This window comes from Streptomyces sp. NPDC042346 (assembly GCF_055581845.1).
Genome location: NZ_JBVJEH010000004.1, coordinates 219523 through 440938, shown reverse-complemented (window position 1 = coordinate 440938; position 221416 = coordinate 219523). Strand labels below are relative to the sequence as shown.

226 protein-coding genes, 2 tRNA genes, 1 pseudogene and 1 riboswitch (1 of these 230 cut by a window edge) are annotated in these 221416 nt (G+C 71.7%); of the genes and pseudogenes, 125 read left to right on the top strand and 104 right to left on the bottom strand.

Going from position 1 to position 221416, the window contains the following annotated elements:
• Positions 1-348: 348 nt before the first annotated feature.
• The 5 genes from ACZ6K0_RS19995 to ACZ6K0_RS19975 all read right to left on the bottom strand — a co-directional run bounded on the left by ACZ6K0_RS19995 (position 349) and on the right by ACZ6K0_RS19975 (position 7310).
• Complete coding sequence (locus ACZ6K0_RS19995) at positions 349-720, bottom strand: DUF6086 family protein (protein ID WP_469576553.1); 372 nt, start codon at positions 718-720, stop codon at positions 349-351.
• Positions 708-5360 (bottom strand): putative T7SS-secreted protein, encoded by a 4653-nt coding sequence (locus ACZ6K0_RS19990; protein WP_469231165.1) that lies wholly within the window; start codon positions 5358-5360, stop codon positions 708-710. Before ACZ6K0_RS19990 ends, ACZ6K0_RS19995 begins: the two co-directional genes overlap by 13 nt.
• Positions 5360-6007 carry a hypothetical protein gene (locus ACZ6K0_RS19985; RefSeq protein WP_469231163.1) on the bottom strand — a complete coding sequence of 216 codons (648 nt, stop codon included), beginning with the start codon at positions 6005-6007 and terminating at the stop codon, positions 5360-5362. Before ACZ6K0_RS19985 ends, ACZ6K0_RS19990 begins: the two co-directional genes overlap by 1 nt.
• Positions 5994-6563, bottom strand: coding sequence for an SseB family protein (locus ACZ6K0_RS19980; RefSeq protein ID WP_469231161.1), 570 nt, complete (start codon positions 6561-6563; stop codon positions 5994-5996). Before ACZ6K0_RS19980 ends, ACZ6K0_RS19985 begins: the two co-directional genes overlap by 14 nt.
• A 150-nt stretch (positions 6564-6713) precedes the next feature.
• A complete protein-coding gene (locus ACZ6K0_RS19975) occupies positions 6714-7310 on the bottom strand; it encodes a TetR/AcrR family transcriptional regulator (RefSeq protein WP_469231159.1) in 597 nt (198 codons plus the stop codon).
• Positions 7311-7386: 76 nt separating this feature from the next.
• Here ACZ6K0_RS19975 and ACZ6K0_RS19970 point away from each other — a divergent pair, with 76 nt between their 5' ends.
• The 3 genes from ACZ6K0_RS19970 to ACZ6K0_RS19960 all read left to right on the top strand — a co-directional run bounded on the left by ACZ6K0_RS19970 (position 7387) and on the right by ACZ6K0_RS19960 (position 9526).
• Entirely contained in the window at positions 7387-8079 is a 693-nt protein-coding gene (locus ACZ6K0_RS19970; protein ID WP_469231157.1) for an NAD(P)-dependent oxidoreductase, read from the top strand.
• Positions 8080-8111: 32 nt separating this feature from the next.
• Positions 8112-8483, top strand: a complete 372-nt coding sequence (locus tag ACZ6K0_RS19965) for a pyridoxamine 5'-phosphate oxidase family protein (RefSeq protein ID WP_376398430.1) — start codon at positions 8112-8114, stop codon at positions 8481-8483.
• 131 nt (positions 8484-8614) lie between these two features.
• Positions 8615-9526, top strand: coding sequence for a haloalkane dehalogenase (locus ACZ6K0_RS19960; protein WP_376397569.1), 912 nt, complete (start codon positions 8615-8617; stop codon positions 9524-9526).
• Positions 9527-9642: 116 nt separating this feature from the next.
• On the opposite strand, the gene ACZ6K0_RS19955 is transcribed toward ACZ6K0_RS19960, so the two are convergent.
• Both ACZ6K0_RS19955 and ACZ6K0_RS19950 read right to left on the bottom strand, forming a co-directional pair.
• Positions 9643-10515 (bottom strand): helix-turn-helix domain-containing protein, encoded by an 873-nt coding sequence (locus tag ACZ6K0_RS19955; protein WP_469231155.1) that lies wholly within the window; start codon positions 10513-10515, stop codon positions 9643-9645.
• Positions 10516-10842: 327 nt separating this feature from the next.
• Positions 10843-11274 (bottom strand): ATP-binding protein, encoded by a 432-nt coding sequence (locus ACZ6K0_RS19950; RefSeq protein WP_376397563.1) that lies wholly within the window; start codon positions 11272-11274, stop codon positions 10843-10845.
• 154 nt (positions 11275-11428) lie between these two features.
• Between ACZ6K0_RS19950 and ACZ6K0_RS19945 the strand changes: the two genes are divergently transcribed.
• The 3 genes from ACZ6K0_RS19945 (at position 11429) to ACZ6K0_RS19935 (ending at position 13190) form a co-directional block, all read left to right on the top strand.
• Positions 11429-12304, top strand: a complete 876-nt coding sequence (locus ACZ6K0_RS19945) for a helix-turn-helix domain-containing protein (protein ID WP_469231152.1) — start codon at positions 11429-11431, stop codon at positions 12302-12304.
• Entirely contained in the window at positions 12301-12564 is a 264-nt protein-coding gene (locus ACZ6K0_RS19940) for a DUF397 domain-containing protein (protein WP_469231151.1), read from the top strand. The genes ACZ6K0_RS19945 and ACZ6K0_RS19940 overlap by 4 nt, the downstream gene beginning before the upstream one ends.
• 155 nt (positions 12565-12719) lie before the next feature.
• Positions 12720-13190 carry an RICIN domain-containing protein gene (locus tag ACZ6K0_RS19935; protein ID WP_469231149.1) on the top strand — a complete coding sequence of 157 codons (471 nt, stop codon included), beginning with the start codon at positions 12720-12722 and terminating at the stop codon, positions 13188-13190.
• 144 nt (positions 13191-13334) lie between these two features.
• Here the strand turns inward: ACZ6K0_RS19935 and ACZ6K0_RS19930 are convergent, their stop codons facing one another.
• Positions 13335-13493, bottom strand: a complete 159-nt coding sequence (locus tag ACZ6K0_RS19930; protein WP_469231147.1) for a hypothetical protein — start codon at positions 13491-13493, stop codon at positions 13335-13337.
• A 202-nt stretch (positions 13494-13695) separates the two neighbouring features.
• Here ACZ6K0_RS19930 and ACZ6K0_RS19925 point away from each other — a divergent pair, with 202 nt between their 5' ends.
• Positions 13696-14340 carry a TetR/AcrR family transcriptional regulator gene (locus ACZ6K0_RS19925; protein WP_469231145.1) on the top strand — a complete coding sequence of 215 codons (645 nt, stop codon included), beginning with the start codon at positions 13696-13698 and terminating at the stop codon, positions 14338-14340.
• 109 nt (positions 14341-14449) lie between these two features.
• A complete protein-coding gene (locus ACZ6K0_RS19920; RefSeq protein WP_469231143.1) occupies positions 14450-15445 on the top strand; it encodes an intradiol ring-cleavage dioxygenase in 996 nt (331 codons plus the stop codon).
• Here the strand turns inward: ACZ6K0_RS19920 and ACZ6K0_RS19915 are convergent.
• Both ACZ6K0_RS19915 and ACZ6K0_RS19910 read right to left on the bottom strand, forming a co-directional pair.
• Entirely contained in the window at positions 15442-16029 is a 588-nt protein-coding gene (locus ACZ6K0_RS19915; protein WP_469231141.1) for a DinB family protein, read from the bottom strand. The two genes, ACZ6K0_RS19920 and ACZ6K0_RS19915, sit on opposite strands and share 4 nt — an antisense overlap.
• A 75-nt stretch (positions 16030-16104) precedes the next feature.
• Positions 16105-16470, bottom strand: a complete 366-nt coding sequence (locus ACZ6K0_RS19910) for a hypothetical protein (protein ID WP_469231139.1) — start codon at positions 16468-16470, stop codon at positions 16105-16107.
• An 85-nt stretch (positions 16471-16555) separates the two neighbouring features.
• Between ACZ6K0_RS19910 and ACZ6K0_RS19905 the strand changes: the two genes are divergently transcribed.
• Complete coding sequence (locus tag ACZ6K0_RS19905; RefSeq protein ID WP_469231137.1) at positions 16556-17068, top strand: hypothetical protein; 513 nt, start codon at positions 16556-16558, stop codon at positions 17066-17068.
• A gap of 85 nt (positions 17069-17153) precedes the next feature.
• On the opposite strand, the gene ACZ6K0_RS19900 is transcribed toward ACZ6K0_RS19905, so the two are convergent.
• On the bottom strand, positions 17154-17585 hold the full coding sequence (locus tag ACZ6K0_RS19900) for a VOC family protein (RefSeq protein WP_469231135.1): 432 nt from the start codon (positions 17583-17585) through the stop codon (positions 17154-17156).
• A 227-nt stretch (positions 17586-17812) separates the two neighbouring features.
• On the opposite strand from ACZ6K0_RS19900, the gene ACZ6K0_RS19895 reads away from it, so the two are divergent.
• Positions 17813-18166 carry a DoxX family protein gene (locus tag ACZ6K0_RS19895; protein ID WP_469231133.1) on the top strand — a complete coding sequence of 118 codons (354 nt, stop codon included), beginning with the start codon at positions 17813-17815 and terminating at the stop codon, positions 18164-18166.
• A gap of 67 nt (positions 18167-18233) precedes the next feature.
• On the opposite strand, the gene metG is transcribed toward ACZ6K0_RS19895, so the two are convergent.
• Complete coding sequence (gene metG / locus ACZ6K0_RS19890) at positions 18234-19841, bottom strand: methionine--tRNA ligase (RefSeq protein WP_469231131.1); 1608 nt, start codon at positions 19839-19841, stop codon at positions 18234-18236.
• 112 nt (positions 19842-19953) lie between these two features.
• Between metG and ACZ6K0_RS19885 the strand changes: the two genes are divergently transcribed.
• Positions 19954-20739: a response regulator transcription factor gene (locus ACZ6K0_RS19885; protein WP_469231129.1), complete on the top strand. Its 786-nt coding sequence runs from the start codon at positions 19954-19956 to the stop codon at positions 20737-20739.
• On the top strand, positions 20736-21842 hold the full coding sequence (locus ACZ6K0_RS19880; protein WP_469231127.1) for a sensor histidine kinase: 1107 nt from the start codon (positions 20736-20738) through the stop codon (positions 21840-21842). The genes ACZ6K0_RS19885 and ACZ6K0_RS19880 overlap by 4 nt, the downstream gene beginning before the upstream one ends.
• Here ACZ6K0_RS19880 and ACZ6K0_RS19875 read toward each other — a convergent pair.
• A complete protein-coding gene (locus tag ACZ6K0_RS19875; protein WP_469231125.1) occupies positions 21839-23470 on the bottom strand; it encodes a VWA domain-containing protein in 1632 nt (543 codons plus the stop codon). The genes ACZ6K0_RS19880 and ACZ6K0_RS19875 overlap by 4 nt on opposite strands.
• 272 nt (positions 23471-23742) lie before the next feature.
• On the opposite strand from ACZ6K0_RS19875, the gene ACZ6K0_RS19870 reads away from it, so the two are divergent.
• The gene (locus tag ACZ6K0_RS19870) at positions 23743-25797 is read left to right on the top strand and encodes a PhoX family protein (protein ID WP_469231491.1); all 2055 of its coding nucleotides are present in this window, start codon (positions 23743-23745) and stop codon (positions 25795-25797) included.
• 31 nt (positions 25798-25828) lie between these two features.
• Here the strand turns inward: ACZ6K0_RS19870 and ACZ6K0_RS19865 are convergent, their stop codons facing one another.
• The 9 genes from ACZ6K0_RS19865 to ACZ6K0_RS19825 form a co-directional block, all read right to left on the bottom strand.
• A complete protein-coding gene (locus tag ACZ6K0_RS19865) occupies positions 25829-26818 on the bottom strand; it encodes a hypothetical protein (protein WP_376397513.1) in 990 nt (329 codons plus the stop codon).
• Positions 26819-26871: 53 nt separating this feature from the next.
• Complete coding sequence (locus tag ACZ6K0_RS19860) at positions 26872-28350, bottom strand: APC family permease (protein WP_376397510.1); 1479 nt, start codon at positions 28348-28350, stop codon at positions 26872-26874.
• 270 nt (positions 28351-28620) lie between these two features.
• A complete protein-coding gene (locus ACZ6K0_RS19855; RefSeq protein ID WP_469231123.1) occupies positions 28621-30576 on the bottom strand; it encodes an FUSC family protein in 1956 nt (651 codons plus the stop codon).
• 163 nt (positions 30577-30739) lie between these two features.
• Positions 30740-31258, bottom strand: coding sequence for a GtrA domain-containing protein (locus ACZ6K0_RS19850; RefSeq protein WP_469231121.1), 519 nt, complete (start codon positions 31256-31258; stop codon positions 30740-30742).
• 329 nt (positions 31259-31587) lie between these two features.
• Positions 31588-31830 carry a DUF2630 family protein gene (locus ACZ6K0_RS19845; protein WP_376397499.1) on the bottom strand — a complete coding sequence of 81 codons (243 nt, stop codon included), beginning with the start codon at positions 31828-31830 and terminating at the stop codon, positions 31588-31590.
• Positions 31831-31848: 18 nt separating this feature from the next.
• Positions 31849-32880, bottom strand: a complete 1032-nt coding sequence (locus tag ACZ6K0_RS19840) for an endonuclease/exonuclease/phosphatase family protein (RefSeq protein ID WP_469231119.1) — start codon at positions 32878-32880, stop codon at positions 31849-31851.
• Positions 32881-32885: 5 nt separating this feature from the next.
• Positions 32886-33317 carry a hypothetical protein gene (locus tag ACZ6K0_RS19835; protein ID WP_469231118.1) on the bottom strand — a complete coding sequence of 144 codons (432 nt, stop codon included), beginning with the start codon at positions 33315-33317 and terminating at the stop codon, positions 32886-32888.
• Between the two features lie 11 nt (positions 33318-33328).
• Positions 33329-33754: a DUF7144 family membrane protein gene (locus ACZ6K0_RS19830; RefSeq protein WP_376397491.1), complete on the bottom strand. Its 426-nt coding sequence runs from the start codon at positions 33752-33754 to the stop codon at positions 33329-33331.
• Positions 33755-33791: 37 nt separating this feature from the next.
• A complete protein-coding gene (locus ACZ6K0_RS19825; protein ID WP_469231117.1) occupies positions 33792-34601 on the bottom strand; it encodes an alpha/beta fold hydrolase in 810 nt (269 codons plus the stop codon).
• Positions 34602-34678: 77 nt separating this feature from the next.
• Here ACZ6K0_RS19825 and ACZ6K0_RS19820 point away from each other — a divergent pair, with 77 nt between their 5' ends.
• The 5 genes from ACZ6K0_RS19820 (at position 34679) to ACZ6K0_RS19800 (ending at position 38884) form a co-directional block, all read left to right on the top strand.
• Positions 34679-36139, top strand: a complete 1461-nt coding sequence (locus ACZ6K0_RS19820; RefSeq protein ID WP_469231115.1) for an aminotransferase-like domain-containing protein — start codon at positions 34679-34681, stop codon at positions 36137-36139.
• Positions 36140-36207: 68 nt separating this feature from the next.
• Positions 36208-36681, top strand: a complete 474-nt coding sequence (locus tag ACZ6K0_RS19815; protein WP_376398424.1) for an RrF2 family transcriptional regulator — start codon at positions 36208-36210, stop codon at positions 36679-36681.
• Between the two features lie 48 nt (positions 36682-36729).
• On the top strand, positions 36730-37935 hold the full coding sequence (locus ACZ6K0_RS19810; RefSeq protein WP_469231113.1) for an MFS transporter: 1206 nt from the start codon (positions 36730-36732) through the stop codon (positions 37933-37935).
• Positions 37932-38369 carry a RidA family protein gene (locus ACZ6K0_RS19805; protein WP_469231111.1) on the top strand — a complete coding sequence of 146 codons (438 nt, stop codon included), beginning with the start codon at positions 37932-37934 and terminating at the stop codon, positions 38367-38369. The genes ACZ6K0_RS19810 and ACZ6K0_RS19805 overlap by 4 nt, the downstream gene beginning before the upstream one ends.
• Positions 38370-38461: 92 nt before the next feature.
• Positions 38462-38884, top strand: coding sequence for a hypothetical protein (locus ACZ6K0_RS19800; RefSeq protein ID WP_376397476.1), 423 nt, complete (start codon positions 38462-38464; stop codon positions 38882-38884).
• Here the strand turns inward: ACZ6K0_RS19800 and ACZ6K0_RS19795 are convergent.
• Positions 38842-39402, bottom strand: a complete 561-nt coding sequence (locus ACZ6K0_RS19795; protein ID WP_376397473.1) for a hypothetical protein — start codon at positions 39400-39402, stop codon at positions 38842-38844. The genes ACZ6K0_RS19800 and ACZ6K0_RS19795 overlap by 43 nt on opposite strands.
• Positions 39403-39575: 173 nt before the next feature.
• On the opposite strand from ACZ6K0_RS19795, the gene ACZ6K0_RS19790 reads away from it, so the two are divergent.
• Both ACZ6K0_RS19790 and ACZ6K0_RS19785 read left to right on the top strand, forming a co-directional pair.
• Entirely contained in the window at positions 39576-40547 is a 972-nt protein-coding gene (locus ACZ6K0_RS19790; protein WP_469231109.1) for an ATP-binding cassette domain-containing protein, read from the top strand.
• Positions 40544-41419, top strand: a complete 876-nt coding sequence (locus ACZ6K0_RS19785) for an ABC transporter permease (protein WP_469231107.1) — start codon at positions 40544-40546, stop codon at positions 41417-41419. Before ACZ6K0_RS19790 ends, ACZ6K0_RS19785 begins: the two co-directional genes overlap by 4 nt.
• Positions 41420-41504: 85 nt before the next feature.
• Here the strand turns inward: ACZ6K0_RS19785 and ACZ6K0_RS19780 are convergent, their stop codons facing one another.
• The 4 genes from ACZ6K0_RS19780 to ACZ6K0_RS19765 all read right to left on the bottom strand — a co-directional run bounded on the left by ACZ6K0_RS19780 (position 41505) and on the right by ACZ6K0_RS19765 (position 44094).
• A complete protein-coding gene (locus ACZ6K0_RS19780; RefSeq protein WP_376397464.1) occupies positions 41505-41876 on the bottom strand; it encodes a VOC family protein in 372 nt (123 codons plus the stop codon).
• A 5-nt stretch (positions 41877-41881) separates the two neighbouring features.
• Positions 41882-42310, bottom strand: a complete 429-nt coding sequence (locus ACZ6K0_RS19775; protein ID WP_376397461.1) for a universal stress protein — start codon at positions 42308-42310, stop codon at positions 41882-41884.
• Between the two features lie 70 nt (positions 42311-42380).
• Positions 42381-43004 carry an FMN reductase gene (locus ACZ6K0_RS19770; protein WP_469231104.1) on the bottom strand — a complete coding sequence of 208 codons (624 nt, stop codon included), beginning with the start codon at positions 43002-43004 and terminating at the stop codon, positions 42381-42383.
• A gap of 4 nt (positions 43005-43008) precedes the next feature.
• Positions 43009-44094, bottom strand: a complete 1086-nt coding sequence (locus ACZ6K0_RS19765; protein ID WP_469231489.1) for an LLM class flavin-dependent oxidoreductase — start codon at positions 44092-44094, stop codon at positions 43009-43011.
• A gap of 192 nt (positions 44095-44286) precedes the next feature.
• Between ACZ6K0_RS19765 and ACZ6K0_RS19760 the strand changes: the two genes are divergently transcribed.
• Genes ACZ6K0_RS19760 through cobM form a run of 3 tightly spaced genes read left to right on the top strand, consistent with a single transcriptional unit; the run spans position 44287 to position 46452 of the window.
• Positions 44287-44427: a DUF6126 family protein gene (locus tag ACZ6K0_RS19760; protein WP_376397455.1), complete on the top strand. Its 141-nt coding sequence runs from the start codon at positions 44287-44289 to the stop codon at positions 44425-44427.
• A 43-nt stretch (positions 44428-44470) separates the two neighbouring features.
• Positions 44471-45706: a precorrin-6y C5,15-methyltransferase (decarboxylating) subunit CbiE gene (gene cbiE / locus ACZ6K0_RS19755; RefSeq protein ID WP_469231102.1), complete on the top strand. Its 1236-nt coding sequence runs from the start codon at positions 44471-44473 to the stop codon at positions 45704-45706.
• Complete coding sequence (cobM, locus tag ACZ6K0_RS19750) at positions 45703-46452, top strand: precorrin-4 C(11)-methyltransferase (protein ID WP_376397450.1); 750 nt, start codon at positions 45703-45705, stop codon at positions 46450-46452. The genes cbiE and cobM overlap by 4 nt, the downstream gene beginning before the upstream one ends.
• A 90-nt stretch (positions 46453-46542) precedes the next feature.
• Here cobM and ACZ6K0_RS19745 read toward each other — a convergent pair whose 3' ends face one another.
• On the bottom strand, positions 46543-46617 hold the full coding sequence (locus ACZ6K0_RS19745; RefSeq protein ID WP_015034725.1) for a 50S ribosomal protein bL37: 75 nt from the start codon (positions 46615-46617) through the stop codon (positions 46543-46545).
• A 100-nt stretch (positions 46618-46717) separates the two neighbouring features.
• Between ACZ6K0_RS19745 and ACZ6K0_RS19740 the strand changes: the two genes are divergently transcribed.
• A complete protein-coding gene (locus ACZ6K0_RS19740) occupies positions 46718-47392 on the top strand; it encodes a hypothetical protein (protein ID WP_469231100.1) in 675 nt (224 codons plus the stop codon).
• A 10-nt stretch (positions 47393-47402) separates the two neighbouring features.
• On the opposite strand, the gene ACZ6K0_RS19735 is transcribed toward ACZ6K0_RS19740, so the two are convergent.
• A complete protein-coding gene (locus ACZ6K0_RS19735; protein WP_376397447.1) occupies positions 47403-47975 on the bottom strand; it encodes a GNAT family N-acetyltransferase in 573 nt (190 codons plus the stop codon).
• A 42-nt stretch (positions 47976-48017) separates the two neighbouring features.
• Positions 48018-49184 carry a cobalt-precorrin-5B (C(1))-methyltransferase gene (locus tag ACZ6K0_RS19730; protein WP_469231487.1) on the bottom strand — a complete coding sequence of 389 codons (1167 nt, stop codon included), beginning with the start codon at positions 49182-49184 and terminating at the stop codon, positions 48018-48020.
• Between the two features lie 48 nt (positions 49185-49232).
• Here ACZ6K0_RS19730 and ACZ6K0_RS19725 point away from each other — a divergent pair, with 48 nt between their 5' ends.
• Complete coding sequence (locus ACZ6K0_RS19725; protein ID WP_469231485.1) at positions 49233-49982, top strand: cobalt-precorrin-6A reductase; 750 nt, start codon at positions 49233-49235, stop codon at positions 49980-49982.
• Between the two features lie 2 nt (positions 49983-49984).
• Here the strand turns inward: ACZ6K0_RS19725 and ACZ6K0_RS19720 are convergent, their stop codons facing one another.
• The 4 genes from ACZ6K0_RS19720 to ACZ6K0_RS19705 form a co-directional block, all read right to left on the bottom strand.
• On the bottom strand, positions 49985-51394 hold the full coding sequence (locus ACZ6K0_RS19720) for a fibronectin type III domain-containing protein (protein WP_469231098.1): 1410 nt from the start codon (positions 51392-51394) through the stop codon (positions 49985-49987).
• A gap of 314 nt (positions 51395-51708) precedes the next feature.
• Positions 51709-53211, bottom strand: a complete 1503-nt coding sequence (gene cobJ / locus ACZ6K0_RS19715) for a precorrin-3B C(17)-methyltransferase (RefSeq protein ID WP_376397441.1) — start codon at positions 53209-53211, stop codon at positions 51709-51711.
• Positions 53208-53861 carry a precorrin-8X methylmutase gene (locus ACZ6K0_RS19710; RefSeq protein WP_376397438.1) on the bottom strand — a complete coding sequence of 218 codons (654 nt, stop codon included), beginning with the start codon at positions 53859-53861 and terminating at the stop codon, positions 53208-53210. The genes cobJ and ACZ6K0_RS19710 overlap by 4 nt, the downstream gene beginning before the upstream one ends.
• A complete protein-coding gene (locus ACZ6K0_RS19705) occupies positions 53858-55225 on the bottom strand; it encodes a cobalamin biosynthesis protein CobG (protein ID WP_469231483.1) in 1368 nt (455 codons plus the stop codon). The genes ACZ6K0_RS19710 and ACZ6K0_RS19705 overlap by 4 nt, the downstream gene beginning before the upstream one ends.
• A gap of 115 nt (positions 55226-55340) precedes the next feature.
• Positions 55341-55419, top strand: a riboswitch (cobalamin riboswitch).
• A 59-nt stretch (positions 55420-55478) separates the two neighbouring features.
• Between ACZ6K0_RS19705 and cobN the strand changes: the two genes are divergently transcribed.
• Entirely contained in the window at positions 55479-59153 is a 3675-nt protein-coding gene (gene cobN / locus ACZ6K0_RS19700; protein ID WP_469231096.1) for a cobaltochelatase subunit CobN, read from the top strand.
• 95 nt (positions 59154-59248) lie between these two features.
• Here cobN and ACZ6K0_RS19695 read toward each other — a convergent pair whose 3' ends face one another.
• On the bottom strand, positions 59249-59596 hold the full coding sequence (locus ACZ6K0_RS19695; protein ID WP_469231094.1) for a DoxX family protein: 348 nt from the start codon (positions 59594-59596) through the stop codon (positions 59249-59251).
• Between the two features lie 92 nt (positions 59597-59688).
• On the opposite strand from ACZ6K0_RS19695, the gene ACZ6K0_RS19690 reads away from it, so the two are divergent.
• The gene (locus ACZ6K0_RS19690; protein WP_376397429.1) at positions 59689-60126 is read left to right on the top strand and encodes a MarR family winged helix-turn-helix transcriptional regulator; all 438 of its coding nucleotides are present in this window, start codon (positions 59689-59691) and stop codon (positions 60124-60126) included.
• An 82-nt stretch (positions 60127-60208) separates the two neighbouring features.
• Here ACZ6K0_RS19690 and ACZ6K0_RS19685 read toward each other — a convergent pair whose 3' ends face one another.
• Both ACZ6K0_RS19685 and ACZ6K0_RS19680 read right to left on the bottom strand, forming a co-directional pair.
• The gene (locus tag ACZ6K0_RS19685; RefSeq protein ID WP_469231092.1) at positions 60209-61189 is read right to left on the bottom strand and encodes a nucleoside hydrolase; all 981 of its coding nucleotides are present in this window, start codon (positions 61187-61189) and stop codon (positions 60209-60211) included.
• A 48-nt stretch (positions 61190-61237) separates the two neighbouring features.
• On the bottom strand, positions 61238-62245 hold the full coding sequence (locus tag ACZ6K0_RS19680) for a S8 family peptidase (protein WP_469231091.1): 1008 nt from the start codon (positions 62243-62245) through the stop codon (positions 61238-61240).
• Positions 62246-62366: 121 nt separating this feature from the next.
• Between ACZ6K0_RS19680 and ACZ6K0_RS19675 the strand changes: the two genes are divergently transcribed.
• Both ACZ6K0_RS19675 and ACZ6K0_RS19670 read left to right on the top strand, forming a co-directional pair.
• Positions 62367-63332: a DUF1648 domain-containing protein gene (locus tag ACZ6K0_RS19675; RefSeq protein WP_469231089.1), complete on the top strand. Its 966-nt coding sequence runs from the start codon at positions 62367-62369 to the stop codon at positions 63330-63332.
• 2 nt (positions 63333-63334) lie between these two features.
• Positions 63335-63691 (top strand): GntR family transcriptional regulator, encoded by a 357-nt coding sequence (locus ACZ6K0_RS19670; protein WP_056653345.1) that lies wholly within the window; start codon positions 63335-63337, stop codon positions 63689-63691.
• Between the two features lie 103 nt (positions 63692-63794).
• Here ACZ6K0_RS19670 and ACZ6K0_RS19665 read toward each other — a convergent pair whose 3' ends face one another.
• Positions 63795-64409, bottom strand: coding sequence for a histidine phosphatase family protein (locus ACZ6K0_RS19665; RefSeq protein WP_376397416.1), 615 nt, complete (start codon positions 64407-64409; stop codon positions 63795-63797).
• Between the two features lie 332 nt (positions 64410-64741).
• Between ACZ6K0_RS19665 and ACZ6K0_RS19660 the strand changes: the two genes are divergently transcribed.
• On the top strand, positions 64742-64969 hold the full coding sequence (locus tag ACZ6K0_RS19660; RefSeq protein WP_376397413.1) for a CbtB domain-containing protein: 228 nt from the start codon (positions 64742-64744) through the stop codon (positions 64967-64969).
• Positions 64970-64992: 23 nt separating this feature from the next.
• On the top strand, positions 64993-65790 hold the full coding sequence (locus tag ACZ6K0_RS19655; RefSeq protein WP_469231087.1) for a CbtA family protein: 798 nt from the start codon (positions 64993-64995) through the stop codon (positions 65788-65790).
• A gap of 50 nt (positions 65791-65840) precedes the next feature.
• On the opposite strand, the gene ACZ6K0_RS19650 is transcribed toward ACZ6K0_RS19655, so the two are convergent.
• Positions 65841-66803, bottom strand: coding sequence for a D-2-hydroxyacid dehydrogenase family protein (locus ACZ6K0_RS19650; RefSeq protein ID WP_469231085.1), 963 nt, complete (start codon positions 66801-66803; stop codon positions 65841-65843).
• 74 nt (positions 66804-66877) lie between these two features.
• Between ACZ6K0_RS19650 and ACZ6K0_RS19645 the strand changes: the two genes are divergently transcribed.
• Entirely contained in the window at positions 66878-68269 is a 1392-nt protein-coding gene (locus ACZ6K0_RS19645) for a hypothetical protein (RefSeq protein WP_469231083.1), read from the top strand.
• Between the two features lie 47 nt (positions 68270-68316).
• Here the strand turns inward: ACZ6K0_RS19645 and ACZ6K0_RS19640 are convergent, their stop codons facing one another.
• From ACZ6K0_RS19640 to ACZ6K0_RS19630, 3 genes are all read right to left on the bottom strand, one after another.
• Entirely contained in the window at positions 68317-68757 is a 441-nt protein-coding gene (locus tag ACZ6K0_RS19640; RefSeq protein ID WP_376397402.1) for a hypothetical protein, read from the bottom strand.
• Positions 68754-70244: a glutamate/gamma-aminobutyrate antiporter GadC gene (locus ACZ6K0_RS19635; protein WP_376397399.1), complete on the bottom strand. Its 1491-nt coding sequence runs from the start codon at positions 70242-70244 to the stop codon at positions 68754-68756. Before ACZ6K0_RS19635 ends, ACZ6K0_RS19640 begins: the two co-directional genes overlap by 4 nt.
• A gap of 237 nt (positions 70245-70481) precedes the next feature.
• Complete coding sequence (locus ACZ6K0_RS19630) at positions 70482-71396, bottom strand: helix-turn-helix domain-containing protein (RefSeq protein WP_376398408.1); 915 nt, start codon at positions 71394-71396, stop codon at positions 70482-70484.
• Between the two features lie 164 nt (positions 71397-71560).
• On the opposite strand from ACZ6K0_RS19630, the gene ACZ6K0_RS19625 reads away from it, so the two are divergent.
• Positions 71561-72163: an MBL fold metallo-hydrolase gene (locus ACZ6K0_RS19625; RefSeq protein WP_150160163.1), complete on the top strand. Its 603-nt coding sequence runs from the start codon at positions 71561-71563 to the stop codon at positions 72161-72163.
• 151 nt (positions 72164-72314) lie between these two features.
• Here ACZ6K0_RS19625 and ACZ6K0_RS19620 read toward each other — a convergent pair whose 3' ends face one another.
• From ACZ6K0_RS19620 to ACZ6K0_RS19610, 3 genes are all read right to left on the bottom strand, one after another.
• A complete protein-coding gene (locus ACZ6K0_RS19620) occupies positions 72315-72503 on the bottom strand; it encodes an antitoxin (protein ID WP_469231081.1) in 189 nt (62 codons plus the stop codon).
• Between the two features lie 12 nt (positions 72504-72515).
• A complete protein-coding gene (locus ACZ6K0_RS19615; protein WP_469231079.1) occupies positions 72516-73196 on the bottom strand; it encodes a DUF1214 domain-containing protein in 681 nt (226 codons plus the stop codon).
• A 71-nt stretch (positions 73197-73267) separates the two neighbouring features.
• Positions 73268-73939 (bottom strand): DNA-binding response regulator, encoded by a 672-nt coding sequence (locus ACZ6K0_RS19610; RefSeq protein ID WP_469231077.1) that lies wholly within the window; start codon positions 73937-73939, stop codon positions 73268-73270.
• Positions 73940-73996: 57 nt separating this feature from the next.
• Between ACZ6K0_RS19610 and ACZ6K0_RS19605 the strand changes: the two genes are divergently transcribed.
• Positions 73997-74890 carry an aldo/keto reductase gene (locus ACZ6K0_RS19605; RefSeq protein ID WP_469231075.1) on the top strand — a complete coding sequence of 298 codons (894 nt, stop codon included), beginning with the start codon at positions 73997-73999 and terminating at the stop codon, positions 74888-74890.
• Between the two features lie 155 nt (positions 74891-75045).
• Positions 75046-75381, top strand: a complete 336-nt coding sequence (locus tag ACZ6K0_RS19600) for a YnfA family protein (protein WP_469231073.1) — start codon at positions 75046-75048, stop codon at positions 75379-75381.
• Between the two features lie 18 nt (positions 75382-75399).
• Here the strand turns inward: ACZ6K0_RS19600 and ACZ6K0_RS19595 are convergent, their stop codons facing one another.
• Entirely contained in the window at positions 75400-76563 is a 1164-nt protein-coding gene (locus ACZ6K0_RS19595; protein WP_469231072.1) for a hypothetical protein, read from the bottom strand.
• A 216-nt stretch (positions 76564-76779) separates the two neighbouring features.
• Here ACZ6K0_RS19595 and ACZ6K0_RS19590 point away from each other — a divergent pair, with 216 nt between their 5' ends.
• Positions 76780-77616 (top strand): hypothetical protein, encoded by an 837-nt coding sequence (locus ACZ6K0_RS19590; RefSeq protein ID WP_469231070.1) that lies wholly within the window; start codon positions 76780-76782, stop codon positions 77614-77616.
• A 24-nt stretch (positions 77617-77640) separates the two neighbouring features.
• Here ACZ6K0_RS19590 and ACZ6K0_RS19585 read toward each other — a convergent pair whose 3' ends face one another.
• Positions 77641-78042 carry a DUF5994 family protein gene (locus ACZ6K0_RS19585; RefSeq protein ID WP_469231068.1) on the bottom strand — a complete coding sequence of 134 codons (402 nt, stop codon included), beginning with the start codon at positions 78040-78042 and terminating at the stop codon, positions 77641-77643.
• 358 nt (positions 78043-78400) lie between these two features.
• Positions 78401-79600 (bottom strand): PP2C family protein-serine/threonine phosphatase, encoded by a 1200-nt coding sequence (locus ACZ6K0_RS19580; RefSeq protein ID WP_376397374.1) that lies wholly within the window; start codon positions 79598-79600, stop codon positions 78401-78403.
• Between the two features lie 277 nt (positions 79601-79877).
• On the opposite strand from ACZ6K0_RS19580, the gene ACZ6K0_RS19575 reads away from it, so the two are divergent.
• Positions 79878-81296 (top strand): DUF1254 domain-containing protein, encoded by a 1419-nt coding sequence (locus tag ACZ6K0_RS19575; protein WP_469231066.1) that lies wholly within the window; start codon positions 79878-79880, stop codon positions 81294-81296.
• A 372-nt stretch (positions 81297-81668) separates the two neighbouring features.
• On the opposite strand, the gene ACZ6K0_RS19570 is transcribed toward ACZ6K0_RS19575, so the two are convergent.
• Together ACZ6K0_RS19570 and ACZ6K0_RS19565 are read right to left on the bottom strand one after the other, a co-directional pair.
• Positions 81669-81950: a hypothetical protein gene (locus tag ACZ6K0_RS19570; protein WP_469231064.1), complete on the bottom strand. Its 282-nt coding sequence runs from the start codon at positions 81948-81950 to the stop codon at positions 81669-81671.
• 4 nt (positions 81951-81954) lie between these two features.
• The gene (locus tag ACZ6K0_RS19565) at positions 81955-82506 is read right to left on the bottom strand and encodes a DUF5994 family protein (RefSeq protein ID WP_376397366.1); all 552 of its coding nucleotides are present in this window, start codon (positions 82504-82506) and stop codon (positions 81955-81957) included.
• Positions 82507-82855: 349 nt separating this feature from the next.
• Between ACZ6K0_RS19565 and ACZ6K0_RS19560 the strand changes: the two genes are divergently transcribed.
• Genes ACZ6K0_RS19560 through ACZ6K0_RS19550 form a run of 3 tightly spaced genes read left to right on the top strand, consistent with a single transcriptional unit; the run spans position 82856 to position 83904 of the window.
• On the top strand, positions 82856-83350 hold the full coding sequence (locus ACZ6K0_RS19560) for a DUF5994 family protein (protein ID WP_376397364.1): 495 nt from the start codon (positions 82856-82858) through the stop codon (positions 83348-83350).
• Positions 83347-83703: a PRC-barrel domain-containing protein gene (locus ACZ6K0_RS19555; protein ID WP_376397361.1), complete on the top strand. Its 357-nt coding sequence runs from the start codon at positions 83347-83349 to the stop codon at positions 83701-83703. Before ACZ6K0_RS19560 ends, ACZ6K0_RS19555 begins: the two co-directional genes overlap by 4 nt.
• Positions 83704-83733: 30 nt before the next feature.
• Positions 83734-83904 carry a hypothetical protein gene (locus ACZ6K0_RS19550; protein WP_376397358.1) on the top strand — a complete coding sequence of 57 codons (171 nt, stop codon included), beginning with the start codon at positions 83734-83736 and terminating at the stop codon, positions 83902-83904.
• Between the two features lie 43 nt (positions 83905-83947).
• On the opposite strand, the gene ACZ6K0_RS19545 is transcribed toward ACZ6K0_RS19550, so the two are convergent.
• From ACZ6K0_RS19545 to ACZ6K0_RS19520, 6 genes are all read right to left on the bottom strand, one after another.
• Entirely contained in the window at positions 83948-84286 is a 339-nt protein-coding gene (locus tag ACZ6K0_RS19545) for a MerR family transcriptional regulator (RefSeq protein WP_469231061.1), read from the bottom strand.
• Positions 84287-85023: 737 nt separating this feature from the next.
• Positions 85024-85335, bottom strand: coding sequence for an SCO5918 family protein (locus ACZ6K0_RS19540; RefSeq protein WP_469231059.1), 312 nt, complete (start codon positions 85333-85335; stop codon positions 85024-85026).
• Positions 85336-85540: 205 nt separating this feature from the next.
• Positions 85541-87043: a DEAD/DEAH box helicase gene (locus ACZ6K0_RS19535; protein ID WP_469231057.1), complete on the bottom strand. Its 1503-nt coding sequence runs from the start codon at positions 87041-87043 to the stop codon at positions 85541-85543.
• A 225-nt stretch (positions 87044-87268) separates the two neighbouring features.
• Complete coding sequence (locus tag ACZ6K0_RS19530; protein ID WP_020133169.1) at positions 87269-87472, bottom strand: cold-shock protein; 204 nt, start codon at positions 87470-87472, stop codon at positions 87269-87271.
• A 787-nt stretch (positions 87473-88259) separates the two neighbouring features.
• Positions 88260-88649: a VOC family protein gene (locus ACZ6K0_RS19525; protein ID WP_376397346.1), complete on the bottom strand. Its 390-nt coding sequence runs from the start codon at positions 88647-88649 to the stop codon at positions 88260-88262.
• Between the two features lie 100 nt (positions 88650-88749).
• Complete coding sequence (locus ACZ6K0_RS19520; RefSeq protein WP_469231055.1) at positions 88750-89121, bottom strand: DUF1206 domain-containing protein; 372 nt, start codon at positions 89119-89121, stop codon at positions 88750-88752.
• 430 nt (positions 89122-89551) lie between these two features.
• Here ACZ6K0_RS19520 and trhA point away from each other — a divergent pair, with 430 nt between their 5' ends.
• A complete protein-coding gene (gene trhA, locus ACZ6K0_RS19515; protein ID WP_469231053.1) occupies positions 89552-90337 on the top strand; it encodes a PAQR family membrane homeostasis protein TrhA in 786 nt (261 codons plus the stop codon).
• A gap of 68 nt (positions 90338-90405) precedes the next feature.
• On the opposite strand, the gene ACZ6K0_RS19510 is transcribed toward trhA, so the two are convergent.
• A complete protein-coding gene (locus ACZ6K0_RS19510; RefSeq protein ID WP_469231052.1) occupies positions 90406-90750 on the bottom strand; it encodes a PRC-barrel domain containing protein in 345 nt (114 codons plus the stop codon).
• A gap of 253 nt (positions 90751-91003) precedes the next feature.
• Positions 91004-91342, bottom strand: a complete 339-nt coding sequence (locus ACZ6K0_RS19505; protein WP_190133573.1) for a MerR family transcriptional regulator — start codon at positions 91340-91342, stop codon at positions 91004-91006.
• A gap of 724 nt (positions 91343-92066) precedes the next feature.
• Here ACZ6K0_RS19505 and ACZ6K0_RS19500 point away from each other — a divergent pair.
• Both ACZ6K0_RS19500 and ACZ6K0_RS19495 read left to right on the top strand, forming a co-directional pair.
• Positions 92067-92258: pseudogene (locus tag ACZ6K0_RS19500) on the top strand (ATP-binding protein); the annotation flags it as partial.
• A 48-nt stretch (positions 92259-92306) separates the two neighbouring features.
• A complete protein-coding gene (locus ACZ6K0_RS19495; protein ID WP_141303456.1) occupies positions 92307-92666 on the top strand; it encodes a hypothetical protein in 360 nt (119 codons plus the stop codon).
• A gap of 102 nt (positions 92667-92768) precedes the next feature.
• On the opposite strand, the gene ACZ6K0_RS19490 is transcribed toward ACZ6K0_RS19495, so the two are convergent.
• The 5 genes from ACZ6K0_RS19490 to ACZ6K0_RS19470 all read right to left on the bottom strand — a co-directional run bounded on the left by ACZ6K0_RS19490 (position 92769) and on the right by ACZ6K0_RS19470 (position 96464).
• Positions 92769-93080, bottom strand: a complete 312-nt coding sequence (locus ACZ6K0_RS19490; RefSeq protein ID WP_376397331.1) for an SCO5918 family protein — start codon at positions 93078-93080, stop codon at positions 92769-92771.
• 52 nt (positions 93081-93132) lie between these two features.
• Entirely contained in the window at positions 93133-93537 is a 405-nt protein-coding gene (locus ACZ6K0_RS19485; RefSeq protein ID WP_376397326.1) for a CBS domain-containing protein, read from the bottom strand.
• Positions 93538-93583: 46 nt separating this feature from the next.
• Positions 93584-95098: a DEAD/DEAH box helicase gene (locus ACZ6K0_RS19480; RefSeq protein WP_376397323.1), complete on the bottom strand. Its 1515-nt coding sequence runs from the start codon at positions 95096-95098 to the stop codon at positions 93584-93586.
• A gap of 309 nt (positions 95099-95407) precedes the next feature.
• A complete protein-coding gene (locus ACZ6K0_RS19475) occupies positions 95408-95611 on the bottom strand; it encodes a cold-shock protein (RefSeq protein ID WP_030647895.1) in 204 nt (67 codons plus the stop codon).
• Between the two features lie 782 nt (positions 95612-96393).
• A tRNA-Gly gene (locus ACZ6K0_RS19470) sits at positions 96394-96464 on the bottom strand.
• A gap of 439 nt (positions 96465-96903) precedes the next feature.
• Here ACZ6K0_RS19470 and dcd point away from each other — a divergent pair.
• Positions 96904-97479, top strand: coding sequence for a dCTP deaminase (gene dcd / locus ACZ6K0_RS19465; protein ID WP_376413310.1), 576 nt, complete (start codon positions 96904-96906; stop codon positions 97477-97479).
• A gap of 13 nt (positions 97480-97492) precedes the next feature.
• A complete protein-coding gene (locus tag ACZ6K0_RS19460) occupies positions 97493-97990 on the top strand; it encodes a phosphoribosyltransferase (protein WP_024755952.1) in 498 nt (165 codons plus the stop codon).
• Between the two features lie 50 nt (positions 97991-98040).
• Here ACZ6K0_RS19460 and ACZ6K0_RS19455 read toward each other — a convergent pair whose 3' ends face one another.
• Together ACZ6K0_RS19455 and ACZ6K0_RS19450 are read right to left on the bottom strand one after the other, a co-directional pair.
• Positions 98041-100650, bottom strand: coding sequence for a GH25 family lysozyme (locus ACZ6K0_RS19455; RefSeq protein WP_469231049.1), 2610 nt, complete (start codon positions 100648-100650; stop codon positions 98041-98043).
• Complete coding sequence (locus ACZ6K0_RS19450; RefSeq protein ID WP_469231048.1) at positions 100647-101255, bottom strand: hypothetical protein; 609 nt, start codon at positions 101253-101255, stop codon at positions 100647-100649. The genes ACZ6K0_RS19455 and ACZ6K0_RS19450 overlap by 4 nt, the downstream gene beginning before the upstream one ends.
• A gap of 201 nt (positions 101256-101456) precedes the next feature.
• Here ACZ6K0_RS19450 and ACZ6K0_RS19445 point away from each other — a divergent pair, with 201 nt between their 5' ends.
• The 3 genes from ACZ6K0_RS19445 to ACZ6K0_RS19435 all read left to right on the top strand — a co-directional run bounded on the left by ACZ6K0_RS19445 (position 101457) and on the right by ACZ6K0_RS19435 (position 104769).
• Positions 101457-102572 carry a peptidoglycan DD-metalloendopeptidase family protein gene (locus ACZ6K0_RS19445; protein ID WP_376413304.1) on the top strand — a complete coding sequence of 372 codons (1116 nt, stop codon included), beginning with the start codon at positions 101457-101459 and terminating at the stop codon, positions 102570-102572.
• A gap of 194 nt (positions 102573-102766) precedes the next feature.
• Entirely contained in the window at positions 102767-104071 is a 1305-nt protein-coding gene (locus ACZ6K0_RS19440; protein ID WP_469231046.1) for an ATP-binding protein, read from the top strand.
• Complete coding sequence (locus tag ACZ6K0_RS19435; RefSeq protein ID WP_376413301.1) at positions 104068-104769, top strand: response regulator; 702 nt, start codon at positions 104068-104070, stop codon at positions 104767-104769. The genes ACZ6K0_RS19440 and ACZ6K0_RS19435 overlap by 4 nt, the downstream gene beginning before the upstream one ends.
• A gap of 102 nt (positions 104770-104871) precedes the next feature.
• On the opposite strand, the gene ACZ6K0_RS19430 is transcribed toward ACZ6K0_RS19435, so the two are convergent.
• Entirely contained in the window at positions 104872-105813 is a 942-nt protein-coding gene (locus tag ACZ6K0_RS19430; protein ID WP_469231044.1) for a Yip1 family protein, read from the bottom strand.
• Positions 105814-106073: 260 nt separating this feature from the next.
• Here ACZ6K0_RS19430 and ACZ6K0_RS19425 point away from each other — a divergent pair, with 260 nt between their 5' ends.
• Complete coding sequence (locus ACZ6K0_RS19425) at positions 106074-106229, top strand: hypothetical protein (RefSeq protein ID WP_469231042.1); 156 nt, start codon at positions 106074-106076, stop codon at positions 106227-106229.
• Between the two features lie 90 nt (positions 106230-106319).
• Here ACZ6K0_RS19425 and ACZ6K0_RS19420 read toward each other — a convergent pair whose 3' ends face one another.
• Together ACZ6K0_RS19420 and ACZ6K0_RS19415 are read right to left on the bottom strand one after the other, a co-directional pair.
• Complete coding sequence (locus ACZ6K0_RS19420) at positions 106320-108581, bottom strand: (Fe-S)-binding protein (protein WP_469231040.1); 2262 nt, start codon at positions 108579-108581, stop codon at positions 106320-106322.
• A gap of 132 nt (positions 108582-108713) precedes the next feature.
• Positions 108714-109202, bottom strand: a complete 489-nt coding sequence (locus ACZ6K0_RS19415) for a sugar transferase (RefSeq protein WP_469231039.1) — start codon at positions 109200-109202, stop codon at positions 108714-108716.
• Between the two features lie 277 nt (positions 109203-109479).
• Between ACZ6K0_RS19415 and dnaK the strand changes: the two genes are divergently transcribed.
• The 4 genes from dnaK to ACZ6K0_RS19395 are packed head-to-tail and all read left to right on the top strand — an operon-like array spanning position 109480 to position 113637.
• Entirely contained in the window at positions 109480-111321 is a 1842-nt protein-coding gene (dnaK, locus tag ACZ6K0_RS19410) for a molecular chaperone DnaK (RefSeq protein WP_376407204.1), read from the top strand.
• Complete coding sequence (gene grpE, locus ACZ6K0_RS19405; protein ID WP_376407202.1) at positions 111318-111974, top strand: nucleotide exchange factor GrpE; 657 nt, start codon at positions 111318-111320, stop codon at positions 111972-111974. The genes dnaK and grpE overlap by 4 nt, the downstream gene beginning before the upstream one ends.
• A gap of 30 nt (positions 111975-112004) precedes the next feature.
• Complete coding sequence (gene dnaJ, locus ACZ6K0_RS19400; RefSeq protein WP_376407200.1) at positions 112005-113189, top strand: molecular chaperone DnaJ; 1185 nt, start codon at positions 112005-112007, stop codon at positions 113187-113189.
• Positions 113190-113193: 4 nt separating this feature from the next.
• Complete coding sequence (locus ACZ6K0_RS19395; RefSeq protein WP_015034631.1) at positions 113194-113637, top strand: heat shock protein transcriptional repressor HspR; 444 nt, start codon at positions 113194-113196, stop codon at positions 113635-113637.
• 67 nt (positions 113638-113704) lie between these two features.
• On the opposite strand, the gene ACZ6K0_RS19390 is transcribed toward ACZ6K0_RS19395, so the two are convergent.
• Complete coding sequence (locus ACZ6K0_RS19390; RefSeq protein ID WP_376407197.1) at positions 113705-114172, bottom strand: hypothetical protein; 468 nt, start codon at positions 114170-114172, stop codon at positions 113705-113707.
• Between the two features lie 5 nt (positions 114173-114177).
• Positions 114178-115158: a helix-turn-helix transcriptional regulator gene (locus ACZ6K0_RS19385; RefSeq protein WP_376407195.1), complete on the bottom strand. Its 981-nt coding sequence runs from the start codon at positions 115156-115158 to the stop codon at positions 114178-114180.
• 136 nt (positions 115159-115294) lie between these two features.
• Here ACZ6K0_RS19385 and ACZ6K0_RS19380 point away from each other — a divergent pair, with 136 nt between their 5' ends.
• On the top strand, positions 115295-115492 hold the full coding sequence (locus tag ACZ6K0_RS19380; protein WP_376407193.1) for a hypothetical protein: 198 nt from the start codon (positions 115295-115297) through the stop codon (positions 115490-115492).
• A gap of 8 nt (positions 115493-115500) precedes the next feature.
• On the top strand, positions 115501-115818 hold the full coding sequence (locus tag ACZ6K0_RS19375) for a Rieske (2Fe-2S) protein (RefSeq protein WP_056653193.1): 318 nt from the start codon (positions 115501-115503) through the stop codon (positions 115816-115818).
• Between the two features lie 169 nt (positions 115819-115987).
• Here the strand turns inward: ACZ6K0_RS19375 and ACZ6K0_RS19370 are convergent, their stop codons facing one another.
• Positions 115988-116392: a pyridoxamine 5'-phosphate oxidase family protein gene (locus ACZ6K0_RS19370; RefSeq protein WP_469231035.1), complete on the bottom strand. Its 405-nt coding sequence runs from the start codon at positions 116390-116392 to the stop codon at positions 115988-115990.
• A 125-nt stretch (positions 116393-116517) separates the two neighbouring features.
• Here ACZ6K0_RS19370 and clpB point away from each other — a divergent pair, with 125 nt between their 5' ends.
• The 4 genes from clpB to ACZ6K0_RS19350 all read left to right on the top strand — a co-directional run bounded on the left by clpB (position 116518) and on the right by ACZ6K0_RS19350 (position 121062).
• Entirely contained in the window at positions 116518-119109 is a 2592-nt protein-coding gene (clpB, locus tag ACZ6K0_RS19365; protein WP_469231034.1) for an ATP-dependent chaperone ClpB, read from the top strand.
• 118 nt (positions 119110-119227) lie between these two features.
• Entirely contained in the window at positions 119228-119761 is a 534-nt protein-coding gene (locus tag ACZ6K0_RS19360; protein WP_376407187.1) for a type III secretion system chaperone family protein, read from the top strand.
• A gap of 276 nt (positions 119762-120037) precedes the next feature.
• The gene (locus ACZ6K0_RS19355; protein ID WP_376407185.1) at positions 120038-120394 is read left to right on the top strand and encodes a hypothetical protein; all 357 of its coding nucleotides are present in this window, start codon (positions 120038-120040) and stop codon (positions 120392-120394) included.
• Positions 120391-121062, top strand: coding sequence for a nucleotidyl transferase AbiEii/AbiGii toxin family protein (locus tag ACZ6K0_RS19350; RefSeq protein ID WP_469231032.1), 672 nt, complete (start codon positions 120391-120393; stop codon positions 121060-121062). Before ACZ6K0_RS19355 ends, ACZ6K0_RS19350 begins: the two co-directional genes overlap by 4 nt.
• A 106-nt stretch (positions 121063-121168) precedes the next feature.
• Here the strand turns inward: ACZ6K0_RS19350 and ACZ6K0_RS19345 are convergent, their stop codons facing one another.
• The gene (locus ACZ6K0_RS19345) at positions 121169-122338 is read right to left on the bottom strand and encodes a pyridoxal phosphate-dependent aminotransferase (protein WP_376407181.1); all 1170 of its coding nucleotides are present in this window, start codon (positions 122336-122338) and stop codon (positions 121169-121171) included.
• Positions 122339-122549: 211 nt separating this feature from the next.
• Between ACZ6K0_RS19345 and ACZ6K0_RS19340 the strand changes: the two genes are divergently transcribed.
• The 19 genes from ACZ6K0_RS19340 to ACZ6K0_RS19250 all read left to right on the top strand — a co-directional run bounded on the left by ACZ6K0_RS19340 (position 122550) and on the right by ACZ6K0_RS19250 (position 141810).
• Entirely contained in the window at positions 122550-122729 is a 180-nt protein-coding gene (locus ACZ6K0_RS19340; protein WP_376407179.1) for a hypothetical protein, read from the top strand.
• Positions 122730-122781: 52 nt separating this feature from the next.
• Complete coding sequence (locus ACZ6K0_RS19335; protein WP_376407177.1) at positions 122782-122997, top strand: hypothetical protein; 216 nt, start codon at positions 122782-122784, stop codon at positions 122995-122997.
• A gap of 279 nt (positions 122998-123276) precedes the next feature.
• Positions 123277-123795, top strand: a complete 519-nt coding sequence (locus tag ACZ6K0_RS19330) for a DUF2617 family protein (RefSeq protein ID WP_376407175.1) — start codon at positions 123277-123279, stop codon at positions 123793-123795.
• Positions 123796-123870: 75 nt separating this feature from the next.
• Positions 123871-125751, top strand: a complete 1881-nt coding sequence (locus tag ACZ6K0_RS19325) for a spermidine synthase (RefSeq protein WP_469231030.1) — start codon at positions 123871-123873, stop codon at positions 125749-125751.
• Positions 125752-125838: 87 nt separating this feature from the next.
• On the top strand, positions 125839-126759 hold the full coding sequence (locus ACZ6K0_RS19320; protein ID WP_469231028.1) for an SRPBCC family protein: 921 nt from the start codon (positions 125839-125841) through the stop codon (positions 126757-126759).
• Between the two features lie 34 nt (positions 126760-126793).
• Positions 126794-127579, top strand: coding sequence for an aldose epimerase family protein (locus ACZ6K0_RS19315; protein WP_469231026.1), 786 nt, complete (start codon positions 126794-126796; stop codon positions 127577-127579).
• Between the two features lie 24 nt (positions 127580-127603).
• On the top strand, positions 127604-128143 hold the full coding sequence (gene pyrE / locus ACZ6K0_RS19310) for an orotate phosphoribosyltransferase (RefSeq protein WP_469231024.1): 540 nt from the start codon (positions 127604-127606) through the stop codon (positions 128141-128143).
• 221 nt (positions 128144-128364) lie between these two features.
• Positions 128365-129387, top strand: a complete 1023-nt coding sequence (fbaA, locus tag ACZ6K0_RS19305; RefSeq protein ID WP_056653162.1) for a class II fructose-bisphosphate aldolase — start codon at positions 128365-128367, stop codon at positions 129385-129387.
• Between the two features lie 99 nt (positions 129388-129486).
• Positions 129487-130647: a MalY/PatB family protein gene (locus tag ACZ6K0_RS19300; RefSeq protein ID WP_469231022.1), complete on the top strand. Its 1161-nt coding sequence runs from the start codon at positions 129487-129489 to the stop codon at positions 130645-130647.
• Between the two features lie 159 nt (positions 130648-130806).
• Positions 130807-132291 (top strand): MFS transporter, encoded by a 1485-nt coding sequence (locus ACZ6K0_RS19295; protein ID WP_469231021.1) that lies wholly within the window; start codon positions 130807-130809, stop codon positions 132289-132291.
• 94 nt (positions 132292-132385) lie between these two features.
• On the top strand, positions 132386-132799 hold the full coding sequence (locus ACZ6K0_RS19290) for a DUF3151 domain-containing protein (RefSeq protein ID WP_376407161.1): 414 nt from the start codon (positions 132386-132388) through the stop codon (positions 132797-132799).
• 278 nt (positions 132800-133077) lie between these two features.
• Positions 133078-133980: a DUF3152 domain-containing protein gene (locus ACZ6K0_RS19285; protein ID WP_469231012.1), complete on the top strand. Its 903-nt coding sequence runs from the start codon at positions 133078-133080 to the stop codon at positions 133978-133980.
• Between the two features lie 124 nt (positions 133981-134104).
• A complete protein-coding gene (locus ACZ6K0_RS19280) occupies positions 134105-134962 on the top strand; it encodes a tryptophan 2,3-dioxygenase family protein (protein WP_376407157.1) in 858 nt (285 codons plus the stop codon).
• Positions 134955-136157: a kynureninase gene (kynU, locus tag ACZ6K0_RS19275; RefSeq protein ID WP_376407155.1), complete on the top strand. Its 1203-nt coding sequence runs from the start codon at positions 134955-134957 to the stop codon at positions 136155-136157. Before ACZ6K0_RS19280 ends, kynU begins: the two co-directional genes overlap by 8 nt.
• Positions 136158-136260: 103 nt before the next feature.
• A complete protein-coding gene (locus ACZ6K0_RS19270; RefSeq protein ID WP_376407153.1) occupies positions 136261-137130 on the top strand; it encodes an alpha/beta hydrolase in 870 nt (289 codons plus the stop codon).
• A 108-nt stretch (positions 137131-137238) separates the two neighbouring features.
• The gene (locus tag ACZ6K0_RS19265; protein WP_469231005.1) at positions 137239-138504 is read left to right on the top strand and encodes an FG-GAP repeat domain-containing protein; all 1266 of its coding nucleotides are present in this window, start codon (positions 137239-137241) and stop codon (positions 138502-138504) included.
• 88 nt (positions 138505-138592) lie between these two features.
• On the top strand, positions 138593-139915 hold the full coding sequence (locus ACZ6K0_RS19260) for a sensor histidine kinase (RefSeq protein ID WP_469231003.1): 1323 nt from the start codon (positions 138593-138595) through the stop codon (positions 139913-139915).
• Positions 139912-140577, top strand: a complete 666-nt coding sequence (locus ACZ6K0_RS19255; RefSeq protein ID WP_376407149.1) for a response regulator — start codon at positions 139912-139914, stop codon at positions 140575-140577. Before ACZ6K0_RS19260 ends, ACZ6K0_RS19255 begins: the two co-directional genes overlap by 4 nt.
• Positions 140578-140604: 27 nt before the next feature.
• On the top strand, positions 140605-141810 hold the full coding sequence (locus ACZ6K0_RS19250; protein WP_469231000.1) for a cytochrome P450: 1206 nt from the start codon (positions 140605-140607) through the stop codon (positions 141808-141810).
• A gap of 68 nt (positions 141811-141878) precedes the next feature.
• On the opposite strand, the gene ACZ6K0_RS19245 is transcribed toward ACZ6K0_RS19250, so the two are convergent.
• Both ACZ6K0_RS19245 and ACZ6K0_RS19240 read right to left on the bottom strand, forming a co-directional pair.
• Positions 141879-143459 carry an ABC transporter permease gene (locus tag ACZ6K0_RS19245; RefSeq protein WP_469230998.1) on the bottom strand — a complete coding sequence of 527 codons (1581 nt, stop codon included), beginning with the start codon at positions 143457-143459 and terminating at the stop codon, positions 141879-141881.
• Positions 143456-144382 (bottom strand): ABC transporter ATP-binding protein, encoded by a 927-nt coding sequence (locus tag ACZ6K0_RS19240; protein ID WP_469230996.1) that lies wholly within the window; start codon positions 144380-144382, stop codon positions 143456-143458. The genes ACZ6K0_RS19245 and ACZ6K0_RS19240 overlap by 4 nt, the downstream gene beginning before the upstream one ends.
• A gap of 84 nt (positions 144383-144466) precedes the next feature.
• Here ACZ6K0_RS19240 and ACZ6K0_RS19235 point away from each other — a divergent pair, with 84 nt between their 5' ends.
• Positions 144467-144982, top strand: coding sequence for a GbsR/MarR family transcriptional regulator (locus ACZ6K0_RS19235; RefSeq protein ID WP_469230994.1), 516 nt, complete (start codon positions 144467-144469; stop codon positions 144980-144982).
• Here ACZ6K0_RS19235 and ACZ6K0_RS19230 read toward each other — a convergent pair.
• Together ACZ6K0_RS19230 and ACZ6K0_RS19225 are read right to left on the bottom strand one after the other, a co-directional pair.
• Positions 144955-146730 carry a hypothetical protein gene (locus ACZ6K0_RS19230; protein ID WP_469230992.1) on the bottom strand — a complete coding sequence of 592 codons (1776 nt, stop codon included), beginning with the start codon at positions 146728-146730 and terminating at the stop codon, positions 144955-144957. The two genes, ACZ6K0_RS19235 and ACZ6K0_RS19230, sit on opposite strands and share 28 nt — an antisense overlap.
• A gap of 46 nt (positions 146731-146776) precedes the next feature.
• Complete coding sequence (locus ACZ6K0_RS19225; RefSeq protein WP_376407137.1) at positions 146777-147589, bottom strand: diacylglycerol kinase family protein; 813 nt, start codon at positions 147587-147589, stop codon at positions 146777-146779.
• Positions 147590-147731: 142 nt separating this feature from the next.
• Between ACZ6K0_RS19225 and ACZ6K0_RS19220 the strand changes: the two genes are divergently transcribed.
• Positions 147732-149015 (top strand): adenylosuccinate synthase, encoded by a 1284-nt coding sequence (locus tag ACZ6K0_RS19220; protein ID WP_384137611.1) that lies wholly within the window; start codon positions 147732-147734, stop codon positions 149013-149015.
• A 102-nt stretch (positions 149016-149117) separates the two neighbouring features.
• Here the strand turns inward: ACZ6K0_RS19220 and ACZ6K0_RS19215 are convergent, their stop codons facing one another.
• Positions 149118-149948, bottom strand: coding sequence for an oxidoreductase (locus ACZ6K0_RS19215; protein ID WP_469230990.1), 831 nt, complete (start codon positions 149946-149948; stop codon positions 149118-149120).
• An 89-nt stretch (positions 149949-150037) separates the two neighbouring features.
• Between ACZ6K0_RS19215 and ACZ6K0_RS19210 the strand changes: the two genes are divergently transcribed.
• The 4 genes from ACZ6K0_RS19210 to ACZ6K0_RS19195 all read left to right on the top strand — a co-directional run bounded on the left by ACZ6K0_RS19210 (position 150038) and on the right by ACZ6K0_RS19195 (position 153448).
• Entirely contained in the window at positions 150038-150952 is a 915-nt protein-coding gene (locus ACZ6K0_RS19210) for a LysR family transcriptional regulator (RefSeq protein ID WP_376407131.1), read from the top strand.
• Positions 150953-151027: 75 nt separating this feature from the next.
• Entirely contained in the window at positions 151028-151672 is a 645-nt protein-coding gene (locus ACZ6K0_RS19205) for a DUF6232 family protein (RefSeq protein ID WP_469230988.1), read from the top strand.
• On the top strand, positions 151669-152025 hold the full coding sequence (locus tag ACZ6K0_RS19200; protein WP_469230986.1) for a hypothetical protein: 357 nt from the start codon (positions 151669-151671) through the stop codon (positions 152023-152025). The genes ACZ6K0_RS19205 and ACZ6K0_RS19200 overlap by 4 nt, the downstream gene beginning before the upstream one ends.
• A gap of 193 nt (positions 152026-152218) precedes the next feature.
• The gene (locus tag ACZ6K0_RS19195) at positions 152219-153448 is read left to right on the top strand and encodes a hypothetical protein (RefSeq protein WP_376407125.1); all 1230 of its coding nucleotides are present in this window, start codon (positions 152219-152221) and stop codon (positions 153446-153448) included.
• A 14-nt stretch (positions 153449-153462) separates the two neighbouring features.
• Here the strand turns inward: ACZ6K0_RS19195 and ACZ6K0_RS19190 are convergent, their stop codons facing one another.
• Together ACZ6K0_RS19190 and ACZ6K0_RS19185 are read right to left on the bottom strand one after the other, a co-directional pair.
• Positions 153463-155355: a serine/threonine-protein kinase gene (locus ACZ6K0_RS19190; protein WP_469230984.1), complete on the bottom strand. Its 1893-nt coding sequence runs from the start codon at positions 155353-155355 to the stop codon at positions 153463-153465.
• A gap of 25 nt (positions 155356-155380) precedes the next feature.
• The gene (locus ACZ6K0_RS19185; RefSeq protein ID WP_376407121.1) at positions 155381-156922 is read right to left on the bottom strand and encodes a PstS family phosphate ABC transporter substrate-binding protein; all 1542 of its coding nucleotides are present in this window, start codon (positions 156920-156922) and stop codon (positions 155381-155383) included.
• Positions 156923-157094: 172 nt separating this feature from the next.
• Between ACZ6K0_RS19185 and ACZ6K0_RS19180 the strand changes: the two genes are divergently transcribed.
• From ACZ6K0_RS19180 to ACZ6K0_RS19165, 4 genes are all read left to right on the top strand, one after another.
• A complete protein-coding gene (locus tag ACZ6K0_RS19180; protein WP_376407119.1) occupies positions 157095-158039 on the top strand; it encodes an NADP-dependent oxidoreductase in 945 nt (314 codons plus the stop codon).
• 110 nt (positions 158040-158149) lie between these two features.
• Positions 158150-158368, top strand: coding sequence for a hypothetical protein (locus tag ACZ6K0_RS19175; protein ID WP_376407117.1), 219 nt, complete (start codon positions 158150-158152; stop codon positions 158366-158368).
• A 399-nt stretch (positions 158369-158767) separates the two neighbouring features.
• Positions 158768-159172: an FG-GAP repeat domain-containing protein gene (locus ACZ6K0_RS19170; protein WP_376407115.1), complete on the top strand. Its 405-nt coding sequence runs from the start codon at positions 158768-158770 to the stop codon at positions 159170-159172.
• A gap of 178 nt (positions 159173-159350) precedes the next feature.
• Positions 159351-160241: a glycoside hydrolase family 19 protein gene (locus tag ACZ6K0_RS19165; protein WP_469230981.1), complete on the top strand. Its 891-nt coding sequence runs from the start codon at positions 159351-159353 to the stop codon at positions 160239-160241.
• Here ACZ6K0_RS19165 and ACZ6K0_RS19160 read toward each other — a convergent pair whose 3' ends face one another.
• Together ACZ6K0_RS19160 and ACZ6K0_RS19155 are read right to left on the bottom strand one after the other, a co-directional pair.
• Positions 160242-160478, bottom strand: coding sequence for a DUF397 domain-containing protein (locus tag ACZ6K0_RS19160; RefSeq protein WP_469230979.1), 237 nt, complete (start codon positions 160476-160478; stop codon positions 160242-160244). It lies immediately after the preceding gene.
• Positions 160475-161311, bottom strand: a complete 837-nt coding sequence (locus ACZ6K0_RS19155; protein WP_469230977.1) for a helix-turn-helix domain-containing protein — start codon at positions 161309-161311, stop codon at positions 160475-160477. Before ACZ6K0_RS19155 ends, ACZ6K0_RS19160 begins: the two co-directional genes overlap by 4 nt.
• Positions 161312-161467: 156 nt before the next feature.
• On the opposite strand from ACZ6K0_RS19155, the gene ACZ6K0_RS19150 reads away from it, so the two are divergent.
• Genes ACZ6K0_RS19150 through ACZ6K0_RS19135 form a run of 4 tightly spaced genes read left to right on the top strand, consistent with a single transcriptional unit; the run spans position 161468 to position 163482 of the window.
• On the top strand, positions 161468-161923 hold the full coding sequence (locus tag ACZ6K0_RS19150) for a hypothetical protein (RefSeq protein ID WP_376407107.1): 456 nt from the start codon (positions 161468-161470) through the stop codon (positions 161921-161923).
• A gap of 47 nt (positions 161924-161970) precedes the next feature.
• Positions 161971-162762 (top strand): DUF2785 domain-containing protein, encoded by a 792-nt coding sequence (locus ACZ6K0_RS19145; RefSeq protein ID WP_469230974.1) that lies wholly within the window; start codon positions 161971-161973, stop codon positions 162760-162762.
• 58 nt (positions 162763-162820) lie between these two features.
• Complete coding sequence (locus ACZ6K0_RS19140) at positions 162821-163087, top strand: hypothetical protein (protein WP_376407103.1); 267 nt, start codon at positions 162821-162823, stop codon at positions 163085-163087.
• On the top strand, positions 163084-163482 hold the full coding sequence (locus ACZ6K0_RS19135; protein WP_376407101.1) for a type II toxin-antitoxin system VapC family toxin: 399 nt from the start codon (positions 163084-163086) through the stop codon (positions 163480-163482). The genes ACZ6K0_RS19140 and ACZ6K0_RS19135 overlap by 4 nt, the downstream gene beginning before the upstream one ends.
• Before the next feature lie 10 nt (positions 163483-163492).
• Here ACZ6K0_RS19135 and ACZ6K0_RS19130 read toward each other — a convergent pair whose 3' ends face one another.
• A complete protein-coding gene (locus tag ACZ6K0_RS19130) occupies positions 163493-163966 on the bottom strand; it encodes a MarR family winged helix-turn-helix transcriptional regulator (protein WP_469230972.1) in 474 nt (157 codons plus the stop codon).
• Positions 163963-164568: a DJ-1/PfpI family protein gene (locus tag ACZ6K0_RS19125; RefSeq protein ID WP_376407097.1), complete on the bottom strand. Its 606-nt coding sequence runs from the start codon at positions 164566-164568 to the stop codon at positions 163963-163965. Before ACZ6K0_RS19125 ends, ACZ6K0_RS19130 begins: the two co-directional genes overlap by 4 nt.
• A 143-nt stretch (positions 164569-164711) precedes the next feature.
• On the opposite strand from ACZ6K0_RS19125, the gene ACZ6K0_RS19120 reads away from it, so the two are divergent.
• From ACZ6K0_RS19120 to ACZ6K0_RS19110, 3 genes are all read left to right on the top strand, one after another.
• The gene (locus ACZ6K0_RS19120) at positions 164712-166076 is read left to right on the top strand and encodes an aminotransferase class III-fold pyridoxal phosphate-dependent enzyme (RefSeq protein WP_469230970.1); all 1365 of its coding nucleotides are present in this window, start codon (positions 164712-164714) and stop codon (positions 166074-166076) included.
• Positions 166077-166168: 92 nt separating this feature from the next.
• Positions 166169-166879: a GntR family transcriptional regulator gene (locus tag ACZ6K0_RS19115; protein ID WP_469230968.1), complete on the top strand. Its 711-nt coding sequence runs from the start codon at positions 166169-166171 to the stop codon at positions 166877-166879.
• Between the two features lie 149 nt (positions 166880-167028).
• Entirely contained in the window at positions 167029-167679 is a 651-nt protein-coding gene (locus ACZ6K0_RS19110) for a hypothetical protein (RefSeq protein ID WP_376407091.1), read from the top strand.
• 30 nt (positions 167680-167709) lie between these two features.
• On the opposite strand, the gene ACZ6K0_RS19105 is transcribed toward ACZ6K0_RS19110, so the two are convergent.
• Positions 167710-168450 (bottom strand): SLATT domain-containing protein, encoded by a 741-nt coding sequence (locus ACZ6K0_RS19105; protein ID WP_469231482.1) that lies wholly within the window; start codon positions 168448-168450, stop codon positions 167710-167712.
• Between the two features lie 270 nt (positions 168451-168720).
• Between ACZ6K0_RS19105 and ACZ6K0_RS19100 the strand changes: the two genes are divergently transcribed.
• From ACZ6K0_RS19100 to ACZ6K0_RS19055, 10 genes are all read left to right on the top strand, one after another.
• Entirely contained in the window at positions 168721-169056 is a 336-nt protein-coding gene (locus tag ACZ6K0_RS19100) for a YbaB/EbfC family nucleoid-associated protein (protein WP_376407089.1), read from the top strand.
• 71 nt (positions 169057-169127) lie between these two features.
• Entirely contained in the window at positions 169128-169727 is a 600-nt protein-coding gene (recR, locus tag ACZ6K0_RS19095) for a recombination mediator RecR (protein WP_376407087.1), read from the top strand.
• Between the two features lie 35 nt (positions 169728-169762).
• Positions 169763-170425, top strand: a complete 663-nt coding sequence (locus ACZ6K0_RS19090; protein WP_469230966.1) for a DUF5063 domain-containing protein — start codon at positions 169763-169765, stop codon at positions 170423-170425.
• A gap of 66 nt (positions 170426-170491) precedes the next feature.
• A complete protein-coding gene (locus ACZ6K0_RS19085; RefSeq protein ID WP_469230964.1) occupies positions 170492-172486 on the top strand; it encodes a tetratricopeptide repeat protein in 1995 nt (664 codons plus the stop codon).
• 18 nt (positions 172487-172504) lie between these two features.
• Entirely contained in the window at positions 172505-172921 is a 417-nt protein-coding gene (locus tag ACZ6K0_RS19080) for a hypothetical protein (protein ID WP_469230962.1), read from the top strand.
• Positions 172918-174804, top strand: coding sequence for a tetratricopeptide repeat protein (locus ACZ6K0_RS19075; RefSeq protein ID WP_469230960.1), 1887 nt, complete (start codon positions 172918-172920; stop codon positions 174802-174804). Before ACZ6K0_RS19080 ends, ACZ6K0_RS19075 begins: the two co-directional genes overlap by 4 nt.
• Before the next feature lie 115 nt (positions 174805-174919).
• Positions 174920-176191, top strand: a complete 1272-nt coding sequence (locus ACZ6K0_RS19070; protein ID WP_376407077.1) for an aspartate kinase — start codon at positions 174920-174922, stop codon at positions 176189-176191.
• Positions 176188-177255, top strand: coding sequence for an aspartate-semialdehyde dehydrogenase (locus ACZ6K0_RS19065; RefSeq protein ID WP_376407075.1), 1068 nt, complete (start codon positions 176188-176190; stop codon positions 177253-177255). The genes ACZ6K0_RS19070 and ACZ6K0_RS19065 overlap by 4 nt, the downstream gene beginning before the upstream one ends.
• Before the next feature lie 264 nt (positions 177256-177519).
• Positions 177520-178257 carry a SigE family RNA polymerase sigma factor gene (locus tag ACZ6K0_RS19060; RefSeq protein WP_376407073.1) on the top strand — a complete coding sequence of 246 codons (738 nt, stop codon included), beginning with the start codon at positions 177520-177522 and terminating at the stop codon, positions 178255-178257.
• Positions 178254-179651, top strand: a complete 1398-nt coding sequence (locus tag ACZ6K0_RS19055; protein WP_469230958.1) for a hypothetical protein — start codon at positions 178254-178256, stop codon at positions 179649-179651. The genes ACZ6K0_RS19060 and ACZ6K0_RS19055 overlap by 4 nt, the downstream gene beginning before the upstream one ends.
• 63 nt (positions 179652-179714) lie before the next feature.
• Here the strand turns inward: ACZ6K0_RS19055 and ACZ6K0_RS19050 are convergent, their stop codons facing one another.
• Both ACZ6K0_RS19050 and ACZ6K0_RS19045 read right to left on the bottom strand, forming a co-directional pair.
• Positions 179715-180455, bottom strand: coding sequence for an SURF1 family protein (locus ACZ6K0_RS19050; protein WP_376407069.1), 741 nt, complete (start codon positions 180453-180455; stop codon positions 179715-179717).
• Between the two features lie 77 nt (positions 180456-180532).
• A complete protein-coding gene (locus ACZ6K0_RS19045; RefSeq protein ID WP_469230956.1) occupies positions 180533-182374 on the bottom strand; it encodes a S9 family peptidase in 1842 nt (613 codons plus the stop codon).
• Between the two features lie 71 nt (positions 182375-182445).
• Here ACZ6K0_RS19045 and ACZ6K0_RS19040 point away from each other — a divergent pair, with 71 nt between their 5' ends.
• A complete protein-coding gene (locus ACZ6K0_RS19040) occupies positions 182446-183276 on the top strand; it encodes a class I SAM-dependent methyltransferase (protein WP_469230954.1) in 831 nt (276 codons plus the stop codon).
• Positions 183277-183298: 22 nt separating this feature from the next.
• Here the strand turns inward: ACZ6K0_RS19040 and ACZ6K0_RS19035 are convergent, their stop codons facing one another.
• The gene (locus ACZ6K0_RS19035; protein ID WP_469230952.1) at positions 183299-183592 is read right to left on the bottom strand and encodes a DUF6191 domain-containing protein; all 294 of its coding nucleotides are present in this window, start codon (positions 183590-183592) and stop codon (positions 183299-183301) included.
• 56 nt (positions 183593-183648) lie between these two features.
• The gene (locus tag ACZ6K0_RS19030) at positions 183649-184650 is read right to left on the bottom strand and encodes an AsnC family transcriptional regulator (protein WP_469230950.1); all 1002 of its coding nucleotides are present in this window, start codon (positions 184648-184650) and stop codon (positions 183649-183651) included.
• A gap of 237 nt (positions 184651-184887) precedes the next feature.
• Between ACZ6K0_RS19030 and ACZ6K0_RS19025 the strand changes: the two genes are divergently transcribed.
• Entirely contained in the window at positions 184888-186384 is a 1497-nt protein-coding gene (locus ACZ6K0_RS19025; protein WP_469230948.1) for a tetratricopeptide repeat protein, read from the top strand.
• A 63-nt stretch (positions 186385-186447) separates the two neighbouring features.
• Positions 186448-187455 (top strand): YdcF family protein, encoded by a 1008-nt coding sequence (locus ACZ6K0_RS19020; protein WP_469230946.1) that lies wholly within the window; start codon positions 186448-186450, stop codon positions 187453-187455.
• Between the two features lie 37 nt (positions 187456-187492).
• Here the strand turns inward: ACZ6K0_RS19020 and ACZ6K0_RS19015 are convergent, their stop codons facing one another.
• Complete coding sequence (locus ACZ6K0_RS19015; protein ID WP_376407055.1) at positions 187493-189331, bottom strand: alkyl/aryl-sulfatase; 1839 nt, start codon at positions 189329-189331, stop codon at positions 187493-187495.
• Between the two features lie 163 nt (positions 189332-189494).
• Here ACZ6K0_RS19015 and ACZ6K0_RS19010 point away from each other — a divergent pair, with 163 nt between their 5' ends.
• Positions 189495-189776 (top strand): hypothetical protein, encoded by a 282-nt coding sequence (locus ACZ6K0_RS19010; RefSeq protein ID WP_376407053.1) that lies wholly within the window; start codon positions 189495-189497, stop codon positions 189774-189776.
• Between the two features lie 27 nt (positions 189777-189803).
• Here the strand turns inward: ACZ6K0_RS19010 and ACZ6K0_RS19005 are convergent, their stop codons facing one another.
• A complete protein-coding gene (locus tag ACZ6K0_RS19005; RefSeq protein WP_469230944.1) occupies positions 189804-190964 on the bottom strand; it encodes a serine/threonine-protein kinase in 1161 nt (386 codons plus the stop codon).
• Positions 190965-191152: 188 nt separating this feature from the next.
• On the opposite strand from ACZ6K0_RS19005, the gene ACZ6K0_RS19000 reads away from it, so the two are divergent.
• The 5 genes from ACZ6K0_RS19000 to ACZ6K0_RS18980 all read left to right on the top strand — a co-directional run bounded on the left by ACZ6K0_RS19000 (position 191153) and on the right by ACZ6K0_RS18980 (position 195414).
• Positions 191153-191755, top strand: a complete 603-nt coding sequence (locus ACZ6K0_RS19000; protein ID WP_376407049.1) for a gamma carbonic anhydrase family protein — start codon at positions 191153-191155, stop codon at positions 191753-191755.
• Positions 191756-191896: 141 nt separating this feature from the next.
• Positions 191897-192775, top strand: a complete 879-nt coding sequence (locus tag ACZ6K0_RS18995; protein WP_376407047.1) for a glycosyltransferase family 2 protein — start codon at positions 191897-191899, stop codon at positions 192773-192775.
• 143 nt (positions 192776-192918) lie between these two features.
• Positions 192919-193380, top strand: a complete 462-nt coding sequence (locus tag ACZ6K0_RS18990) for a DUF6325 family protein (RefSeq protein ID WP_376407045.1) — start codon at positions 192919-192921, stop codon at positions 193378-193380.
• Positions 193381-193412: 32 nt separating this feature from the next.
• Positions 193413-193700 (top strand): SHOCT domain-containing protein, encoded by a 288-nt coding sequence (locus tag ACZ6K0_RS18985; RefSeq protein WP_376407043.1) that lies wholly within the window; start codon positions 193413-193415, stop codon positions 193698-193700.
• Between the two features lie 97 nt (positions 193701-193797).
• A complete protein-coding gene (locus tag ACZ6K0_RS18980; protein WP_469230941.1) occupies positions 193798-195414 on the top strand; it encodes an MFS transporter in 1617 nt (538 codons plus the stop codon).
• A gap of 173 nt (positions 195415-195587) precedes the next feature.
• Here ACZ6K0_RS18980 and ACZ6K0_RS18975 read toward each other — a convergent pair.
• The 3 genes from ACZ6K0_RS18975 to ACZ6K0_RS18965 form a co-directional block, all read right to left on the bottom strand.
• Positions 195588-195661, bottom strand: a tRNA-Pro gene (locus ACZ6K0_RS18975).
• Positions 195662-195699: 38 nt separating this feature from the next.
• Positions 195700-196446, bottom strand: a complete 747-nt coding sequence (locus ACZ6K0_RS18970; protein ID WP_376407039.1) for a Pr6Pr family membrane protein — start codon at positions 196444-196446, stop codon at positions 195700-195702.
• A 17-nt stretch (positions 196447-196463) separates the two neighbouring features.
• Positions 196464-197402: a metallophosphoesterase gene (locus ACZ6K0_RS18965; RefSeq protein ID WP_376407037.1), complete on the bottom strand. Its 939-nt coding sequence runs from the start codon at positions 197400-197402 to the stop codon at positions 196464-196466.
• Between the two features lie 74 nt (positions 197403-197476).
• Between ACZ6K0_RS18965 and ACZ6K0_RS18960 the strand changes: the two genes are divergently transcribed.
• On the top strand, positions 197477-197941 hold the full coding sequence (locus ACZ6K0_RS18960) for a GatB/YqeY domain-containing protein (RefSeq protein WP_376407035.1): 465 nt from the start codon (positions 197477-197479) through the stop codon (positions 197939-197941).
• A gap of 123 nt (positions 197942-198064) precedes the next feature.
• Here the strand turns inward: ACZ6K0_RS18960 and ACZ6K0_RS18955 are convergent, their stop codons facing one another.
• A complete protein-coding gene (locus ACZ6K0_RS18955) occupies positions 198065-200305 on the bottom strand; it encodes a transglycosylase domain-containing protein (protein ID WP_376407033.1) in 2241 nt (746 codons plus the stop codon).
• Positions 200306-200721: 416 nt separating this feature from the next.
• Between ACZ6K0_RS18955 and ACZ6K0_RS18950 the strand changes: the two genes are divergently transcribed.
• Positions 200722-201066, top strand: coding sequence for a WhiB family transcriptional regulator (locus ACZ6K0_RS18950; RefSeq protein WP_015034550.1), 345 nt, complete (start codon positions 200722-200724; stop codon positions 201064-201066).
• 42 nt (positions 201067-201108) lie between these two features.
• Here ACZ6K0_RS18950 and bagB read toward each other — a convergent pair whose 3' ends face one another.
• The gene (bagB, locus tag ACZ6K0_RS18945; protein WP_469231480.1) at positions 201109-202470 is read right to left on the bottom strand and encodes an ATPase BagB; all 1362 of its coding nucleotides are present in this window, start codon (positions 202468-202470) and stop codon (positions 201109-201111) included.
• 101 nt (positions 202471-202571) lie between these two features.
• The gene (gene bagA / locus ACZ6K0_RS18940; RefSeq protein ID WP_376407031.1) at positions 202572-203534 is read right to left on the bottom strand and encodes an ATPase BagA; all 963 of its coding nucleotides are present in this window, start codon (positions 203532-203534) and stop codon (positions 202572-202574) included.
• A 73-nt stretch (positions 203535-203607) separates the two neighbouring features.
• On the opposite strand from bagA, the gene ACZ6K0_RS18935 reads away from it, so the two are divergent.
• From ACZ6K0_RS18935 to ACZ6K0_RS18915, 5 genes are all read left to right on the top strand, one after another.
• Positions 203608-203766 carry a DUF4177 domain-containing protein gene (locus ACZ6K0_RS18935; RefSeq protein WP_015034547.1) on the top strand — a complete coding sequence of 53 codons (159 nt, stop codon included), beginning with the start codon at positions 203608-203610 and terminating at the stop codon, positions 203764-203766.
• Positions 203763-204230 carry a RidA family protein gene (locus ACZ6K0_RS18930; RefSeq protein WP_024760179.1) on the top strand — a complete coding sequence of 156 codons (468 nt, stop codon included), beginning with the start codon at positions 203763-203765 and terminating at the stop codon, positions 204228-204230. Before ACZ6K0_RS18935 ends, ACZ6K0_RS18930 begins: the two co-directional genes overlap by 4 nt.
• Before the next feature lie 205 nt (positions 204231-204435).
• Positions 204436-205317, top strand: a complete 882-nt coding sequence (locus ACZ6K0_RS18925; protein WP_376407028.1) for an NUDIX hydrolase — start codon at positions 204436-204438, stop codon at positions 205315-205317.
• Positions 205317-206147, top strand: a complete 831-nt coding sequence (locus ACZ6K0_RS18920) for an MBL fold metallo-hydrolase (protein WP_376407026.1) — start codon at positions 205317-205319, stop codon at positions 206145-206147. The genes ACZ6K0_RS18925 and ACZ6K0_RS18920 overlap by 1 nt, the downstream gene beginning before the upstream one ends.
• Before the next feature lie 115 nt (positions 206148-206262).
• Complete coding sequence (locus tag ACZ6K0_RS18915) at positions 206263-207147, top strand: prohibitin family protein (protein WP_376407024.1); 885 nt, start codon at positions 206263-206265, stop codon at positions 207145-207147.
• Positions 207148-207221: 74 nt separating this feature from the next.
• On the opposite strand, the gene ACZ6K0_RS18910 is transcribed toward ACZ6K0_RS18915, so the two are convergent.
• On the bottom strand, positions 207222-207896 hold the full coding sequence (locus ACZ6K0_RS18910; RefSeq protein WP_015034542.1) for a Crp/Fnr family transcriptional regulator: 675 nt from the start codon (positions 207894-207896) through the stop codon (positions 207222-207224).
• A gap of 306 nt (positions 207897-208202) precedes the next feature.
• Between ACZ6K0_RS18910 and nth the strand changes: the two genes are divergently transcribed.
• The 3 genes from nth (at position 208203) to ACZ6K0_RS18895 (ending at position 211199) form a co-directional block, all read left to right on the top strand.
• The gene (nth, locus tag ACZ6K0_RS18905) at positions 208203-209147 is read left to right on the top strand and encodes an endonuclease III (RefSeq protein ID WP_376407023.1); all 945 of its coding nucleotides are present in this window, start codon (positions 208203-208205) and stop codon (positions 209145-209147) included.
• Positions 209148-209218: 71 nt separating this feature from the next.
• Positions 209219-209953 (top strand): NUDIX hydrolase, encoded by a 735-nt coding sequence (locus ACZ6K0_RS18900; RefSeq protein WP_376407021.1) that lies wholly within the window; start codon positions 209219-209221, stop codon positions 209951-209953.
• Between the two features lie 46 nt (positions 209954-209999).
• Positions 210000-211199, top strand: coding sequence for a MarP family serine protease (locus ACZ6K0_RS18895; RefSeq protein WP_376407019.1), 1200 nt, complete (start codon positions 210000-210002; stop codon positions 211197-211199).
• A gap of 91 nt (positions 211200-211290) precedes the next feature.
• Here the strand turns inward: ACZ6K0_RS18895 and ACZ6K0_RS18890 are convergent, their stop codons facing one another.
• The 6 genes from ACZ6K0_RS18890 to ACZ6K0_RS18865 form a co-directional block, all read right to left on the bottom strand.
• Positions 211291-211485, bottom strand: coding sequence for a hypothetical protein (locus ACZ6K0_RS18890; RefSeq protein WP_376407017.1), 195 nt, complete (start codon positions 211483-211485; stop codon positions 211291-211293).
• Between the two features lie 135 nt (positions 211486-211620).
• Complete coding sequence (locus ACZ6K0_RS18885) at positions 211621-212556, bottom strand: alpha/beta fold hydrolase (RefSeq protein WP_469230935.1); 936 nt, start codon at positions 212554-212556, stop codon at positions 211621-211623.
• Positions 212553-213038, bottom strand: coding sequence for a phage holin family protein (locus tag ACZ6K0_RS18880; protein WP_376407013.1), 486 nt, complete (start codon positions 213036-213038; stop codon positions 212553-212555). The genes ACZ6K0_RS18885 and ACZ6K0_RS18880 overlap by 4 nt, the downstream gene beginning before the upstream one ends.
• Positions 213039-213114: 76 nt before the next feature.
• Complete coding sequence (nhaA, locus tag ACZ6K0_RS18875) at positions 213115-214506, bottom strand: Na+/H+ antiporter NhaA (RefSeq protein WP_469230933.1); 1392 nt, start codon at positions 214504-214506, stop codon at positions 213115-213117.
• Between the two features lie 259 nt (positions 214507-214765).
• Positions 214766-216745, bottom strand: a complete 1980-nt coding sequence (acs, locus tag ACZ6K0_RS18870; RefSeq protein WP_469230931.1) for an acetate--CoA ligase — start codon at positions 216743-216745, stop codon at positions 214766-214768.
• A gap of 194 nt (positions 216746-216939) precedes the next feature.
• On the bottom strand, positions 216940-219447 hold the full coding sequence (locus ACZ6K0_RS18865; protein ID WP_469230929.1) for a SulP family inorganic anion transporter: 2508 nt from the start codon (positions 219445-219447) through the stop codon (positions 216940-216942).
• A gap of 308 nt (positions 219448-219755) precedes the next feature.
• On the opposite strand from ACZ6K0_RS18865, the gene ACZ6K0_RS18860 reads away from it, so the two are divergent.
• Entirely contained in the window at positions 219756-221096 is a 1341-nt protein-coding gene (locus ACZ6K0_RS18860) for a polysaccharide deacetylase family protein (protein WP_469230927.1), read from the top strand.
• 159 nt (positions 221097-221255) lie between these two features.
• Here ACZ6K0_RS18860 and ACZ6K0_RS18855 read toward each other — a convergent pair whose 3' ends face one another.
• Positions 221256-221416 carry the 3' portion of an ATP-binding protein gene (locus tag ACZ6K0_RS18855; RefSeq protein ID WP_469230925.1) on the bottom strand. 826 nt of this gene lie beyond the right edge of the window, so 161 of the gene's 987 nt are visible here — the last part of the coding sequence; the start codon falls outside the window, past its right edge; its stop codon occupies positions 221256-221258.

Sequence of the window (221416 nt, the reverse complement as noted above, 5' to 3'; positions counted from 1 at the left end):
GTGCCGGCGATCAGTGTGTATCCCGGCTCGGGGAACAGCACGGCTCCTTGCAGGTCTGGGGTGTACAGAATCGCAGGAGGCGCAAGGCCGGCGAGGCCGGTCTCGGTGGGCCGGCGCTGTACCACCGCCGACGTGCCGGGGGCGACGGACGCAGGCGGGGCGTCGAAGATGTGCTCCGTGCCCACGGCCCGGCACCCTGCTTCGATGCGGCGAATTGTCGCGGCGTCCAGGTGAATGCTGCCCCGGCCGACGGCTCGACGCGCTCAAGGTTGGACCACCACCCAACCCTGTCCGCGCCTTGGGCACCAGACCGCCAGAACCTCCTGTACGGCTGCGGGAAAGCGGCAATCACCCGCGCGGCATCGATTGCGCGAAGTTTTCACGTCTTAGTAGCCACGTATCGTCGAGTTCTACGGTCGTGTCGATTCGGTAACCCGCACGATCCAGCATGACGAGGCCGATGGCGATGACGCCTTCGAGCAGCGCCTTGAGTGGCTGATTGTTGGACCTTTCGTATCGGGCGAGCAGCTCTGTTGTGAACACGGAGAACTCGTTCGCGTCCACTTCGCATTCGTCGTCGATGATCCTTCCCAGTCCGGGGTTCCGGGAGAATTCCTCACCGATTCCGTTCGCTGTGGACAGGAAAAGCCTGGCGACGCTGTTCGACGGATTCCATACGTCCTGCTCGTTCAGTCGAAAGAAGCAACTCACTCGGTCCACCTCACCACTGCTTCTACCTCGGGGTTCCTTTGGCGCCACGCCTCGACGGCAGATTCCACGGCAGCCTTGAACGTGGGCGTAGCACCTGGTTCGGTGAAGTGTAGGCCAATCGGAGAGTCCTCCCATCCTTCCAGGTGTGACCGGGCCCGGATGTACGAGTCCAGCTTTTTGTTGACGTGTTTATCGATCCAGGGTTCGATTCTCATGTGAGGATTTTGCCCCGTTGCTGTTTTCTCCTCCCAGAGCGTCCCGTTTTCTATCCTGTCGATGTCGGTGATAGTGTCCGACCAATTCGATGGATTGTCGACAATATAGTTCGTGTCCCCGTTCACCGGTGGACGCTGGCGATTGGAAGCTCCGTCCTCCGGGCACGGCGCCAGCCCCAGAGGGTCTCTCCACGTGTGCGGGTTGTGAACGTACGTAGCCGGGTTCGGAGACGGCGCCAGCCCCAGTGGATCCTGGCTCAGGTACCGCGCTGACTCCGGGTCGTAGTACCGGAAGTAGTTGTAGTGGAGGCCCGATTCCGGGTCGAAATACTGGCCAGGGAAGCGGAGTGGGGTGTACGCCGTGGCGTTCCGGTTCCACGTCGTCGTTCCCCAGAGCGATGGACGGGTGCGCCAGGCCAAGTCGCCTGATTCGTCGATGAGTTCCGTCGGCGTGCCGATGAGGTCGGTGACGATGGCGAAGAAGCGTTCGTCGGTGGAGTCCGGGCCCGTGCGGCGTTCCGTCTGGGTCAGGGGGCGTAGGCCCGTGTGGTCCCAGGTGAGGGTGATGTCGGCCGTCGTCTGTTCGCAGAGGGTCGTGCCGTCCCAGGTGAAGTGGACTGTCTCCAGCGGGGATTGCTTGGATATGCGGCGGCCCAGGGGGTCGTACGCGTACCGCCAGACCGTGCCGTCCGGTGTTGTTACCGCCGTGAGGCGGTCTTCCGCGTCCCACTCGTAGCGCCACGTGTCCGGTTTGCGGGAGAGGCGGGTCTTCTGGCGCAGGACGGTCCGGCCCTGGGCGTCGTGTTCGTAGCGGACGGATCCCGCGCTGGTGATGCGAGTGCCCTGGTAGGCGCGTGCGCCCGCCGCGGAGTGGGACGGGTGGGTGGTCGGCCAGGACGCTTGGGTTTGGTTGCCGGCCTCGTCGTAGGCGTACTGCTCCGTCCAGTCGCGGGCGTGGACCGCCGTGACGCGGCCCGTCGCGTCCAGGTCGAAGCTGCGGGCGCCGGAGAGTTCGTCGGTGATGCCGACCAGGCCGCCGTCGGCGCGGTACGTGTACGCGCGGTGCTGGAGCCTGTGACCCGAGCCGCCCGTGACCTGCTGCGCCGCGAGGCGGCCCATCGGGTCGAACGACGAGGTCACGGCCGCGAAGTCGCCTATATGGCAGGTCGTTTCGCGGCCTAGGGCGTCGTGGGTGAAGGCCAGAGTCCGGCCCGAGCTCGTCAGTTCCGTTCGACGGCCCGCCGCGTCGTACGACCACGAGCTCGTCGAACCGCCCGGCGTCGTCCGGCCCGTTCGCCGCCCCACCGTGTCGTGGGTGAAGGAGAGCGTGCGGCCGTTGACCGTCTCGGAGACGAGACGGCCGTAGCGGTCCCGGAGGCGTTCCAGCGTCGCGTCCGGGCTCGTCGCCGTCGCCAGTTGGTCGAAGACGTCGTACTCGTAGGCGGTGAGTGCCCCTTCGGCGTCCTTGCGGACGATACGGCCCAGGCTGTCGCGGTCGAAGCGGATCGTCTGGCCGAGCCCGTTCGCGCGGGACGTCAGACCGCCCGCCGCGTCGTACTCGTAGCTCAGCGGCCGGTCGTCGAAGTCCGTCTCCGTGGCCAGTCGGCCCGCCGGATCGTAGGCGTAGTCCCAGGTCAGACCGTGCGGGTTCGTCACCCGCGTCAGTCGCAGGTTCGTGTCGTGGGCGAAGGCGTACCGGACTCCGTCCGGGCCCGTGCGGGATGTCAGGAGGTCGAAGTCGGTGTACGTGAAGCGGGTCGTGCCGCCCAGGCCGTCCGTGTGGCTGAGGCAGTTGCCCTCGCCGTCGTGCGTCCAGGACTCCACCGTGCCGTCAGGCGCGGTGCGCCGGGACGGGCGGCCCTCGACCGTCCACTCCAGACGGGTCGTCGCGCCCAGAGGGTCGGTGATCCGGACCGTACGGCCGAACGCGTCGTGTTCGTAGCGGGTCGTGGATCCCAGTGGGTCGGTGATCTCGGTGGGCAGGCCGCGATCGTCCAGGACCAGTCGCGTCGTGGCGCCGAGTGCGTCCGTCATCGACGTGAGTCGGCCCCACTCGTCGTACGTGAACTCCGTCCGGGCTCCCGACGGGGCCGTCACCGACGTGCGGTTGCCGCGTTCGTCGAAGGTCTGGTGGGTGGTGTTGCCGTCGGTGCCGGTGATGCGTGTGGGGAAGCCGTTGGCGTCGTATTCGGCTCGCGTCTGCCGGCCGTCCGGGCGTTCCAGGACCGTCATGCGGCCCTGCTCGTCGTAGGTGGAGCGGCTGACGTGGCCCAGGGGGTCCGTCCGTGACAGCAGGCGGTTGTGGCGGTCGTACGCGAAGCGGGTGACCGCGCCCAGTGCGTCGATCTCGGCGACCACCTGGGAAAGGTCATTGATCAGGTACCGCTGGGTGTGCCCCAGGCCGTCGGTGAGGGTCGTGACGCGGAGTCCGGCCGCCGGGTCGACGTCGTCCCAGGTGAAGGTGGTTTCCAGGTGGCCGTTCGTGCCTGACTGGTACGTGCAGCGGTCCTGGTCGTCGTAGACGTAGTCGAAGCGGCTTCCGTTGGTGTCGGTCCACGAGGTGATGCGGCCGTGTTCGTCGCAGTCGAAGCGGACGGGGCGGCCCGAGGAACCGGTGACCTCCGTCAGGTGGCCGTCCGTGTAGCCGTAGCGCAGGATCTCCTGGTCGGAGCCGTCCGCCGCCCCACCCGCGAGGTGGAGGCCGGTGACGCGGCCCCCGTCCGTGGTGAGCTTCAGGTGGTAGCCGCCGTGGTGGACGATCGACGTCGGGGCGCCCGACTCGTCGTACTCGAAGGTGATCCAGCGGCCGTTGCGGTCGTCGATCTGGGCCAGGAGCGCGAGCCCGTCGCCGTGGTCGGTGAAGTGCCAGACCTTGCGGGTGTCGGGGTCGGTGATCGTGTAGCCGTCCTCGACCCGGTCCAGTGGCCACCGCCGGCCGTGGGTGGGCATGACCGGCACCCCGGGGGCGGGATGGGGATAGGCGAGGAGGCTGCCCTCGTCGCAGCTGAAGACGATGCCTTCCGAGTCGATCTCCAGCCGCTGGTCCACCGTCGACGACCACGCCCGGCCGAACCAGCCGCCCGAGCGGCGCGAGGAGTCGAAGCCGCGGCGGAAGACGAGAGGCAGCGAGCCGGGCAGGGCGATGTCGGTCTGTGGCAGCAGCATCCGACCCGTGGCGATGTCGATGGGATCCCGCTCGCACCGCGTCTCCTTGCCCGTCTTGCAGGTGCTGGGCGGGTTCTTCTCCTGGTCCGCGCGGCTGCCGTCCGGCTTCGTCCCGTCCGGCTTCTTCCCCTCGGGCAGGTGCTTGGTGCCGTTCCTCAGGCCGGCGCGCAGGCCTCCCCGCACCACCCCCGCGCCCTTCGTGCCGATCAGCTCGGGGAGCAGCCGGCCGAGGAACTCCGACGGGTCGCCCTTCACCGCGTCCCAGGCGTTCTTCAGCGCCCTGTCCGGGTTCGCCAGCGTGGACGTCAGGCCGGCGAGCGTCATGTTGACGCCCTTGTAGTACTCGGCCGGGTGGGTCAGGTTGTACGGGTCCACCGGGTTCACCGCGCGCACGAAGTTGAGCAGCCCCGCCGTGCCCTTGACGACACCACCGCCGAAGTGGGCCAGCTCGATGCTCTGGCCCATGTTGTAGTCCGCCAGCTCGAGCGCCGCCCTGTCGCGGCCCGTCGGCACCTTCGGCGCGTGTGCCAGCGCCGCACTGACGGCCGCCTTCGCGGTCTCCGCGGCCTCGTTGCGTGCCTTCCGCGCGTCGTTCAGGACCTCCCGGGCACGCTGCCGCTTGGCCTGGCCGGGGTCGGTGAAGGTCCCGGGGTCGGGCAGCGGACTGTCCCCGGTGCGGGCCGCGTTGTAGGCGTCGACCTTCTTGTTGTACGCGTCGACGGCCGACGTGGAGTCCTGGTCGCCCTCCTTGTACAGCGCGATCGCCTCACGCGCCTTGCCCTGCGCGCTCACGATCGCCGTGGAGTACGTCTCCAGCGCCTTGGCCGCGTTCTCCATCGCGTCCGCCGCGTGCAGCCAGTCCGTCGGCAGGGTGTGGAACTCCTCCCGGAACGCGTCGGCGGCCTCGCCCTTCCAGTGACCGGCGTCCAGTTTCCTCATCCCGCCGCCGACCAGGTCGAACGCCCGCTGGAAGTCCCGCAGGTTCTTCACCGCCGCGGCGATCTTCTCCGGCTTGCCGTGGACGAGTTCGTCGGCGTCCTCGGTCTGCCCGAGCTGCTGCTCCCCGACCTCCGCGCCGAGCGAGGACGCGGTCCGGTCGCCCCAGTCCTCGACGGCGTCCGCCCAGTCCCGCGCGCCCAGGCTCTCCAGGCCCTGACCGGCCTTGTCGGTCACATAGTCGACGCCCTCGCCCAGGCCCTCCTTGGCCTTGTCGATGCCGTCACCGACCTTGTCGATCCCCTTGTCGACCAGCCCGCCCCAGTCCACCATCAGCGGTTCTCCCCCCAACGCGGCTGTTCGGCCTGGTCGATGGTCGCCTGGTCGGGATCGAGCAGGTCCCTGAGCCTCCGGTCCGCCTCGTCCCGCCGCTCCGGGCCCATCGCACCGGAGCGTTCCAGCCCGTCGAGCATGGAGTCCTCGACGTCGTACGCGGTGTTCTTCCAGTTCTGCTTGACCTCGTCGTGGGCGTCGCTGAACGACTCCGGGCTCCAGTCCGCGCCGTCCCACATGTGCTGGTCACGGACCGTGTCCCAGCGCATCTCCTTGACCTCGTCCTCGGACAGGTGCGGGTTCCCGTTGAGGGAGTTCACGCCGATCTTGATCGAGTCCTTGATGTACTGCTCCTGCTCCGCGAACGACCCCGCGGACAGGCCCACCGCCTGCGCGAACCCGTTCCCCTGCCGGGTCAGCGCGCGGACGCCCCACTCCCACCGTTCACAGAACGTCTCGAACTCCGCCGTCAGGCCGCCATGCCCCAGCTCAAGCCCGGACAGGGCCAGATCGGAGAACCCGCGGCCCGTCGACGCCTGACCGACGAAGCCGAGCTCCTTCAGCTCGGCATGGGCCAGGTCGATGCCCTTCGCTATCGCCGCCAGCGCCGCCGCCGGCGCCGCGAGATCCGGCTCATTCCCGCTCATCGTGCCCCCGCTCCCCTATCCCCTGTCCCCTATCCCCTGTCCCTCCGAGATCCACCGCCACCTCGTCCGGGACGATCCCCGCCACCGGCGGGAACAGCGCCCCGTCCGCACTGCCCGCGTCGAGGGCGACCCCGCCCGGCCCGGGCAGCATCGGCACCATCACGTCCAGCAGCCGCGCACCCAGAACCGTCCGGTACGTCCACTCCCGCGCCGCTTCTCCCCGCGCGACCGCGAACCGCGCCAGCGCCTCCTCGTCCGAGAACGCGCAGATCCACCGGACTCCGTTGAAGTCCGCGCTCCACAGGCTCCCGGAGTCGTCGAACGGCACGAGCACGGCCGTACGCCGGAATTCGCCGAGCAAACGCGCGAATTCTCGCCGCGCCACCGTTTCCTCTTGGCCGGCCGCCTTGGGCCGGGGCTCCGGCTCCGGCACGGCCCGCGCGCCCGGGCCTCCCGCGAGAGCCGCCCCCTCCGGTGCCTCCGCCGATCCGTCCGCCAAATCCGCCAGCCTCGAAACCTGTCGAGGCTCCGGTATGCCGTCTCCGTTCTCCGTCACTCACGCAGCGTGCCACGCGCCCATTCACACGAGCAACGAACAAAGACCCGAGCCCGTCAGGTCGGGCCGTCGGCGTCGAGCCTCGGGACGGCGGCCGGATCGCAGACGGGTTGCCCAGGCCGAGCCAGCTCCACGACGTTCGAGCAGCCGTCACACGGTGCGCGGCGGTGGGGTCAGGGCCGCGCGGAGTGCCGGGGTCAGTACGCGGCGCGTCTCGGACGGGGTGAGGGCGGCGGGGGTGGGGAGCGGGTTGAGGTAGCGGGTGTAGATGAGGCCGCCGAGGATGGTCACCACGGCCGTGGCGCGGGCGGTCGCGTGCCGACCGCCGAGAAATTCAACAAGCCGGGCCAGCAACTCGTGTTCCAGGTATTCGCGGATCACCTCGGCGGCCTCGTCGCCCTGCGCGGTGAGCCGGCGGAAGTCGGCGTCCTCCCACAGTTCCGTCACCGCGTCGATCAGGCGGCCGGGGAGAGTGGCCGGGTCGCCGCCCAGGACGTCGTCCACCGCGAGCGCGTTGGCGCACTGGAACTGCATCACGTCCGCGAACAGGCCCTTCTTCGAGCCGAAGTGATAGGCGATCAGCGCGGGGTCGACCCCCGCGAGCCCGGCCACCGCCCGCAGGGTGGTGCGCCGGTAGCCGCGCTCCAGGAACAGCGCACGGGCCGCCGAGACGATCGACTCGCGGGTCGGCGGTTTGCCTCGGGGGCGGCCTCGGGTGCGGGCGGGGGCAGAGGCGGCGTTATTCATCAGCGTTGAGCCTTCGTTTCGTGATCGGCACAGTCAATGGCGTTCCGACAATCACACGAAGGGATGGCTCGCCATCATGCGTATCGCAATATTCGGCGCCAACGGACCGACCGGCCGCCACCTCACCGACCAGGCCCTCGCCGCCGGCCACGAGGTCGTGGCCGTGACCCGCCGGCCCGGCTCCCTCCCCGAACGGCCCGGTCTCACCGTGGCCGTCGCCGACGCCACCGACCCGGCTGCTGTCGACGCCGCGCTCGGCGGGACCGATGCCGTCCTGTCCGCGCTGGGTGCCCGCTTCAGCAAGGAGACCATCACCACGTACTCGGCGAGCGCCCGGGCCATCACCGAGGGCATGGCCCGCCACGGCATCAAGCGGCTGCTCGTCGTCAGTTCCAGCATCGCCGACCCGAACTGGCGCCCCACCGGCGCGCACTTCTTCAACCACGTGCTCGACCCGCTGGTGAACCGGCGTCTCGGCCGCACCCTCCACGAGGACATGCGTCGTATGGAGGCCGAGATCCGCGCCACGGACCTCGACTGGACCTTCGTACGGCCCTCGGGCCTCTTCGAGCACCCCGCCGTCACGGACTACCGCACTGCCGAGACCAGCGCCGACGGTGTCTTCACCGCCCGCTCCGACCTCGCCGCGAGCATGCTGCGCGAGCTGGAGGAGCGGCAGTACGTCCGAACGGCCATGGGCGTCATCACCACGGCAGTGAAGCCGAACATCGCCAAGCTGATCTGGAACGAGGGCGTGAAGAAGAAGTGAGCCGGACGTCGACCATCGAACTCACGGGCGGCATGCAGGGGTTCCTCACCCGCCCCCACACGGCCACCCTGACCACCCTCCGCCCCGACGGCACCCCGCACGTCGCCCCCGTCCGCTTCACCTTCGACGCGGCCACCGGCCTGGCCCGGGTGACCACCCGGGCGGGGGCCCGCAAGGCCCAGAACGTGGCAGCAGCCGGCCCGGTGGCCCGTGTCGCGCTCTGCCAGGTGGACGGCTTCCGCTGGGCCACCCTCGAAGGCCGGGCCACCGTCACCGACGACCCCCTGCGCCTGGCTGAGGCGGTCCGCCGTTACACCGCCCGCTACCGAGCGGCCCCGCCCACCCCACCTGACCTGGCCGTGATGGAGATCGCCGTCGACCGCGTCCTGAGCCTCAACCTCTGACTCCCGGTACGAGTCCCCGGTACGAGTCCCCGGTACGAGTCCCCGGTACGAGTCCCCGGTACGAGTCCCCGGTACGAGCCCCCGGTACGAGTCCCCGGTACGAGTCTCCGACACGAATTCCCCCGCCTCCGTTGAATTTCCCGCATCCCCGAAAGCGAAGTGACACCGCCATGCCCACCATCCCCGTCCTCGACTCCACCCTCCACTACCGCGAGTCCGGCGACCCTGACGGACTGCCGTTCGTCTTCCTCCACGGCAATCCCACCTCCTCCCACCTCTGGCGCAACGTCCTGCCGGGTGTGGCCGCGCCCGGTCGCCGCCTTCTCGCCCCCGACCTCATCGGCATGGGCGACTCCGGGAAGCCCGACCTCGCCTACTCCTTCGACGACCACGCCCGCTACCTCGACGCCTGGTTCGACGCCCTCGGGCTCGACGAGGCCGTCCTCGTCGGCCACGACTGGGGCGGCGCCCTCGCGTTCGACCGTGCCGCCCGCCTCCCGGGCCGCGTCCGTGGCCTCGCCTTCACCGAGACGATCATCAAGCCGCTCGTCGGCGACGAATTCCCGGCAGCCGGGCGGGAGCTGTTCACCCTCCTGCGCACCCCCGGGGTCGGCGAGGAGATGATCCTGGAGAAGTCGCTGTTCATCGAGGGGCTCCCGGGCACGCTCGCCACCCCGCTCGACCCCGCCGACCTGGACGTCTACCGCCGCCCGTTCCCGACCCCACAGAGCCGCCGTCCGGTACTGGCGTGGACGCGCATGATGCCGCTGGACGACGAGCCGGCCGACGTCGTGGCACGCGTCGAGCGCTACGACGCCTGGCTGGCCGCCAGCCCCGAAACCCCCAAGCTGCTCGCCGCGTTCGAGCCGGGACCGGGTGCGATGACCGACGAGGGCACGGTGGCCTGGTGCGAGGAGAACATCGCCGGCCTGGAGATCTCCCGCCACGGGGTCGCCGGCCACCACTCCCCGGAGGACCGCCCCGAGGAACTGGCCGCGGCGATCAACGACTGGGCCGACCGCCACGGGCTGACGCGCCGGTAGGTGTCCTCGCCGAGTGCCGAGTGCCGAGCGCCGAGCGCCGAGCGCCGAGCGTCAGCCGCGAGGCCGACGAGGCGGCCGAGGCCCGTGTAACGAAAGGCGGTTGGTCCGTGAGGCGTTCAGCCGGACGCGCAGACGCGGCAGCTCCCCGGTTCGGGGGCTCGGTAGGCGCGGTCGCAGGTGTCGCAGTTCTGGAGGGGGTGCCGGGCGGACGGGTTCTCGGGGGCGGATCGGAAGGGTGGCAGGGGTGGGAGCTGGGCGGTGAGGCGGTGGGCCAGGAGCGCGGCCGGGCGGTGCAGGGGTTCCTGCGGGAGGCCCGTGGTCAGGGCTCGGTGGACGGCTTCGGGGGTGAGGTCGCGCTCCAGCCAGGCGGCGACACCCGGGACGAGGTGTTCGGCGTCCGTGGCGGAGATCAGGAGCCGCGGGTCGGTGCGGCGGAGGCCGGAGAGGACTCCGAGGGCGGTCTGGAGGAGGTCCGGGGCGGGGTACGCGGGCTGCGGTACGGACGGCAGGGCGCGGCGGCGCTGCGGTTTCTCGGCGGCCCGCCGGGGCCGGGGCGGGGGATTCGGCTCGGTGGGCTCGTCCCCGGCGCCCGTCCGGCCGGGCTGGTTGCAGGAGACCGTACGCGTGACGATGTGGCCCTCGTCGGTCCGTACACGGGTGCGCCGCAGGTAGCCGTGGGCCTCCAGTTCGCGCAGGGCTGCGGCGATCCGCGTCTTTCCCTCGGGGAAGCGTGCGGCGAGGCTGCCGATGTCCACCTGGGCGCCGTTCGGGAGCGACTGGATGTGAAGGGCCAGGCCGATGGCCGTCAGCGACAGGGCGTCGTGCTGGGCGAGGTGGTTGCCGACCACCGTGAAGCGGGTGGTGTGGCGGGTGTTGTCGTGGATGACGCCGCCGTAGCGAGTGCCCCCACGGGCGCCCCGGGAAGGGTGGTTTTTCCCGTCGTTACGGGACTTGGCGCGCAGGTGCACGCTAGTGTTCTGGCTATCCATTCGGGAAGGGCCTAACTTCCTTGATGGTCAGGCCCTCGCATTGGGATTCGCAGTCCCGGCGGGGGCCGACGCATGTCAGCGGTGATGTGGCGATGCGGTGACGTGTGATGCGGTGACGTGGTGTGTCGCGCTGAGCGTAGATCAAGCAACCCGGCTCAAAGCCAGTCGACTTGGTGTTTTTCACCCGAGCGAGTGAGTCCGGCCTGCGCGGGGCGGAGGGGTGGGGCTTGGCTCGGTTCCTTTCTCTCTCTTGTCGTGTTTGAGGAGACCGTCCGCCGCACCGAACCCCGCATTCCTGGAGTTCGGTGACCCTTCCTTCTTCGCAGGTCAGGGGCGTGGCAGGTCGAGTTCGGCCCATACGGTCTTCCGGGGTACGGGACCGAGCCCGACGCCCCACCGGTCGGCGAGCGCCTCGACGAGAACCAGCCCGCGTCCGGAGTCGCCCTCGGGGCAGGGTGGTTGGAGGCGGGGGAGGTCCTCGGCCCGGGTGTCCGTCACCTCGATGCGCAGGACGCCTTCGTGGCCGAGGAGCGCGAGCCGGAAGCTTCGGCCGGCCACCCGGCCGTGCGTGGCGGCGTTCGTGGCGAGCTCGGCGACGACCTGCGTGGCGGTCTCCGTCACGCCGTACGGCACCTCGTGATCCCGCATCCACTCGACGGCGAGCAGGCGTGCGAGCCGGGCCCCGCGCGGCGTGGGTGACAGGAGCACGCTGAAGTGGCGTGTGGGTGAAGGGACTTGGGTGGTGTTCTGCTGATTCACGTCACCGAGCGTGGCCGCCCCCGGCTACCGTGAACAGTGACGGCGCCGATGCGTAGAGTCACTGTCCGGAGCTTGTCCACTGCTGTCCAGGCTGTCCGGACCTTCCTCAGGGGTAGGGGCATCGCGCCATGAAGGGGCGAGGGAAGGGTGCGGTATGTCGGTGGACGGTGGGGCGCAGCGGCTCAAGACCGAAGCGGACGAACCAGGGTGGGAGGTCGACCCGGACGACGACTGGGGCGTGGCCGTAGTCGCCACCGTGGGACGGCAGTTGAGGCTGCGGCGGGAGGCCGTGGGGATGCGGGCCGCCGAGCTCGGGGCGGCCACCGGCTACGGCGAGGACCTCATCTACAAGATCGAGAGCGGGAAGCGGATCCCGCGACCCGAGTTCCTGGACAAGGCGGACGAGGTGTTGGGGGCGGGTGGGCTGATCTCGGCGATGAAGGAGGACGTCGCGAAGGTCCGGTACCCGAAGAAGGTGCGGGCCCTGGCGAAGATGGAGGAGCGGGCGGTTGAGATCCAGCTCTACGACCCGCTCAACATCCACGGCCTCTTGCAGACGCCGGAGTACGCGCGCGGGCTGCTGTTGATGCGACGCCCGGCGTACACGCAGGACGACGTGGAGCGGATGGTGGCCGGTCGTGTGGCCCGGCAGAGCATCTTCCAGCGGGATCCCGCCCCTGAGCTCAGCTTCGTCCTGGAGGAGTGGACGCTTCGTCGCCCGCTGGGCGGGCGGAGTCTGCGACGCCCCCAACTGGAGCGTCTGCTGGAGGTAGGACGGTTGCGGAACGTCGAACTTCAGGTGATGCCGATGGACCGCGAGGAGCATGCCGGTGTGGACGGTGGCATCGAGGTGCTGAAGTTCGATGACGGATCGGTGGTGGGGCGCTCTCCGGTTGTGGCCAACGGGCGACCCGTGACCGAGCGGAAACAGCTCCATATCCTGGAGTTGCGGTATGGCATCATCCGGGCTCAGGCCCTCGCTCCGCATGAGTCGACCGCCCTCATTGAGCAACTGCTGGGAGAGACATGATCAGCAACACCTCGGCCGGGGACGCCTCCGAACTGGCGTGGTTCAAGAGCAGTTACAGCAGCGGCAGCGAGGGCGACTCCTGCATCGAGGTCGCCTGGCGCAAGAGCAGCTACAGCGGTGGCACCGACGGTGAGTCCTGCGTCGAAGTCGCCGCCACCCCCGCCACCGTCCACGTCCGCGACTCCAAGAACCTCGGTGGTCCCCAGCTCGCGCTGACGCCCACCGCCTGGGCGGGGTTCGTCACGTACGCGTCCAACTGAGCCGCCACGCCCAGATATTGAAATGGTGCATGGCGAGTTGATCACCTTCAGTAGCCTGCCGCCGGCGGTCTGAGTCATCCCGTCATCTCGACCGGATACCGCATTGCAGGAAGGCAGTCATGCGCATAGCCCGAAGGTCCCTCTACCGACCCCTCATGGCACTGCTCGCCGCCGTGGGGATCACCGTTCTGACCCCGCTCACCCCGGCGTCGGCGTATGAGACCGCCCCCTTCGAGATGAGGAACCAGGGCAGCGGCATGTGCCTGGACGTGCCTGGCGGCACGGGTGTGTGGGGTACTCAGCTCGTCCAGTGGCCCTGCAACGGCGGGGACAACCAGAAGTTCACCTTCTACTACATCAACAACATCCCCGTGCTGCGCAACAAGGCCACCGGGCTGTGTGTCGACGTTCCGGGTGGGTCCGGTGCCAACGGCGCCGCCGTCGTCCAGTGGGATTGCAACGCCGGCAACAACCAGCGCTGGTTCCTGTCCGGCCCGCAGAATTCCGTCTACCACAACACGGCCAGCGGGAAGTGCCTGGAGGTGGCGGACTGGCGCACTGACGCGGGCGCCCCGGTCCGTCAGTGGGACTGCCACAGCGGCGCCAGCCAGCAGTGGGTGAGCTGACCGAAGAGGCCAAAGGGGCGGTGGGGAAAGGCGGATGCCTCTCCCCACCGCCCCGTCCGTCTTCCCGTCTGCCCGTCCGTCCGTACGATCGTCGACTCCGATGGTGTCGCAGCGGTCAGGACCGCATGAGGAGGTGTCATCAGCTCAGTCGAGACCCTCCTTTGCGCGCCCGGCCCTCCGCCAGAGCACCGTCATCCCGAGCGTCAGGATGCCCAGGGCCGCGACCACGACGGCGACCTTGATCGCGCGGTCCAGCAGCAGGTGGTGCAGGAGGTCGGGCGACTGTGCCGCGAGGCCGGTCATCGCCGGCCACCCTGTCGCCGCGATCGGGACGTACCGCTCTGCCTGTCCTCGAACCGTCGGGCGGCGGCACGCAGTCCGACCCTCACCACGGGGTCCGCGTAGCGGCGCACTTCGTCGAGCCTGCCCTTGCGCTTGAGGGTCAGGGCGATGGCGAAGACCACTAGTGCCAGCACCACGAGGCCGCCCGCGATCAGGCGGAGCCATGCCCAAGTACGTAGACCCGGACGCTCGCCGCCGCCTCGTCGTCGACGCGTTGTTCCGAGTCGTCGTCCGAGACGGCCTGCAGCGCACCTCACTGCGAGCCGTCGCCGACGAGGCCGAGCTCAACATCGGCTCCCTGCGCCACTACTTCGCCAGTCAGCAGGACCCGATGCGGTTCGCGATGCAGTCGATGCTCGACCGGGTCGGCGGTCGGCTGCTCGAACACGTCGAGCGGATCGGAGACCTGGGCAGCCGCCCCCGCGCCGAACAGATCGAGCTCGCAGCCGGGCTTCTGGCCGAGCTTCTGCCGCTCGACGAGCACCGCCGTGCCGAAGTCGCCGTCTTCCTGGACTTCAACGCCGCCGCCCGCACCAACCCGGCCTTCGGCGACCTGTCCCGCCAGGCCGCCGAAGGCACGAGAACGCTGATGCGCCGCGTGCTCGCCCGGCTCGACACGTCAGGAACCCTGCGCCCCGGCCTCGACCTCGACATTGAGACCGAGCGGCTGACGGCGCTCCTGGACGGACTCGGCCTCAACGCCGTCCTGCACCCCGAGATCCTGTCCGCACAGGCATGTGTCGACGTGCTGCTCACGCATCTGGGCGATCTGTCACTGCCCATGGGGACTCCGGACACGGAGCACTGACCGCAGCGCCCTGGTGAACGAAGGCCTGACGTGCAAAGGCCTGACGTGCACAGGAACCCACAGCCCGCTCCCACGTTCCTGACAGGCGTGGTTCCTAGGGTCCTCGCCCATGAGCGAAAACCAGAAGCACAGGCGGGACATGACCCGGCGGCGGGTACTCGTCGCGGGTGGTGGGGCCGTGGTCGCGGCGGGGATCGGTGCCGGGATCGTCTCCACCGCTTCGGCGGACGGAGCTGCCGGGAAGAAGCCGGCCGCCAAGCCGACGGCCACGAAGCCGACGGCCGGCGAGGCCTGTTACCGGCTGACGTCGGAGACGACCGAAGGGCCGTACTACATCGACGCGGACAAGATCCGGAAGGACATCACGGAGGACCGGGAGGGCATCCCGATGACCGTCCGCCTCAAGGTGATCGACTCCGACACCTGCAAGCCGCTGCGGGGCGCCGCCGTCGACATCTGGCACTGCGACGCGCTCGGCATCTACTCCGGGTACGAGAGCCTGAGCACGGGTGGTGGGGGTGGGGCTCCTGGAGGCGGTACGCCCCCGACGGGTGCTCCTCCCACCGGGACCCCTCCCACCGGGACCCCTCCCACCGGGACCCCTCCCACGGACGCTCCCACCGGTACGCCCCCGACCGGTGGCCCGGGCGATGGCGGTGGCGGCGGCGGACACGAGGAACCGACCGACGACAAGCGGTACCTGCGCGGCACCCAGCTCACCGACAAGCACGGGTACGTGGAGTTCCGGACGGTCTTCCCCGGCTGGTACCGGGGGCGTTGCGTGCACGTCCACACCAAGGTGCACGTCGGCGGGAAGATGACGGCGACCGGGTACGAGGGCGGGCACACCTGCCACACGGGCCAGCTCTTCTTCGCGGAGGCCGCCGTTCTGGACTCCGCCGAGGTCGCCCCGTACTCCACGAGCACCACCGAGCGGACGACCCTCGACTCCGACACCATCTACCCCGGCAACGGCGCCGAGGGAGGCCTGCTCACCCTCAAGTACCCCAAGGGGAAGATCGCGAAGGGCGTCGTCGCCACGCTGACGATGGGCGTCGACCCGGACGAGACCCACACGGGGGCCGATGCGGAGACGGAGGACTAAGAGGCCTTGATCGGTGCGGCGGACCTGGCGGCCTGCTCGATCTTCGCGCAGTGGGCCGCACGGGCTTCCTCGTCGATCTGCTGCTCGTGTTCGGGGCGCAACCCGGTCCGGCCGTCGAGGCCCTCGCGCAGGATGTCAGCGTGCCCTGCATGCCGGACGGACTCGCCGAGGACATGGACCAGGATGGCGAACAGGTTCGTGTCCGCATGAGGCTCCGGCCACCACGGCACGTGGCCGGGGGCGTCGAGGGGAAGCGCGCTGATCGTCGCGTCCGAGTGTTCCCACGTGCGCCGGTAGAACCCGAAGATCTGGTCGCGGGTCTCGTCCTCGGTGGCCCACAGGTCGCTGCCGTCGGAGTCCTGCCACCGGGGCAGCGGTTCCGGGGAGGGGCGGTGGAAGACCTCGCCGAAGTACCTGGCCTCGACGTTGGCCACGTGCTTGACCAGGCCGAGGAGGTTGGTCCCGGTCGCCGTCAGAGGTCGACGGGCGTCGTATTCGGACAAGCCGTCGAGTTTCCAGAGCAGCGCCGTGCGGTCGCGCCGCAGTCTCCCGTGCAGGTTGTCCTTCGCGAATTCATCGATCATGCGGCATGAGCCTGCCACGGGCTGCTCGTGACCTCAAGATCGCGTACGTGGTCCACGTTCCACGTGAGACGACCTCTAAGCGCAGATGCGCTTGAACTCACTCGCACCCGGCCGGGCGCGGAACTTCACCTCATGGCCGGAATCGTCGGTGAAGACGGCCTCCGTCTCGGACTTCAAGGTCATGGTGCCGCGCTGGGTGGGGTTGTCCCACCCGTCGGGCGGGTTTCCCGAGCCGTCGGAGAGGGGGGTCTCCGCTTCGAAGTAGGTCGAGTCGATGCGGGCCTCGTCGATTCCGCAATGCGTATAGAGCTCGAAGGGAATCGTCCGGCCGGACGGTGTCGCCCGGACGACCTCTGCGTCCTCGTCGGCCATGGCGCAGCCCGTGAGCACCCCGGCGACAAGCGCGAGGGTGGAGATGGCCCGTCCTGCTCTCTTCGTCATGGCCTTTCGACGTCGAGGCCGATTCGGCGGTTCCACAGGAACGGCATACTGGGCGCCACCCAGAATGCGGCCGGAAGCAGATAGCGTGAAATCCGACATACTTCGCATCGGTACAAGCCTTGCGGCTGTCACCGTGACGGCGCTCGGCCCGTCCTCGTGCGGGGCGGGCGACCCCGTCGTCACCCCCAAGGCCGTCACTCATTCCCAATTGGTCGGCCGATGGGACGGAGAGCAGCAATGCGGATCGCCGATGCTGCGGCTCCGTGACGATTACACCTTCGTCAGCAAGGACTTTCCCGTCCAATGGGACGGGCCCGTGCCGGACTCGCAGGTGACACGCCGTTCGTCCGACGGGAAATGGCACGGGGTCAACAAAGACCCCGGCCTGTCGCCCTATCTGGTACTGCGGTTCAACCATCACCACGACGTCCAGTTTCTGCACTTCTATCTGGAGCATGGAGAGCTGCGGGTAGACGGAACCGTCTACGCGGACGGCGGAGACCCCTATCCCTACGAGTGTCACTACCGGCGCACTTCAGCCGACCCTGAGGCCAAGAGCGGTTCTTTCGGATCCGACCCGCCGAAGGAAAAGGCCTAGCGGAGCCCGTCCCCACCGCAACGGTCGCACACGAGACCTGAGAGGTCCCCGGGAGACGGCTCCCCCTCGCAGTCTCGGAGGAGAATCAGGCGAGGCAGAACTCGTTGCCCTCGATGTCCTGCATCGTGATGCACGACTCGTTGTCGTCATCGGCGCGCTGCGTCAGCACGTGGTTCGCGCCGAGCGCCATCAGCCGTGCGCATTCGGCCTCAAGTGTGGCCAGGCGCTCGTCACCCACGAGCCCCGTGCCGACCCGCACATCGAGATGCACCCGGTTCTTGACGACCTTGCCTTCGGGAACCCGCTGGAAGAGCACGCGCGGGCCCACACCCGAGGGATCGGCGCACGCGAAGTAGACCTCGTCCTCAGGCGGCAGCGAGCCGTGGTACTCCTCCCACGTGGCAAAGCCCTCCGGGACTGCCGGTACGACGTACCCCAGCACCTCGCACCAGAAGGCGGCGAGGCGCGCAGGTTCCGCGCAGTCGAAGGTCACTTGGAACTGCTTGATCGTTGACATCGGCGCACGATAACAGGGGCCCTGCTCATCTCCCCGGGCGGGTGGAACCACACGTTGCCGGGAGGACGGCCCCTGCCATCCGCCCCGCGAGCCCGGTGATCTCCTCCACGGTCCCACCCGGCGCGAGCGTTTTTCGCGCGGGCCGTCACACTTCCCGGCGCCGCTCCGTCAGTGCAGTGTCCGGCTCGGTCGAGGCGGATACGGGAGAGGCTGAAGGAGCCGTCGCGATGTTCACCGAGATGTCCACCACCGCAGTCGTCGTCACCGCCGTCGCCGCGTTCATGGCCGGGTTCTCCGCCGCAGCGATCTTCTTCAGGGCCGCGTTCGTCGTCGAGCCCCTCGCCCAGTACGGCGTTCCGCAGTCGTGGTGGAACTGGCTGGGGGCCGCCAAGGCCGCCGGGGCCGCCGGGCTCGTCGTCGGGTTCTACGTGCCCGTGATCGGGACCCTCGCCGCGATCGGGCTGATCCTGTACTTCGCCGGCGCCGTCATCACCATCGTCCGGGCCCGCTCGTACGGCCACGTGCCCTTCCCGCTGGTCTACATGGCCCCCGCCGTCGCCGCCCTCGCTCTGACCTGGTGACCCACGCGGAAAAGGCCGCCAGCCCTGTGAGACAGGGGTGGCGGCCTTCGCCGTACGACAGGGGACGTCAGTCCTTCTTCGGCTCCTCCAGGCGCGGGAAGAGCACCGCGCCCTTCGTCACCGTCGCGCCCGCCGGGAGCTGCCCCCACGTGGCCGCGTCCTGGACCGGCTGCGCGGCCAGGGCGCCCAGGGACGCCTCGGCGCCCAGCGAGTCCCACAGCGCCTGCGAGGTCTCCGGCATGATCGAGTTGAGCAGGACCGCGACCGCGCGGAGCGACTCGGCGGCCGTGTAGAGGATGGTCGCGAGGCGGGCCTGGCCCTCCTCGGACTCGTCCTTGGCCACCTTCCACGGCTCCTGCTCCGTGATGTAGCCGTTGACCTGCTTCACGAAGTCGAAGATCGCCAGGATGCCGCCCTGGAAGTCCAGCTCCTCGCCGATCTTGGCGTCGGCCGTCGCGACGGCCTTGGCGAGACCCTCGTGGATCGCCTTCTCCGCGTCACCGTCGGCCGTCGAGGCCGGCAGCGCGCCGCCGAAGTACTTGCCGACCATCGCCGCCACGCGCGAGGCGAGGTTGCCGTAGTCGTTCGCCAGCTCGGACGTGTAGCGGGCGGAGAAGTCCTCCCACGAGAACGAGCCGTCGCTGCCGAAGGCGATGGCGCGCAGGAAGTACCAGCGGTACGCGTCCACGCCGAAGTGCGAGGTCAGGTCCTGCGGCTTGATGCCCGTCAGGTTCGACTTCGACATCTTCTCGCCGCCGACCATCAGCCAGCCGTTGGCCGCGACCCGGCCGGGGACCGGCAGGCCCTGCGCCATCAGCATCGCCGGCCAGATCACCGCGTGGAACCGCAGGATGTCCTTGCCGACGAGGTGCACGTTCGCCGGGAAGGTCTCCTCGAACTTCGCCGGGTTCTCGTTGTAGCCGACGGCCGTGGCGTAGTTCAGGAGCGCGTCGACCCACACGTAGATGACGTGCTTGTCGTCCCACGGGATCGGGATGCCCCAGTCGAACGTCGAACGCGAGATGGAGAGGTCCTGCAGGCCCTGCTTGACGAAGTTCACGACCTCGTTGCGGGCCGACTCCGGCTGGATGAAGCCCGGGTTCGCCTCGTAGAACTCCAGCAGCTTCGGGCCGTACTCGCTCAGCTTGAAGAAGTAGTTCTCCTCCTTGAGGATCTCCACCGGCTTCTTGTGGATCGGGCACAGCTTGGTGCCGTCCTCGGCCTCGATGAGGTCGCCGGGGAGCTTGTACTCCTCACACCCCACGCAGTACGGGCCTTCGTACCCGCCCTTGTAGATCTCGTCCTTGTCGTACAGGTCCTGCACGAACTCCTGGACGCGATCGGTGTGACGCTTCTGCGTGGTGCGGATGAAGTCGTCGTTCGCGATGTTCAGGTGCTCCCAGAGGGGCTTCCAGGCCTCCTCGACGAGCTTGTCGCACCAGGCCTGGGGCGTGACGTTGTTCGCCTCGGCCGTGCGCATGATCTTCTGACCGTGCTCGTCCGTGCCGGTGAGGTACCACACCTTCTCGCCGCGCTGACGGTGCCAGCGCGTGAGCACGTCGCCTGCGACGGTCGTATAGGCGTGGCCCAGGTGAGGAGCGTCGTTGACGTAGTAAATGGGGGTCGTGACGTAGAACGCCTTCGCCCCCTGCTTCTCGGATCCAGTGGCCGCCATGGTCGAAATCCTAACGGTCGCACGAAGATCCACTCACATCGATAAGCCCGGGGTGGAGGGACGGGACCAGGGGGAGAGGTCCGCGAAACATTCGGGCGGGGAGGATGGGCCCATGCGTGTACTGGTGGCCGAGGACGAGCGCGTCCTCGCGGAGCTCGTCGCCGTCGGCCTGCGGCGGGCCGGCTTCGCCGTCGACACCGTCCACGGCGGGGACGACGCCCTGGAGCGGCTGGGCCTGGCCGCGTCCGCGTCCGTGTCCGCGTACGAGGCCGCCGGCGGTCGGCTCGCGCCGGGGCCGCTCGCATCCGGCCCGCTTGGGCCGGGCCGGTTCGCGCCGGGCCCGTTCGCGTACGGCCCGTTCGCGCCGAGTCCGTACGACGTCCTCGTCCTCGACCGCGACCTGCCCCGCGTCCACGGCGACGACGTCGCCCGGCGGCTCGTCGCCGCCGGCTCCCCCACCCGGATCCTCATGCTGACCGCCGCCACCGCCGTCGAGGACCGCGTCGAAGGCCTCGACCTCGGCGCCGACGACTACCTCGGCAAGCCCTTCGAGTTCCCCGAGCTCGTCTCCCGCGTCCGCGCCCTGCGCCGCCGCTCCGCCCGCCCCCCGCTCCCGCCCCTCCTGGAACGGGACGGGCTGTGCGTCGACACCGTCCGGCGGACCGCCACCCGCGACGGACGGGACCTCGACCTCTCCCCGAAGGAGTTCTCCGTCCTCCAGGTCCTCCTGGAGGCGGACGGCGCCGCCGTCTCCGCCGAGGAGCTCCTCGAACGCGCCTGGGACGCCCACACCGACCCCTTCACCGGAGCCGTACGCGTCTGCATGAGCAAGCTGCGCGCCAAGCTCGGGGAGCCCGGACTCATCCGGACCGTGCAGGGCGTGGGGTACCTGCTGTGAGCTCTGCGAGCGAGTCCCTGCTGGGGTCCGGCTCCACCATCCGGACCCGGATCGCGCTCGTGTACGGGGGCGTCTTCCTCGTCCTCGGCGCGGTGCTGCTCCTCGTGGTGAACCTGCTGGTCCGGGCCGGGACGGACGGGGAAGCGGACGCGATCGTCGCGCGGGCCGACGACGCCGCCGTCGTGGAGGCGTACCGGCTCGGCGACGACATCAGAGACGCCGCCGGCCAGCAGATGCTCATGTGGTCCTGCATGGCCCTGCTCGTCATGGCCTGCGGCGCCGTCGTCGTCGGCTGGTGGACCGCCGGGCGGGTCCTGCGGCCCGTGCACGAGATGACCGCCCGCGCGCGGCGGCTCTCCGAGCGGAACCTGCACGAGCGGATCGCGGCGAGCGGCCCCGACGACGAGCTGAAGGAACTCGGCGACACGATCGACGCCCTCCTCGGACGCCTGGAGACCGCCTTCGACAGCCAGCGCCGGTTCATCGCCAACGCCTCCCACGAACTGCGGACCCCGCTCGCCACCCAGCGCGCCGCGATCCAGGTCGGGCTCGACGACGACTGCGAGGTACGGCAGGTCCTGCTCGACACCAACCGCCGCAGCGAACGCCTCATCGACGGGCTGCTCCTCCTCGCGCGGAGCGAGCGGGGGCTCGCGGAACGGGAGGACGTGCCGCTCGGGGAGGTCGTCGCGGAGGAGTACGAAGACGCGTACGTGGCGGGCGGCGGTGGCGTCGTCCGGGGAAGCCGGGTGCTGCTCGGGCAGCTCGTCCGGAACCTCGTCGCGAACGCGGTCGCGTACAACGTGCCGGGGCCGGGTCGGGGTGTGGTCGACGTGCGCGTCGAGGGCGGGGTGCTGACCGTGGTCAACACCGGGCCCGTCGTCCCCCCGGACCAGGTCGCCGGGCTCTTCGAACCCTTCCGGCGCGGCGAGGGCCGCGACCGCATGGGGCCCGGCGCCGGGCTCGGCCTCTCCATCGTGCGGTCGATCGCCGCGGCGCACGGCGGCACGGTGACGGCCGTGGCGCGGCGCGCGGAGGGCGGCGGCGGTCTTGTGGTGACGGTGACCCTGCCGGTCACCGCCACCCCTGCTTCCTCTTCCTAGAACTCCAGGCCGTCGAGCAGCCCGCGGTAGAACGCCGGGTGCGCCGTCTCGACCGGGGTCGCGCCGGGGAAGTACGCGGCGGTACGAGGCGTGCCGTCGAGCTTCCGGAGGAAGTCGAAGGCCTTGTTGTCCGCCTCGCCCCAGGCCACGAACCGCCAGTGCAGCGGACGGCCCGCCGCCTCGGCCAGCGCCTGCGTGGCGGCCGTCTTCGACTCGGGCGCGCCGTCGGTCTGGAACACGACCAGGGCGGGCCGCGTCGGGTCGGCCTTTTCGTGGTGGGCGAGGACCTCCTCCACCGCGCGGTGGTAGTTGGTGCGGCCCAGGCGGCCGAGCGTGCCGTTGATCTCCTCGACGCGGGTGGGCGTGAGGTCGGCGGGCGCGAGGTCGACGGTGCCGTCGATGTCCGTGGAGAAGAACACGGTCGTGACGGTGGCGTCCTCGTCCAGGTGCGCGGCGAGCGCGACGGTCTGCTCGGCGAGGCGCTGCACGGAGCCGTCCTTGAAGTACCCGCGCATCGAACCGGACCGGTCCACCACGAGGTACACGGCGGCCCGCGCCCCGGTCAGCCCCTGCTTCTTGAGCACGGCACCGGCGGCCTTGTAGGCGTCGGCGAGGTGCGGGGCGGCGGCCTTCACCTTGGCGAGGGGGAAGGCGGACACGGCGGCGGAATCGGTGTCCGAGTCGGTGTCCGGGTCGGTGGCGGACACGGTGTCCGAGTCGTCGTCGGCGACGGTGACGACCTCGGCTTCGGCTTCGGCTTCGACCTCGACCGGGCTCGCGTCGTCGTCGGCGGCGACCGCCTCCGGCTCCGCCGGGGTCTCGGTCGCGGGCTCCGCCGCGCTCTCCTGCTCCTCCGGAGCGTCGGTGGCGACGACCGCCTCGGCTTCGGCTTCGACCTCGACCTCGGCCTCGACCTCGACCGGGCTCGCGTCGTCGGCCGCGACGACCGCCTCCGGCTCGCCCTGGGCCTCCGGCTGCTCCTCCGGAGCGTCGTCGGTGGCGACCGCCTCGGGCTCCACCTCGCGCTCCTGCGGGGCGGTTTCGGACACGGCAGCGTCCTCCGTGACCGGCGCCGCCTCCGCCTCGACCGCTTCCGCCTCGGCGGCGGGCTCCTCGGCGGTCGCCGCCTCCGGCTCCGCCGGGTCGGCCTCGACGTCGGCCGTGACCTCTGCCTCGACCGCGACCGCGACCTCGGCCTCGACGACCTCGGCCTCGGCCTCGACGGCCTCGACCTCAGCGGCGGCCGGTTCGGCAGCCTCGACCGTGGCGGCCGGGGCCTCCGCCTCCGGCGCCTCGACGACCGGCGTCTCGGTCACCTCGACCGCCTCGACGACCGCCGGCTCCGTCGCCTCGACGACCGGCGTCTCCGTCTCCGTCGCCTCGACGACCGGCGTCTCCGTCTCCGACGTCTCCGTCGCCTCCGTCGCCTCCCCGCTCCGTGCCTTCGGCACCTGCGGGTTGTCGAACGACGCCGCCACCAGGTCGTCCGCCGCGCGCTGGGCCGCGGCTTCCTTGGTGTCCGTGGACGTGGAAGCGGACGTGTCCGTGGACGAGCCCTCACGCGTCTGGGGCGGGACGGAGGTCGCCGGGGAGTCCTCGCGGTCCCGGCCGAATACCTTGCGCAGCATGCTCCGAATACCCATGGGCGAACCCTTTCGCATGAGTGGGTGCAGTGTGAATGTCCGTACTGGGCGTTTCGGGACGTTCATCCCTGGCCAGGGCGGACACGTAAGGTTAGCGGCCACCCCCTCCCTCCTTCGTGACCCGGTCGCCCCCGGTTGCCGTGCATTCATTCGGCGTTCATTCCGGCGCCGCCCCTGTGCAGATGTGCGCACATAGCGTCGCGGCCGAAGGATGACCCGACACCATGTCGGCGCAGTGTGCGCCGGAGGAGGACGAAGTGCGCAAACTGCTGCCGCTCCTGAGCACGAACCCCCACGGAGGCGGCCGTTCCGCTCTCACCTGCCGCTTCCGGTGTGGTGATGCCTGCTTCCACGAGGTGCCCAACACCAGCGACAACGCGTACGTCGGCGACGTCATAGCCGGTGTGCTGTCCCGCCGTTCGGCCCTCCGCGCCGCGGCCGTCGTGACCGTCGCCTCCGCCGTCGGCGGCGCCGTCGTCCTCGGCGGTGCGCCCGAGGCCGTCGCCCACTCGCAGAAGCCGGGCCACGGCGACGGCAAGGCCGACGGGGCCCGCGGCCTCCGCTTCACCGCCGTCGCGCCGAACACCGCCGACCAGGTCACCGTCCCCGCCGGCTACGCACAGAACGTGGTCATCCGCTGGGGCGAGCCGATCCTCCGCGGCACGCCCGCCTTCGACTCCGAGAAGCAGACCGCGAAGGCCCAGGCCGGCCAGTTCGGCTACAACAACGACTTCCTCTCCCTGCTGCCGCTGCGCGGGGAGCACCACCGGCAGGTCCTCGTCGCCAACCACGAGTACACCGACGAAGTCCTCATGTTCCGTGGGTACGACGCCGAGAACCCGACCCGCGAGCAGGTCGAGATCGCCTGGGCCGCGCACGGCCTGTCGGTCGTCGTCGTCCAAGAGGAGCACCGCTCCGGCAAGCTGACGCCCGTGACCCGCCACCACCTCAACCGGCGGCTGCACACCACCAGCGAGTTCGAGCTGACCGGCCCCGCCGCCGGCAGCGCCTTCGTGAGGACGAGCGCCGACCCCGAGGGCCGTACCGTCCTCGGCACGCTCAACAACTGCGCCGGCGGCACCACCCCGTGGGGCACCACCCTCCACGGCGAGGAGAACTTCAACCAGTACTTCGCGTACGGATCGACGCCGACCGACAAGCGGTACGGGGTCGGGACCGGCGCCTCCGAGCGCAAGTGGGAGCGGTTCGACAAGCGCTTCGACCTCCGCCAGGAGCCCAACGAGGTGCACCGCCAGGGCTGGGTCGTCGAGCTCGACCCGTACGACCCGGACTCCACGCCCCGCAAGCGCACCGCGCTCGGCCGCTTCAAGCACGAGGCCGCGCAGCCCCGTCTCACCGAGGACGGCCGCCCGGTCGTCTACATGGGCGACGACGAGCGCTTCGACTACTTCTACAAGTTCGTGTCGAGCAAGCGGATGAAGAAGGGGAACTCGCGCAGCGCCCGCGAGCACAACCTCACGCTCCTCGACGAGGGCACGCTGTACGTCGCCAAGCTGACCGGCGACTCCCCGGCCGCCGAGATCGACGGCACGGGCAAGCTGCCCAACGACGGCGAGTTCGACGGCTCCGGCCAGTGGATCCCGCTCGCCACCGGCGACGTCTCGCACGTCCCCGGCATGACCGCCGAAGAGGTGTACGTCTTCACCCGTCTCGCCGGTGACAAGGTCGGGGCGACGAAGATGGACCGCCCCGAGGACGTCGAGCCGTCCCCGCGCAGCGGCCGCGTCTACATCGCGCTCACCAACAACTCCAACCGCGGCAAGACGGGTTACGCCCCCGCCGACGAGGCCAACCCGCGCAACCTCAACAAGCACGGGCAGATCCTGGAGCTCGCCGAGCACTGGGACGACCCGGCCGCCGACGGCTTCGCCTGGCGTCTCTTCCTCGTCGCCGGCGACCCGAACGACCCGGCCACCTACTTCGCCGGCTTCCCCAAGGAGAAGGTCTCCCCGATCTCCTGCCCGGACAACGTCGCCTTCGACCCGCACGGCAACCTGTGGATCTCCACCGACGGCAACCAGCTCGGCTCGCACGACGGCCTGTTCGGCGTCGCCACGCAGGGCGAGCGGCGCGGTGAGCTGAAGCAGTTCCTGACCGTCCCGAAGGGCGCCGAGACCTGCGGCCCGCTCATCCAGGACCGCCGCGTCCTGGTCTCGGTGCAGCACCCGGGCGAGATCGACGGCGCCTCGGTCGAGAACCCGAAGTCGGAGTGGCCCGACGGACCCGGCAAGATCGTCCGCCCGTCGGTCGTCTCCGTCTGGCGCACGGACGGCCGCGACATCGGCGTCTGATCCGCGGCGGGCCGGGGGCGGAGTGGGCGTCTCACTCCACCCCCAGGCCCTCCCTGAACCGTACGAACTGCTCCTCCGGGTCCCCCGTGTACGCCCACGGCACCCACGCCGCCCGCGCGCCGAGCATCCCGAGCAGCTCCCGGGCGATCTCCACCTGGCCCGCGTAACAGGCCGCGTGCGCCAGGAAGTTGAGGTCGCCGACCTCCTCCGGCGCCACCGGGCGCTCCGGGTCCCTGCCCCCGATCCAGCGCGCGTGCGTGCGGCGCAGCTCCGTCACCGCCAGCTCGTGCTTCCAGTGCTGGTCGAAGCCCCGGACCGGACCCCGGCCGAGCGCCCCGTCCGCGATGTACCGGTACTCCTCGACCCGGGCGACCTGCACCAGGACCGGCAGCGGGGAGCCGGGCGGCGCCACGCCCGCCGCGTCGCGCGCGAAGTCGTACATGCTGCCGTGCGTGCCGTGCCACCGCGCCGACCAGTAGCGCAGCACCTGGATGTGCCCCTCGGTGTTGTACGGGTCGCGGCGCCGCAACTCGTCGAACCAGTGACGCAGTTCGCGGCGGGCGACCCCGCCCTCGTACAGCCTGGCCACCGACAGCAGCGACACCCACGGCATGGGGTCGGCGGGGGCCGCCTCGGCCGCGCCCCGGCAGGCGTCGACGGCGGCGTCGATCCGGCCCCGTTCGACGGTGGCGCCCCGGCCGGCCGCGATGGCCGCGTCGAAGACCCGGACGACCTCGGTCGCGGCCCGCAGCACGGCGGCGTCGGGGTTGCCGGGCTCGGCCGCCCGCCAGGTCTCGACGGTGGAGCTGCCGGCGGCGGCGTGCGAGAGGAGCCGCAGCCGGTGGGTGCGGCGCGCCCAGTCGTCGCCGGTGGCGGCGAGCAGGTCGCGGACCCCCTGCCAGCGGCCGATGACGATGTCGTGGCGTGCCTCGGTGAGCGCGCGGTCGCCGAAGTCCGGGTCGAAGTCGGGCGCGAAGCGCTCCGCTCGCGCCGTGCGCGCGGAGCGGCGGCGTACGGCCATGGGGCCTCCTTCGGTTCGGCTGCCGGCGGGTCGTGGCGACAACTCGTACGGGCTCAGAAGTCGGTGGCGTAGCTCTTGTCGTGGGCGCCGGTGCGGGCGTGCGGTGTGGCCGGGCCGGAGTCCTCGGTGGCGGCGAGCGCGCGGACGGCGTCCAGGCGGGCCGGACGGTAGTAGTCGCTGCCCTTGCGCCAGTACACGAGCAGCGGGACGACGCCGAGGAGGAGTCCGCCGAGGCCGATGGTGAGGGCGGTCGTGGAGAGTTCGCCGAGGGACTCGACGAAGCACCAGAGCATGAAGCCGGAGCCGAGCAGCGGCCACAGCCCGCCGAGGACGAAGTTCCGTACGGAGCGCAGCAGGAGCGACTTGTACGCGACGACGGCGGCGATGCCCGCGAGGCCGTAGTAGAACGCGATCTGGAGTCCGATCGCGGCGACGGCGTCGCTGAGGATCCGCTGGACGGAGTCGGCGGTCGCGGCGGCGACGAACATGAGGAGCGCGGCGCCGCCGACGGTGGCGATCGCGACCCACGGGGTGTTCCAGCGGCGGTGCACGCTGCCGAGCGCGGCGGGCAGGGTCCGGTCGCGGCCCATCGCGAAGAGCGAGCGGGTGACCTGGAGGAGGGTGGTCTCCAGGGTGGCGACGGTCGACAGGACGACGGCCACGACGAGGAGTTTCCCGCCGACGCCGGGCCAGATCTCCTGCCCGAGGACGGCGAGGACGTTGGGTCCCGCGGTGCGGATCTCGTCGGCGGTCAGCAGGACGTTCACGGCGACGGTGAACGCCTCGAAGAGGACGAAGACGAAGCCGACGCCGACCAGCGCGGCCAGTCCCGCCGTACGGCGGCTGTTCCGGGTCTCCTCGCTGAGGTTGCTGGTGACGTCCCAGCCCCAGTAGTAGAACGCGGCGATGAGGGCGCCGGCGGCGAAGCCCTGGGTGCCGTGGAACTGGTCGAGGCCGAACCAGGACCAGTCGAAGGCGGTGGCCCGTCCCCGGTGCAGGACGGCGGCGAGGACGAAGCCGATGAGGATGATCATTTCGACGCCGGACATCACGAGCTGGGCCCGCACGGTGAGGCGGGCGCCGCCGAGGACGACGAGCAGCATCATCAGGAACCAGCCGGCGCCGACGGCCGCCGCGAGCGGGGTGTCGTCCGCGAGGTCCGGGTCGATCAGGGAGAGCGTGAGGGAGCCGGCGGGGAGCGAGCCCGCCACCATGAAGACGGTGGCGGCGAAGACGAGCGCCCAGCCGGAGAGGAAGCCGAGGAAGGGGTGGAGGGTGCGGCCCACCCAGGAGTAGCCGGCGCCGGCGTTGACGTCGATCCGGCCGAGGCGGGCGTAGGCGAGGACGATGCCGAGCATCGGTATCGCGCAGTAGAGCAGGGCGGCGGGTCCGGCGTAGCCGACCGCGCCGAAGAGGACGGCGGTGGTCGCGGCCAGCGAGTAGGCGGGCGCGCTGCCGGCCACGGCCATCACGATCGTGTCGAACGTGCCGAGGACATTGGGCTGGAGCCCTCTGCTGTGGGTGGTGCGCATGGCGGAGTCCTCGGGGCGCGGGGGGTGAGGTGGTGCGGTGGTGGAGCGGGTGGTGCGGGGGTGGTGCGGTGGCAGGTCGAAGTGGCCCGTCCGCCGGGTCGGTTGTGCGACGGCGGCGGGCGCGGAACACGGTGGATCGCTGTGATTCCCGGCGAAAATCGGCGAGATCGAGCGCATCGTAGTCGCCCGGATGGCGTTCGGTAACGGCGGTGGGGAGGGTTCCGTTCCGTGACCGCCGGTAAGTCCTCCCGTACGCCCCTCGGGAGAGGTTTACCGCAGGTCGGGACCGGCGATGGCGCGGGCCGCGCGGACCTCCTGGCGGAGGGGTGCGAGGACTCCGTTCTCGTCGCCGGGGAGCTCTGCGCGGACCTCCACGAGCGTGTCGGTGGAGCGCAGTCCTTCGGAGAGCTCGCGCAACTCCCGCTCGACTTCGGCGACCTCGGCCGCGTCGGGGGCCGGGGCGCCGTGGGCGACGCGGATCCGGGCCGCGGTCGTCGCGTCGACGATCCGCTCGACGGCGACGACGAGCGGCCACCAGGCGGCGGCGCGCGGGCCGGTGGGCGGCGGTTCGGTCAGGGCGCGCTGGAACTCGGAGCGGACGGTCGACAGGTCCCGGTAGAGCTTCCGCCGGGCCCGGTGCCGGGCGGTCCGGTCGTCCGCCGAGAAGGCGCCGTGCACGTACGCGGCGGTGTCGGCGACGGCGTCCGCGAGCCGGTCCCCGATGCGGGTGTGCCAGGACTCGGGCCAGAGGAGGTAGCCGGCGACCAGGGTGATCGCGCAGCCGATGAGCGAGTCGTAGAGGCGGGGCAGGACGAGGTCGAAGCCCTGCTGGTTGAGCATGTCGGAGAGCAGCAGGATGACGGGGGTGATGGCCGCGGTCTGGAAGGCGTACCCCTTCGCCGAGAACGCCGGGATCAGGGCCGCGAGCACCATCATCACCGGCACGTCCCACCAGCCGCGCGGGACTTCGGCGAGGACGAGCGCGGCGAGGACGAGGCCGGCGGCGGTGCCGAGGGCGCGGAGCACGGCCCGGGAGAAGACCGAGCCGAAGTCGGGCTTCATGACGAAGGTGACGGTGAGCGCGACCCAGTACGAGCGGGGGACGGCGATCAGCGAGACGAGGGCCTGGGCGAGGCCGATGCAGAGCGCGAGCCGCAGCCCGTACCGCCAGGACGCCTCGGAGAACAGGACGGCGCGGGCGGCCCGGCGGGCCCGGACGCGGAGGGCGGCGGGGCGGCCGAGCCGGTCGTCGACGTTGTACGGGTCGGGTTCCGCCTGGTGGACGACGGTCGCCGCGTAGCGCAGGGCGTGGTCGACGGCCTTCTCCGCGGGCCGTTCGGGCTCCGGCAGGTCGAGGACGGGGGTGCCGGTGCGGCCCTCCTCGACGGCGTCGGCGAGCTCCCGTACGGCCGCGGGGATCGCGGCGGGCAGCGGGCCGAGGAGCCGGACGCGGAGGTGGGCGGCGGGGGCGGCTTCGAGGAGCGGCACGAGGGCGTTGAGCTGGGAGAGGAGCCGGACCAGGTGGGGCGCGCGGCCGTGCTGGCGGGCGCGGCGGGCGAGGACCAGGTCGTAGGACTGGTTCAGGGAGGCGGTGACGGCGTGCCGCTGTTCGTCGTACGCGGCGGTGGTGGCTCCGGTGGCCTCGTACAGCTCGGCGACGGCCCGGTAGGTGGCGGCGACGGCGGCGCGTTCGGGGGCGGTGCGGCGCAGGGGCCAGCCGAGGAGGGCGAGGAAGAGGACGAAGAGCCCGCCGAGGGAGAGGAGCAGGGGCGCCGTCCACCACGGTTCCGGCATGGGGAGGCCCGCGCCGACCACGCAGTTGAGGAGGAGGAGCAGTCCCGACACGGAGGCGACCGCGCCGATCGACGAGATCATCCCGGAGACGAGCGCGACGAGGGTGACGGCGCCGACGGCGAGCCAGCCCTGGCCGTAGACGAGGGTGCCGAGGGTGACGCCGAGGGCGCCGAAGAGCTTCGGCACGGCGATGTTGAAGATCCGCATCCGGTACGCGTCGGCGGTGTCGCCGATGACGCCGGAGAGGGCGCCCATGGAGACGAGGGCGCCGTAGACGGGCTGTCCGACGGCGAGTCCGACGGCGATCGGCGCGGAGAGCGCGACGGACGCGCGGAGGACGGCGGCCCAGGGGATGGGGGTGGGGGCGGGCTTGAGCCCGGACGTGAGCCAGGTGGGCGGGGAGAGCCGTACGGGCCGAGCGGGGCGTGCCATGCCTCTTAACCTACGTCTCTGGCGCGTGGTCAGGAGGCGAGCCCGGGCGGTGAGCTCGGGCGATGCGGTCGGGCGGAGAGGTCGGGCGCGGCGAGGTCGGGCGATGCGGTCGGGCGGAGAGGTCGGGCGGCGCGGTCAGGCGCGGCGAGGTCGGGCGGTGAGCTCAGGCGGCGCGGCAGAGCTCCGTGCGGTCGGCCGGTGCCGAGGGGCGGGGCACGCTCGTGTGCACGGGGCGGGTGCCGGCCGTGGCGCGCGAGCGGTTCCGGGCGAAGACGACGAGGCGCAGCACCGCGAACCTCGCGACACCGGCGAGCGCGGAGGCCGACAGGTAGACGACCTGTTCGAGCAGCGCGCCGGGCACCGCCACCAGCTGCTGGAGCAGGAACATCGCCGCGCAGGTCACCGCGTACGCGGCCCCGGCCGATCCGGCCGACTGCGTGTGCTGGCGCCAGGTGGCGCGGCCGCCCTTGCCGAAGGTGAAGCGGGCGTGCAGCTCGGTGGAGAGGAGCGTGGACGCCACGGCGATCAGGGCGTTGGCGAGGAACCAGGGGAGCCAGGAGGCGAGGCCGGTCACGGCGAAGCTGGAGGCGATTCCGACCCCGCCGCCGCAGAGCACGAAGCGGGCGAAGGCGGTGAAGGCGCCGGGTGCCGTCTGTTGTCGGCTCTGCCCTGCTGTCTCCATGGTCCGACCCCTCCGCTGGCTCACTCCCCGAAACGCGGGCTCCTCGGCCTTCGGGGCCGTGGGGGCGCGTCACTCATGGCGCCATCATGGCACATGAATGGCGCCATGGCGAGCCATGTGTGGCGCTGATGGTGCCATCGGTGGCGCCACGGTGTGGCGGGAGTTCCTCATGGTGGGGTCAGTGACTGGAGCGGCGCACGGGGCGTACTCGACGCGCGGGATGTACGCGATGCCGCGCGGGACGTACGCGATGCCGCGCGGGACGTACGCGATGCCGCGCGGGGGACGGCGAGCGGCGGGCGCGGGGGTCGGGGAGGCTCAGGCGTAGGTCAGTTGCGGTAGGACTCGACCTCCGCGGCCGGGCGGAGGGCAGCCGTGTCCGGGTCCTCGCCGAATTCGCTCTTCGCACGGCGCTGGCGCAGCAGGTCCCAGCACTGGTCGAGCCTGACCTCAAGGTCGGCGAGGCGGGCGCGTTCCTCCGGGGGGAGGCCGCCCGTGCCCGCGCGCTGCCGCAGGGCGCGTTCCTCCTCGACGAGGGCGCCGATGTCGCCCAGGATCTCCTCGTTGTCCATGCTTTCCAGCGTGGCCGATCAGCGCTCTCCGCGCAGGTCGAGATCGGCGAGGACGGCCCGGTGGTCGGAGCCCGCGAGGTCGAGGAAGCGGATGTCGCGGACGGTGAAGTCCCGGCTGACCAGCACGTGGTCGATCTGGGTGAACGGCGGCAGGGGGCTTTCCATGGGCCAGGTCGGCGTGCGGCTCGCGTCCGCGAGGCGGGCGGAGTCCTGGAGGTGGCCGGCGTCCAGGATCGCGCGGAAGGCGGCGTGGTCCTGGGAGGCGTTGAAGTCCCCGGCGACCAGGAGGGGCCCGGTGTGGTGCCCGGCGGCGGCGTCCCTGATCCGGCCGAGCTCCCGCTTCCACGCGTCCACCTGGCGCGGCAGCGGCGGCAGCGGGTGGGCGAGTTGGAGGCGTACGGGAACGCCGGCGATGTCGGCGGTGGCGCCCGGCATGCCCATCACCGCCGGGACGACCCGCTCGTCGGTGAGCGGATAGGCGCTCAGCAGGACGGAGCCGACGGAGCCGTCGGCGTCGACCGAGGTGTGGTGGGGGAGTTCGGCGGCGAACGTCGTGGTCAGGGCGCGGCCGCAGGCGCGGTCGCACTCCGAGACGAAGACCAGCCGGGGCCGTTCGCGGCGGATCGTGGCGATCAGCGCCTCGGTGCCCTCGCTGAACTCGACGTTGGCGGCGAGGACGGTGACCCGGGTGATCGGCAGCCCGTACGACGTGACGAGCTGCGGCATGTACGGCAGGGAGCTCCAGCCGACCGCGCCGAGGACGACGACGGCGAGCAGGGTGAGCGCGCGGCGGCGGGCGACGGCGGCGAGGACCGCCCCGAGCCCGGCGGGCACGGCGAGCCACGGAAGGAGGGAGAGCAGCTGCGGTACGGGGGTGATGCCGTCCGTGTCGAGCAAGCGGCAGGCGCTGATCAGGGCGGGGACGACCAGGAGCAGCCCTGCGGCCCAGGCGGTGAGGCGGTGCCTGGGCCGGAGGGGCGGCTCGGAGTGCGTCGCGGAGTGCGGCGCGGAGGCGTCGTTCACGGGCTCGGCGGTCAGGGCTCGGTCCACGCCCCTCAGTGTCGCAGGGCCTGTGCGATCTCCGCCGTCGTGGTGCCCGAGAGCGTCCGATTGCTGCGGGCCGTACCGGACTTGGCGGCGCCGGGCTCGACGCCGTCGATGTTCAGGACGACCGAGTCGAGGAGATTCCCGCCGTCGTCACGGAAGTTGACCATGATCGTGTAGTCGGCGTTCTTGTCCTTCGGGTTGGTCGCCGTGATCTGGGCGACCGTGCGGTCCCCGTCGGTGCTCGTCTCCCCGGCCTTCACGTCGGCGGTGGCGTTCACCCCGTCCTTGACCTCGTTCATCTTCTCCTGGGCCGCCGAGGCGACGGCGGCCGTCGCGGAGGAGACGACGTCGCCCGCCTTCTCCGAGACGGCGTCGCAGCCGGTGAGGGCGAGGACGGCCGTGGCGGCGAGGGAGAGCACGACTCCGGTGGTGCGTCTCATGCGCGGCCGCCTCAGAACTTCTCTTCGCGGCCGTACGCCTCGTCCGTGGCCAGCGCCCAGATCACGAAGATCGAGATGGCCATGGAGAAGAGCGCCCACCACGGCTGGTACGGCAGGAAGAGGAACTGGAAGAGGACGTTGAGGGAGGCCAGCGCGATGCCGGCGACCCGGCCCCACTCGGCGCCCTTGAGGATGCCGTAGCCGGCGATGGCGAGGATGACGCCGAGGATCAGGTGGATCCAGCCCCAGGTGGTCAGGTTGAACTTGAAGACGTAGTCGCCGACCCGGGTGTAGACGTCGTCCTCGGCGATCCCGGCGATGCCCTGGAAGACGTCCATGAATCCGGTGACCAGCATGAGGACACCGGCGAAGAGGGTGCCGCCGGTGGCCCAGGCGCCGGAGGTGCTCGGCTTGCGGGGTGCGGTGTTCTGGCTCATGACCCCATCGTCGGAGCGTTTGTACGATTCCGAACTTTCAGCTGGGCCGAACGAGTGAGCGGAGGTAGGAATCGAGTACGGAGTCGAACTCCTCGGGCCGTTCCAGGTTGGGCAGGTGCGCGGCCCGCTCGATCACGGCGAGCGTGGAGTCGGGCAGCAGCGCGTGCATCTCCTCCGCGTCCGCGACCGGCGTGTACGTGTCGTCCCGGCCGACGACGACGAGCGCGGGCACGGCGACGGTGGTCAGCGACTCGCGGTACTCGGGCCGTTCGGCCCGGCCGCGCAGGGCCGCGGCGGCGCCGACCGGGTCGGTCGCGCACATCATGCGGTGGACGTGCGGCGCGGCATGGGTGTTGTACGGGGCGACCATCCGGTCCAGGACCTCGTCGGCGTACTCCCGCATGGCCTCGGCCCCGCCGGCGAGCAGCCGGTCGGCCATGGCGTTCCGCGCGGCCTTGCCGTCCTCGGTCTCGGCGGCGGGGAAGGTGTCGGCGAGGACGAGGCCCCGGACGCGCTCCGGGTGACGGCGGTGCAGCTCCATGGCGATCTGGCCGCCCATGGAGAGACCGGCGACGACGCACTCCTGGATCTTCAGGTGGCCGAGGAGGTCGACGAGGTCCTCGGCGAAGTCCCCGAGGTCGGTGAAGTCGGGGCGCGCGCCGAGCGGCGTGATGCCGTAGCCGCGGAGGTCGGGGGCGAGGACCCGGTGCGTGCGCGAGAAGCGGTCGATCTGCGGCTGCCACATCGTGTGGTCGAAGGGGTGGCCGTGGACGAGGAGGAGCGCGGGGCCGCTGCCCCGGTCCTCGTAGGCGAGCGGGATGCCGTCGGTCATCTCTGCGAAGTCCATGGTCAGAGGCTAGGCAGGGGCAATTGCTCGGTGCAATAAGATCTTTGCTCTCGGTGCAATGGGAGGGGTGGGCGGCCATGGAGGAGTACCGGAGGATCGCGGACCGGGTCGAGGCCGCCGTACGGGACGGGCGGCTGCGGCCCGGTGACCGGCTGCCGCCGCAGCGGGTCTTCGCCCGCCGCCACCGGATCGCGAACTCGACGGCCATCCGCGTCTACGGCGAGCTCGCCCGCCGCGGCCTGGTCGTCGGGGAGGTCGGCCGCGGCACCTTCGTCCGGGCCGCACCCCCGCTGCCCGGGCCCGCGCTGGCCGAGGCCACCGGGGCCGCGCCCGTCGACCTCCAGCTCAACTACCCCTTCGTGGAAGGGCAGTCGGAACTGATGGCCCGCGCGCTCGCGTCGCTCGCCCGGCCCGACGTGCTGGCCGAGTCCGTCGCGCGGCCGGCCGCCGCCACCGGCACCCCGGAGGCCCGGGAGGCGGCGGTGTCCGTCCTCGCCCGGTCCGGCTGGGCGCCGGACCCCGAGAACGTCCTCTTCGCGGGAAACGGCCGCCAGGCCATCGCCGCCGCGCTCTCCGCACTCGTCCCGCCCGGCGGCCGACTGGGCGTCGAGGCGCTCACGTATCCGCTGGTCAAGGCGGTGGCCGACCGGCTCGGCATCCGACTCGTACCGCTCGCCCTCGACGACGAGGGGGTGCGGCCCGAGGCGCTCGCGGCGACCCACCGGGCGACGCCGCTGGCCGCCGTCTACCTCCAGCCGACCCTGCACAACCCGCTCTCCACGACCATGGGCCGGACGCGACGGGCCGAACTGGCCGAGCTGCTGCGCCGCTTGGACCTGACGGCGGTCGAGGACACGACGTGGGCCTTTCTCGTGCCGGATGAGGGCGCGGATGTGGGTGTGGGCGGTGCTGCGGGTGCGGGTGCGGGTGCGGGCGCGGGTGTGGGCGGGGGCGCGGGTGTGGGTGCGGGCGGGGGCGCGGGTGTGGGCGGGGGCGCGGGTCCGTCCGGGCCGCCCCCGCCGCTCGCCGCCTTCGCGCCCGAGCGGGTCCTGCTCGTGGACAGCCTCTCCAAGCGGCTCGCGCCCGGTCTGACCGTCGGCTACCTCGTCGTGCCCGGGCGGCTGCGGGCGGCGGCGGCCGAGGCGCTGCGCTCCGGCGCCTGGACGGCGGGCGGGCTCGCGCTCGCGGCGGCGACCCGCTGGGCCGGGGACGGCACCGTCGCCGAGGTCGTCGCCGCCAAGCGCGCGGACACGGAGGCCCGGCACACCCTGATCCGGCGGCACCTCGGGGAGTACGGGATCCGGACCTCCCCGCACGCCTACTACTGCTGGTGGGAGCTGCCCGTGCCCTGGCGGGCGGAGACCTTCGCGGCGGCGGCGGCCGGGCGCGCGGGCGTGGCGGTCACCCCCGGGAGCGCCTTCGCGGTGGGCCCGGGCACGGCCCCGGACGCGATCCGGGTGGGCCTCGCGTCACCGCCCCGCGCGGTGCTGGACGGGGCGCTCGCCCGCCTCGCGGCACTGGCGGCGGAAGGGGTCTGAGGCCGGGCGGGGTTCGGGGCCGTCCTTGCTTCCCCTATTCGAGACATGTAGAGTCCTGAATCATGAGGATGAGCGAAGGCGTGGAGTGGGCGCTGCACAGCTGCCTGAACCTGGCCTGGATCGGGCCGGAGCGGGCGGTCACCTCCGCGCGGCTCGCGGCCTATCACGAGCTGCCCGCCGCGTACCTCACCAAGCAGCTCCAGGCGCTCGCCCGGGCCGGGATCGTCACCTCGGTCTCCGGACCGAAGGGCGGCTTCCGGCTCGCCCGCGCCCTGGACCGGATCACGCTCATGGACGTCGTCGCGGCCGTCGAAGGCCCCGACGAGGCCTTCCGCTGCACCGAGATCCGGCAGCAGGGGCCGGGGGCGGGGCCCGCGGGGTCGTACGCCGCCGAGTGCGCCATCGCCGGCGCCATGGGACGGGCCGAACTGGCCTGGCGGCGCGAGCTCATGGCCCAGACCCTGGACGACGTCCGGGAGCGGGCGGAGCTCCAGGCGCCGGCCGCGCCCGACCGGATCCGTCACTGGTTCGCCAACGTCTGACACGACCGCCCTCCTGCCTTGGAGGGCTTCTCAAGGGGGTGATTCTGGATGTTAGATATCCAGGTTGAAGAACGCGGTGCCGGCGTCACGCGCCACCGGTCCGGACGGCCCGCCGTCGCCGCCGTCACGCTCGGCATCTTCACCGTCATGACCGCCGAACTCCTGCCGGTCGGACTGCTCACCCCGGCCGCCGCCGACCTGTCCGTCACCGAGGGCACAGCGGCCCTCATGGTGACCGTGCCCGGCCTCGTCGCCGCCGTCGCCGCGCCCCTCGTCACGGCCCGCGCGGCCGGCGCCGACCGCCGGACGCTCCTCGTCGCGCTCATGGTCCTCGCCGCCGTCGCCAACCTCGTCTCGGCGGTCGCCGGCCACCTCGCGGTCGTCCTCGCCGCCCGGACGCTCCTCGGCCTCGCGATCGGCGGGTTCTGGGCCCTCGCCGGCGGCCTCGCGCCCCGGCTCGTCCCGCCCGCCGCCGTCGGCCGGGCCACCGCCGTGGTCTTCGGCGGGGTCTCGGCCGCCTCGGTCCTCGGCGTCCCCGCCGCCACCGTGCTCGCCGAACGGGCGGGCTGGCGCTGGGCGTTCGCCGCCACCGGCCTCCTCTCCCTGGTCGCCGCGGCAGCCCTCCTGGCCCTGCTGCCCCGCCTCCCCGGACGGGCCCCGGGAACGGAAGGCCGCACCGGGCTCCGCGCGCTCGCCGCGCTGCCCCGCCGCAACCGACGCGTGCGGGCCGGGCTGCTGCTCACCCTCGCGCTCGTGAGCGGCCACTTCCTCGCGTACTCCTTCGTCCGCCCGCTGCTCACCGAGCACGCCCGCGTCCCCGAGACGCTCCTCGGCGTCCTGCTCCTCGGCTACGGCCTCGCGGGCGTCGCCGGGAACTTCCTCGCCGGCTCCCGGGCGGCCCGCTCCCCCCGCCGTACGCTCGCGGTCATCGCCGCCGCGCTCGGCGCCGTCCTCCTCGCGGCCTTCGCGGTCCCCGCCGCGGCCGCCGGACTGCTGATCCTCTGGGGGCTCGCCTACGGCGGGGTCTCGGTCGCCCTCCAGTCCTGGTTCATGGCCGCGGCCCCCGACGACGTCGAGTCCGCCACCGGCCTCAACGTCAGCGCCTTCTGCCTCGCGATCGCCCTCGGCGCCCTCCTCGGCGGGCTCCTGACCGACGCGTACGACCTCACAGCGGTGCTCCTGGCGGGCGCCGCGCTCACCTTGGGGGCCGCCGTCCCGGTGGCCGCCCTCTCCGGAAGGAACCCCCAGTCATGAACGACTACACCCCCACCGACGACCAGCGCGTCATCACCAACCCCGCCACGCTCCACGACCCCACACCCTTCGGCTACAGCCACGCCGTGTCCGCGCCCGGAGAGCTCGTCTTCATCGGCGGCCAGTACGCCTCCGACGCCACCGGAGCCCCCGTCCCCGGGGACTTCGCCGCCCAGGTCGAGCTGTCCCTCACCAACCTGCGGCTCGCCCTGGAGGGCGTCGGCCTCGGCCTCGCCCACGTCGTCCGCCTCGGCTCGTACATCGTCGAGCACGACCTCGCCAAGCTGGAGGTCCTCGGCAAGGCCCTGCACGCGCACTTCGGCGAGCGGCTGCCCGCACAGACCCTCAGCGGGGTCGCGGCGCTCGCCCTGCCGGGCATGCTCTTCGAGATCGACGCCGTCGCCGTACGGCCCGCGGGTCCCCACGGGGCCTGATCCACTTGCGGGGCGCCGGGCGCGGGTGTGCCCTGGAGGGTGCGGGAACCAAGGGGGCCAGACCCCGGGGGCGAGACGAAGGAGCTCCAGCCATGGCCGCACACGCAGCGGTACCGGCCCGAGGCCGGGCGACCAGCACCCGAGCGAGTAGCACCTGGGCCTGGGTACTCCCGGCCACGCTCGGCGTGATCTACGGCTGGTACGCGGCCTTCATCCAGAAGTCCGGCGCCCCGGTCACCTGGGGACTGTTCTGGCTCGGACTGATCTCGGCGGTCGTGCTCGGCGGGGCCGTGTACGGGCTCCACCGCGTCGGCCGCAGGCTGCCGCGCGAGGTCCACGCGGCCGCCTGGGGCAGCCTCGCGGGCATCGCGGTCGGCTTCCTCTACAGCCTGTCCGACGTGAGCATCCTGTCGGCGCTCGTCCTCGGCCTGATCGTCGGGGGAGTCGTCACCGTCGGCGCCTTCTACCTGTACTACACCCACGAGGACGCGGCGGGCCGCCCGGCGCCGTACTGACCCCCCGAGGTCCGGTTCCGGGTCCTGCGCCGGTAGTACGAGGCCGCCACGGCGGCGACGAGCACCGGCCAGGCCAGCAGGGGCGTGTAGCAGGCGGTCAGCAGGGCCTCCTGGGCCGCGGAGGCGGGAATGCCGGGGCCCAGGTCCGCGACCGAGGCGTACACGAACCACCCGGTGAGCGCGCACAGCCCCGCCACCCCGGCGAAGGCCGCGCCGGTCGCGGCGGCCGGATTCACCCGGCGCCCGCCCAGGAAGGGCATCCACCGGGGGAAGACCTCGCCCCAGGAGCGGACGAGCCCCAGGGTGAGGAAGGCCAGCAGCTCGGAGACGACGCTGAGGCAGACGACGTACACGGACTCGCCGACGCCCATCGTGCCGAACTCGGCGTCCTGCGTGACCGGGAGCCCGGCGACGAGAGCGAGGCGCCACAGCCCGGAGGGGAGCGTGACGAGCGGCACGGCGTGGGCGGCGAGGACGGCCCAACGAGGCACGCCGGGCAGGGCCTTGATCTTCATCATGCGACCAGCGTCCCGCCGGGCCCGGGGGCGGGGCGTCGCCCCGGGGACGGGTCCGTCTCCGCCGCGCGGGGGAGACGCGCTCGTCCGCGCGGACCCGTCCGCCGTGGCGAGAAGCGGTGGTCCGACGGAAACTGGGAGAAGCGCTCTCTTTCCGACAGCCGCGGAGGAACGGCATGACCACCGACCTCGCCATCGAGACCGAGGGCCTGGTCAAGGTCTTCGGTACGAACCGCGCCGTCGACGGCATCGACCTACGCGTCCCCGCCGGCACCGTCTACGGCGTCCTCGGCCCCAACGGCGCCGGCAAGACCACCGCCGTCAAGATGCTCGCGACCCTCCTCCGCCCCGACGGCGGCCGGGCCAGCGTCTTCGGCAAGGACGTCGTCAAGGACGCCGACACCGTGCGCGGCCGGGTCAGCCTCACCGGCCAGTACGCCTCCGTCGACGAGGACCTCACCGGCACCGAGAACCTGGTCCTGCTCGGCAGGCTGCTCGGCCACACCCGCCCCGACGCCCGCGAACGCTCCGGGCAGCTGCTCGCCGCGTTCGGGCTCGCGGACGCGGCGGACAAGCAGATCAAGAACTACTCGGGCGGCATGCGGCGCCGCATCGACATCGCCGCGTCCATCCTCAACACCCCCGACCTGCTCTTCCTCGACGAACCGACGACCGGCCTCGACCCGCGCAGCCGCAACCAGGTCTGGGACATCGTCCGCGCGGTCGTCGCCCAGGGCACCACGGTCCTCCTCACCACCCAGTACCTGGACGAGGCGGACCAGCTGGCGTCCCGCATCGCCGTCATCGACCACGGCAAGGTCATCGCGGAGGGCACCAAGGGCGAGCTGAAGGCCTCCGTCGGCTCGGGTTCGGTGCACGTACGCCTCCGGGACCCCGAGCAGCGCCCGGAGGCCGAGCGGGTCCTGCGGGACGCCCTGAACGCCACCGTCACGACCGACCCCGACCCCGTCGCGCTCACCGCCACCGTCAACGGCCACGGCACGGACCTGGGCGCCGCCGAGCAGGCCGCCCGCGCCCTGGCGGAGCTGTCACGGGCCGGGATCACGGTCGACAACTTCGCGCTCGGGCAGCCCAGCCTCGACGAGGTCTTCCTCGCCCTCACCGACCGGAAGGGAACGACGGCATGACCACCGGCACGACCGTCACCACCGGCAAGGACACGCAGACGACCGACGCCCTCGACTTCGTCGCCCCGAAGGCGGACGAACTCGCGGCGCTGTTCACGGGCCGGTCCCGTCCGCCGCGCCCCGGTGCGCTCGCCGCGTCGCTGACCTTCGGCTGGCGGGCCATGCTGAAGATCAAGCACGTGCCGGAGCAGCTGTTCGACGTGACGGCGTTCCCGATCATGATGGTGCTGATGTACACGTACCTCTTCGGGGGCGCGCTGGCCGGCTCGGTCGACGCGTACATCCAGTTCCTGCTGCCGGGCATCCTCGTGATGAGCGTCGTGATGATCACGATGTACACGGGCGTCTCGGTCAACACCGACATCGAGAAAGGCGTCTTCGACCGCTTCCGCACCCTGCCGATCTGGCGGCCGGCGCCGATGGTCGGCTACCTCCTCGGCGACGTCGTCCGCTATCTGATCGCCTCGGCGGTCATGCTCACGGTCGGCGTGATCATCGGCTACCGCCCGGACGGCGGGATGGCGGGCATCCTGCTCGGGGTCGCGCTGCTGCTGGTCTTCTCGTTCGCGTTCTCGTGGATCTGGACGATGTTCGGCCTGCTGCTGCGCAGCGAGAAGTCCGTCATGGGCGTCTCGATGATGGTGATCTTCCCGCTCACCTTCCTCTCCAACGTCTTCGTCGACCCGAAGACGATGCCGGGCTGGCTCCAGGCCTTCGTCAACAACAACCCGGTCACCCATCTCGCCACGGCGGTCCGCGACCTGATGGCGGGCCACTGGCCGGGCGCGGACATCGCCTGGACGCTGGGCTGGTCGGCGCTGTTCGTCCTGGTCTTCGGCTGGGTCACGATGAGGCTGTACAACCGGAAGTAGGGGCGTAGGCCGCGAGGTGCCGGCCGCGAATCAGGGCCTGTCCGGCGCTGGTTCGCCGGACAGGCCCTGATCCGCCGGACAGGCCCTAGGCTCCGCGCGGGGTCGTCTGCTGGACCGACCAGCGGTTGCCGTCGGGGTCGGCGAAGTAGACGAAGGAGCCCCAGGGCTGGTCGTCGATGCCGCTGACCTCGATTCCGCGGGCGGTGAGGTCGGCGTGGGCCTCCTCGATGTCGGTGACGACGACCTGCATGTTGTCGAGGGAGCCCGGGGGCATCTCCGTGATGCCCTTGCCGAAGGCGATCGAGCAGGCCGAGCCGGGCGGGGTCATCTGGACGAAGCGGATGTCCTCGCTGACCGGGATGTCGTGGTCGGCGTGGAATCCCACCCGCTCGTAGAAGGCCTTCGCCCGGTCGATGTCGGTGACGGGCACGCCGATCAGTTCCAGCTTGATGTCCATGGCGGTCACTCTCCGCGGACGACGACGACGGGGCAGGGGGAGTGCTGGGTGACGTGGGACGAGACCGAGCCCAGGACCGCCGCCTTGAAGCCGCTGTAGCCGCGGTCGCCGACGACGAGGAGCGTCGCGTCCTTCGCCGCGTCGAGCAGGGCCTGCGGGGCGTTGCCGCCGACCACCGTGCGGGTGGTCGCGGCGGCGACCTGCGGGTCGAGGGCCTTGTCCAGGGACTCGTCCAGGATCTGCTTGGCGAGCCGCTCGGGGTCGAACTCCGGCGGCACGCCCGGCATCAGCGTCGCCCACGAGGCCGGGTACTCCCAGCTGATCACCGCCTGGAGGGAGTCCCCGGTGAGGGCGGCCTGCGCGGCCGCCCACTTCAGCGCCCTCAGGGAAGGCGCCGATCCGTCCACACCCACCACGATCCTGCCGCCGGCCATCGCCGACCTCCGTTCGTTGTCGGGAACCCCAGGGAACTCAGGGCAGCTCCCTCACAACGTAACAAAGAGGTCAATCCAGCCGCAGGTCGGCCAACTGCTTCTCGAAGGGGACGATCTCGTCCTCCTCGGCCGACCGGGACGGCCGTGCCGCGACCGCGTCCGCCAGCTCGTGGCCCGCCCGGGTGATCCGGGACGGCAGCCCGTCCGTGTATTCGTCGCCGCCGGAGCCCCAGTCCTCCGAGGCCGCGTAGACGGCGGTCGGGATCGTGTGGGCCCGCAGGTAGGAGAAGAGCGGCCGCAGGGCGTGGTCCAGGACGAGCGAGTGGCGGGCCGTGCCGCCGGTCGCCCCGATCAGGACCGGGGTGCCGGCCAGCGCGGTCGGGTCGATCAGGTCGAAGAACGACTTGAACAGACCGCTGTACGAGGCCGTGAAGACCGGGGTCACCGCGACGACCCCGTCCGCGCCGGTCACCGTGTCGATCGCCTCCTGGAGCTTCTCCGAGGGGAAGCCGCTCACGAAGTTCTTCGCGATGTCGAGGGCCAGGTCGCGCAGTTCGACGACCTGGACGTCGACGGCGTACTCCTGCTCGGCCAGCCGGTAACGGGCCGCCTGGAGCAGCCGGTCGGCGAGCAGCCGGGTGGACGAGGGCGCGCTGAGTCCGGCGGAGACGGCGACCAGCTTCAGGGTCTGCATGACGTCAGGCCTCCTTGGCGGCGGTGCGGGTGACGGCGGGGTGGAGCGGGGCGGTGTCGGGGACGCCGGCCGGGCGCAGGTTCGCGAACTCCTTGCGCAGGACCGGGACGACCTCCTCGCCGAGGATGTCGAGCTGCTCCAGGACGGTCTTGAGGGGCAGTCCGGCGTGGTCGACGAGGAACAGCTGGCGCTGGTAGTCGCCCACGTAGTCGCGGAAGGACAGGGTGCGCTCGATGACCTCCTGCGGGGAGCCGACGGTCAGCGGGGTCTCCCGGGAGAACTCCTCCAGGGACGGGCCGTGGCCGTAGACGGGCGCGTTGTCGAAGTAGGGGCGGAACTCCCGTACCGCGTCCTGGGAGTTCTTGCGCATGAAGATCTGGCCGCCGAGGCCGACGATCGCCTGCTCGGGGGTGCCGTGGCCGTAGTGCGCGTACCGCTGCCGGTAGAGCCGGACCATCTTCTCGGTGTGCTGCTTGGGCCAGAAGATGTGGTTCGCGAAGAAGCCGTCGCCGTAGTAGGCGGCCTGCTCGGCGATCTCGGGGGAGCGGATGGAGCCGTGCCAGACGAACGGCGGGACGCCGTCGAGCGGGCGCGGGGTGGAGGTGAAGCCCTGGAGGGCCGTGCGGAACTTGCCCTCCCAGTCGACGACGTCCTCCCTCCACAGCTTGTGGAGGAGCGCGTAGTTCTCGATGGCGAGCGGGATGCCCTGGCGGATGTCCTGCCCGAACCACGGGTAGACCGGCCCGGTGTTGCCGCGGCCCATCATCAGGTCCACCCGGCCCTCGGCGAGGTGCTGGAGGGTCGCGTAGTCCTCGGCGATCTTCACCGGGTCGTTGGTGGTGATGAGGGTCGTGGAGGTGGAGAGGATCAGGTTCTCGGTGCGGGCGGCTATGTGCCCGAGGAGGGTCGTGGGGGAGGAGGGCACGAACGGCGGGTTGTGGTGCTCCCCGGTGGCGAAGACGTCGAGCCCGACCTCCTCGGCCTTGAGCGCGATGGCGACGGTGTCCTTGATCCGCTCGTGCTCGGTGGGGGTGCGGCCGGTGGTGGGGTCGGCCGTCACGTCGCCGACGGTGAAGATCCCGAACTGCATCGTGCTCACCTCTCGCGTTCCTGGAGTAGTTGTTGAAGCTTAAACTAACACGTCCAACGGCGCGACCCCCCGACGTATTCCGGCCCTGTACGCCGACCGCATTCCGGCCCTGTACGCCGGCCGCATTCCGGCCCGTACGCCGGACCGCATTCCGGCCCGCCCGTACCCCCGACCGCCCGTACCCTGGAGCGCATGACCGAGAAGACGTACGACAACGAGCGCTGGAAGGAGCGGGGCGTCATGCTCCGCGTCTTCGTGTACGTCTTCGCGACCCACGCCTTCGCCGGCTTCGTCTGGATCCTCTTCTACGTGGGGCAGAACGCCCAGAAGTAGGGACCCACGAGGCGCCGCCGAGGGCTCACGTAGAGTCCCCGACGTGAACGCTGCGATATCGGTCGTCGGAATCGGCGCGGACGGCTGGGACGGACTTCCCGAGCGCTCCCGCCGCGTTCTGCGCGCCGCCGAGGTCCTCATCGGCGCCCCCCGCCAGCTCGACCTCCTCCCCGCCGGAGAGTGCCCCGGCGAGCGGATCGCCTGGCCGTCACCCCTCCGGCCGGCCGTCCCCGGACTGCTCGCCGCCCACGAGGGCCGCGCGATCGCCGTCCTCGCCAGCGGGGACCCGTCGTACTACGGCATCGCCCGCACCCTGGCCGAGACGCTCGACGCCGACGGCTCCAGCGCCCTCCGGGTCTACCCGCACCCCTCCTCCGTCTCGTACGCCTGCGCCCGCCTCGGCTGGCCCCTGGAGGCCGTCGAGACCGTCTCCCTCGTCGCCAGGCCGCTCGCCGCGCTCTCCGCCGCCCTCCACCCCGGCCGCCGGCTCCTCGTCCTCGGCGAAGGCCCCGGCACCCCCGCGGAGGCCGCCGCCCTGCTGCGCCGCACCGGCTGGGGCGGCACCCGCATCCGCGTCCTCGAACAGCTCGGCGGGCCCGCCGAGCGGCTCCTCGACGCGACCGCGGCCGACTGGCCGCACGAGCGGACCGACGCCCTCCACGTCCTCGCCCTCGACTGCGTACGCGACCCGGACACCCTCCGGCTCGGCGCCGCGCCCGGCCTGCCCGACGAGGCGTACGAGCACGACGGACAGCTCACCAAGCGGTACGTCCGCGCCGCCACGCTCGCCGCACTCGCCCCCGCCCCCGGCGAACTCCTCTGGGACATCGGCGGCGGCTCCGGCTCCATCGGCATCGAATGGATGCGGACCCACCGCTCCTGCCGGGCGGTCGCGGTGGAGAAGTCCCCGGAGCGCGCCGCGCGCATCACCCGCAACGCCGACACCCTCGGCGTCCCCGCCCTCCGCGTCGTCACCGGACCGGCCCCGTCGGCGCTCACCGGCCTCCCCACCCCCGACGCCGTCTTCATCGGCGGCGGCCTCACCGTCCCCGGCCTGCTCGACGCCTGCTGGGACGCGCTCCCGGCCGGCGGCCGGCTCGTCGCCAACACCGTGACCCTCGAATCCGAGGCACTGCTCGCCGACCGCTACCGCCGCCACGGCGGCGAACTGGTCCGGCTCGCCGTCGCGGCGGCCGTGCCGGTGGGCGGGTTCACGGGCTGGCGCCAGGCGATGCCCGTCACGCAGTGGTCCGTCACCAAGTCAGGAGAACGAGCATGACCGTCTACTTCATCGGCGCGGGCCCCGGCGCGGCCGACCTGATCACCGTGCGCGGCGCGCGGACCCTCGCGCGGTGCGGGGTCTGTCTCTACGCCGGCTCCCTCGTCCCCACCGAGCTGCTCGCCGAGTGCCCGCCGGACGCCAGGCTCGTCGACACCGCCCAGCTCGACCTGGACCGGATCGTCGCGGAGATCGCCGCCGCCCACGAGGCCGGCCAGGACGTCGCCCGCCTGCACTCCGGCGACCCGTCCGTCTTCAGCGCGGTGGCGGAGCAGATGCGCCGACTCGACGCGCTGGAGATCCCGTACGAGGTCGTGCCGGGCGTCCCGGCGTTCGCGGCGGCGGCCGCGGCGCTGAAGCGGGAGCTGACCGTCCCCACCGTCGGCCAGACGGTGATCCTCACCCGGATCGCCCAGCAGGCCACCCCGATGCCCGAGGGCGAGGACCTGGCGACGCTCGGCCGCAGCGGCGCCCTGCTCGTCCTCCACCTCGGCGCCCGCTACGTCGACCGGATCGTCTCCGAGCTCGTCCCCCACTACGGCGCGGACTGCCCGGCGGCCGTCGTGGCGATGGCCAGCCGCCCCGACGAGCTCGTCCTGCGGGGCACCCTGGAGGACATCGCGGGCCAGGTGAAGGACGCCGGCATCACGAAGACGGCGGTGATCCTGGTCGGTCGCACGCTCGCGGCGAAGGAGTTCCGCGACAGCCACCTGTACGACCCGGCGCGCGACCGTCACGTCTGCTGACCGTCGTATCCGCCGACGGCCCCGTCTGCTGACCGCGCGCGGCGGGGCCCCGAAGAGTCCGATCCCCGGGGCCCCGCCGCGTCTGCTGCCCTACGCGTTCGGCCGCTTGCCGTGATTCGCGTTCTTCTTCTTGCGGGCGCGCCGCTTGTTGCCTCGCTTCGCCATGGGACTCCCTCTCGCTCGTGGGGGGTATGTCCCGGTAAGCCTAGATTCGGGCCGAGGGGGCCGCACGTCGGCCGTCGGAGCCGTGTTGTCTCATGGACCGGTGACTGTCTACGACGTGGCCCGGGCGCTGCCGGGCATCGAGGAACTGCGCGACCACTCCCGGGGGCTCGCGATGCTGGACGCCGTCCTCTGCCCGGAGTGGGAGGGCCGGTACTACTCCTTCGACGCGCACTGGTCGGAGAGCGAGCAGCTGGCGTCGATGAAGAACGGTTCGGGCGACGAGTACACGATCGTGCTCTCGCCGGCGGGGGCGTACGCGAGGGTCTTCGACCACGAGTCGCCGCTGAGCCCGTTCGGGCCGCTCGCGGACGGGCAGACCTGGCCCGGGGTGCTCGACGGGGTCCCGGAGGCCTTCCGTGAGTACCTGACGGAGCCCGCGTTCACGGACGAGGACGGGGTGCACGTGACCACCGCCTGCCTGTGGCGCGAGCCCGCGGACACGGCCTGGCGCACGGGATCGGTCGCCTTCCCGGACCTGGACGGCCACGAGGACCCGGACGGCTCCGGCCGCCTCCTCCGCCTCCTCACGGACCGCTCGGCGGAGGCGTACGCGGAGTGGGCCGCGGACCACTACGAACGCCCCGTCGACCTCGAAGCCGTACGCCACGTCCTCGCCCTCCGCCCCCTGACCCCGGAGCTCGTGGCGACCCTCAACCCGGAGACGGACCTCGCCGCCCTCGCGGAGGACGTACGGGAGATCGGCTACCCGGGCTGAGAGGTCCGGCTCAGACCGCCGCCCCCTCAGCCGCTCCCTGTGACGCCCATTCCGGTGCCAGGATCGACATCACCGTCGCGTCGACCCGCTCGCCCTGCCACAGCAGGGCCCCGCGCAGGACGCCCTCGGCGGTGAAGCCGGCCTTCTCGTAGGCGCGGCGGGCGCGGGGGTTGAAGGCGTAGACCTCCAGGTGGACGCGGTAGAGGCCGAGGGCATCGAAGCCGTGGCCGACGATCAGGCGCGTCGCCTCCGTGCCGAGGCCGCGGCCGACCGCGTCCGGGACGAAGACGATGCGGAACGAGCAGCTCTCGTTCTCCTCGTCCCACTCGTTGAGCACGGCCTCGCCGACGACCCGGCCCGTCGCCCGCTCCACCACCGCGAGGTCGAGGCGGTCGTCCTGGGCGCCCCGGGAGGCGTACCACTTCCGCAGCGCCGGCTCCTCGAAGTGCGTGTGGCAGCCGGTCAGCCGCATGACCTCCGCGTCCTCGTAGAGCGGCAGCAGCGCCGGTACGTCGTCCTCCGTGACGGGACGGAGGGTCACGAGGTCGCCGGTGAGCGTGGGCTTGTGCGAGAAGTCGGTCATCCCGGGATTCTCGGCGGCGGGGCCGGGCGCTGTCGCGGCGATTTACGCGTCGCCCGGGCCGAGCTGTACGTCCCCCGGGCCGAGCTGCGCGTCGCCCGGGCCCCGTACCGACGAGCGGCCCACGACCGTGCCCGCGCGGTCGATGCAGATCACGTCCACCGCGACGGGCGCGCCGCGCAGGACCGCGAGGGACTCGTCGCGGGCGCGGGCGGCGACCAGGTCGCCGAGGGGGACGCCGGCGGCCTCGCAGAGGCGGAGGGCGGCGAGGCCCGTGTTCGCCCCGGCGATCTCCGCGGCCAGGGACTCCGAGGCGCCGCCGGTGCGGGCCAGATCGGCGAGGAAGCCCTTGTCGACCTGGGAGCGGGCCGAGTGGAGGTCCAGATGGCCCGCGGCCAGCTTGGACAGCTTGGCGAAGCCGCCGCAGACCGTGAGCCGGTCCACGGGGTGGCGCCGGATGTACTTGAGGACCGCGCCCGCGAAGTCGCCCATGTCGAGGAGGGCGATCTCCGGCAGCTCGTACATCCCCGCGACCGTCTTCTCGGAGGTCGAGCCGGTGCAGCCGGCGACGTGCGTGAGGCCGCCCGCGCGGGCCACGTCCACGCCCCGCCGGATGGAGTCGATCCAGGCCGAGCAGGAGTACGGGACGACGACGCCGGTCGTGCCGAGGATCGACAGGCCGCCGAGGATGCCGATCCGCGGGTTCCAGGTGGAGCGGGCGATCTCGGCGCCGTTGTCGACGGAGACGGTGATCTCGACGTCCCCGGGCGCCCCGTGCCGGGCGGCGACCGCGGCGACGTGCTCGCGCATCAGCTGTCGGGGCACGGGGTTGATCGCGGGTTCGCCGACCTCCAGGGGAAGGCCGGGGAGCGTGACCGTGCCGACGCCCTCGCCCGCCCGGAAGACGACGCCGGAGCCGGGCGGCAGGAGCCGTACCGTCGAGCGGATCACGGCGCCGTGGGTGACGTCGGGGTCGTCGCCGGCGTCCTTCACGACGGCCGCCATGGCCGAACCGGCCGCCAGGGACTCGCCCGTCAGCGCGAACGCCGGCGTCTGTCCCTTCGGGAGCGTGATCGTCACCGGGTCCGGGAACTCGCCGGTGAGGAGCGCCGTGTACGCGGCGGTCGTCGCCGCCGTCGCACAGGCACCGGTCGTCCACCCCGGGCGCAGACCGGTGTGCTTGAGTTGGGCCTCGCGCCCGCCGCCCGGCATCCCGCCGCCCGCTGTCCCGCTGCCCGACTTCACGAAGAGGCTCCTGTGCTGCACATACTCATTCTCGGGGGGACGACCGAGGCCCGCGCGCTCGCCGGACTGCTGCACGGCGAGCACGACGAGACCGGCGAGGTCCGGGTCACCAGTTCCCTCGCGGGACGGGTGACGAACCCCCGGCTGCCGGCCGGCGAGGTCCGGATCGGCGGGTTCGGCGGTGCGGACGGTCTCGCGGCCTGGCTGCGCGAGCACGCCGTGGACGCGGTCATCGACGCCACCCATCCCTTCGCCGAGCGGATCAGCTTCAACGCGGCCCGGGCGGCCGCCACCGCCCATGTTCCCCTGCTGGCGCTGCGCCGTCCCGGCTGGGTCCCGGTGGCGGGCGACGACTGGCACTCCGCGGCCTCCCTGGAGGAGGCGGCCGGGGCGCTGGACGGCCTCGGCGACCGGGTCTTCCTGACCACGGGCCGCCTGGGCCTCGCGTCCTTCGCGGACCGCCCCGAGTGGTTCCTGGTCCGCTCGGTCGACGCCCCGGACGCCCCGATGCCGGCCCGCACCGAGATCCTCCTCGACCGGGGCCCCTTCACCCTGGACGGCGAGCGGGAGCTGCTGGCCCGCCACCGGATCGACGTCCTGGTGACGAAGGACAGCGGCGGCGCGGCGACCGCCCCGAAACTGACCGCGGCCCGCGAGGCGGGCATCCCGGTCGTGGTGGTCCGCCGCCCCCCGGTCCCGGAGGGCGTCCCCACGGCGGCGACCCCCGAGGAGGCCGCCGCCTGGGCGCCGGCGCTGCCCGCCTAGGGCTACGGGGCCTCGGGCGTGCCGAGTTCGGTGACCTCGACCCAGTTCATGGCCGGGTCCGTCGCGTCGAGCGCGTTGCCCCAGGCGTCGATGGCGACGACGCCGTAGAGCACGTTCTCGCCGTCCGCCGCGCTCTCGTGGAGGTAGGAGTCCGCGTCCTTCGTGAGGAGCTCGACATTGTGCGCGAGCCAGCCCGTGGTGCCCTCGCCGTCGTCGTACCACTCGGCCTTGTAGATCTTGTAGAGCTTGACGTCCGGCTCCTGGTTGGGCGTCCACTCCAGGAACACACCGTCTTCGCGCGGGGTCGCCTTCAGGCCGGTGACCGGCGCCGGGGCGACGCGGTCGCCGGAGGTCGTGAACGAGGTCGCCGCGGCGGCGGAGGCGTTGCCCGCGCGGTCCACGGCCTTGACCGTGAACTGGTACGTCGTGCCGTAGTCGCCCCAGGGGTGGACGTACCGGGTGTCGGTGACCGTCTCGGTGAGGACACCGTCGACGTAGACGCGGTACGCGGCCACGTCCGTCGCGGAGGGCGCGGTCCAGGTGAGGACGGCGTCCCCGGTCGACGCCCGCACGGCCTTCAGGCCCGTCGGCGCGCCCGGAGCCGTCCGGTCCACGGAGGTGACGGGGAGGTCGACGGTGCCGAGGGACTCGTTGCCCGCCTTGTCCACGGCACGGATCTCGTACGCGTACGCCTGCCCCGTGGGCGGAGGGCTGTTGGTGAACGTGGTGGTGGTGAGCGGTGAGGTGGTGCCGCCGACGCGGGACCAGGCGGTGGTGCCGGTGAGGCGCCGGTAGACGCGGTAACCGGCGAGGTCCATCTCCTTGTTCGCCGTCCAGCGCGTGGTGACCTTGTTGAGGGTCTTGTCGTAGGCGGTCGTGAAGCCGGCCGGCGCGAGGGGCCGGACCTTGTCGACGGTCGCCGAAGTGCGGGGCGCGTAGCCGACCTTGACGTTCGCGGCGCCCGTCCAGGTCACGTAGTGGACCGTGAGGGTGTGGCGGCCCGCCGGGATCGTGAGGTCGACCGTCTTCTTCTGGGTGGTGGAGTTGTTCTTCCAGAGGTCGATCTTGCGGACGCCGTCGAGGCTGACGCGGATGCCGTCCTGGGCCTCGGCGGTGAAGGTGAAGGGGCCGCCGGAGCCGAAGTCGCGGCTGAGGGTCCAGCGGACGCCGAAGTTGTCCTTCGGCAGCGTGGTGACGGCCGGGTCGCCGAGGCCGTAGTTCTCGGCGATGACGCTGTCGCAGGTGGTCAGCTTGGGCGTGCCCGTGAGGGTGGTGTTGGCGTAGTACTCCGCCTTCCACAGCGGGGACGCGCAGGTGACGGCCGCGGCGGCCGGGGTGGCGGTCAGCAGGCCGCCGGATGCGACGAGGGCGGCCGTGGTGGCCAGCGCGCTCAGCCGGGTACGAGTGATCACGAAGAGTGGGGCCCTTTCCGGACCTGCGGGAACAGATGGCGCGTGGGGGAAGGGGCGGTGCGGGTGGGGCCGGTGTTCCGCCGGTGGGGGACTCTACCGGCGGGTTCCTTCCGCGCGACAGGGGATTCGGTCCGGCGTTCAAGGGATACGGCGTCCGCGAGGTCGGCAAGGCGGCCCGGGGCGCCGCCGACACCGTCTCCCCACCGGCCTCCGCGTCGAAGCCGGAGCCCCCGTCGTACCGCCTCACGCACTACGACGGGAGCCCCCGTCGTACCGCCTCACGCACTACGACGGGAACACGAGCGGCTAGCGCGTCAGCCGTAGCGGCGCGGGGTCCAGGCGATCGTTCGGCCGTCCGCCCGCTCCACCGCCCGCGTCTGCGACGAGCCGACGAGGAGCAGGGTGCGCATGTCGACCTCGGACGGGTCCAGGGTCTTCAGCGTCAGGACGCGCACCGACTGCTCCGGGCCGCCCACGTCACGGGCGACGACCACCGGGGTCTCCGGGGCGCGCAGCTCCAGGAGGAGGTCGCGGGCCGCGGCCACCTGGTGCGTACGGGACTTGGAGCCCGGGTTGTAGAGGGCGATGACCAGGTCGGCGCCGGCGGCGGCCCGCAGCCGGGCCTCGATGACGTCCCACGGCTTGAGCCGGTCGGAGAGCGAGATGGTGGCGTAGTCGTGGCCGAGCGGGGCGCCCGCGGCGGCGGCGGCCGCGTTGGCCGCGGTCACCCCCGGGAGGACCCGTACGGGCACGTCCGCGTACTCCGGTTCGCAGGCGACCTCCAGGACCGCGGTGGCCATGGCGAAGACGCCCGGGTCGCCGCCGGAGACGACCGCGACCTTGCGCCCGCGCCGGGCCAGGTCGAGCGCGAACTCGGCGCGCTCCGACTCGACCTTGTTGTCGGAGCCGTGCCGGATCTGCCCGGGGCGCAGCTCGGGCACCCGGTCCAGGTAGGTGGTGTAGCCGACGAGGACGTCGGCGTTGACGAGCGCGCCGCGCGACTCGGGCGTCAGCCAGGGCGCGCCGGCGGGCCCGGTGCCGACGACGACGACCTCGCCCCGTTCCCGTACCGGGGGTTCCTGGTCGACGCGGGAGGGGAGGACCGCGACCGAGAAGTACGGGACGGACTCGGGGTCGATGCCGGCGAGGTCGCCGGTCCGCTCGCCCGCCATGAACGCCCGCTCCACGTACCGCGCGTCGTCCAGCCGACCCGCCCGCTCCAGGGCGCGCTTCACGGTGGGGAAGGTGCGGCCGAGCTTCATCACGACCGCCGAGTCGGTGCCCGCGAGACGGGCCGTCAGCTCGTCCTCCGGCAGCGTGCCGGGGATGATCGTGAGGACCTCCTCCGCCTCGCACAGCGGCTCGCCGAGCCGGGCGGCGGCGGCGGACACCGAGGTGACGCCGGGGATGACGGTCGTGTCGTAGCGGTCCGCGAGCCGCTTGTGCATGTGCTGGTACGAGCCGTAGAAGAGCGGGTCGCCCTCGGCGAGGACGGCGACCGTGCGGCCGGCGTCGAGGTGGGCGGCGAGCCGGGCCGCGGCCTCCTCGTAGAAGTCGTTCAGGGCGCCCCGGTAGCCGCCGGGGTGGTCCGTGGTCTCCACCGTGAGCGGGTACATCAGCCGCTCCTCGACGTGGTCCTCGCGGATGTGCTCGGCGGCGATGGAGCGGGCGATGGAGCGGCCGTGGCGGGCCGAGTGGTACGCGATGACGTCGGCGGCGGCGATGGCCTTCACGGCGGCGACCGTCATCAGGTTCGGGTCGCCGGGGCCGAGCCCGACCCCGTACAGCTTGCCGGTCACGGCGTCCGTCCCGCTCATGCCTGGATCTCCGCTTCGTGGGCGAGGGCGTTGATCGCGGCGGCGGTCATCGCGCTGCCGCCGCGCCGGCCCCGTACGACGAGGTAGTCGAGGTCCAGGACGTTGGCGGCGAGCGCGTCCTTGGACTCGGCGGCGCCGATGAAGCCGACCGGTATGCCGAGGACGGCGGCGGGCTTCCCGGCGCCCTTCGCGATCATCTCCAGGAGGTGGAAGAGCGCGGTGGGGGCGTTGCCGATGGCGACGACGGAGCCTTCGAGGCGGTCCCGCCAGAGTTCGAGCGCGGCGGCGGAGCGGGTGGTGCCGAGCTCGGCGGCGAGGCCCGGTACGGCCGGGTCGGAGAGCGCGCAGATCACCTCGTTGTCGGCGGGCAGCCGCTTGCGGGTGACGCCGCTGGCGACCATCTGCGCGTCGCAGAGGATCGGCGCTCCGGCGCGCAGGGCCTCGCGGGCGTTCGCCACGACCTGGGGGGAGTACGCGATGTCCTGGACGAGATCGGTCATGCCGCAGGCGTGGATCATCCGGACCGCCACCTGGGCGACGTCGGCGGGCAGGCCCGCGAGCTCCGCCTCGGCGCGGATCGTGGCAAAGGACCGGCGGTAGATCTCCGCCCCGTCCTTCTCGTAGTCGAACATCCTGGTGCTCTCGCTCATCTCGTCGTCGTGGTGGCGGGGTTCGTGCGGGCGTGGGTCACCGCTTCGGGCAGGGCGGTACGGGGGGTGGGGACGCCGTCCACCAGATAGGCGCCGTCGGCGGTGGCGACGACGTCGACCCAGGCGCCGTGCGGGTGCCCGCAGCGGCGCTCGCACCCGGAGTAGTGGACGGGGAGGAGCCCGGCGGAACCCGGGTGGGGCCCGGCGGACGGGAGCGGCCCGGCGGAACCCGGGAGCGGCCCGGCGGACGGGAGCGGCCCGGCGGACCCCGGGTGCGCGTCGGCGCGGACGTCCGCGAGGGACTTGGCGCAGCCGGGGCGCCCGGTGCAGGCGCCGACGCCCGCCCAGGGGGAGTCGGGGCGGGTGATCAGCCCGTACGAGGCGAGGTCCGTGAGCCGGTCCGTGAGCCGCTCCCCGAGCCGGTCCGCGTCCGTCGCCCGCGCCCGCGCCCGCGCCCCGACGACGACGGCACCGCGCCACGGCGTCAGCCGTACCTCGTCGGCGGGCAGCAGCGCGCGCAGCTGGGCGGCGGTGAGGCGGCCGAGGGGCGCGAGGACGTACAGGGCGGTGGCGCCGAGGGGCCCGGGGGCGAGGGGCGCGCGCTCACGTAGGTGTGGCGTTGGTACGGGCTCCGCCGCGATCCCCGCGCGGGCGAGCGCGCCCGCGACGTCCGGGGCGTGGTCCTCCGGCAGCTCCCGCACCCGCCAGGCGCCGTTTCCGGCCGTGCGGGCGGCGTCCAGGAAGGCCCCGGCGGCGGCGAGCGCGGCCCGGGGCGCGTCGGCTCCGCCGACCCGGAAGGCCCGCCCGCCGACGTACAGGACCGCCGTCCCCGGCTCCACTGCGACCAAGGTCACATCGCCGCCGAGCCCCGCCACGTCACCGCGCCCGTCGTCGAGCACGAACAGGAATCGGCCGGAAAGCGCCGCGGCCCACGGCTCGCCGCACAGCAGCCCGTCGAGCTCGCGGGCCCACAACTGGACCTCGGGGCCGCCGAGTCCGTCGAGACCGGCGGCGGGCGAGGCGACGATGTTGCGGACGCGTTCGTGGGTGGGGGAGGGCAGCAGGCCCGCCTCCGCGAGCAGTGCGGCGAGCTCCGCCCCGCACTCCTCCGCGAGGCCGCGCAGCTCCGCGTTCCCCCGGGAGGTGAGGCTGATCCGCCCGTCGCCCAGGGACTCCGCGGCCGTCGCCAGAGCCTCGACCTGACGAGACGTCAGGCGTCCTGCGGGCAGCCGCAGTCGGGCCAGCCGGCCGTCGTCGGCGGCGTGCAGGCGCAGCGCCCCGGGGCAGGCGTCGCCACGGTCCCGTATGCGAGCTTCGTCCCGTTCGGGCGTCGGGGGAGGGGTGGGCGGCATGGCGGCGAGCATACCCACGGGGCACCGGGCCGCCACCGAGTGTGATCCGGCCGACTCCACGGCCCGCCCCGCCCCGACGACGCCACGATCTAGGATGCAGATCGGCATGGGGTCCCAGGGCCCCGGGGAGGAAGCCCGGTGAGAATCCGGCGCGGTCCCGCCACTGTGAGCCCGTACCAGCGATGGCACGGGTGAGCCAGGAACTCCCGCCGTCCACACGACCACCCGGGGCGCGGACAACCCCGAGGAAGGGCCTGCGCACGCCATGCTTCTGCTGCTGTCGCACTCCGACACCGACCTGCTCAGTGCCCGCGCGGCGAACGCCGCCTCGGCCGAGGGCCCGGTGGAGTACCGCTTCGCCAACCCCTCCCGGCTGCCCCTCGCCGAACTGCCCGCCCTCCTCGACGGCGTCGAGCTCGTCGTCGTCCGCCTCCTCGGCGGCCTCCGTTCCTGGGAGGAGGGGATCGACGCGATCCGCGCCACCGGGAAGCCGGTCGTCGTGCTCAGCGGCGAACAGGCCCCCGACGCGCAGCTGATGGAGACCTCGACGGTCCCCGTCGGCGTCGCCACCGAGGCGCACGCCTACCTCGCGCACGGCGGCCCCGCGAACCTGGAGCAGCTCGCCCGCTTCCTCTCCGACACCGTCCTCCTCACCGGCCACGGCTTCGAGGCCCCGGCCGCCGCCCCCACCTGGGGCCCCCTGGAGCGCACGGCCCGTACCGAGAGCGGCCCGACGATCGCGGTGCTCTACTACCGCGCCCACCACATGAGCGGGAACACCGCCTTCGTGGACACCCTGTGCGAGGCGATCGAGGACACGGGCGCCCAGGCGCTCCCGCTGTACGTGGCGTCCCTGCGCGCCCCCGAGGCGGAGCTGCTCGACCGGCTCCGTACCGCCGACGCGATCGTCACCACCGTCCTCGCCGCGGGCGGCACCAAGCCCGCCGAGGCGCAGGCCGGCGGCGACGAGGAGGCCTGGGACGCGGGCGCGCTCGCCGCGCTCGACGTGCCGATCCTCCAGGCGCTGTGCCTGACCGGTTCGCGCGAGAACTGGGAGGAGAACGACGAGGGCCTGTCGCCGCTGGACGCGGCCAGCCAGGTCGCCGTCCCCGAGTTCGACGGCCGGCTCATCACCGTCCCGTTCTCCTTCAAGGAGATCGACGCGGACGGCCTGCCCGCATACGTCGCGGACGCCGAGCGCGCCGCCCGGGTCGCCGGAATCGCGGTCCGCCACGCGCGGCTCCGCCACATCCCGAACGCCGAGAAGAAGCTGGCGCTCGTCCTCTCCGCGTACCCGACGAAGCACTCCCGCATCGGCAACGCGGTCGGCCTGGACACCCCGGCCTCCGCCGTCTCCCTCCTCCGCCGCCTGATCGCGGAGGGATACGACTTCGGCCCGACCGAGGAGCTCCCCGGTCTCGTCTCCGGCGACGGCGACGAGCTGATCTACGCCCTCATCGAGGCCGGCGGCCACGACCAGGACTGGCTCACCGAGGAGCAGCTCGCCCGCAACCCGGTCCGCATCCCGGCCGCCGACTACAAGCGCTGGTACGCCGAACTCCCCGCCGAGCTCCGCGCGTCCGTCGAGGAGCACTGGGGCCCGGCGCCCGGCGAGATGTTCCTCGACCGCTCCCGCAACCCGGAGGGCGACATCGTGCTCGCCGCCCTGCGCCGCGGGAACCTGCTGGTCCTCATCCAGCCGCCGCGCGGCTTCGGCGAGAACCCGATCGCGATCTACCACGACCCCGATCTGCCGCCGTCCCACCACTACCTGGCGGCCTACCGCTGGATCGCCGCCCGCGCCGAGGACGGCGGCTTCGGCGCCGACGCCATGGTCCACCTGGGCAAGCACGGCAACCTGGAGTGGCTGCCCGGCAAGAACGCCGGCCTGTCCGCCGCCTGCGGCCCCGACGCGGCCCTCGGCGACATCCCGCTGATCTACCCCTTCCTCGTCAACGACCCGGGCGAGGGCACGCAGGCCAAGCGGCGCGTGCACGCGACCCTCGTCGACCACCTGGTGCCGCCGATGGCGCGCGCCGAGTCGTACGGCGACATCGCGCGCCTGGAGCAGCTGCTCGACGAGTACGCGCAGATCTCCTCCATGGACCCGTCGAAGCTGCCGGCGATCCGCGCCCAGATCTGGACGCTGATCCAGGCGGCGAAGCTGGACCACGACCTGGGTCTGGACGACCGCCCGGAGGACGACGGCTTCGACGACTTCCTGCTGCACGTCGACGGCTGGCTGTGCGAGGTCAAGGACGCCCAGATCCGCGACGGCCTGCACGTCCTGGGCGGCGCCCCGGAAGGCGAGGCCCGCGTCAACCTGGTCCTCTCCATCCTCCGGGCCCGCCAGATCTGGGGCGGTACGCAGGCGCTGCCGGGCCTGCGCGAGGCGCTGGGCCTGGACGAGTCGGCCATGGACCGGGCCCGGACCGACGACATCGAGGAGCGCGCCCGCCGGGTGGTCGAGGCGATGGAGGCCGCCGGCTGGTCCGTGGACGCGATCACGGACGCCGCCGTCCTGGGCCTGGGCGCCCCGCCGATGGGCGGCACCGCGTACGGCATGCAGCTGGAGTCCGTGAAGACGGTCCTCCGCTTCGCCTGCGAGCAGGTGGTTCCCCGCCTGGCCGGCACCACGAACGAACTGACCCACGCGGTCCACGCCCTGAACGGCGGCTTCGTCCCGGCCGGACCGTCGGGCTCGCCGCTCCGCGGCCTGGTCAACGTCCTGCCGACGGGCCGCAACTTCTACTCGGTCGACCCGAAGGCCGTCCCCTCCCGCCTGGCGTGGGAGACGGGCCAGGCCCTCGCGGACTCGCTCCTGGAGCGCTACCGCACGGACAACGGCGAGTGGCCGACCTCCGTCGGTCTCTCCCTCTGGGGTACGAGCGCGATGCGCACCGCGGGCGACGACGTGGCAGAGGCGCTCGCCCTGCTCGGCGTCCGCCCGCTCTGGGACGACGCCTCGCGCCGGGTGAACGGCCTGGAGGCCATCCCCCTCGCCGAACTGAACCGCCCCCGAGTGGACGTCACCCTCCGCATCAGCGGCTTCTTCCGGGACGCGTTCCCGCACGTCATCGGCCTCCTGGACGACGCGGTACGCCTGGTGGCGTCGCTCGACGAGCCGGCCGCGGACAACTACGTCCGGGCGCACGCGCAGGCCGACCTGGCCGAGCACGGCGACGAGCGGCGCGCCACGACCCGCATCTTCGGCTCCCGTCCGGGGACGTACGGCGCGGGCATCCTCCAGCTGATCGACAGCCGCGACTGGCGCACGGACGCCGACCTCGCGGAGGTCTACACGGTCTGGGGCGGCTACGCCTACGGCCGCGGCCTCGAAGGCCGCCCGGCGCGCGCCGAGATGGAGACGGCGTACAAGCGCATCGCGGTCGCCGCGAAGAACACGGACACCCGCGAGCACGACATCGCCGACTCGGACGACTACTTCCAGTACCACGGCGGCATGGTGGCGACCGTCCGCGCGCTGAAGGGCACGGCCCCCGAGGCGTACATCGGCGACTCCACCCGCCCGGAGACGGTCCGCACCCGCACGCTGGTCGAGGAGACCTCCCGGGTCTTCCGCGCCCGCGTGGTCAACCCGCGCTGGATCGAGGCGATGCGCCGCCACGGCTACAAGGGCGCGTTCGAGCTGGCGGCGACGGTCGACTACCTCTTCGGCTACGACGCCACGACGGGCGTGGTCGCCGACTGGATGTACGACAAGCTCACCCAGGAGTACGTCCTCGACGCCGACAACCAGGCCTTCCTCAAGGAAGCCAACCCCTGGGCCCTGCACGGCATCGCGGAGCGCCTCCTCGAAGCCGAGTCCCGCGGCATGTGGGAGAAGCCGGACCCGGAGACCCTGGCCGCCCTGCGCCAGGTCTTCCTGGAGACGGAAGGCGACCTCGAAGGCGCCGCAGGGTCCGACGGCGAGGAGTAACCCTCCTCCACGTCCGCGCGGTCTCCGAAGGCCCCGCTCACCGCACGGGGGTCGGTGGACGGGGCCTTCGGCATGCCCGCGCACGCCCTGCCCGCTCAGGCGGAGGCTATGCGCAGGATCAGGGCGGCCGTCGCGATGAGGGTGAGGACCGCCGGCGGGGCCAGTTCGTAGTCCTTCGCGCGGAGGTGGGTGATCACGGCGCCCGCGAAGTAGAGCGTCACGCCGATGGCCGCCGCCACGCCGAGCGCGGGGACGGCGAGGCCCGCGAGGAGGCCGAGTGCGCCGGCCGACTTCGCCGTCGCGAGCCAGGGGAGCCAGGACTCGGGCACGCCCAGCTTGGTCATGTTGCCGGTGATCTGCGGGTTGCGCGTGAAGGTCAGGAAGGCCGAGGCGGAGAGGGCGAAGGCGAGCAGCGCGGCGACGACGGCGTAGCCGATGAACATGGACGGGCTCCTATGGTGGCGGCAGGGCAATCGTTGAACGGTATCAACGATTGTCCTGGCTCCACAATGGGGCCGCTGTTACCGTGGACGGCATGGCAGCACATCCCACCGATCGCCTCGGCTTCCTCCTCTCCTTCCGGGGGGAGCTCACCGGTGCGCGCATTCGCGCGGCCCTGGGTGTCGTGGGCCTGCACCCGCGGAACGCGATGACGTTGATGCAGCTCGCCCCGGGGGCCATGAGCCAGCGCGAGCTGGCCTCCGTGATGGAGATCGACCCCAGTCAACTCGTCGCGATTCTCAATGAGTTGGAGATTGACGGCCTGGCCGAGCGGCGGCGCGATCCCGCCGACCGGCGGCGGCACATCGTCGAGATCACCCCGGCGGGCACCGAGGCCCTCGAACGGGTCGACGCGGCGGTGGGCGCCGCGGAGCGCGAGCTGTTCGGGGATCTGACCGAGGCCGAACAGGTCCTGCTGCGCGGTCTGTTGGACCGCGTCGTCGTCGATCCCGCCGATCACGAGTGCGGGTAGGCGGGTAGGCGGGTAGGCGGGACGGACCGATGGACGTCGGAGGGTAGATGTCTTGTGGTGGGTGCCTTGTGGTGGGTGCCTTCTAGGGGGTGCCCAGGACCCTTACCGCTTCCACGATCAGGTCCCAGAAGCCCGCCGCGTCGACCTCCATCCCCACCTCCGCGTTCGGAGGCAGGCCCGTCACGCCGTTCAGGTCGACGACCGTCGCGCCCCGCGTCCACGTCCCCGTCAGTTCCACCCGCACCGCCGCCCGGACCAGGCTGACCAGTGACGGGTCGATGAGGTGGGCCACCGTCAGCGGGTCGTGCAGCGGGGGTGCGTCGAAGCCGTACACCTCGCGGTAGGTCGACGCGAAGTAGGTGAGCAGCTCCACGCACAGCCGGCTCAGCGGGGTGCCGAGAGCCGCGATCCGGGCGATGACCTCGGGGGTGGCCCGCACCTGGTGGGTGGCGTTGAGGCCGAACATCGTCACCGGCACTCCGCAGGCGAAGACGATGTCCGCCGCCTCCGGGTCGCAGAGGATGTTGAACTCGGCGGCGGGCGTGGTGTTTCCGCGCTCCACCGACCCGCCCATCAGGACGATCCGCTCGATGCGGTCCGTCAGCCGCGGGTGCGCGAGGAGCAGCGTCGCGATGTTCGTCAGGGGGCCCGTCGGGACGAGGGTGACGGGGGCCGGGTGGCGCATCAGGGTGTCCCGGAGGAGCGTGAGCGCGTCGCGCGGGTCCTGCGGCACGGTCGGCTCGTCCGTGCCGAAGCCCGCGCCCGGGCCGGATTCCCAGTTCGGGCCGTCGAGCCCCGAGCCGCCGTGGATGTTCTCGGCGATGAGCGGCGCGCCCCGCTGCCGGGCGTGCAGGGGGCCCGCGGCGCCCGCAGCGATCGGCACGCCCCTGATTCCGGCGGCCTCGCACATCCGGCGCGCGTTGAGCGTGGTCTTGTCGACCGACTGGTTGCCCGCGACGGTGGTGATCGCGAGGAGGTCCACGCCGGGGTGGGCGGCGGCCAGCAGGATGTTGAAGGCGTCGTCGTGGCCGGGATCGCAGTCGAGGATCACGGGTACGGGCATGTCTCCACCGTCCCACAGGGAGCGGGCGCCGTCACGGACCCTTCCGGGTCATCCCTTGTTCTTGGCGGCCTGCGCCGTCTGCGCCGACTTCACCGCCGCCGCCGCGTCGACGTTCCCGAGGCCCAGTTTGGCGAGCTTCTGCGGGTTGGCCGCCGTGTCGCGGATGGTCTGCATGATCGCGGCGGGGTCCAGGCCCTGGTGGTGCAGGAGCGCGGCCACGGCGGAGACGTACGGCGTGGCCATCGACGTACCGGAGAGCTTTCCGTACCCGGAGAGGTTCTTCAGGGTCTCCTTCGACGTGTAGGTGGGGAGCGTGGAGAGGATGTCGACGCCGGGGGCCGTCACGGCGTTCTGCGCGCCGAAGTTGGTGAAGGACGCGGGGGAGCCGGTCTGGTCGGCGGCGTTGACGACGAGGACCGGGGTGTCGATCTTGTACGGCTGGAGCGCGGTGGAGTCGTTGCCCGCTGCGGCGACCACGACCGCGCCCTTGTTGTTGGCGTGGGTGATGGCCTGGTTGAGGACGCCGCCCTTGAGGAGGCGGGCCATCAGGCCGGACTCGCCCAGGGAGAGGTTGATGACGTGGGCGCCGTGGTCGGCGGCCCACACGATGCCCTTGGTGATGTTGGCATCGGTCCCGCTGCCGTCGGCGCCGAGCACCCGCACCGGCATGATCTTGGGGCCGGGCGCGCCGCCCGCGACCCCGATGCCGTTCTCGGTGTGGGCGGCGGCGATGCCGGAGACATGCGTGCCGTGGCCGTTGAGGTCCTTCGGCTCCGTGTCGTTGTCGACGAAGTCGTAGCCGTCGACGAGGCGCCCCTTGAGGTCCGGGTGGTCGAGGTCGACGCCGGTGTCGACGACGGCGATGACCGTGTCCTCGCCCTTCGACACGGACCACGCGTCCGGCATGTTGAGCGCGTCGAGCCCCCACTGCTGGCCCCGCAGCGGGTCGGGCTGGTCGTCGTCGTCGCTGCCGCAGCCGGTGGCGAACGCGGCGGTGAGCGCGGCGAGGGCGGTGAGGGCGGCAAAGGTGGCGGTGGCGGGCCGGCGGCGGCGCATGAAGTCTCCCCATTTGTCGGCGTTTGGGACAGTCAACAACCCGTTCGGAGTGCTCGCATCTCGAAGATCCTTCGACAGAAACCCGCATTGTTCTAGTAGAGTGCGAACAAGGGAGGTTTTCATGCACCGTGCCACACCTCGTCTCCGCGCGCTCGCCGCGCTCCCCTTCGTCCTCGCCCTCGCCGTCCACCTGCTGCTCCTCGCCCGCCGGCGCGACGAGCTGCCCGCCGAGCTCGCCACCCACTTCTCCTTCGGGGGAGAGGCCGACGGCTGGACCGGCACGACCGCCTACGTCCTCATCACCACGGCCCTGTTCCTCGGCCTCGCCACCGGCGCGGCCCTGATCGTCCGGCGCCGGTTCCTGTGGACGGCCTGGGCCACCGCGGGCTTCGCCGGCGGGCTCTTCGTCCAAGTCCTCCGCGCCAACCTCGTCGACGACGCGGATGCCGTGGTCTTTGCCGCCGGTACCGGCCTCGGGCTGGCGCTGGTCGTGGCGGTCGTGACCGGTGTCGCGGGGTGGGCGCTGACCGCACTCGTCCCCGACGAGCCCGAGAAGGGCGTGGAGTCCGGGGAGGCTGCGGAGGGGGCGGCCGGTGGTCCCCGGCTTCCGCTCGCCGCCGGCGAGGCCGCCGGGTGGTCCAAGGACACCGGCTCGCGGGCGCTCACCGTCCTCGCCGTCCTCGTCCTCGCCTCCGCCCCGGCCGTCCTGCTCGTCGCCACCTGGCCCGGCGCCCTGATCGGCCTGCTCGGTCTCGTCATCGGCGTGCCGGGGCTCGCCCTCGCCCGGGTCCGGGTCGTCGTCGACCGGCACGGCCTCACCGTCCGCTCCGCCCTCGTCCCCCGCCCCCGGGTCCGCGTCCCGCTCGACGCGGTGGAGGGCGCGAGCGTCCGCGAGATCGACGCCGTCGCCGATTTCGGCGGCTGGGGCTACCGCGTCCGGGCCCACCGGACGGGCGTCGTGCTGCGCTCCGGCGAGGCCCTCGTCGTCCGCAGGGGGAGCGGCCGCGAGTTCGCGGTGACCGTGCCCGACGCCCGGACCGCCGCCGCCCTCCTGAACACGCTGGTCGAGCGGCATGGGAGGGTCTGACCGTGCTCTTCCGCGTCGACCCCGCCTCCTCCGTCCCCCTCGGCGACCAGATCGCCGCGTGCGTCCGCGGGGCGCTCGCCGACGGTTCCGCCGAGCCCGGTGAACGCCTCCCGGCCGCCCGGGAGCTCGCGGACTCCCTCGGGGTCAACGTCCACACCGTCCTCCGCGGCTACCAGCGGCTCCGCGAGGAGGGCCTCATCGAACTCCGCCGGGGCCGCGGCGCCGTCATCGTCCCCGGCGTCGCCGCGCCCGACCGCGCCCGTCTGGTCTCCCGGCTGCGCGAGGCGGCGGCGGAGGCCCGCGAACTGGGCCTGACGGAGGCGGAGTTCCTGGAGCTGGCGCGTACGAGCCTCGGCTGAGGCGCGTACCGGCGTCAGCTGAGGCCGCGTACCGGTCTCGGCTGAGGCGCGTACCAGCGTCAGCTGAGGCCGCGTACCAGCCTCGACTGAGACGCGTACAGCCTCAGCCGAGTACGGAGCCGATCCCGACGTTCCAGCGGCCCGAGCGGCCGGTGAGCTCGACGGACGACCGGGGGCGCACGTCCAGACGCCAGAAGGCCGCCCCGGGCGCGCCGAGGGCGTGCGCGGCGGCCGCCCGGATCACGTCCGGCTCGGCGACGGCCCAGACGGTGCCCGGCTCCAGGGCGTCCATCCAGGCGGCGACCCGGTCCCACAGGGAGCGCAGGGACTCGCCGCCGTGCGGGACGGCGTCGGGGTCGGCGAGCCAGGCCGCCACCGACTCCGGCTCCTCGGCGGCGAGTTCGTCCAGGCGGCGGCCCCGCCACCGGCCCATCGCGCAGCCCGCGAGCGCCGGTTCGGCGACGGCCCCCGTCAGGCCGAGGAGTTCGGCCGTGCCCCGGCAGCGCGGGGACGGCGAGGTGAACAGCCGGACCCCCCGTCCGAGGCACACCCGGTCGGCGCTCGCCGGCTCCACCGGGGAGCCGTCGTCGAAGCGGGCCTCGCGCAGGGCCGCGTTCATCGCGGGGGCGACGAGAACGAGCCGTACGGTCCGCTCGGGCGGAGGCGGGCCGGCGGGTGACGCATCACCGGCGGAGGCGTCCGCGGGTGATGCGTCCACCGGTGGCGCGCCCGCGGGTGGCGCGTCCGCGGGTGGCGCGTCCGCTGGTGGTGCGTGCACGGAGGAAGCGTTCACGGGTGGTGCGTTCACGGGTGATTCATCCCTCAGTGGTCGATCGGGCGCCCATGCGCCCTTCCCGCGCTGCGGCCCGCGCGGTACGGTCACGGCGACAATTCCACAACCGACGACGGCGAGACGGAAGTCCGGTGAGAAACCGGCACGGTCGCGCCACTGTGAGCCGACCCGGCATGCCCGGGACCCGGCGAGTCAGACCCGACGACCGTCGTCGCGCACCACCGTTATGGGACGCGAGTTCCCGAGGAGGTTCCGCCATGGCCGAGGCCGTCGCCCCGTCCGTCATCCCCACCACCCCCGTCGCGCTGCCGGTTTCCCTGCCGGTCCGCACCGTGCTGCCCTGGGCCCTGTTCGCCGGGCTCCTGGCACTGGTCGCGCTCTACTTCGTCGGCGCCGAGCAGGGCGCCCTCTCCGTCTTCGCGGGCAGCGATGTCCACGAGTGGGTCCACGACGGTCGTCATCTGCTCGGCTTCCCCTGCCACTGATCGCGGTAGAGGAGCTCACGCACATGTCTGACACGTCGTCCTCCACCGTGAGGAGACTCCTGGTCCGCGGCATGCTCGCGGGCCTGATCGCCGGATTGTTCGCCTTCGTCGTCGCGTACGCCGTCGGCGAGCCGTCCGTCGACGCCTCGATCGCCGTCGAGGAGGCCGCCGCCCAGGCCGCGCACGCGGGCCACGGGGCGGCGGCCGCCGCCGGGGAGGCGGAGGAGGAGCTCGTCAGCCGGGACGTCCAGTCCACGGCCGGGCTCGCCACCGGCGTCCTCGTCTACGGTGTCGCGCTCGGCGGCATCGCCTCCCTCGCGTTCTCCTTCGTCCTGGGACGCGTCGGCCGGTTCACGCCGAAGGCGACCGCCGCGCTCGTCGCGGCCGCCGCCTTCACGACCGTGTACCTCGTGCCGTTCCTGAAGTACCCGGCGACCCCGCCGGCCGTCGGCAACCCGGACACCATCGGGAAGCGCACCACGCTCTTCTTCCTGATGATCCTGCTGAGCGTGCTGCTCGGCGTCGCCGCCGTCATCGCCGGCCGCCGCCTCGCCCCGCGCCTCGGCAACTGGAACGCGACCCTCGTCGCCGGCGCCGGTTTCGTCGCCGCCGTCGCCCTCGCCTGCGCGGTCCTGCCGGGCAACGACGACGCGGTGCAGGCCGGCTTCCCGGCAGCCGTGCTGTGGGAGTTCCGGCTCGCCACCCTCGGGATCCAGGCGGTCCTGTGGGCGGTCTTCGCCGTCGCCTTCGGCACCCTGGCGGAGCGGCTGCTCGCCCCGGCCGCGCCCCGCGCCGCGACCGCGGAGACGGTCCCGGCCTGAGACACGGCATGCCCTGTCCCGTACGCGTACGGGGCAGGGCACCCGTGCGTTCAGCCCAGCTCGCGCACCGGAGCGCCCGCCAGGTACGCCTCGATGTCCTCGACCGCCTGCCCGAAGTAGCGGGCGTAGTTGCCCTCCGTCACGTACCCGAGGTGGGGCAGCGCCAGGACGTTCGGCAGCGACCGCAGCGGGTCGTCGGCCGGCAGTGGCTCCGTCGCGAAGACGTCGAGCCCGGCCCCCGCGATCCACCCCTCGCGCAGCGCCCGCAGCAGCGCCCCGCCGTCGACGAGCCCCGCCCGTGAGGTGTTGACGAGGTACGCGGACGGGCGCATCGCCCGCAGCTCCGGCTCCCCGATCAGGCCCCGCGTGCGGTCGGACAGCACCAGGTGCAGGGAGACGAAGTCGCTGTTCCCGAGCAGCTCCCGCCGGTCCTTCGCGAGCCGTACGCCGTGCTCCGCGGCCCGCTCCTCCGTCAGGTTCGGGCTCCAGGCGAGGACGTCCATGCCGAAGGCGAGACCGATCCGGGCGACCCGGCCGCCGATCTTGCCGAGTCCGACGAGGCCGAGGGTCCGGCCGGCCAGGTCGGCGCCGACGGTGGACTGCCAGGGCCCGCCCTCGCGCAGCGCCTGCGCCTCGGTCCGTACGTGCCGGGCGAGGCCCAGGAGCAGGGCCCAGGTGAGCTCGGTGGGCGGCTCGGGACTGCTGGCCGTCCCGCAGACGGTGATGCCCCGGGCGCGGGCGGCGGCGACGTCGATCGAGGCGTTGCGCAGCCCGGAGGTGACGAGCAGCCGGAGCCGGGGGAGCCGGTCGAGGAGGGCGGCGTCGACGGGGGTCCGCTCCCGCATGACGACGAGGATCTCGCAGTCCTCGACGGCGGCGACGAGCGCGTCCCGGTCGGCGAGGTGCTCGCGCAGCGCGCGGACCTCGACCCGGCCGGCGAGCGGGCTCCAGTCGGCGGAGGAGAGGGCGACACCCTGGTAGTCGTCGAGTACGGCGCAGCGCGGCAGGTTCATGACCGCATGATCGCCCTCCGCGCGACAAAGCCGCTCACCCCACGGAGAATTGCCCTGATTTATCTCTCTGTGGGATGTCGCTGCGAGGAGTGGGTGCCGTGGATGCCAAGGACAGGGGTGCCGACGGTGCTGACGGTGACGGCGGTGACGGCGGTGCCGACCGTGCCGGCGGTGACGATCTGGCGGCGCTCCGGGCCCGGATCGCGGCCCTGGAGGCGAGCGCGGCGGGTGCGCAGACGCCCCGGCCGCCCCATCACCGCCTCCGCTCGTTCTGCGCCGCCCTGCTCGTCGTCATCGGCTGCGTCCTGACGCCGCTGGGCATCGTCGCCGCCTGGACGTCGGACATCGTCGGCGACACCGACCGGTACGTGCAGACGGTCACCCCGCTCGCCTCCGACCCGGCCGTCCAGGAGGCCGTCGCGAACCGGGTGACGACCGCCGTCATGGAGCACATCGACCTGAACTCGCTCCTGGAGGGCGTGGCCCCGGAGCAGCGGCCGCTCCTGGAGAAGGCCCTGGGCAAACTGGGGGACTCCCTGGAGAGCGCGGTCGGCAGCTTCGTCCACGACCGGGCGCAGGACGTGGTGGCCTCCCCGGCCTTCGAGACGATCTGGATCGATGCCAACCGGGCGATCCACACCTCCCTCGACCGGGCCCTGACCGGCAGTGACGACGGCGCCGTGAAGATCGAGACGGACAAGGTCACGATCGACCTGGCGCCCGTGATCGACCGGGTGAAGGAGCGGCTCGTCGACTCGGGTCTGACGGTCGCGGGGAAGATCCCCGAGGTCCACACCGACTTCACCGTGCTCCAGGCCGACGACATCGGCAAGGTGAAGACGGGCTTCTCCCTGCTCCAGGTGATGGGCGTGTGGCTGCCGGTGATCTCGGTGCTGCTGGTCGCCGGCGGTGTCCTGCTGGCCGTGCGCCGGCGCCGCGCCCTGGTCGCCGGGGCGCTGGGGATCGCGGTGGCGGCCCTGGTCCTCGGCATCGCCCTCACCGTCTTCCGTACGGTCTATCTCAACGCCCTGCCGTCCGGGGTCTCCCCGGCCGCCGCCGGTGCCGTCTACGACACCCTGGTCCGGTATCTCCGCACCTCGGTGCGGGTGTTCGTGACGCTGGGCGTGCTGATCGCGCTCGCCGCCTGGATCTCCGGGCCCAGCCGCCCGGCGACCCTCGCCCGCGGCCTCTGGGACTCGGGCATCTCCGCGACCCGCGGCACCGCGGACCGCGCGGGCCTGCGGACGGGCCCGGTGGGGCCGTTCGTCCGCCGGTACCGCACCTGGATCACCTGGATCCTCGTCGCGGCGGCGGCCCTGTCCTGCGTCTTCTGGCCGCACCCCACGGGCTGGGTCGTGCTGGGCCTCGCCCTCGGTCTGCTCTTCGCGCTGGCGGTGGTGGCCTTCCTGGCGGAGGAGTCGCACGACGGGGACGCGCATGAGAAGGAGCCTCAGCCGGTGGCGTGAGGCTCCTTCTTCGGGGGGGTGTCCGGGATCAGCGCCGTACGGCGGTGTCAGCGCCGTACGGTGTCGTCCGTCTTCAGGTCCTCCACGGCGTCGTCGAAGTCGTCGAGCTGGTCGGGGCAGTAGACCTGCAGCACGATCCGCTCGGCCTCGATGGCCTTCGTGTCGGAGATGACGGGCCGCTGGCCGGGGCCGGTGGTGCCGTTCGACTGGCCGATCTTCCAGAGCGCGGTCTGCAGGGCGTTGCCCGGCGCCTCGCAGACCGGACCGCCGTTCGTGCCGAGCAGCGCCTCGATGGTGTCGGTGTCTGGCGGCGCGGAGTAGCCGGCCTCAAGGAGTTCGTTCTGGAGCTGGTTGGCCTTGGCGAGGGACTCGTTGCTCGTCGTGACCGCCGTGTACTTGATCACCCCGGTGACGGCGAGGCCGACGAGGATCACGATCGCGCCCCAGTAGATCCACTTGTGCTCGGAGGCGTATCGGGTGGGGCTCATGACCGGTCTCCCTCGGTCGACGCGCCCGCGCCCGACGGGCCGGCCGCGGCTTCGACGGTGCGCCAGCTCGGCTTGCGGAACTTCAGGAAGGCCCAGGGGATGAGGAACCCGAGGACGAGCAGGCCGCTGGCGATGAAGAGGGCGTACGCCCAGACGCTGCCGCCGCCGAACTGGGACGGCGGTACGAAGCCGATGGCGAGGGCCGCGAGCGAGGAGAGCAGGCCGACCGTGCAGATCAGTCCGAGGGCGGGTGCCCGGTAGCCGCGCGGATGGTCGGGATGGGTCTTCCGCAGCCGCATCGCGGCGGCGAACATCAGCAGGTAGACGATGAGATAGACCTGCGTGGTGATGGTGGAGAAGATCCAGTAGACGCTCGACACGTTGGGGATGAGCGCGTACATCAGGGCGATGATCGAGGTCACGACGCCCTGGGTGACCAGGATGTTCTGCTGGACGCCGAACTTGTTGAGCTGCTGCAGGAACGGCGGCAGGTAGCCCTCGTGGCGGGAGATCTCCAGGAGGCCCTTCGACGGCCCGGCGAGCCAGGTGAGCATGCCGGCCAGGGACGCGGAGATCAGCATGACGGCGGCGATCGGCGTCATCCAGCCGATGTCGAAGTACGAGAAGAACGCGTCGAAGGCCTGCATGACGCCCGCGGTGAGGCTGAGCTGGTCCGCGGGGACGACCCAGCTGATCGCGAGCGCGGGCAGGATGAAGATCAGCAGCACCAGGCACACGGCCAGGAACATCGACTTCGGGTACTCCTTGCCGGGGTTCTTCAGCGAGGAGACGTGGACGGCGTTCATCTCCATGCCGGAGTACGACAGGAAGTTGTTGACGATCAGGACGAGGCTGGCGAGGCCCGTCCACTGCGGCAGCAGGTGGTCGGCGTTCATGGGGGCGGCCGACGGGTTGCCCTGGCCCAGGAAGACCATGCCGAGGACGACGAGGATCGTGCCGGGTACGAGCGTCCCGATGATCAGGCCCCAACTGGACAGTCCCGCGAGGGCCTTCGTCCCGCGTGAGGAGACCCAGACGCCGGTCCAGTACAGGACCATGATGACGATCGCGGTGTAGACGCCGTTGGAGGCCAGGGACGGGTCGATGACGTACGCGATCGTGGAGGCCACGAAGGCCAGCAGGCTCGGGTAGTAGAAGATCGTCATCGCGAACTGGCACCAGACCGCGAGGAATCCGAGCGGCTTGGACAGCCCCTCGGAGACCCAGCGGTAGACGCCGCCGTTCCAGCCGGAGGCGAGCTCGGCGGAGACCAGCGCCGTCGGCAGCAGGAAGACCACGGCCGGGACGAGGTAGAGGAAGACGCACGCCAGGCCGTAGATGGCCATGGTGGGCGCGGCCCGCAGGCTCGCCACCGAGGCGGTCGTCATCAGGGCGAGTGTCACCCAGGTCATGGTGGTGGGCGCGGCGGGCGTCGCCGCCGCCGCACGCGGTCTGGGCACTTCGGCCGGGGTGTCGAGGCTGCTCATGGGCCCTCCCATCGGTCACACGATCCCCCCAGGCTCGATCGGCGGGTGGGGTGCGGCAACCGGTGGCACCCGTCCGGGCTAGCCCTTCGGCGTGTTGCCCCTCGGGCGGCCCTTCGGGCGGGTCTTGGGCGGCCTTCGGGCGGGCCTTCAGGCGGGCCTTCGGGCGGCCTTCGGGCGGGCCTCGGGCAGCCCTCAGGCGGCCCTCGGCCGGGCCTCAGCAAGGGCCTCGGCCGGGCCTCAGCCGGCGGGCGTGCGGGTGAAGGACCGGCGGTACGAGCGGGGCGGGACGCCCCGGCGGCGGACGAACTGGGCGCGCAGCACGGCCGCGCTGCCGAAGCCGACCGCGCGGGCGATCTCCTCGACCGGCAGGTCCGTCGTCTCCAGGAGCTCCTCGGCGCGGCTGAGGCGCAGCCCGAGCAGCCAGGCGTGCGGGGTGGTCCCCGTGGAGGCGGCGAACCGGCGGGCGAAGGAACGCCGGCTCATCAGGGCCCGGCGGGCCAACTCGGCGACGGGGAGCGGCTCGTGGAGATGCTCCCGGGCCCAGGCGAGGACCTCGGAGAGCCGCTCGTCCTGACTGTCCTCGGGTACGGGGGTGGCCAGGTACTGGGCCTGGCCGCCGTCCCGGTGGGAGGGAAGCACCAGGTCCCGGGCGATGGCGTTGGCCGTCGTGGCGCCGTACTCGCGGCGCAGGAGGTGCAGGCACAGGTCGAAGCCGGCGGCGGCGCCCGCGCCCGTGGCGACGCTGCCCTCGTCCACGTACAGGGCGTCGGGGTCGACGGTGACGTCCGGGTGGCGCTCGGCGAGGAGGCCGGCGAACCGCCAGTGGGTGGTCGCCCGCCGGCCGTCGAGGAGCCCGGCCGCGGCGAGCGCGAAGGCGCCGACGCAGTGGGCCGCGACCAGCGCGCCGCGCCCGTGGGCGGTGGTCAGCGCGTCGAGCACGGCGGGTGCCGGGGGCGTACGGAAGTCGGCCCAGGGCAGGGCGATGACGAGGTCGGCCGAGGCGAGCCGGTCCAGGCCGTCCTCGACGACGAGCGGCAGTCCGACATCGGTGCGGACCCGGCCGGGCCGGTCGGTGCAGAGGGCGAAGTCGAAGCGCGGCAGGCCCTGTCCGCGGAAGTCGAACACCTCGGAGACGATGCCGGCGCCGAGCATGCCGACGCCGGGCGGGGCGTAGGCGGCGACGGTCACGAAGGGCGGCACTCCAGGAGTGTGGCACGGCCCCGGGCCGGACCGGCCGGCCCGGCTGGCACGATTCACGCGATCGGTGGCAGCACGGCCACTCGTGAAGGGGCCGCCGGAAGCGAAGACTTGGGTCCATGAACACCAACGACGACGCACTGCGCGGCCGCACCGCCCGCTACACGGTCCTGACCACCGGCTACACCCTCTCCACCGGCCCGGGGGTCGCCGCCACCGTCTCCTACGTGCACGACGGCGACCGGCACGTGATCGTCGACCCCGGCATGGTGGCCGGCCGCGACCGGATCCTCGGCCCGCTCGCCGAACTGGGCCTCGGCCCCGACGACATCACCGACGTCGTGCTCAGCCACCACCACCCGGACAACACCATGAACGTCGGCCTCTTCGGCCGGGCGCGCGTCCACGACCACCACGCGATCTACGAGAACGACCAGTGGACCGACCGGGACGCCGAGGGCTACGAACTCACCCCGTCGCTCCGCCTGATCCGGACGCCCGGCCACAGCCGCGAGGACATCACGCTCCTCGCGGGCACCGACACGGACGTCGTCGCCTTCGTGGGCGACCTGTGGTGGCGGCCGAACGGCCCCGTGGACGACCCGGTCGCCCCGGACCACACGGTCCTGCGCGACTCCCGACTCCGGGTGCTCGCCGCCGCGGACGTCATCGTCCCCGGCCACGGCCCGGCCTTCCCGGCGGACGACACGGCGCCGCGCTGACACCACCGACCCGAACGACCGAGGCCCCGGGGGACTGCCCCCCGGGGCCTCGGTCGGTCGTTCGGGCGGAGGGCCGCTCCTGGCCGGGCTACTCCCCGGTCGGGCTGCTCCTTGGCCGGGCCAGTCCTGGCCGGGCCAGTCCCCGGCCGGGCTACTCCTTGGCCGGTGGCTGCTCCTGCGTGCCCAGCTGCTCGTTGATCTTCTGCTGGGCCGTATCGACCTGGCCCGCGTACTTGTTGCCCGTCTTGGCGTCGACGGCGTCGCCCGCCTTCTCGACACCCTGACGTGCGGTGTCCTCATGGCCCTTGAGCATGCCCTTGAGCTTGTCGAGCATGGACATTGCGTGTCCTCCTCATGAAAAGCCGACGCCCCCAGCATCGCGGCCATGCGGAACTTCCGCATCCGGAGACGTGACGTCGCCGAGCTTCCAGGACCGCTCGAAGTACGGCTCCAGGGGCCCGTAGAAGCGGGTGTAGGCGAACCAGTGGCGGCCGGGGACGGTCTGCACCCAGTTCGTCTCGCCGGACGCGGGCGGCTCGGGCCCGAAGTGGAGGAGGACGGAGCCGTCGTCCTCGTACACCAGCTCGTCGTCGCGCGAACCGCGGTCACCCCGCTGGTCGGAGCGGTCCATCATCTGGACGAGGTCCCACTGCCGGTCGGGCCAGTAGCGGTCACCGGGGAAGCGCTTGGCGAAGGAGTTCGTCTTCGCCATGAGCTCGCCGACGGCACTGGCCCGGGTCAGGATGCGGACCAGCCGCTCGTCGGGCGCGAACGGCTTCCCCTTCTCGATGCCGAGCTGCTTCAGCATGGCGAGGAAGAACCGGTCGCGTTCGTCGACGGTCTCGCGCTGGTAGATGTCGTGCAGCCGCTCCCAGTACTCCAGACCGCCCGGCTGGTCCCCGGACCAGGGACGGCCCTCCGGGGAGACCAGCCGGGTCGTGGCGCTCTCGTCGCCGTACGGGTGGATGCGGACGGCGTCGACGAGGGCCTTGGCCCGTACGGGGTCGGGGTCGAGGGTGCGGAAGCCGACCACGCTAGACGCGACTCCGCCGCCCCGCCTGACGAGGCATCCACGTGTCCAGCCACCAGGGCTCGGCGGCCTCCTCAGACGTCCGAAAGGCCGCCGCCGCCGAGGATCTCGCGGGCCCGCAGACCGGCCTGGAAGCGGGAGCGGGCGTCGAGTGCGGTCATCAGGGACGCGACCCGGCGCCGATAGGTCCGCAAGGACACCCCGAGGAGACGGGAGGCCGTCTCGTCCGTGTGGCCGGCGGCCAGGGAGCGCAGCACGGCCCGATCGTCGCCGCCGAGCGGAGGAAACGGGCGACGGCGGTACGCGGCGAGGTCCGTCGCGGTCTCCCAGGCCGTCTCGAACAGGGCCCGGACCCCGGCCACGGCGCCCGGCTCCTGGACGACGCTGTACGTACGGACTCCGCCCGCGGCGGACCGCGGGGCCGCGAGAACCGCCAGGCGCCCGTCGACGACGATCGCCTCGTGGGCCGGCGGCGCGGGCGAGATCCGGACCTCCGCGCCGGCCGCCGCGAGCCGGTCGAGCAGCTCCGGGCCGCCGGGGGCCACGAAGACACCGGGCCCGTACAGCTTGCGCACCACGAGCCCCGGCGCGGGGGAGCGCCGCACGCCCGAGGCCGCGGCCGCCGACCACGTACCGAGGTCTCCGGCGACGCACAGGAACTCCCGCCGCACCCCGTCGAAGAGGGCGCCCGCGCGCCGTACCAGCTCGGCCTCGCCCCGCAGGGTCACGATCCCGGTCGTCGTCATGGCACCAAGCTGCCAGGAGTTCGCCCGAGGCGGGAGCGCCCCGGAGGATCGGGCCTCATGACCACCCACAGCGCGCCCCGACCACCCCTCACCTCTCCCTACCTCCTGGGCGGCGACCTCCCGGTCGCCCGCATGGGCTTCGGCACCATGAGGCTGCCGGCGAGCAGTTTGGGCGGCCCGGCGAACGACCCGGAGACGTCGGCCGCCGTCCTGAGGCGAGCCGTCGACCTCGGGGTGAACCACCTGGACACCGCCTGGTTCTACTTCCACGGCGACCTCTCGGCGAACGGCCTGATCCGCAGCGTCCTGCACCCGTACCCCGACGACCTGGTCCTCGCGGCGAAGGTCGGCCCGGTCCGGCACCCCGACGGCAGCTGGGGCGCCCAGGCCACCCCCGGCGAGCTGGCGGCGCACGTCCACCGCACGCTGCGGGAACTGGGCCGGGACCACCTGGACCTCGTCTACCTCCGCCTGCAAGACGGCGAGGAGAGCGCGGCGGACGACTCTCTCGCCGACCGCTTCGGCGCACTGGTCGCCCTGCGGGAGGAGGGCCTGATCCGCCACCTCGGCCTGAGCAACACGACCACCGACGAGCTCGCCAGGGCCCAGCGCATCGCCCCGGTGGCGGCCGTACAGAACATGTACGGCCTCTTCCACCGCCAGGACCAGACGGTCCTCGACGCCTGCACCCGGCAGGGCATCGCCTTCGTCCCGTTCTTCTCCCTGGAGACCCGGGGCCGCCCCGAACCGACCGAGCCGCTCGCCCGCGTGGCGGCCCGGCACGGCGCCTCCCCCCAACAGGTCAAGCTGGCCTGGACGATGGCCCGGTCACCGGTGGTCCTCCCGATCCCCGGCACCTCCTCGCCGGCACACGTCGAGGACAACATCGCGGCGGCGTCCCTCCACCTCACCGAGGAGGACCTGACCGAACTGACCGCCGCCACGGCGTGAACGGCACCCGGCGGCCGGTTCGGGCGCGGGCTGGGGCCCTCGCGCCATGTGACACCCGGGCGTCCGGACGTCCGGATGCGCCCACGGGGGCCGACGCGCATCGGCGTCGGCCCACGGACAGGGCCGCCGCCAGGGCCGCCGCTAGGGTCGGCGGCATGACCGTCGCTCGTTCCCTCGCCCTCTTCGCCGTCGCCGCACTCTTCGAGATCGGCGGCGCCTGGCTGGTCTGGCAGGGCATCCGCGAGCACAAGGGCTGGATCTGGATCGGCGCCGGCGTCATCGCGCTCGGTCTGTACGGGGTGGTGGCCACGCTCCAGTCCGACGACAACTTCGGCCGCGTCCTCGCCGCCTACGGCGGCATCTTCGTCGCCGGATCCATCGCCTGGGGCGTGGTCGCCGACGGCTACCGCCCCGACCGCTACGACGTCATCGGCGCCCTGATCTGCCTCGCCGGCATGACCGTGATCATGTACGCACCCCGCAGCCACTGACGCGTCAGGAGCACCGGCTCAGGCCCCCTGCGGGCGCCCCTTCCCGGTCGGGGGCACGCGGGCGGGGGTGAAGGTGCGGGTCACCAAGAGCGGCCCTTCCGTCGTTCCCTCCACTGCCGTCGCTGCCCTGACTGCCCTGCTGACGAAGGCCAACTCGGCGCCGTCGTAGGGCGCGCCGAGCATGACGGCCTCATGCAAATCGGCCCCCACCCGCTCCTCCACGTCCCGGGACACCGGCACGCAGGCGCAGACGAGTAGCGGTGTACTCCCGGCGGGGTCGTCGGCCGCGTAGACCCAGGTCCGGCCCTCCTCGTCCAGCCGCTCCAGCACCCGCAGGGCGGGCACCGGTCCGCGGCGCAGCGCGGTGCCACGCCGACGTGCCAGAAGTCCCGTCGTCAGCAACGAGAGCCCGGGCAGTCCGCCGGCCAGGCCCAGCAGCTGCCAGCCGAGCGCGTCGTACGGCTCGGCGGCCAGCCGCCGCCACTTCTCGTCCTCCAGCACCACCACCCGGGTGCCGAGGCGGTAGTCCTCGGGGAAGAGGGCGTCGACGGTGATGCGCCGTCCGTCATCGGTACGGACCCGCAGAGACAAGTCCGTACGGCCGGTGACCTCGGCCTCGGTACGCGTCGCCCGGGCGGCCTGCTGCTCGTCCCCGTGGACGGCGCGCAAGCCCGTGACGATCGCGCCGACGGCCACGGCGCACAGCAGCAGCCCGACGACGACGGGGATCGTGCCCCGTCCGACAGGACCGGCGAACTCCAGCCGCCGGCCCTGTGCGGCGTCCACCCGGTCGACGAGCCACCGCTGCTTCTTCCGGGCGGCCAGCCTCGCCCACGACGCTGCCGAGCCGAGGCCGAGGGCCGCGATGACCGCCAGATTCGCCGCCCGGGACACCCATCCGTCGGAGGAGAGCTCCTCCCACGCCACGATGACCGCGAGCACCAGTGCGGCGGTGAGGGCGAGCTCGGGCAGCCGCGCGAACCAGTACAACAGGCCGATGGCCAGGCCGACTTGCGCCATGCCGACCCAGTCCGTTCCGCACGGCGCCACGTCGCTGCACACCGGCGCGGGCTCGGTGACGATCGCGGCGACGACCGTCACCAGCAGCGCGAGGACGGACCAGAACGGCCTCGCCCACGAGCCGGGGCGTGCGCCGGTCCAGGCCGCCGCCTCATCGGACAACCAGGCGCGAACGTCTCCGGGGCCGGGGCCGGGGCCGGGGCCGGAGTCGGAATCAGGGACGGGGCCGGAGTCGGAAACAGAGACGGAGCCGGAGCCGGAAACGGAGACGGAGCCGGAGCCGGAACGGGGCGGTATCGGTACCGAGTTCGTGGACACCCGAGGATTATGCGCCGACCCTCCCCGGTGTCGGGGCTTTCCACGACTAGCCTCCGGAGCATGCTGCGCATCGTCGACGCCCGTACCGGCCACCTGGTGGAGATTCCCTCCGTACGACGCCATCTGCTGAGCATCTGCGTCCACCTGCCGGCCGGCGACGCCCGGATTGGCATGACGGATCTGCGGGTGCTCCTGGTCGGTGACGTACTGGCGCGGACGGCGGAGCTGCACGGCCTGCAGTCCCGCATGTTCCTCACCACGCCGGACCTGCCGCAGGAGCAGTCCGAGGCGCTGGGCCGCGCCATGTCCGCCCTTGGCGTCCACCCGCCCGCCGACGCCGGAGTCCACCCTCCGAACGGAACGCTCTGCGCCGCTGCCGACGTGCACGTCCGCGCGTACGACCCCGCCGCACCGGACGCGGTCGGTGGGGTCCGCATCGACGTGGGCCGGGTCGGCCCGGCATCCGGGGAGAGGGGCGTCCCGGACCGTGCCCGATCCCACGTCCTGGCATCAGGGCTCCTGGACGCCGTCGCCCCGGAGGGGACCGATCCGCTGGCGGTGAGGCTGCTGATGCTCGGCCACGCTCACCGCACGCCGGTCACGTTCACCGGTACGGCGCTCGACGAGGCCCGGCGGACGCTGGGCGACTGGCGGGAGCTGGTGGCCGACTGGGCACAGGAGCCGTCCAGGCCGGTCCCTGCCGATGTGCTGCGCCACGCCCATGACGTGCTGGCCGAGGATCTCGGCGTACCCGCCGTCCTGGACGCGCTGGTCACCGTGGCGACGCGCACCGACGTACCGGCCGGTGCCAAGTTCGAGACGTTCGCCTTCCTCGACCGCGTCCTCGGGCTGGACCTCGCGCGCGAAGTGGGACACCAGCACCGGCCGGCGACCTGACGTCGGGTGCGCGGGCCGTCCGGCTCAGCCGCGTTCTTCCTCTTCGGCCTCCATGCGGCGGATTCCCTGGTGCGTGAGGGAGACCATCGCGGGTGTGTTGCCCGGCTCCCAGTCGACGGTGATCAGCTCCTCGCCGGCCAGGTAGGTGCAGGCGGCGGCCAGGTCCTCCTCCGGGATGCGAAGGTCGTTTCGCAGCTTCCGCCCCGGGACTCCGAGGAGGCGGTTGCCTTCGGTGGCTTCGTAGAGGGCGGTCAGGACCCGTTCGCGGTAGACCTGTCGCTCGCGGAGAGTCGCCATGATCAAGTCCCTTGGTTCGTCGAGGTCACGCGAGCACGGCCACCAAGCGCCGTCCAACGGGCCGGCGAGGGTGGTCTTCGGTGTCAGCGACAGGCGCACCGAAAGCGGGGGTGCGAGGGAGACGGTCATGATCGCGGACCCGTCTCCGGGCCGCTCTGCAGGGCGGCCCAGTGTCTTGATCGCCGGGAACGACGTCCGCGTGGGAGCGGGTGCTCGGGTTACTCCCGGTATCTTCAGCCTACTCCGCTCCGTGGTCGGACGAGCCGGTCCGACCAGGCGATTTCCCACCGGGAACACCGCGTGATCGGGCCGGCGCAGCCTCTTTCGCCCGGCGAACCGCCCTGCCCGTGCCGCCCTGCCTGTGCCGCCTGTCCGTGCCGCTCTGCCCGTGCCGCCCTGTCCGTGCCGCTCTGCCCGTGCCGCCCTGTCCGTGCCGCCCCTGTCCGTACCGCCCTGGCCGTGCCGCACCTCACGGCACGTCCCCGCGTCATCCGCGCCACTCGACCAGGACGAGGGTGGCGTCGTCCGAAGTGGCTTCGCCACGTGCCCGCTTGAGCGTGTGGGACAGGTCCCGTGCCACCGCGCGGACCCCTCGGTCCGCCTTCTCCAGCTGATTCACCCAGTCGATCAGCTGGTCCTCGCCGAACTGTTCCTGCCCGCTCTCGTGTTCCTCGACCAGCCCGTCGGTGAACCAGAGGACGCGATCCCCCCGTTCGAGCGTCACGCCGCTGACCTGAGGCTGTGCTCCTCCGAAGCCGACGGGAAGCGTCGTGGGGCTGTCCAGGCGGCGTACGACGCGGTGTTCGCGGATCAGCATGGGGGCGGGATGCCCCGCGTTGACCCACTGGAGGCGGCCGGTGACGGTGTCCAGCCGCATCATCTGCGCGGTCACGAAGTGGTCGGGTTCGAACTGCTCGGCCACGGCCCGGTCCATGAAGAGGTAGATCTCGGACAGTTCGATGCTGATCCGGCGGGCGTGCCGGTACGCGCCGATGGCCACGGTGGCCATCGTGGCCGCGTCCAGGCCATGGCCCATGGCATCGACCATCGCGAGGTGGAAGGTGTCCTCGTTCAGGGCGTAGTCGAAGCTGTCGCCCGCCACGTCGTACGCGGGCTCCAGCACCCCGGCGACGGCGACGCGCGGCGTCACCATCGACAGGGGTGGCAGCAGCGACCACTGGATCTCGGCGGCGACGCTCATCGGCTCGCTGCGGCGGGTGCGGAAGAAGAGGTCGGTGTGGCTGTGCTTGGTCTGCATCATGCCGGCGATCAGACCCGCGATCCTTCTGAGCAGGCGGCGGTCGTCGTCGTCGACGGTGTCCAGGGTGACGGCCAGGATGCCCGCCTGGTCGCCCCCGTCCAGCAAGGGCAGCAGAACCCGTACGCCGTCGGGCAGGACGAGTTCGACCGGGCGCGAGGCGAGGAAGCACCGGCCGGCGTCGGAGTGGTCGATGGACTGCGGTTCGCCGCCCGCCAGCCCTTCGCCGGGCAGGGGGACCAGCTTCCGTTGCCCGTAGTCCTGGAGCAGGATCTGCGGATCCCGTCCCCCCAGCCGGGCCACCGTGTCGGCGAGGACGGGCCCGACCAGATGGGGCGCCAGCTCGTGGACACGGTCCACGAGCCCGCCCAGCAGCCCCTCTCCGAAGCTCTCCGAGCGATCCGGAGGTCCGGGCTGTCCGGCTGCCATCCAGTTGCCTCCCACCGGGCAGGCTGCGGAACCCTCGTCGGGCGCTGCCGTACGAGCGCAGGCGCCGAGGGTCTCGCCATCAAGAATGCGCCTCGGCGGCCGGGCGGGCCACATGTGGCGACCGCCCCCACCGGACTGCGTGACGAGCGCCGTCGGTCTGGACGACGAAGAAGGCCCAGGTCGCCGACGGCACGCGCACGGTGCCCGGCCTGGAGCCGTCCCCCATATGGCCCAGCACAGCAGGGCGGCAGCGGGGTGGCGTCCGTAGGTTCGGGCCATGTCGCCCTTCGGACCCACCTCCGCCGCCCCCTCCGACTCCTCCGCCGCGCTCGCGCCCCCGGTCCCCGGGTCGCGGATGACCGACGCGTACCTGCGGGCGATGGGCCGGGTGGCCTATCTGTGGGGCTGGCCGCTGGTGAACATGCACAACCGGCTCTCGATCATGGAGCAGGTGCCCGCGCCCGGGCTGCTGGGCGGGGTGGTCCCGGTCGGACCGCCGGGGACGCTGGGCATGCTGCACGACTACATCACCCCGGACGAGCGGCTCGTGGCCTGCCCCAATCAGGACGTCGTCTACGGCTTCGGGATCCTCGACGCGCGGCGCGGCCCTTCGGTGATCCAGGTCCCCGACTTCGGCGGCCGGTTCTGGGTGTACCAGGTCGTCGACCAGCGGACGGAGTCGGTCGCGCGGCTGGGCGCGATGTACGACACCAAGCCGGGCCACTACCTGCTCGCGCCGACCGGATGGGACGGCGAGGTCCCCGCGGGCATCGAGGGCGTGTTCCGCTTCGACACCCGGATCGCCGTCTGCATCCCCCGCGTCTTCATGAACGACACCGACGAGGACCGGGCCGCCGTCCAGCCGCTGATCGACCAGATCGTCGCCTACCCGCTCGCCGAGTACACCGGAGAGCCGCACACCACCGACTGGTCGCAGGCGCCGTCCTACCCGGCGGGGGACTCGACCAGCGGCGAGCAGGAGACGCAGTGGGTCGACCCGAGGACGTTCTTCGACATCCTCCCCGCCGTCCTGGACGAAGTGCCCCCGCGCCCGGGCGAGGAGGCACTGTACGGACTCTTCCGCTCCCTCGTGGAGGAGGCCGCCGCCGACCCGCAGTCGGCCGAGGTGCTCCGGGCGGAGGCGGTCGACGCGAACGCCACCCTGGTGCAGGAGCTCTTCCAGTTCCGCAACATCGGCGTCCCCCTCGACCACCACTGGAGCACCCAGCGCAACGGCGCGGCGTTCGGCGGCGACTACCTCAGTCGCACCGCCATGGGCAAGGCCAACATCTTCGTGAACGCCCCCACCGAGACGACGTACTTCTACCAGGACCAGGACGCGACCGGGGAACCGCTCACCGGCGAACACGGCTACACGCTCACCTTCCCCGCCGGCGCCCTGCCCCCGGTGAAGGGCTTCTGGTCGGTGACGCTCTACAACGAGCACCACTTCTTCCACCGCAACGACCTGCACCGCTACTCGCTCGGCACCAAGAACACCGGCCTGCGCCTCGGCGCCGACGGCTCCCTGACCCTGTACGCCGGAGCCCGCCCGCCCGCAGCCCCGGAGGACCTGCCCAACTGGCTCCCCGCCCCCGCCGGCCACTTCGCGCTCTACCTCCGCGCCTACTGGCCCGACCCCGCCGCCCTCGACGGCACCTGGCGCCCCCCGGCCGTCACCAGGACCACGGACTGACGTTCCCGGCCGGGCGCGGCCTGGCGCGCCCGGGGTGCGCGGGCCTCATGGCGGCGGTCGTCACAACGGCCCCAGCGCATGTACTCCGCCGAGGCCGCCCTTCCGGATCGTCACACGTGAGAGTGCTCGATCCATGTTCAATTGTACGGCTGTGGGCCGGGCGCGCCAGGAGTGCAGCGGGCCGTCGGGCAGTCCGGCTCAGTCGCGTTCCGCGTGTCCGGCCGAGGGCACGATCGCGGTGTCGGTGGGGTAGATCGCGGGGGTACAGGGTGCGAGGTTCCTCCACGGCGAGCGAGAGGCCGGGCGGGTGGGTTGTCCCGGGTGTCGGGTGCCCCACCCGCGGCCTTCGGTCGGAGGAGTGGTCCGAGGTGGTCAGGGCCAGGTGCCCGTGACCCGGCGGGGGGCGGCTTGCCCTGTCGAGGTGTCCTGACCCGACGAGGTGGCTTGCCCTGTCGAGGTGTCCTGCCCCGTCGAGGTGTCTCGTTCTGTCGGCGGGTGGGGGCTGTGACCGGGCGGCCGGAAGACGGCCGGGAACGGTTCACTGAAGTGGTGGGCCGCGATGCGTGCGTCGTGCTGGGCGTTGAGCCGGTGGATCAGGCGCATGCCGAGCACGATCAGCAGGGCGACTGCCGCGAGCGTGATCAGGGTTCCCATGACGTCACCTCCGCATGTCCCTCGGCAGCGGGATCATCCGCGCGCCGACGACCGGGTGCCGGAGCGGCGCCAGGGCGGTCCCTCCGTCCGTCTCCCAGGAGTCCTCGCTGCTTCGGGCGTCCCGCATACGGCGGCCGGTGGCGGCTTCGTCGGACATCAGGACACCGGCGGTGAGGATGCTGCCGGGGAGGGCGGCGGCGGTCATGAGCCGGGCGGCTGCGGCGGGTTCGGTCTCGGGCGGGATCACCAGCAGGTCGCAGCGGCCGACGGCGTAGGAGAGCAGGATCATCTTGTCGGCGTCCTGTTCGGTGAACCAGCCCACGTGCACGGTGTGCCCGGTGGCGGGAATCTTGTGCGGGACGACGGGCCAGCGGCCGGGGTTCACCGCGACGCGCGTGATGCGCCCGTAGTGCTCCTCCAGCGCGTCGACCAAGGGCGGAAGCTCAGCGGTGAGGTCACGCGAGCGAGGCCACCAGGCGCCGTCCAACAGGCCGGCGAGGGTGGTCTTCGGCGTCAGCGAAAGGCGCGCCGAAAGCAGGGGTGCGATGGTGGTCATGATCGCGGACCCGTCCCCGGGCCGCCCTGCAGGGCGGCCCAGTGTCTTGATCGCCGGAAACGACGTCCGCGTGGGAGCGGGTGCTCGGGTTACTCCCGGTATCTTCAGCGTACTCCGCCGCGTGGCCGAACGGGCCGGTCCGACCAGGCGATTTCCCACCGGGAACACCGCCCGGCGGCCGATGCTCGCGGGCGCGAGTCTCCGGGCGCCCGGAGTCGACGGGTGCTCGGATTCGAGGGGCCCGGAGTCGAGGGGCCCGGAGTCGCGGGCGCCCGGAGTACCGTGAGACCACGGCGGTTTCTCGTCGGCTTCGAGGTGTCGGCGGCCCCGCGCAGGCAGGCGGACCACCATGGCCGAATCTGACACACCCACCCCTCGGGGGCTTCTTCCGGACGAGATCCACCGAGCGGCGAGGCCCGGAACGGCCCTGCTGAGGCTGGAGACGACGCACTCCCGCGAAGGCGTCCTCGACGGCGCCTGGTGGCCCCGCTCCCGGGACGTCGCGACCGAGCTGCCCGCCCTGATCCAGGCGCTCACCACCCACCTCGGCCCCATCGCGAGGGTCGGCCTGGACACCGACGCCTGGGGTGAGGTCCCGACGCGTCTGGTCGTCGACGACCAGGTCGTCCGTCTGGACTCGTATCCCGTCGGTGACGACACCGTCCTCATCACCCGTGGCGACAACGACCACTTCGCCCTGCTGGTGATCCCGCCGCACACCACGGCGGACGCGGCCCGCGCGGCGATGGCCCGTGCGGTCGACGCCGGCAACGTCACCCAGGCGGCCGAGATCCTCGTCGCCACGCTGCCCGAACCGGTGACCGACCGCGAGGAGTCGGAATGATGCAGATGGCGGACATCCGTGAGTGGCGAACCCGCGACGTCGTGGACACGCGGGGCCACAGGATCGGAGAGCTGGAGGCGATCTACGTCGACACCAGCACCGACGAGCCGTTCATGGCCACGGTCCGGGTCGGCCTGCCCACCCGTCACCGTCTGGTGTTCGTCCCCCTGGACGGTGCGACGGTGGGGCCGGGCTATGTGAAGGTCGCCCACGACAAGGCTCTGGTGAAGCAGTGCCCTTCGATCGGCACCGACGACGTACTTCCCGCCGAGGACGAGGAAGCGGTCTTCCGGCACTACGAACTCCCCTACGAGCCCGGGGCGAACGGCGAACGGCAACTGGCACGGCGCTGAGCTCCCCAACCGACCGAGGAGGCAGCCCTCATGACGCTCTTCCTGGCCCTGATCATCATCGCGATCGTGCTGGGCATCATCGGTGCCACCGCCGACGGACTGCTCTTCCTGCTGGTCGTCGGCATCGTGCTGCTCGTGGCGGACCTCGTCTACATCGCCGTGCGCATGCGCCGCTCCGCCCACCGCCGCCCAGTCCGATGACCCGCCCCGCCCCGCCCCGCCGCTGCCGACGGGCGCACTCGACTCAGTCCGAGGCCGGCGGAGGGGATGATCCGGCGGCGCGGCGGTACTCGGCGTTGATGCGTTGGGCTTCCTCGAGCTGGTCTTCGAGGATGATGATGCGGCAGGCGGCCTCGATGGGGGTGCCCTGGTCGACGAGTTCCCGGGCGCGGGCGGCGATGCGCAGCTGGTAGCGGGAGTAGCGGCGGTGGCCGCCGCCGGAGCGGAGCGGCGTGATGAGGCGCGCTTCGCCCAGGGCGCGCAGGAAGCCCTGGGTGGTGCCGATCATCTCGGCGGCCCGGCCCATCGTGTAGGCGGGGTAGTCGTCGTCATCGAGACGGTCGAAGGAGTCGTCTGCTGTCACTTGCACCTCTCTGGTGAACGCGTTGAGGGGCCCTGGCGCCGTACTGGCACCAGGGCCCCGAAGGAACTACTACACCATCCGCCGGTCCTGATACTGCACCGGCCTTCTGTTTCCGCCGACCCGACCGAGATGCTGTCGGGCACGCGGGGATCGCGGTTGCTTGACCGGAGACCACCTCACTATCGATGTCCTGCGGTACCCGGGCTCGAGATTTCCGCCCGGGCGATCCTGATGGCGCTCGGCTCCTCCGTTCTTCCCTCGGTGATCAACTGCTACCCAACGGGGGACTGCTTACTGCTGGTGCCGCTGGTACAGCTCTCCTGCGTACTGCACTCACGGGTACCGCCACTGTCATGACAGCGGTCCCGCTCACGGCGGCCCCTGATCACTGCGGGCCACCCGGTCCGGTCGTCAGCCCCGTCGCCGTCCTGCGACAACCCTGGCTTCGGAACTCCACCACCGCACCGTCCTGCCGACTGCACCTGCGGGTACTCCTGCCCGGCAGTTCGTCTCTGCCAGGCCCTCTTGTCTCGCTGGGCTACGAGAGAAACCATAATCACGCCACCACCCAATGTCTACTCCGGCCGCTATAGATTTTCGCGTGTCGGGAGGAGAGCTAGTGCTTTGCGGCCGGTCCAGGACGTGCAGAGCCGCCTGCACGGCAGGAGGGCCCGACCAGCGTGCGCTGGTCGGGCCCTCCTGGCTGTTCCGGTGGCGGCTCGCGCCCGTCCCGTCGGTCAGACGGTGACCGGGGTGCCGAGCATCGCGGACGCCCGCTGGACCGGGGTGAGGCCGTGTGCGGGGGCGTCGGCGCCGGGAAGCCCGCGGCAGGTGAAGCCGAGCGAGGTCATGGCCCGCACGACCTCGCCGGCGCTGAAGTCGCGGCGGTCCTGGCGGGTGACGACCTGGCCGACCTGCTTGACGGGGTAGGTGCGGCGGCCGATGATCACGGACTCGCCGGTGACGGGCTCGGGCTTGACGCCCTTCATGGATTCCAGGACGCCGCTCTTGGTCAGATCGAACGGGAACCGGGCGATGACGCAGCGCATGATGCCTCACAGGGAGAAGGGGAGAAGGGGCCGGCCGCGGTGAGTCGGTTCAGGCGGGGGCGAGGACGTCCCGAGCGCTGCCGTGTCCGGCCGCGACGGGCAGGACGTCGAGCCGGCTGTGGCTCATCGGGTGTTCCTGTTCACGTGGCGTGCGGACCGCCGGGCCGACGGCGGCCGCGGGCTCACGCGCCGGTCCGCCGCGGGCTCACTCGCCGGACTGTCGTGCGGCGCGCCGGGCCGCGGAGGCGGCACTGCGGCGACCGCGGGACACCGGGCCGCGCTTGCGCTGCTCGGCCGCCGGCGCGGTGATGGTGACCGGGATGCCGGAGGGGGTCCGGGCGCCGGTGATCCGGTGGAGGGCTTCCTCGCCGGAGCGGACCTGGGTGGTCTGGGGCACGATGCCGGCGTCGGCCATGAGGCGGGTCAGGCCGCGGCGCTGCTGGGAGGTGACCAGGGTGACGACGCTGCCGGACTCACCCGCGCGGGCGGTGCGGCCGCCGCGGTGGAGGTAGTCCTTGTGGTCGGTCGGCGGGTCCACGTTGACGACGAGGTCGAGGTTGTCGACGTGGATGCCGCGGGCGGCGACGTTCGTGGCGACCAGGACCGTGACGTGTCCGGTCTTGAACCGGGCGAGGGTGCGGGTGCGCTGGGGCTGGGACTTGCCGCCGTGGAGTGCCGCGGCGCGGACGCCGCTGTCGAGGAGGTCCTGGGTGAGCCGGTCCACGGCGTGCTTGGTGTCCAGGAACATGATCACCCGGCCCTCGCGCGCCGCGATCTCCGTCGTCACCCGGTGCTTGTCGGTGCCGTGCACGTGCAGGAGGTGGTGCTCCATCGTGGTGACCGCGCCCTGGGAGGGGTCGACGGAGTGGACGACGGGGTCGCTGAGGTAGCGGCGGACCAGGAGGTCGACGTTGCGGTCGAGGGTGGCGGAGAACAGCATCCGCTGGCCTTCGGGGCGGACCTGGTCCAGGAGGGCGGTCACCTGGGGCATGAAGCCCATGTCGGCCATCTGGTCGGCCTCGTCCAGGACGGAGATCGCGACCTGGCTCAGCCCGCAGTCACCTCGGTCGATGAGGTCCTTGAGACGGCCGGGGGTGGCGACGACGACTTCGGCGCCGCCGCGCAGGGCGCCGGCCTGCCGTCCGATGGGCATGCCGCCGACCACGGTCGCCAGACGCAGCTTGACGGCGCGGGCGTACGGCGTGAGGGCGTCGGTCACCTGCTGGGCCAGCTCGCGGGTGGGGACGAGGACGAGGGCGAGCGGTCGGCGTGGTTCGGCGCGCTGCCCGGCGGTGCGGGCCAGGAGGGCCAGGCCGAAGGCGAGGGTCTTGCCGGAGCCGGTCCGGCCGCGGCCCAGCACGTCACGGCCCACGAGGGAGTTCGGCAGGGTCGCGCCCTGGATCGGGAACGGCACGGACACGCCCTGCGCGGTGAGGGCGGCCAGGAGCTCCCTGGGCATGTCGAGTTCGTCGAACGTCTCGACGCCGGGCAGTGAGGGGGTGATCGTCTTCGGGAGGGCGAACTCTCCCTGTACCGCGGCGGGCCTGCGGCCGTGGCCGCCCGAGCGGCTCGGGCCGCCTCCCGTACGGCTGGGGGCGGAGGAGCCGAAGCGACCGGTCCGAGCCGGGGCGGCGGTGGAGCCGAAACCGGAGCCGCCGGTGCTGCGGCGGTCGCGGGAGGAGCGGCGGTTCGTACGTGTGGGGTTCATTCAGAACCTTCCTTGATGCGGCACGTCATCAAGGAATTCCCGCAGCGTTGGATCGCGGGTAACCAAAAGAACGGGCCGAGGGAATGCGATGGCGAATCTCGCCCGCATGGAATCCGTATCGGCGCAGTCGCTGAAATCTCAGATGAAACCGCTGCCGGAAAATGCGTATAGCTGGGGCCCGCACCCCGAGGGATGCGGGCCCCAGCTACGAACTGCGCGTCAGCTTCAGGCGGGAACGATGTTCTCGGCCGTCGGGCCCTTCTGGCCCTGCGCGATGTCGAAGGTGACCTTCTGGCCTTCCTGCAGCTCGCGGAAGCCCTGGGCGGCGATGTTCGAGTAGTGGGCGAACACGTCGGGGCCGCCACCGTCCTGCTCGATGAAGCCGAAGCCCTTTTCCGCGTTGAACCACTTCACGGTGCCAGCAGCCATGTCATATCTCCTTTGGGCAGTACACCGGAATCCGCACTTTACGGACGCCGTGTCGCCGCGATGATGCCCTGCCCGGAAAATGACCGGAAATAAAAAGCGCTCCTGTGTGGCGGAAGGCCACCTGGAGACGCTTGAAGTCTTTGGGTACCAAAACTGCAACTGATATCGACAGTAGCACGCCACGGCGGCTTTTGCGCGTGGATCAATCCCTCTCTGCGCGTTGCGGTAAAAACTCTCCCGGCGGGGCCCGGTAAAGTCTGAGCCCGCGGTCACAGATATTGATTCACCCCGAGTGCAGCATTTCGGAATCCGGCGCGCGAGTCCCGAGAGCTCCGGACAACGACGAAGCCCCAGGTCGCCGAGCCTGACCTGGGGCTTCGCGGAAGAGCGGTCGGATGACGGGAATCGAACCCGCGCCACAAGTGGGGGAATCACTCGGAGCTTGGGCAAGCGGATGGCCGCTGATCTGCAGAAATGGATGCCACTTCGACCGCGACCGCGCGGCCGGCGCCGCCCCCGCGCGCCGAGGTGTCCGCGGTTCGCCTCCGAGCCTTCACGGAGGCATGGGCCGTCGAGGTGGCCATCGCCGGCACCCGGAGACCGTCGCCCGGCTCCGTGCGCTTGAAGCTCGCGCCGGAGGGATCACCGACGGCCGATTTCTCTGGCACCGATGATGCCCGCCAGGCGGCGGGCCCGCTGTCGCAGGGCGCCAGCGGCGATCGCATGGGGCACAGACCGCGGTCGAGGACCGCAATCCGCAATGGAGTGCGGTCCTCGAGGGATGCGGTTACGAGGTCCAGCCGCCGTACGGCACGGTGATGAGTTCCATGGCGTGACCCGCCGGATCCATGAAGTACACGCCGTGGCCACCGTCGTTGTGATTGACCGTGCCGGGCTGCTTCCGGTGGGGGTCGGCGTAGTGCTCGATGCCGCGCTGTCTGATCTGCGCGTACGCCGCTTCGAACTCCTCCTCGGAGATCAAGAAGGCGTAGTGCTGGGGGGTGATGCTGTCCGGGGGGACGGTGGCGAAGTCCAGCGTGACGCCGTTACCCAGGCCGACCGCGATGAACGGACCCCACTCGGCGGTGATCTCAAGATTGAGAAGGTCCGCGAAGAACTCAGCGGACTCCCGGTTGTCCCGGGCATGGACGATCGTGTGATTCAACTCGACTGACAAGGAATGCCTCCGAAGGCATGTCCCGACACCTCCATGTCTCACCCAGCCGGTGACCGACACGCGATGTTGCCGTAGATCGTATCTTCATCTATCCGGCGAATCAAGGGCATTTGAGGTGGGCTGCGGCTGTACTGCTGCGCACCAGTATCACCGCGCCCACGACGATCAGGACGGCCCCGAACACGCCGACGATCACCCGGCCGCCCGGCCAGTCCAGCAGCCTGGCGGTGTACTCCTTCGACGTCTCGTCACCGGGGCGGCCCCCGGCGGATCCGCCGACCAGCGCCGTCTGCATCACGCCGACACAGATCGCGGCGTAGAACACCGCCATCCCCAGAGAACCCAGACGACGAGACCACTTCTCACCGCCCTCCACTGTCTGCCCGAACGCCGCCTCGCACAGCCGCCAGAGCGTCATCGCCGCCAGCCCCAGCAGAGCCTGGCCGAACAGCTGCTCGCCGAGGGTCTCCACCCCCCGGACCGGTCGGCCTCCTGGCCGCTGTCGCTGCCGAGGCCGATCCGCACAGCCAGAATCCCCACCAGTACGTAGATCACTCCCCGGGCACAGAGCCCAACCCTGGACGCGACCTCCACCACACGACTGTCGGCCAGACGCCGCCCCCGCGAGCTGAGCCGCACTGTCCTGACTGCGCTCCATGTCTGGCACCTCCATGGGCCGGACCCCACTGCACAGCGAACCGTCGGCCGGGGCGGGCGTCGCGGGTCGGATCCGGTGTCCGGCGGCGTCCCTGGCGCGCCCGCTGTTTGCGGACCGCGGTGCCACGCCGGCCGATGCGGCGGCAGCGATGAGGTGGGCCTCTGGGAATTCGGTGCGGGCAGGTTCCTAGCATGGAGGCATGGTTGCCCGTGATACCCAGCAGTCCGGTGCGGGAGGGGAAGCAGTGTCCCGAGACGACGCCGAAGCCTGCAGTGTTTCTTCCCCACCGACGATCAAGGGACGCGACTCGACCGGCCTGTCTTCGGGATCGCAACGCGACGGGGCCGCCGAGAACTCCCGCCCGGTGGCCGACCTGGTCGAGCGGGCGGCCGATCTGGTGGAACCCGTCAAGCCGAGGCTACGCGGCTGGCTTCACGCCGGCATGGTCCCCGCGTCGCTGGCCGCGGGCATCGTCCTCGTCTGCCTGGCAGGGACGCCTCAGGCCGTGCTGGCCTGCACCGTGTACTCCGTCACGGCCTGGCTGCTGTTCGGGACCAGCGCCGTCTACCACCTCGGCTCCTGGGGACCACTCGGCGAGGCCGTTCTGCGCCGCCTCGACCACGCCAACATCTTCCTGATCATCGCCGGCACGTGCACCCCACTCGCCGTGCTCCTGCTCTCCCGCGACCAGTGGACCTTCCTGCTGTGGATCGTGTGGACGGGCGCTCTGGTCGGCATCGCATTCCGTGTCCTGTGGGTCGGAGCTCCCCGCTGGCTGTACACCCCCTGCTACCTGGCCTTGGGCTGGGCGCCCGTGCGGTACCTGCCCGACTTCCTGCACAACGGCGGGGCGGCCGTAGTCTCCTTGATCGTGACGGGCGGGCTTCTCTACAGCGCGGGCGCGGTCGTCTACGCCCTCCAGCGCCCCAACCCCTCACCCCGCTGGTTCGGCTTCCACGAGGTGTTCCACGCCCTGACCGTCGCAGCCTTCACCGCGCACTACATCGCCATCTCCTTCACCGTCTACTGAGCACGGCAATGTTCTGCCCGGGGGCTGCTGTCGCCCTGGGGCGGGCGAGTTGCCTTGCTGGCTTCGGGTCAGGGTGCGAGGGGGCGGCGCAGGGAGAGGTAGTAGTTGCCGACGGCGGACAGGTAGCGGTGGTCAGCCATTTCGCTGTCGGTGGTGAACCGGGGAGCGGCTTTGATCTCTTCCCGGGTCCCTGACACCTTTACCGTCCGTGCTTCGGTGTCGATACCGGCGACGGCGCCGGCCGGGATCAGAATGCTCCTGCCGAACATCCACACGCTGGTGTCGACGACCAGGTGTTGCATGCCGGGCTGGTCCTGCCGGCGGTCCACGTGCCCGATGGTTCCGTCAGCCGCCTCAACCGTGAACCCCACCAGTGTCTGCCGGGACGTGTAGTCGCTGTCCTGCACGTACATCCACACACCGCTCACAATCGCGCGTACGGGCGATCTCCACCCCCGCGAGGCCTCCCGCGCTCTGGTCGCGGAGATTCTTCACGCCCACGGCGGCCGTCTCCAGGACGACGCGACGGTCATGTGCCTGGACTGGCACGGTACCCACCGGGTCACACGCAGCGCTGACGCCGGGGCGGACCTGGCGGAGGCGTCCGCGCCCGAATAGCGCTCTTTCGACGACCGAGGCCCGCCGATCCGGACGGGCACGCTCGGTTCAGGCCGAGGGCGGCGGAGGGGATGACTCGGCGGCGCGGCGGTACTCGGCGTTGATGCGCTGGGCTTCTTCGAGCTGGTCTTCGAGGATGATGATGCGGCAGGCGGCCTCGATGGGGGTGCCCTGGTCGACGAGTTCCCGGGCGCGGGCGGCGATGCGCAGCTGGTAGCGGGAGTAGCGGCGGTGGCCGCCCTCGGAGCGGAGCGGGGTGATCAGGCGGGCCTCTCCGAGGGCACGGAGGAAGCCCTGGGTGGTGCCGAGCATGTCTGCCGCCCGGCCCATGGTGTAGGCGGGGTAATCGTCGTCGTCAAGACGGCCGAACGAGTCGTCTGCTGTCATTGAACCTCTCTCATGGAACGCGTGGAGGGGCCCTGGTGCCGTACGGCACCAGGGCCCCGAAGGAACTACTACACCATCTGTCGGCCCTGATACTGCGCCGACCCTGTGTTTCCGCCGACCCGACCGAGATGCTGCCGGGAGTGCGGGGATCGCGGTTGCTTGACCGGAGACCACCTCACTATCGATGTCCTGCGGTACCCGGGCTCAAGGCTTCCGCCCGGGCGATCCTGATGGTGCTCGGCTCCTCCGTTCTTCCCTCGGTGATCAACTGCGTACTGCTGGTACTGCTCTACTGCGTACTGCTGGTGGCCTGCGTCAGCGCCACTCTTCGGCAGCCAGCCCCGTTGCCCGTCCTGCGTCTGCTCTGGCTTGGAACCCCACTGTCGAACTTCCCGGTGCGCGCGTCCGCAGCCGACGCCTTCACCGAGGTGCTGCTCACTTACTTCACTGCTGCGTACTGCTCACGGCGGCCCCTGATCACTGCGGGCCACCCGGTCCGGTCGTCAGTCCCGTCGCCGTCCTGCAACAACCCTGGCTTCGGAACTCCACCACCGCACCGTCCTGCGAACTGCGACTGCGGGTACTACTGCCCGGCAGTTCGTCTCTGCCAGGCCCTGCGGTCTCTCTGGGCTACGAGAGAAACCATAACCACGCCACCATGCAATGTCTACTCCAGCCGTCATAGATTTTCGTGCCCGCCGAGGAGAGCCCTTGGAATTGACGGGCCCACGCGGAGAGCATCGAAGTGGCCGTTCACGACTCCAGCTCGTACGCGCCGCGTATGCGCACCCCTGACCTGTACGGCGGTACCGGTGGATCCGGCTGGCCCATGGTCAACCTCCTCGCCCGAACGACCGCTGTCACCCGTAGGGCCTCCGGCGGGAAGAAGACGGTGAGTGCTCTTCTCGACCGGTAGTCCTCCCGGTCGAGAGAACGGGACGACCGGTGCATAAAATCGGCTCTCATGTCGAAGCCTGACGAGCTGCTCGTTGACGTCGCTGCCTTGGTGGAGTCCGGGCAGAGCAATCAGATGTCCCTGACCGTGGTCACCGGTGGTGCTGTCATCACCGGTCGGCTGGCTCCCGAAGCCGTGTGGAGGCAGCGGGTGTCGGAGGTCCTGACGGACTCGGCCCGCTTGGGCGAGTTCTCCGCCGTCTTCACCGCCACGACACCCCAAGAGGGGCCGCCCACTCATCTGCACTTCCATGTGGCCCGCATCCTTCAGGGCACGGTGGGGATCCCGGAGACGGGTGGGATGTATCGCGTCTCGATCGCGGATGTCAGTGCCTGGACCATGGGCGACTTCAGCTACTCCGACCACTGACCCGACATTCGCGTAACCCCCGGTATACGGGAGGGCCCGACCGGCGCGTGCCGGTCGGGCCCTCCTCGCTGTTCGGGTGTCGGCTTGCGCCGGTCCTGTCCGTCAGACGGTCACCGGGGTGCCGAGCATCGCGGAGGCCTGCTGGAGCGGGCCGAGGACGCGCGTGGGCACGGCGGCCCGGGGGAGGCCGCGGCAGGTGAACCCGAGCTGGTTCATGGCCCGGAGGACTTCACCGGCGCTGAAGTCACGGCGGTCCTGCCGAGTGATGACCTGGCCGACCTGCTTCACGGGGTAGGTACGGCGCCCGATGATCACTGACTCGCCGACGACCTGCTCGGGCTTGATGCCCTTCATCGACTCCAGGACACCGCTCTTGGTCAGGTCGAACGGGAAACGGGCGATGACACAGCGCATGGTGCCTCACAGGAAGAAGAAAAGGGGGACGGTCGTGCCGTGGTGAGGCCGTTCAGCGGGCAAGGGCGAGGACGCCCCGAGCACTGCCCTGGTCATCGATGACCGGCAGGGCATCGAGCCGGCGGTAGCGCATCGCGTGTTCGGCTTCGGCCATCGTGGTCACGGGTGAGGCGACCGGCCCGCGGTCCCCCAGCAGGTCGCGGAGACGGACCCGGTCGGTGTACGCCGTGCTGTCGCGGATGGCGGTGAGCTGGGCCTGCGTGACCAGCCCGGTGCACAGGCCGTCCTCGTCGCAGACGAGCAGATGACCCACGCGGGCGCCGGCCATGACGGCCAGGGCCACCTCGACCGTCATGTCGTCACAGATCTGTGGACCGTCCGCCTCCATCGCGTCGTCCACCGTCCGGTGCACAGGGTTGGTGTTCGCCGAGCGGGGCTGCATCTGTACCAGCGTCAAAACGTGCCTCCTGCAGAGATGGGTCAGTTTCCTGATCACGTGGTTCTCAGGCCGCCGCATCGAAGGCGGACTGCCGCACGCTCACGCGCCGGACGGTCGAAGCGGGCCGACGCCTGCCACGGGAGGCCGCGCCGCGCTTGGCGCGTTCGACGACCGGTGCGGTGATGACGACGGGGACACCGGAGGGGGCCTGGGCGCCGGTGATCCGGTTCAGGGCCTCTTCGCCGGAGCGGACCTGGGTGGTCTGCGGGGTGATGCCGGCGGCCTGCATGAGGCGGGTCATGTCGCGGCGCTGGTTGGGGGTGACGAGGGTGACGACGCTGCCGGACTCGCCCGCGCGGGCGGTGCGGCCGCCGCGGTGGAGGTAGTCCTTGTGGTCGGTCGGCGGGTCGACGTTCACGACGAGGTCGAGGTTGTCGACGTGGATGCCGCGGGCGGCGACGTTCGTGGCGACCAGCACGGTGACGTGTCCGGTCTTGAACTGCGCGAGGGTCCGGGTGCGCTGCGGCTGCGACTTCCCGCCGTGAAGGGCGGCGGCCCGGACACCGCTGTTCAGCAGGTCCTGGGTGAGCCGGTCGACGGCGTGCTTGGTGTCCAGGAACATGATCACCCGGCTCTCGCGCGCCGCGATCTCCGTCGTCGTCCGGTGCTTGTCGGAGCCGTGGACGTGCAACACGTGGTGCTCCATCGTGGTGACCGCACCGGCCGAGGGGTCCACCGAGTGCACGACCGGGTCGGTCAGGTATCGGCGCACCAGCAGGTCGACGTTGCGGTCCAGGGTGGCGGAGAACAGCATCCGCTGCCCCTCGGGACGCACCTGGTCCAAGAGAGCGGTGACCTGCGGCATGAAGCCCATGTCGGCCATCTGGTCGGCTTCGTCCAGGACGCTGATTGCGACCTGGTTCAGCCGGCAGTCACCACGGTCGATGAGGTCCTTCAACCGGCCGGGCGTGGCCACGACGACCTCCGCGCCTCCGCGCAGCGCTCCGGCCTGCTTGCCGATCGACATGCCGCCGACGACCGTGGTCAGACGCAGCTTCACGGCGCGGGCGTACGGGGTGAGGGCGTCGGTCACCTGCTGGGCCAGCTCGCGGGTGGGGACGAGGACGAGGGCCAGCGGCTTGCGGGGCTCGGCGCGCTGCCCGGCGGTGCGAGCCAGCAGGGCGAGGCCGAAGGCCAGAGTCTTGCCGGAGCCGGTGCGGCCGCGGCCGAGGACGTCGCGGCCTGCGAGGGTGTTGGGCAGGGTGGCTCCCTGGATCGGGAACGGCACGCTCAGGCCCTGCGCGCCAAGGGCCGCCAACAGCTCGGCCGGCATGTCGAGATCGGCGAAAGCCTCGACGGCGGGCAGAGCGGGAGTGATCGTCTTCGGCAGGGCGAACTCGCCTTGGATCGCGGCGGGCCGGCGGCCGTAGCCGCCGGAGCGGCTCGGACCTCCGGAACGGCTCGGGGTCGACGAGCCGAAGCGGCTGCCCCGCTCCGAACCGGTGGCAGCGCCGAAAGCGGGGCCGCCGGTGCGGCTGCGGGTGCGAGAGGAACGGTCGTTCGTACGTGTGCGGTTCATTCAGAACCTTCCTTGATACGGCACATATCAAGGAATTCCGGCAGCAGAAACGCAGCGCGGGGAATCACAAGAACGGGCCGAATGGAATGCGAAAGCGACTCTGGCCTACAGAGATTCTGTACGGGCGCATGCGCTGAGATGGGGTGGCGTCATGTGGACGCGAAACCAAGAAAAATCTAGGGGGTGAAGCGCCGAGCAGGCTGTGACCCTGAATACTTCGTCACGCAGGTGACACCACTGCGGGAAATGCGTGCAGCTGGGGCCCGCACCCCAAGGATGCGGGCCCCAGCTACGAAATGTGCGTCAGCTTCAGGCGGGAACGATGTTCTCGGCCGTCGGGCCCTTCTGGCCCTGCGCGATGTCGAAGGTGACCTTCTGGCCTTCCAGCAGCTCGCGGAAGCCCTGGGCGGCGATGTTCGAGAAGTGGGCGAAGACGTCGTCGCCGCCACCGTCCTGCTCGATGAAGCCGAAACCCTTTGCCGCGTTGAACCACTTCACGGTGCCAGATGCCATGTCATATCTCCTTTGGGGCAGTACACCAGCATCCGCGCTGTACGGACACCGTGTCGCCGCGATGATGCCCCGCCGGAAAAATGACCGGAAATATAAAGCGCTCGAATGTGGCACGGAGGCCGACTGGAGCGCCTGAAGTTTTTGGGTACCAAGACTGCAACCGAGATCGACAGTAGCACGCTGCAGCGGTTTGTGTGCGTGGAATATCTCCATCGTGTGCGGTGCGGAAAAACTCTCCCTGCGGGGTCCATTAAACTCTCTGATCGCGGGGATAGATATTGATTCCCCCCGAGAGCAGCGTTCCGGGAGCAAGGCGTCCGCCGGCTGCGACGTGCAGCCAGTGGGGGCCGGTGTGTGAAGCCTGTCCCGCTGGGAGACGTGGCACCCTCGTCGCGAGCACCGTTGGCGGGGAGGGTGGCGTAGGTGATGGCTGAGCTGAAGTTCGAAACCGTCGTGTGCCCGCACTGTGCGGCCTGCCCGGCCACTGGGCAGGCCCGTGCCATCGCCGCCGACCGGCGCCGGGTGACGGTGACGTGGCACCTCCCTTCCTGCCCGCACTGCGCCGCCGATCGCGTGTTGGCGGGGAAGGAGGGCCAGGTGGTCCCGAGGGTCGGAGTCAACCCCTCCGGCCAACCGCCCCCTTTTGAAAGCGAATTCACGCGACGGAGGCAGCGGTGTGACGCAGGGCATCGAGAACGCGTCTCGCGACGCGAGACCGGCGAGGGCCGAGAGCTCCGGACAACGACGAAGCCCCAGGTCGCTGACCTGGGGCTTCGTGGAAGAGCGGATGACGGGAATCGAACCCGCGCTATAAGCTTGGGAAGCTCATGTTCTACCATTAAACTACATCCGCACAGCGGCCGTATGAACGGTGCCGCATCGTTGCACACTGTACCCCATGCGCCACTTGAGGCGAACCTCACGCCTCCGCGTGTGCGGAGCGCCGCCTGGAGGGTGTCCTGTTGATCCCCTAATGTGGCTGTCTCGTCCACCACACGTGTAGGGGAAGGGACTTGATGGGTTCCATGGAGCGCACCGTCGTCCGCTGTGCCGAAGGGCATGTGTTCAGTACCGCCTCGTTCCCGCTTCAGCAGCTCGGGGCCGGGCGGATCGGGCCCGGGCGGCTCATTCGGTGTCCGCGGTGTGCGCGGTTGCGGCACGCGGTGCCCGTGGTGCTCGGACAGCGCTGAGCCGGACGGGCCGAGGGGCCGGGCCGAGAGGTAGGGCCGAGGGCCGGGGCGCGTGACCCTGCCGATTGGGGCAGGTCCGCGCCCTCTGCGTATCGTGGGGGCGTGCTTCTCTCAGACAAGGACATCCGGGCCGAGATCGATGCCGGACGGGTGCGCATCGACCCGTACGACGAATCCATGGTGCAGCCCTCGAGCATCGACGTGAGGCTTGACCGCTTCTTCCGGGTGTTCGAGAACCACCGCTACCCCCACATCGACCCCGCCGTCGAGCAGCTCGACCTGACGCGTGAGGTCGAGCCGGAGGGTGACGAGGCGTTCATCCTCCACCCGAACGAGTTCGTGCTCGCCTCGACCTACGAGGTCATCTCCCTGCCGGACGACATCGCGTCGAGGCTGGAGGGGAAGAGCTCCCTCGGGCGGCTCGGGCTCGTCACCCACTCGACCGCCGGGTTCATCGACCCCGGTTTCTCCGGGCACGTGACGCTGGAGCTGTCGAACCTCGCCACCCTGCCGATCAAGCTGTGGCCGGGCATGAAGATCGGCCAGCTGTGCCTGTTCCGGCTGAGCTCGCCCGCCGAGTTCCCGTACGGGAGCGAGCGGTACGGCTCGCGGTACCAGGGCCAGCGGGGGCCGACGGCCTCGCGCTCCTTCATGAACTTCCATCGGACCCAGGTGTGAGGCGGTAGCCGGCATGAGTGAAGTACGCGAGAACCTGACGTACGAGGGCTTCGGGACCGCCGTCCGCGAGCTGGCGCAGACCATCGCCGACGACGGGTACGAGCCCGACATCGTGCTCTCCATCGCCCGCGGCGGCGTCTTCGTCGCCGGCGGTCTGGCCTACGCCCTCGACTGCAAGAACATCCACCTCGTGAACGTGGAGTTCTACACCGGGGTGGGGACCACCCTGGAGATGCCGGTCATGCTGGCGCCCGTGCCGGACGCGATCGACTTCTCCGACAAGAAGGTCCTGATCACGGACGACGTCGCCGACACCGGCAAGACGCTCAAGCTCGTCCACGACTTCTGCGTCGACCACGTCGCCGAGGTCCGTTCGGCCGTCATCTACGAGAAGTCGCACTCGCTCGTGAAGTGCGAGTACGTGTGGAAGAAGACCGACGAGTGGATCAACTTCCCCTGGTCGGTCGAGCCGCCCGTCGTGAAGCGTGAGGGTCAGGTTCTCGACGCCTGAGTCGAGAACCCGAGCCCCCACGCTCCGGTCACCTGGTCACTTGAGTCGGCTCAGGTGACCAGGTTGCCCAGTGCCCGGTACGTGTTCGTGCCGGGGACCCCGTCCAGCGGGCCCGTGTAGCCGCCCGTCTGGGCCAGTCGCTGGAGCGCCACGTACGTCGCCTTGCCCGGAGCGCCGTCGATCAGGCCCGAGTAGCCCCAGCCGCGCAGGCACGCCTGGATCCCGCCCCAGCTGTACGAGCCGAGGACCCCGTCGGCCGGGCCCGTGTAGCCGCCGACCGCGGCCATCCGCTGCATCGCCGCGTACGTGTTCGTCCCCGGCGCCCCGTCGATCGGGCCCGTGTAGCCGAAGCGCCGCAGCACCGTCTGGATGGCTTTCCACGAGTTGGTGCCCAGTACGCCGTCGATCGGGCCCGTGTAGCCGCCGGCCGTCGCCAGGGTCTGCAGGCCCTTGTACGTGTTCGTGCCGGGCGCCCCGTCCAGCGGACCCGTGTAGCCGTAGCCGCGCAGGACCGTCTGGATTCCCTTCCAGCCGTTGGCGCCCATGACCCCGTCGAGCGGGCCCGTGTAGCCGCCTCCCTTGGCGATCTTCTGCAGGGTCGTTCCGTCGGCCGTCGAGATCGGGCCGGGGCCGGTGCCCGTCACGCTCAGGTACGTGCGGACCGCCGCGAAGGTGAGCGGGCCGGGGACGCCGTCGATCGGACCCGTGTAGCCGTAGTCGGCGGCCAGCCGCTGGAGGCCCTTGTACGTCTCCGGGTCGGGCGTGCCGTCGATCGGGCCGGTGGAGTAGCCCTGCGCGAGGACGGTCTGGACGCCCTTCCAGCCGTTGGTGCCGAGGACGCCGTCCACCGGGCCCGTGTAGCCGCCGTGCTGGGCGACCTGCTGGAGCGTCTTCGCGTCCGCGGTCGAGAGGGTGACCGGGCCCGTACCGCCGGCCTGGTCGAGGTAGCCGCGCAGACCGGCGTACGTGTTCGGGCCCATGATCCCGTCGACCGGGCCCGTGTAGCCGCCGCGCTGCGCCAGCTGCTGGAGGCCCTTGTACGTGTTCGTGCCGGGAACGCCGTCGATCGGGCCGCTGTACAGGCTCAGCTGGGTGAGGAGGGTCTGGACGCCCTTCCACGACAGGGGGCCGAGGACGCCGTCCAGCGGGCCCGTGTAGCCGCCGAGCTGCGCCAGCCGCTGGAGGGTGACGCCGTCCGCCAGCGGGATGTCCGGCGCCGGGTCGGGGATCGGGTTCTGCCCCGGGGGCGGCAGGACCGCCGAGCCGAACGCGTCCGGCCTCGCCTGGTTCAGGTCGACGGCGACGCCCTTGACCGACCCCGAGTCACTGAACTGGTGGATCGCCCAGTCCGGATACGCGGTGCCGATCCGCGGGCTGCCGGCCGGGGCGCCGTAGTCCGCGATCCACAGCTTCGCGCCCGTCGCCCGCGTCTGCGTCCAGGAGCGGGACTGGAGCAGGGAGGAGTACGTGTAGAGGAACGGGGTCGTGCCCAGGCGGGCCTTCACGATGCCGATGAACTCCGCCGTCTGGGCGTCCGTCCACACCGGGCTCTGGTCGACGCCCTCGACGTCGACCATCAGCGGCTCGCCGGGGCGGTAGTCCCGCAGATGGGCGAGGAAGTACTCGGCGTCGGTGGCCGCCGCTCCCCACCCCGTCATCCAGTAGTGGCCGACCAGGAACCCGGCGGCCCGGGCCTCGTCGACCTGCCGGACGTAGTGCGGCGAGGTGTAGGGCAGGTGCGTGCCGTCGTTGGAGCCGCCCGACTTCACGACGCAGAACCGGTAGCCGGCGCTGCGCGCGGCCAGGAAGTCCAGGTAGGCCTGGCTGGTGCCGACGTCGATCCCGTACACCGCGTCCGTGGGCGACGGGGTCGGTGCCGGGCCGGGGGCCGGGGTCGTCGACGGCGGGTGCGCGGACAGCCAGCCCGACACGCCGCGGATCGTGTTCGGGCCGAGGAGGCCGTCGACCGGGCCCGTGTAGCCGCCGTCCCGGGCCAGCGCCTGCAGGGCCTTGTACGTCTCGGTGCCGGGCACGCCGTCGACCGGGCCCGCGTAGCCGTAGCCGCGGACCGCGGTCTGCACGCCCTTCCAGCCGTTGACGCCGATCGCGCCGTCGACCGGGCCCGTGTAGCCGCCGCGCTGCGCGAGCGTCTGCAGGACCTTCTGGTCGTCGGCGGTCAGGGTGTACGTGGTGCCCCCGGGGCCCGGGGTGCCCACGTCGGCCATCCGCGCGCCCACGTTGTCCAGCGTCCAGCCCAGGTACACCAGGCCGGAGAGGGAGTTGTACCGGGCGATGGACTGGGTGCCGATGCGGTAGCCGCCGGGGGCGAAGTCCTCCCCGCCCGACAGGTGGCCCGTCGCCATCAGGCAGCGGGTGCCGCCGCCGTCGAGGTCCAGGGCCACGTGGCCGGGCGTGAGCCGTACCGCGTTGGCCCACCAGTGGAAGGCGCCGCGGGGCGCCGCCGAGTAGTCCGGATGCCCCTCGCCCGACGCCTCCCAGGCGTCGTACGCCGTGCCCCGCGAGCTGCTCAGATCGCAGGCCCGGAACATCAGCGACTGGCACATGTCGGACCAGTTGTAGCCGTTGTCGAAGCCGGCGGCACCACCGTCGGTGACGTGCTGGCGAGCCCATTGCTCGGCCCCGGCGACCGTTCTCGTCAACGTGCACCTCTCTGAAGGGTGGTGGGGAGGAGGACGGACACCCGGGATGCGGCGAGAATCGTCTCCGAGCCCACCAGTTGGGCGCGGACGACCGGTCGCGGGTCCGCCGCGGCGGTCGGTACGCCGCCGTGACGGAGCCAGGGGCCCAGGTCGACGGTCCCGTCCGCGTCCGTGTCGAGGTCCAGATATCCGTACCGGCCCGGGGACTTCCGGCCCTCGGACACCTCGAACCAGAGACCGGGACGGGCCGCGTGGAAGGCGCTGAGGGAGAACCGGACCCGTCGGCCGGGCAGCGGCCTGCCGTCCGGTGAGGCGAGCGTGAACACCACTCCGGCGGCCGGGGAACCGGCCGGAGTCCGTGCGTCCGAGGCCGTCCACGCGTATCCGGGTGACGAGAACGTCCCCCGGACGTCCGCGCCGGATGCGCCGGAGGTGCCGGACGTGTCGGAGGCGCCGGAGCCTCCGGAGACCTGAAGCGTGCTCGCCGCGGCCGTGCCGCCCGCGCCCACCCCCAGGACCAGTCCCGGCAGCAGCGCGCCGACCGTCCGCAGGACGGACCGCCGCGACGGCGTGCCCCGCCCTTCGCCATCAACCCACTCGGGCACCTGACCTCACCTGACCTCCTGGAATCCCTGTACCGCCGGCCGAACCACGGACCGGTCAAGACCACCGCACGGCCCGTACGCCGACAACCCAACGAAAGCGCGGAGTTGAAGCCCCGGTTCCGCGCATTCGTTGGGTTGTCGGCGCGGGGGCGGCCCGATGGGATGAGCGGGCTCGCGAACCGTCCTAGACGAGGAGAAGCGTTGACCGAGAACGAGGCACGGCACCGTTGTGGCGGCGGCCAGGACGACCATCACGTCCCGGCGGGCGTCAGCCGCCGCACGCTGCTGCGTGGCGCGGTGGTGGGCGGCGGCGCGCTGGCCGCCGGCGGGCTCGTGCTGCCCACGAGCGCGTACGCCGTCCCCGCCCTCTACAACCCGTTCGGCGCGTACGCCATCACCGGCCCGTGGGACCCGCCGAACCACAACGGCGTCGACTTCGGCATGGCCGTCGGGACGTCGCTCCCGGCCTGCGGCGCCGGAACGATCGAGAACATCCCCTACAACGGCACCGGCGGCCACACCGTCACCATCCACCACGCCGAGGGCTACCGCAGCCAGTACATGCACCTGTCGCAGTTCCTGCTCGCCAACGGCGCTTCCGTGGCGGCCGGGACGGTCGTCGGGCGCTCCGGCGGAGCGGCCGGCGCCGACGGCGCCGGCAACTCGACCGGGCCGCACCTGCACTGGCACGTCATCAACGCGAGCGGCGTCCGCGTCAACCCGCTCTCCGTCACGGGCGGCGGTCCGCCCCCCGTCCAGGGCGAGGGGCTGACGCTCCAGAAGATCGCCGGCGCCGGCGGCTACACCGGCGCCCTGGACGGCGTGCCGGGCACGAACACCTGGAAGGGCGTCCAGCAGGTGATGAAGGGGTACGGCTACACCGGCCCCCTCGACGGCGCGCCCGGCGGCAACACGTACTCCGCACTCCAGCGACTGGCGCAGAAGGGCGGCTACACCGGCCCGATCGACGGAGTGATGGGCACCAACTCCTGGAAGGGCGTGCAGACCGTCCTGCGCCGGTACGGCTACACGGGCCCGATCGACGGCGCTCCGGGCACCAACACCTGGGCCGCGTTCCAGCGGATGGCCAAGCTCGGCGGCTACACCGGACCGGCCGACGGCGTGCTGGGCACCATGTCGTGGAAGGGCGCGCAGAAGGTGCTCTCCGGATACGGCTACACCGGCCCGATCGACGGCGCTCCGGGCAACGCCACGTACTCCGCGCTCCAGCGCATGGCCCAGCTCGGCGGCTACACGGGCCCGGTCGACGGGGTTCCCGGCACCAACACCTGGGCGGCGCTCGCCAGGCTCGTCTGACGCGTCCGGCTCGTCTGACGCGTCAGACACCTCTGGCGCGTCCTACACCTCTGGCGCGTCCGACACCTCTGACGTGTCCTGATCGTCGAACTCCGTTGGGGCAGGGTCTCTTTCCGAGGCCCTGCCCTCAGGCATGCCCCTCAACTATCTTCATCGTTGCGCGTCGGAAGGCTGCCGCGGAGCCGAGGAGGACGATGAGGAGTCGCAACGGGCTGTGGCGGGTCGCGGAGCTGCCCACGACCAGGGCCGGCGTCGAGCGGGCCTTCTCGTACTTCACCGCGGGGGTCCGCCTCGGCACCGTCGCGCAGATGGTGCCCGCGGTCCAGCTCGGCGCGGCGCGGGCGCCGCACGAGAGCGGCTACCTCGCGTGCTGGGGCGCCGCCGCCCTCGCGGCGGTCGCGGTGAGCGCGGTGACGCTCGTACGCCGCCGGCCGCCGGGCACGGTCGTCTCCGTACTCGACTTCGGGCTGGCCTGCGCCCTGCTCGTCCTCGGCCCCCTGGTGCTCGCGCCGTGGGACCGCTTCGGCACCTGGACCGCGTTCCAGCCGGGGTACGCGCTGTCCGTCATCATCACCGCCGGCGGGGTGCGCGGCCTCGCCGTCTGGGCGGCCAGCCTGCTCGCCGTCTCCCTCTCCTACGTGGTCTACCTCGGCGGCGACGTCGGGAGCGAGATGACCTCGACGGCCGTCGGCAACGTCCTGACCTATGTCGTGTACGCGCTGGTCGCCCGCATGTTCTTCGGCTACACCCGCCGCATCGCGCGCGACGCCGACGCCTCCCGCGCGCGTGCCGCCGAGCTGGCGCGGCGCGAGGAGGAACGGCGGGCGCAGGTGATGATGCACAACGGCGTCGCCGTCATGCGCCTGCTGACCGAGCAGGGGGACGACGTCTCGCGGGCCCGGCTCGTCGGCCAGGCCGAGTTCGAGCTGCGGCGGATGCGCTCGTACCTGCGGGGCACGGACGCCCGGGGCGGGGACGCCGGGGGCGGGGATTCGCGGGGCGGGGACGCCGGGGGCGGGGACGCGTACGCCTCCGACGGCGACGGGCCGCCCGCCGGGCTCGTCCCCGTGGTCAAGCGGGTGTGCGACCGGTTCGCCGACCTGAACGTCGTCGCCTCGCTCGATCTCGGCACCGGCCTGCGGATCCCCGCCGCGCAGGCCGAGGCGCTGGAGCGGGCGCTCGGGAGCCTGCTCCTGAACGTCCGCGTGCACGCCCGCGCGCACGAGGTCGTCGTCCACCTCGACGGGACGCGGGAGGAGGGCTGGACGCTGACCGTGCACGACGACGGCGTCGGCTTTGACCCCGCGACCGTGACCGCCGGGGTCGGGCTGCGCGAGGTGGTCGTCGGCGAACTGCGCCGACGGGGGCTCGCCGTCGGGATCGTGTCCGCCGCGGGCGAGGGAACGACCGTGACGGTCCGGTCCCGCCCGGAACCCGGGGCCGGCCCGCCGGGGCCGGAGCGTCCGACCGTACGGGCCGCCTTCGCGGACGCGCCATGAGGCCCGCGGTGGCGGTCGTCGACGACGCCTCGCTGATCCGCGAGTCGATCGGCCTCCTCATGCCCGGTCTCGACGTCGTCGCCGCGGTCGCGACCGTGGAGGAGCTGATACGCCGGGCCCCGGCGGTGGACGTCGTCCTGCTCGACCTGCACCTGGCCAACCTGGAGCAGCAGCCCGACGTCCGGCAGGGCGTCGCCGCGATCCGCACGCTCACCCGCCGCGGCTACCGCGTCTGCGTCTACAGCCAGGAGGAACGCCGCTTCGTCCTCGCGGCGTGCCTCGCGGCCGGGGCGAGCGGCATCGTCTCCAAGGCCCTGCCGCGCGACCGGGCCGAACAGCTCTTCCTCGACGTCGCCGCCGGCGGCACCGTCGTGCCGCAGCCGGTCGTCGGCATCCTCGAAGTGCTCGTCCGGCGCGACTGCATCACCCTGCTGAGCGAGCGCCAGCGCCAGATCCTGCACGGCCGCGCCCGCGGCCTGAGCTACGCCCAGGTCGCGCGGGAGCTGTTCGTGAGCGAGTCGACGCTGCGCGGCTACTGGTTCGACCTGACCAGGTCGCTGTCGGACTCCCTGCGCGGCCTCACGCCCGGCGAGATCGAGCACGCCCTCGGGCTCGCGCCGGGCGACCTCCTGGAGTTCTGGGCCGAGGAGCCGGCGGACCGCAAGGACTGGTGGCGCATCGGCGGCCGGGGCGGGTGAGTGGCCGGGGCGCCGAGTGGCCGGGGACGGCGAAGCCCCCCACCGCCGTGCGATGGGGGGCTTTCGTGATTCCGCGTACGTACGCGGCGTACGTCGCTATCGCTACAGCATGCCCAGCTTGGTCAGGCTCAGCAGCGCCACCAGCTGGATCGCCGACGCGCCCAGGGCCTTCGGCCACGGCAGGTCGTGCGAGCGGCTCACCATCATGGTGAGCAGGGCGCCGAGCGCCAGCCACGTCAGCCAGCCGATGACCTGGACGAAGCCGTTCTCCCCGCCGAGGAAGAGCGCGAAGACGAGCCGCGGCGTGTCCGTGATCGACATGATCAGCATCGAGAGGCCCACGGTCGGCTGCCAGGAGCCGTCGCCGCCGAGCTGGCGGGCGAGCGTGTGCGTGACGGCGCCGAGGATCAGTCCGCCGACGACGAAGCCGAGGGCGGTCATCAGGACGTACGGGATCGCCGTCGACAGGGTCGCGTTGATCGCCTCGTCGCGCGCCTTGTCGAAGCCGAAGATCGCGAGCAGGCCGTAGAGGAACGTGACGATCAGCGCCGGGCCCCAGACGGCGTGGTCCCGCATCCGGAGGAAGGTGTCCGCCGGGCGCAGCACGATGCCGCTCAGGAGGGGCTTCCAGGGCAGGCGGGGGCCCGTGGGGACGGGGGCGGCCTGGTAGCCCCCGCCGTCGCCGTACGGGTCGTCCACGCTGAACATCTGCGTGTGGCCCGGGTTGTTCGCCGTGCCGGCGTGCGGCTGCTGCGACTGCGGCTGCTGCTGGCCGTAGGGGTCGCCGAAGTACTCCGGCTCCCCGTAGGGCTGCTGCTGCCCCTGAGGGCCGCCGTACTGCCCGCCCTGCTGACCGCCGCCGTACTGCCCGCCGTACTGACCGCTCTGCTGACCGCCGCCGTACTGACCGCTCTGCGGGGGCCACTGCTGCTGCGGGTACGGCGGCGGGGCCGCGTTGTACCCGTAGGGCGCCTGCTGCGGTTGCTGCTGCTGTTGCTGCGGGGGGCGGTTGTCCCGGCCGCGTCCGTTCCTGAATCCAGCCACGCCCTTGAACGTACCCGCTCAGGCTGTGGGGGCGCTCGTCCGGCCGGTCCTTGCCACTGAGCTGTGACATCCCCTAGGGGAATCCCCAGGGGCGGGCGGGCCGTGACGCGGTCGGTGGGCAGGCTTGGGGGCGCTGTGACAAATCCGACGCATCACCTCAATATCGGCCTCGTAGCTTCGGAGACGGGGGCGGTTCGCTGATCGACACGCTCGTCAGCCGCGACGGGAAGTCCGCGTACGGGGAGAACAACGGGCTCCACGTGGTCCTCCGGCCGGACGGGACCGTCTCCTCCTGGCTGGACAAGGCACCCGCCCCCAAACCCGCCCCCAAGCCCGCGCCCAAGCCCGCCCCCAAGGAGCAGGTGCCCCACAACACCGCCAAGGTGGTCGAGCCCCTGGTGTCCCGGCACCGCTGAGGCGCCGACGCGTACGAGAGAGGGCCGCCCCGCGATCACGCGGGGCGGCCCTCTCTCACGTACGGACCTCCAGGGCCTTTCCGGCGGACCCTAGGCGGCCGGCTCCGGCTCCGGAGCGGTCTCCGGCTCCGGCTCCGGGTCCGCCGGGGTCTTCACCGAGTCGAGGAGCAGCTGGGCCACGTCCACGACCTGGAGGGTCTCCTTCGCCTTGCCCTCGTTCTTCTTGCCGTTGACGGAGTCCGTCAGCATGACGAGGCAGAAGGGGCAGGCGGTGGAGACGATGTCCGGGTTGAGGGACAGGGCCTCGTCGACGCGCTCGGTGTTGATGCGCTTGCCGATGCGCTCCTCCATCCACATCCGGGCACCGCCGGCGCCGCAGCAGAAGCCGCGCTCCTTGTGGCGGTGCATCTCCTGCTGGCGCAGGCCGGGGACGGCGGACATGATCTCGCGCGGCGGCGTGTAGACCTTGTTGTGACGGCCCAGGTAGCAGGGGTCGTGGTAGGTGATGAGGCCCTCGACCGGGGTCACCGGGACCAGCTTGCCCTCGTCGATGAGGTGCTGGAGCAGCTGGGTGTGGTGGATGACCTCGTACTCGCCGCCGAGCTGCGGGTACTCGTTGGCGATGGTGTTGAAGCAGTGCGGGCAGGTGGAGACGATCCGCTTCGCCGACTTCGGCTTCTTCGTCTCCGGGTCGTCGTCGTCCTCGCCGAACGCCATGTTCAGCATGGCGACGTTCTCCTGCGCGAGCTGCTGGAACAGCGGCTCGTTGCCGAGGCGGCGGGGGGAGTCACCGGTGCACTTCTCGTCGCCGCCCATGATCGCGAACTTGACGCCCGCGATGTTGAGCAGCTCGGCGAAGGCCTTGGTGGTCTTCTTGGCCCGGTCCTCCAGGGCGCCGGCGCAGCCGACCCAGTAGAGGTAGTCGTACTCCGAGAGGTCCTCGACGTCCTTGCCGACGATCGGGACCTCGAAGTCGACCTCCTTGGTCCACTCGACGCGGGCCTTCTTGGCGAGGCCCCAGGGGTTGCCCTTCTTCTCCAGGTTCTTGAGCATCGTGCCCGCCTCGGACGGGAACGCGGACTCGATCATCACCTGGTAGCGGCGCATGTCGACGATGTGGTCGATGTGCTCGATGTCGACCGGGCACTGCTCGACGCAGGCGCCGCAGGTGGTGCAGGACCACAGGACGTCCGGGTCGATGACGCCGTTCTCCTCGGCGGTGCCGATGAGGGGGCGCTCGGCCTCGGCGATGGCCGACGCGGGGACGTCCTTGAGCTGCTCCGGCGTCGCCTTCTCGTTGCCCTCCATGTCCTTGCCGCCGCCGGCGAGGAGGTAGGGGGCCTTGGCGTGCGCGTGGTCGCGCAGCGACATGATGAGGAGCTTGGGGGAGAGCGGCTTGCCGGTGTTCCAGGCGGGGCACTGCGACTGGCAGCGGCCGCACTCGGTGCAGGTGGAGAAGTCGAGGATGCCCTTCCAGGAGAACTGCTCGACCTGGGAGACGCCGAAGACGGCGTCCTCGGCCGGGTCCTCCCAGTCGATCTCCTTGCCGGCGGTCGTCATCGGCTGGAGCGCGCCGAGGGCCGTGGAGCCGTCGGAGTTCCGCTTGAACCAGATGTTCGGGAAGCCGAGGAAGCGGTGCCAGGCGACACCCATGTTGGTGTTCAGCGAGACGACGATCATCCAGGTGAACGACGTGACGATCTTGAGGCACGCGAAGAAGTAGGTCAGGTACTGGATCGTGCTCAGGTCCAGGCCGTCGAGGAGCGCGATCAGCGGGTACGAGGCGAAGAAGCCGGGCTCCCAGCTCGTCACGTGGTGCTGGACGCCTTCGAGGGCGCGCAGCGTCATGATGCAGACGCCGACGATCAGGATGACGGCCTCGACGAAGTACGCCTGGCCGGTCTTGGAGCCGGTGAAGCGGGACTTGCGGCCCGCCTTGGTCGGCTTGCTCAGCTGCCGGATCACGATGAGGGTCACGATGCCGAGGACCGTCATCAGACCGAGGAACTCGGTGAAGATCTCGTACGGCAGCCAGTCACCGATGATCGGGATCAGCCAGTCGGCCTGGAACAGCTGGCCGAAGGCGTTGACGATCGTCAGGAGCAGCGAGAAGAAGCCCACCGCGACGAACCAGTGCGCGACGCCGACGATGCCCCAGCGGTTCATCCGGGTGTGGCCGAGGAATTCCTTGACCAGCGTGATGGTGCGCTGTGTGGGGTCGCCGGTGCGCGTGCCCGCGGGGACCGGCTGGCCGAGCCGTACGAAGCGGTAGATCTGCACGGTGGCACGGCCGAACAGCGCGACGGCCACCACCGTGATGACGATCGACACGACGATCGCGGCGAGTTGCATGAGGGGCTCCTCGGGCGGGCCTCGCGTGCCTGCTGACTCGCGAGCCTACTAAGCGGTAACTTATTGAGTCCGTGCTGAGATTACCGGGTCACGGCCCCGCGCTGTAGCGGCACTCACGGTGATCTGTGTCGCTCAGGCGAACCTTGCCGAGCGACGCCTGCGGACTGCTGGAAGCGTACGCGCCAGGATGCCGAGGTCCATTCCCAGCCAGTGGTGGTCCACATAGTGGAGATCGAGCAGCTCGCGCTCCTCCCACGGCAGCTCCGAGCGCCCGCTGATCTGCCACGGTCCGGTGAGTCCGGGGCGTACGGAGAGCCGGCGGCGGGCCTCGCCCGTGCACTCGCGGTGGGTCGGGGCCAGCGGGCACGGCCCGACCAGCGACATCCGGCCCGCGACGACGTGCAGGAGCAGGGGCAGCGCGGCCAGCGGGCTCTTCGTCCGGAAGGTCAGCATCGTGAAGGCGCGGCCGTCCAGCCCGGCCACCGTCCGGCGGCGCAGGATGCCGCGGCCGGGCGTCGTCCCGCCGAGCGCGACCGAGAGGGCGACGGCGGCGAGGACGGGGGAGAGGACGGTGAGGAGGGCGAGCCCGCCCAGGACGTCGAAGGTGCGCTTGGCCGTCATCCCCTACACCCTTCCGAGTGAGCCGATGAGAATCATGGGATATTCGTGGGATATGCCTGCTTTGCCCGGCAAGGAGCATCCGGACTCTCTCACGCAGCACCCCGCGAGGGGCGGGATCGACGCGCTCGCTCTCCTCTTCCGCCTCCTTCCGGGCCCTCTTTGAGCGGCCGACCGGGCGAAGAGTTGAGTCACCTCCACTCAGGTCTGTTGACGCATCGCGGGGTCTCGTGCATCCTTGAGTCAGATCCACTCAAGTACGTCAGCTGGAGGAATTGACATGGCACGTGCGGTCGGCATCGACCTGGGCACGACCAACTCGGTCGTCAGCGTTCTGGAAGGCGGCGAGCCCACCGTCATCACCAACGCCGAGGGTGCCCGGACCACGCCGTCCGTCGTCGCCTTCGCGAAGAACGGCGAGGTGCTCGTCGGCGAGGTGGCCAAGCGTCAGGCCGTCACCAACGTCGACAGGACCATCCGGTCGGTCAAGCGCCACATGGGCACTGACTGGAAGATCGAGATCGACGGCAAGAACTTCAACCCGCAGCAGATGAGCGCCTTCATCCTGCAGAAGCTCAAGCGTGACGCCGAGGCGTACCTGGGCGAGAAGGTCGTCGACGCGGTCATCACCGTCCCGGCGTACTTCAACGACTCCGAGCGCCAGGCCACCAAGGAGGCCGGTGAGATCGCGGGCCTCAACGTCCTGCGCATCGTCAACGAGCCGACCGCGGCCGCCCTGGCCTACGGCCTCGACAAGGACGACCAGACGATCCTCGTCTTCGACCTCGGTGGCGGCACCTTCGACGTGTCCCTCCTGGAGATCGGCGACGGCGTCGTCGAGGTGAAGGCCACCAACGGTGACAACCACCTCGGTGGTGACGACTGGGACCAGCGCGTCGTCGACTACCTGGTGACGCAGTTCCAGAACGGCCACGGCGTGGACCTCGCCAAGGACAAGATGGCGCTCCAGCGTCTGCGCGAGGCCGCCGAGAAGGCGAAGATCGAGCTCTCGTCCTCGACGGAGACCTCGATCAACCTGCCCTACATCACGGCCTCCGCCGAGGGCCCGCTGCACCTGGACGAGAAGCTCACGCGCGCCCAGTTCCAGCAGCTCACCTCGGACCTGCTCGACCGCTGCAAGGTGCCGTTCCACAACGTCATCAAGGACGCGGGCATCGAGCTCCGCGAGATCGACCACGTCGTTCTCGTCGGTGGTTCGACCCGTATGCCGGCCGTCGCCGAGCTCGTCAAGGAGCTGACCGGCGGTCAGGACGCCAACAAGGGCGTCAACCCGGACGAGGTCGTCGCCATCGGCGCCGCGCTCCAGGCCGGTGTCCTCAAGGGTGAGGTCAAGGACGTCCTGCTCCTCGACGTGACCCCGCTGTCCCTCGGCATCGAGACCAAGGGAGGGATCATGACCAAGCTCATCGAGCGCAACACCACGATCCCGACCAAGCGGTCCGAGATCTTCACGACGGCCGAGGACAACCAGCCGTCCGTGCAGATCCAGGTCTACCAGGGCGAGCGCGAGATCGCGGCGTACAACAAGAAGCTCGGCATGTTCGAGCTGACCGGTCTGCCGCCGGCGCCGCGTGGCGTCCCGCAGATCGAGGTCGCCTTCGACATCGACGCCAACGGCATCATGCACGTGACCGCGAAGGACCTCGGCACGGGCAAGGAGCAGAAGATGACCGTCACCGGCGGCTCCTCGCTCGCCAAGGACGAGGTCGACCGCATGCGCCAGGAGGCCGAGCAGTACGCGGACGAGGACCACCGTCGCCGCGAGGCCGCCGAGTCCCGCAACCAGGGCGAGCAGCTCGTCTACCAGACGGAGAAGTTCCTCAAGGACAACGAGGACAAGGTCCCCGGTGACGTCAAGGCCGAGGTCGAGGCCGCGCTCGTCGAGCTGAAGGAGAAGCTCAAGGGCGAGGACACCGCCGAGATCCGCACCGCCACCGAGAAGGTCGCTGCCGTCTCGCAGAAGCTCGGCCAGGCCCTCTACGCCGACGCGCAGGGCGCGCAGGCCGCGGGCGACGCCGGTGCCGGCCAGGCGCAGGCCGACGACGACGTCGTCGACGCCGAGATCATCGACGACGAGCCCAAGAAGGGCGGTCAGGCGTGACCGAGGAGACCCCGGGCTTCGAGGAGAAGTCCGACGTCCCCTCCGGCGCCACCCCTGACGACGCCGCCGAGGCCGCCGACTCCTCCACGGAGGAGAAGGCGGCCCCGGCCGGGGACGCAAGCAGCCAGAAGTCGGCCGGTACCGCGGGCCTCACCGCCCAGCTGGACCAGGTCCGTTCCGCGCTCGACGAGCGCACCGCGGACCTCCAGCGGCTCCAGGCCGAATACCAGAACTACCGCCGCCGCGTGGAGCGGGACCGGGTCACGGTCAAGGAGATCGCCGTCGCGACGCTCCTGTCCGAGCTCCTGCCCGTCCTCGACGACGTCGGCAGGGCCCGGGACCACGGCGAGCTCCTGGGCGGGTTCAAGTCGGTGGCCGAATCGCTGGAGACCGTCGTCGCCAAGATGGGTCTGCAGCAGTTCGGCAAGGAGGGCGAGCCCTTCGACCCGACGATCCACGAGGCCCTGATGCACTCGTACGCGCCGGACGTCACCGAGACGACGTGCGTGGCGATCCTGCAGCCTGGGTACCGGATCGGCGAGCGGACCATCAGGCCCGCCCGGGTCGCGGTGGCCGAGCCCCAGCCGGGCGCCACGCCCGGCACCAAGGAAGAGAAGGCCGACGAGGAGAGCGGTGCCCCCGAAGAGGGGTGACGCAATGATCGTCCGGAAGGAGGGACGTCGATGAGCACGAAGGACTTCGTCGAGAAGGACTACTACAAGGTTCTCGGCGTCCCCAAGGACGCCACCGAGGCCGAGATCAAGAAGGCGTACCGGAAGCTCGCCCGCGAGAACCACCCGGACGCCAACAAGGGCGACACCAAGGCCGAGGAGCGCTTCAAGGAGATCTCCGAGGCCAACGACATCCTCGGCGACCCCAAGAAGCGCAAGGAGTACGACGAGGCGCGCGCCCTCTTCGGGAACGGCGGCTTCCGGGCCGGCGGCCCGGGCGGCGGCGGCTCGTTCAACTTCGACCTGGGCGACCTCTTCGGAGGCGCCCAGGGCGGCCCCGGCGGAGCCGGTGGCTTCGGCGGCGGTGGCGGCATCGGGGATGTCTTCGGCGGCCTGTTCAACCGCGGGGCGGGCACGGGTACGCGTACCCAGCCGCGCCGCGGCCAGGACATCGAGTCCGAGGTGACGCTCAGCTTCATCGAGGCCGTCGAGGGCGCGACCGTACCGCTGCGGATGTCCAGCCAGCAGCCGTGCACGGCGTGCTCGGGCACCGGCGACAAGAACGGCACGCCCCGCGTGTGCCCGACCTGCGTCGGCACCGGACAGGTCTCGCGCGGCAGCGGCGGCGGGTTCTCCCTCACCGATCCGTGCGTCGACTGCAAGGGCCGCGGCCTCATCGCCGAGAACCCCTGCGACGTCTGCAAGGGCAGCGGGCGGGCCAAGTCCTCCCGCACCATGCAGGTCCGCATCCCGTCGGGTGTCTCCGACGGGCAGCGGATCCGGCTGCGGGGCAAGGGCGCGCCGGGCGAGCGCGGCGGGCAGAACGGCGACCTGTACGTCGTCGTGCACGTCGACGACCACGCGGTCTTCGGCCGCAAGGACGACAACCTCACCGTCACGGTGCCGGTCTCCTTCACGGAAGCGGCGCTCGGCGGCGAGATCAAGGTGCCGACCCTCGGCGGCCCCGCGGTCACGCTCAAGCTGCCCGCCGGCACGCCGAACGGCCGGACCATGCGCGCCCGTGGCAAGGGCGCGGTCCGCAAGGACGGCACCCGCGGCGACCTGCTCGTCACGGTGGAGGTCGCGGTGCCCAAGGAGCTGGACGACAAGGCACGTGAGGCCCTGGAGACCTTCCGCGAGGCGACCGCCTCCGAGGACCCCCGGGCGGAGCTGTTCCAGGCCGCGAAGGGAGCGTGACCCCGTGGACGGGCGCCGACGCAATCCGTACGAACTGACCGACGAGTCGCCGGTGTACGTCATCTCGGTGGCGGCCCAGCTCTCCGGTCTGCACCCGCAGACCCTGCGGCAGTACGACCGTCTCGGTCTGGTCTCCCCGGACCGTACGGCGGGCCGCGGCCGGCGCTACTCGGCCCGTGACATCGAGCTGCTCCGTCAGGTGCAGCAGCTGTCGCAGGACGAGGGCATCAACCTCGCGGGCATCAAGCGGATCATCGAACTGGAGAACCAGGTCGCGGCGCTGCAGAGCCGGATCGCCGAGCTGTCGGCCGCGGTCGACGGCGCGGCGGCGGCGATGCGGCAGCGCGAGGCCCAGGTGCACGCCTCGTACCGGCGCGACCTGGTGCCGTACCAGGACGTGCAGCAGGCGAGCGCGCTGGTGGTCTGGCGTCCGAAGCGCGGGGAGTAGCTCCCACAGCCCGTACGACGAGGCCCCCTCCACGACGGTGGAGGGGGCCTCGTCGTATGTCGGTACGTCAGGGGATCAGCTCGCCCACGATGTCGCCGACGGTCTCCCACCACGGCGAGGCGCCCGTGCCGAACGCGGCGGCGAGGGCCGTGCCGAGGGCCCGGTCGCGCGGGGTGGGGTCGTCCTCCCACGTGTCGACGACCCTGCCGTCGCCCGAGCAGAGGAGGGTGCCGACGCGGCGTCCGTCGCGGGTGAGCCGGCTGTCGTCGTACCCGCAGGGCACGAGCCGGTAGCGGACCCCGTCGGTCCGTACGTCGACCCGGTAGGAGGACCGCAGGAGCCGCCCGCGCGCGGGCCGGATGGCGGCCGGTTCGCCGTCCACGGTGAGCGTGAGCAGGGCGGGCTTGCGGGTCCCGATGGGGATGTGGGGGTCGGGGTCGGTCCCCGGGGCCCGGACGAGCTCCACGGTCGGCAGCCCGTGGCCGGAGACGCGGAGCGTGCCCGCGGGTCCGTCGAGGTCGATCTGTACGTACACGCTGGTCAGTTGTCCCGTTCGAGGATGCCGGACTGGGCGATGAGATAGCCGAGCTGGGCGCGGCTGCCGCTGCCGAGGGCGGCGGCGAGTTTGGCGATGTGGGCGCGGCAGGTCCGGACGTTCATGCCGAGGCGGCGGGCGATGGCCTCGTCGACGTGGCCCTCGACGAGGAGCTTGGCGATGGAGCGCTGGACGCCGCCGATGCCGTCGGTCTTGATGTCGTACGGGATCTCCTCGCGGATCGGCACCGCGAGCTGCCAGAACTGGTCGAAGACGCCGCCGAGGTAGGCGACCAGGCCGGGGTGGCGCAGTTCCAGGGCGACCTGGCGGTCGCTGCGGGCCGGGACGAAGGCGACCTCGCGGTCGACGATGATCAGCCGGTCGATGATCTCTTCCAGCGTGCGCACCTGGACCTCGGGGCCGACGTGCTCCAGGTAGGTCAGGGTGAGCTCGGTGTGGCGGGCCGTGTGCTGGTAGAGGGTGCGCATGCTGATGCCGCGGCCGAGGAGCGGCGAGACGCGGTCGAGGGCTTCGCTGAGGGCCTGTGCGGGGCGTCCGCCGCCGGGCTGGACGGTGAGCAGTTCGTGGCGGCAGTTGGCGACGACGCGGTCGAGGGTCGAGTTGATGCGGTCGATGCCCTCGAGGACGGTGATGGCGTGCGTGGTGGGGGTGTCGTGGGCGCTGATGGCCATGAACGGCTCGAAAGCGTCCGAGAGGGCGACGGTGCGCCGACGGCGGTCGAGTATTTCCCGTTCGATCGGCTGGAGGAGCTGGGCGAGGGCGGCCGAGGGGGGAACCGGGCGCAGCCACTGGGCGTCGTCCGGGTCGGGGTGGAGGAGCGAGAGATCGAGGAGGCAGGGGGCCTCCAAGGTCTCTGACCGGGCTATTCGTCCGGTCCGCAGGGCGGCCGCGTACAGCTCGGAGCCGGCTTTGCAGAGTTCGGCATACGAATGCGGGTGACCTGTTTCGTCCGCTTCTTTCCGCATATGTACACCCCCAGGCTCCTGCATCTCAGGAACATGATGCCTGGGTTTGGTGGTGCAGGTGCAGAGAGTAAGCCATCGTCTTACTCGCGGGGGTTGGTAAAGAGACGTTGCCTTCAAGTGAGGTTGCTCGGTGATGATGAAGAAGCTCATACGCACGGTGGCCGGTGTCGCCTTCATCGCGGCGGCCGCAGTGGGCGCCGTGGGAGTGACCCAGGACCCCGGCTGGCACACGGCGCCGGCCGAGGTACAGGCCGCTCCGCTGGACCCGGGCTGGCACCTGGTCGGCGACCCGGGCTGGAGCGTGGCCCCCGCGCAGGACCCCGGCTGGAATTAGACGGACGCATGAACGTACCCGATGACCCCAGGTTCCGCCGGGAGATGGCTTCGGCCTATCGGTCCGGCTGGCACTTCGTCGATCTCGCCACGGCCATCCCCCACCGTGGCGACGCGCTGAAGGTCACCCTCTTCGGAGAACCGATCGTCGTGGCACGCGAGCAGGACGAGGACGTCCGTGCTTACCGCTGTCTCCGCCGTCCCCGCGGTGCCCCGCAGCCCATCCGCTGTGCCATTCGGTACGGCATGATCTTCGTCAACCTCGACCAGCGGGACCACCAGCTGATCGAACCCGAGACCATCACCGCCACCCCCCGCAGTGCTTGAGCGATTCCCCCGTCGTTGTAGATCGCTCAGGCACTTCCCCCACACAGCGGCGCCATCGCGGACCTGAAACGCGATGGCGCCGCTGTGCTGCGCCCGCACACTCTCGGGCGCGGCCCCTTCCGGGCGCGGCCCCTTCTCAGGCGCGGCCCCTTCTGGGCGCGGCCACTTCTCAGGCGCGGCCCATCGCCCGTGTGAGGGCGATCTCGATGACGACCCGGTCCGGGTTCGGGGCCGGCGTGCGGCCGTACCGCTCGGCGTACCGGCCGACGGCGTCCGCGACGACCTCGGTCTCCGTACGGATGCGGGCGATGCCCTCCAGGGTGGCCCAGCGCCCCTTGTCGACCTGGCAGACCGCCACGCGCGCGCCGTCCGCGCCCGCCGCCAGCACGTTGGCGACCTTCCGGCTGTTCTTGTTGGTGATCACCCGGGCGTAGCCGCCCTCGGGGTCGTACGTGACGCCGACCGCCACCACGTGCGGGGTGCCGTCCGCGCGCGGGGTCGTCAGGGTGCACATGTGGTACTCGCGCCAGAAGCTGAGGTACGAGTCGGAAGGGTTCCTCGGGTCTGTGGCCATGCCCCGGAAACTACCCGGGGGAGAACTCCCTCCGAAAGCTTGAGTGGATTGGACTCAACTTTGTGTACGCTGGATGAGTCATAGGAGACGCATAGCCGTACGTACACCAAGGAGGAGCACCGCACGTGGACGTCGAACTGACCAACCGGAGCCGGGACGCGATCAACGCGGCCACGAGCCGCGCCGTGTCCGCGGGGAACCCGGATCTCATCCCGGCGCACTTGCTCCTGGCCCTGCTGGCGGGTCAGGACAACGAGAACATCACCGACCTGCTCGCCGCCGTCGAGGCCGACCAGGCGGTCGTGCGCTCCGGCGCGGAGCGGCTGATCGCCGCCCAGCCGAGCATCACGGGGTCCACGGTCGCGCCCCCGCAGCCCAACCGCGAGTTCCTCGCGGTCATCGCCGACGCCGACCGGCAGGCCAAGGAGCTCGGCGACGACTTCCTCTCCACCGAACACCTGCTCATCGGGATCGCCGCCAAGGGCGGCCAGGCCGGTGAGATCCTCGACCGGCAGGGCGCGAGCGCAGCGAAGCTGCTGGACGCCTTCGAGAAGAGCAGGGGAGGACGCCGGGTGACCACACCCGACCCGGAAGGGCAGTACAAGGCGCTGGAGAAGTTCGGCACGGACTTCACGGCCGCCGCGCGCGAGGGCAAGCTGGACCCGGTCATCGGCCGGGACCACGAGATCCGGCGCGTGGTGCAGGTGCTGTCCCGCCGCACCAAGAACAACCCGGTCCTCATCGGGGAGCCCGGCGTCGGCAAGACCGCCGTCGTCGAGGGCCTCGCCCAGCGGATCGTGAAGGGCGACGTACCCGAGTCGCTGAAGAACAAGCGGCTCGTCTCGCTCGACCTCGGCGCGATGGTCGCCGGAGCCAAGTACCGCGGCGAGTTCGAGGAGCGGCTGAAGACCGTCCTCTCCGAGATCAAGGCCAGCGACGGCCAGATCATCACCTTCATCGACGAGCTGCACACGGTCGTCGGCGCGGGCGCCGGCGGCGACTCCGCCATGGACGCGGGCAACATGCTCAAGCCCATGCTGGCCCGCGGCGAGCTGCGGATGGTCGGCGCGACCACCCTCGACGAGTACCGCGAGCGCATCGAGAAGGACCCCGCCCTGGAGCGCCGCTTCCAGCAGGTCCTCGTCGCCGAGCCGACGGTCGAGGACACCATCGCGATCCTCCGCGGCCTCAAGGGCCGGTACGAGGCGCACCACAAGGTGCAGATCAACGACTCCGCGCTGGTCGCCGCCGCGACCCTCTCCGACCGGTACATCACCTCGCGCTTCCTCCCCGACAAGGCCATCGACCTCGTCGACGAGGCGGCCTCCCGGCTCCGCATGGAGATCGACTCCTCGCCCGTCGAGATCGACGAGCTCCAGCGCTCGGTCGACCGGCTCCGCATGGAGGAGCTGGCGCTGAAGAACGAGACGGACGCGGCGAGCAAGCAGCGCCTGGAGAAGCTGCGGCGCGACCTCGCCGACCGCGAGGAGGAGCTGCGCGGCCTCACCGCCCGCTGGGAGAAGGAGAAGCAGTCCCTCAACCGGGTCGGCGAGCTGAAGGAACGGCTCGACGAGACCCGGGGCCGGGCCGAGCGCGCCCAGCGCGACGGCGACTTCGACACCGCCTCCAAGCTGCTGTACGGGGAGATCCCGAACCTGGAGCGGGAGCTGGCGGAGGCCTCCGAGGCCGAGGCCCAGCAGGAGTCGTCCAAGGACACCATGGTCAAGGAGGAGGTGGGCCCGGACGACATCGCGGACGTCGTCGGCGCCTGGACCGGCATCCCCGCCGGCCGTCTCCTGGAGGGCGAGACGCAGAAGCTGCTCCGCATGGAGGACGAGCTCGGCAGGCGGCTCATCGGCCAGTCCGAGGCCGTGCAGGCCGTCTCCGACGCCGTGCGCCGCACCCGCGCGGGCATCGCCGACCCCGACCGCCCCACGGGCTCGTTCCTCTTCCTCGGCCCCACGGGCGTCGGCAAGACCGAGCTGGCGAAGGCCCTCGCCGACTTCCTCTTCGACGACGAGCGGGCCATGATCCGCATCGACATGTCGGAGTACGGCGAGAAGCACTCCGTCGCCCGGCTCGTCGGCGCGCCCCCCGGCTACGTCGGCTACGAGGAGGGCGGCCAGCTCACGGAGGCGGTCCGCCGCCGCCCGTACAGCGTGGTCCTGCTCGACGAGGTCGAGAAGGCGCACCCGGAGGTCTTCGACGTCCTGCTCCAGGTCCTCGACGACGGCCGCCTCACCGACGGCCAGGGCCGGACCGTCGACTTCCGCAACACCATCCTGATCCTCACGTCGAACCTGGGCAGCCAGTACCTCGTCGACCCGCTGACCTCGGAGGACGTGAAGAAGCAGCAGGTCCTGGACGTCGTCAGGGCCAGCTTCAAGCCCGAGTTCCTCAACCGCCTCGACGACCTCGTCGTCTTCTCGGCGCTGGACCGGGCCGAGCTGGGCCGGATCGCACGGCTCCAGATCGACCGGCTCGCGAAGCGGCTCGCCGACCGGCGGCTCACCCTGGAGGTCACCCCGGAGGCCCTGGAGTGGCTCGCCGAGGAGGGCAACGACCCCGCGTACGGAGCCCGGCCGCTGCGCCGTCTGATCCAGACGGCGATCGGCGACCGGCTCGCGAAGGAGATCCTCGCGGGCGAGGTCGTCGACGGCGACACGGTCCGCGTGGACTGCTTCGAGGACGGTCTGAGCGTCGGCCCGGCCCGGTGACGAGAGGGGCGAAGGGCGAGGTTCTTGTCAGCCCGCAGCGGATCGCGGCTGGTGGGGCTCCCATGAACCGCCCGACATGGGGGAGGATGGCGAGCATCCGTACGAAGGGAAATTCACGGTGAGCATCGACCCGTCCTCGATTCCGAATTTCGGGGGCCAGCCCCAGCCTCAGGCCGCAGGACCGGCGGGCCCCGTCGTCCCCGACCAGGACCTCGTCAAGCAGCTCCTCGAGCAGATGGAGCTGAAGTACGTCATCGACGACGAGGGTGACCTCGCGGCGCCGTGGGAGGAATTCCGCACGTACTTCATGTTCCGCGGCGAGGACGAGCAGCAGGTCTTCTCGGTGCGGACGTTCTACGACCGCCCGCACTCGGCCGACGACCGCGCGAGGGTCCTCGACGCGATCGACGACTGGAACCGCCGCACCCTGTGGCCCAAGGTCTACACGCACCTGCACGAGGAGGAGGACGGCTCCGCCACCCTCCGTCTCATCGGTGAGGCCCAGATGCTGATCGGCACCGGCGTCGCCCTGGAGCACTTCGTGTCCTCCACGGTCAGCTGGGTCCGCGCCTCCATCGAGTTCGACAAGTGGGTCGTCGAGCAGTTCGGTCTGGAGACCCCCGAGCAGAAGGCGGACGACGAGGAGGCCTGAGCCTCCCCGCGACCGCTGCCCGCAGCACGACGAAGCCCGGCCGGACCCCGTGACCCTCGTGGCCACGGCCCCGGCCGGGCTTTCTCGTACGCCCCGGGAGCGCCGACGGCGGAGCGCCATGTGCCGCCGCGTGCCGCCGTTCACCCGTTTGCCACACGTCCCGGTCGGGTGTCGCGACGTCGTGACGAGGGATGACGGCATGAGGAGGAGGGGCGCGTGCGGCGGGTGTCGCTCCAGCGGTACCGGAGGCAGGCGCGGCGCGGGATAATCGGGCGCATGGCACAGACGCTCTCTTCGCCACCCGCCGCGGAAGTACTCCGCGCGCGGTACGCGAGTAGGCTGCCTGCCGCGCTCGCGGATCTCTCCGGACCCGCGCACGGGCAGGTCGAGCTTCCGCTCCACGTCGCGTGGTCCGGGCTCCGCACGTACGATCTCGACCGCCCCCGCCTGCGCATGAGCCTGTACCGAACCGTCCTGGCGGAAGGGCAGCACGACGACCTCGCCGCCCTCCTCAACGAGGAGCTGCTGCTCGCCCAGTGGCCGGTGCTGCGCACACTGATCAGCCGGCACATCAGCCAGGTGTGGGAAGAGGCGTTCCCCGCCCTGTCGCGACCGGCGTCCGCCGCGGCGTGAACCTGAGCGACCTGCACCGCCGCCTCTTGGCGGACGTTCTCGCCATCGGCACTCCGTATCCGTTGGTGATCACCGGGGGATACGCGGTACAGGCTCATGGCCTGGTCGACAGGCTGAGCCAGGACCTCGACGTGGCCACCGAGAACCCGGCGCCCATGGACGACATCGCCGCCACCCTGGAGCACGGCCTGGCCCGCAGAGGCTGGCGCGTCACGATGATCAGCACGGACCCGCTCTCGGCTCGGCTGATCGTCGCGGATCCGACCCTCGGGGAGGAGTGCGAGGTGGACGTCCTCAAGGAGAACTTCTGGGACGCGCCGACCGAGACCGAGCACGGTCCGGTGCTCGCCCTCGACGACGTCGTCGGCACCAAAGTCCGGGCCCTGGCCGACCGAGGGGCCGTCCGAGACCTGATCGACGTGCACGCGGCGTCTCGCGACCGCACGATCCACGAGCTCGAATCGCTCGGCGCCAGGCACAGCCGTGACGAGTTCCGCCTCCAGGACCTCCGCGACCGTCTCGGCGGCGCGGACTGGTACGAGGACGAGGAGTTCGCCGCCTACGGCCTGGTCGAGCAGAGCATCACGGACCTGCGGGAGTGGGCTGTGCGGTGGGCGAGCGACCTCGACCGGCGGCTGCACGCCACGGAGAACGACCGGGGAGACTGAGCCGTCCCGCGGTTCCGGTCGAACCCCGCAGCGTGGCGTGCGCCTCGTGGACAAGGCCACCCACCCACCTGTTCGACGGCCTTGTCGGCCGCAGGAGGTCCTGTCCTCAGGCGAGGCGCTTGAGGCGGGAGACGGCCTCCTCCAGGACCTCCGTCTTCTTGCAGAAGGCGAAGCGGACGAAGGGGGCGCCGGCCTCGCGGTGGTCGTAGAAGACGGCGTTCGGGATGGCGACGACGCCCGCGCGCTCCGGGAGGGCCCGGCAGAAGGCGAAGCCGTCGTCGGAGCCGAGCGGGCGGATGTCGGTGGTGACGAAGTAGGTGCCCGCCGGGCGGTAGACCTCGAAGCCCGCCTGCGCGAGGCCCTCGCTCAGCAGGTCCCGCTTGGCCGCGTGGTCCGCGCGGAGCTCGTGGAAGTACGCGGCCGGGAGGCGGAGCGCCTCGGCGATCGCGTACTGGAAGGGGCCGGAGGAGACGTACGTGAGGAACTGCTTGGCCGAGCGGACGGCGGACGTCAGCTCGGGGCTCGCGGTGATCCAGCCGACCTTCCAGCCGGTGAACGAGAACGTCTTGCCGGACGAGCCGATGGTGACCGTGCGGTCCCGCATGCCGGGGAGGCTCGCGAGCGGGACGTGCTCGGCACCGTCGAAGACCAGGTGCTCGTAGACCTCGTCGGTGACGACCAGCAGGTCCCGCTCGATCGCCAGCTCGGCGACGGCGGTCAGCTCGGCCCGGGTGAGGACGGTGCCGGTGGGGTTGTGCGGGGTGTTGAGGAGGATCAGCCGGGTCCGGTCGGTGACGGCGGCCCGCAGTTCGTCCAGGTCGAGGACGTAGGCGCCGTCGTGCGGGCGGAGCGTGACGGGGACGCGGGTGCCGCCGGCCATCGCGACGCAGGCCGCGTACGAGTCGTAGTACGGCTCCAGGGCGATCACCTCGTCGCCCGGCTCCACGAGCGCCAGCAGGGCGGCGGCGATCGCCTCGGTGGCGCCGGCGGTGACCAGCACCTCCGTGTCGGGGTCGTACTCGAGGCCGTACCACTGCCGCTGGTGGTCGGCGACGGCCTGCCGCAGCTCGGGGACGCCCGGGCCGGGCGGGTACTGGTTGCCGCGGCCGTCCCGCAGCGCGCGGACCGCGGCCTCGCGGATCTCCTCAGGGCCGTCGGTGTCGGGGAAGCCCTGACCGAGGTTGATCGACCCGGTTCTGGCGGCGAGCGCGGACATCTCGGCGAAGATCGTCGTCCCGAATTCGGCGAGCCGGCGGTTGAGCAGCGGTCGTGTCATGACCGCCATCCTGGGGGGAAGCTCTGGACTTGCTCAAGTGGGCTTTGGCGAGGACGCGCCGGGGGGATCGCCCTGGCATGAACATCGCATTCTTGATCCTCGGGATCGCGGCAGTGATCGCGATCGTGGTGTGGGTCGTCGCGCTGTCGATGCGCGGCACCGTGCGGACGGGTGGCGGCTCCGGTGGCAGCGCCAGTGGCACCGACAGCTGGTGGGCCGGATCGTCGGACTCCTCGTCCTCGTCCTCGTCGTCTTCGTCGTCGTGCTCGACGTCGTCCTCCTCCTGCTCCACCTCCAGCTCGTCGTGTTCGAGCTCCTCGTGTTCCTCGTCCTCCTGCTCCAGCTCCTCGTCGTGCAGCTGAAGCTCTGGAATCGCTCAAGTCGTCTTTGAGGGAGGGCCCCGGAGGGCATCTCCCTCGTACAGAAGAACGGGGGTAGTACTGATGGATTTCTTCATCATCTTCTTCGGGGCGATCATCCTGATCGTCCTGGTCTCCACCGTCCGCAGCGCCACCGGCGCCGGCCGGCGCGGTCGCCGGAAGAAGGGCCGCAGCTGGGCCGACGGCGGCAGCGGCGGCGGGGGCGGGGGCTGCGGAGGGGGCGGAGGCGGCTGCGGCGGCAGCTCCGGCTGTGGGGGCGGCGGCTGCGGCGGCAGCTGAGACGCAACGGGCCCAGAGGCACGTGTCGTTGGCAATTCGGCGGATCTTGTCGATCAATTCTGATTGAACAATTGAACTGTGGGGTCCCCGAAGGGGTTGGAAAACACGGCAAGTTGGGTAAAAACGCTGCGAGTCGCCCGGCGTCCGTGGTTCTCTCGCTCCTGACAGAGACAGCCCTCGGACCGTGTGTGGAACCGAGCCGGCGATCCCCCACTCCCGTTGAACCCTCTCCGGGGCGCCCCCGGCCCACCCGTCAAACCGTGTTTGCGGAGCCGACCCATGCTCACCACCCTGAAGACCTCCTATACCGATACCCGCGCGGCCGATCTGGCCTGGGCCCTCGGGCGCGAGCCGCTGCCCGCCCTCGCCGTACTCGACCTCGAACTCTCCGGCGCCAGCCTCCAGTTGAGGCTGCTCGGCGCCTCCCACCAGGTACTCCTGGAGGAGGAGGGGCGCAGCTGCTCGGAGACCGTCGCCTGCATGCCCGGCAGCAGCACCCCCCTCCCGCTCGGCGTCTCCAAGCGCGTCGGCGAATGGGAGTACGAATTCGCGGCGCGCGTCGAGACGCTCTCGCACGGCTCCTTCGCGGGCCGTGCGCAGGAGCTGCTCGCGCTCGTCGCCGACCACCCCAACGGCCTCGCGGGGACCTTCCCCGGCTCCCCGCACGCCTTCACGGCGATGCTGGCGCAGCGTCACGAGGGACAGGTGCGCTGGCGTACCTGGCACGCCTACCCCCAGGAAGGGCAGTTGGTGGTGACCAGGACCCGGATCGGCGAACGTATGCCCGCAACACTCTGATACGCCCCTCCGGAGCTCCAGATGCACTCGTGTGGGTGACAAGGAGTACGTAAGTCGTGACGTAGCGTTACGTTCATGATCGAGCCGACCGTGACCATGCCACCCACAAGGGTGCGACAACCGCCCGTGCGGCGGCGCGAGCGGCCGCCCAGACCGCCCAGGTCGTCCAGGTCGCCCAAGTCACCCAGGTCGTCCAAGTCGCCGCGATCGCCGCGGTCGGGGCAGGCGGTGCGGTTCCCCGTTCTCGCCGTGGTCTTCGTCTGCGCCGCGTGCGGACTGGTCTACGAGCTCGAACTGGTCGCACTCGCCTCGTACTTGATCGGCGACTCGGTCACCCAGGCCTCCGTCGTGCTCTCCGTGATGGTCTTCGCGATGGGAGTGGGCTCGCTCCTCGCCAAGCGGCTGCGCTGCCGCGCCGCCGTCGGCTTCGGCCTGGTCGAGGCCGGGCTCGCGCTGATCGGCGGCTGCTCGGCCCTCGCGCTGTACGCGGCCTTCGCCTGGCTCGGCGAGTCGCGGTACGTCGTCGTGGCGTTCTCACTCGCCATCGGCGTGCTCATCGGCGCGGAGATCCCGCTCCTCATGTCCCTCATACAGCGCGCCGCCGGGCCGGGGTCCGATGCGGGGCCGGGGCCCGATGCCGGGGCGGGGCCCGATTCCGGGTCGGGAGCGGGAGTGGGGTCGGAGGCGGAGGCGGAGGCGGAGGCCGAGGCCGGGAGTGGGGCCGGGGCGCGGTCCGGGCTCGCCGAGCGGGCGCGGCGGCAGGCCCCGGCCGGCGAGCCGGACGACGCCGCGGGGACCGTCGCCGACCTCTTCGCCGCCGACTACGTCGGCGCGCTCGTCGGCGGCCTCGCCTTCCCCTTCCTGCTGCTGCCCTGGCTCGGCCAGCTCACCGGCGCGCTCGTCACCGGCGCGGTCAACGCGATCGCGGGCGGCGGCCTCGTGCTGTGGGTGTTCCGCCGCGACCTCACCACCCGCTCCCGCGCCCTGCTGATCGGGGTCAACATGTCGGTCCTCGCCGTCCTGGCCACCGCGACCGTGCTCGTCGACGACTTCGAGGAGGCCGCGCGCCGCGCCGTGTACGGGGAGCAGGTGCGGGTCGCCGTCCACACCGACCTCCAGGAGGTGGTGGTGACGGGAGGCCGCGAGGGGCCGCCCGACCTGTTCCTCGACGGCCGGCTGCGGGTGGCGGGACAGGACGAGTACCGCTACCACGAAGCACTCGTCCACCCCGCGATGAAGGGCCCGCACGCCCGCGTCCTGATCGTCGGCGGCGGGGACGGGCTCGCCGCCCGGGAGGTGCTGCGCTACTCCGGCGTCACCTCCGTGACCGTCGTCGAGATCGACCCCGGCGTCGTCCGCCTGTCCCGCACGGATCCGGCCCTCGCCACGCTCAACGCGCAGGCGTTCCGGGACCCGCGCGTCAGGGTGGTCTACGCGGACGCCTTCAGCTGGCTCCGGGGCGCCGCCGATCGTGTGCAGGAACGGTACGACGTGGTGATCTCCGACCTCCCCGACCCGGGCATCACCCCCAGCACCAAGCTCTACTCCGAGGAGTTCCACGGACTCGTGGCCCGCGTCCTCACCGCTTCGGGACGCTTCGCCGTGCACGCCGGATCGGTCACCGACCGGCCGCACACCTACTGGACGGTGGACGCCACCCTGCACGCCGCCGGGTTCGCGACCCGCCCGTACAGCGCCGGCGGCCGCACCCCCGGCTTCGCGGCGGGCCCCGACCGCGCCGACCGCACCGGCGGTACGGAACAGGGGCCGGGCGACTGGGGCTTCCTCCTCGCCGTCCCGGGCGACCGGCCGCCCGTCCTCGGCCTCGCACCCGACGCGCCCCGGCTGCGCTCCCTCGGCGCGGGCACCCTGGAGACCGCCGCGCGCCGTGCCGAGCGGGCCCGGGGCGCCGCGCTGCCGTCCTCGACCCTGGTCCACCCGCGGTACGGCGGCTGAGGGAAGCGCGAAAGGTGGTGACAGGGGCGCGCGGGCCCCGGCGCAAAGAGGCGACGCCGCGCCCCGGCCTGAGTAGGCTCGGCTTCCATGGAGCATGAGGTGTTCGTTCCGGTACCGGCCGAGGCCCTGCGCGCGACGCTCACGGACCCGGCCCGGGTGGTGCGCTGCGTGCCCGGCCTCCAGCGGGACGCCGACGCGGAGGCGGGCCCCCTCGCGGGCCGCCTCAAGGTCCGGGTCGGCGGCCACACCATCACCTACCGGGGCGCCCTGCGGGTCGTCGAGCGGGACGGCGCCATCACCTACGAGGGACAGGGCGCCGAGGCCCGGGGCAAGGGCTCGGCCGAGCTCTCCCTGACGGTCGTCCTCACCCCTGTGGACGAGGGCACGAGCATCGGCTTCACCGGCGCGCTGACGGCGGCCGGCCGGCTCGCCGAGGCCACGGACGAGGCACGGGCCGCGGCGGGCGTCCGGCTGCTCGACAAGTTCGTGGAAGCACTGACCGCGCTGGCGGGGGAGCCCGGGGGGCCCGAGGAGCCCGAGGAGCCCCAGGAGCCCGGGAAAGCCGAGATGCCGGGGACGGCGGAGGCGCCTGCGCCGGAGCCGGAGGAGACCGACTCCGACCCCGATTCCGACCCCGATTCCGAGTCCGACTCCGACTCCGATCACGACGGTGTGGACGACGGGGTCGAGGAGCCCGGGCGCCCCTCCGTCTTCGACGCGCCCGTCCCGCCCCCCTCTCTCGACCCCCTCCTCGACGAGGACTTCGGCGCCACCCCGATCGAGTTCCCCGCCCCGCAGCCCGCCGCCGAGGCCGCCCACGCGCGGCGGACCATGATCGGGCGCAGCGCCGAGGAGGTCGACCACGCCCCGCCGCGCGGCCGGTACGCCCCCGTCCCCGCGCCCGAGGCCACCAGCGCGACCGCCACCCTGCGCTGGATCGCCCCCGCCGCCGCGCTCGCCATCGCCTCCGCCGTCGTCGTCGGCCGGGCCCTGCGTCGACGCCGCTGAATCGGCCCGGCACGTTTAGGGTCGAGGTGTGAGCATGCAGACGCGACTGACGGCGGGCGACGCCGAGTTGACCATCAGCCCCGAACACGGCTGCCGGATCGAGGGCCTGCGCATCGGCGGTACCGAGGTGCTGCGCCAAGGCGACCGGTTCGGGTGCTTCCCGATGGTGCCCTGGTGCGGGCGCACCGAGAACGGCCGCTTCCTCGACGGGGCGACCACGCACCAGCTGCCGGTCAACGCACCCCCGCACGCCATCCACGGCACCGTCCGCGACCTCGCCTGGAAGACGGCCCGGGTCGACGGGACGTCGGCGGTCTTCACCTGCGAGCTCGGGGACCCCTGGCCGTACAAGGGCAAGGTCACCCAGATCTTCGAGCTGGCCGAGGACTCCCTCTCCCTCACCTTCGGGGTCGAGACCTACGACGACTCCTTCCCGGCGCAGGCCGGCTGGCACCCCTGGTTCCTGCGCAACCTCGGCCGGGGCGGCCAGGACGTACAGCTCGACTTCGCCCCCGCCTGGCAGGAGGAGCGCGGCGAGAACCACCTCCCCACCGGCCGCCGGATCGATCCCCTCCCCGGCCCCTGGGACGACTGCTTCGGCATGCCCGACGGCGTCGACGTCACCCTCACCTGGCCGGAGGAGCTGGAGCTGAAGGTCACCAGCCGCGCCGAGTGGGTCGTGATCTACGACGAGCCGGCGGAGGCCGTCTGCGTCGAGCCGCAGTCCGGCCCGCCGAACGGCCTCAACACCCACCCGCGTCTCGTCACCCCGATCGACCCCCTGGAGATCGGAAGCGTCTGGCGCTGGCGGCGGCTCTAGAGGGCGCCCCTTAAGCTGCTGACCATGACTGACGTACGCGCTGAGCTGCTCCAGCAGATCAAGGACAAGGCCGTGGTGCACGGCAAGGTGACCCTCTCCTCGGGTCTGGAAGCCGATTACTACATCGACCTGCGTCGCATCACGCTGGACGGCGAGGCCGCGCCGATGGTGGGTCAGGTCATGCTCGACCTCACCGCTGACCTCGACTTCGACTGCGTCGGCGGTCTGACCCTGGGCGCCGACCCGGTCGCGACCTCGATGCTGCACGCCTCCGCCGCGCGCGGGCAGCGCCTCGACGCCTTCGTCGTACGGAAGGCGCAGAAGGCGCACGGCATGCAGCGCCGTATCGAGGGCACGGACGTCAAGGGCCGCCGCTGCCTCGTCGTCGAGGACACCTCGACCACCGGCGGCTCGCCGCTGACCGCCGTCGAGGCCGTCCGTGAGGCCGGCGGCGAGGTCGTGGCCGTGGCCACGATCGTGGACCGGGGCGCGGCCGGCGCGATCGCCGGCGCGGGTCTGCCGTACCTCACCGGCTACCAGCTGGACGATCTCGGCCTGGCGTAACCGCCGCGAAGTCGTGACTTAGGTCCCGGACCCCGGCAGGAACGGTCCTGACCTGCATATTCGCCAAGGGGCGGGGTGTTTCACGTGAAACACCCCGCCCCTTGGCATGCCGTGCCCGTGGGAGCCCGGACGAGAGTCTGAAAGGATGGGGGCGACGATGACGTCGCCCCCAGGTCAGGGACAGAAACGCACACACCCCGCACATCACAAGGAGCGGACGAATGCCCATCGCAACCCCCGAGGTCTACAACGAGATGCTCGACCGGGCGAAGGCAGGCAAGTTCGCCTACCCGGCCATCAATGTGACCTCGACCCAGACTCTGCACGCGGCGCTGCGAGGCTTCGCGGAGGCCGAGAGCGACGGCATCATTCAGATTTCGACCGGTGGCGCCGAGTTCCTGGGCGGCCAGTACAACAAGGACATGGTCACGGGCGCCGTTGCCCTGGCCGAGTTCGCGCACATCGTCGCTGCGAAGTACGACATCACGGTCGCTCTGCACACCGACCACTGCCCGAAGGACAAGCTGGACGGCTACGTCCGCCCGCTGCTCGACATCTCCGCCGAGCGCGTCGCCCGTGGCGAGAACCCGCTGTTCCAGTCGCACATGTGGGACGGCTCCGCCGAGACCCTCGCCGACAACCTGGCCATCGGCCAGGAGCTGCTCGCGAAGGCCGCCGCCGCCAAGATCATCCTTGAGGTCGAGATCACCCCGACCGGCGGCGAGGAGGACGGCGTCACCCACGAGATCAACGACGAGCTGTACACCACCGTCGACGACGCCATCCGCACCGCCGAGGCCCTCGGCCTGGGCGAGAAGGGCCGCTACCTGCTGGCCGCGTCCTTCGGCAACGTGCACGGCGTCTACAAGCCGGGCAACGTCGTGCTCCGCCCCGAGCTCCTCAAGGACCTCCAGGCGGGCGTCGCCGAGAAGTTCGGCAAGGTCAACCCGTTCGACTTCGTCTTCCACGGCGGCTCGGGCTCGACGGCCGAGGAGATCGCCACCGCGCTGGAGAACGGCGTCGTGAAGATGAACCTCGACACCGACACCCAGTACGCCTTCACCCGTCCGGTCGTGGACCACATGTTCCGCAACTACGACGGTGTCCTGAAGGTCGACGGCGAGGTCGGCAAGAAGTCCACCTACGACCCGCGCACCTGGGGCAAGCTGGCCGAGGCCGGCATGGCCGTCCGCGTGACCGAGGCGTGTGCCGCGCTGCGCTCGACCGGCACGAAGCTGAAGTAAGCGGCTGAAGCAAGCGGCTGAAACAAGCGTGTGAACGACGGGCCCGGTACCTCCTGAGGTGCCGGGCCCTCGTGCGTCGACGAGAGGGCAAGAGGGCTGATGTACGACTTCGACCGTGAGATAGACCGGCGCGGCACCTGGTCGGTCCAGTGGGACGGCATAGCGGACCGCTTCGGCGTTCCCGACCTGCTCCCCTTCACCATCTCCGACATGGACTTCGCGTCCCCGCCCGAGGTCCTCGCCGCCCTGCGCGACCGCGTCGACCACGGGGTCTTCGGCTACACGGACTGGCGGCTCGGCGAGTTCCGGGACGCGATCGGGCACTGGTACGCGAGCCGGTACGCGACCGAGATCGACCCCGGGGCGCTGGTGTACGCGCCGTCGGTGCTCAACCAGCTCTCGCAGCTCCTGCGGATGTGGACGGAGCCCGGCGACGGCGTGGTCGTCCACACCCCCACGTACGACGGCTTCCGCAAGGCGGTCACCGGGCTCGGGCGCGAGCTGCGGGGCGTGCCCCTCGGGGACCTCGACGCGCTGGAACGGGAGCTCGCCCGCCCCGACAGCCGGATGCTGCTGCTCTGCTCCCCGCACAACCCGACCGGCCGGGTGTGGACGGAGGAGGAGCTCGCCGCCTTCGCCGAGCTGGCCGAGCGCCACGGCGCGGCCGTCGTCAGCGACGAGATCCACGCCGACCTCACCACCGACGGCCACCGCCACGTCCCGTGGACGCGGGTGGCCGAGGCGGGCCGGGGCCGCCGCTGGGCGCTCGTCACCTCCGGCACGAAGGCCTTCAATTTTCCGGCGCTCTCCGGCTCGTACGGGATCGTCGGCGACCCGGACGCGCGCGAGGCCTTCGTCCGGCGCATGGAGACCGGCGAGGGCCTCGCCTCGCCCGCCGTCCTCTCGCTGACCGCCCACATCGCCGCGTACCGGCAGGGCGCGCCGTGGCTGGACGAGCTGCGCGGCTATGTCGCGGGCACGATGGAGCTGCTCAAGGAGCGGCTGGCCACGGGCCTGCCCGGCGTCGTCTGGGAGCCCCCGCAGGCCGGCTACCTGGCCTGGATCGACCTGCGGCCCCTCGGGATCGAGGAGACCCGGCTCCAGGAGGAGCTGGTGTCCGTGGAGAAGGTCGCGATCATGCCGGGCGGGGTGTACGGGACGCCCGGCTTCGTCCGGCTGAACGTGGGCTGCCCGCGGAAGAAGGCCGAGCGGGGCGTGGACGCGCTGATCCGGGCGGCGACCCGGCTGCGGACGAGCTGACCCGAGCCGGTTCGTAGGGCGGGCACGTCGGCGAGTGCCGTCGCACGTCGGCGCACGTCGGCGCCAGCGCGCGTCACCGTCGCCGCACGTCGTCGCACGTCGCCGCACGTCAGCGAGCGTCGGCGAGCGTCGGCGTCCGCTTCGCGGGACCATGCTGGCATGGGCGAGCGGGACGTACGGATGGCCTCGAAGACCGGCCGGTGGATCGTGTTCACGACCGTCCTCGGGTCCGGGATGGTCCTGCTGGACTCCACCGTCGTCAACGTCGCCCTGCCGCACATCGGCGAGGACCTGGACGCCGACATGGGCGAGCTCCAGTGGATCGTGAACGCCTACATGCTGACCCTCGCCGGGCTGATCCTGCTCGGCGGGGCGCTCGGCGACCGGTACGGGCGGCGCCGGGTCTTCGTGATCGGAGTGGTGTGGTTCGCGGTGGCCTCGCTGCTGTGCGGGCTCGCGCCGAACGCCGGGATCCTGATCGCGGCCCGCGCCCTCCAGGGCGTCGGCGGGGCGCTGCTCACACCCGGCTCGCTCGCGCTGATCCAGGCCAGTTTCCACGAGGACGACCGGGCCAGGGCGGTCGGCCTGTGGTCCGGCTTCGGCGGCGTGGGCGCGGCGGTCGGGCCGTTCGTCGGCGGCTGGCTGGTCGACGGGCCCGGCTGGCGGTGGGTGTTCCTCCTGAACGTGCCGCTCGCCGCCCTCTGCGTGCCCGTCGCGCTCCGCCATGTGCCCGAGTCGCGCGACGAGACCGCGCACGGCCGCTTCGACGTGCTCGGCGCGGTCCTGGGCGCGGCGGCGCTCGGGCTCGTGACGTACGCGCTGATCGGCGAGGCCTGGTGGGCGGGGGCGGCCGGCGTGGTGCTCGGGGCGGCGTTCGTGACGGTGGAGCGGCGGCGCGGCGAGCGCGCGATGGCACCGCCGTCGATCTTCGCGTCCCGGCTGTTCACGGCGGTCAACCTGGTCACCCTCTGCGTGTACGCGGCGTTCGGCGGTTTCTTCTTCCTCGCCGCGCTCCAGCTCCAGGTGGTCTCCGGCTACTCGGCGCTCGGCGCCGGTACGGCCCTGCTGCCGACGACCGTGCTCATGCTGCTGTTCTCGGCGAAGTCCGGCGAGCTGGGGGAGCGGATCGGGCCCCGGATCCCGCTCACGGTGGGGCCGCTGCTGTGCTCGGTGGGGATGCTGCTGATGCTGCGGGTCGGGGAGGACGCCTCGTACGTACAGGACGTGCTGCCGGCCGTGCTGGTGCTCGGCCTCGGCATGACGGCCCTGGTCGCCCCGCTGACCGCGACCGTCCTGGCCTCGGTGGACGTGGGCAGGGCGGGCCTGGCGAGCGGCATCAACAACGCGGCGGCGCGCGCGGCCGGGCTGCTCGCGGTGGCCGCGCTGCCGCTGCTCGCCGGGATGGGCCCGGAGACGTACCGCTCGGCGACGGAGTTCGACGAGACCTTCCGGCGCGCGATGCCGATGTGCGCGGGGATCCTGGTGGTCGGGGCGGTGCTCGCCTGGACGACGATGCGCACCCCGCCGGGGGGAGCGAAGTGCCACCCGGAGTGCCGGGTGCACTGCGGGGTGACGTCACCGCCGCTGGACCCGGGGGAGCGGGACGCGCCCGTGGACCCGGGCGAGCGGGACGCCCAGGCCTGATCCGGCGGCACCGGGCCCCGCTCCCGATCCGGCGGCACCGGGCCCCGCTCCCTGATCCGGCCCGACCGACACGACACCCCCTAGGGTGGTCCCCATGGCCATCCACGAGAACCTGCTGGGGGGACCGGCCCCCACCCACCTGCCGGACGAGCCGGGTCCGCGCGAACTGCTCGCGAGCGGTACGGCGCCGGCCGAGGTCGCCGCGCAGTACCCGACCTCCTCGCTCGCCTGGGCCCGTCTCGCCGACGACGCCTTCGAGGGCGGCCGGGTCGTCGAGTCGTACGCCTACGCCCGTACGGGCTACCACCGGGGCCTGGACGCGCTGCGCCGCAGCGGCTGGAAGGGCCACGGCCCGGTGCCGTGGGAGCACGAGCCGAACCGCGGCTTCCTGCGCGCCCTGCACGCCCTCGCCCGGGCGGCCGGCGCGATCGGTGAGAAGGCGGAGTACGAGCGCTGCACGACCTTCCTGCGGGACTCCTCGGAGACCGCGGCGGAGACGCTCGGCTGACCGTCCGCACCACCCTCCGCACGACCCCTGCATCACCCTCCGCGCCACCCGCGGAAACACCCTCCGCACCACCCTCGGAACGACCTGATCCGTCCCGATTTCCCCCTGCCCCGCCGGGCCGGGGGAAATCGGGACAGACCTCGCGGCGCCTCCGACGGCGTTCGATGGCGTTCGAAGATGGCCGGTACGATCCCCGGGACCGCAGGACCGAAGACGCCGGTATCCGAGGCCCCATCTCCTCTTCCCCCACACCGGCCGACGCAGGGGAGAAGACTGTCGTGGGCAAGCGTGCCGCACCCGCAGGACGGCGAGGGAAACAGAGCCGCCGGCGGGGCAGAGGCAGACGCGGCCCCGTGAGCCGGCTCGCGCTTCCGGCCCTGGTCCTGATGACCGTCGCGCTCGGCGGCGGCGCCGCCCTCGCCCACTTCAACGGCACCGCGACCGACGACTCGGCCGCCCCCGGTCCGCAGGCGACGGCCGCGAGCGAGGCGCCCACGACGGACGCCCCCGCGCCCCGGCCGACGACGGCGAAGCCGACACCGACACCGAAGCCGAAGCCGAAGCCCACGACGGCGAAGCCGAAGCCCAAGCCGAGCCCGAAGAAGACGACCGTGCCGCAGTCCGGCGCCGGGACGTTCACCACCGCGCAGGCCTCCGGCGACGCGGTCGGCACCGGTGGCTCGCTGCGCCGCTACCGGGTCCAGGTCGAGGACGGCATCGAGCTGTCCGCGCACGGCGCGGCGGCCGAGATCCAGCAGATCCTGGACCATCCGCGCAGCTGGGCCGCGCACGGCCGGGGCCGGTTCCAGCTGGTGTCGCAGAACGCCGACTTCGTCATCCGGATCGCCACCCCGGACACCGCGGACGCCCTCTGCCTCCAGCAGGGCCTGAACACCCACGGCGAGCTGAACTGCGAGACCGCCGACGGCGTCGTCGTGAACCTCAAACGGTGGATGCTGGGCTCGCCGACCTTCGCGGGGGAGGCCGTCGAGTACCGGCATCTGATCATCAACCACGAGGTCGGGCACGAGATCGGCATCCGGCAGCACATGGGCTGCCCGGGTCCGGGCAAGCTCGCGCCCGCGATGATGCAGCAGATCAAGGGCCTCAACGGCTGCCGATCGAATGCGTTTCCGTATGCCGAAGACGGGAGCTACATCACGGGGCCGATCGTGTCATGATGCCGTTGGGACGGCGCGCGACGAAGCACGCCTCCCGAGGGGACCGGGGCTCCCGTGCCGCACGGAATACCGTGCGTACGGTGGAGCAGACCGCTACCCGGTAGTTCGTATCGAGGAGACAGCAATGTCACTCCCCCAGGGTTCTCCCGATTCCGGAGCCGGTTCGGTCGCCGTCGACCCGAACCTCGACTTCGCGGGCACCACGCCGTACGAGGACTACGTCCAGGCGGACGTCCTCACCCACCTCCAGCACCTCCGCTCGGACGACCCGGGCGAGATGGTCTTCCTGGTCACCACCCAGGTCATGGAGCTGTGGTTCACGGTCATCGTCCACGAGTGGGAGACCGCGAGCCGCGCCCTGCGCGAGGACCGCGTCCCCGTCGCGATGGACGCCCTCAAGCGCTCGGTCCGCGAGCTGGAGGCGCTCAACCACTCGTGGCGGCCGCTGGCCCAGCTCACCCCCGGCCAGTTCAACGCCTACCGGGCCGCGCTCGGCGAGGGCTCCGGCTTCCAGTCGGCGATGTACCGCCGCATGGAGTTCCTGCTCGGCGAGAAGTCCGCGTCGATGCTCGTCCCGCACCGGGGCGCGCCGCGCGTCCACGCCGAGCTGGAGAAGGCGCTCCAGGAGCCGAGCCTGTACGACGAGGTCCTCGCCCTGCTGGCCCGGCGCGGTCTGCCCGTGCCGCAGTCGGTCCTCGGCCGTGACCTCGCGCAGCGGTACGAGCCCTCGCCCGAGGTCGAGGCCGTCTGGGCCGGGATCTACGCGGACGCCGACCAGAACACCGAGCTGGTCCGCCTCGGCGAGGCCCTGAGCGACGTCGCCGAGCTGGTCTGGCGCTGGCGCAACGACCACCTGGTGGCGACCCGGCGCGCGATGGGCGCGAAGACCGGCACCGGCGGTTCGGCCGGCGTGGCCTGGCTGGAGAAGCGGGCCCAGAAGAACGTGTTCCCCGAGCTCTGGACGGCCCGCAGCCATGTCTGAGTCGTACGAGGAGAAGGCAGCCCGGCTCGACGCCGCCGACGGCCTGGCCGGGCACCGCGAGAGGTTCGCCCTCGACGAGGGGACCGTCTACCTCGACGGCAACTCCCTCGGCGCGCTTCCCGCGCACGTCCCGGCCCGCATGGCCGACGTGATCACCCGCGAGTGGGGCGAGCTGCGCATCCGCTCCTGGGACGAGTCCGGCTGGTGGACCGCGCCCGAGCGGATCGGCGACCGGATCGCCCCGATCGTCGGTGCCGCCCCCGGGCAGATCGTGGTCGGCGACTCGACGAGCGTGAACGTCTTCAAGGCGGTCGTCGCCGCGGCCCGGATCAACGGCGACGAGCGGGAAGAGATCCTCGTCGACGCGACGACCTTTCCCACGGACGGGTACATCGCGGAGTCCGCGGCGCGCATGACGGGTCACGAGATCGTGGCGTGCGACCCGGCCGACATGGCGGACGCGGTGAGCGACCGTACGGCGCTCGCGCTCGTCAACCACGTCGACTACCGGACGGGCCGGCTCCAGGACCTGCCCGGTCTCACCGCCGCGCTCCACGCGGCGGGCGCGCTCGCCGTCTGGGACCTGTGCCACAGCGCGGGCGCGCTGCCCGTCGGCCTGGACGCCCACGGGGTCGACCTGGCCGTCGGCTGCACCTACAAGTACCTGAACGGCGGCCCCGGTTCGCCCGCGTACCTGTACGTCGCCGAACGCCACCAGGCGGCCTTCGACTCGCCGCTGCCCGGCTGGAACTCGCACACGGACCCGTTCGCGATGACCCCCGGGTACGAGGCGGCGTCGGGTGCCGTGCGGGGCCGGGTCGGGACGCCGGACATCCTCTCCATGCTGGCCCTCGAATCGGCGCTGGACGTCTGGGACGGGGTCGCGATCGAGGACGTGCGCGCCAAGTCCCTCGCGTTGACGGACTTCTTCCTGGAGTGCGTGCGGGCGTACGTCCCCGAGGGCCGGGTCACCTCCGTGACCCCCGGGGCGCACGGCGAGCGCGGCAGCCAGGCCGCGTTGAGCTGCGAGAACGCGCCGGCCGTCATGGCGGAGCTGATCAAGCGCGGGGTCGTCGGCGACCTGCGCCGCCCGGACGTGCTGCGGTTCGGCTTCACGCCGCTGTACGTCGGCTTCGCGGACGCGGAGCGGGCGGCCCGCGTCCTCGCGGAGGTCTTGGCCGACCTCCCCGCCTGAGGGGTGACCGTCCGATGATCGCCTGATCTGCGGGGGCTCCGGTGCTGGTACCGTCCCCGCAGGTCAGGCCAATTCGGCCGCGTCTCCGAGAGGTTGGAACAGCATGCCGGACCCCGCCGCGCGGGATGCCGCCGAAGAAGCCTCGGCCTTCTCGCACCCGGCCGTCGCCCCGGACGCCTCCGCCGCGTACGGCGACCACCCGGACCAGGTGGTCGACTTCTACGCCCCGCGCGACGGCCGCACCCGGGCCCCGCTCGTCGTCGCCCTGCACGGCGGCGCGTGGCGGGCGCCGTACGACCGGCAGCACCTGACCCCGTTCGTGGACTTCCTGGCCCGCCGGGGCTTCGCCGTGGCCAGCGTCGAGTACCGGCGCGGCAGCGACATCCCCCGCCAGGGCGGTACGGCGCCGGTCGCCGGGCGCTGGCCGGAGACCTTCGACGACGTGGCCGCCGCGCTCGACGCCGTACCGGCCCTGGCCGCCGTCCACCTGCCGCAGGCGGACACCGCCCGGATCGTCCTCACCGGCCACTCCGCCGGCGGCCACCTCGCCCTCTGGGCCGCCGCCCGGCACGTCCTGCCCGCCGGCTCGCCGTGGCGCCTGCCCGCCCCGCCCGCACTGCGCGGGGTCGTCGCCCTCGCCCCCATCGCCCACTTCGACCGTGCGGTGGAGCTCGACGTGTGCGGCGGCGCGGTCACCGAACTCCTCGGCGGCGAGGCGGAGTACGCCCACCGCGCACCCTTCGCGGACCCGGCCGCCCTTCTCCCGACGGGCATCGCGACCACGATCGTCCAGGGCCGCGAGGACCGCGACGTCCCGCACACCGTCGCCGAGGCCTACGCGGACGCGGCGGCTAAGGCGGGCGAGGAGATCGGCCTCACCCTCCTCGAAGGCATCGGCCACTTCCCCCTGATCGACCCGGCGGCGGACGCCTGCGCGGTGGTCTCGGAGGAGATCGCCCAGCTGGCCTGGTGACTCCGGAGCCGAATATTCCGGCGGGTTTTCGTACAACCGCTCGAACTGGTCGCGAGTCTCATCGGACAGGGCACGCCCGTGTCCGATCTTCCTCGTGGGGGTTTCACCTTGCAGTTCCGCACCACGGCCAGGCGTCTCGGCCTGGCCGTCACGGCAGTCCTCGCCGTCTCGGCCCTCGGCGCCGGCGCCCTGGCCACAGCTCCGACCGCGTTCGCGGCCACCTCGGTGGTCCCGTTGACGATCGACCAGGTCAACGTCCCCGCCGTGGCGGAGATCGACAAGACCAACGGCCGGGTGACCCTGGAATGGACGCTGTCGCGCGGCGACGCCAACCTGGACGTCACGATCACCCACGTCGCAACCGGCAAGAAGATCACGCAGCGTCTGACCGCCCCGAGGTACAGCACGGTCTTCTCCTTCACCTGGAAGCCGATCTTCGAGGAACAGGACCCGGACTCGCTGTCGTTGGTGGACGCGCCTAACGGCGCGTACACCGTCGCGGTGAAGGCGACGTCGGACGACGGTGCCGGCGCGCCCGCCTACAAGAGCTCGAAGATGAGCATCGCCCGCGCGTTCAATCCGCACGACTTCAACGACAACGGCTCCACCGACGTCCTCTCCCGGGACGTCAGCGGGGATCTCTGGCGCAGTGACATGAGCGACCGCGCGTACTACGGCGACTTCAGGCTCGCCAAGACCACCCGGATCGGCTCGGGCTGGGGCGTGTACAAGCAGATCGAGGCCGTCGGCAACATCGCCGGCGGCAAGCACGGCGACCTCATCGCCCTCGACGGCTCCGGCGTGCTCTGGCACTACCAGGGCAAGGGCGACGGCGGCTTCGCGACCCGCGTGCGGGTCGGCTCGGGCTGGGGCGCCTACAACAAGCTCGCCGGCGGCTCGGACCTCAACGGCGACGGCCGCCCCGACCTCGTCGCCACCGACGGCACCGGCACGCTCTGGTTCTACAAGGGCACGGGCAGCGCCACGGCCCCGTTCGCCACGCGCGTGAAGGTCGGCGGTGGCTGGGGTGCGTACAACCACCTGGCGGCCGTCGGGAACATCACCGGCACGTCCGCCGGTGACCTGGTCGCCCGCGACACCTCCGGCGTCCTCTGGCTCTACCAGGGCGACGGCCGCGGCAAGTTCGCCCCCCGGGTCCAGGTCGGCGGCGGCTGGGGCGGCTACAGGCAGCTCGTCGGCGCCGGCGACCTCGACAACGACGGGCGCCCCGACCTGATCGCGTACGGGACCAGCGGCCAGCACGGCGCGTACGTCTACCGCTCGACGAGCAGCACGGACGCCTCCACCCTCTTCATCCGCCGGACGACGGACCTGTACGGGTACCAGGGCAACAGCTACAGCAGCATCGCCTGAGGCTGCCCCGGCCCAGGCCATAGTCCTCAAGGGGGACCCGGAAGGATCCGCAACGAGCGGGACGACCGGGTCTCCCGGCGCCCGTACCGTGGAGCGCGTGACCGAGACACGGACCTCCGAGACGAGCCGCAGCCCCGAGCTCCACCTGGTGCAGGTGGCCCTCGGCGGGCTGCGCCAAGAGCTGTTTCATGATGCCTTCGCCTACCGGCCGCTGCCGCGCATGGACGTGAACAGCGGGCCCACCCGCTTCCTGCCGGAGCGGATACGTATCTTCGCGGGGTTGCTCCCGCACGCCTTCGTCGCGTTCTGCGCCGTGATCGTCTTCGCCCTGGGATACGACCGGATCTACTACGCCTTCGGCGTGTCGGCGCTCGTGATCACCTGCGCGCCGGCCGCGATCGTGCTGCTCACCCTGGTCCGGCCGATCCTCGCCTTCTGGGCCTCGCTCGGCGCGGCCCCCTTCGTCGGGTACATCGGCGGCTTCGACGGCGGCTGGCCCTGGACGGCGGCCTGCCTCGTCGGCCATGTGGTGGTCCTCGCCGTGGTCGCCGCCCGCACCTCGCCCCGTACCGCCGTGTGGATGTGGATCGTGACGGCCGGCTACTGCCTTTTTGCCGAGATGTTCCTCGGCATGGGGCGCAGCTCCGTCTCGGTCCCGCTCCTCTTCGTCTCGGCCCTCGTCCTGCTCACCGTCTCCATGTTCCAGGTCCGCCGTCAGGCCGACCGCGAGGTCACCGCCCACAAGACGGTGACCGCGCAGGAGATCTCGAAGCGAACCGTCCTCGAAGAGCGCACCACCATCGCCCGTGAGCTCCACGACGTCGTCGCCCACCACATGTCGGTGGTCGCCATCCAGGCGGAGGCCGCGCCCTACCGGGTCGAGAACCCGCCGCCGGAGCTGGAGCAGGCCTTCCTCACCATCCGCGAGAACGCGGTCGCCGCGCTGACCGAGCTGCGCCGCATCCTCGGGGTCGTACGGGCCGAGGACTACGAGGCGCCCGACGCGCCCCAGCCGACGCTCGGCGACCTGGACTCCCTCGTCCGCAACGTCACCGAGGCCGGGCTCGTCGTCGAGAAGACGGTGACCGGCGCGGTGCGGGAGCTGCCGCAGGGCGTGGAGCTCTCCGCGTACCGGATCGTCCAGGAGGCCCTGTCGAACGTGCTGCGGCACGCGCCGGGCGCGGCGGCGAAGGTCGAGGTCAGCTATGTCCTCGGGGGGCTCGGGCTGCGGATCGCCAACGGTCCGGCGCGCGGTCTCGTGAAGCCCTCGCCGGGCGCGGGTCACGGCATCACCGGCATGCGGGAGCGTGTGACGATGCTGGGCGGGGAGATGACCGCCGAGGTGACGGCGGACGGCGGCTACGAGGTGGCGGCCTTCATCCCCGTGAGCCGTGAGGAGAGCGTGGAATGAGCATCCGTGTGCTGATCGTCGACGACCAGATGATGGTCCGCGAGGGCTTCTCCGTGCTGCTCGGCGCGATGCCCGACATCGAGGTCGTCGGCGAGGCCGTCAACGGCCGGGAGGCGATCTCCCAGGTCGCCGCCCTCCGCCCGGACGTCGTCCTCATGGACATCCGCATGCCCGAGCTGAACGGCATCGAGGCCACGCGGGAGATCGTCGCCGCCGACGCGGACGCGAAGGTCCTCGTCCTGACCACCTTCGACCTGGACGAGTACGTGTACCAGGCGCTGCGCGCCGGGGCCTCCGGCTTCCTCCTCAAGGACGCCTCGGCCCGGCAGCTCGCGGACGGCGTGCGGGTGGTCGCGGAGGGCGAGGCGCTGCTCGCGCCGACCGTCACCAAGCGGCTCATCACCGAGTTCGCGAAGGCGCCCGGCAGTTCCCCGCGCCCGCCCGCCATGGCGCAGATCGGGGAGCTCACGGAGCGGGAGACGGAGGTCCTCGTGCTCATCGCGCAGGGCCTGTCGAACGTCGAGATCGCCGAGCACCTGGTCGTCGCCGAGTCCACGATCAAGACGCACGTGAGCCGCATCCTCGTGAAGCTGGGGCTGCGCGACCGGACGCAGGCGGCGGTCTTCGCGTACGAGGCGGGCCTGGTGCGCGTCGGCGGCTGACGGCCCGTTCGGGGGTAGCGTCCGGTCATGGACGCCATCGACGCTGTTGACGCTGTGTACGACCCCTGGTCCCCCGAGTTCGTCGCCGATCCGTACCCCGCCTACGCCCGGCTGCGCGCCGCCGGCCGCGCGCACTGGCACGGGCCCACCCGGCAGTGGCTGATCCCGCACTACGAGGACGTGTCGGCGCTCCTCCGGGACCGGCGGCTGGGCCGGACGTACACGCACCGGTTCACGCACGAGGAGTTCGGGCAGGAGGCGCCGCCCGCCGCGTACGAGCCGTTCCACACGCTCAACGACCACGGGCTGCTCGATCTGGAGGCGGCCGACCACTCCCGGATCCGGCGGCTCGTGTCGAAGGCGTTCACGCCGAGGACGGTGGAGAACCTGGCGCCGACGGTACGGCGGCTGGCCGCCGGGCTCGTCGGGGACCTGGTCGCGCGGGGCGGCGGCGATCTGCTCGCCTCGGTCGCCGAGCCCCTCCCCGTCGCGGTGATCGCCGAGATGCTGGGCATCCCGGCGGAAGACGAGGAGCGGGGGCGGCTGCGGCCCTGGTCGGCGGCGATCTGCGGGATGTTCGAGCTGAACCCCTCGGAGGACACGGCCCGGCGGGCGGTGACGGCCTCGATCGAGTTCTCGGACTATCTGCGGGAGCTGATCGCGCGGCGCCGGAAGAGCCCGGGGGACGACCTGATCTCGGGGCTCATCGGGGTGGAGGAGCTGACGGAGCAGGAGATGATCTCCACCTGTGTGCTGCTCCTGAACGCGGGCCACGAGGCCACCGTGAACACCACGGTCAACGGCTGGTGGACCCTCCTGAAGCAGGACGTCCGGCCGGATCCCGAAAAGTTGTCCACAGCTGTGGAAGAACTTCTGCGGTACGACACCCCGCTCCAGATGTTCGAGCGCTGGGTCCTCGACGACATCGAGATCGGCGGCCAGGTCATCCCGCGCGGCTCCGAGGTCGCGCTCCTCTTCGGCTCCGCCAACCGCGACCCGGCCCGCTTCGGCCCCACGGCCGACGAGCTCGACCTCACCCGCGCCGACAACCCCCACATCACCTTCGGCGCGGGCATCCACTACTGCCTCGGCGCCCCGCTCGCCCGCCTCGAACTGGACGCGGTCTTCGGCGAGCTGCTCCGCCAGGCGCCGGACCTGCGGCTCGCGGCGGAGCCCGTACGGACGCCGGGGTACGTGATCCGGGGCGTCGAGGCGCTGCTCGTGGAGGTGTGAGCCGACGGCTGACGGCCGACTGTCGGCCGCCGACGGCCGACCGCCGCCCGGCAGTCGTCAGCTCTTCGTCAGCTCGTCGTCAGGTCACGGCGGCGCAGCCCCGCGAGGCCCGCCGTGACCAGGGCCGCCGCCAGGGCCGTCAGGGCCAGGACCGGGGCCCAGGCCAGGTCCTGGCCGGGGAGCTTCGGCAGGTGGCCGAAGGGGGAGAGGTCCAGGGCCGCCTGCGGCAGGTCGAGCGCCGGGCCGATCCAGCCGAGCGCCAGACAGATCCCGGCCGCGCCCCACGCGGCGGTCGCGGCCTTCGGGGCTGCGCCCCAGAGGAGGACCGCGAGCCCCGCGAGGGTCCACACCGCCGGGAGCTGTCCGAGCGCGGCGCCCAGGACCGGGCCGAGGTCGTGCCCGTACGAGAGGGCGAGGCCGAGTCCGGCGAGGGCCAGGATCAGGGCGGAGCCGCCGAAGGCGATCACCAGGTGGCCGGCGGCCCAGCGGATCCGGCCCAGCGCGTTCGCGAGGAGCGGTTCGGCCCGGCCGGAGGTCTCCTCGCCGTGCGCCCGCAGCACCGAACCGACCGCGAACAGCGCCGCGACCATCCCGAAGAGGGAGACCATGGTGGCGAGGAAGGCGTTCGTGAGCCCGCTCTGCCCGCCCATCCGCTCGAAGATCTGCCGGGCCTGTTCGTTGTCGCCGACGATCTCGGCCGTGCCCTCGACCATCCCGCCGAAGACGAGCCCGCCGAAGAGGAAGCCGAGCGACCAGCCGAGGAGCGAGCCGCGCTGGAGACGCCAGGCGAGCGCCCCCGCCGAGGCGAGCTTGCCCTCCGCCGGGCCCGGCCGGGTCGCGAGGAAGCTCGCGCCGACGTCCCGGCGGCCGGTCAGCGCGTACGCCACCGCCGTCTGCGCCAGGACGGCCGCGACGATCAGGAGCAGCACCCACCAGCGCTCGCCGGCGAAGGCGCGGACGTTCTCGGCCCAGCCGAAGGGGGAGAGCCAGGTCAGGACCGAGCCCCCGGAGGCCGTACCGGCGTCGCCGGCCGCCCGCAGGACGAAGGCGAGGCCGAGGACGGCCGCCGCCAGGCCCCTCGCGAGGCGGGCGCTCTCCGTGAGCTGCGCGGTGACGGCGGCCAGGGTCGCGAAGACCATGCCGGTGCCGCCGACGGCGAGGCCGAGGGCGAGCGCCCCGGCCGCGCCCTGTCCGGCGAGGCCCGCCGTGACGATGAGGGCGACGGCGGTGTTGAGGACGAGCGCGGCGAGGAGGGCGGCGGTGAGCGGGGCCCGGCGGCCGACCGCTCCGGCGGAGAGCATCTCCTGACGGCCCGTCTCCTCCTCGTCGCGGGTGTGCCGGATGACGACCATCAGGCTGGCGACGGCGGCGAGGACGGCGGCGAACATGCCGAAGCGCCAGGCGACGAGCCCGCCGATGGAGTCACTGAAGACCGGCCCGTAGAAGGAGCGCATCGAGCTGTTGGCGGTCATGGCGGCGGCGGCCTCGGCGCGCTCGGCGGCCGTGCCGTACAGCCCCTCCAGGGAGCCGGCGCCGCTGGCGACCAGGCCGCCGGTGACGAGGGCCCAGAGCGGGATCATGACCCGGTCCCGGCGCAGGGCGAGCCGGGCGAGGGTCCCGGTACCGGCGAGGGCGACGCTCGTGCTCATGACGCGACCGCCTCGGCTGCCTCGGCTGTCTCGGCCGTCTCGTCGGTGTAATGGCGGAGGAAGAGCTCCTCCAGGGTGGGCGGGGTGCTCGTCAGGCTCCGGACGCCCGACCCGGTCAGGGACCGCAGGACGGCGTCGAGCTTGTCGGTGTCGACCTGGAGCCTGACCCGGTGTCCCGTCACGGCGAGGTCGTGGACGCCGGGGAGGCCGGCGAGCCCGTTGGGCGGCGAGGCCAGCTCGGCGGTGACGCTCGTACGGGTCAGGTGGCGCAGCTCCGTGAGCGAACCGGACTCGACGGTCCGCCCCTTGCGGACGATGCTGACCCGGTCGCAGAGGGTCTCGACCTCGCTGAGGATGTGCGAGGACAGGAGCACCGTCCGGCCGCGCTCGCGCGCCTCGGTGACACAGGCCTGGAAGACCTCCTCCATCAGCGGGTCGAGGCCGCTGGTCGGCTCGTCGAGGACGAGCAGGTCGACGTCGGAGGCGAAGGCGGCGACGAGGGCGACCTTCTGGCGGTTGCCCTTCGAGTAGGTACGGCCCTTCTTGGTGGGGTCGAGCTCGAAGCGCTCGATCAGCTCGGCGCGCCGGGCCCTGTCGAGGCCGCCGCCGCGCAGCCGGCCGAACAGGTCGATGACCTCGCCGCCGGAGAGGTTGCGCCAGAGCGTCACGTCGCCGGGGACGTACGCGATGCGGCGGTGCAGCTCGACGGCGTGCTGCCAGGGGTCTCTGCCCAGGACGCCGGCGGCGCCGGAGTCGGGGCGCAGCAGGCCCAGGAGGACCCGGATGGCGGTGGACTTCCCGGCGCCGTTGGGGCCGAGGAAGCCGTGGACCTCGCCGGTCTCGACGGTGAGGTCGAGGCCGTCCAGCGCGTGGGTGCGCCCGAAGGACTTGTGGAGTCCGGCGACGCTGATTGCCTTCGTCATGTTTCAGAACGTACGCTCATTTCACAAAGTTGTGAAGTTAAGGAAGCGTATAAAGTCGGGGTGGACGGGCGAGCGAGGGAGACGATGAGCGGCATGAGCACCCCCGAAGGGACCGAGGTCGACGACGCGGCGGCCTCCCGCTTCGTCGAGCGCCTCGCCGCCGAGATGACGGAAGCCGGCATGCAGCGCATGGCCGCCCGGGTCTTCGCGGCGCTCCTCGCCTCCGAGACGGCCTCCATGACCTCGGCCGAGCTCGCCGAGCAGCTCAAGATCAGCCCGGCGGCGGTCTCCGGCGCGATCCGCTACCTCAGCCAGGTCAGCATGATCAGCCGCGAGCGCGACCCGGGCACCCGGCGCGAGCGGTACGTCCTCCACAACGAGCTCTGGTACGAGACCTTCACCCGCCGCGACCAGGTTCTGACCCGCTGGGAGAAGGTCCTCCGCGACGGCGCGGAGACGCTGGGCCCGGACACGGCGGCGGGCCGGCGGACCGCCGAGACCGCCGACTTCTTCGCGTTCCTGCAGACGGAGATGCTGGGGATCATGGACCGCTGGCGGGTCCACAAGGAGGCTCAGGGAGCCGAGGCCCCCGCCTCCTGACCCTCCTCGGGCTGATCCTCCTCGGGCGGCGCCAGCCACTCCAGGCGCCCCTCGAAGTCCGAGCCGCTCGCCTCGGCGTACGGCTCCGTCGGCCACAGCGGTCGCCCCTCGATCCACGGGACGACGATCGGCAGGCCGTCGTCCGCCCGGTCGAGCCAGCCGCGCAGCTCCACGGAGCCGGTCGGCTCCGAGGGCAGCCCGACCGAGGGGCGGTTCGGCGTCCCGGGCGGGGCGAGCGCGATCAGCCCCTCGGGCCGGTCGTCCGGCCCGCCGTGCGCCGGGAAGACGACCAGGACGGGAACGCTGCCCCGGGGGTCGTGCAGCAGGGCGTACCGCCGCACGACGGGTACGGGGGCGGTCGCGGCCCGGGCGAGGAGCAGGGCCGCGGGGCGGCCGGTCGTCAGCAGCCGGAAGCCGGAGCGCAGGAGCGTGCCGGCCATCAGGACCGCCATGACGTACGCCGGGATCCCGACGTCGAGCCACACGCCCAGGCCGGCGCCCGCGCATCCGGTCGCCGCCATCAGCACCTCGTTCAGCCCGGAGCCCCGGCGCAGCCCCCGCACGCGCCACCAGGGCACCGCGCGGACGTCCGCCTCGGGGCGGTGGGTGCGGGTCTGCGGGATGGCCCGACGCCCGGCGTGGGCGGCGAGCCGGGCGTACGTCGCGGAGGGCTCGGTACGGGCCTTGTCGAGGCTCACGCGGGGAGCGCCCCCAGGGGCCGGATCCGTGTACGGGACGGGGGCGACGGCCCGCCGACGCCACAGGCTCACCCCGCCCCCCACGAGCCCCACGAGCAGCCCCGGCGCGCCGAGGACGAACAAGGCGTCGTTCACGTCGCCGGCGGGAGTGCCCTCCCAGTCCGCGTTGTACAGGTCGCCCTTCCAGGGGCCGTACGAGACGACGAAGCCGGTGTCCCAGCCTTCGAGGACCGGGTCCAGGTCGGGGGTGCACTGGTAGGGGCCGGTCCGCGCGGTCCCGTCGAAGGGGTCCTTCCAGCGGACGGTGCAGCTGTCGCCGTCCTGCCTGCTCAGCACGGTGAGGTCGACCTGGGGGTCGTTCTCCGATCGCTCGAAGCCGTAGATGCCGAGGCCCACGGTGACGGCGGCGGCGAGGACGACCCAGCGCCAGACGCCCCACCGGCGCCGACGGCGTTCCGCCACCGCCCCGGAGACGGGCGGTGCGGCCGCCTGCGGGCTCCTCGGCACCGGACGGCTCAGCAGGCCCTCCCGCTCCGCCCGCGCCACGATCCGGCGCCGCGCGGCCCGTCCCCGTACGGGCTTCGCCCAGATCAGCTCGCCGCCGCCGGGAGGCGCGATCACTCCGCCCAGGTTCGGGTCCCCGCACCACCACAGCACCCCGTCCGGTCCTGGCCGCACGAGCTCGTACCGCTGCCGTACCGCCATGACCTTCAGCGGCCACACCTCACCGCTGCCCGGGGCGGCCAGGACGACGGTCGCCCCGCTCCAGGCACGCGCCACGGGCACGGCGGCGTGCGCCGACCAGGTCCCGGCGCCGAGGGCGTGCTCCATCCGCTTCCCGACGGACCAGGCGCCGATGCCGAAGGACAGCGCCGCGACGGCGAGCCCCCCGAGCAGGCCGACCCCGTCGGACGCCCAGGCCCAGGGCAGCGTGCCGGCACCGACGGCCAGCACGACGGCGACCGCCGCGATGCCCATCAGCTCGACGGCCCTCCGCCGGTACCGGTCCAGTGCGTCGGCCGTCTCCCGGAGATCCAGCGCACGCGCCACCACAAGCCCCCCTCGTCCCACCAGTCACTCCCGCCCCACCGGCAGGCTAGAGCGCCATGGTGTCCCGGGGAAGCGTCAGCCCCCACGCTCCCGCCCGGGCCGTCCACGTCCGTCGCCGGACCGGCCCCGAGACGCGGCCGTCCGCGCGGTAGCGGAAGTCCGGGCCCGAGACCGTGAGCGTGCGGGCCCGTGCCCGGTGGTCCGGCGCGTGGTGGGCCGGGTGGACCGTGACCTCCGCCGTACCGGCGACCGAGCGGACCGAGAGGCCCTCCACCGGCGTGTCCACGTCGGCGAGGAGCACCCCGTCCGCCTCCACCCGCAGCCGGTGGGTGCGGACCGCGAGGGCCGTCGGGGCCGGCCGGACCAGCGTGCGCACCAGGGAGCGGCAGGTGCCCCAGACGGACGAGGTCGGCGCGGCCAGGACGGGCACGGCCGGGACGAGCAGGTCGCCGAGGACGACCCCGTCGCTGTCGTCGACCAGCAGGTCGAGGCGGCGCACCGCCCCGTCGAGGACCGCCCGCGCCGCCGCCGGGGTGGAGCGCGGCACGCCGAGCGCGTGCGCCAGTTCCAGGGCGCCCGGCGGGCCGATCGGGACGAGCGAGAGCGCCCCGTCGGCGAGCTCCCGGTCCCGGTGCAGCAACGTCACCGTACGGAGCAGAGCGCGGTCGTCGCCGAGCACCACGGGGTGCCGGGAGCCGCGCCGCGCCAGGGCCCGGGTGAATTCCTCCGGGCTGTCCGGCAGGCAGATCTTCGCTTCCGCGCCCGCCGACAGGACATCCTTCGCGATCCGCACGGACTCGCCGTCGCTTCGGCGGGCGACCGGGTCGACGATGACCAGCAGCTGGTCGTGATCCGACACCTCGGTCCTTCCTCGGGTAGCATCTTTGTGCAAGAGCCCCTTGCGCTATTGCGCCAGGGGCTTCGTCTATTCCGGGGCACACCGGTGAGGCGGCCTCGGCCCCTGACCTTGGACATGCCCCACCCGGAAGGGGTGTACGCCTGTGCCCGCACTTGTGCTGCTCGGTGCTCAGTGGGGTGACGAGGGCAAGGGAAAGGCCACCGATCTCCTCGGTGGATCCGTTGACTATGTAGTGCGTTACCAGGGCGGCAACAACGCCGGCCACACCGTCGTCGTCGGCGACCAGAAGTACGCGCTGCATCTTCTCCCTTCCGGAATCCTCTCGCCGGGGTGTACCCCGGTGATCGGAAACGGTGTCGTCGTCGACCCGGCGGTCCTGCTCTCCGAGCTGAGCGGACTGAACGAGCGCGGCGTGGACACGTCGAAGCTCCTGATCAGCGGTAACGCCCACCTGATCACCCCGTACAACGTCACGCTCGACAAGGTGACGGAACGGTTCCTCGGAAAGCGCAAGATCGGTACCACCGGTCGCGGCATCGGGCCGACCTACGCCGACAAGATCAACCGCGTCGGCATCCGGGTCCAGGACCTGTACGACGAGTCGATCCTCGTCCAGAAGGTCGAGGCGGCGCTGGAGGGCAAGAACCAGCTGCTCGCCAAGCTCTACAACCGCCGCGCGATCGACGCCGCGCAGATCGTCGAGGAGATGCTCCAGTACGCGGAGCAGATCAAGCCGTTCGTCGCGGACACCACGCTGATCCTGAACAAGGCGCTCGACGACGACAAGGTCGTGCTCTTCGAGGGCGGCCAGGGCACCCTGCTCGACGTCGACCACGGCACGTACCCCTTCGTCACCTCCTCGAACCCGACCGCGGGCGGCGCCTGCACCGGTGCCGGCGTGGGCCCGACGAAGATCAGCCGGGTCATCGGCATCCTCAAGGCGTACACGACCCGTGTCGGCGCCGGCCCGTTCCCGACGGAGCTCTTCGACGCGGACGGCGAGGCGCTGCGCCGCATCGGTGGCGAGCGCGGTGTCACCACCGGCCGTGACCGTCGCTGCGGCTGGTTCGACGCGGTCATCGCCCGCTACGCGACCCGCGTCAACGGCCTGACGGACTTCTTCCTCACCAAGCTCGACGTGCTGACGGGCTGGGAGCAGATCCCGGTCTGCGTCGCGTACGAGATCGACGGCAAGCGCGTCGAGGAGCTGCCCTACTCGCAGACCGACTTCCACCACGCGAAGCCGATCTACGAAATGCTGCCGGGCTGGTCCGAGGACATCACCAAGGCCAAGACCTTCGCCGACCTGCCGAAGAACGCGCAGGCGTACGTGAAGGCCCTGGAGGAGATGTCGGGCGCCCCGATCTCCGCGATCGGCGTCGGCCCCGGCCGCACCGAGACGATCGAGATCAACTCCTTCCTCTAAGAGGCAGGGCTGTACGAGAAGGGCCCGCACCCCGGCGAACCGGGGTGCGGGCCCTTCGTCGTGTCCGTCGGCCGTCAGCCGTCAGCCGTCAGCCGTCAGCCGTCAGCCGTCGAGCTTCGTGTCCCGGCCGACCTTCTCCCAGGCCGCGAGGTCGCCCCGCACCTGCTCCAGGTGGCCGAGGATCGTGTCGATGGAGTCGTCGCCCAGCGCGAGCCGCAGCGGGGTCTCGTCGGCGTCCAAGGCCTTGATGACCGCCGCCGCGGCCTTCGCCGGGTCGCCCGCCTGCGTGCCGCCGCCCGTCTCCACGAACGCCCGGGTCGCGCCCACCGTGTCGGCGTAGTCGGCGATGCCGTCGCCGCTGAGGCTGTGGTTGCCGAAGAGGCTCGTCCGGAAGGCGCCCGGCTCGACGATCAGGACGCGGATGCCGAGCGGGCCGACCTCGGCCGCGAGCGCCTCCGACATCCCCTCCAGGGCGAACTTCGTCGCGCTGTACGCGCCGAAGCCGGCCATCGACGCCTGCCCGCCGACGCTGCTGAGCTGCACGATCGCACCCGAACGGCGGGCCCGCATGTGCGGCAGGACGGCCCGGGTGAGGGCGGCCGGGCCGAAGACGTGCACGTCGAAGAGGGAGCGCAGTTCGGCGTCGGCGGTCTCCTCGACCGAACCGACGTGCGTACGGCCCGCGTTGTTGACGAGGACGTCGATGCGGCCGTGCCGCTCGGCGGCCTCCGCGACGACCCGGTCGACCGCCGCCGCGTCGGTGACGTCCAGGGCGACCGCGTCCACCTGGTCGGGGTGGGCCGCGACCAGGTCGTCCAGGGCCTCGGGGCGGCGGGCGGCGGCGACCACGACGTCCCCGGCGGCGATCGCGGCCTCGGCGAAGGCCCGCCCGAATCCGCTGTTGGCGCCCGTGATCAACCAGACCTTGCTCATGTCCGTACTCCCTCGCGGTGCGTCTCTCGGTGACACGACAAGACTGCGCCGCAAGCCCTTTGGCCGTCCAAGATCTGCCGTGATAACCCATGGGCATGACCGTCACCGATGTCCACGGCCGCGACCTGAGGTACTTCCTCGCGGTCGCCGAGGAGCTCCACTTCACCCGCGCCGCCGAGAAGCTGTACGTCTCCCAGCCCGCGCTCAGCAAGCAGATACGGGCCCTGGAACGGCAGCTCGGCGCCCCGCTCTTCGACCGCGACCGGCAGGGCGTCGCCCTCACCCCCGTCGGTACGGCCCTGCTGCCGCACGCCCGCGCCGCGCTCGCCGCCTGGGAGGAGGGCCGGGAGGCGGTGCGCCGGGCGCGGGAGGCCGCGGACGGCACCCTCGTCGTCGGCATGAGCACCAGCCCCGGGCGGGGCGGCCTGCTGCCCGCGATCCGCTCCCGCTTCACCGAGGCCCATCCCGAGGCCCGGCTGAAGCTGCGCCAGGTGGCCTGGGACGACCCGACGGCCGGCCTCGCCGACGGCGGCAGCGACGTCGCCTTCGTCTGGCTGCCGCTGGCCGGCGCGGACCGGTTCCGCTGGGTCGTCGTGGCCGCCGAACCTCGGCTCGTCGCGCTCTCCGCGACCCATCCGCTGGCTGCGCGCGAGAGCCTGGACTTCGCCGACCTCCTCGACGAGCCCTTCCTCGCCCTGCCGGACAGCGGACCCGAACTCCGCGACTTCTGGCTGGCATTGGACTGCCGGGGCGGGCGGCCGCCGGTGATCGGCGCCGAGATCGGCGGCGTGGACGAGACGTACGAGGCGCTCGTCGGCGGTCTCGGCATCTGCCTGGTCGCGACCGGGAACGCGCCGCTGCTCGACCGCGAAGGCGTCGCCATCCGCCCCGTCCGCGGCGTCACCCCCAGCCGCCTGGTCCTCGCCTGGCGCGCCGACGACACCCGCCCCCTCGTGCGCGGCTACGCCCGCGCGGCGGCCGAAGTCCGTCCACGTGAGGCCTGAACCCGCCTTGTGAAGTAGGGGTGTTGCGCGCTTAATGAGTGTCCGCTCGCGCGTGGTTCCGTCTCAGGGGGACGCATGGAAACGCCCGAACCTCCCGCCACACCTCCGCGGCCGTGGGGCAGCCCCGCCGCCACACCCGGCGCCATACCGGCCACCCCGTCCGCCCCGCCCGCCGCTCCGCACCTGCCGTCCCGGAGTCTCACCTCCGTCGACGTGAGCGTCAGCAAACGCCTGCTGTGGGTCGACGGCGCCTGCTATCCGCTGCGGAACCTCGCCCGCGTCCACACGTACATCGTCCGGCCCAACCGCAGGGCGGCGCTGATGAAGTTCCTGGCGTGGCTGGCCGTGTCCCTGCTGGTGCTGGGCGTGGCCAGTGGCCTCACCGACCCCGACCCCTACAGCGGCAACGACGGCCTGGACATGATCCGCTTCATCGTCCTCGCGCTGCTCGTCTACGCCCTCGTGGACATGCTGATCGTCGTGTGCGGGGCGTCGCACACGGTCCTGGCCATCGCGACCACGGGGAATCCGATCGCGCTGGTCACCAGCCGCGAGGAGGCGGTGCTCAGGGATCTCGTCCGCCGGATCTCGGACGCGATCGAGAACCCGGAGGCGGAGTTCCGGGTCCAGGTGGAGCGGCTGACGCTCAACATGCGGAACTACACGGGGGACACGGTCAACATGATCGGCGGCAACAACAACACGGGGGTGTCGCGGTGACGGCCGAGGGCAACCACTACGGCGACCGGGTCACCATGATCGGCGGCACCGGCAACAAGGGCATCGTCCACCACCACGCACCCCAGCAGCAGCCCACCCTGGAGGAGGCGCTGGTGGCCGTCGTCGCGCTCATGCGGCAGCTGCGCGCCGAGGTGGCGCCCGAGGACCGGACCGCCTTCGACGAGGCGCTGCCCGTCCTCGCCGCCGACACGGCCGACCCGGGCGTCGCGACGCCGGTACGCCGCCGGGCCCTGGTGACGGTCGCCGGCATCGCCGCGCTGCTCGGGGCGGTCGGCACGCCGCTCCTCGACTCGGCCCGGGCGGCGCTGGAACTACTCGGCGTAGGCGGCTAGCGGCTCTCCAAGGACCCTTCTCACTCAGCGTGTTCGGTGCCACGGCCCCGAGTTGCCAACTCGGGGCCACGGGAGAAGAGTGGGTCGTGTGATTCCTGTGCACCGTTGAGTCGTGGAACTCCGGTCACCTTGAGCCGCCTTCACCGGTCGGCCCCCAAGAAGGACCAGCACACAAATAGCACCTGGATTCACCATGACCAGATCCGCCCAGCGACGAGTCGTCCGGGCTGCGAGCGCGTCGATCCTGGCTGCCGGCCTGGCCCTGTCGGCAGGTATGCCCGCCATGGCGGCACCCGCCGCGGCCCCGGCACAGGCCCAGGCCGTGGCAACCGCCGTGAACGAGCCGGTACCGCCTCCCGGCGAGGGTGAGGGCGAGCAGCCGCCGCCTCCCGCCGAGGAGGTGCCGCCGCCTGCTGAGGAGGTGCCCCCGCCCGCCGAGGAGGTGCCGCCGCCTGCCGAGGAAGTTCCGCCTCCTGCCGAAGAGGTGCCGCCGCCTCCCGCCGAGGAAGTGCCGCCACCTCCGCCCGAAGGCGGGGAAGTACCTCCCGTCGAGAACGGCGTACCTCCGGAACAGACCCCCGACGAGATCAAGAAGCAGGTGGAGACCGGTATCGCGAACTCCAGCCTCTCGGCCGCGGAGAAGGCGAAGGTCCAGAAGTCGCTGGACAGCATCGTCACCGTCCTCAACGACCCGGACGCGTCGAAGGAGGAGAAGGAGAGCGCCAGATTCGCCGCGGCGGGGATAAAGGGAGCCCTGGAACTCAGCAAGGACCCGAAGCAGTCGACGGAGGCCAAGGCACGGTTCGCCAAGATGGCGGTCGGCCTCAGCGAAGCGCAGCAGCGGGCCACCGACCCGGAGCTTTCCGGCAACGAACAGGCCGCCTACCGCGAGATCATCACTGACCTGAACAGCCTTCTCGCGGGCCTCGCGGCCAAGAACGTGTCCGACGCGGACAGGGCGTTCTTCGCCGAGTTCGCGGACCTGATCGTCGGCGGCCTCCTGGCCGTCCAGCAGCCGGGCACCGCGCCGACGAACCCGGAGGACAAGAAGAAGGTCCAGGAGAACCTGAAGAAGAACGCCGCGGCGCTGAAGGTCTACCAGAACCCGAACTCGTCCCAGGAGGACAAGGACGCCGCCAAGGCGACGCTCGACGAGCAGGCCGGTGCGACGACGAGCGCCAAGTACCTGGAGCTCGTGGACGAGCTCAAGCGCCTGAAGGCACCGCAGGCCTGCCTCGACGTCGTGCAGAACCGCACGCAGCAGGCCGGATGGCCGGACGGATCCCTGTGGGCTCTGACCGACAAGTCCTGTGTAGCCACGGTGAAGGCGGGTGCCGCGGACACCAACAGCGACTGGAACGCACTCTTCTCCTGCGTCCTGACGCAGGCGTTCTCCACCTGCACGGCCCGCATCCCCGAGTAACCCCGCCCCGCTCCCTACAGTCGCAGGAACTCACCCGGCTCCGCGTCCACCATCGGGTAGACGAGGAGCCGGTCCTTGCCCTCCCACTTGTCCACGACCAGATAACTGGAGCCGTTCTCCGGGCACTCGGAGGCGTCGCTGTTCGCGTCCTCGACCTGCGGGCCGATGACGAGGAGGTCGCCGACGCCCGCGAGGACGGACGTGGAGCCGCAGCTGACGATGTCGGTGGTGATCTCGCCGGCGTCGTTCATGCGCGGGAAGACGTCGGTGATGCGGACGAGCTGCGTGCCGACCGGGCCCTGGCTGACCGTCACCTCCGTGGTGAAGCGGTCGTCCTTGTCGCCGTAGACCTCCGGCATGGGCTTGCTGCGCCAGCGGCCGAGGAAGCGGGCGGGGACGACGGTGGTGCCGGTCGGCGCCTTGCGGAAGGTGGCCTTCGCGGCGCCCGAGGTCCACTCCAGGACGTCGGGGGAGCGCAGGGTGAGGGTCTGGTGGGCGGCGGGCGTGCAGCGCTCCGCGGGCACGCTGTCCGTGACGTCGGACTCGCCGTAGACGACCTTGTCCTCGTCGGCCGAGACGAGCCGCGAGCGGCCCGTGCAGAGCCGGTTCTCGGAGACCTGGACGTAGACGGCGTTCTTGGCGCCGGCCGCGCCCTGGGAGATCTCGATCCGCGCGGTCTCCCGGGGATGGTCGGCCGTGCCCTGGATGACGCCTTCCCAGGCGCCGAGGAAGCCGGCCGGGACGATCCCGGCGGGCCGGGCCGAGACGCCGTCGGTCTGGCCCTTGCCCCGGTTCTTCTGCTCGTCGCCGCCGGTGTCCGGGTCGGGCCAGAAGGTGTACGTGACGGTGGCGGCGGCGGCCACGGCGAGGGCCGCGAGGCCGGCGATCACGGCCGTACGGCGCCGGGGGCGGGGTGTGGTGCGGGCGGTGGGCGGCAGGGGAGTGGCGGGCGTCGGGTCCCCGGCGGAGGCGACCGGTACGGATCTTCCGTCGTCCTGCCCCACCGGTCCCGTCCCGGCCTCCGCCTCCAGGAGACGGGCCGCGTGGCGGCCCAGCCGGGCGAGGACGTCCGCCGGGAGCCAGGGGTCGGCGACCGGCAGCGTCTCGACGATCTCGGCCGCCGAGGGCCGTCCCTCCGGGTCCTTGGCGAGGCAGGCCCGGATGAGCCCGGCGAGCTCGGGCGCGAGGTCCGTCAGGTCGGGCTCGTCGTGGGCGATGCGGAACATCGTGGCGTGGACCCCGCTGTCGGCCGTCCCGAAGGGGGAGCGGCCGGTCGCCGCGTACGCGAGGACGGAGCCGAGGCAGAAGACGTCCGACGCGGGCGTGACGCGGTCGCCGCGGACCTGCTCGGGCGACATGAAGCCGGGGGAGCCGACGACCGCGCCGGTGGTGGTCAGGCCGCCGCCGTCGGCGACCGTGTCGACGGCGCGGGCGATGCCGAAGTCGATGAGCCGGGGCCCGTCGACGGTCAGCAGGACGTTGGACGGCTTGAGGTCGCGGTGGACGAGCCCGGCGGCGTGGATGTGGACGAGGGCGCGGGCGAGCCCGGAGGCGAGCGCCCGTACGGTCGCGGGCGGCAGCGGCCCGAACTCGTCGCCGACCACGGTCCGCAGCGAAGGACCCGCCACGTACCCGATGGCCACCCACGGGGCCTCCGCGGAGGTGTCCGAGCCGAGCACGGGCGCCGTGCCGGACCCGCCGACCCGCTCAAGGGCGGCGACCTCCCGGGCGAACCGCCGCCGGAACTCCTCCTGGGCGGCCAGCTCGGCGTGCACCACCTTCACCGCGACCGTCCGGCCGCCGGCCGAGCGCGCGAGGAACACCCGGCCCATCCCCCCGACCCCGAGACGGCCGATCAGACGGAACGGACCGATGCCGACCGGGTCTTCCGCGTTCAATGGCTCCACGGCGACGAGCATGCCAGACCGCGCGTCAGCCGTCCCCGCAGATCCGCAGCCCCTTCGGGGTGGAGCAGGGCAGATGGCCGTGGGTGAGGACGACGTCCTGGCCGCTGCCCCGGATCAGGTAGTTGAGGAAGCTTGAGGTCAGGGAGTCGGCCGGCGGCTGCCCCCAGGTGTAGGCGTACTCGATCTCCCGGTACGGGTAGGGGGACTCGCCGATCTCCTCGACTACGGGCCGGCGCCCGTCGATGGCCACCCGGTGCAGCCCCTTCAGGTCGCTGCCGCTGCGGAGTTCGGTGTAGCCGATGGCGCCGGGGAGCTTGGCGACGGCCGCCAGGACCTGTTCGGTGGAGTCGAGTTCGCAGCGGACCACCGCGGACGCGGGGTCGTCGATGCTCTCGCAGTTCAGGGAGGAGTTGGCGAGCTCGTTGCGGCCGAGGACCCGGCGCTGGAACACCTCCCTGGTACCGGAGTTGGCGTCCCTGCTGATGAGCCGGACGGGCTGGTGGAGGCTGGGGACCAGCTCGTTCCAGTCGGTGATCTCGCCCCGGTAGAGGCGGCGGATCTCGTCCAGGGTGAGGCTCTCGACGGGTATCCCGTCGTTGAGGACGAGGGTGAAGAGGGAGACCGCGACCATGCTCTCCCGCAGCTGCGGATAGCCGTTCGGCTTCCGCCCGTCGGAGAGGGCGACGACGGCGGGGGAGCCCTTGGCGGGCTGCGCCCCGGAGGCCTCCAGCTCCCGTATCCCGGCGGTCGAGCCGTGCGCGGTCACGTTGACCGTCGAGCCCGGGCAGTCCTTCTCGTACTTCTTCGCGAGCTCCCGCACGACCGGCGCGAACGCCGTCGAGCCGGTGACGGTGAGCGTGCCCCGGGCGCAGCCGATCGGCGGCGGGGTCTGCTCGCGGACGATGATCGCGGCGAGTGCGACGACACAGACGGTGAGGACGACGGTGACCGTCCGTGCGACCCGGCTGAAGACGGGCGGCTTGTCGTCGGGGGTCGTGCTGTGGTTGACGTGGACGTGCCCCTCGGCGATGTTGCCGTCGACCGAGACGGGATCGCCGATCGGGCCGCCGGTGAGCAGGACGAGCAGTTTGTAGTGGGCGCCGCGGTTGAGCGGGACCTTGGGCAGCAGGATCGTGGCGTCGCCCTCCGCCGGGCCCACCCAGCTGTCGGAGAAGTGGCTGAGCAGCCGGGGGTGGTCGGGAGCGGTCACGACGACCGCCTGCACCCGGCGGCGCTCGAACTGGACCGTGAGCCCGTGGTCGTCACCGTCCGTGTAGTGGTCGGCGCCGATCGACATGGCCCCGTCGTTCTCGATCCGGAGCAGGACGAGGGTGGCGTCCCGCAGGGCCGGGGTCGCGTTGAAGAACCCGCGCCGTACGGCCGCGCCGGGGCCGGTGGCCGCCCCGTTCGCGGCGGCGTTCCCGATGGTCGTGTCGAGCTGGACGCGGTAGCCGATCCGCCGCTGGTGCGGCACCCGTCGCTCGTACCAGACGGCACCGGTGGAGACGAGGACACCGAGGAGCGCGGTGCCCAGGGCGATGAGGTTCTCAGCGGTGAGCCAGTCCACCCGCGCGACGGTACGCACGTGTGTGCGGTTCGGTGGGTTGCGTAGCCCCCCGTCACCCGGAGTTCTCCCTTCCTTCAGGCGGGGACTCGCGGGCGGGTCAACAGGGGTTGCTGGGGGGTGGCGGGCGTGGGTGTAATGGCCACGAGGGGGCTTTCCGGCTGAGGAGTACCCCATGCGTGTCGTCGAAGTGACCGCCTACGGCGGACCCGAGGTCCTCAGAATGGCCCGCCGGCCCGTGCCGGAGGCCGGGGACGTCCCGGGAAGGGTGCGCGTGCGGCTCAAGGCCGCCGGTGTGAACCAGGCGGACCTGCGGATCCGGGCCGGCCTGTACGCCGACGCGGTCGGCGCGCTCAAGCCCCCCTTCGTCCTGGGGACGGACTTCGCGGGAAAGCTGCTCGATCCCGTGCCCGGGATGGCCGAAGGCACTCGTGTGGCCGGTTACGTCAACTGGTACGAGGAGCTGACCGGCGAGGGCACGTACGCCGAGGTCATCTGGGTCGATCCGGACTGGCTGGCGCCGATCCCGGACGACGTCGACTTCACCGTGGCCGCGTCCGTCCCGCTGGCCTCGGCCACCGCCCAGCAGGGCCTCGACCGGCTCGCCCTCCCGGCGGGGGCGACGCTGCTCGTGACCGGTGCGAGCACCGTGGTGGGCCGCTTCGCGCTCCAGTACGCCCATGCGGCCGGACTGCGGGTCGTGGCCATCGCCCACGAGGGTGACGAGAGCGAACTGAAGATCCTCGGCGCGGACCACGCCATCCCGCGCGGTGCGCCGGAGGACGTGGCCGCCAGGGTGATGGAGGCCGCCCCGGAGCGGGTGGACGGAATCTTCGACGGGGCGCTCTTCGGCGGTGTGGGGCTCCTTCCGCTGCTGAAGGACGACGGCGTCTTCGTCGCGATCGCTCCCGACCGGGTTCCGGCGGCCGAGCGGAACATCCGCGTCGAGGCCGTCCGGGCCCGCCCGGACGCCGCCCGGCTGAAGGAGACGCTGGAGAAGGTCGCGGCCCGCGAGCTGATCACCCGGGTGGCCGACGTCATGCCGCTGGAGGAGGTCGCCGAGGCCCACCGCCGCGCGGAGGCGGGCCACCGCCCGGGCCGCATCATCCTGATGATCTGACCGGTTCTGGCCGGTTCCGATCGGTCAACCTCGTCCACCCCGGGTGCCCCCGCCCGGGGTGGATGACGGATGCACCGGTACCTGGCGCGCGGGGGCTCGTTAGCCGGGGCATGAACTCTTCCCAGCGTGTCCTCACCGCCCTCGCCCTCGCCGCCTCCGCCATCGGCCTCGGAGCGGGCGCCGCCGCCGCGGCCGACCCCCTGGCGGGCGCGACCGGTCTGCTCGGCCCGGTCGCCGGCGCCAGCCAGTCCGACTCCCCCCTGGGCGCCGTCACGGACGCCGCGAACCCCGCCGCGCTCAGCACGGTCACCTCGGCCCTGCCCCTCTAGGGCACCCGCTCCTCCCGCTCTCTCCCCGGCCGGCTCCGGGGCGGCGATCCGCCGCCCCGGAGCCGTCCTTTTGGTCCGAAAACGTACGGCGTCCACAAGACGACCCAGGACCTGACCATCTGGTTCTCCACGGGGGGCGGCGGCTTCGACAAGTGGAACACCGGGGACGACGCCGCCGACGTCGCCGACATCATCGACGCCGACAACGACAACGACGGCATCTCCGACAGCCAGTGGACCGTTCTCAAGAACGGTCAGCTGATCTTCTTCGGGGACTTCTCGGGCTCGCAGGACGCGGACATCGTCGGCCGGGGCTGGAACACCTACAAGACGGTTCTCTCGCCCGGCAACATCGGCGGGGCCAAGGAAGCCGACCTGGTCGGTGTCGACAAGACCGGTGTGCTGTACAGCTACCTCACGTACCCGAACGGCACCACCACCACCCGCGTGCGCGTCGGCGGCGGCTGGAACGTGTACGACCAGATCGCCGGTCAGGGCGACCTGACCGGTGACGGCAAGCCCGACATCGTCGCCAAGGAGAAGTCCACCGGCTACCTGTACCTCTACAAGGGCACGGGCAACTGGAAGGCCCCCTTCAGCGGCCGTACGAAGATCGGCCAGGGCTGGAACGCGTACGACCGCCTCCTTTCGGTCGGCGACCTCAACCTCGACGGCAAGGCGGACCTCCTCGCCCGCAAGCCCAGCGGTGCGCTGATGCGCTACTACGGCACGGGCATCGCCACGTCCCCGTTCAAGGCGCCCACCCAGATCGGCACCGGCTACCAGGCGTACAACCTCCTGTAGCAGTACGGGCGTTGCTCGCCCCACGTCGGCCCCGGGCCTCGGATCTCCGAGCCCGGGGCCGCTTTGTATGCAACCGGAACCCCAACTGTCACAAGTTCTGGTCTAGACCTTGACAGGTCCAGACCAATCACGCTTCGCTGGGCCTTCCCCACCCGGACCCCACCCGGAAGGACAGCTCATGCTGCGAAGGCTGATCACTCTGATCGCCGCTCTCTGTACGGCCGTTGGACTCGCCGTACTCATCCCCTCCGCGACCGCCGGCGCGGCCCCCGCGTGCGTCGGCGCCTGGAACTCGGGCAGCGTCTACACCGGCGGCATGACCGCCTCGTACAACGGCCACAACTGGTTCGCGAAGTGGTGGACCCAGAACGAGCGCCCGGGCTCCTCCGACGTCTGGCGCGACGAGGGCGTCTGCGGCACGGGCGGCGGCGGCACGGACCCCGACCCCTCCGGATTCGTGGTCTCCGAGGCCCAGTTCAACCAGATGTTCCCGAGCCGGAACCCCTTCTACACGTACAAGGGCCTCACCGACGCCCTCAAGTCCTACCCCGGCTTCGCCAAGACCGGCAGTGACACGGTGAAGAAGCAGGAGGCCGCGGCCTTCCTCGCGAACGTCTCCCACGAGACGGGCGGGCTCTACTACATCGTCGAGCAGAACACCGCGAACTACCCGCACTACTGCGACGCGAACCAGCCCTACGGCTGCCCGGCCGGCCAGGCCGCGTACTACGGCCGCGGGCCGATCCAGCTCTCCTGGAACTTCAACTACAAGGCGGCGGGCGACGCCCTCGGCATCGACCTGCTCAACAACCCCTGGAAGGTCGAGCAGGATCCGGCCGTCGCCATGCAGACGGGCCTCTGGTACTGGAACACGCAGAACGGCCCCGGCACGATGACCGCCCACAACGCCATGGTCAACGGCGCGGGCTTCGGCCAGACCATCTGGGCGATCAACGGCAGCCTGGAGTGCAACGGCGGCAACCCGGCCCAGGTGCAGAGCCGGGTCACCAAGTACCAGCAGTTCACCCAGATCCTGGGCGTCCCCGCCGGGTCGAACCTGTCCTGCTAGTCAGTCCTGCCAGGCAACGAACACGGTCCAGGCGGCGGGCTCCACGACGAACGTGGGCCCGTCGCTGACCTTGGAGTCGCGGAGGTGGACGGCGTGGGCGCAGGTGGCGACTTCTACGCAGTTGCCACCGCTGTCGTCGCTGTACGACGACTTGCGCCAGTCGATGGCGACCTCGACGCAGTTGCCGCCACCGCCGTCGCTGTAGCTGGACTTGAACCAGTGCAGGGTGTCGTTCATCTCCGTACTCCCGCCAACTCCTCGATGAAGCCCAGCGACCTGCGCGGATCCAGGGCCTGTGCCCGGATCTTCGCATACCGCTGCATGTGCGTACTCACCTTCGCCCGGTCGGTGATCAGCAGGCTCTCCCCCTGGATCTCCAGGTAGGTCACGCGGTCGTGGGCCGGGGTCTCGACGATGTTCAGATCGCCTCGATCGCCCGAGTACTCGCCCCCTAGCCCCGCGTCCAGGGGCAGTACCTGAAGGTTCACGTTCCTCCTCCGTGCGCACTCCGCCAGGTACTCCAGCTGCTCCCGCATCACCTCCTCACTCCCGATCGGCCGCCGCAGCACCGACTCGTCGAGGATCAACTCGATCTCGCACACCGGCGTCCGGTCGAAGAGCGCCTTCCGGGCCATCCGGCCGACCACCAGCTCCTCGACCCGCTCCTGGGTGGGCTCCGGGTAGCTGCCCGCGATCAGTGCCCGCGCGTACGCCTCCGTCTGGAACAGGCCGTGCACGACGTGGTTCGCGTACAGCCACAGCGCCACCGCCTTCTGCTCGATCGGCGCGTAGCCGCGGAACTGTTCCGGCAGTTTCTCCAGGCGTACGAGCTCCCGCATCGCCTCGAAGATGCCCGTTCCGCCGCCGAGTACGCGTTCGAGGAGGACCAGCATCTCGTCGCTCACCGGGTGGAGCAGTCGTTCCATCGCGCTGATGGCCGCTCCGCTGTAGCCCATCTGGGCGCCCAGCTGTTCCTGTGTCAGGCCCTTCTTCACCCGCATTCTCTTCGCCACCGCCGCCGCCATCCGCGCTGCGGGTCCTACCGATTCCTTGTTCTCTTCTCGCGCCATCGCGATCCCCATCCGAACTCAACCGGTCTCAACCGGTCTCAACTGCTCCCCGCCGAATTCGACTGCCCACGAGGTGCGTTGGTGCAGGTCAAGGGGTTGCCGACGCGCCCTCCGCAGTCGTGGAAAACGCTAGCGCCGGCGCGGGAACATGTCCTCGTGAATGCAGAGAATCGGGAAGTAAACGCGGATTGGATTCCCAGTTCCGGATTCCAACTCCGCAAGGCCGGAGTGCAATTCGACGCCGTTCGCGTCGACGGTGCGGAGGGGCGACGGCTCGCGGACTGGATAGGAGTACTGACGGGCGGCGACCCGGGCCCGGTCGTCATCGAGGCGAACGGGCGGCAGGGGGTCTACTTCCTGGTGCCGCCGGGGTCGACGGGCCACCGGTCGTGGCCGCGCGGGGTGACGCGGTTCAACGCGGCGCCGACCCGGGTGAGTTACGTACCCGTGCCCGCGTTGACGGGGCGGACCTGGCCGCTCGCGTGGCGGTTCCCGCCGACGGGGCCGGACAGATTCGTGCACACGCTGCTCCTGCGGAGCGCCGTGACGGAGCTGTTCGCCGATCCGTACGCGTACGCGGACCCGTACACGACCGGTGCTCGGGAGCAGTGAAATTTTATTCTCGGCGGGAGGCGGCGGTATGCGGTTATTGTGCCGCCGTGACCGACTGGAACAGCATCGAAGCCGCTGATTACGCGATACCCGACGCCGCTGACCTGGAAGAACTGACAGCAGGGCTGTCCCGCGCGCTCGCGGATCCCGATCCGGGGATCCGCGACGGGGCGGCGTACTCCGTCCTCGCGACCTGGATCGAGCGCGGGGTGATCGACGGGCCCCGGAGGCTGGCCCTCGGCGACGAGATGGCGGCCCGCTTCGGCGACCCGGAGATCCAGGCCCGTACGTTCGCCCCGCTCGTGCTCGACATGCTGGTGGGCGAGGGGGAGTTGAGGCCGGAGTGGGTGGAGGCGTTCGCGCGCTGGTATCCGGCGGAGGAGGACCTGCGGGGGTACGACGAGAAGCTCGGGTGGCTCCACGCGGTCGCGCACGGGGCGGACCTCCTCGGCGTGCTCGGGCGGCACGCCGAGGTGGACCCGGTGCGGATGCTGGACGTCGCCGCCGCGCGGCTGACGGCGCCGACCACGTACGTGTGGAACCAGTTGGAGGACGACCGGCTGGCGCGGGCGATCGCCCGGGTCCTGACCCGCCCGGACCTGAGCGAGCAGGAGGCGACGGCCTGGCTCGACGTGATCGCCGCCGAGTTCGGGGCGGACACCATCGGCGTCCCGGTCACCGCCCACCTCTCCAACTGCCTGCGCACGCTCCGCATGCTGTACGTCCTCGCGGACCGGGGCGTCCGGATGGCCCGCGACGGCGACCCCCAGCCGCTCCACCACGGCCCGGCGATCAAGGCCCGCCTGGCCGAGGTCCTCGACCGCATCGTCAGGCGCTGATCGGACGCGCTACGTGGGCGATTGCGTGCATGCACATGTGCATGCAACCATGGTGTGCATGGTTGCACTGCAGATTCGTGACGTGCCCGAGGACCTGCGTGACCGGCTGGCGGCCATAGCGGGTGAGCGAGGCCAGTCGTTGCAGGCGTACCTCTTCGACGTGCTGAGCGACGAAGTGCGGCGCAGGGACAACCTGGCCGTGCTTGAGGGATTCTCCGCAGGGCGGTACGGGTCGCGGCTCGACACCGCCGATGTGCTGGACGCCCTGCAGGGCGGGCGTATGGAGCGCGACATCGTCCTCGGCGTGCCGGAGGGCGACGAGTGATCGTCGTCGACGCTTCGGTCTTCGCGTTCTCGCTGCTCGACGAAGGCGCCATCGGTGACCGCTGCAGGGCGGCCCTCTCCGCCGACAGCAGGTGGATCGCGCCGGAGCACTGGACGATCGAGGTGCTGTCGGTGATCCGGGGCAATCTGCTCGGCGGGAAGATCTCGAAGGCGCATGCGGAGGACGCCGTCGCCGCCCTCGCGAAGCTGGAGCCCGTCGTTCCGCTGTCGCGCGTCCTCCTGCCCCGCGTGTGGGAGCTGCGGGGGAACCTCACCGCCTACGACGCCGCCTACGTCGCCGCGGCGGAGGTGTACGGCTGCGCGCTGGTCACCGCGGACGGACGCCTGGCCCGCGCCTCCGGTATCCGCTGCCCGGTGGACGTGATCGGCCGCTGAACGGCAGCGCCTAGTCAGCCGCCCCAGGAGCTTCGTACCGCGCGCTGACCGCGTCCAGCGCCCCCGAGAGCCGTTCCAGGACCCGTACCGTCTCGTCGAAGGCCTCCTGGCCGCCCAGTTCGTGTGCGAGCAGGGCGGCCAGTTCCGCGTGGCCCGGTTCGATGCGGGCGATCGCCGCCCGGCCCGCCTCCGTGGGGGTGAGGAGCTTGGCGCGGCGGTGGGCCGGGTTCGGCTCGTAGGCCGCGAGGCCCTCCCGTACGAGCAGGTCGGCGATCCGCTGGACGCTCTGGCGGGTGATGCCCATGACGCGGGCGATCCCGGCGACCGGCAGCGGCTCGGGCAGGACCGCGCCGAGGACCTGCCACCAGGCGGCGGTCAGGCCCGCCGGCTCGGCCAGCTTCTCCGAGACGGCGAGGAACTGGCCGTTGAGGCGGAACACGCCCAGGGCCGTACGGGACAGGGCGTCCTGCTCGCGGCGGCTCACGAGTTCAGCTCGACGAAGGCCGCCGGGTCGGAGTCGTGGAAGAGGCGGTACCAGGCGTCCCGCTTGCCCTCGTACGCGCCGAGCCGGGCGAAGATCTCCCGCGCGAACGCGACCGGCTCCGTCGGGCCCGCCGTGATCAGGTCCCCGTCCGTCACCGCGTCCGCGTCGACGTAGTGGTCACCGCCCTTGTAGCCGGTGGCGGCGAGGTAGAACGAGACGGCGCTCGTGTGCGAGCGGTCGTCGAGCAGACCCTCCTTGGCCAGGCCCGCCGTGGCGCCGCAGATCGCGGCGACCGGCACGCCCGCGTCGAGGAAGCCCCGGGCCGCGGCCGTGAAGGGGGCGAGCTCGTCGCCCTCGTCGTACTTCTCGGCGCCGGGAAGGATCAGCAGAGCGCTGTCCTCGGGGCGGAGGTCGGCGAGCGCGAGGTCGGGGACGATCCGGATCCCGGCGATCGTGGTGACGGGCTCCCCGGCGACCGGGCCGACGGTGCGGACCGTGTAGCCGGCGCGGGCGAGCCAGGCCGTGGCGTGGCCCGTCTCCCAATCGGCGAGGGTGTCGTAGACGGCGAGATGAACGGTCGTGGTGTCGCTCTCGATTCCCATGACAGAAGACTGTCATGATGACAGTTTGCTGTCAACAAAGGGGGAGGAGGCGGCGCGGCAGAGCAAGGTGTCGCGTCCCGCCCGGTCTCGGTGGACAAGATGGCCATGGCCCGCCCCACCTGCGATTCCTTACCCTCGACGCCATGACCCCTCATGTCGCCGCACCCGATCCCCAGGCCGGCGCGGCCGTCAAGGCCGCCGACCGCGCGCACGTCTTCCACTCCTGGTCCGCCCAGGGTCTGATCGACCCGCTCGCCGTCGCCGGCGCCGAGGGCTCGTACTTCTGGGACTACGACGGAAACCGCTACCTCGACTTCACCAGCGGTCTCGTCTACACGAACATCGGCTACCAGCACCCGAAGGTCGTCGCCGCGATCCAGGAGCAGGCCGGGAAGCTCACCACCTTCGCGCCCGCCTTCGCCGTCGACGTCCGCTCCGAGGCCGCACGCCTCATCGCCGAGCGCACCCCGGGCGACCTGGACAAGATCTTCTTCACCAACGGCGGCGCCGAGGCCGTCGAGAACGCCGTCCGCATGGCCCGGCTGCACACCGGCCGTACGAAGGTGCTCTCCGCCTACCGCTCGTACCACGGCGCCACCTCCACCGCGATCAACCTGACCGGCGACCCGCGCCGCTGGCCCTCCGACACCGCCTCCGCCGGTGTCGTGCACTTCTGGGCGCCGTTCCTCTACCGCTCGCCCTTCTACTCCACCACCGAGGCGGAGGAGAGCGCACGGGCCCTCCAGCACCTGGAGGACACGATCGCCTTCGAGGGTCCCGCGACCGTCGCCGCGATCATCCTGGAGACCGTGCCCGGCACCGCCGGCATCATGACCCCGCCGCCCGGCTACCTCGCCGGCGTCCGCGAGATCTGCGACAAGTACGGCATCGTCTTCATCCTCGACGAGGTCATGGCGGGCTTCGGCCGCACCGGCAAGTGGTTCGCCGCCGACCACTACGACATCGTGCCCGACCTGATGACCTTCGCGAAGGGCGTGAACTCCGGTTACGTGCCCCTCGGCGGCGTCGCCATCAACGCCGAGATCGCCGCGACCTTCGACAAGCGCGCCTACCCGGGCGGTCTGACCTACTCCGGTCACCCGCTGGCCTGCGCCGCCGCCGTCGCCACCATCCAGGTGATGGAGGACGAGAAGGTCGTCCAGCACGCCGCCCACCTCGGCGAGAACGTCCTCGGCCCCGGCCTGCGCGAGCTCGCCGAGCGCCACCCGTCCGTCGGCGACGTCCGCGGCATGGGCGTCTTCTGGGCGCTGGAGCTGGTGAAGAACCGCGAGACGCGCGAGCCGCTCGTCCCGTACAACGCCGCCGGCGAGGCCGCCGCGCCGATGGCCGCCGTGGGCGCCGCGGCGAAGAAGAACGGCCTGTGGCCCTTCATCAACATGAACCGCACGCACGCCGTCCCCGCCTGCAACGCCTCCGAGGCGGAGGTCAAGGAAGGCCTGGCGGCCCTGGACGCGGCGCTGTCCGTGGCCGACGAGTACACCGCGTGACCGCCTGATCGCCCGGCCGCGACAGCGGCCTACGGGGAGGTTCCCTCCGTCTGGACTAGGGTGTCCGAAGCCGGACGGAGGGGACCGACCACATGCCCGCGAGCGGAGCTGTCACCCGCAACACCTTGCGACAGCAGATCGCGGACGCGCTCCGTGACGAAGTGCTCGCGGGCCGTCTCCAGCCGGGCCAGGAATTCACGGTCAAACAGATCGCCGAGCAGTACGGGGTGTCCGCGACGCCCGTACGGGAAGCGCTCGTCGACCTCTGCGCGCAGGGCCTCCTCGACTCCGACCAGCACCGCGGCTTCCGCGTCCACCAGTACTCGGTCGACGACTACCGGCGGATCGTCGAGGCCCGGATGCTCGTCGTCGACGGCATCTTCCGCCGCCACGCGCCCGCCGCCCTGCCCCCGCGCCCCCCGTCCGCCGACCCCGACCTCGGGGTGGGCGTCGCGCTCGTCTCCATCCGGCGCCGGGGCGAGGCCGCGGCCCGCGCCGCCCGCGCCGGGGACCTGGACGTCCTCATCGGCTACGACATCCGCTACTGGCGCGAGCTGGCCCGCCTGGTCGCCGCCAACGACTACATCGCCGACTTCCTGCACCGGCTCCGCGTCCAGGCCTGGGTCTTCTCCGTGCCCTATCTGCGCTCCGAGCGGGAGATGCACGGCTGGCTGTGGAGCGGCCACGTCGACCTGGTGGACGCGGTCACGCGCGGCGACGCGGAGGCGGCCGTCGCGGTCGTACGGGACTACAACACGCACTCGCTGGAGTGGGCTGACCGCCTGGACAGCCGCACGCGCTGACGGGGACGGGCGCGGGGCCGTCGGGGCGATCCCCGGTGTGGGGGCCGGGTTGAGGCGGGGCCTCCCGGGGCAGTTCCTCAGCGGGTGGGCGTCGTCGGCCGTGCCGACTACCCTGGCCGTCCCTGCAACTGACGGAGAGCGAGCCTCCCTTGGCCTGTGACCTGTGGCTGGTCCCCCTTGTCGACCTGCTGTGCCACAGCCCCGACAACCCCTTCGCCGAAGAGATAGCGGCCTACGACGCCGTGCTGAGCGCGGCCGGCCTGCCGACCGTGCCCGTCTACGCGTACATGCCGGGGCTCTCCGGCGACGTCGCCCCGATCGCGGGCTTCGACTACGAGGCCCTGCACTTCCTGCGCCGCGCGTACCTCCTCCAGGTGTGCGGGCTGCCGGTCGAGCCGGTCGGCGAGCTCGGTGGCGACTACGAACAGCTCCTGGAGATGTTCGAGGCGACCGCGCAGCAGTCACACCTGGTCTGGCACTACGACCACGCCGGCGCCTACGTGCCCGTCGACTTCCCGGCGCCGCTCTCCAGCGACGAGCTCCTGGAGGGAGGCGGCCCGCTCGGCTCCTCGTACGGGCTGCTGCGGGAGCTCGAATTCGTGGCGCCCGCGATCGGGATCAACCCGATGAACCCGCCGGCGACCCCGGTGCCGCCGGAGCGGCCGACCTCCCTGGAGGAGCCGGCCGGACCGATCCCGTACGACGACAGTCCCTTCGCGCGGGAGCGCCACGTGTGGCTGGGCCTGCACGCGGCGGCGACCCGGAGCCTGGCCCAGGGCTCGATGATCATCCTCAGCTGAGCCGTGGTGCCACCCGCCCCCGGACAGGCCCTAGCGGGCCTCCGGGGGCCGCTGGCGCGGCATGTTCGGGCGGGTGCCCGGCGGCAGGGGGAAGCGGCCCGACGGGTGGGAGCTCTCCGGGCGCGCGGGCGTCACGCCCGCCGACTGGAGCATCAGCGGCGCCGGGCCCGAGCGGAACTCGACCATCCAGTCCGCGGTCTCCGCCCGTACGAGCTCGGTCACGTCCTCCGAGAAGCGGCGCAGCACGCCCAGACATCGCTCGGCGGCCTCGCTGGCGGTGCCCTCCGTGGGCCCCAGGACCTCCCGGACGCTCTCCGAGGCCCAGTCGAACTGGAGGGCCTGGAGACGGCGCTGCACGGCCTGTGCCGTCGCCACGTCCCGCATCCAGCCGGACGTCAGCCCGAAGTACCGGTCGCAGGCCAGGCAGGCCGCGGCGAGCAGCAGCGACAGATAGCCCCAGCCGGCCGCGCCCTCCGCCACCCCGGTCACGTCGAGCAGCGGCAGCGCGGCGCCCACGATCACGCCGGCGGCGGTGCCCACCCGCAGGATCCGGGCGCTGCGGCGCTTCCAGACGCGGTCGGAGAGGTACCACTCCGCCGTGCGCAGGGCATGGGACTCGACCCAGCGGTACAGCTCGTCGAGCCGCTCGGCGGGCTCGCCCCAGTCGCCCAGGGGGAACGGCGTGCCGGAGAGATCGCGGTCCCGCCGCTCAGTGTCTTCCCCGTTCTCCCCGTTCTCCCCGTTCCCCCCGGACTGACCCGACGGCTGCATGTCCGGCTGCTGGCTCACCGGGGGACTCCTCTGTTCAGCTCAGCGCGCGTGTCCTTCTGTGACGTGCGGTGCACGTGGTGCCTGCCCTTCCTACCGCCGAATGGTGGGCGGCGGGCCCGGAATCCCGGGTATTCCGCCCACAAGAGGGTGTTGATCAGGTAGAGAAGCCCGCAGTTTCTCACCCGAAAGAGTGATGGAGGCAGGGCGGGCGGCGAGCACGTAGGCTCGGGTTTACCCGACATACGGACGTACCGAACCTCAGGAGTGACCGTGATTCCCGGTGGTGGCCAGCCCAACATGCAGCAGCTTCTCCAGCAGGCCCAGAAGATGCAGCAGGACCTCGCCCGCGCCCAGGAGGAGCTGGCCGCGACGGAGGTCGAGGGCCAGGCGGGCGGTGGCCTGGTCAGGGCGACCGTCACCGGCTCCGGCGAGCTGCGCGGCCTCGTGATCGACCCCAAGGCGGTCGACCCGGAGGACACGGAGACGCTCGCCGACCTGGTGGTGGCCGCCGTGCACGCCGCCAACGAGAACGCGCAGCAGCTCCAGCAGGCCAAGCTGGGCCCGCTGGCACAGGGCCTCGGCGGCATGCCGGGACTGGGCTTCTGACCCGTACGCCTTCAAAGGTGTACTTCCAGCCACTACCGTAAGAATCAAGCACCTCTGAGAAGGGCGTTCCGTTGTACGAAGGCGTGGTTCAGGACCTCATCGACGAACTGGGCAGGCTGCCCGGCGTCGGTCCCAAGAGCGCGCAGCGGATCGCCTTCCACATCCTCCAGGCGGAGCCCACCGACGTACGACGGCTGGCGCACGCCCTCCTGGAGGTCAAGGAGAAGGTCAGGTTCTGCGCGGTCTGCGGCAACGTGGCACAGCAGGAGCACTGCAACATCTGCCGGGACCCGCGGCGCGACCTGACCGTCATCTGCGTGGTCGAGGAGCCGAAGGACGTCGTGGCGATCGAGCGGACGCGCGAGTTCCGGGGGCGGTACCACGTCCTCGGCGGCGCGATCAGCCCGATCGAGGGCGTCGGCCCCGACGACCTGCGGATCCGCGAGCTCCTGGCACGGCTCGCGGACGGCACGGTCACCGAGCTGATCCTCGCGACCGACCCGAACCTGGAGGGCGAGGCCACCGCGACGTACCTCGCGCGGATGATCAAGCCCATGGGGCTGAGGGTGACCCGCCTCGCCAGCGGTCTCCCCGTCGGCGGCGACCTGGAGTACGCCGACGAGGTGACCCTCGGCCGTGCCTTCGAGGGACGGAGGCTGCTAGATGTATGACGACAGGGCCGGCGCGCTCTCAGGGAGGCTCCTCGATGTCTGACGCCACACTGCACTCCGTCACCCAGGACCCGGACGACTTCGCGGTCCAGATCTCCGATTCGATCGAGAGCTTCATCGTCGCGACCACCGAGGTCGCCAAGGGCGACGAGCCGGACAGCGCGGTGCCCTTCCTGCTCCTGGAGATCTCCCAGCTGCTGCTCACGGGCGGCCGGCTCGGCGCACACGAGGACATCGTCCCGGACGAGCGGTACGAGCCGGACACGGGTCCGGAGCCGGACGTCGACGACCTGCGTGAGCGGTTCGCCGTGATGCTGGACCCGGTGGACGTCTTCTCCGAGGTCTTCGACCCGTACGAGCCGCGCAAGGCCCCGGTCCCGGCCCGGATCTCCGACAACCTCGCCGACATCGTCACCGACCTCCGCCACGGCCTCGCCCACTACCGCGCGGGCCGCACCAGCGAGGCGCTGTGGTGGTGGCAGTTCTCGTACTTCTCCAACTGGGGCCCCACCGCCTCGGCCACCCTCCGCGCCCTCCAGTCCCTCGTCGCCCACGTCCGCCTCGACCAGCCCCTGGCCGAGCTGGACGGCCTCGACACGGACGAGGACCTGGCGGAGGAGGAACTCGCGGAGGAGGCGGGGCGCGTGATGCTGGAGGAGATCGCGGCGCCGCTGGGCCTGCGGTCGCTCAGGAAGTAGCGGACCGCCAGGACCTGTCCGGCGGATCATGGCCGGGGTCGGGCCGACCCCTGTCATCATGGGCCGATGGCAGGGACGGCAGACGCCTCGGGCGACCGGTCGGTCGCGGCGGGCGGGGACATCGGGTGGGTGCACACCGGCGACCGCGTGACCGTGCTGCCGACCGAGGCGCTCACTCTCTCCACGGCCCGACTGGTCCATCTCCCCGAGCGCACCCAGCTGTTCGTGGGCCGAGCCCGCGAACTGGCCCTGCTGGACGAGGGTTCGGACCTCCAGGTCATCTGCGGACTCGGCGGCATCGGGAAGTCGACGCTCGCGGCGCGGTGGGCCGCGGGCCGGACCACCGACCACGCGGTCGTCTGGTGGATCACGGCCGAGACGCCCGCCGAACTCGACGCGGGCCTCGCCGACCTGGCACGGGCCATGCAGCCGGGCGTCGTGGGCGTCCTGCCCGAAGACGCCCTGCGCGAAAGGGCGTTGCAGTGGCTGGCCACCCACGACGACTGGCTCCTCGTCCTCGACAACGTCTCCGCCCCCGCCGACCTGCGCCCCTTGCTGGCGCGCGTCGGGAACGGCCGGATCGTCGTCACCTCGCGACGGGCTAGCGGCTGGCAGGACGTCGGGCGGGCGGTGGTCCTGGACGTTCTGGGGCCGGGGGAGGCGGCGGAGCTCTTCACGGGTGTGTGCGACGCCGATGCCGCCGACGGACTCGACGCGCTCTGCCTGGAGTTGGGCTACCTGCCGCTCGCGCTGAAGCAGGCGGCCGCGTACTGCGCGGAGGCGGGGATCACGCCCCGGGCGTACCTGGACCTGCTGGCCGCGTACCCGGCGGAGATGTTCGCGGCGACGGCGGAGGGCGGCGAGGCGGGCCGGACCGTCGCCCGGGTCTGGCAGGTGACCCTGGACCGACTCCGGGACACCCCGCTGGCCGGAAGGATCCTGGGCGTCCTCGCCTGGTGGGCCCCGGAGGGCATCCCGCGACGGCTGCTGGACCCCCTGGGGACGCCCCTGGAGGTGACGGAGGCCGTACGACGGCTGCACGCGCACAGCATGATCGCGCTGGACGGCGTCGAGATCGGGGTGCACCGCGTGGTGCAGGCGGTCGTGCGCGCGGGTGACGGGGGCGAAGGGCGGGTGAAGGCAGGGGAGTTGCTCGTGGGCGTGGTGCACGGGGAGCCGCCCGTGGAGGAGATCCGGGCGAACCCGCGTGCGTGGCAGTCGGTCGTGGCCCAGGTCGAGGCACTCGCGCGGTACACGGAACCGGACGACGACACCGGGGAGTGGGTCACGCTCTTCGAATGGGCTGGACTGGTACTCGGGATGGCCGCCGCGGAGCGCACGGTCCTGCTCCTCACCCGGGCGCTGAACGGCCACGTACGGCTGAACGGGGCGGAGGCCGATCGGGCCCTGGGGGCGTTGCGCAGCCTGACTGTGGTGATACAGAGCGCCTACGGCTATCCGGACCTGCCTGAGGAGTTCCTCGCGATCCACATTCATGCGTACGGTCCTGACGATCCCCGCACGATCGAAGCCCGCGCGACGCTGGCAGGGGCCCTCCTCGGGTCCTCCCGGGGCCGCGCCGAGGAGCTGCTGCGGGAGAACGTGGACCGAGCGGTCCGGTCTCTCGGGGAGGATGCCCGGGAGACCTTGAGCGCGCGATGTGACCTGATTGCCGCAGGATTCGATCGCGGGGTCGCGGCCGCCGATCTCGAACTGCTCCACGCCCGTGCCAGGGACCTCCTGCCGGAGGGCGACGGCCTTGTCCGGATCATCGAGATCACCCTGATCTCGGCCCTCCTGGACACGGGCCGGACGGAACGGGCTCTCGCGCTCAGCCAGGCGGCGGCCGAGGACGCGCGGGTCCGGTTCGGCGCCACGCATCCGGACGCCCTCATCAGCGGTATCCGCCACGCAACCGCTCTGGGTGCAGCGGGTGAGGTCGATCGCGCTCGGGAGATGGCGCGAGAGATGCTTTCCGACCTGCAAGCCAGCCTGGATGAAGGCTTGTTCACCCATATCCTCCGGCAAATCGCCGAAGGGCAGGTGTCGTCGGGCGACTGAGTCCCGCATCATGACTCCATGGCTGCCACCACCCCGTCAAAGGCCCTCCTCTGGAGCGGAGTCGGCGTCTCCGGAGTCGGTGTCGTCGCCCTCCTCCTCGTCGCCGTCGCCGACCTCGGCAAGGCCGACCAGATCGCCAGCGTCGCCGGAGCGGTGCTCGCCCTCGTCGGCATCGGGCTGTCCCTGTGGGCGCAGTTCGGGAACAGGGGCCAGGCCCCCGTAGAGGGCGCCGTGGAGGCCTCCGGTGCTCGGTCGGTCGCCGCCGGCGGGAGCGTCGGGGCCGTCGTCACCGGTGACGGGGTGCAGGCGCCGGTCGCGCCGCCCGCCATGCCGGCCGGCGGCGGGCCCACCGTGTCGGGCCCCGTCACCGCCTCCGGTGACCGGTCGGTCGCGGCAGGCGGCGACATCGGGTCCGTGTCGACCGGCGACGCGTGAGCGAGGGCGTCTCCGCGTCCGGGGAGCGGGCCGTCGCGGCCGGTGGGGACATCGGGTGGGTGCACACCGGCGACCGGGTGACCGAGCTGCCGCCGGAGGCCCTCGGGCCGGTGGTCTGCCCGCCCGGACTCGTCCATGTGCCCCGCAAGGCCGCCCACTTCGTCGGGCGCGGCGAGGAGGGCGACCTGCTCGACCGGGAGGCCGGGACGGTCGTCGTCTGCGGCCTCGGCGGGGTCGGGAAGTCCTCGCTCGCCGCCCGCTGGGCCCTCCGGCAGGCGGACCGCCGCAACCCCGTCTGGTGGATCACCGCCGAGAGCCGCGCCGACGTGGACGCCGGGCTCGCGGCCCTCGCCGCCGCGATGCAGCCCGCGCTGATCGACGTACTCCCTCAGGAAGCCCTGCGCGAGCGGGCGTTGCAGTGGCTGTCGGCGCACGACGGCTGGCTGCTCGTCCTCGACAACGTCACCGATCCCGGGGACGTGGAGGGCCTGTTGGCCAGGACCGGCGGCCGGGGGCGGGTCGTCGTCACGAGCCGGACGACGGACGCCTGGTACGGGATCGGGCGCGTCCTCGCCCTGCCCGTCCTGCCGGCCGCCGACGCCGTCGAACTGTTCACCCGCGTCGCCACCCACGCGGGCCCCCGCGACACCACCGGCGCCGAGCTGCTCTGCGAGACCCTCGGGCAGCTGCCGCTGGCGGTGGAGATCGCCGCCGCGTACTGCGGCCGCACGGCCACGCCCCCGCGTACCTACCTGGCGGAGCTCGGTGACCGGCCCGGGGACGCGGAGGAGGCCGTCGCCCGGACCCTGCGCGTCACGCTCGACCGGCTCGCCGCATCGGATCCGCGGGCCGGGGAGCTCCTGCGGCTGCTGGCCTGGTTCGGTCCGGACCGGATCCCCGCCCTGCTCCTGCCGACGGGCGCGCGTCAGGCGCTGGGGGAGCTGGCCGCGCACAGCATGGTGACGCTCCACGAGGACGGGTCGGTGTCGGTGCACCGGCTGGTGCAGGCGGTGGTGCGGCGGCCGGACCCCGGGGACCCGCATCGTGAGCCGGAGCTGATCGCACAGGCCTGGCTGGCGGCCGAGACGGCGCTCGGGGACGCCGCGCCGCGGGACGTCCCGAACCCGGCCAACTGGGAGACGTACCGCGGGCTGATGCCGCACGTCGAGGCGTATCTGCGGTACGCCGATCCGGCGTACGACGGCGAGGGGCTGCTCGGGGCGTTGGTCCCGGTCGGCACGTATCTCGTGCTCAGCGGGCTGCCCGAGGCGGCGTTCGGCGTGTTCGAGCGGGCGGTGGCCGGCAGCGAGCGGCTGTACGGACCGGACCATCCGTTCACCCTGACGGCGCACGGCGCGCTGCTCACGGTCTCCGGCGCGGCGGGAAGCCGGGAAGAGCTGATCGAGCGGGTGGCCGAGGTGGAGGGGGCCATGACCGAGGTGCTCGGGGCCGACGACAGGGCCACGCTCCTGGCGCGGAGGCTCCTCGCGCAGGTTCACCGGCGGGCAGGGCGGGTCGACGAGGCGATCGCTCGGCAGGAGGCCCTGGTGGCGGACCTGATCCGGGTCGTGGGCGCGGGCCACCAGGAGACGCTGGGGGCGTTGGTCGAACTCGCCGGGAGCTACGAGGCCGCGAACCGGACCTCCGAAGCCGTCGCGACGTGCTCGTACGCGGTGGCCGAGCTGGGGGCGCTCTTCGGCGAGGACGGTGTGGAGACCCTGGAGGCGCGGGTCCTCCTGGCCGGGCTGCGCGCGATCGACGGGGCGGCCGACGAGGCCCTGGCCGAGTACCGGGAGCTGCTGCCCGTCCTCGTACGCGTCCTCGGGGAGCACCACCCCTCCACGCTCCTCGTGTCGAACGGTCTCGCGGAGCTGCCTGAGTGATCACTCTCTGAGCGGCGCGTCTCACCATCCGATATCACGGTGGCGTTTCCGGGGCGCTCGTTAGACTGAGCCGATCGCAGCGCCGGCTGCGGCACACACTGAGCGAGGAGCGCACGTGGGCCTTGTCGTGCAGAAGTACGGAGGCTCCTCCGTTGCCGATGCCGAGGGCATCAAGCGCGTCGCCAAGCGGATCGTGGATGCCAAGAAGAACGGCCACCAGGTGGTCGTCGTGGTTTCCGCGATGGGCGACACGACGGACGAGTTGATCGATCTCGCCGAGCAGGTATCCCCGATCCCTGCCGGACGTGAGTTCGACATGCTGCTGACCGCCGGAGAGCGGATCTCCATGGCCCTGCTGGCCATGGCGATCAAAAACCTGGGCCACGAGGCCCAGTCGTTCACGGGCAGCCAGGCGGGTGTCATCACCGACTCGGTCCACAACAAAGCGCGCATCATCGATGTCACGCCGGGCCGGATCCGCACCGCCCTCGACGAGGGCAACATCGCCATCGTCGCCGGCTTCCAGGGTGTCAGCCAGGACAAGAAGGACATCACCACGCTCGGTCGTGGCGGTTCCGACACCACGGCCGTGGCGCTCGCCGCCGCGCTCGACGCCGAGGTCTGCGAGATCTACACCGACGTCGACGGTGTGTTCACGGCCGACCCGCGCGTCGTGAAGAAGGCGAAGAAGATCGACTGGATCTCCTTCGAGGACATGCTGGAGCTCGCCGCCTCCGGCTCCAAGGTGCTGCTGCACCGGTGCGTCGAGTACGCGCGTCGCTACAACATCCCGATCCACGTCCGCTCGTCCTTCTCGGGGCTGCAGGGCACGTGGGTCAGCAACGAGCCGCAAGGGGACCGCAAGGTGGAGCAGGCCATCATCTCGGGCGTCGCCCACGACACCTCCGAGGCGAAGATCACCGTCGTCGGCGTGCCGGACAAGCCGGGCGAGGCCGCGGCCATCTTCCGCGCCGTCGCGGACGCCGAGATCAACATCGACATGATCGTGCAGAACGTGTCCGCCGCCTCCACCGGTCTGACGGACATCTCCTTCACCCTCCCCAAGGCCGAGGGCCGCAAGGCCATCGACGCCCTGGAGAAGGCGAAGGGCTCGATCGGCTTCGACTCGCTGCGCTACGACGACCAGATCGGCAAGATCTCCCTGGTCGGCGCCGGTATGAAGACCAACCCGGGCGTCACCGCGGACTTCTTCAAGGCGCTCTCCGACGCGGGCGTGAACATCGAGCTCATCTCGACCTCCGAGATCCGCATCTCGGTCGTCACCCGCGCCGACGACGTCAACGAGGCCGTACGCGCCGTCCACTCCGCCTTCGGTCTGGACAGCGACTCGGACGAGGCCGTCGTCTATGGAGGCACCGGCCGATGACGTCGAAGCCGACGCTCGCGGTCGTCGGTGCGACCGGAGCCGTCGGCTCGGTGATGCTCCAGATGCTCACGCACCACGCGGACGTCTGGGGCGAGATACGCCTGCTCGACTCCCCGGGGCGGACGGGCCGGAAGGCCTCCGTCCGCGGGGAGGAGTGCGAGGTCCTCGCGCTCGACGAGGACTCCGAGGAGTCCTTGGACGGCGTCGACCTGGCGCTCTTCCTCGTGCCCGAGGAGGTCGCGGCCCGGTGGGCGCCCGTCGCCGTCGCCAAGGGCGCGGTCGTCGTGGACACCTCCGCGGCCTTCCGTAGCGACCCGGACGTGCCGCTCGTCGTCCCCGAGGTCAATGCGCACGCGGCGCGCGTACGCCCCCGGGGCATCGTCGCGAGCCCCGGCTGCACCACGCTCGCGCTGATCGCCGCCGTGGGCGCCCTGCACGCCGAGTTCGGCGTCGCCGAACTGGTCGTCACCGCCCAGCAGGCGGCGAGCGGCGCCGGTGCCGGGCAGGCGGGCGTCGACGCGCTCCGCGCGCAGCTGGGCCTGGTGGCCGGCGCCGGCGAACTGGGCACGCAGCCCGGCGACGTACGGCGGACCGTCGGCGAGAACAACGGCCCCTTCCCCGGCCCCCTCGCGCTCAACGTCCTGCCCTGGTCGGGCACGGCGGGCGAGGACGGCGCATCCTCGGAGGAGGAGCGCGTCCGGGACGAGACCCGCAGGATCCTCGGCCTTCCCGGGCTGCGGATCGCCGCCACCTGTCTGCGCGTGCCCGTCGTGAGCGGCCACTCCGTCTCCGTCCACGCGCGTTTCGAACACCCCGTCACCGTCGGGCGGGCGCACGAGGTCCTGGCGACGTCGCCGGGGGTCGTGCTGTACGACGATCCCGAGGCGGGCGACTTCCCCACCCCGGCCGACGTCGTCGGTACCGATCCCGCGTGGGTCGGGCGGGTGCGGCGATCGATGGACGACGAGCGCGCGCTGGACTTCTTCGTCTGCGCCGACAACCTCCGCAAGGGTGCCGCGCTGAACGCGCTGCAGATCGCGGAATCGGTTGTCACGGATTTGTAGGATCTGTGAAGGTGCTGTGAGCAAAAAGGCGTCAGATACCTCTTGAACTGCGGTGATGCCGTGTTCGACGATGCTCTTCCCCTGCATTGCAACCACGAGTTGGGTGGGGCGCGTCTCTGCGTTCACTCACCACCGTGTGGCGCGGAACACGCTGCGGAAGCGGGGCATCGGGGGAGAACGGTTACGCATGAGGACATACGGGTCACCGTCGATTTCGGTGGCGTACGCGTACAACCCTGGCGGGGGGAGGCGTGTCCAACAGGCGTGGCAGAGGTACTCGACATCGCGACCATCGCTCCGCTGCGCGGCGCGGGCACAGCGGTGCTCCCCGTGCGGAGCGCCGCCGTCATACCCGTACGCGGCTCCGCGGTCCGCCCGTTCGGACGTCCGCGCGGCACCGGCGGACTCGGCGGGATGCCGGTGATCGCCCCCGTGCCCACCGGATCCCGCATGAGAGCGGTGGACGGCATCCCGTCCCCCCGCACGAGCGCTGAAGGGGCCATGGCCGCCGGCACCACCGTCGACCACCTGACCGAGACCTACCGCGCCCACTACAGGTCACTGCTCGGCCTCGCGGCGCTCCTCCTCGACGACACGGCCTCCTGCGAGGACGTCGTCCAAGAGGCGTTCATCCGCGTCCACTCGGCCCGCAAGCGGGTGCGCGAACCCGAGAAGACGCTCGCCTACCTGCGGCAGACCGTCGTGAACCTCTCGCGGTCCGCGCTGCGCCGGCGCATCCTCGGCCTCAAGCTGCTGTCCAAGCCGATGCCGGACATGGCCAGCGCGGAGGAGGGGGCGTACGACCAACTGGAGCGCGACGACCTCATCAAGGCGATGAAGGGGCTCCAGCGGCGGCAGCGCGAGGTGCTCGTCCTGCGGTACTTCGCGGACATGACGGAGGCCCAGGTCGCCGAGACGCTCGGGATATCGCTGGGTTCGGTGAAGGCGTACGGTTCGCGGGGCATCGCGGCGCTGCGTGTCGCGATGGAGGCGAACGCATGAGCCACGAGAAGGACGAGCCCCGTGCCGAGGGCGACGCCGGCGCCGAGCGCGACGCCGCCCGTGCCGAGCGCGACGCCGCCCGTGCCGAGGACGATGCCGCCCGTGCCGAGCGTGACGCCCGTGCCGAGGGCGACGCCCGTGATGAACGTGACGACCTGAGTGGACGACGGATGCTGAACATCGAGCCCGATTCCGAGCCCGATTCCGAGCCGGGTGCGGAGCCGGGGTCCGAGGCCGGTGTCGAGCCGGAGTCCGCGGTCGGTCACGAGGTCGGGCCGGAAGCGGGCGGTCTCGGTGACGAGCTCGCGCTGCGTCGGCTGCTCCATGGCGCGGTGGCGGGCCTGGAGCCCACCACCGGCTCGCTGGACCACCTGCGCCGTGCCGTGCCCGCGCGGCGCGCCCGCAAGCGGCAGGCCGTCGTCGGCGCCGCCGCGGCCGCCGTCCTCATCGGGACGGCCGTACCCGCCTTCGTGCACGTCGCGAACTCGGGCGGGATCACCGCCGCCAACCCCGTGAACGCCGGCCACGGCGAGGACGCCCAGGGCGGCACCGGGGCCGAGACGGGCGTCGAGGGCGGCAAGACCTCCGCGTCCCCGGCGACCGCGGTGTCCCCCAGCCAGGGCGCCGTCGACGGCGCCACGGGCAAGCCGCAGCAGCCGGGGTCCGGCGGGAGCGCCACGGGGCCGCAGGTCTCGCAGGACCCGGTGCCCGGCGACTCGCCGAAGTGCGAGGCCGGCCAGCTCGGCGTCAGCGCGACCCAGACGGGCGGACCCGACGGCTCGGGGAGCGTGTACGGCACGTTCCGCGTCGCCAACGTCTCCGGGAAGAGCTGCGTCGTGGACGGCAGCGGCATCGTCAGCTTCGAGGCCAGGGGCGCCGCCGACCCCGGCCGGATCTCGGTCGTCCGGCACACCGCCGGGGACGGCAGCGGGCTGCCCGATCCCGCGCAGGAGGCGCCCGTGCTCCTCCTGAAGCCCCAGGGCTCCTACGAGGTCAGGTTCGCCTGGATGCCGAGCTCGACGTGCCCGACGACCGGGGGGACCCCGACGACGGAGCCGACTCCGACGACGGCGCCCCCGACCGCGCCGCCGACCGAGCCGACTCCGACGACGGCGCCCCCGACCGAGCCGACGACGACGCCCCCGACGACGACGCCCCCGACCACCAAGGACCCCGACACGGGTACGGGGACGGGCCCCGGCGGGGACACCGGAGCCGGCACGGACGCGGAGGGCGGCGCGGCGCCCCAGCTGCTCCGCGCGGACGGCCGGCCGGCCGACGGCAGCGTCTCGGTCAGCCACACCGCGGAGCCCGGCGGCCCCGTCGCCGTGGCGACCGTCCCGAACGCCTGCGCGGGCACGATCTACCGCACCGGCATCCTCGCCGGCCCCTGAGCCGACGGAGAAGGGCCCTGGCGGACATCTACGGTCCGCCAGGGCCCTTTCCCATGGGTGCTTCTACAGGCCCAGCGCCTCGTCCCGGGAGGCCTCCGCCTCGCGGCGCACGAGGCGGAACCACATGAAGAGCACGAAGCCGGCGAAGACGAACCACTCCGCCGTGTAGCCGAGGTTCTGGAAGGCCTTCACGTCCAGGCTCGTCCCCGCGGCGGCCGCCGCCGGGACCGGCGTGAGACCGGCGGGGGAGTCGGCGAGGGTGATCCAGGCGTCGTAGACGTCGTCGGTGACCACGTTCACCAGGGCCGCGGCGCTGATCATGCCGAGCTGGCCCTCGGGCAGGCCGCCCGCCGTGCGGACGCCCTTCGTCCCCGGGTTCTCCGAGGCCTGGAGCGCACCGACCACCGAGACCTCGCCCGAGGGCGGCGCCGGGGCCTTCGCGCCCGCGGGGAGCCAGCCCCGGACCACCGGGAGCGACCGGCCGCCGTCCGTCTTCAGCAGCGTCAGGACGTACGAACCGGTCCGGCCGTCCAGATCGCGCTCCGGCACGAGGAACTGCTCCCCGAACGTGCCGCGCGCCTCGGCGGACCGCCCCGAGGTCTCCTGGTCCACCGGCAGGAGCGTGGCCAGCGGCTCCGCCTTCAGCGAGCTCGCCGCGGGCCGCTGCTCGGCCTCCCGGTGCGAGTCGACGCGATCCTCGAACTTGCCCAGCTGCCAGGTCCCCATGAACACGCAGAACGGGATCGCCAGCAGGACGAAGACGTTGATCCCCCACCAGCGGGGCGTTGTCAGGAACCGGTACACACCCCCACGGTACGCAAGCGCGCCCGGCTCCCCGACGGCCGGGTCCCTAGGGGGTGTCCTGATCGACAAGACACCCCCTAGCGGGTCCCCAGGTGCTTCGCGGCGAAGGCCAGGTCCAGGGCGACCTGCTTGATCCGCTCCTCCACCACGAGCGAGCCGTGGCCCGCGTCGTACCGGTACACGTCGTGGACCGCGCCCCGGGCCGCCAGCCGGTCCACGTAGTTGTCGATCTGCCGGATCGGGCAGCGCGGGTCGTTGACGCCGGCCGTGATGTGCACCGGGGCCTTCACCGCGTCCACGTACGTCAGCGGCGACGAGGCCGCGTACCGCTCGGGCACCTCCTCGGGCGAGCCGCCGAGCAGCGTCCGGTCCAGCGCCTTCAGGGCCTCCATCTCGTCCTCGTACGCCGTGACGTAGTCCGCGACCGGGACCGCGGCGAGACCGACCGCCCAGGCGTCCGGCCGCGTGCCCAGACCGAGCAGCGTGAGGTAGCCGCCCCACGAACCGCCGGACAGGACCAGGCGCTCCGGGTCGGCGAGGCCGCTCGCCACCGCCCACGCGCGGACTGCCTCGACGTCCTCCAGCTCGATCAGACCGACCCGGTGCTTGAGCGCGTCCGTCCACTCCCGGCCGTATCCCGTCGAGCCCCGGTAGTTGACCCGCACCACCGCATAGCCGTGGTCCACCCAGGCCGCCGGGCCCGAGGCGAAGGCGTCGCTGTCGTGCCAGGCGGGGCCGCCGTGCACCTCGAACACCGTGGGGAAGGGCCCCTCGCCCTCCGCCGGACGCTGCACGAGCGCGTGGACCCGGCCGCCCGGCCCGTCCACCCACACGTCCTCCACCGGCACCGACGGCGGCGCCTTCGGGCCGGGCGGGTCGAGGACGATCCCGCCGTCCGTGGAGCGCACCACCGGCGGCTCGGCGGCCGAGGACCACAGGTACTCGACGCTGCCGTCGGGCCGGGCCGTCGCGCTCGACACCGAACCGGCCGGCGTCTCCACCCGGACCAGGGCGCGCGTGGCGATCTCGTACCGGAAGAGCTCGCTGCGCGCCTCGAAGCTGTGCACGATCAGCAGGCCGGAGCCGTCCGGATACCACTCCGCCGACACGTCGCCCGGCAGGTCGAGCCGCAGGTCGGTCTCGGTGCCCGCCGCCACGTCCCAGAGCATCGGCTCCCAGCGGCCGCGCCGCTGGTGCCCGACGAGCAGCCGGGAGTCGCCCGCCACCGGCGCGAAGCCGAGGACCGCGAGCCCGAGCTCCTCCGTCCCGCCCTTGGTGTCGTCGAGCTCGGCCAGCACGCTCGCGTCCGCGGCACGCAGCACGCGCAGCGCCGAGTGCATCGCGTCCCCGTGCTCGGTGTGCTCGATCGCGATCAGCGCACCGTCGTGCGAGAGGTCGCCGACCCCGGCCGACTCCCGGTGCCGGTAGATCTCGACCGGGGCGTCGGCCCCCGGCCGGACCACATGAACCGTCGACCCGTCCTCGTCCGTGGAGCGGCCGATCACCAGCGTGCCCTCCCGGCCGATGGCGAGCCCGCCCGGATAGGAGGCGTCGAGGCCGGGCACGGCCGGCTCGTCCGCGCCGCCCGCGAACGGCTGGCGCATCCACACCCCGAACTCGTCCCCGTCGGTGTCCGCGAACCACCAGATCCACGCGCCGTCCGGGGAGAGCGTGCCGTCCGTCGTGCCGTTCGGCCGGTCCGTGACCTGCCGCTGCTCACCGCTCGCCCGGTCCCAGGCGTACAGCTCGTACGTCCCCGTGGCGTTGGAGACGAACAGCGAGCGGTCCGGGGCCTCCTCGGCCCACTCGGGCAGGGAGACGCGCGGCGCGCGGAACCGCCGCTCCCACGCCGGGGCCTGCTCCCCTGTCGAGGCCTGCGTCCCCGTCGAGGTCTGGGTGAAGTCCTTGCTCTCAGTCATGGCACCCATCATGCTCCGAGCGGCAGACAATCCGGTCGCGTCGTCCGCAACCTGTGGATAACCTCGCCGGCATGTACTCCCCGACACCCGAGGACTGGCGCGAGGCCAACCGCGCCCGCTGGGACGAGCGGGTCCCGATCCACGCCGCCAGCTCCTTCTACGACCTCGACGCCTTCCGCGCGGGCAAGGACGCCCTGCGGGACTTCGAGCTCGCGGAGGTCGGCGACGTCACCGGGCGCACCCTGCTCCACCTCCAGTGCCACATCGGCCTGGACACGCTCTCCTGGGCCCGGCACGGCGCCGCGCACGTCGTCGGCCTGGACTTCTCCGAGCCGGCCGTCGACACCGCCCGCTCGCTCGCCGCCGACCTGGGGCTCTCGCAGGACCGCGCCGCCTTCGTCGCCGCCGATGTGTACGACGCCGCGGAGGCCGTCCCGGACAGCTCGTACGACGTCGTCTACACCGGCACCGGGGCGCTCAACTGGCTGCCCGACATCGAGCGCTGGGCGGAGACCGCCGCCGCGCTCGTCGCCCCGGGCGGCTTCCTCTACGTGGCCGAGTTCCATCCGCTCACCGACTCGCTCGACGACGAGACCGGCAGCCGGATCGTGCACGACTACTTCGTGCGCGACCCGTGGGTGGACACCTCCCCGGGCACGTACACCGACCTCGACGCCGACACCGTCCACAACCGCAGCGTGGAGTGGGTGCACCCGGTCGGCGAGGTCGTCACGGCGATCGCGCGGGCCGGCCTCAGGATCGAGTTCCTGCACGAGCACGACGCCTCGCTGTTCCCGCGCTACGGCGCGCTCCAGCGGCACGAGGACGGCTACTACCGCTTCCCGGCGGACCGTCCGAGGATCCCGATGATGTACTCGATCAAGGCTTCCCGCGCGGCCTGAGGCGCCGTACGGCCCGAGCCGTTCACGACGGCTTGCCGAGCCTGATGACGGCGCGCCCGCTCTTCAGATCCACCGTCGAGTGGTGCGGCGGGGCGCCGTCCTCCTCGTCGTCGCGCATCACCAGGGCGCTCTGCCGCTCCTTGAGCTCGTTCTGCTTGCCTTGCGAGAACGTCGCGTGCAGCTGCTCGAAGCCCGTGGAGGAGATCTGGCCGGAGCGCTTGCCGCGCCCGGTCGCGCGCAGCAGCTGGTCGGCGAAGGCCACCACGGTCAGCAGGATGACCAGACCGGGCAGCGTCACGAACACGGCGAACTCCATACGCCATGAGACCACGCGGGCCCGCGCGGGGGAACAGGCCGACCGCCCCCGGACCCTCAGAGGCCCGGGTCGAGGCGGATGTCGGGCCGTATGTGGTGCGTGCGCCGCCCGTCCGGGCCGAGGACCTGCGTCCCGATCTTGTGGGTGCGCAGCGAGACCTGGGTGCCCGTGATCCGCAGCGCCGGGGCGGCCCGCACGAGCGTCGCCGTCACCTCGTGCAGCTCCTCGACCGTACGGAGCCACATCGCGAGCGCCAGGTTGTACGGCCCCGTCACCGAGGTGACCAGCCGGGTGTGGCGCAGCCGGGTCAGGGCCGCCACCGTCGACGCCACCTCAAGGGGCGGTACGTCGGCCGTGACCAGCGCCCACACCGGGCGCCCGGAGAACCTCGGGGCCGGCAGACAGTGGTGGTGCAGCGCGCCGGCCGCCATGAGGGCGTCGAGCCTGCGCCGTACCGTCGACTCGCTCGTGTCGCACTGCCGGGCCAGCTCGGCGGCGCTGCGGCGGGCGTCCCCCGCGAGCTCCGCGACCAGCTTCTGGTCGAGGTCCGTGAGGGGCGGGTGCGACCGGCCGACCGGGCGCGGCCGCTTCTCCCCGCCCGTGATCTCCGTGAGGAGCCGGACCTGGCCCGGCGCGAGCTGCTCGATCCGCGACCGGTACGGGCGGTTGTGCAGCCGGGTGACGACCTGCGCGCGGGTGCGGAGCACTCCCCGTAGGCGCCGCACCCGGCCCGCGAGGTAGGCGTCGAGGGCGTAGAGGTCCGGGCAGACGACGAGCAGCACCAGATCGGCGTCGCCGGTCACGTGGTGGACGCCGAGGGTGTACGGGTCGCCCGCGAGCGCGATCGCGGTGGCCTCGGTGTCGGCCGCGACACAGTCCAGCTCGATCCAGGCGTACAGCGTGGCGTCCCCGCCGCGGGCGACGATCAGCGAGCTCCAGGCCCAGCCGCCGGTGGTGAGGTGGTCCCAGCGCCGGGCCAGCGTGTCGGGGCTCGACCCCAGGACGGCCGAGAGCTGGGTCCAGCTGGCGCGCGGAGCGATCTGCAGTGCGTGGATCAATGACAGATCCGCCTCTCCCAGGACGGATTCCCCGGTCTGCATATGCCTCCTTGGCCGATCCCTGGGAAACCGTGGGTGTGGGCGCCAGGGCGCCCCAGGATGTGGACTGGGGCATATGCATTCAAGCCGCAGCGGCGATTGTTCGCCATTAAGGCTGGCATAAGTCACAGAATTGGACACAACCAGGTCGGGACAGAACGGGACAGGGTGGTACGGGGGATGGAATCCATGGGGCACATGGGGAATCCGAAGAGCCCGCGGAATACGAGGAACGCACGGAGTACGAGGAGTACGAACAGTACGAGGTGCGCGAGCACGACGAGGAGCACGACGGGCAGGAGGGGCCCGGCGGGGGAAACGCCGGAGGCCGAGGTCCTGTGGGGCGAACCGGTCAGCGCCGACCAGCTGACCGCCGCCGAGCAGGGCTACGCACAGTGCGGACCCGCCGAACGCCTCCTGTGGGAACGGCTCTCCGTCTTCGAGGGCGCCTTCGGCCGGGAGGCCGTCCGCGAGGTCTGCGCCTCCGGCACGCTGCCGGCGGCGGAGATCGAGGCGGTCCTCGACCGGCTCGCACCCCTCGCGCTCCTCCCCGTCGACGACCTGTTCGACGGCGAGGACGGCGCGCCCCGCTACTGGATGCCGCACCCGATGCGCGCCGTCGGCGCCCGCCGCCTCACCGAACGCGGCGACCGCTGGGCCGTCGTCCTGCACCACCGGAGGTGGTGCGTGAAGCTGGCCCGGCAGGCCGCCGACTGGTGGCAGAGCGGCCGTCAGATCGACGCCAGGAACCTCGCCCTGCGGGAACTCCCCGACCTGGCCGCCGCGATGGACCCGACGACCGCCCCGCTGTCGCCGAGCGCCGAGGCCGGCACGTCCGTCGAGATCGCGGTCTCCCTCTGGTTCCTGTGGGTGGCCTGCGGGCGGATCGCCGAGGGCCGGACCCGGCTGCGGCACGCCCTCGCCCTGCACTCCGGCCCGCCGCCCGCCCGCGCCCTGTGGCTCGCCGCCTATCTGGAGCTGGAGTCGGGCCGCCCCGAGGACGCCGACCCGCTCCTCGTCCAGGCCTGGGCGACGGCCGTACGGGACGGGGACGGCCGGTGCCTCGGGATGCTGGCCCATCTGCGCGGCGCGACCGCCCTCTTCCAGGGGCGTACGCGGGAGGCGGCGGCCGAGTTCCGGGAGGCGCTCGTGCTCATCGAGGAGCAGCCGGAGTTCGGTCCGACCCGGGAGCTGTGCTGGGTCTCCCTCGCCCTGACCCTCAGCCGGACCGATCCGGAGGCCGCGCAGGAGGCCCTGGACCAGGCGGTGCTCGACACGGCGGCACGGCTGGCCTGGACGGGGCGCGACCTGTGGGCCGACGCCTGGGCGCACCACGCGCGGGCCGAACTCCTCGCCTGGGACGGGGAGCGGGAGCGGGCCGCCGAGCACGCCCGGCGCGCGCTCCGTGCCCATCTGGCGATGGGCACGATGGTCGGGGCGGCCTGCGCGGCCGAACTCCTCGCCCAGATGCGGGTCATGGTCGGCCGGATGACCTCCGCCGCCCATCTCCTGGGTGCGGCGGACCTGTTGCGCTCCTCGGTCTCCGAGGGGACGGGCCGCCCGGCGGAGTACTGCGCGACCTCGCGCGACCGCAGCGAAACGCTTCTTCGGGGGCTGCTCGACGACCGGGAACTGCGCCGCGCGTACGAAGAGGGCGTTCGGCTGGGCCTGTTCGCCCTGGCGAGCGAGGAGTAGGCCTCCTCCACAGACCGCTGGTTCGTCAGTCGGATTGTCAGTCGCGGTGTTTACGATGTCGGAATGTTCGCCTTCGTCGTGGCCGCCTTCTTCCTGCTGCTCTGCGGGGCCGGTGTGCTGCGCGACCGGCGCCGCTTCGGCAACGCCGTGTACCTCGGCCTGGCCGTCACCTTCCTCGGGATCGGTCTCCTCGCGGAGATCGACGCCGCCCCGCCCGGCGTCTCCGAGACCGCGATGATCCTCGTGCTGCTCGTGCTCGGCCTCGGCCCCGTGGTGCTCGCGGGCCTGCTCTGCGTGAACGGCGTGAAGATGGTCCGCAAGGAGGGCAGACGCCCGGCGAACCTGCTCTCGCTCCTCGCGGGCCTCGGCATGTTCGGGGTGATGGGCCTGATGGCGGCGGCGGTCGTCACGCACTCGCGAGCCCTGGGCCTGATCGCCGTCACGACCCTGCTCGTGCTCGGCTACGTCTCGTTCCTGTTCCTGTGCTTCGTCGGCTACGCGTTCCTGTACGGCCGCATGCGGCTCCGCCGCGACGCCGACTACGTGGTGGTCCTCGGCTCCGGCCTCGTCGGCGGGCGCCGGGTGCCGCCGCTCCTCGCGAGCCGGCTGGACCGGGGCCGGCAGGTGTACGAGACGCTGGCCGCGCGCGGCGGGGACGCACCCGTCCTCATCGCCTCGGGCGGCCAGGGCCCCGACGAGGAGCTGCCCGAGTCCCACGCGATGGCCGACTACCTGGTCGAGCGGGGCTTTCCGGCCGGGGCGGTCGTGCGCGAGGACCGCTCGCGCACGACCGAGGAGAACATGCTCTTCAGCAAGGAGCTGATGGAGCGGGACAGCCCCGGCTCCGCCTGCGTGATCGTCACCAACAACTTCCACGCCTTCCGGGCCGCCCTGATGGCCCGGAAGGCCGGGGTGGACGGCCAGGTCGTCGGCTCGCCCACCGCCGCCTACTTCTGGCCGTCGGCGACCATGCGCGAGTTCGTCGCCGTCTTCCTCCAGTACAAGGTGGTGAACCTCGGGATCTGCGCGGCGCTGATCCTGCTCGGCGTACTGGCGTGGTTCGTCCGCTGACCGTCGCGGCCGACGCGGCTCGCGGAGCTCGTACGGCTCACGGGGTGACGATCGGGAACTGCGGGTCGGGCGTCGTCACGTACGAGAAGAGCCGCGTGAGCAGCGCCGGGTCGCCCTCCACGCCGACCCCGACCTCCTCGACGCTCTTGCCCGCCAGCAGGCCGAGGAGCTGGACCTTGGCCAGTGTGAGCGTGAGCCCGGCGGGGGTGCGGGGCTCGGAGATCTCCCGGTGCGTGAGAGCGCCGTTGTGGAGGGTGAGGCGGCGGCGCGTCCCCGCGCCCGTCGGTCCGTCCGTCAGGACCAGGTCGACGGTCAGCTCCTCGTGCCAGGCGCGCGGCCCGTCGATCCGTACGGCGATCGAGTCGAGGAGCATGGGGACGGTGAGGGCCATCGCCATCTCGGGGTTGGACGTGTCGAGATCCGTCTTGACGATGCCCTGGCGGAGCTCCAGCGCCGAGGTGAGGTAGAAGTTGCGCCAGGTGCCGTTCTCGGCGCCGTACCCCAGCCGGTCGTAGACCGCGGCCAGGGCCTCCTTCGCCTCGACGTTCCCGGGCTCGGCGAACACCAGGTGGTTGAGCAGCGTCGCCGCGAACCGCAGGTCGTCCGCGTCGACGTACTCGCGGGCCTTCACGAGCATCTCGGCGGGCCCGCCGGCCAGCGCCACGTACCGCTTCGCGGTCTCGACCGGCGGGTGCTCCCAGAGGTGGGCCACGTTGCCGTCGAACCAGCCCAGGTAGCGCTGGTAGATCGCCTTGGAGTTGTGGCTCAGCGAGCCGTAGTAGCCGCGCGCGTGCCAGGACGTGGCCAGGGCGGGCGGCAGCTCGATCCGCTCGGCGATCTCCGGGCCGGTGAGGCCCTCGTTGAGCAGCCGCACCGTCTGGTCGTGCATGAACGCGTAGAGGTCCCGCTGCTCGGTCAGGAACCGCACCACGTTGTCGTGGCCCCAGGTCGGCCAGTGGTGGGAGGCGAAGGCGACGTCGTACATCCCGTGGAAGTACTCGATCGCCTCGTCGAGGTAGACGGACCAGACGCGGGAGTCGCGGACGACGGCCCCGCGCAGGGTCAGGATGTTGTGCATGTTGTGCGTGGCGTTCTCGGCCAGGCACAGGGCACGGAGGTCGGGGAAGAGGAAGTTCATCTCGGCCGGTGCCTCGGTGCCCGGGGTGAGCTGGAAGACGATCCGTACGCCGTCGACCGTCACCTCCTGGCCGGTGTCCGTGATGTCCACGGTCGGCGGGATGAGGCTGATGGTGCCGAGGGAGGTGGTCTGGCCGAGCCCGGCGGTGATCTGGGCATCGGGGGCCTTGGGGAGGTTCGCCCCGTACATGTAGGCCGCGCGGCGGGTCATCGCGTTGCCCGCGTACACGTTCTCGCTGACCGCGTGCTCCAGGAAGCCGACGGGGGCGATGATCGGCACGCCGCCCTCGGTGCCGTGCGGCAGGATGCCGCGGGCGCCGCCGAAGTGGTCGCCGTGCGAGTGGGTGTAGATCATGCCGGTGACGGGCCGGTCGCCGCGGTGCTCCGTGTAGAGCGCGAGCGCGGCGGCGGCGGTCTCCGTGGAGATGAGCGGGTCGATGACGATGATCCCGCGCTCGCCCTCGACGATCGTCATGCTCGACAGGTCGAGCCCCCGCACCTGGTAGATGCCCTCGGTGACCTCGTACAGGCCCTGGCGGGAGCAGAGCTGAGCCTGGCGCCAGAGGCTGGGATGCGCGGTGTCGGGGCAGTCCGCCTTGAGGAAGTCATAGACGTCGCCGTCCCAGACGGTCCGGCCGGTGGCGTCGGTCACCGTGCCGGGGACCAGGGAGCCGATGAAGCCCCGGTCGGCGTTCTCGAAGTCGGTGGTGTCCTCGAAGGAGGGCAGGGTGTCGCTCATGTACGGGGTGCTCCGTTCCGCGGGGGCGGTGATCGGCGTTCCGATCCATCTGACCACCGGGGCACTACGACCGCACTTCGGAGCGGCGGGAGCAGCGGGGTGTACCTACTCTGGAGGAGGGACGGCGGTACGGCGGTACGGCGGTGACCTACGGAGGTGCCCCATGAGGCGACGCCACCACTTCCACATCGACTACCTGGGACATTCGGTCTCCGCGACCGTCGAGACCGGGCACGCACCCGTCGTCGAGGTCCTCGTCGACGGCAAGGAGACAGGGCACGCCACGACGAAGGACGACCGTCCGGTCACCGTCCCGATCGAGCTGCCGACCGACCCGCCGACGGCCATGTCCGTACGGGCGACCCCGGGGCCCGGCGTACCGCGCTGCCTGCTGCTCGCGACGGCGGACGGGGAGCCGCACGTGATGCCGCCGAGGCTGTACTGAGGACGGGGCCCTCCGCCCCGGGCCGGGTCAGGAGAGCCAGGCCATGCCGATGATCAGGAAGACGACGAAGGCGATGGCCCCGGCGACGGCCGCCGTCTTGCGGGGGCGGCGCCGGGACAGCTCGGCGAGGCCGCCGGTGGCCGTGCCCACGCCGGCCGCAGGACGCTCGCGCCGCCGCGAGGCGGGGGCGGTGGGGGGCACGTGACGAGGCGCGGGCTGGTGTGCGGGCTGGTGCGCGGGCACGTGCTGCTGAGGGGCGTGCGGCGCAGGCGCATGCTGCTGCGACTGCTGAGGCTGATGGGGCTGAGGCGACTGATACGCCTGCTGAGGCTGATGCGACGGATGCGGTTGCTGTGACGGATGCGGTTGCTGTGACTGGTGAGGCTGATGGGCGGCGGGCTGCGGATAGCCGCGCCAGGCGCCAGAGGAGAACCAGTCGGCGATCGCCTGCGCCGAGGGCCGCTGCTCGGGCTGCTTGGCCAGCAGGCTCAGCAGGTACGTCTCGAAGGCGGGCGGCAGCGCCACGCCCAGCCGGCCGGGCGGCATCGGCGCGGTGTCGATGTGCTGGTACAGCAGGGCCGTGGCCGTGTCGGCACGGAACGGCGGGCGCCCGGTGAGGAGTTGGTACAGCACGCAGCCCAGCGAGTACACGTCGGACGCCGACGACGCCGACTGCCCGAGGGCCCGCTCGGGAGCCAGGTAGAGCCCGGTGCCGACGATCTGGCCCGTCGTGGTGAGCGCCCCGGAAGGGTCGTCGACGAACCGCGCGATGCCGAAGTCGGCCAGCTTCACCGTGCCCTCGGCGTCGACCAGCAGGTTCCCCGGCTTGATGTCGCGGTGCACGACCCCCTGCCGGTGGGCGGCCGCGAGCCCGGCGGCGGCGTGGGCGGCGACCACGGCGACCCGCTCGGGCGGCAGGACCAGCGGATCTGACGGGTTGCCCGCGAGGCTGTCGCCCTCGACCAACTCCATGACGAGGAACAGCTTTCCGTCCCACGTACCGAAGTCGAAGACGCCCACGACGTGCGGGTGGCTCAGCCGGGCCGCGGTCTGCGCCTCCAGCCGGAAGCGGTCGCTCGCGGAGGGGTCGGAGCCGTGGCCCAGCATCAGCTTCACGGCCACCGGCCGCCCGAGGACCTCGTCGGTGGCCTGCCACACCTCGCCCATGCCGCCCCGGCCGATACACACATGAAGCCGATATCGGTCCGCGACCAGCACCGGGAGACCACCCTTTCGACGATCGATCAACTTGACGGAAGGGAACCAGCGTAGAGCCGCCCGGCGCCGCGCCTCGCCGCGCTCCCCCTTCCGGACAGCCTCCCACCCTCCGGACAGCCTCCCACCCTCCGGCCTCCGCTCCTGGGCATGATGGCGGGATGCTGATCGAACACGACGGCCATGCGCCGACCGTCCATCCGACCGCGTACGTCGCCCCGACGGCGACGCTCTCCGGCGACGTGCGCGTCGGCGCCGGCTGCCGGATCCTCTTCGGAGCCGTACTGACCTCCGAGGGCGGCCCGGTGGAGCTCGGCGAGGGCTGCATCGTCATGGAGAACGCGGTCCTGCGCGGCACCCGCCGCGACCCCCTGACCCTGGGCCGGCACGTCCTGGTCGGACCGACCTCCTCCCTCGCCGGCTGCACGGTGGAGGACGAGGTCTTCCTCGCCACCGGCAGCCGGGTGTTCAACGGGGCGAGGGTCGGTACGCGTTCGGAGGTCCGTATCAACGGCATCGTGCACCTGCGGACGGTGCTCCCCGCCGACTCGACCGTCCCGATCGGCTGGGTGGCCGTCGGCGACCCGGCCCGGATCCTCCCGCCGAACGACCACGGCGAGATCTGGGAGACGCAGAGGGACCTGGACTTCCCCGGCTACGTCTTCGGACTGGACCGCCCGGAGGAGGGGGAGAGCCTCATGCCGGCCGTCTCCGAACGCTACGGCCGCGCGCTGGCCCGCCACCGCGACGACCGCCCGCTCTGACGCCCGCTCGTCCGCCCAGTCTCGCGCCCGCTCGACCGCCCGCCCCGCCCGGTGGACGACACCTGTGACGCGGGTGAACGGAAGGTGTCCCCCGACCGTTAGCATCACGGCGTTGTCGCTGAGCGTGGGACGGAGTGGGTCGTGGCACGACCGCGTATGGGTGTGGCGGTACTGACGATGGGCACGCGCCCCGCCGAGCTGCGGGCCCTGCTCGACGCCGTGGCGGGACAGGACGAACCGGCCACCCGGATCGTCGTGGTCGGCAACGGCACCGGCTCGCTCCCGGAGCTCCCCGAGGGCGTCACCGGCGTCGAACTCCCCGAGAACAGGGGAGTGTCGGGCGGCCGGAACGTGGCCATCGAGACGCTGCGGGCGTGCGGCGACGTCGACGTCGTGGTGGACCTCGACGACGACGGCCTGCTCGTCGAAACGGACGTCCTGCGCCGCCTCGCCGACCTGTACGAGGCCGACCCGGCCCTCGGGATCGTCTCGTTCCGCATCGCCGACGAGACCGGCGAGACGCAGCGCCGCCACGTCCCCCGCCTCGGGGCGAAGGACCCGCTGCTCGGCGGCGAGGTGACGACGTTCCTCGGCGGCGGCCACGGCCTGTCGATGCCGATGCTCGACCGGATCGGCGACTGGCCGGAGGACTTCTTCTTCACCCACGAGGAGACCGACCTCGCCTGGCGGGCCCTCGACGCGGACTGGAAGGTCCTGTACGCGCCGGAGCTCCTCCTCCAGCACCCGAAGACCAGCCCGGCCCGGCACGCCGTCTACTACCGGATGACCGCCCGCAACCGCGTCTGGCTGGCCAAGCGCAACCTGCCCGTCCTCCTGGTCCCCGTCTACCTCGGCGTCTGGACCCTCCTGACCCTGGCCCGCACCCGCTCCCTCCCGGGCCTCGCGGCCTGGTTCGCCGGCTTCGCCGAAGGCGTCCGCCGCCCCTGCGGCCCCCGCCGCCCCATGCGCTGGTCCACGGTCGCCCGCATGACCCGCCTGGGCCGCCCGCCGATCATCTAGGGCCTGTCCGGCGGGACCGCCACGGGATGCGAAGCGTTCCGGAGAGTGCTGCCATGGAAGAAGGGCTCTGTTCGGCCATGCCTTGCCGGATGAGACCGGATTCGGCCACGTCCAGCGAGCGGCGTGTACGGAATGGAGCAGACATGAGCGACGCAATCGAAGACATGGGACCCGTCGACTTCCTGGTCATCGAGTTCCCGGGCAAGCGCATGACGGGTGAGGCCTTCCCTCTCCTTCTCGACCTCGTCGACCGAGGCGTCATCCGCCTCCTCGACCTCCTCTTCGTACGGAAGGACGACGACGGGAGCGTCGTCGCGCTGGAGCTGGCGGACCTGGACGGTGACGGCCGGCTCGACCTGTCCGTGTTCGAGGGAGTGTCGTCCGGACTTCTGGGCCAGGACGACATCGACGAGGCGGGTGTGGCGCTCGAACCCGGCAGCGCGGCCGGAATCCTGGTGTACGAGAACCTCTGGGCCGCTCCCCTCGCGCGGGTGCTGCGGCGCGACGGTGCGCAGCTCGTCGCGGGCGGACGCATCCCCGTGCAAGCCCTGCTGGCCTCGCTCGACACCGCGGAGACGGCCGAGGGCGACCCGCCCGCCGCCTGACGCCGACGTCCCTGAAGCAAGGAGAACCCGAAATGCCAGGACTTCTTCGAGGGGTGGCACGCACGGCCGTGGTGGCCGGGACGGCGACCGCGGTCTCCAACCGGGTCTCCCGGCGCCAGGCGGGCCGCTGGTCCCAGCAGCAGGAAGCGCAGCAGGCCCAGCAGGCACCTCCGCCGCCGCCCCCTCCTCCGCCCGCCGCACCGGCCGACGACATGAGCAGCAAGATCGCTCAGCTCAAGGACCTCGGACAGCTGAAGGAGCAAGGCGTACTGACCGAGGAGGAGTTCGAGGCTCAGAAGAGCCGGATCCTCGGCTCGTGAACGCGCGCGGTCGCCCCCGCTCCGTAATTGTCGATTGATCGGTCCGCGCGGCGGGTCGTGCCGCGCGGACCTCGCGGGCGGCTGGGACGCTACCGGGATGGCACCGGGAACAGGCACGGCCGAAGGCTCCGCGAAGGCGCGACTCGTTCTGCTGGTACTGGCCTCAGGCCAGTTCCTGATGGCGCTCGACAGCTCCGTCATGAACGTCTCGATCGCGACGGTGGCCGAGGACGTCGGCACCACCGTGGTGGGGATCCAGGGGGCCATCACCGCGTACACCCTGGTGATGGCGATGTTCATGATCCCCGGCGGGAAGATCGGGGCCATGATCGGCCGGAAACGCGCCTTCGTCATCGGCTGCGTGATCTACGGATGCGGCTCCCTGACCACCGCCCTGGCACCCAACCTCACCGTGCTGCTGATCGGCTGGTCGTTCCTGGAGGGCATCGGGGCCGCGCTGATCCTGCCGGCGATCGTGGCGCTGGTGGCGGGCAACTTCCCCGTGGAGCGGCGCCCCGCCGCCTACGGTCTCGTCGCCGCGGCCGCCGCGGTGGCGATCGCCGTGGGCCCGCTGATCGGCGGCGTCGCGACCGCGTACTTCTCCTGGCGGTGGGTGTTCGCCGGCGAGGTCCTCGTGGTCCTGGGCATCCTCTTCTTCTCCCGCTCGATCGCCGACGCGGTGAGCGAGGAACAGCCGCGCATCGACGCCCTCGGTGTCGTGCTCTCGGCCCTCGGCCTCGGGACCTTCGTCTACGGTGTGCTCCGCTCCGACGAGTGGGGCTGGTTCCAGCCCAAGCCCGACGCCCCGGCCCTGTTCGGGATCTCCCTGACCGTGTGGCTGATGCTCCTGGGCATCGGGCTGATCTGGCTGTTCCTCCGCTGGGAGGCCCGCCTGGTCGGGCAGCGCAAGGAACCCCTCCTCGACCCCGCCATGCTGCGGAACACGCAGCTGACCGGTGGGCTGACGATGTTCTTCTTCCAGTACCTCGTCCAGATGGGCGTGTTCTTCGTCGTCCCGCTCTACCTGTCCGTCGCCCTGGGCCTGTCCGCGCTCGCCACGGGCGCCCGGCTCCTGCCGCTGTCGGTGACCCTGCTCGCCGCCGCGGTCCTCATCCCGCGCTTCCTCCCGGACGTCTCGCCCCGCCGAGTGGTACGCCTCGGGGTCGTCGCCCTGCTCCTCGGCGCGGTGATCCTGATGGCCGCACTCGACGCGGACGCCGGCGCGGAAGTGGTCACGATCCCGATGCTCCTGATCGGGCTCGGGATGGGCGCGCTCGCCTCCCAGCTGGGGTCCGTCACCGTCTCCGCGATGCCGGAGGAGAAGAGCGCGGAGGTCGGCGGTGTCCAGAACGCCGTCACCAACCTCGGCGCCTCGATCGGCACCGCACTCGCCGGATCGCTCCTGATCGCCTCGCTCACCTCGTCCTTCCTGGCAAGCGTCGAGCAGAACCCGGCGGTCCCGGAGAGCGTGAAGACCCAGGCGACCACCGAACTCCAGAGCGGCGTCCCGTTCCTCTCCGACGCCCAGCTGCAGAGCGCCCTCGAAGAGGCGGGCGCCGACGAGGAACAGACGCAGCAGGTCATGGACGCGAACGTCGAGGCGCGCCTCGACGGGCTGCGCGCCGCACTCGCGATCCTCGCCTTCGCCGCGCTCGTCGCCCTGTTCTTCACCCAGCGCATCCCGACGGTCCAGCCCGGCTCGACGAAGCCCTAGGGGGTGTCTTGTCGATCAGGGTCGGCGGTCGGATAGGCCCTAGCGACCCGAACCCGGCTCCCCCGCGGCTCCCCACCGGGCTCCCGAAAAGAGCCCCCGAAAAACCCTCCGGAAACCACTCAGGGGCCCGACCCGCTTTCGCGGATCAGGCCCCTGAACTGGTCTTACGGCTGTCGGGGTGGCGGGATTTGAACCCACGACCTCTTCGTCCCGAACGAAGCGCGCTGCCAAGCTGCGCTACACCCCGATGTCGCTGCTCTGTTCTTCACGTCGCGGCGACATCGCTTACTTTAGCCCACGCGCGCGCTGAGGCGAAATCCGGTTTTCGGAGAGCCGCACCGCAGGTCGGACGCGGTCGAGGCCGACGATCGCGAGGCCCAGGACGTAGAAGGCCGCGCCCAGGACGACCGCGTTGACGAGGACGCCGGCGTAGCCGTGGACGGTGACGTCGAGGAACGGGTACGTGTAGCGGGTGGGGGCGTCCGGGGAGATCAGTTCGCCGCGGATCAGGGCGAAGGCGAAATAGGCGCCCGGAGCCGCGAGCCACTGGGCGGCGTGGCGCCACCGCAGGGCGCCGGGGAGGGTGAGGAGGAGGAAGTCGAGCGCCGCGCCGATCGGGGTGACCGTGTGGAGCAGCTGGTTGGCGACGGCCTTCGCGCCGGTGAGGCGGGCGATCTCGGCGGCCTGGTTGAACTCGCTCGCCTCGTTGTCGAGGACCAGGTGGAAGACGAGGCCGACCACCGAGATGCAGAGCAGGACGCCGCCGGTCCACAGGGCGGGGAGCGGCGGGCGGCGGTTCCAGGCGCGGACGGCGCCCCAGCCGAACACCACGGCGACCAGCAGGTTCGACCAGATCGTGAAGAAGCTCAGGACGACGAGCACGCTCCCGTGGACGCACTCGATGACGAATCCCGTCGCCGCGCACAGGGCGATCAGACCCCGGAACGCCGCCACGAAGGGGCGGCGCGGGGCGGGAGGCAGGACGGCGGAGGCCGGTACGGCCGACGAGCCGGCGGAGTGGGGCGTGAGCATCTCCCCACCGTAGGTGCTTAGGTGCGCGCCGTCAGCGTGAGCAGGGTGACCTCGGGCGGGCAGGCGAAGCGGACCGGGGTGAAGCGGTTGGTGCCGCAGCCCGCCGAGACGTGCAGGTACGAGGTGTGGTCGCCGACCGTGTGCGTGGAGAGCCCCTTCACGCGGTCCGTGTCCAGGTCGCAGTTGGTGACGAGCGCCCCGTAGAAGGGGATGCACAGCTGGCCGCCGTGGGTGTGCCCGGCGAGGATCAGCTCGTAGCCGTCCGCCGTGAAGGCGTCGAGCGAGCGCAGGTACGGGGCGTGGACGACGCCCACCGTGAAGTCGGCCTCCGTGTCGGGGCCGCCGGCCACCCGCTCGTACCGGTCGCGCTTGATGTGCGGGTCGTCCAGGCCGGTGAAGGCCAGTTCGGCCTCGGGCAGCTTGAGCGTGCCGCGGGTGTTGGTGAGGTTCACCCAGCCGGCCGCGTCGAAGGCGTCCCGCATGCCCTCCCACGGGTTGTGGACGGCGCCGACGACCGGCTTGTTGCCGTTGAGGCCGTGGCGGCCCTGGACCTTCTCCCTCAGGTAGCGGCCGGGGTTGCGCAGCGTCGGCCCGTAGTAGTCGTTGGAGCCGAAGACGTACACGCCCGGGAACTCCATCAGCGGGCCGAGCGCGTCCAGGACCTCCGGGACGGCCTCGGTGTCGGAGAGGTTGTCGCCGGTGTTGACGACGAAGTCCGGGCGGAGCCCCGCGAGCGACTGGAGCCAGGCCCGCTTCTTGCGCTGGCCGCTCACCATGTGGATGTCGGAGACCTGAAGGACCCGCAGGTCGCGCATGCCGCGCGGGAGTACGGGCACGGTCACGCGGCGGAGCCGGAACGAGCGGGCTTCGAAGCCGGCCGCGTAAACGATTCCTGCCGCGGCTGTCGCCGTGAGACCTGCCGTGACCTTCAGGGGGAGCCCGTACCGTGCGCGCATCGCACCATCGTCGCAGACCCGGCGGGTGGAAATGTGCGGGCGGGTGGGGTGGGGCACCTGCCACACTTGACCCCATGACCACGCTCAAGGAGAAGCTCAAGGCCGACCTCGACGCCGCGATCAGGGGGCGCGACGAACTGCGTTCCTCGACCCTGCGGCTGACCATCACCGCGATCACCATGGAGGAGGTCTCGGGCAAGTCCAAGCGCGAACTCTCCGACGACGAGGTGCTGAAGGTGATCGCCAAGGAGGCGAAGAAGCGCCGCGAGGCCGCGGAGGCCTTCGCCCAGGGCGGCCGCGCCGAGTCGGCCGAGCGGGAGCGGGCCGAGGGCGTCCTCCTCGACGCGTACCTGCCGAAGCAGCTCAGCGACGAGGAGCTCGACGGGATCGTCGCCGCGGCCGTCGAGGAGGCGAAGGCGGCGGGCGCCGAGGGGCCGCGTGCCATGGGCGCCGTCATGAAGATCGTGAGCCCGAAGGTGGCCGGCCAGGCCGACGGCGGGCGTGTCGCCGCCTCGGTGAAGAAGCTGCTCGCGGGCTGATCAGCCGCCGCGGATCACGTACACGGAGTACGTACACGGAACACGTACACGGAACACGTACGAGGAAGGGCGCCCCACTCCTGGTGGGGCGCCCTTCCTCGTATCCGTCTGTCTGTCTCCGCGTCAGCGGTTTCCGCCGCGGCGGTTGGCGTTGCCGTCGCCGAACATGTCCGGCGGGATCGTGATCCCGGGGAACGGGTTCTTCGGCGGCTTCGTCTCGCCCGGCTTGGCGTCGCCCGGCTTCTTCGGCTTGTTCGGGCCTTCGTCGCCTTCCTTCTCCTTGTCCTTGGGCTTCTCGGCCCGCGGTACGGAGATGGTGTTGAAGCCCGGCTTCTCGTCGCCCAGGGCGCCCGTCATCGCGATCCGCCAGATGGGACCGGGGAGGCAGCCACCGCAGACCTTGTCGTAGTAGACGCCGCCGATGGTGAGGTCGAACATCTCGTCGCGCTTGCCGACGTCGTCGCCGACCCAGACGGCGGTGGACAGGTCCGGCGTGTAGCCGACGAACCAGGCGTCCTTGCGGCCCTCGGTGGTACCGGTCTTGCCCGCGTTGTCCCGGTCGGTCAGACCCGCCCGCGTACCGGTGCCGTCCTCGACCACGCCCTTCAGCATCTGGTTGATGGTGTCGGCGGTGCGGTCGGACATCGCCCGCGAGCACTTGCTCTGCGGCACGTTCAGCTTGTCGCCGTTGGCGGCCTTGATCGACTCGATGGCGACCGGGGTGCAGTACATGCCGCGGTTGGCGAAGGTGGCGTAGACGGAGGCCATGTCGAGCGGGGTGCTCTCCAGGCTGCCGAGCGTGGCCGACGGGCTCTGCATGATGTGCTTGCCCAGCTCGCGCTCGTAGCCGACGTTCTTCGCCATCGTCAGCGTCTCGCACAGGCCGGCCATCTGCTCCAGCTTGGCGAAGTACGTGTTGATGGACTTGCCGAGGGCACTCGTCATGTCGTACATGCCCTTTTCCGACTCGAGCTCGTTCTGGACGGACCAGTCGGCGTAGCCCGCCGGCTTGCCGTCGCAGCGCGTGAAGTCGTTTTCCTTCATGTTGATCTTCCACGGCGTGTCGAAGCTCTGCGCCGGGCTCAGCCCCTTCTCCAGGGCGGCGGCGGCCGTGATCGGCTTGAAGGTCGAGCCGACCGGGAAGCCGTACGTGGTGCCGCCCATCTTGCTGCCGACGGCGAGGTTGAGCGTCGTCTGGTGCTGCTTCTGGTCCAGGCCGTACGGGCGGGACTGGCCCATCGACAGGATCTTGCCGGTGCCGGGCTGGACCTGGACGACGGCGGTCGCGACCCCGTCGTCCTTGTTGACCTTGGCCACGGCGGCCTCGTTGGCCGCCGCCTGCGCCTTCGGGTCGAGCGTGGTCCTGACGGTGAGACCGCCCAGGTTCCACAGCTTCTGCCGCTCCTCGGCCGTCTTCCCGAAGACCGGGCTGCTGAGGATCGTCTTGCGGACGTAGTCGCAGAAGAAGCCGGCGCCGTCGACGGCGGTGATGCAGCCGTTCTTCGGCGTCTTGACCTTCAGCTTGAGCGGCGTGGCCTTCGCCTTGTCCGCCTCCGCCTGGCTGATGTCGTTCACGTCGGCCATCCGCTGGAGGACCACGTTGCGGCGCTTGGTGGCTTCCTGGATGTCGTTGATCGGGTCGTAGCGGCTCGGCGACTGGACGAGACCGGCCATCATCGCCGCCTCGCCCAGGGTCAGGTCGGCGGCCGGCTTGGAGAAGTACCGCTGGGAGGCGGCCTCGATGCCGTACGCCTGCTGCCCGAAGAACGTGATGTTGAGGTAGTTCTCGAGGATCTTCTTCTTGCCCAGCTCCTCCTCGACCTGGATCGCGAACTTCAGCTCGCGGACCTTGCGGCCGATGGTCTGCTGGGTGGCCTGCGCGACCTTCTCGGGGTCGTCGCCGGCCTCCTCGACGAAGACGTTCTTCACGTACTGCTGGGTCAGCGTGGACGCGCCCTGCGAGACCCCGCCCGACTGCGCGTTGCGGTTGATCGCGCGCAGCACGCCCTTGAGGTCGATCGCCCCGTGCTCGTAGAAGCGGCCGTCCTCGATCGCGACGATCGCCTTCTGCATGTACGGGGAGATCTTGTCCAGCGGGACGACCTTCCGGTCCCGCGAGTACACCGTGGCGAGGAGACCGCCCTCGGCGTCGAGAATGGTGGTGCGCTGACTCAGCGGCGGGGTCTTCAGGTTGGAGGGGATCTCGTCGAATCCCTCGACCGTGCCCTTCGCGGCCAAGCCGAGTGCTCCGGCCGCGGGCAGGGCGATGCCCGCCAGCACGGCTCCGGAGAGCACACTGACACCGAGGAACTTGGCGGCCTGCTGGGTCCCGGTCAGACCACCGCCCGAGCGCTTCTTTGCCATGGGGGCAGCCTACGTTCTCATTCGCCGGACACGCGTATATGCCTTGGCCTAAGCTGCTCACAACTGTCACAGCAGTGCGGTCTCGCATCAAGACCCGTGCGTGACATCGACATGAATTCCCGTGACCCCGAAACACGGGAAGCTCGTGTCCGTTTCCGGACCATGCGTCACCCGGTGTCTGAAATGGCGCCGGTGAGGAAGGGCGTATCCAGGCGGTATGTCCCCTATCACACGCATGTCCTTCGATCACTCCCCTGGGTGATCTGACGCGCACGCATAGTCCGTTCGGGCCATTCAAGATTGGGCCCGAAGGGGGTGTTGCGCTGTGCCCACCTTCCGTAACGTCCCAACTGGCAGCGGTGAATATGCCGCTGCCGCCGTGGGGGAGCCTCGATTCGGGAGAGGACGGCGCCGGTATGGGCTGGGTAGCTGACTGGAGTGCGCAGGCGGCCTGCCGCACTACCGATCCGGATGAACTTTTCGTGCAGGGAGCGGCGCAGAACAGGGCAAAGGCGGTGTGCACCGGATGTCCGGTGCGGACCGAGTGCCTCGCCGACGCCCTCGACAACCGGGTGGAGTTCGGTGTGTGGGGCGGCATGACGGAGCGCGAGCGACGCGCCCTGCTGCGCCGACGGCCGACCGTCACCTCGTGGCGCCGGCTCCTGGAGACCGCGCGGACGGAGTACGAGCGGGGTGCGGGCCTGCTGCCCGTGGCGATCGAGGACGACGCGACGTACGAGGCGTACGCCGCGGTCGGCTAGTCCCCGAGCGCGTACGGGAACGGGAACAGGAGAGGCTCAGGCCTAGGGCATGCGTCCGGCCGTGAGCCGGTCACCGATGGCCCGCAGCCCGGCGAGGTCGTGCACATCGCCGGGCAGGGCGGCCACTTCGGCCACCGCCACCTCGGGGTGGAGCGCGGTGAAGCGGTCGCGCGTGCGCTGCTCACGCGCGAGCACCCGCATGCGCTCGGCATGCAGGCGCAGAAGTCCCGCGGTGAGATGTCGTACGTCTACGTCTACGTCGTCATGTGCGTGTGCGTGTGTGCGTACGTCTGGGTGCTGTGCGGCCGGTTCGGCTGTGGGGGCAGCCTCGGGTACGGAAGGTACGGCGGCGGCGGTGGTGGCGAGGTCTGACAGCTCGGGCGACGTGGCCGGGGAGCCACTTCGAGCAGTCTTCCCGCCCCCCTGATCCGTCATGCGCCCCTCGTCAAGATTTTCCGCGGCGGCCCGCGCCCGCTCGGCCGAGAGGCCGGCCGCGCCGCTGCCGTGGACGCGATTGAGGACGAGACCCGCCAGCGGCATCTCCTCGGCCGCGAGCCGCTCCACGAAGTACGCGGCCTCGCGCAGCGCGTCCCGCTCCGGCGTGGCGACGACGAGGAAGGCCGTGCCCGGGGCCTGGAGCAGTCGGTACGTGGCGTCGGCGCGGGTCCGGAAACCGCCGAACATCGTGTCCATCGCCGCCACGAAGGTCTGCACGTCCTTGAGGAACTGGCCCCCGAGGAGCTTCCCGAGCGTCCCCGTCATCATCGACATGCCGACGTTGAGGAACTTCATCCCGGCCCGGCCGCCCACCTTCGCCGGGGCCATGAGCAGCTTGATGAACTTCCCGTCGAGGAAGGACCCCAGCCGCTTCGGCGCGTCCAGGAAGTCCAGGGCCGAACGGGACGGCGGCGTGTCGACCACGATCAGGTCCCACTCGTCGCGCGCCCGGAGCTGCCCCAGCTTCTCCATCGCCATGTACTCCTGCGTACCGGCGAATCCGGCCGACAGGGACTGGTAGAAGGGGTTCTCCAGGATCGCCCGGGCCCGCTCGGGGTCCGCGTGCGCCTCGACGATCTCGTCGAAGGTCCGCTTCATGTCGAGCATCATGGCGTGCAGTTCGCCGCCGTCGGACCCCTTGATCCCGTCGACCTTGCGGGGCGTGTTGTCGAGGGAGTCGATGCCCATCGACTGCGCCAGCCGCCGCGCCGGGTCGATGGTGAGCACGACCACGCGCCGGCCGCGCTCCGCCGCCCGTACGCCGAGGGCCGCCGCCGTGGTCGTCTTGCCGACCCCGCCCGCGCCGCAGCAGACGATGATGCGGGTGCCCCGGTCGTCGATGAGCGGGTCGAGCTCCAGCACGGGGACCGCGTCGAGGCCGGCCGTGTCGAGACCGGTCGGGTTGATACCGGATGCGTCGAGGCCGGTCGTAGAGACACCGGTCGCGTCGAGGCCGGTCGCGTCGATACCGGTCGGGCCGGGAGTCCCCTCGGCGGTCGCCTTCTCCGTCACGCGCCCACCCCTTGCTTCCGCAGTTCCTTCGCCAGCCGGTAGAGCCCCGCGATGTCCCCGCCGTCCCCGAGGAAGGGGAGCTCGTACGCGGGCACGCCGATGCCGTCCAGGACCGCCCGCTGCTCCCGCTCCAGCTCCACCCGCCGGGCGTGCTCGGCCGCCTGGTCGAGGAGCGGTTCGACGAGCCGCGTGCCGCCCGTGACGCCGGCGGAGGCCAGGCTCCGCGCGATCGCGTCCCGGTGGTCGCCGGAGGCGGCCCGTACCGCCGCCTCGTCGAGGACGTGCGGGCGGACCATGTTCACCACGACCCGCCCCACCGGCAGTTCGGCCGCGCGGAGCTCCGCGATGCCGTCCGCCGTCTCCTGGACCGGCATCTCCTCCAGGAGCGTCACCAGATGGACCGCCGTCTCGGGCGACTTGAGGACCCGCATGACGGCCTGCGCCTGGTTGTGTATCGGGCCGATCCTGGCGAGCCCCGCGACCTCGTCGTTGACGTTGAGGAAGCGGGTGATGCGGCCGGTGGGCGGCGCGTCCATGACCACGTGGTCGTAGGTGTGGCCGCCGTGCTTCTCGCGCCGTCTGACCGCCTCGCACGCCTTGCCGGTCAGCAGGACGTCCCGTACCCCCGGGGCTATCGTCGTCGCGAAGTCGATCGCGCCGAGCTTCTTCAGGGCCCGCCCCGCGCTGCCCAGTTTGTAGAACATCTGGAGGTAGTCGAGGAGCGCGCGCTCGGCGTCGATGGCCAGCGCGTACACCTCGCCGCCGCCCGGCGCGACGGCGATCTTGCGTTCCTCGTACGGAAGCGCTTCCGTCTCGAAGAGCTGTGCGATGCCCTGTCTGCCTTCGACCTCGACGAGGAGGGTGCGTTTGCCCTCCGTCGCGAGGGCGAGCGCGAGGGCGGCGGCGACCGTCGTCTTACCGGTACCGCCCTTGCCGCTGACGACCTGGAGCCTGCTCACGCTGTCGAGCCTAACCACTGGCGGCGGCGCCCAATCAGGAGGCCGCCCCGCGGCAGCGGATACAGTCGCCTCCATGACCAAGTGGGAGTACGTCACGGTGCCGCTTCTGGTGCACGCGACGAAGCAGATTCTGGACACCTGGGGCGAGGACGGCTGGGAGCTCGTCCAGGTCGTGCCCGGGCCGAACAACCCCGAGCAGCTCGTGGCCTACCTGAAGCGGGCCAAGTCGTGAGCGGGGCCGTCGAGGCGAAGCTCGCCGAGCTCGGCCTGACCCTGCCGGAGGTCGTGCCGCCGCTGGCCGCGTACCAGCCGGCCGTGCAGTCGGGCGTGTACGTCTACACCTCGGGCCAGCTCCCGATGGTGGGGGGCAAGCTCTCGGTGACCGGCAAGGTCGGCGACGAGGTCACAGCCGAGGAGGCCAAGCAGCTCGCGGCCACCTGCGCGCTGAACGCCCTCGCGGCCGTGAAGTCGGTCGCCGGTGACCTGGACCGGATCAAGCGGGTCGTGAAGGTCGTGGGCTTCGTCGCCTCCGCCTCCGACTTCACCGGGCAGCCGGGCGTCATCAACGGCGCGAGCGAGCTGCTCGGCGCGGTCCTCGGCGACAAGGGCGTGCACGCGCGCAGCGCCGTCGGCGTGGCCGTGCTGCCGCTCGACGCGCCGGTCGAGGTCGAGGTCCAGGTGGAGCTGGAGGCCTGACCGCCCGTAACCCCGCACAGTGCGTGAAGAGCCGGTTCCTTCGTGGGAGGGAACCGGCTCTCTCTCGTGCGTGGGAGGGGACCGGCTCTCGTACGTGAGACGGAACCGGCTCTCGCACGTGAGACGGAACCGGCTCTCGCGCGTCGGCGCGCGTCGGAGGGAACCGGCTCTCGTGCAATTGCGTGCTTGCGCATAGCATCCGCCCATGTCGAATGCTCAGCCGAACGGTCAGTGGTACCCGCCGGAATGGCCCGACCGCATCCGCGCCCTCGCCGCGGGCGAGCTCACCCCGGTGAGCCCCCGGCGCGCCGCCACCGTGCTCCTCCTGCGGGACGGGGCCGCGGGGCCGGACGTGCACATGCTGCGCCGCCGCGCCTCGATGGCCTTCGCGGGCGGCGCGTACGCCTACCCCGGCGGCGGGGTCGACCCGCGTGACGAGCAGCCGGTCCGCTGGGCGGGGCCCTCCCTCGGTGCCTGGGCCGCGCGCCTCGGGTTCGACGAGGGCGACGCCGCGCAGGCCCAGGCCGTGGTCTGTGCCGCCGTGCGCGAGACGTACGAGGAGGCGGGCGTCCTGCTCGCCGGGGAGACCGCGGACACCGTGGTCGGCGACACCACCGGCGAGGACTGGGAGCGGGACCGGGAGGCGCTCGTCGCCCGGGAGCTGTCCTTCGCCGACTTCCTCGACCGGCGCGGGCTCGTCCTGCGCTCGGACCTGCTCGGCGCGTGGGCCCGCTGGATCACGCCCGAGTTCGAGCAGCGCCGGTACGACACGTGGTTCTTCGTGGCCGCGCTCCCGGCCGGGCAGCGCACCCGCAACGCCTCCACGGAGGCCGACCGGACCGTCTGGATCCGCCCGGCGGAGGCCGCGGCCGGCTACGACCGCGGCGAGCTGACGATGATGCCGCCGACGATCTCGACCCTGCGCGCCCTGGAGCCGTACGGCACGGCCGCCGAGGCGCTGGGAGCGGCCGGGGACCAGGACCTGGCCCCCGTGCTCGCACAGGCGCGCCTGGAGGGCGACGAGCTGGTCCTGAGCTGGCCGGGGCACGAGGAGTTCACCAAGATCATCCCGGTCGGGGGTGCGTGATGAGCGACGCCGCCGCCCTGCCCGGGCAGCCGCGCGGGCTCGTCGTCTCCGGTCCCGCGACCGACCGCGCGGTGAACGTCCTCGCGCCGAACCCGTCGGCGATGACCCTCGACGGCACGAACACCTGGCTCCTCTCCGAGCCCGGCTCGGACCTCGCCGTCGTCGTTGACCCGGGTCCGCTCGACGAGGGCCATCTGCGCCATGTCGTCGAGACCGCCGAGAAGCTCGGCAAGCGGGTCGCGCTCACCCTGCTCACCCACGGCCACCCGGACCACGCCGAGGGTGCGGGCCGCTTCGCCGAGCTGACCCGGACCGCCGTGCGGGCCCTCGACCCGGCGCTGCGGCTCGGCGACGAGGGGCTCGGCGAGGGGGACGTGGTGGCGGTCGGCGGCCTGGAGGTACGGGTCGTCCCGACGCCCGGGCACACCTCGGACTCGCTCTCCTTCCATCTGCCCGCCGACCGGGCGGTGCTGACGGGGGACACGATCCTGGGGCGCGGCACGACGATGGTCGCGCATCCGGACGGGCGGCTCGGCGACTACCTGGACTCGCTGCGGCGGCTGCGCTCGCTCACCGTCGACGACGGGGTGCACACGGTCCTGCCGGGGCACGGGCCGGTCCTGGAGGACGCGCAGGGGGCCGTGGAGTTCTATCTGGCGCACCGGGCGAACCGGCTCGCCCAGGTCGAGACGGCGGTCGAGAGCGGCCACCGGACGGCGGCGGAGGTCGTCGCGCACGTGTACGCGGACGTGGACCGCTCGCTGTGGCCCGCGGCGGAGCTGTCCGTACGGGCGCAGCTGGAGTACCTGCGGGAGCGCGGCCTGGTCTGAGCGGCGGGTGGAGTTGTCACGATCCGGAACCGAGCGAGCCCCCGCCGCGTCGGTCGTCTTGACCTGTGCTTTACGCTCCGCTTACTTCTGGCCGTAGCTCTCGGGGGGAACGCCCGTGTTCGTCATCGCCATCCTGCTGGTCATAGCCGCAGTGGTGCTCTTCTTCGTCGGCCGCGCCAACGACTCCAAGGGGCTGAAGTTCGGTGCCCTCGGCGCCGTCCTGGCCGGTGTGTTCTCGTTGATCGTGAGCATGACCTACGTGATCAGCGCGTACGAGGTCGGTGTGCCGGTCGCCTTCGGCAAGGTGGGCTCGCCCATGACCTCGGGCATGCACGTGAAGTCGCCGTTCACCGACGTCACGACCTTCTCCACCCGCCCCGTCGACCTCAACCTCTCCGACAAGGACGTGGTCGAGGTCCGCTCCTCGCAGGGCGGTGTCATGTACGCCGAGGTGACGGTGAAGTGGGCCGTCGTCCCGGCCAAGTCCGTCGAGCTGTACAAGCTCGCGGGCAGCGAGGACGCCATCCAGCAGCGGCTCGTCTACCCGGACAGCCGGGAGATCGTCCGTAACGTCTTCGCCCGCTACACCAGCGAGCAGGGGTACGCCTCCGACCGCGAGAAGATCAACGCCGAGATCGGCGCCCTGATCAAGGAGCGCCTCGTCCCGCGCGGGATCGACGTGACCACGGTCAACCTGCGCAACGTGAAGCCCTCGGACTCGCTCCAGGGCCAGATCGACCGCAAGATCCAGCAGCAGCAGTCGACCGAGCGTGCCCTTGAGGCCGCCCGTACGGCCAAGGCCGAGTCCGACCGGCGCCGGATCGAGGCGGAGGGCATCGCCCGCGCCAACAGGATCCTCAACGACTCGCTGACGGACAAGGTCCTGATGAACCAGTGCATCGACGCGTTCAAGGAGGCCGCGGCGAAGAACCCGATCTACACCGTGCCCTGCGCGAACGGCGCCTCGGCCCCCGTGATCGTGGACGGCTCGAAGCGCTGACCGTCCCCGCACGTACGCGAAAGGCCGCCCCGGTCCGACGACCGGGGCGGCCTTTCGCTTACGTACGGAGGTGCCTACCGCGAGCGCTTCGCGAGGCGCTCCACGTCCAGCAGGATCACCGCGCGGGCCTCAAGACGCAGCCAGCCGCGCTGGGCGAAGTCGGCGAGCGCCTTGTTGACCGTCTCGCGGGAGGCGCCGACCAGCTGGGCCAGCTCCTCCTGGGTGAGGTCGTGCACGACGTGGATGCCCTCCTCCGACTGCACGCCGAAGCGGCGCGACAGGTCGAGGAGCGCGCGGGCGACACGGCCCGGCACGTCGGAGAAGACCAGGTCGGACATCTGGTCGTTGGTCTTGCGCAGCCGGCGGGCGACCGCGCGAAGCAGCGCGGTGGCCACCTCGGGGCGGGCGTTCAGCCAGGGCTGGAGGTCGCCGTGGCCGAGACCGAGCAGCTTGACCTCGGTCAGCGCCGTGGCGGTCGCGGTGCGCGGGCCCGGGTCGAAGAGGGAGAGCTCACCGATGAGCTCGCCGGGGCCGAGGACCGCCAGCATGTTTTCGCGGCCGTCGGGGGAGGTGCGGTGCAGCTTCACCTTGCCCTCGGTGACCACGTACAGGCGGTCACCGGGGTCGCCTTCGTGGAACAGCGCGTCGCCACGGGCGAGCGTCGCCTCACTCATCGAGGCGCGCAGCTCGGCGGCCTGCTCGTCATCGAGCGCCGCGAAGAGCGGGGCGCGCCGCAGAACGTCGTCCACGAGTTCTCTCCATACTGTCGACCTGCTCAAAGGACCTGGGTCCCATGATGCCGGACGCACAAAACAGTGCGATCAATCACAACAAGTTTGACGCACTTGGCTACCCGCGCGTACGGCAGGGGCCCGTTTGAGGTCCGATCGGCCATGCCCGGGGCGGATGTCGGTGGTGGCCCCTAGGCTGGCCGGGTGTCCAACTCGCCGGTGAGAGCGCAGGCCAAGGGGGCTGAAAGAGTGTCGGGCGAAGGTTATTCCGCTGTGGGCGAACACGGCGTGTCGAAGCGGGCGAAAGCCTCGAATCGGACAGTTGTGGGCTCCGAAACGGCCAAGTCGGCAGGGTCGGCCAAGTCGGCGGCCAAGGCGGCGGGGTCGGCCAGGGCAGCCAAGCCGGCGGGGTCGGCCAAGGCGACCGAGCCCGCGGAATCGGCCAAGGCGGCCAAGTCGGCGGGATCAGCCAAGTCGGCGAGGCCGACCAAGGCGGCCAAGCCCGAGTCGCGGCTCGCGATGGTCCGGCGGGCGCGGAAGATCAACCGCGAGCTCGCCGAGGTCTTCCCGTACGCCCACCCGGAGCTCGACTTCCGGAACCCCTTCGAGCTGCTCGTCGCCACGGTCCTCTCCGCGCAGACCACCGACCTGCGGGTCAACCAGACCACTCCCGCCCTCTTCGCGAAGTACCCCACGCCCGAGGACCTCGCCGCCGCCGTGCCGGAGGAGGTCGAGGAGCTGATCCGCCCGACCGGCTTCTTCCGGGCCAAGACCAAGTCGATCATGGGCCTGGCCGCTGCCCTCAGGGACGACTTCGGCGGAGAGGTGCCGGGCCGCCTGGAGGACCTCGTCAAGCTCCCCGGCGTCGGCCGCAAGACCGCGTTCGTCGTCCTCGGGAACGCCTTCGGGGTCCCCGGCATCACCGTCGACACCCACTTCATGCGCCTCGTGCGGCGCTGGAAGTGGACCGAGCAGGAGGACCCGGTCAAGATCGAGGCGGAGATCGCCGAGATCTTCCCGAAGAGCGAGTGGACCATGCTCTCGCACCGGGTGATCTTCCACGGCCGCCGGATCTGCCACGCCCGCAAGCCCGCGTGCGGCGCCTGCCCCATCACCCACCTCTGCCCCTCGTACGGCGAGGGCGAGACGGACCCGGAGAAGGCGAAGAAGCTGCTCAAGTACGAGATGGGCGGCTTCCCGGGCCAGCGGCTCGACCCGCCGCCCGGCTACCCGGGCCGCCCCGCGCCCCCGCTGGGCGCGAGTGGCTGAGACCGGCCTCCGGGGCCGAGCCGCCGGGAACGAACCCGTCCACCGATCGCGTTGTGAAACACGGGGTGCCTATGACGCGCACTGACGAAGACATCCACGGCGAGCACGTCCGTGGCCGAGAGGGCCGCGGCCCCGGCACCGGCGGCCTCGTCGACCGGGCCGGGCTGCCCGGCTGGCTCGGCCCCGTCGACCGGGCCGCCCGCACGGTCGCGCCCGAGCAGCTGAGCCGCTTCCTGCCGCCCGCGAGCGGCGCCGGCCGCCAGTCCGCCGTCCTCGTCCTCTTCGGCGAGGGCGAGCGCGGTCCCGAGCTGCTCCTCATGGAGCGCGCCGGCAGCCTGCGCTCGCACGCCGGGCAGCCCTCCTTCCCGGGCGGCGCCCTCGACCCGGAGGACGGCGACCCGGCGGACGGCGGGCTGCTGCGCGCCGCCCTGCGGGAGGCCCGGGAAGAGACCGGGCTCGACCCGGCGGGGGTCCAGATCTTCGGCGTGCTCCCGCAGCTCTACATCCCGGTCAGCGGCTTCGTCGTCACCCCCGTCCTCGGCTGGTGGCGCGCCCCGAGCCCGGTCGGGGTCGTCGACCCCGGCGAGACCGCCCGTGTCTTCACCGTGCCCGTGGCGGATCTCACGGATCCCGCGAACCGTGCGACGGCCGTCCACCCGAGCGGCCACCAGGGCCCCGCGTTCCTGGTCGAGTCCGCTCTGGTCTGGGGTTTTACCGCCGGAGTGATCGACCGGCTCCTGCACTTCTCCGGCTGGGAGCGTCCCTGGGACCGGGCCAAGCAGGTCCCGCTCGACTGGCGCTCATGACAGGCTGACCCCGGGCGACCGAAACGAATTTGCGAGGCTAACGACGGTGAACGTGCTGGACATCTTGTTGCTGCTCGCCGCCGTGTGGTTCGCCGTCATCGGATATCGCCAGGGATTCGTGGTCGGCATCCTGTCGGTGATCGGGTTCCTCGGCGGCGGTCTCGTCGCCGTGCTGCTGCTCCCGGTCCTCTGGGAGCAGCTGACGGACGACAGCGAGGTCTCGACCACGGCGACGGTCGTCTTCGTGATGGTGGTCATCGTCTGCGCCTCGGTCGGCCAGGCGTTCACCACCCACCTCGGCAACAAACTGCGCCGGCACATCACCTGGTCACCGGTGCGCGCCCTGGACGCCACCGGCGGCGCCCTCGTGAACGTCGTCGCGATGCTCCTCGTGGCCTGGCTGATCGGCTCCGCCCTCGCCCGTACCTCGCTGCCCACCCTGGGCAAGGAGGTGCGGAACTCGAAGGTCCTGCTCGGGGTCGAGCAGGTGATGCCGGATCAGGCGTCCGGCTGGTTCGACGACTTCAGCTCCACCCTGGCCCGCAGCGGCTTCCCGCCGGTCTTCAGCCCCTTCGCCAACGAGCCGATCACCCCGGTCACCCCGCCCGACCCGGCGCTCGCCGACAGCCCGGTCGCCGACCGCGCCCAGCGCTCCATCGTGAAGGTCGTCGGCACCGCGCAGAGCTGCGGCAAGGTCTTCGAGGGCACCGGCTTCGTCTTCGCCGACCGCCGGGTCATGACCAACGCCCATGTCGTCGGCGGGGTCGACGAGCCGACCGTCCAGATAGGCGGCGAGGGCAAGCTCTACGACGCGAAGGTCGTCCTCTACGACTGGCAGCGCGACATCGCCGTCCTGGACGTGCCGGCCCTCAAGGCGGAGCCGCTGACCTTCTCCGAGGAGGACGCCCGCAGCGGCGACGGCGCGATCGTCGCCGGCTTCCCGGAGAACGGCGCGTACGACGTGCGATCGGCGCGCGTCCGGGGCCGTATCAGCGCCAAGGGCCCCGACATCTACCAGCGGGACGAGGTGCGCAGGGACGTGTACTCGCTCTACGCGACGGTCCGCCAGGGCAACTCCGGCGGCCCGCTCCTCACCGACGACGGCGAGGTGTACGGCGTGATCTTCGCCCGCTCCCTCGACGACGTGAACACGGGGTACGCCCTGACGGTCGACGAGATCCGCGAGGACATCGAGCGCGGCCGGACCGCCGTCCAGGAGGTCGACACCCAGGCCTGCGCCCTCTGATCCCGCTCGTACCGCTTGAATCGCCCGTTCCCCGCGTACGCCGCTCGTTCCCCGCGTACGCCGCCCGTTCCCCGCGTACGCCGCGTACCCCCTAGGGGGTGTCGCGTGGATGCCGGAGCCGGGCCGAGACCCACCGGGCCCGGCGGCGCAGGATGCGCGAGATCCCTACCCCTTGCACGGCGTGCGCGTGGCCCTGGTCCTGCGGGCCACCCCTCTCTCGGGAGCCCGGCCCAGCGGCCGAGCGGCGGTTGCGTGCTGTGTCACCGTAGTCGTGCGTCCAGCCCATACCTCGACGTCTGCCCGTGGCCCAAGGTCGGTAACCGCCCGGGGGCCCGCCAATTGGAGTATGCGCCGGGCACATGGCCGTTCGACGGATGCCTGTACGTCAGAAGCGTGGCCGGACCGCTGTTCAGACGGTGTGTCAGCGGTCGGGCTCGGGGTCCTTCAGCCAGTTGACGAGCTCCGTGGAGAAGGCCACCGGGTCCTCCTCGTGCGGGAAGTGGCCGAGTCCGTCGAAGAGCCGCCAGCGGTACGGCGCCTCCACGTACTCGCCCGAGCCGGCCGCGCTGCGGGTCCGCATCACCGGGTCCATGGAGCCGTGGAGGTGCAGCGTCGGCACCCGTACGGGCCGCTTCATGCGCCGGTTGAACTGGATGCCGTCGGGGCGGGCCAGGGAGCGCACCATCCAGCGGTACGGCTCGATCGAGCAGTGCGCCGTCGACGGAACCAGCATCGCCCGCCGGTAGACCTCGACGGCCTCCTCGTCGGCGGGGCGCGGCCCCGACCAGTCCCGGATGAGCTCCCCGACGAGCGCCGCGTCGTCCGCGACGAGCCGGCGCTCCGGGAGCCACGGCCGCTGGAAGCCCCAGATGTGCGAGCCGGCCCGTGACTGGGAGAAGTCGGCGAGCATCGCCGACCGCCAGCGGCGCGGGTGCGGCATCGACGAGACGGCCAGGCGGCGCACCAGCTTGGGCCGCATCACGGCCGCCGTCCAGGCGAGGTAGCCGCCCAGGTCGTGGCCGACGAGCGCCGCGTCCGGCTCCCCGAGGGAGCGGATGACGCCGGTGATGTCGAGGGCCAGGTTGGCGGGGTCGTAACCCCGGGGCGTACGGTCGCTGCCGCCCACCCCGCGCAGGTCCATCGCCACGGCCCGGAACCCCGCGTCGGCGAGGGCCGGCAGCTGGTGGCGCCAGGTCCACCAGAACTGCGGGAAGCCGTGGAGGAGCAGCACCAGCGGGCCGTCGCCCATCTCGGCGATGTGGAAGCGGGCGCCGTTGGCGGCCACGTCGCGATGGGTCCACGGCCCGTCGAGCCGGACGGGCCCGCCGTTGCCGCTGCTGCTCTCGGGGAGGGTCATACGGACGAGCGTGCCACAGCGGAGGCCTTGTCCAGCGCCTTGGCCGGCTCCGGGCGCGGGTGGGGCTTCACCGTGGACAGCAGGGCGGCCGTCTCCTTCGCGGAGGCGATGGACTTCTCCGGCGGCTTCACCTTGCGGAACTTGGCGTACGCGATGAAGCCGAGGAGCCCGGCGATCAGTACGTTCGCCGCGAAGGAGAGCAGGAAGCACCAGACGAGGTTCCAGCCCCCGTTGCCGTTGTGCCCGCCGGTCCAGGTGTTGATGGCGTACGCGAGGGCGAAGCTCAGCATCGGCAGCGAGAACAGCAGCATCACGCCGGCGGTGATGCCCGCGACGCTGCCGATCGCGCCACGCTTGACGTCCTGCCTGATCTCGGCCTTGGCCAGGGCGATCTCGTCGTGCACCAGCGCGGACATCTCGGCGGTCGCCGAGGCGACCAGCTGGCCCAGGCTGCGCTCGGTCCCGTCGAACGGGTCGCTCATCGCTGCTCCCTCTTCTCTTCTGCGGTCCGAGGTTCTCTTCTTACGGTGCGAGTCCTCTTCTACGGTCCGAGTCAGATCATGCCGGACGGTCGGCCTCGTCGCGCGATGCCCCCGCCGCTTGGGCGCGCTCGCGGTGCTCGGCGGCCTTCCGCTCGTAGATCTCCGCCATGCGCAGGTGGTACGCCGGGTTGTCCTGCTCGTAGATGTCCGGGATGCCGTCGTGGTCCTCGTCGCGCTCCTCGTCGGCGATGAGCGCCTGGTACTTGCGGACCCGGAGCTTCAGCAGGACGGACGCGAGGACGGCCGCGATGAGGGAGCCGATGAGGACGGCGGCCTTCACCTCGTCGGTGAGGGCCTCGTCGCCGACGAAGGCGAGCTCGCCGATGAGCAGGGAGACGGTGAAGCCGATGCCGGCGAGGGAGGCGACGGCGAAGACGTCCGGCCAGGTCAGGTCGGGGTTGAGCTCGGCCTTGGTGAAGCGGGCGGCGAGCCAGGTGCCGCCGAAGATGCCGATGGCCTTGCCGACGACGAGGCCGAGGACGACGCCGAGGGTGACCGGCTGGGTGAAGACGTCGCCGATCGCCCCGCCGGAGACGCTGACACCGGCGGAGAAGAGCGCGAACAGCGGTACGGCGAGGCCGGCCGAGAGCGGGCGTACGAGGTGCTCGATGTGCTCGCCGGGGGAGTGCTTCTCACCCTCGCGGGTGGTGCAGCGCAGCATCAGGCCCATCGCGACGCCGGCGATGGTGGCGTGGACGCCGCTGTTGTACATCAGGGCCCAGATGACGAGGGCCAGCGGGACGTACACGTACCAGCCGCGGACGTTCGCGCGGAGCAGGACCCAGAAGAGGACGAGTCCGGCGACGGCGCCGCCGAGCGCGGCGAAGTTCAGGTCGCTGGTGAAGAAGACCGCGATGATCAGGATCGCGAAGAGGTCGTCGACGACGGCGAGGGTCAGCAGGAAGGCGCGCAGTGCGGACGGCAGCGAGGTGCCGATGACGGCGAGGACGGCGAGCGCGAACGCGATGTCGGTCGCGGTGGGTACGGCCCAGCCGTCCATCGAGCCGTTGCCGAGGGTGTTGACCAGGGCGTAGACGAGGGCGGGCGCGGCCATGCCGCAGATCGCGGCGATGACGGGGAGCGCGGCGGCCTTGGGGTCGCGGAGCTCGCCCGCGACGAGCTCGCGCTTGAGCTCGATGCCGGCGACGAAGAAGAAGATCGCGAGGAGGCCGTCGGCCGCCCAGTGCTGGATCGACAGGTCGAGGCCGAGGGCGCTGGGGCCTATGTGGAAGTCCTGGACCGTCTTGTAGCTCTCGGCCGCGGGGGTGTTGGCCCAGATGAGGGCGGCCACGGCGGCGAGGAGGAGGAGTACGCCGCCGACGGTCTCGGTGCGCAGGGCATCCGTGAGGTAGCGCCGCTCGGGCAGGGAGAGCCGGCCGAGAAACTTGCGGTCGGTGGGTGCGGACACGTGGGGAACCTCCGTCGGGCGGGCAGGGCGAAGCACATGCCGACCAGACTTCCCGGCGCACCTAGGTATTTCTGTCGCGTTCCTGACGCGGTCCTTACTTTACCTAACGAGCGAGGGTTGTGTCCGGCGAGAATCACTTTATGGATATCTGTGGCATTCGTCCCATCGGGGCCGGGCGTGCCCCGGCACGGGAAACGCCCGCCCCGAACGGTTCGGGGCGGGCGTTCACGTCGTTCCTGTCGTACGCGGCTGCTGAGGCTCAGTCCTCGCTGGACGTGGTCGGCAGCTGCGTCTGGATGAGCGACATGACCGAGGAGTCGGTGAGCGTCGTGACGTCCCCGAGCTCCCTGTTCTCCGCCACGTCGCGCAGCAGGCGGCGCATGATCTTGCCCGAGCGGGTCTTCGGCAGCTCCGCGACCGGCAGGACCCGCTTCGGCTTGGCGATCGGGCCGAGGGTCGCGCCGACGTGGTTGCGCAGGTCGGCGACGAGGTTCTCCACCGCGTCAGCGGATGATGTCACCGTCTCGCTCGCGGAGCCCCGCAGGATGACGAAGGCGACGATGGCCTGTCCGGTGGTCTCGTCGGCGGCGCCGACGACGGCCGCCTCGGCCACGGCCGGGTGCGAGACGAGCGCCGACTCGACCTCGGTGGTCGAGATGTTGTGGCCCGAGACGAGCATGACGTCGTCGACCCGGCCGAGGAGCCAGATGTCGCCGTCCTCGTCCTTCTTGGCGCCGTCACCGGCGAAGTACTTGCCCTCGAAGCGGGACCAGTACGTGTCGATGTACCGCTGGTCGTCGCCCCAGATCGTGCGGAGCATGGACGGCCACGGCTCGGTGAGGACCAGGTAGCCGCCGCCGCCGTTCGGCACCTCGTTCGCCTCGTCGTCGACGACGGTCGCGGAGATGCCGGGCAGCGCGCGCTGGGCGGAGCCCGGCTTGGTCTCGGTGACGCCCGGCAGCGGCGAGATCATCATCGCGCCGGTCTCGGTCTGCCACCAGGTGTCCACGATCGGGGTCTTGTTGGCGCCGATGTGCTCGCGGTACCAGACCCAGGCCTCGGGGTTGATCGGCTCGCCGACCGAGCCCAGCACGCGGAGGCTGGACAGGTCGAACTTCGCGGGGATGTCGTCGCCCCACTTCATGAACGTGCGGATCGCGGTGGGCGCCGTGTAGAGGATCGTGACGCCGTACTTCTGCACGATCTCCCAGAACCGGCCCTGGTGCGGGGTGTCCGGGGTGCCCTCGTACATGACCTGCGTCGCGCCGTTGGCCAGCGGGCCGTAGACGATGTACGAGTGCCCGGTGACCCAGCCGATGTCGGCGGTGCACCAGTAGACGTCGGTCTCCGGCTTGAGGTCGAAGACCGCGTGGTGCGTGTACGCGGCCTGGGTGAGGTAGCCGCCGGACGTGTGCAGGATGCCCTTCGGCTTCCCCGTCGTACCGGAGGTGTAGAGGATGAAGAGAGGGTGCTCCGCCTCGAAGGCCTCCGGGGTGTGCTCGGCGGACTGGCGGGCGACGATGTCGTCCCACCAGACGTCGCGGCCCTCGGTGAAGGCGGTGTCCTGGCCCGTGCGGCGGACCACGAGGACGTGCTCGACCTGCGGACACTTGGCGACGGCCTCGTCGATGGCCGGCTTCAGGGCGCTCGGCTTGCCGCGGCGGTAGCCGCCGTCGGCGGTCACGACCAGCTTGGCGTCGGCGTCCTGGATGCGGGAGGCCACGGCGTCGGCCGAGAAGCCGCCGAAGACCACCGAGTGGGCGGCGCCGACGCGGGCGCAGGCCAGCATCGTGATGGCCGCCTCGGGGATCATCGGCAGGTAGACGGCGACGCGGTCGCCCTTGCGGACGCCCAGCTCGGTCAGGGCGTTGGCCGCCTTGGAGACCTCGTCCTTCAGCTCGGCGTAGGTGATGGCGCGGCTGTCGCCCGGCTCGCCCTCGAAGTGGATGGCGACCCGGTCGCCGTGCCCGGCCTCGACATGACGGTCGACGCAGTTGTACGCCACGTTCAGCTCGCCGTCCGCGAACCACTTGGCGAACGGCGGGTTCGACCAGTCGAGCGTTTCGGTCGGCTCGGTGGCCCAGGTCAGGCGCTTGGCCTGCTCGGCCCAGAAGCCCAGCCTGTCCGCCTTGGCCTGCTCGTACGCCTCCGCCGTCACATTGGCGTCCGCGGCCAGCTCGGCAGGCGGCGCGAACCGCCTGTCTTCCTTGAGCAGGTTGGCCAAGGATTCGTTGCTCACGACATCTCCCTTTCCCAGGGCGTCCTCTGTGCGTATGTGTCCCGCGTCATAGCTCATCAGTCAGAGGCCCGGGTGACAAGAGCCTCCAGGGAATTGGTTTAGACCTGTGAGCTGATCGACGTGCGGTGGCCCCTTCTTCCCGAGCGGGTGGGAGAAGGGGCCACACAGTCTCACGGACGGGCGGAGCCGATGGTTCAGGACGCGCGCGCGGTCTCCAGACGAACCGTCTCCGGGTGAGCTGTCTCCGGGTGGGCTGAATCCGGGTGGACTGTCTCCGGGCGGGCTGAATCCGGGCGGTCCGTCTCGGGACGTTCCGGCTCCCAGTGGTCCGTCGGCATGACCTGGGTGAAGACGTCGTCGTAGCTGTGCACCTCGTCCGTGCCGGCGAGCAGGTACGCCTGCGCCTCGCCCACGTGGAAGTACATGCCGTGCAGCGTGAGGCTGCCCTCGGCCAGCCGGCGCGCCACCGACTCGTACGCCCTGAGGTGCTCCAACTGCTGCACCACGTTGGTCAGGCAGAGCTGCTCGACCGCGTCGGCCGGCAGCCGCCCGGAGATCCGGGCCCAGGCGTGCCGCCGGCTCGCCATCCGCTCCAGGCTCGGCCGGCCGTGCCGCAGCCAGCGCCGCAGCGGGGTCGGCGGTGTCGCCGGATCGTCCGGGCCGCTGCCCAGCAGGGCCTGCATCGCGCCGCAGCCGGAGTGGCCGCACACGGTGATCGACTCGACCCGCAGCACGTCCACCGCGTACTCGATCGCCGCCGCCACCGAGTCGTCACCGCTCTCCTCGCCGGGGAGGGGGACGAGATTGCCGACGTTCCGCACGGTGAAGAGGTCGCCGGGGCCGCTGGAGGTGATCATGCTCGTGACCAGGCGGGAGTCCGCGCAGGTCAGGAAGAGCTGCGAGGGGCTCTGGCCCTCGCGGGCGAGCCGGGCGAGTTCGTCCCGCACGAGCGGGGCGGTGTTCCGCTGGAACTTCCCGATGCCACTGGCCAGCCGCAGCCCCGACGTCCGCCGGGGCTCGGCGGCGGGCTCGGGGGCGGCCCGGTCCTGCTCGGCGGCGGGCCGCTCCCCGCACTGGTGGTTGTGCCACGGGGTCCAGGGCCGGCAGCAGGTCGGCGGGGCCGAGTCGGCGGCCGTACGGGCGGAGGGTTCGGCGATCCGGGCGCCGGACGGGCCGGTCGTCTCGACCGTGCCGCCGCGGGCGAGGTGCCCGGCCGTCCACTCGCTCAGCGTCTCGTAGGCGGCGTGGTCCATGAACGAGCCGTCCAGCTCGACCACCACGTGGGACCCCTGGGGCAGTTGGTGCAGGGCCCGGCTCAGCCGGGGGACGGCGAGGAAGGTCAGCTGGCCCCGTACGTGCAGCAGCTGCCTGCCGTCCCGCTCCTCGCGGCTGATCCGGGTGCGGGCCAGCCGGTGCATCGCGACGGCGATGGCCACGGCGATGCCCAGGGCGACGCCCTCCAGGATGCCGACGAGGACGACACCGGCCAGCGTCACGGCGTAGACGACGACCTCGCGGTGCCGGGTGACCGTGCGGATGTGGGTGATGCTGACCATCTGGATGCCGACCACCATGACGAGGGCGGCGAGCGCGGCCAACGGGATCAGGTCGAGCACCGGGACGAGCAGCAGGGCCGCGAGCACGACCCACAGGCCGTGGAGCATGGTGGAGGCTCGGCTCACCGCGCCCGCCGACACGTTGGCGACGCTGCGGACGGCGACCCCGGCGACCGGCAGTCCGCCGAGCACCCCGGAGACCACGTTGGCCGCGCCCTGTCCGGCGAGCTCGCGGTCGAGGTGGGAGCGCGGGACGCTCCGGCCGAGGTCCGCGCGGGCGGCGACCAGCTTGTCGACCGCGACGGCGGAGAGCAGCGACTGCACGCTCGTGACCAGGGTGATCGTGAGCACTCCGGCGGCGATGCCGAGGACCGGGCCCTCGGGCAGGCCGGGCAGTGCGTGGCTGCTCCAGGAGGGCAGGTCGACGCGGGGCACGGCGAGCCCGGCGACGACGGCCACCGCCGTCGCCCCGGCCACCGCGACGAGTGCGGCGGGGACCTTCCGTACGAGCCGGCCGGCCCGCCCCGGGAGCTTCGGCCAGGACAGCAGCACCGTCACGGTGAGGGCGCTGATGGCGAGCGCGGACGGGTGGATGCGCGCCAACTGGGCGGGCAGGCCGAGGACGTTGTCCACGGTGGAGCTCTGCGGGGTGCCGCCGAGCACGATGTGCAGCTGGGCGACGGCGATGGTGACGCCGATCCCGGCCAGCATGCCGTGCACGATCGCGGGCGAGACGGCCAGGGCCGAGCGGGCCACGCGGAGGGCGGACAGGGCGAGTTGGGCGAGTCCGGCGAGGACGGTGATGGCGCAGGTGGTGCGCCAGCCGTACCGCTGGATGAGCTCCGCGGTCACGACCGTGAGGCCGGCGGCGGGGCCGCTCACCTGGAGCGGGGAGCCGCCGAACCGGCCGGCGACGATGCCGCCGACGGCCGCGGCGACCAGGCCGGCCTGGAGCGGGGCTCCGGTGGCGAGGGCGATGCCGAGCGAGAGCGGCAGGGCGATCAGGAAGACGGCGACCGAGGCGGACAGGTCCGCGCCGGCGACGCGGAAGCGGCGCGGGCCGTCCGGCGGGCTGTGGGGCCGCTGGACTCGGGGTCGGGTGGTCTCGGGTCGGGTGGTCTTGCGGGCAGGGGTGCAGAGGGTCATGTTTCCCGTCTCCTCCGGGGCAGCGCGGTCGCGGCTCGTGCGGGACGAACGTGGGGGTCGCGGCCGTGGGTCACGGCGTGCAGCGGCGGGATTCCGGCGGGATCCCGGGAGGGGTGGGATCAACGCTCGGTAAATGGATCGTAATGGAGAGTAAAGTCTCCGGCATTATTTTCGGGGCAAACAGGGCAATGATTCACCGGTTCCGGTGATAGACGAACGGATTGCCGCTTGTCGTTTCATCTCTCCGGCGGGTGCGGTGCGACGTTGACGCCGCTCGTACGGAACGTGCTCTGAGGAGAGGTGGGCGGATGCCAGCCGCCGGGAGAAGGACCGCAGTCCACAAGGCAGTCCACAAGAGGGCGCTCGCCGCCGGCGCCCTCGCTGTCGCCCTGATCACCGGCCTCGCCGGCTGCTCGGGCTCCGACGGCGCCGCGACGAAGGGCGTGCCGGGCGGGGCCGGGGCGGGTGCCGGTGCGGATGCCGGTGCCGGTGCCGGCGCCAAGAAGGGCCCGGCCGCGGCTCCACAGAACGCGGTGCGCCTGATCGGCGACGGCTCCACGGCCTTCACCGGCGCCCAGCCGCACCAGCCGGTCTGGCAGCGGCTCAAGCCGGGGGAGACCCCGCCGCAGTTCGTGGTCTTCTCGTGGGACGGGGCGGGCGAGGACAGCCAGAAGCTGTTCTCCCACTTCCGCTCGGTCGGCAAGAAGTACGACGCGACCATGACGTACTTCCTCAGCGGCGTGTACCTGCTGCCCGAGGAGAAGCGGAAGCTCTACGACCCGCCGCAGCACAGTGCGGGCCGCTCCGACATCGGCTTCAACGACGTCGAGGGCATCCGTGCCACCGTTCGCGAACTGCGTGCGGCGTGGCAGGAGGGCAACGAGATCGGCACCCACTTCAACGGGCACTTCTGCGGGCCGGAGTCCGGGGTCGGCAACTGGTCGCCCGAGGAGTGGAAGAGCGAGATCAACCAGGCGAAGTCCTTCGTCAAGAACTGGAAGACGAACGCCGGGCTCCGTACGGAGCAGCCGCTGCCCTTCGACTACGACAAGGAGCTCGTCGGCGCCCGCACCCCCTGTCTGGAGGGGCGCAAGAACTTCGTCCAGGCGGCGAGCGAGATGGGCTTCCGCTACGACACGAGCGGCGTCAACGACCAGATCTGGCCCAAGAAGGACCTGGGCCTGTGGGACCTGTCGATGCAGCTCGTGCCGGTCCCCGGCCGCGCCTTCCAGACGCTGTCCATGGACTACAACTTCCTGGTCAACCAGTCTCCCGGCACGACCCAGGGCGACGCCTCGCAGCACGAGTACTGGGGCAACCAGATGCGGGACGGCCTGGTGCAGGCCTTCGAGCGCTCCTACCGGGGCAACCGCGCGCCGCTCATCATCGGCAACCACTTCGAGTCCTGGAACGGCGGCACGTACATGCGTGCCATCGAGGAGACCATCGCGACGGTCTGCGTGCAGAAGGACGTCAAGTGCGTGTCCTTCCGCCAGCTCGCCGACTGGCTCGACGCCCAGGACCCCGACGTCATCGCCAAGATGCGCACCCTGAAGGTCGGCGAGACCCCGCAGGGCGGCTGGCCGGCCTTCCTGGCCGCCCGGCCGCCCGCCCCGGCGACCGGCGTCAAGCAGGCTGAACGACACTGACCCCTTCGCCCAGAACAAACCCGGGGTCGACCTGCGCCGCCAGGTCGGCCCCCGGCCCCTTTGTCCTTGCGCCGCTCGCGCCGCTCGGCGCCGGGGGCGCCTCACGGCTTCGGGGCGCTGCGCCGGACTCCGTCCGGCGGCGTGTGGCGCCGGGCTTCGTCAGCCGAGCTGCGGGACGGCCAGTGGTTCGCCGAGGACGAAGTCGGGATCGATCTGCGCCGCCAGGTCGGCCCCCGTTTTGGCGTTGCCCCAGCTCTCCGCGTTGCGCAGGTGGAAGTGGACCATCTGGCGGGTGTAGCGCTCCCAGTCGCGGTGGGCGT

Excerpts from the sequence above, each read along its gene's own strand:
- ACZ6K0_RS19065 (WP_376407075.1), top strand. The coding sequence starts at position 176,188 with ATGACGTCGAAGCCGACGCTCGCGGTCGTCGGTGCGACCGGAGCCGTC.
- ACZ6K0_RS19325 (WP_469231030.1), top strand. The coding sequence starts at position 123,871 with ATGATCGAGCCGACCGTGACCATGCCACCCACAAGGGTGCGACAACCG.
- ACZ6K0_RS18970 (WP_376407039.1), bottom strand. The coding sequence starts at position 196,446 with ATGCTCACGCCCCACTCCGCCGGCTCGTCGGCCGTACCGGCCTCCGCC.
- metG (WP_469231131.1), bottom strand. The coding sequence starts at position 19,841 with ATGGCGGCCACTGGATCCGAGAAGCAGGGGGCGAAGGCGTTCTACGTC.
- ACZ6K0_RS19090 (WP_469230966.1), top strand. The coding sequence starts at position 169,763 with ATGTCTGACGCCACACTGCACTCCGTCACCCAGGACCCGGACGACTTC.
- ACZ6K0_RS19315 (WP_469231026.1), top strand. The coding sequence starts at position 126,794 with ATGCAGACGCGACTGACGGCGGGCGACGCCGAGTTGACCATCAGCCCC.
- ACZ6K0_RS19250 (WP_469231000.1), top strand. The coding sequence starts at position 140,605 with ATGGACGCCATCGACGCTGTTGACGCTGTGTACGACCCCTGGTCCCCC.
- ACZ6K0_RS19800 (WP_376397476.1), top strand. The coding sequence starts at position 38,462 with ATGGCCGCACACGCAGCGGTACCGGCCCGAGGCCGGGCGACCAGCACC.
- ACZ6K0_RS19710 (WP_376397438.1), bottom strand. The coding sequence starts at position 53,861 with ATGAGCGAGAGCACCAGGATGTTCGACTACGAGAAGGACGGGGCGGAG.
- ACZ6K0_RS19825 (WP_469231117.1), bottom strand. The coding sequence starts at position 34,601 with ATGGACTTCGCAGAGATGACCGACGGCATCCCGCTCGCCTACGAGGAC.
- ACZ6K0_RS19345 (WP_376407181.1), bottom strand. The coding sequence starts at position 122,338 with ATGACACGACCGCTGCTCAACCGCCGGCTCGCCGAATTCGGGACGACG.
- ACZ6K0_RS19245 (WP_469230998.1), bottom strand. The coding sequence starts at position 143,459 with ATGAGCACGAGCGTCGCCCTCGCCGGTACCGGGACCCTCGCCCGGCTC.
- ACZ6K0_RS19935 (WP_469231149.1), top strand. The coding sequence starts at position 12,720 with ATGGCACTGCTCGCCGCCGTGGGGATCACCGTTCTGACCCCGCTCACC.
- ACZ6K0_RS18985 (WP_376407043.1), top strand. The coding sequence starts at position 193,413 with ATGCCAGGACTTCTTCGAGGGGTGGCACGCACGGCCGTGGTGGCCGGG.
- ACZ6K0_RS18920 (WP_376407026.1), top strand. The coding sequence starts at position 205,317 with ATGAGCGACGCCGCCGCCCTGCCCGGGCAGCCGCGCGGGCTCGTCGTC.
- ACZ6K0_RS19780 (WP_376397464.1), bottom strand. The coding sequence starts at position 41,876 with ATGGACATCAAGCTGGAACTGATCGGCGTGCCCGTCACCGACATCGAC.
- ACZ6K0_RS19815 (WP_376398424.1), top strand. The coding sequence starts at position 36,208 with ATGAGCGAAGGCGTGGAGTGGGCGCTGCACAGCTGCCTGAACCTGGCC.
- ACZ6K0_RS19155 (WP_469230977.1), bottom strand. The coding sequence starts at position 161,311 with ATGGCGCGAGAAGAGAACAAGGAATCGGTAGGACCCGCAGCGCGGATG.
- ACZ6K0_RS19125 (WP_376407097.1), bottom strand. The coding sequence starts at position 164,568 with ATGGGAATCGAGAGCGACACCACGACCGTTCATCTCGCCGTCTACGAC.
- cobJ (WP_376397441.1), bottom strand. The coding sequence starts at position 53,211 with ATGAGCGGGACGGACGCCGTGACCGGCAAGCTGTACGGGGTCGGGCTC.
- ACZ6K0_RS19920 (WP_469231143.1), top strand. The coding sequence starts at position 14,450 with ATGAGCGAAAACCAGAAGCACAGGCGGGACATGACCCGGCGGCGGGTA.
- ACZ6K0_RS19855 (WP_469231123.1), bottom strand. The coding sequence starts at position 30,576 with ATGGCACGCCCCGCTCGGCCCGTACGGCTCTCCCCGCCCACCTGGCTC.
- ACZ6K0_RS19420 (WP_469231040.1), bottom strand. The coding sequence starts at position 108,581 with ATGCAACTCGCCGCGATCGTCGTGTCGATCGTCATCACGGTGGTGGCC.
- ACZ6K0_RS19435 (WP_376413301.1), top strand. The coding sequence starts at position 104,068 with ATGAGGCCCGCGGTGGCGGTCGTCGACGACGCCTCGCTGATCCGCGAG.
- ACZ6K0_RS19240 (WP_469230996.1), bottom strand. The coding sequence starts at position 144,382 with ATGACGAAGGCAATCAGCGTCGCCGGACTCCACAAGTCCTTCGGGCGC.
- ACZ6K0_RS19380 (WP_376407193.1), top strand. The coding sequence starts at position 115,295 with ATGAAGAAGCTCATACGCACGGTGGCCGGTGTCGCCTTCATCGCGGCG.
- ACZ6K0_RS19270 (WP_376407153.1), top strand. The coding sequence starts at position 136,261 with ATGCCGGACCCCGCCGCGCGGGATGCCGCCGAAGAAGCCTCGGCCTTC.
- ACZ6K0_RS19860 (WP_376397510.1), bottom strand. The coding sequence starts at position 28,350 with ATGCGCACCACCCACAGCAGAGGGCTCCAGCCCAATGTCCTCGGCACG.
- cobN (WP_469231096.1), top strand. The coding sequence starts at position 55,479 with ATGCTTCTGCTGCTGTCGCACTCCGACACCGACCTGCTCAGTGCCCGC.
- ACZ6K0_RS19415 (WP_469231039.1), bottom strand. The coding sequence starts at position 109,202 with ATGACGGCCAAGCGCACCTTCGACGTCCTGGGCGGGCTCGCCCTCCTC.
- ACZ6K0_RS19965 (WP_376398430.1), top strand. The coding sequence starts at position 8,112 with ATGCAGGGGTTCCTCACCCGCCCCCACACGGCCACCCTGACCACCCTC.
- ACZ6K0_RS19630 (WP_376398408.1), bottom strand. The coding sequence starts at position 71,396 with ATGCTCGGCGCCGGCATCGTCTCCGAGGTGTTCGACTTCCGCGGACAG.
- ACZ6K0_RS19175 (WP_376407117.1), top strand. The coding sequence starts at position 158,150 with ATGAACTCTTCCCAGCGTGTCCTCACCGCCCTCGCCCTCGCCGCCTCC.
- ACZ6K0_RS19010 (WP_376407053.1), top strand. The coding sequence starts at position 189,495 with ATGAGGCGACGCCACCACTTCCACATCGACTACCTGGGACATTCGGTC.
- ACZ6K0_RS19970 (WP_469231157.1), top strand. The coding sequence starts at position 7,387 with ATGCGTATCGCAATATTCGGCGCCAACGGACCGACCGGCCGCCACCTC.
- ACZ6K0_RS19490 (WP_376397331.1), bottom strand. The coding sequence starts at position 93,080 with ATGCGCTGTGTCATCGCCCGTTTCCCGTTCGACCTGACCAAGAGCGGT.
- ACZ6K0_RS19590 (WP_469231070.1), top strand. The coding sequence starts at position 76,780 with ATGCTGCGCATCGTCGACGCCCGTACCGGCCACCTGGTGGAGATTCCC.
- ACZ6K0_RS19025 (WP_469230948.1), top strand. The coding sequence starts at position 184,888 with ATGGGGAATCCGAAGAGCCCGCGGAATACGAGGAACGCACGGAGTACG.
- ACZ6K0_RS19650 (WP_469231085.1), bottom strand. The coding sequence starts at position 66,803 with ATGAACCTGCCGCGCTGCGCCGTACTCGACGACTACCAGGGTGTCGCC.
- ACZ6K0_RS19735 (WP_376397447.1), bottom strand. The coding sequence starts at position 47,975 with ATGACCGACTTCTCGCACAAGCCCACGCTCACCGGCGACCTCGTGACC.
- ACZ6K0_RS19535 (WP_469231057.1), bottom strand. The coding sequence starts at position 87,043 with ATGAACCCCACACGTACGAACCGCCGCTCCTCCCGCGACCGCCGCAGC.
- ACZ6K0_RS18885 (WP_469230935.1), bottom strand. The coding sequence starts at position 212,556 with ATGACCCTCCCCGAGAGCAGCAGCGGCAACGGCGGGCCCGTCCGGCTC.
- ACZ6K0_RS19180 (WP_376407119.1), top strand. The coding sequence starts at position 157,095 with ATGCGTGTCGTCGAAGTGACCGCCTACGGCGGACCCGAGGTCCTCAGA.
- ACZ6K0_RS19280 (WP_376407157.1), top strand. The coding sequence starts at position 134,105 with ATGTCACTCCCCCAGGGTTCTCCCGATTCCGGAGCCGGTTCGGTCGCC.
- ACZ6K0_RS19035 (WP_469230952.1), bottom strand. The coding sequence starts at position 183,592 with ATGGAGTTCGCCGTGTTCGTGACGCTGCCCGGTCTGGTCATCCTGCTG.
- ACZ6K0_RS19565 (WP_376397366.1), bottom strand. The coding sequence starts at position 82,506 with ATGACCACCATCGCACCCCTGCTTTCGGCGCGCCTTTCGCTGACGCCG.
- dnaJ (WP_376407200.1), top strand. The coding sequence starts at position 112,005 with ATGAGCACGAAGGACTTCGTCGAGAAGGACTACTACAAGGTTCTCGGC.
- fbaA (WP_056653162.1), top strand. The coding sequence starts at position 128,365 with ATGCCCATCGCAACCCCCGAGGTCTACAACGAGATGCTCGACCGGGCG.
- ACZ6K0_RS19915 (WP_469231141.1), bottom strand. The coding sequence starts at position 16,029 with ATGATCGATGAATTCGCGAAGGACAACCTGCACGGGAGACTGCGGCGC.
- ACZ6K0_RS19320 (WP_469231028.1), top strand. The coding sequence starts at position 125,839 with ATGGAGCATGAGGTGTTCGTTCCGGTACCGGCCGAGGCCCTGCGCGCG.
- ACZ6K0_RS19680 (WP_469231091.1), bottom strand. The coding sequence starts at position 62,245 with ATGCGCCGCCGCCGGCCCGCCACCGCCACCTTTGCCGCCCTCACCGCC.
- ACZ6K0_RS19160 (WP_469230979.1), bottom strand. The coding sequence starts at position 160,478 with ATGAACGACACCCTGCACTGGTTCAAGTCCAGCTACAGCGACGGCGGT.
- ACZ6K0_RS19290 (WP_376407161.1), top strand. The coding sequence starts at position 132,386 with ATGGCCATCCACGAGAACCTGCTGGGGGGACCGGCCCCCACCCACCTG.
- ACZ6K0_RS19850 (WP_469231121.1), bottom strand. The coding sequence starts at position 31,258 with ATGGAGACAGCAGGGCAGAGCCGACAACAGACGGCACCCGGCGCCTTC.
- ACZ6K0_RS19805 (WP_469231111.1), top strand. The coding sequence starts at position 37,932 with ATGAACGACTACACCCCCACCGACGACCAGCGCGTCATCACCAACCCC.
- ACZ6K0_RS19770 (WP_469231104.1), bottom strand. The coding sequence starts at position 43,004 with ATGCAGACCCTGAAGCTGGTCGCCGTCTCCGCCGGACTCAGCGCGCCC.
- ACZ6K0_RS19295 (WP_469231021.1), top strand. The coding sequence starts at position 130,807 with ATGGGCGAGCGGGACGTACGGATGGCCTCGAAGACCGGCCGGTGGATC.
- ACZ6K0_RS19955 (WP_469231155.1), bottom strand. The coding sequence starts at position 10,515 with ATGGATAGCCAGAACACTAGCGTGCACCTGCGCGCCAAGTCCCGTAAC.
- ACZ6K0_RS19140 (WP_376407103.1), top strand. The coding sequence starts at position 162,821 with ATGGTTGCACTGCAGATTCGTGACGTGCCCGAGGACCTGCGTGACCGG.
- ACZ6K0_RS19790 (WP_469231109.1), top strand. The coding sequence starts at position 39,576 with ATGACCACCGACCTCGCCATCGAGACCGAGGGCCTGGTCAAGGTCTTC.
- ACZ6K0_RS19610 (WP_469231077.1), bottom strand. The coding sequence starts at position 73,939 with ATGACGACGACCGGGATCGTGACCCTGCGGGGCGAGGCCGAGCTGGTA.
- ACZ6K0_RS19765 (WP_469231489.1), bottom strand. The coding sequence starts at position 44,094 with ATGCAGTTCGGGATCTTCACCGTCGGCGACGTGACGGCCGACCCCACC.
- ACZ6K0_RS19330 (WP_376407175.1), top strand. The coding sequence starts at position 123,277 with ATGCTCACCACCCTGAAGACCTCCTATACCGATACCCGCGCGGCCGAT.
- ACZ6K0_RS19845 (WP_376397499.1), bottom strand. The coding sequence starts at position 31,830 with ATGGACAACGAGGAGATCCTGGGCGACATCGGCGCCCTCGTCGAGGAG.
- ACZ6K0_RS19940 (WP_469231151.1), top strand. The coding sequence starts at position 12,301 with ATGATCAGCAACACCTCGGCCGGGGACGCCTCCGAACTGGCGTGGTTC.
- ACZ6K0_RS18950 (WP_015034550.1), top strand. The coding sequence starts at position 200,722 with ATGGGCTGGGTAGCTGACTGGAGTGCGCAGGCGGCCTGCCGCACTACC.
- ACZ6K0_RS19055 (WP_469230958.1), top strand. The coding sequence starts at position 178,254 with ATGAGCCACGAGAAGGACGAGCCCCGTGCCGAGGGCGACGCCGGCGCC.
- ACZ6K0_RS19560 (WP_376397364.1), top strand. The coding sequence starts at position 82,856 with ATGGCCGAATCTGACACACCCACCCCTCGGGGGCTTCTTCCGGACGAG.
- ACZ6K0_RS18955 (WP_376407033.1), bottom strand. The coding sequence starts at position 200,305 with ATGGCAAAGAAGCGCTCGGGCGGTGGTCTGACCGGGACCCAGCAGGCC.
- ACZ6K0_RS19550 (WP_376397358.1), top strand. The coding sequence starts at position 83,734 with ATGACGCTCTTCCTGGCCCTGATCATCATCGCGATCGTGCTGGGCATC.
- kynU (WP_376407155.1), top strand. The coding sequence starts at position 134,955 with ATGTCTGAGTCGTACGAGGAGAAGGCAGCCCGGCTCGACGCCGCCGAC.
- ACZ6K0_RS19195 (WP_376407125.1), top strand. The coding sequence starts at position 152,219 with ATGACCAGATCCGCCCAGCGACGAGTCGTCCGGGCTGCGAGCGCGTCG.
- ACZ6K0_RS19945 (WP_469231152.1), top strand. The coding sequence starts at position 11,429 with ATGTCGGTGGACGGTGGGGCGCAGCGGCTCAAGACCGAAGCGGACGAA.
- ACZ6K0_RS19640 (WP_376397402.1), bottom strand. The coding sequence starts at position 68,757 with ATGAGCCCCACCCGATACGCCTCCGAGCACAAGTGGATCTACTGGGGC.
- ACZ6K0_RS19040 (WP_469230954.1), top strand. The coding sequence starts at position 182,446 with ATGTACTCCCCGACACCCGAGGACTGGCGCGAGGCCAACCGCGCCCGC.
- ACZ6K0_RS19975 (WP_469231159.1), bottom strand. The coding sequence starts at position 7,310 with ATGAATAACGCCGCCTCTGCCCCCGCCCGCACCCGAGGCCGCCCCCGA.
- ACZ6K0_RS19105 (WP_469231482.1), bottom strand. The coding sequence starts at position 168,450 with ATGCAGCCGTCGGGTCAGTCCGGGGGGAACGGGGAGAACGGGGAGAAC.
- ACZ6K0_RS19555 (WP_376397361.1), top strand. The coding sequence starts at position 83,347 with ATGATGCAGATGGCGGACATCCGTGAGTGGCGAACCCGCGACGTCGTG.
- ACZ6K0_RS18900 (WP_376407021.1), top strand. The coding sequence starts at position 209,219 with ATGACGCGCACTGACGAAGACATCCACGGCGAGCACGTCCGTGGCCGA.
- ACZ6K0_RS19635 (WP_376397399.1), bottom strand. The coding sequence starts at position 70,244 with ATGAGCAGCCTCGACACCCCGGCCGAAGTGCCCAGACCGCGTGCGGCG.
- ACZ6K0_RS19530 (WP_020133169.1), bottom strand. The coding sequence starts at position 87,472 with ATGGCTGCTGGCACCGTGAAGTGGTTCAACGCGGAAAAGGGCTTCGGC.
- ACZ6K0_RS19600 (WP_469231073.1), top strand. The coding sequence starts at position 75,046 with ATGACCGTCGCTCGTTCCCTCGCCCTCTTCGCCGTCGCCGCACTCTTC.
- ACZ6K0_RS18965 (WP_376407037.1), bottom strand. The coding sequence starts at position 197,402 with ATGCGCGCACGGTACGGGCTCCCCCTGAAGGTCACGGCAGGTCTCACG.
- ACZ6K0_RS19215 (WP_469230990.1), bottom strand. The coding sequence starts at position 149,948 with ATGAGCAAGGTCTGGTTGATCACGGGCGCCAACAGCGGATTCGGGCGG.
- ACZ6K0_RS19540 (WP_469231059.1), bottom strand. The coding sequence starts at position 85,335 with ATGCGCTGCGTCATCGCCCGGTTCCCGTTCGATCTGACCAAGAGCGGC.
- ACZ6K0_RS18890 (WP_376407017.1), bottom strand. The coding sequence starts at position 211,485 with ATGGGCTGGACGCACGACTACGGTGACACAGCACGCAACCGCCGCTCG.
- ACZ6K0_RS19080 (WP_469230962.1), top strand. The coding sequence starts at position 172,505 with ATGGCTGCCACCACCCCGTCAAAGGCCCTCCTCTGGAGCGGAGTCGGC.
- ACZ6K0_RS18960 (WP_376407035.1), top strand. The coding sequence starts at position 197,477 with ATGACCACGCTCAAGGAGAAGCTCAAGGCCGACCTCGACGCCGCGATC.
- ACZ6K0_RS19865 (WP_376397513.1), bottom strand. The coding sequence starts at position 26,818 with ATGGCCGTACGCCGCCGCTCCGCGCGCACGGCGCGAGCGGAGCGCTTC.
- ACZ6K0_RS19910 (WP_469231139.1), bottom strand. The coding sequence starts at position 16,470 with ATGACGAAGAGAGCAGGACGGGCCATCTCCACCCTCGCGCTTGTCGCC.
- ACZ6K0_RS19885 (WP_469231129.1), top strand. The coding sequence starts at position 19,954 with ATGCGTGTACTGGTGGCCGAGGACGAGCGCGTCCTCGCGGAGCTCGTC.
- ACZ6K0_RS19985 (WP_469231163.1), bottom strand. The coding sequence starts at position 6,007 with ATGAGCGGGAATGAGCCGGATCTCGCGGCGCCGGCGGCGGCGCTGGCG.
- ACZ6K0_RS19585 (WP_469231068.1), bottom strand. The coding sequence starts at position 78,042 with ATGACCGTCTCCCTCGCACCCCCGCTTTCGGTGCGCCTGTCGCTGACA.
- ACZ6K0_RS19620 (WP_469231081.1), bottom strand. The coding sequence starts at position 72,503 with ATGTCCATGCTCGACAAGCTCAAGGGCATGCTCAAGGGCCATGAGGAC.
- ACZ6K0_RS19835 (WP_469231118.1), bottom strand. The coding sequence starts at position 33,317 with ATGAGACGCACCACCGGAGTCGTGCTCTCCCTCGCCGCCACGGCCGTC.
- ACZ6K0_RS18880 (WP_376407013.1), bottom strand. The coding sequence starts at position 213,038 with ATGAGCGACCCGTTCGACGGGACCGAGCGCAGCCTGGGCCAGCTGGTC.
- ACZ6K0_RS19625 (WP_150160163.1), top strand. The coding sequence starts at position 71,561 with ATGAACACCAACGACGACGCACTGCGCGGCCGCACCGCCCGCTACACG.
- ACZ6K0_RS19505 (WP_190133573.1), bottom strand. The coding sequence starts at position 91,342 with ATGACAGCAGACGACTCGTTCGGCCGTCTTGACGACGACGATTACCCC.
- ACZ6K0_RS19335 (WP_376407177.1), top strand. The coding sequence starts at position 122,782 with ATGGATTTCTTCATCATCTTCTTCGGGGCGATCATCCTGATCGTCCTG.
- ACZ6K0_RS19695 (WP_469231094.1), bottom strand. The coding sequence starts at position 59,596 with ATGTTCATCGGCTACGCCGTCGTCGCCGCGCTGCTCGCCTTCGCCCTC.
- dnaK (WP_376407204.1), top strand. The coding sequence starts at position 109,480 with ATGGCACGTGCGGTCGGCATCGACCTGGGCACGACCAACTCGGTCGTC.
- ACZ6K0_RS19000 (WP_376407049.1), top strand. The coding sequence starts at position 191,153 with ATGCTGATCGAACACGACGGCCATGCGCCGACCGTCCATCCGACCGCG.
- ACZ6K0_RS19205 (WP_469230988.1), top strand. The coding sequence starts at position 151,028 with ATGGAAACGCCCGAACCTCCCGCCACACCTCCGCGGCCGTGGGGCAGC.
- ACZ6K0_RS19460 (WP_024755952.1), top strand. The coding sequence starts at position 97,493 with ATGAGTGAAGTACGCGAGAACCTGACGTACGAGGGCTTCGGGACCGCC.
- ACZ6K0_RS18865 (WP_469230929.1), bottom strand. The coding sequence starts at position 219,447 with ATGACCCTCTGCACCCCTGCCCGCAAGACCACCCGACCCGAGACCACC.
- ACZ6K0_RS19255 (WP_376407149.1), top strand. The coding sequence starts at position 139,912 with ATGAGCATCCGTGTGCTGATCGTCGACGACCAGATGATGGTCCGCGAG.
- pyrE (WP_469231024.1), top strand. The coding sequence starts at position 127,604 with ATGACTGACGTACGCGCTGAGCTGCTCCAGCAGATCAAGGACAAGGCC.
- ACZ6K0_RS19645 (WP_469231083.1), top strand. The coding sequence starts at position 66,878 with ATGTCGCTGCGAGGAGTGGGTGCCGTGGATGCCAAGGACAGGGGTGCC.
- ACZ6K0_RS19775 (WP_376397461.1), bottom strand. The coding sequence starts at position 42,310 with ATGGCCGGCGGCAGGATCGTGGTGGGTGTGGACGGATCGGCGCCTTCC.
- ACZ6K0_RS19660 (WP_376397413.1), top strand. The coding sequence starts at position 64,742 with ATGGCCGAGGCCGTCGCCCCGTCCGTCATCCCCACCACCCCCGTCGCG.
- ACZ6K0_RS18980 (WP_469230941.1), top strand. The coding sequence starts at position 193,798 with ATGGCACCGGGAACAGGCACGGCCGAAGGCTCCGCGAAGGCGCGACTC.
- ACZ6K0_RS19830 (WP_376397491.1), bottom strand. The coding sequence starts at position 33,754 with ATGAGCCAGAACACCGCACCCCGCAAGCCGAGCACCTCCGGCGCCTGG.
- ACZ6K0_RS19685 (WP_469231092.1), bottom strand. The coding sequence starts at position 61,189 with ATGCCCGTACCCGTGATCCTCGACTGCGATCCCGGCCACGACGACGCC.
- ACZ6K0_RS18990 (WP_376407045.1), top strand. The coding sequence starts at position 192,919 with ATGAGCGACGCAATCGAAGACATGGGACCCGTCGACTTCCTGGTCATC.
- ACZ6K0_RS18860 (WP_469230927.1), top strand. The coding sequence starts at position 219,756 with ATGCCAGCCGCCGGGAGAAGGACCGCAGTCCACAAGGCAGTCCACAAG.
- ACZ6K0_RS19120 (WP_469230970.1), top strand. The coding sequence starts at position 164,712 with ATGACCCCTCATGTCGCCGCACCCGATCCCCAGGCCGGCGCGGCCGTC.
- ACZ6K0_RS19705 (WP_469231483.1), bottom strand. The coding sequence starts at position 55,225 with ATGCTCGCCGCCATGCCGCCCACCCCTCCCCCGACGCCCGAACGGGAC.
- ACZ6K0_RS19045 (WP_469230956.1), bottom strand. The coding sequence starts at position 182,374 with ATGACTGAGAGCAAGGACTTCACCCAGACCTCGACGGGGACGCAGGCC.
- ACZ6K0_RS19925 (WP_469231145.1), top strand. The coding sequence starts at position 13,696 with ATGCCCAAGTACGTAGACCCGGACGCTCGCCGCCGCCTCGTCGTCGAC.
- cobM (WP_376397450.1), top strand. The coding sequence starts at position 45,703 with ATGACCGTCTACTTCATCGGCGCGGGCCCCGGCGCGGCCGACCTGATC.
- ACZ6K0_RS19730 (WP_469231487.1), bottom strand. The coding sequence starts at position 49,184 with ATGCCGGGCGGCGGGCGCGAGGCCCAACTCAAGCACACCGGTCTGCGC.
- ACZ6K0_RS19820 (WP_469231115.1), top strand. The coding sequence starts at position 34,679 with ATGGAGGAGTACCGGAGGATCGCGGACCGGGTCGAGGCCGCCGTACGG.
- ACZ6K0_RS19575 (WP_469231066.1), top strand. The coding sequence starts at position 79,878 with ATGTCGCCCTTCGGACCCACCTCCGCCGCCCCCTCCGACTCCTCCGCC.
- ACZ6K0_RS19355 (WP_376407185.1), top strand. The coding sequence starts at position 120,038 with ATGGCACAGACGCTCTCTTCGCCACCCGCCGCGGAAGTACTCCGCGCG.
- ACZ6K0_RS19385 (WP_376407195.1), bottom strand. The coding sequence starts at position 115,158 with ATGCGGAAAGAAGCGGACGAAACAGGTCACCCGCATTCGTATGCCGAA.
- ACZ6K0_RS19675 (WP_469231089.1), top strand. The coding sequence starts at position 62,367 with ATGCACCGTGCCACACCTCGTCTCCGCGCGCTCGCCGCGCTCCCCTTC.
- ACZ6K0_RS19810 (WP_469231113.1), top strand. The coding sequence starts at position 36,730 with ATGTTAGATATCCAGGTTGAAGAACGCGGTGCCGGCGTCACGCGCCAC.
- ACZ6K0_RS19165 (WP_469230981.1), top strand. The coding sequence starts at position 159,351 with ATGCTGCGAAGGCTGATCACTCTGATCGCCGCTCTCTGTACGGCCGTT.
- ACZ6K0_RS19510 (WP_469231052.1), bottom strand. The coding sequence starts at position 90,750 with ATGTACGTGCAGGACAGCGACTACACGTCCCGGCAGACACTGGTGGGG.
- ACZ6K0_RS18925 (WP_376407028.1), top strand. The coding sequence starts at position 204,436 with ATGTCGAATGCTCAGCCGAACGGTCAGTGGTACCCGCCGGAATGGCCC.
- ACZ6K0_RS19370 (WP_469231035.1), bottom strand. The coding sequence starts at position 116,392 with ATGGCCACAGACCCGAGGAACCCTTCCGACTCGTACCTCAGCTTCTGG.
- ACZ6K0_RS19795 (WP_376397473.1), bottom strand. The coding sequence starts at position 39,402 with ATGATGAAGATCAAGGCCCTGCCCGGCGTGCCTCGTTGGGCCGTCCTC.
- ACZ6K0_RS19930 (WP_469231147.1), bottom strand. The coding sequence starts at position 13,493 with ATGACCGGCCTCGCGGCACAGTCGCCCGACCTCCTGCACCACCTGCTG.
- ACZ6K0_RS19760 (WP_376397455.1), top strand. The coding sequence starts at position 44,287 with ATGACCGAGAAGACGTACGACAACGAGCGCTGGAAGGAGCGGGGCGTC.
- ACZ6K0_RS19480 (WP_376397323.1), bottom strand. The coding sequence starts at position 95,098 with ATGAACCGCACACGTACGAACGACCGTTCCTCTCGCACCCGCAGCCGC.
- ACZ6K0_RS19085 (WP_469230964.1), top strand. The coding sequence starts at position 170,492 with ATGGCAGGGACGGCAGACGCCTCGGGCGACCGGTCGGTCGCGGCGGGC.
- ACZ6K0_RS19900 (WP_469231135.1), bottom strand. The coding sequence starts at position 17,585 with ATGTCAACGATCAAGCAGTTCCAAGTGACCTTCGACTGCGCGGAACCT.
- ACZ6K0_RS19440 (WP_469231046.1), top strand. The coding sequence starts at position 102,767 with ATGAGGAGTCGCAACGGGCTGTGGCGGGTCGCGGAGCTGCCCACGACC.
- ACZ6K0_RS19690 (WP_376397429.1), top strand. The coding sequence starts at position 59,689 with ATGGCAGCACATCCCACCGATCGCCTCGGCTTCCTCCTCTCCTTCCGG.
- ACZ6K0_RS19875 (WP_469231125.1), bottom strand. The coding sequence starts at position 23,470 with ATGCTGCGCAAGGTATTCGGCCGGGACCGCGAGGACTCCCCGGCGACC.
- ACZ6K0_RS19300 (WP_469231022.1), top strand. The coding sequence starts at position 129,487 with ATGTACGACTTCGACCGTGAGATAGACCGGCGCGGCACCTGGTCGGTC.
- ACZ6K0_RS19580 (WP_376397374.1), bottom strand. The coding sequence starts at position 79,600 with ATGGCAGCCGGACAGCCCGGACCTCCGGATCGCTCGGAGAGCTTCGGA.
- ACZ6K0_RS19785 (WP_469231107.1), top strand. The coding sequence starts at position 40,544 with ATGACCACCGGCACGACCGTCACCACCGGCAAGGACACGCAGACGACC.
- ACZ6K0_RS18935 (WP_015034547.1), top strand. The coding sequence starts at position 203,608 with ATGACCAAGTGGGAGTACGTCACGGTGCCGCTTCTGGTGCACGCGACG.
- ACZ6K0_RS19895 (WP_469231133.1), top strand. The coding sequence starts at position 17,813 with ATGTTCACCGAGATGTCCACCACCGCAGTCGTCGTCACCGCCGTCGCC.
- ACZ6K0_RS19605 (WP_469231075.1), top strand. The coding sequence starts at position 73,997 with ATGACCACCCACAGCGCGCCCCGACCACCCCTCACCTCTCCCTACCTC.
- ACZ6K0_RS19235 (WP_469230994.1), top strand. The coding sequence starts at position 144,467 with ATGAGCGGCATGAGCACCCCCGAAGGGACCGAGGTCGACGACGCGGCG.
- ACZ6K0_RS19115 (WP_469230968.1), top strand. The coding sequence starts at position 166,169 with ATGCCCGCGAGCGGAGCTGTCACCCGCAACACCTTGCGACAGCAGATC.
- ACZ6K0_RS19495 (WP_141303456.1), top strand. The coding sequence starts at position 92,307 with ATGTCGAAGCCTGACGAGCTGCTCGTTGACGTCGCTGCCTTGGTGGAG.
- ACZ6K0_RS19475 (WP_030647895.1), bottom strand. The coding sequence starts at position 95,611 with ATGGCATCTGGCACCGTGAAGTGGTTCAACGCGGCAAAGGGTTTCGGC.
- ACZ6K0_RS19020 (WP_469230946.1), top strand. The coding sequence starts at position 186,448 with ATGTTCGCCTTCGTCGTGGCCGCCTTCTTCCTGCTGCTCTGCGGGGCC.
- ACZ6K0_RS19990 (WP_469231165.1), bottom strand. The coding sequence starts at position 5,360 with ATGGTGGACTGGGGCGGGCTGGTCGACAAGGGGATCGACAAGGTCGGT.
- ACZ6K0_RS19210 (WP_376407131.1), top strand. The coding sequence starts at position 150,038 with ATGGGCATGACCGTCACCGATGTCCACGGCCGCGACCTGAGGTACTTC.
- ACZ6K0_RS19015 (WP_376407055.1), bottom strand. The coding sequence starts at position 189,331 with ATGAGCGACACCCTGCCCTCCTTCGAGGACACCACCGACTTCGAGAAC.
- ACZ6K0_RS19375 (WP_056653193.1), top strand. The coding sequence starts at position 115,501 with ATGAACGTACCCGATGACCCCAGGTTCCGCCGGGAGATGGCTTCGGCC.
- ACZ6K0_RS19655 (WP_469231087.1), top strand. The coding sequence starts at position 64,993 with ATGTCTGACACGTCGTCCTCCACCGTGAGGAGACTCCTGGTCCGCGGC.
- ACZ6K0_RS19570 (WP_469231064.1), bottom strand. The coding sequence starts at position 81,950 with ATGGGAACCCTGATCACGCTCGCGGCAGTCGCCCTGCTGATCGTGCTC.